Genomic DNA, 230,686 nt, shown 5'->3' on the forward strand with positions numbered 1-230,686 from the left:
ATGTTCGGCGCATCCGAAGGCGGTCACTGATTTGAAGCTCGGGACCGGCGGCCAGATACCCCCCATCCGGCCCTCACGGACAAGGCTTCCGGTCCCTACCTCCTTTTCCCGCGAAGACTTCACTCTCAACATCGAAGGATCAGCATCATGGGTTACGTAACCACCAAGGACGGCGTCGAAATCTTCTTCAAGGACTGGGGCCCGAAGGACGCCCAGCCCATCGTCTTCCACCACGGCTGGCCGCTCTCGTCTGACGACTGGGACACGCAGATGCTGTTCTTCCTCTCCAAGGGCTTCCGCGTCGTCGCCCATGACCGCCGCGGCCACGGCCGCTCCGAGCAGGTGAGCGAGGGCCACGACATGGCGCACTACGCCGCCGACGCTTCCGCCGTCGCCGAACACCTCGACCTCAGGAACGCCGTGCACATCGGCCACTCCACCGGCGGCGGCGAAGTTGCGGCCTATGTCGCCCGCTACGGCATTCCGCAGGGCCGCGTGGCCAAGGCCGTGCTGGTCAGCGCCGTGCCGCCGATCATGCTCAAGACGGAAGCCTACCCCGGCGGCCTGCCCATGGACGTGTTCGACGGCCTGCGCGCCGGCCTTGCCGCCAACCGCGCCGAGTTCTTCCGCGATGTCGCCGCAGGGCCGTTCTACGGCTTCAACCGCGAAGGCGCGGACGTGAAGCCCGCCGTGATCGACAACTGGTGGCGCCAGGGCATGATGGGCAGCGCCAAGGCCCATTACGAGGGGATCAAGGCCTTCTCGGAAACCGACCAGACCGACGACCTGAAGGCGATCACCGTCCCCACGCTGGTCCTCCACGGCGATGACGACCAGGTCGTCCCCTACAAGAACGCCGGCGTGCTCCAGGCGGAAATCCTGCCGAACGCCACGCTCAAGATCTACGAGGGCTATCCGCACGGCATGCTGACCACCCATGCCGACGTCCTCAACCCCGACCTGCTCGCCTTCGTCCAGGCCTGATAGGAACGTCGCTCTCCATCGTTCGTCATTGCGAGCGTAGCGAAGCAATCCAGGGCGGTTTCCGCCGCTCTGGATTGCCGCGGGCCATAGGCCCTCGCAATGACGACACGGGGAACGGATTGAACGTTCGAGGAACCCAAAGCCATGAAAGCCTACCTTCTCTCGATCGCTGCCGGGCTGCTGGTGGGTGTGGTCTACAGTCTCCTCGGCGTGCGTTCGCCCGCCCCGCCGATGATCGCCCTGCTGGGGCTGCTCGGCATTCTCCTCGGCGAACAGATCGTCCCGCTGGCGAAGAAGATCTGGGCGCACGAGGAAGTCGCCCACTACGTGCAGACAGATTGCCGCAAGCACGTCTTGGGACGCCTGCCGGGGGACAAGTTCCCCTGCCGCACGGCCGACCACAAGGCCGAAGCATGATCACCCGCCGACAGACCATAGCCGGAGCGGCTGCCAGCTCGCTCCTGCCCTCACTATTTTCCCAATCCGCACGTTCCAAGGAAGCCGTCATGTCCGACACGATCATCGTCAACGCCAAGGTCACCACCCTCGACCGCGAAAATCCGCAGGCCGAAGCCGTGGTCATCCGCGACGGCAAGTTCCTGACCGTGGGCAGCGAACAGGAAGCGCGCGAAGCCGCCGCACCCGGCGCCGCGGTGATCGACGCCAAGGGCCGCCGCCTGATCCCCGGCCTGATCGACAGCCACATGCACATCATTCGCGGCGGTCTGAACTTCAACATGGAACTGCGCTGGGACGGCGTGCCCACCCTGGCCGATGCCATGGCCATGCTGAAGAAGCAGGTAGACAACACCCCGGCCCCGCAGTGGGTGCGCGTGGTCGGCGGCTTCACCGAGCACCAGTTCGCCGAAAAGCGCCTGCCGACCATTGCCGAACTTAATGCTGTGGCGCCCGATACGCCGGTGTTCATCCTCCACCTCTACGACCGCGCCCTGCTCAATGCCGCAGCCCTTCGCGTCGTCGGCTATACCAAGGACACCCCGAACCCGCCGGGCGGCGAGATCGTGCGCGACGCCGCCGGCAACCCCACCGGCCTGCTGCTCGCCCAGCCCAACGCCACGATCCTCTATTCCACGCTGGCCAAGGGCCCCAAGCTGCCGCAGGAATACCAGGTCAACTCCACCCGCCACTTCATGCGCGAAGTCAACGCGCTCGGCGTCACCGGCGTGATCGACGCGGGCGGCGGCTTCCAGAACTATCCCGACGATTACGAGATCATCGAAAAGCTCCACGCCGAAGATCAGCTGACCGTCCGCATCAGCTACAACCTCTTCACGCAGAAGCCGAAAGAGGAACTCGCGGACTTCGCGGGCTGGGTGAAGCAGGTCACGCCGGGTCAGGGCGACGATACGTATCGCCACAACGGCGCGGGCGAGATGCTGGTCTATTCCGCTGCCGACTTCGAAGATTTCCGCCAGCCCCGCCCGGACATGGCGCCCAGCATGGAAGGCGATCTCGAACCCGTCATCCGCCTCTTGGCCGAGCACCGCTGGCCCTGGCGCCTCCATGCCACTTATGACGAGACGATCGGCCGCGCGCTCGACGTCTACGAGAAGGTCAACCGCGACATTCCGCTGGAAGGCATCAACTGGTTCTTCGACCATGCCGAGACGATCAGCGACCGCAATATCGACCGCATCGCCGCGCTCGGCGGTGGCATCGCCGTGCAGCACCGCATGGCCTATCAGGGCGAGGATTTCGTCGAGCGCTACGGCGCCAAGGCGGCCGAGCGCACGCCGCCGATCGCCAAGATGATCTCCGCCGGAATCCCCGTGGGCGCGGGCACCGACGCCACCCGCGTCGCCAGCTACAACCCCTGGGTCTCGCTGTCCTGGCTGGTTTCCGGCCGCACCGTGGGCGGTCTACGCCTCTACCCCAATGCCAACCGCGTCAGCCGCGAAAAGGCGCTGGCGATGTGGACGCACGAGAACACCTGGTTCTCGAACGAGATCGGCAAGAAGGGCCAGATCAAGGCCGGTCAGCTTGCCGACCTGGCGCTGCTCTCGGACGACTTCTTCTCCGTGCCCGAGCATGACATCGTCCACATCCGTTCGGTCCTCACCGTGCTCGGCGGCAAAGTGGTCCACGGCGAAGGCGACTATCGCCCGCTCGCCCCGGAACTGCCGCGCCCGATGCCCGACTGGTCGCCGGTCGCGACGTTCGGCGGCTATTACCAGACGCCCGAAGCCAGGCAGAAGCTTGCCTCGGCCTGCGGCTGCGCCAGCAGCTGCGGCGTCCACGGCCATGACCATGCCTCTGCACTGGGCGCCAATGTCCCGGCCGCCGATGTCCAGACGTTCTGGGGCGCGCTCGGCTGCGGTTGCTGGGCCGTCTAGCTTCGATGAGCCCTGCCGCATGCGGCGGGGCTCATCACATTCTATTCCATAATCTCGAACATATCGGACGATATTATTCGGATCGATAGCCGTTCGTTCGCACCTTACACCGATCTCGCAAGCCCCGCTCACACAGCGAGGGCCGACCGAGACGACGACGAAACGTGCCCCCCGGAAATTTCTCAAGGAGAACTTCGATGAAGCGCTTTGCCCTCCTTTTCGCCACTGCCGTAATGACGGCCAGCCCCATCGCCGCCCCCGCCTTCGCGGCGCCGACGGCGGACTATTCGGTCGGCGCCCAGTACGACACCACGCACGTCTACGTGCCGCAGGACCAGTTCGACACTTTCGTCGCCAGCTTCGTCGCCACCTTCGGCGGCACCACCAGCAAGCAGGGCGAATTCCAGGTGACGCCGACCACGAGCCTCACCAAGTCGCAACTGGTGCTGACGCCCGCGGGCACGATCTCGGTCTTCGGCTTCAAGACGCCGATCCCCTATCCCTTCGGCGACGAGCGCACCGGCTATCTGGTCACCGACATCGACGCCGCCGTGAAGTCGGCCCGGAGCCACGGCGCGGTGCGCCGCCTGGAGACTTTCCCCGATCCGATCGGCCGGGATTCGGTGGTGCAATGGCCGGGCGGCGTGAACATGCAGCTCTATTGGCACACCGCCAGGCCGAACTACGCCAAGCTCGCAACCGTGCCGGAAAACCGTATCTACCTGACCGTCGATGCCGCTGATGCCTTCATCAGGAGCTGGACCGGCTTCGCCCATGCCAAAGTCACCGCCGACGACAAGGCCGGCAGCGGCGCCGAGATCGGCGAACCCGGCAAGACCGTCCGCCGCGTCTCGATCGACAGCGGCTACGGCAAGATGGTGGTCTACGTTTCCGACGGCCAGTTGCCCTGGCCCTACGGCCGCGACATGACCGGCTATGCCGTGAGCGATCTCGCTGCCACTCTCGCCAAGGCCAAGGCGGCAGGCGCCGAGACCCTGGTCGCACCCGTCACCGCGAACCGCCGCCAGACCGCCATCGTGCGCTTCCCCGGCGGCTACGTCGCCGAAATCCACCAGGGAGAATAAGCCATGGCCGGCCTCCCTTCGATCGATCGCACGCCACCGGTAGAGCGGCTCGCATTCGTGGGCGCCGTGCTGGACTTCAAGCCGACTGCCTTCCTCGCCCGCCTCGCGCTGGTGAGCGCTTACCTGGTGGGCGGGGTCGACAAGCTGGGCGACTGGCCCGCAGCGCTGGCGGAGCAGAGCCACTTCGGCCTGACCCCGCCCGCGCTCTGGGCCGGGCTGACCATCGCCGTCGAACTGATCGGCGCGTTTCTCGTCCTCGGAGGGCGGCTGGTCCTGCAGGGCCGGCTGGTCTGGCTGGGCGCGGGGATGCTCGGCGTGTTCACTTTCCTCGCGGCGCTGGTGGCCAATGCCTTCTGGACCATGCCCGAAGGCCCAGAGCGCTTCGGTGCGATGAACGCCTTCTTCGAGCATATGGGCCTTGTCGGCGGGTTCGTGCTGGTGGCGATCCTGGCGCGCAAGGGGGCCGGCGGTGCCTGACCTCGTCGTCCCGGGCCTGATCCGGGACCGGTGCCTGTCCTCAGGCGCCCTTTCGCGAACATGGCGCAGCACGGCCAGCGGTCCCGGATCGGGTCCGGGACGGCGGCTGGCGGCGCTGTCGCTTTCTCTCGCGGCCCTGCTGCCCACCACCGCCCAGGCCGCGCCGAAGGAAGCGTGGGAGGCCCCCACCCTGTCCATCACCCGCTACGACGAGGACTGGTCGGACCTCGAAGACGGCGAGAAGCGCGATCACCACTGGACCGGCCCGTTCAAGTACATCCCCCTCGGCGACGACGCCTGGCTCTCCACCGGCATCGAACTGCGCGTGCGGAACGAGAACTACGACGACAACCTCTGGGGCAGCGCCGAGGCGCCTGACGACGGCTATGTCTGGTTTCGCGCCCTGCCTTATGCCGATCTCCACCTCGGCAAGCTCCGCGCCTTCGTGCGGCCCATCGCCTCGACCTCGGCGGGCGTCTCGCCTGCGCCCGGCCCGGTCGACGGGTCGGGCATCGATCTCCTGCAGGGATTTGCCGAGGCCGACCTCGGACCCGTAACCCTGCGCGGCGGGCGGCAGATGCTGTCGCTCGGCACGGAGCGGCTGGTGGGCACACGCTACGGCCCCAATGTGCCGCTCGCCTTCGATGGTCTTCGCGCGGACGTGGCCCTGGGCGCGGCGACGGTCAGCCTGCTGGCGGTAAGGCCGGTGCAGGCGCGCAAGGGGGATCTCAACGACCGCACCTCGCCTGACGAGGCGCTCTGGGGTGCCTATGCCGCGCTGCCCGCTCTCGACCTCTACTACCTCGGCTATCGCAACGATGCCGCGCACTGGGGCACGCGCGACGGCACCGAGACCCGCCACAGCCTGGGTGCCCGCTGGCACGGCAGCCGGGAGGACTGGCACTGGAACGTCGAGGGCGTCTACCAGTTCGGCCGCTTCGCGAATGGCCCGATCTCGGCCTGGACGCTGGGCACCGAACTGGGCCGCGCCTTCCCCGACGCACCACTGGCGCCCGACCTTACCCTGCGCGTCAATGTGGTGAGCGGCGACAAGTCCGGGGACACGCGCCAGGACAGCCGCCTCGGCACTTTCAATGCCATGTTTCCCAAGGGCAAGTATTTCGGCGAACTCTCGCCGGTCGGCCCCTACAACATCGTCAATGCCTATTCCTCGCTGGGCCTGCAACTGGCCCCCACCGTCTCGGCCAGCCTCGCGGCCATGGCCTACTGGCGCTATTCCCGCGAGGACGGGATCTACGACATCCCGGGCAACCTGATCCGCGACGCCGGAGACAGCCGCGCGAAGTTCGTCGGCAAGGAAGTGGAGATGACGCTGGCCTGGCAGGCGAGCGCCGAACTGGAAATCTCCGCCTCGCTCTCCGCTTTCGCACCCGGCGCTTTCATCCGCGAGACCGGATCGGCCAGGACCATCCACATGCTTGGCCTCGAAAGCAATTTCCGGTTCTGAAAGCGCTCCATTTCGCTTTGTGCGCAGGGCCATACCAAGGTTTGCTTGTCCACCGCCGGCCGCCATGCAATGCGCGCGCCATGCGTCCCGATCGAGCCCCTGCCCGACCCTTTATTCACCGGCTGGCGGCCCTGCTCGGCCCCGTCATTTTCGGGGCGGTCGTCCCGGCGCCCGCCGTCCAGGCATCCCCGGCCACGGAGATCCCGGGCTACAGCAGCCGTCACTGGTCATTGGCGGACGGCGCCCCGCCTGACATCCGCGCGATGGCCCGCACCCGCGACGGCTTCCTCTGGCTTGGCTCGGGTGACGGGCTCTATCGCTTCGACGGGCTGAAATTCCAGCGCGTCGATCCCGAGGACTTCGACAACTTCCGCGCCCGGCAGGTCACGGCCCTGGCCGCGGCGCCCGACGGCAGCCTGTGGGTGGGCTACGCCTTCGGCGGCATCGCCCGGCTGAAGGACGGCAAGCTGCGCGGCGCCAACCCGGAAAGGAAGCCGCGCGGACGCGTTACCGACATCGTCGCCGCGCCGGACGGCAGTGTCTGGGTCTCGGCGTGGAGCGGCTTCGGATCGCAGCTTCGCCACCTGGTGAAGGGTCGCTGGGACGTGATCGACGTGGACGGTCCGCTGGTGCGCATGTTCCGCCAGAACGACGGCACGATGTGGATCGCATCGAACCCCGAACTGCGCCGCCTGCCCCGCGGCAGCCGCACTTTCGAGGTCGTGCCGGGCCTGATGAACCTTGGCCCCGCCTTCGGCCAGGACCGCGCCGGCACCATGTGGTTCTTTTCGAGCGACGGGCTCCAGAAGCTCGGCCCGCGCGGCTTCCTGCCCACCGGCATCGCGTTCGGCGAGCCGCTGGGTGGCGGCGACGGCATCCGCAACCTGCTGTTCGATGCCGACAATCTGCTGTGGGTCGCGGGCAATGCCGCCGGGCTGGCGACAGTGCCGGGCAGCGATCTGTCCATGAGCGGGGCGGAGACCTATCCCGTCCAGGTCTCCACGCTGCTGCGCGATTCCGAAGGCACCATCTGGGGCGGCGCGCCGGACGGTCTGCACCGCTTCGTACGCTCCCCGGTCATACACTATTCCGCGATCAAGGGCGTTCGCACCGGCATCGCGACGGGGCCGGACGGCTCGCTCTATATCGGCGGCGACGAGGGCCTGTACCGGATCATCGACGGCAAGGCGGACCTGATCCTGCGTTCCAGCCTGCTGTCCGAAGTCTGCTCGGTGGCAGGGGTGGGCGCTTACGTCCTGACCTACAGGAACGAGTATCTCGTGCGCGGGTCCACCCTGACCCGGATCATCGGCCCGCTCGAACATGAGCGCCAGTTCGGCCAGGCCTGCGCCGCCGATCACCAGGGGCGTCTGTGGGAATCGGTATCGGCCTCCGGCATGTTCCGACTGGAGGGCCGGCACTGGATCAAGGACGAAAGCCTGCCGCCGGCCACCACCTTCGTCGTCACCGGCCCGAACACTTTCGTCATCAACCAGCCGCTGCGGCTGCTCGCCCGCGTGCAGGACGGCAAGACGACGCCCCTCTGGCCGGGAAGCGACGACGAAGGACACGACGGGGAGCGAGAAAAGACCGGCGTGGGCTTCGTGCGGATGCTCAAGCAGATGGACGGCAGGACCTGGATCGGCGGCGAGGCGGGGCTGGCGCGCTATGACGGGCGCCGCGTCCAGCAACTGAGCGCGCGGACCTACCCCTGGCTTGCCGGGGTCATGGGGATCGTCCGGGTGGCGGGCCATTATTGGCTGATCTCCTCGGGCGGGATCATCCGCATCGCCGAACCGGACCTGGAGGCCGCTTTCGCGCGCCCGGGCAGGCCGATCCCGCTCGCCCGCTTCGGCCAGAACGGCGCGATCCGCGCCCGTACCGAACCCTATTCCGCCAACGATGCCGCCGTGGACGCGCAAGGGCGGCTGTGGTTCGTGACGAGCACCGGCGTGGTGCAGGTCGACCCCTCGCGCATCGCCGCCGGAGCGGCCGAGATGCCGGTCCACGTCACCGCGCTGGAAGTGGACGGCCGCGGCTATCCGCTCACCGGCACGCGCCTGCCGGCGGGAACGTCCCGCGTCAGCCTGTCCTACGTGGGACTGAGCTTGGCCGACGCGGAAGGCAACCGGTACCGCTACCGGCTGGACGGCGTCGACCAGGGCTGGGTCGATGCCGGAGGGCGCCGCCGCGTGGACTATGCGGGCCTTGGCCCGGGCACGTATCGCTTCCACGTCACCGCCGCCACCGGCGACGGTCCCTGGGCCCGGCGCGAGGCGGTGACGAGCTTCGTCATCGCGCCCTATTTCTGGCAGACCGGCTGGTTCCGGCTGGCCGTGTTCCTCAGTCTGGCACTGGGCATCTATGCGCTGTTCCGCTGGCGCATGCGGCTGGCCATGCAGGCCATGCGCGATCGCATCGAGGAACGCGTGACCGAACGCGAGCGCATCGCGCAGGATCTGCACGACACGCTGCTCCAGGGCTTCCAGGGCCTGATGCTGCGCTTCCAGACCGTGCTTCACCTGACCACGCCCGGCACCCCCGCGCATACCGCCATCGAGGACGCGCTGGAGCGGGCCGACGACGTGCTCCTGCACGGCCGCGAACGGGTGCGCGGCCTGCGCGAGGATGCCGAACCCAAGTGCATCGCCGAAACCTTGCGCGCCTGCGCCCAGCGGGTGGTGCGCGATGCCCTGCCCTGGGAAGTGCGGGTGGACGGCCCCGAGCAGTTCGTCGGCGCGCCGGTGGCGGAGGAAATCGAACTCGCCGTGGGCGAGGCGCTGGCCAATGCCGTCAAGCACGCGCAGGCGAGCCTGGTGCGCATCGAGATCCACCACGGCCGCGACCGCCTCTCCCTGCGCGTGGTGGACGACGGCATCGGCCTGCCGGAAGAGGTGCGCGCCGCAGGTGGGCGCGACGGGCACTTCGGCCTTACCGGCATGCGCGAGCGGCTGGAGCGGCTGGGCGGATCCTTCGCCATCGCCAGGGCCGCCGGCCAAGGCACTTCGATCCGGCTGACCCTGCCCGCGAAGATCGCCTATCGCTAGCCCCCGGCTGCCGATCCGACCTAGAGTTCGATCAACCCGTTGCGCACGGCGATCGCCACGGCATGGGTGCGGTCCATCGCGCCCAGCCGCGCGAAGATCGCCTTCATGTAGCCCTTGACCGTCTCTTCGGAGAGCGACAGCCGCGCCGCGATCTGCTTGTTGGAATTGCCCGAGGCGGCCAGTTGCAGCACGTCGCTTTCGCGCGCGGTGAGGCGCTTGGCTTCGCGGTCCGCCGCGCCGAACACCTGCCGGTCGAAATGCGTGCCGCCGCGGTGGATCGACCGGATCGCGTCGAGCAGCTCGGTGCGCAGGCTGTTCTTCAGCAGATAGCCCGAGGCCCCGGCCTTGATCGCCTGCGTGGCGCGGCCGTCGCCCGAATATGTGGTCAGCACGAGGATCCGCGCCTCTGGAAACTCGGCAAGTATCCGCGTCATCGCCTCCACCCCGTCGACATTCGGCATCTGCAGGTCGAGCAGCATGACGTCTGGCCGGTGCTCGCGGAAGAGGCGCACGGCAGCCTCTCCATCCTCGCCTGCAGCCACGAGTTCCAGGTCGGGCTGGGTCGAGAACACGGCGATGATCCCGTCGCGCAGCAGGGGGTGGTCGTCCACCACGGCGATGCGGATGGGGGGCTGAAAATCGCTGTTTTCCATGGCTTCCCTCTACGCTCTCCCGCCGCGTGATGGCAATTCCCCCCAAAAGAGGGGATTGCCCGTTGTGTTCACTTTGAACCATTTCTGCGCCGCCAGCAGGAGTAGTGCGATGATTCATGTGACAAGCGAAGCGATGCACGGTTGTGTGGAGGAAGCCACCACCCGGGGACGCGTCCTGATCGTCGATGCCGATAGCGAAGCCCGCTCGCACCTCCGCTCGCTGCTGCGCGAGGAAGGCTATGCCGTGGAGACGTTCGCCTGGGCCGGGGCGCTGCTCGATCAGCCGCTGCCCGAGGCGCCCTGCTGCATCGTCGCGGACGTGCGCATGCCCTTGATCGACGGGCTCGAACTCATCGCCCGGCTGAAGAGCCGCAGCGAACCAATTCCGGTCGTCTTCGTCACCGACCATGCCGAAGTCCCGCTCTCCGTCCGCGCGATGAAGGCCGGCGCGGTGGACTTCCTGCCGCGCCCCTTCGACGAGGGCGACCTGCTGGGCGCCATCGACTATGCGCTGGAGATCGACACCGAGCGCCGCAGCGCGAACCGCACCCGGCACGCGCTGACGCAGCGCTTCGACCGGCTGACGCCGCGCGAACGCCAAGTCATGGAAGGCGTGGTCCGCGGCCTGATGAACAAGCAGATCGCCTGGGAACTCGAAATCAGCGAGATCACGGTAAAACTCCATCGCTCCAGCCTCATGCGCAAGATGGAACTGCGTTCGGTGGCTGACCTCGTGCGTGCCTCTTTCTCGCTGTCCGTGCATTGACCGGCCGCCCCGGCTGTCTCAGGCTTCCCCTGCCCGGCAGCGACAACGGAGAGATACGGTGAATCTACGGAAGATCGGCGCGGCCTTCGGCACGTCCATCGACGTCGCGGCCTGGGACGCGGTCGGTGCCGAAGTGGACCTTTCCTGCGCCGGAATGTTCGCCCGCGAGCCGGCAGGCAGCCTCACCGGAGGCCTGGCGCACCTCGACACGGCCCTTCAGGGAAAGCTCCTGCAGTTGAGACGCGAAGGGCATTTCCGCGGCAGGCTCGGCGAATGCCTGCTGATCGCGGCGCCCCCGCAGCCCCTTGCGGCGAAACGCCTCCTGCTCGTCGGCCTCGGCGAGCCGGAGGAATGGTCGACCGCCTGCCTTGAGGAGGCCGTGCGGGCAGCGGCGACATTCGCCCTGGCGCTCGGGGCAGACAGCGCCGCTTTCGCGCCCGGCATGCTCGACAGCGGCATTCCCGCGGCGGCCACCGCCGGCGCGCCGGGGCACATGGTGGACGGCCTCGTCTCGGCCTTGCGGTCGCACCGCCGGCTCCAGCAGCTCGGCCTGGCCGGACCGTCCGCCTTGCGCCGCTGGACTTTCGATGTCGGTGTGGCCCGGCTGGAGCAGGCCGCGCAGCAGTTCCAGGACAAACTCGCCGCGACTGCCGACACCGGGAGCTAGGCGCGCCTATCGAGCGACGAAGCCGCCGATCCCGGCGATCGCCAGATTGCCCGCGGGAAGCGCCGTTTCCGCGAACGTGAGCCGCAAGTAACGCGCATCCACCGGCTTTGCGAAAGCGATGCGCTGGGTGGCGAGGGCATAGGCGATATTGCCGAACTCTCCGGCTGCGGCCCGCGTCCAGGACTTGCCGTCGCGGCTGGTCTCGGCAACGAAGCCCTTGGGCGGAGCGGCATCGGCCATGACCTGCCGCGAAGGCGTCAGCGTGAAACCGGCCAGCGAACTGCGCGCGCCGAGATCGACAGTGACGCGCGCGGGCTTGCCGGCCTGGGGCGCGGGCTGCTTCCAGATCGTCGCCGCGTCATTGTCCAGCAGGCGCTCCGCGCCCGGCGCGCTGGCCGCGACGATCGACCACTTCGTGGAATCGAGCACGGTGGGGTCGGTGGAGACGATCGGCGGCACGTCTACCGGCGCCGCGCTGGCGAACAGCGCAAATTCCGAGATCGCCGGGGCGGCGCTGCCTTCGAGCACGACCAGCCGCACCCGGCGCGGCGCGATCGGCTGCGGCAGGCGGAGGATGCGCTGGGCACCGATGCATGCCTTCTCGGCAAGGCGCTGCCACTGGCCGTCGATCTCCGCCTCCACGGCGAAGCGGGTCACGCGGATGCCCAGCGGCAGATATTCGCGCAGGCGCACGACATCGAAGCGCGTTCCGGGCGCGAGGTCCAGCGTCAGTGTGGGCGTGAGCACGCCGTCAGGGGTGGACCAGAAAGTCTCGCGCTGCCCGTCCGTCACGTTGGCGGGGACGAACCGGCCGCCGCGCGTAGCGCTGGCATGTGCCACGCTGGCCCGCGCAAGATCCTTTGCGAAAGTCGCGCGGATCGCATCGCCGAACGACTTCAGGATCTTCACGTCCTGGTCGGCGATCCGGCCCCGGCGGTCGGGCGGTAGGTTCAGGTTGAGGTTGGTGCCGCGCCCCACGGATTCGTCGTAGAGGCGGATCAGGCGCGCCGGGTCCTTGACCTTGGAATCCTCGTCGGCGTGATAGAACCAGCCGGGACGGATCGACACGTCGGTCTCGGCAGGCCACCAGATCTCGCCGCCGCGCAGGCCGGAATTGCCAGTCGCCTGCTCATAAGGCACGTTAGGCATCGTCGGCCAGCAGGGATCGCCCGCCACGCCGTCCTCATTGCCGACCCAGCGGATATCCGCGCCGAGCGGGTCGAAAGTGCAGGCATCGGGCTGAAGCTCGTGGACCAGCTTCACGATCGAGGGCCAGTTGTAATACTTCGGCGCATCGATCTTGCGGGCCTCGCGTGCGCCGCCGTAGTAGCCGTCACCGCCGTTGGCGCCGTCGAACCAGACTTCGAACAGCTTGCCGTAGCGGGTGCAGAGTTCGGTCAATTGCTGGCGGTAATAGTCGATATAGGCCGGGCGGCCGTATTCGGCGTGATTGCGGTCCCAGGGCGAGAGATAGACGCCGAACAGCATGTCCGCCTTGCGGCAGGCCTCGGACATTTCCGCGACGATATCGCCCTTGCCCCGCTTGTAGGGGCTGTTGCGGATCGAGTGTTCGGTAAGCCGGGTCTGCCACAGGCAGAAGCCGTCGTGGTGCTTGGCGGTGAGGATCACGCCCCGCATCCCCGCCACTTTGGCCGCCGCGACGATCTGGTCGGGGGCGAAATCGGTGGGGTTGAACCACTTCGGGTCCTCGTCTCCGAAGCCCCATTCCTTGTCAGTGAAGGTGTTCATCGCGAAATGCACGAAGGCGTACATTTCGTGTTGGTGCCAGTTCCACTGCCGCGGCGAGGGGACGGCGCCGGAGGGCTGTGGCGCAGCGGGCTCGCGCGCGGCCTGCGCAGCATCGGCGCCGAACGCGGCCGCCCCGAAGGCGGAAGTGGCGAGGAAACGGCGGCGGGAGAAGTCCATCGTTCAGTCCCTTAATAACGACTGCCGCGCGTCACAGCGGCGCGGAGAGCAGTTGCGGCCGGGTGTCGGCCAGCTTGACGAGCAGTTCGCCGAAGAGGCCGTTGGCCCAGGCGAACCAGTCGCGCGTGAATTTCGAGGGGTCGTTGCTGTCCACCGCCTCGTGGATGAAGCCGGTGCCCGCGTCGCTGTCGCGCAGCATGCGCAGCATGGCGCGGATCTCCTGGTCGTCGCTGCTCGACAGCGCGCGCACGATCAGGCTCATCGGCCAGACCTGCCCCAGCCCAACATGCGGCCCGCCGATGCCCTCCACTTTCGATCCCCGGAAGAAGTAGGGGTTCGCTTCCGACCAGCAGGCATCCGCCGTGACTTTCCAGAGCGGATCGCTGGCAGGCACGCATTCCAGGAAAGCAAGGCCCAGGAGCGAGGGGACATTGGCGTCGTCCATGAACATCGCGTTGCCGAAGCCGTCCACTTCGTAGGCCCAGACCCGGCGCCCGTCCGGCAGCAGCATCGTGCCCCATTGCCGCAGCGCCGCTTCCACTTCGTTCGCCAGAGCGCGGGCATCGGCGGCCAGCGCCGTATCTCCCCGCGCCTGCTCGGCAACGCTGGCCATCTCGCGCAGCGATGTCACCGCGAAGAGGTTGGCCGGGATCAGGAACGGATACGTGCAGGAATCGTCCGAAGGGCGGAAGCCGCAGTGGATCAGCCCCACCGCGCGGCTCGGCGCGCCCCAGCCGTCGAGCTGCATGGTCTCGTTCGGCCGGTTGCTGGTGCGCAGGAAGCGATAGGGGCCGGGCGAGCCCTTGCGCTGCTGCTCGCGGAAAGTGCGCACGCAAGCGCGCGAGGCTTCGGCCCAGGTCTCGTCGAAGGGCAGCTTGTCCTGCGTCTGGCGCCAGTAACGGAAGCCGAGCCGCATCGCATAGCAGAGCGAGTCGATCTCCCATTTGCGCTCGGCGACGCCGGGCTTCATCTCGGTCTGGTCCTTCAGGGACCACGAGAGGTTCGTCTTCGCCGCGGGATCGCGCATGAAGGCGTTGGCGTAAGGATCGATCAGGATCGAGCGCGACTGGCGGGCGATCAGACCCCGGAACAGGGCGGTGAGTGCCGGGTCCTTGTGTACCAGATGGAGGTAGGGCAGCACTTGCGCCGTGCTGTCGCGCAGCCAGAGGCAAGGGATGTCGCCGGTGATGACGAAAGCATCCGGGCGGCCGTCCACCGTGTCCATGTAGACGGTGGTGTCGAGCGTGTTCGGATAGCAGCCCACGAACATCGCACGCAGCTTGGGATCGGCGATCTTGCGCGAGACGCGGTCGATCTCCGCTTCCACCGCGCGGCTGACGTAACGACGATCCGCCACAGGGGGGCGGCCTCCGCCTTGCGGCATGGGGATGGTCGCCGCGCGGGCCGTGGCCGGAAGGGCGAGCGCGGCGGCGCCTGCCATCCCGGCAAGCGTGCTGCGGCGATCGAGGTTCGTCATGCTTGTCACTTCGGCAGCTCCTGTGCCTGTCCGGTCAGAGTGAACTGCACCCATGCACCCGCGCTGTCACCCGGCTGTCCGCCGCCGATCCACACTTTGTAATCGCCCGGAACGACCCGGCGCGTGCCCCGGCGGTCCACGACCGAGAGGCTGCGCGGATCGATGGTCAGCGAGACTTCCCGCGACTTGCCCGCCGCCAACGACACCCGCGTGAAGGCCGCAAGCTGGCGCTGCAGCACGCCCTGCGTCATGATCGGATGCGGTTCGATGACCGGCGGCACGACATAGGCCTGCACCACTTCCTCGCCCGCCATGCCGCCGAGATTGCGCAAGGTGGCCGTGACCGTCACCGGCTGACCCAGTGCGGGCGCGGAGACCTTGGCACCTTCGTAGCCGTAAGTCGTATAGCTCAACCCGTGGCCGAAGCCCCAGAGCGGCGTGCCGGTGAAGTAGCGATAAGTGCGCTCCTTCATCGAGTAGTCGACGAAAGCGGGCAGGTCGCTGGTGGACTTGTAGAAAGTCACCGGCAGGCGGCCCGAGGGGTTGTTGCGCCCGGCCAGCGTCTCGGCAATGGCGGTGCCGCCCGCTTCGCCCGGATACCAGGCCTCCATCACCGCATCGGCCATGGTGGGATCGATCGAAACCGCGCTGCCGCTCGTCAGCACGACGATCACCGGCTTGCCGGTGGCGTGGAGTGCGGCCAGCAGGTCTGCCTGCGGCTCGGGCAAGGCGATGTCGCTGCGGTCGCCGCCGACGAAGCCGGGCACTTGCACTTGCAGCGCCTCTCCTTCGAGATCGGGCGAAAGGCCGAGCACGGCGACGATGGCGTCGGCCTGCGTGGCCGCCTTCACCGCCTCCGCGCGCTGGATATCGGCGGGCGGCAGCCACATCAGGCGCAGGCCCTCGTCTTCGCCGTAGTGGTCGAGTTCGAGACTGATCGGTTGCGGCGTGCCGTCCGAAACGACGTCGAATTCGACCCGCTGCTTGCCGAGAACCCCGGCGTGGAGTGCCTTGCCGCCCAAGGTCAGGCGCACGTCGTCGTGACGCGTGCAGTCCTTCCAGCAAGCCGGAATGTCGAGCGCGACGCGATAAGTGCCCGGCCCCGGCGGAACCAGCGCGCCGGTCCAGCGGACCTTGAAGCCCTTGGCATCCAGCCCCCTGGGTGCGGTTCGCGTGAGGTTGAAGTCCACGCGGCGATCCTGCCGCGCCAGCACGCGCTTGCCGGACATGTCGAAATATTCGGCCTTGAGCCCCGGCTTTCCATCCGCGACAAGCGCGGTTTCCGGCACGACCACCGGCGCGCCCTCGGCCAGTACCGAGCCTTGCGCATAAGCGACATTGGCCGCGCCGAACTGGCGGCGGATGCCTTCCAGCGGGGTCACGGCATCGGCGGCGGTGCCGTGGTAATTGGCCTCGATCACCGCGAGATCGTCGGCATTGGTGCCGATCACCGCAAGGCGGGTGCCGGGCTTCAGTGGCAGTCGGCCGTTCTCGTTCTGGAGCAGGACTACCGACTTGCGCGCAGCCTCCAGCGCGAGGGCGCGGTGGGCGGGCGTGCCGACCTCGGAAGGCTTGATCCTGCCCCACGGGTTACTGGCGCCGAATGCGATGCCGAGCTTGTAGCGGGCCTCCAGCGAGCGGGCGAGCGCACGGTCCACTTCGGCCTCGCTGAGCAGGCCGCGCGCCACGGACTGGGTGAGCGCGGCATACGTCGTGCCGCAGTCGAAGTCGGTGCCTGCCTTGATCGCCGCAGCCGAAGCCTCGGCGGCGTCATAGCGGTAATTGTGAAACATCCAGATGTTCGCCACCGCATCGCAGTCGGACACGACGAAACCCTTGAAGCCCCAGTCGCGGCGCAAGGTGCCGTTGAGCAGCGCATCGTCGGCGCAGACGGGCACGCCGTGCGTCGAGTTGTAGGCGCACATCAGCGAAAGCGGCTTGGCCTCGGTCACCGCCTTGCGGAAGGCGGGAAGATAAGTCGCCTCGCGGTCCTGCGGGCTGACGTCCACATCAAAGCTGTCGCGCCCGGCCTCGGGGCCGGAGTGGACGGCGAGGTGTTTGGGCGTGGCGATCACGCGGGGATGGAGCGGGTCCGGCCCTTGCAGGCCCCTGATGAAACCTACCGCCAGCGCGCCGGTGAGGAACGGGTCCTCGCCGTAAGTCTCCTGCCCCCGGCCCCAGCGCGGGTCGCGGAAGATGTTGATGTTGGGCGACCAGATGGTCAGGCCCTCGTAGATGCGCCGGTCGGCATTCACGGACTTGGCATTGAACTTCGCCCGCGCCTCGGTGGAGACGACCGTGCCGACTTTCTCCATCAGCGCCGGGTCGAAAGTGGCAGCGAGGCCCACGGCCTGCGGGAACACCGTGGCGACGCCGTTGCGGGCGAGGCCGTGGAGGCCCTCGTTCCACCAGTCGTAGGCGGGCAGGCCCATCGCTTTGGCGGCGGGGGCGGTGCTCTGGAGCTGGTCCGCCTTTTCGGCGAGATCGGCCTTGGCGATGGCGGCGAGCACGGCCTGATCGGCCTCGGCCTCCTGCGCCGCGACCGGCGGCGCGGCCAGAGCCATGGCGAGTGTGATCGGGAACAGGGCCTTCATCACTTTTCTCCCGCCAGAGTACGCAGCACCAGCGCCTTGCGCAGCACCGCCGCATCGGCCTTTGAGGTAATCTCGATCCGCAGGCTTTCGCCCGGCAGCAGGTCGAAACCATTGTCCGAGGCCTTCGCATCCACCGCGCCGAAATCGAGCATGACCGCACGGGCCAGCGCCTTGGTGGTGATGGTCACCGCCTTACCGTCCCAGGTGGCGGAAAGGCCGGGCGCGGGATAGGCCATGGCCTTGGGCAAGGCGCGCTCGACGATCTGGCGCGAGACGGTCTTGCCGCCCACCGCCAGTTCCGCCACTGCATAGCTCGCCTCTGCCGGGGCATTCGCGAAGACTTGCGCGTCCGACACATCGGGAACGGCAGTGGCGGTCGTGGGCGCCAGCGTCACCGCCCCGCCCGCTTCGCCCAGCTTTGCGCCGTCCATGCCATAGCCGGCCAAGCGCCACTCCGCCGCGACGGGGCTGGTCGCGTCCGAAGCGAAGCTGACTTTGGTGGCGCCCTGCTTGTGCTCGGCCACCACCACCTGAGGCGCGAAGAACCGCCGCGCGGCATAGTGCAGCAGCTTCCAGCGCCCGTCATAGTCCACGCTCGCCCAGGAGATCGAGGGCCAGACGTCGTTGAGCTGCCAGTAGAGCGAACCGAGCGTCACCGGCGCGCAGGCACGGTGATGGCGCGCGGCAAGGTCGATGGCCTGCGCCTGGTTCACTTGCGTCAGGTAGACGAAGTCCGCTAGGTCCTTCGCGGGACGCAGCCGGGCGTCGAGGTAGAACTTGAGGCGCTCGTTGCCCTCGCCCGCGAGGAACTTCTGGTGCGCCTTCATCACCGGACTGTCCGGCGCCTCAGCCGCATCGCCCGCGAAACCGCGGATCGTCGCCATTACCGGCATCGCCTGGAAGCCATATTCCGACATGAAGCGCGGGCAGGAGAGCGTATAGTTCTCGACCGGCTTGGAGCCCGACCAGACATCCCAGAAATGGCGGTCGCCTGCACCATCGGTATCGACCGGACCTTCGTAATCGGTCGAAGGCGAACCCGGCCAATAAGGCGTCGTCGGCGCGTGATCGTTCACGGCGCCGCGCAGCACGCGGTCGAACAGCACGGTCATGGAAGTCGCCATGCGCTCGTGTTCGTCGGCGCCGACGGCCTTTTTCCAGGCCTTGCGGTCGCTCCAGGTCTCCCAGCCGGACAGCACTTCGTTGCCGCCCGCCCAGATGACGATGGAGGGGTGCGATCCCAGCCGCTCGACCTGCTGATCGGCCTCGATCCGCACGTTCTCGCGGTAGGCCGCATCGGCGGGCGGCAGCGCGCCGCCGAACATGAAGTCCTGCCAGACCATCAGGCCCATGCGGTCCGCCATGTCGTAGAAGCTGTCCGGCAGATAATAGCCGCCGCCCCAGACGCGGATCATGTTCATGTTCGCCGCGAGGGAATCCTCCAGCAAGCCGCGCATCTTCGCGTCGGTCACGCGCGAGGGGAACATGTCGAAGGGAATGAGGTTCGCGCCCTTGGCGAAAACGGTCACGCCGTTGACGCGGAACCCGAAAGCACCCTCTCCGCGCATGAGTTCGACATCGCGCAGGCCCAGGTTGCGGGCCGCCTTCGCTCCGGCGCCCGCGCCCGAGGCGATCTCGCCCGAGACCTTGTAGAGCGGCTGATCGCCGTAGCCGACCGGCCACCAGCGCTTCGGCGCAGCAATGGTCAGCGGCACGGTGACGGTGCTTGCGCCCGCATCGAACGAAGCCTCGCGTGAGACCGGAGCGAGCGCCTGCCCGTCCGGCCCGGTCACGCGGGCGGTGAACAGCGCCCTGCCCGGCTTGTCCGCCACGACGCGGAACTTCGCGACCAGCCGCGCCTCGTCCTTGCCGAGCGCTTCCTGCACCACTTCGAAAGCGCCGAGCCGCGCCTCGTCCCAGGCTTCCAGGCGCACCGGCCCGGAAATGCCCTGGTTCACGATGCGCGGGCCCCAGTCCCAGCCATAATGGTACTTGGCCTTGCGGATATAGGCGGAGGTCTGCTTGCCCTTGGGCTCATCCCCGAAGGCGGAATCGTATTCGCCCGGCAGCGGATGGGCCTCGGCCAGCACCATCGGCTGCAAGGTGCGGATCGGCGAGGCGAAGCGCACGAGAATCTCGTTGCGTCCCTGCTTCAGAAAGGGCTTGGCCGCGACGCGCCACTGCCGGTGGCCATTATCGGCCTTGAGCACCTGCCGGCCGTTGATGAACACGGTCGCGAACGTGTCCAGCCCGTCGAACACGAGGTCCAGATGCCCGCGGCTCATCGAAGCCGCGCTGACGTCGAGCGTGCGGCGCAGTTCCCAGTCGGTCAGGCCCGCCCACTGGATCGCCGCCTCGTTGGTGCCAAGGAAGGGATCGGGCACCTGCCGCGCGGCGATCAGGTCCTGCTGGACCGTGCCGGGCACTTGCGCCCGAAACCAGCGCGCCGCCTTGGGATGCGCCTTGGCGGCAGCGCTGTCGCTCGGCGCGACGCGGACCTGCCAGCCCTCGTCCAGCGCCGTCTGGCTGGGAGGAGCGGCCAATATGGCCGCAGAAGCGCCGGCCAGCCACACGGCCAGCGCACCCTTTGCGAATGCTCTTGCCATGCTCACTTCACCTTCTCGCCATAGACGACCTTTTCCACCGCGTAGAACGGATCGGAAAGCGGCGAGGTGAACTGGAAGCATACATCGGCCTCGTCCTTGAGTTCCGGCCGGTCCGGCAGGTTCGCGGTGAAAGTGAACTGCTGCGGCGACGTCTCGGGATCGGGCAGCGGGAACGCGGCGAGGACGGTCGCTCCGGGCATCGGGGCATGCTCCTTCTGCTTGCGATCGGCAGCCTTCTCCGCCGCACGGCAGCCCGCGCTGATGACGAGTTCGCCGTGCGTCGTCACCGCGATGTGTCCGATCAGCGCCGAAGCATCATGCGCCAGGCCGTAGTTGCGCGGCAGGCGCGCGACCGAGACGGTGATCGACTTCGCATGGGCGAGCGGCGCGTGATCGTCCGCCTGGCAGGTGTCGAAGATGTTGACGTTATAGGCCGGGCCATTGCTCGTGGCATCGGCCGAGAGCGGCACGCGCAGGCCCTGCGCGCCGCGCGGGCAGGCCGCGAGCATGGAGGCGGTGGAAGTCAGCAGCGTCTCGCGCGCGGTATCGTAGCGGCGCGGCGCGGAAAGCCGGGTGCCGTCCGGCGCGAAGCTGGCGGCGGTGACGACCGTGCCCGGCTTCACGGCAAGCGGCCTGGCATAGGCGGGAGACTTCGCCCCCGGTTCCTTGCCGTCCAGCGTGTAGCGGATCGTGCCGTAAGCGGCCTGGTTGGCCAGCGACACGCCGATACGCGTCGCCTCAAGCTGGGCGCCGCGCGTCTGGGTGGGGGTGAAGGCAACGCCGAAGGCGCTGTCGGACACTTCGAAGCCGCCCTGCTTCCAGCGCTGGATCTGCGGCGTCAGGCGCGCGAGGAAGCCCGGATAGTCCTTCTCTCCCGCGACCTGCGGCGACCATGCGGTCTCGGCAATCGCGCCCACGCGCGGGAACAGCTTGTGCTGCAACTGCCAGGGCGTGACGATATATTCGCTCCAGGCATTGCCCTGCATGCCCAGGACATGCTTCGCCTTGGCGGCATCGATGCCCTTGGGCATCGGATCGTAGCGATAGACCGCTTCCATCGTCTGGATCGAGATGCGCCCCGGCGCCTCGTCCGGCAGGGTCGATTCCAGATTGTCGAGATAGAGGTTGGGCGCGGGCGAGAGCACCACGTCGTGCCCGGCATTGGCCGCATCCACCGCGCCCTGCTCGCCGCGCCAGCTCATCACCGAGGCGGAGGCAGGCAGGCCGCCTTCCAGGATCTCGTCCCAGCCGATCAGGCGGCGGCCATGCTGCGCGAGATATTCGCCGAACCGGTCGATCATCCAGCTCTGCATCTCGTTCTCGGTCTTGATGCCCAATTTGCGCATCTGCGACTGGACTTCGGGCGAACGCTCCCACTGGTCCTTCACCGCTTCATCGCCGCCGACGTGGATGAACTGCGAGGGGAAGACCGCCATCAGCTCGTCCAGCACGTTGCGCACGAACGTCATGCCCGCATCGTTCGGGTTGAACAGCCAGGGATTGACGCCCCAGTCGTGCGACACCGCCGGACGGTCACCCAGCACGCCGAATTCGGGATAGGAGGCAACCAGCGCCTGCGCATGGCCCGGCAGGTCGATCTCCGGGACCACGGTGATGCCGCGCTCTGCCGCATAGGTGACCAGCGCCTTGAGCTGCTCCTGCGTATAGAAGCCGCCGTGCTTCGGGCCGGGACCGCCGCCGGTGTCTGGCGGCAGGCGCCATGCGCCGATGCGGGTGAGTTCGGGATAGCGCTTCACTTCGAAGCGCCAGCCCTGATCGTCGGCGAGGTGGAAGTGCAGCGTGTTGAGCTTCACCTCTACCATGCGGTCGACGATGGCATAGACGGATTCGATAGGCTGGAAGTGGCGCGAGGGGTCGACCATCACCCCGCGCCAGGAAAAGCGGGGCGAATCCTGGATGGTCAGCACGGGAACCGATACGGCCTTGCCGTCCGCGCCCACGTGGGGCGTCAAGAGTTGCAGCAGCGTCATCGCGCCGTAGACGAAACCGGACTTGGCCGATGCCGAAATGACCGCGCCCTTCGGCGTGATCCGCAGCCGATAGGCCTCGGCGCCGGCGATCCCGGCATCGCGCTCGAAACGGACGGGTGCGGCCGGCGAAGCGGACTCCGCCGCGGCGAGCACGAGGCCGCTGGCGCGCTTCACATGATCTGCAAGGAGCTTTGCGGCCGCAGCCGCGTCGGCATCACCGGCAGGGATGGCGATCGCCGATCCCGATGCGACCAGCAAGGTCCCCTGCCCCTGCTCGACCGATGCGGGCCAGGGCGTGAGCGCCGGTGCGGAAGGAGATGCAGCGGAGCCAGGTGCCGCGAGGGCCGGAGTCGTCAGGGAGAAAGCCGCCAGGGAGAATGCCGCCGCCAGGATCGAGGCACCTGCCGCGCTGCTGCCGCGCACGCGCCGATAACCCCTTGCCGTCATGCCCATACCTGCCCCTCATTTTCTTGTGACCAGAGCAGGCAAGGTAACCAAAATATATCCTTTATCGCAATAGGTCTTATCCCATTCCTGCGAATTGACCTTGAACTGCGACAATTTACTGCGATTGTCACCCCAACATGACCAATGTAAAGCCATTCCCAGAGAATGGGCCGAAGGGGGATCGAATGTCATTTTCCGACCGGATTGGTCGTCTGCGCGAAGACAACGCCGCACCGCTGTATATCCAGCTCCAGCAGCTGATCCGCGATGCCATATCCGAAGGCGTGCTCAGTCAGACCGAGGCGATCCCGCCGGAACGCAACCTTGCCATCGAATACGATGTCTCGCGCATCACCGTGCGCAAGGCGATCGCCGGTCTGGTCGAGGAAGGCCTGCTGACGCGGCGGCGCGGTGCGGGAACGTTCGTGGCCTCTCGCGTGGAAAAGAGCTTTTCCAAGCTGACCTCGTTCAGCGAGGACATGGCCGCGCGCGGCAAGCGCGCGTCCAGCGCCTGGGTTTCGCGCATGACCGGCCCGGTCAATCCCGAGGAATCGATGGCACTGGGGCTTGCCCCCGGAAGCACCGTCCTGCGCTTCACCCGCATCCGCTATGCCGACGACGAGCCGCTCGCGCTCGAGATCTCGACGATTGCGGGATATTGCCTGGCCAGCCTCGATGTCGTGGGGGACTCGCTCTATGCCGCGCTGGAAAAGAGCGGCAACCGCCCGGTCCGGGCGCTCCAGCGGTTGCGCGCGGTGCCCTTCGGCGCCGAACACGCCAAGATGCTGGGCGTGGAATCCGGCCATGCCGGCCTGCTGATCGAACGGCACGGCTTCCTGCGCGACGGGCGCACGGTGGAATTCACCCGCTCCTATTACCGCGGCGATTCCTATGACTTCGTTGCCGAGTTGATCGAGGGTTCATGAAAAGACGCGAATTGCTGCTGCGCGGCGCCTCCACCGGCGCCGTCGCGACCCTGCTGCCTGCCCTTTCGACCTCAAGCCTTGCCGCGCCCACACCGCAATTCGGACCGGGCATGCCGGACGGGCTGCCGATGCCCCCGCCTCTTGCCGGACCATCGCCGCGCCTGCCGGAAACCGACCCCTCGCGCACCCTGCTCGAACGCGGCTGGCGCTTCCACGAGGGCGAGGTGGCGGTTGCCGAACCGGCCGATCACAATGCCACTTACCTCTCGGTGAAAGCCGGCAACGCGCGCGGCGCCGCGGCCCTCGCCTTCGACGATTCCGACTGGCAGGCGGTCGATCTCCCGCATGACTGGGCCATCGCGCAGGACGTGCGCGAAAGCGCCAATGTCTCGCAAGGCTACCGTCCGCGCGGCATCGGCTGGTATCGCCGCCTGTTGCGGCTGGACGAGAGCCAGAAGGGCCGCCGCCTCGAACTCCATTTCGACGGCATCGCCACGCATGCCACGATCTGGGTGAACGGCAGCGAAGTGGCGCATTCCTGGTCCGGCTACAGCAGCGTGATCGTCGATCTCACGCCCTTTGCCCGCTTCGGGGACGAGTTGAACTGGATCGCCGTGCGCGTCGACGCCACCGCGCGCGAGGGCTGGTGGTACGAAGGCGCGGGGCTCTACCGCCATGTCTGGCTGGTCAGCCGCCCGGCCGTGTCGATCGAGACGGACGGCGTCTATTGCGACCCGGTCCATCAGGATGACGGCACCTGGCTCGTGCCCGTCCAGGTCAGCCTGAGCAACGTCGGCGAGACCATGGCCGAGGCGGAAATATCGACGCGCCTGCTCGATCCCGATGGCCGGGAAATCCATCGCACGGGAGGCCGGGTCTCGGTTCCCCCGCTCGAACAGGCCCAGGTCGTCAACGGGTTCGATCCCGGCACGGTCAAGCTCTGGTCGCCCGACAGCCCGGTGCTCTACTGTATCGAAGTAGACCTGCTGCACGATGGCGAGGTGGTCGACACGCGCCGCCAGTTCATCGGTTTCCGCACCGTGCGCTTCGATCCCGCGCGCGGGATGGTGCTCAACGGCGTGGAGACCAAGCTCAAGGGCGTCTGCATCCACCAGGACCATACCGGCGTGGGCACGGCGATCCCGGATGCGCTGGCGCTCTGGCGCTTGCAGCGGCTGAAGGCGATGGGCTGCAACGCCATCCGCATGTCGCACAATGCCCCCGCCAAGGAAGTGCTGGACTGGTGCGACCGGCTGGGCTTCCTGGTCATGGGCGAGAACCGCCTGTTCAACCCCGCGCCGGACTATCTGGCGCAGCTCGAATGGATGGTGCGGCGCGACCGTAACCATCCCTCGATCGTGCTCTGGTCGGTGTTCAACGAGGAACCGATGCAGGGCACCCATGCCGGTGTCGAGATGGTGCGCCGCATGCGCGCCGCCGTGCGCAAGCTGGACAGGCAGCGGCCGGTGACGGCAGCGATGAACGGCTCGTTCTACAACCCCGAGAACGTCTCCTCGGTCGTCGATGTCATGGGCTTCAATTACTACCAGGGCGACTACGACAAGTTCCACGCCCTGCACCCCGACAAGCCGATCACCAGTTCCGAAGACACCAGCGCCTATGCAACGCGCGGCGCGTTCGAGAGCATCCCGGCGCAGCAGGTCATCACCTCGTTCGACAAGGAAGCCGCCTCCTGGGGCGCCACTCACCGCGACACCTGGAAGATGATCGCCGAGCGGCCTTACGTGGCCGGCGGCTTCGTCTGGACCGGCTTCGACTACCACGGCGAGCCTACGCCTTACGCCTGGCCCACGGTCAGCAGCTTCTTCGGCATCATGGACCTTTGCGGCTTCCCCAAGACCGCCTTCGGCATCCATTCGGCCCACTGGCGCGACGATGCCCCGGTGATCTGGCTGGCCCCGCACTGGACCTGGCCCGAATACGAAGCGCCGGGCCGCGAAGGGCAGACGCTGGAGGTCTTCGCGATCACCAATGCCGAAGCCATCGAACTGCGCCTGAACGGGGAAGTGATCGAGCGCGTCCCCGCGGCCGACCGCATCATGGGCCATACCTTCCAGGTGCCCTACCGCCCGGGCCGGATCGAGGCGCTGGCCCTGCGCAGCGGCAAGGTCGTGGCCCGTGCGGTCCACGAGACCACCGGCGCCCCCGTGGCGCTGCGCCTGACGCCCGCCCGACAGGCCCTGGCCAGCGACGGCGAGGATGTGCAGGCGATCACCGTGGACTGCGTCGACTCCAAGGGGCGCCACGTCCCCACCGCCAACCTGCCGGTGGACTTCACGATCTCCGGTGGGCGGATCATCGGCCTCGGCAACGGCAATCCCAACGACCATGCCAGCGAAAAGGGCAGCAAACGCGCGCTCTTCAACGGCCTGGCGCAAGTCATCGTCGAGGGTGATGCCAGCGGCCGCCGCCTGACGCTGGAGGCCAGCACCGCCGGCCTGCGTCCGGCCCGCCTCGCCCTGGCCCGCGCGCCGCGGGCGCCGCGCCCGCAAGTGCCGCCGGTGCCGGCCGAAATGCCGATCACCGACTGGCGCCGCTCTGCCAGTTTCGCGCAGAAGCCCGATCCCGCTTTCGCGCCGGTGGATGGCGACAACAATTCGTGGGACTTCGTGCGCTCCGGCATCGCCGCACCTGCCAGCAGCAGCGGCTGGCGCAGTTACCGCACCCGCTTCACGCCCTGGAGCAAAGTCGCGGGCGAAGGCGGCACGCTGCACTTCGCGCAGATCACGGGAGCGGCCGAAGTCTGGCTCGACGGCAAGCTCGTCGCCCGCAAGACGGACGCCGCACCGGCGCCCCTGAGCGCGCCCCTTTCCGCCGGCACCGGCGCGCGCACGCTGGTGGTCCTGATCGAGGCCGCGCAAGGCGCCGCCAGCGGTCTGACCGGCAGGGTCTACGTCTCCGCCTGATCCAGGCGCCGCCCTTTGATCGTCCGCCCATGACCCCGGAACCCCGGGAGCATGGGCGGCCGAAGCAAAGAGTCAGGCGGCAAGCCGGTCCAGATCGGCCGCAGCGAACAGCAAGTGGATCGCCGCAGCTTCAGTCCTGCCCAGGGCGCGGACGCCCGCGGCAGTAAGCGCGGGCGCGTCGATGGCGGCGGTATCCGCGAGTTCCACTCTCAGGCGATTGCCGTACCGGGCCGCACCGCGCAAGTTGGCCGCGCCGCCGAGAGCCTCGACCAGAGCTGCCGGAAGCGGCATCTGCTGTGCGCCCTGCGCAGCCCCCGCGGCGCGCGCGACTTGCGGCATGGGCGCAGGGCCCGCCGCTATGGCTTCCCGGATCTCCACCGAAACGATGTCGGCCACGGGGCCGAGGATCACCTGCAGCGCCTTGTCCGAAGGGCGGATCACTCCGCGCGCACCCAGCGCCTTGAGCCGCGCTTCGTCCACCGCGCCGTGATCGACGATGATGAGGCGCAGGCGCGTGGTGCAGGCGGAAACCTCCACCAGATTGCCGCTGCCGCCCAGCGCGGCGAGGTAGGCGCCGCCGCGCGTGTCGCCGGCCGGGTTCTCTCCGGCCGCCAGGGCCGAGGTCGGGGCCGGAGCCGCCACATCCTCGTCCTCGCGCCCGGGGGTCTTGAGGTCCAGCTTGCGGATGGCGAAAGCGAAGACGCCGTAATAGACCGCGAAATAGACCAGCCCCACCGGCAGCAGCAGCAGCGGGCGCGTCGCCTTGCCAAAGTTCAGGACATAGTCGAACAGGCCCGCCGAAAACCCGAAGCCCAGATGCATGCCAAGGGCATCGGTCAGCCACATCGAAAGGCCGGTCAGCACCGCGTGGATCGCGTAAAGCACAGGGGCGAGGAACATGAAGCTGAATTCGATGGGCTCGGTAACGCCGGTCAGCAGCGAGGTCAGGGCCAGGCTGAAGAACATGCCGCCCACCGCCTTGCGCCGCTCGGGCCGCGCCGCGCGGTACATCGCCAGGCAGGCCGCGGGCAGGCCGAACATCATGACCGGGAAGAAGCCGGTCATGAAGCTGCCGGCGGTCGGATCGCCCGCGAAGAAGCGGCGGATGTCGCCGTGGGCGCCGTTGTAGTCGCCAAACACGAACCAGAACAGGTTGTTGAAGACGTGATGGAGGCCCGTCACCAGTAGCAGGCGGTTGATCAGGCCGAACAGGAACAGGCCCGCTCCGCCCAGGCCGGTGATGCCGTGGCTGACGCCGTCGATCCCGGTGGCGATCGGCTGGAAGCCCAGACCGACCAGGCAGGCCAGCAGCAGGCCGGCCACGCCCGAGACGATCGGCACGAACCGGCGCCCGCCGAAGAAAGCGAGGTATTCCGGCAGCTTCATGCCCGAGAAGCGGTTGTAGAAATTGCCGCCGATCAGGCCCGAGACGATGCCGATCGGCACGTCGAGCCGCCCGATGGCTTGACTCTTGGCCGCCGCTACCGCCGCCGCGAAAGCATCCTTCGACAGCGCGGGATCGATCCCGGGCGGTACCGGCATGAGCACTTTGGCGCCTTCGGTAGCGACCAGGAAACAGACGATGCCTGCAAGGCAGGCCGCGCCATTGCCGTCGCGCGCATAGCCCGTGGCGACGCCGATGGAGAACAACAGGCCGAGGTGCGAAAACAGCGCATCGCCCGCCGCGCTCAGCAGCGCGATGTCGAGCAGATCGGGCTGGCCCAGCCGCAACAGCAGGCCCGCTACCGGCAGGACCGCGATCGGCAGCATGAGCGCACGGCCCAGCGGCTGCAATGTTTCGAGAACCCGCCTCATGCCCCCTGCTCCTTCAGAAATTCGCGTGACAATGCGCGCACCTCCCCGGCCGAGGCGCATTCCAGCGCCCGTGCCGCAAGCCCGCGGCAGTCCTCCAGGCTCAACGCCGAAACCAGCGCCTTGATATCGGGAACTTGCGCCGGCGTGGCGGACAGTTCCCCCACGCCGAGACCCAGCAGCAGCGGCACGGCCAGCGGGTCCGATGCCAGCGAGCCGCAAACGCCGGTCCAGCGGCCATGGCGCGCACCGCCTTCGCATGTAAGGCCGATCAGGCGCAGCACCGCCGGGTGCAGACCGTCGATGGCAGAGGCCACGGCCGCATTGCCGCGGTCCATGGCCAGGGCGTATTGGGTGAGATCGTTCGTGCCGACCGAGAGGAAATCGGCCTCTCGCGCCAGGATGTCCGCCGTGGCGGCGGCGGCGGGCGTTTCCACCATGATGCCCAGCGAAACCGGCCCCGCCAGTCCCAGTCGGGCCGCCACGCTTTCCACCACCGCCCGCACGGCGCGCAGTTCGGAAAGGCTCGCCACCATCGGCACCATGATCCGGCATTGCCCGGCCGGGCGCACCCGCAGGATCGCCTCGACCTGCGCTTCCAGCAAATCGGGATGAGCAAGGCCGACGCGAATGCCGCGCAGGCCCAGGGCCGGGTTTTCCTCCTGCGGCATCGGCAGGAAGGGCGCAGGCTTGTCGCCGCCGATATCCAGCAGGCGCACGATCAGCGGGCGGCCTTCCAGGGCATCGGCGATCGCCTGGTACGTTTCGCCCTGTTCAGCGGCGCTGGGCGCGCGGGGCTGATCCACGAACAGGAATTCGCTGCGCAGCAGACCGCATCCTTCGGCGCCGTTCGCCATGGCTTGCCGTGCATCGGCCAGCGAGCCGAGATTGGCGAAGACTTCAATGCGGTTGCCGTCTGCGGTGTGGCAGGGGCCGGTCGCTTCCAGCGCTGCGACGCGGCGCGCGGCCTGCGCGGCGATCTGCGCGCGAACGCCGTCGATCCGCGCCTGCGACGCGGCCGTCTCCAACCGGGCGGCGGCGGCATCGACCACCAGCGGCGCACCGTCCGCGATGTCGTCGAGCGCGGTACCCATCGCCACCAGCATCGGCACGCCAAGACCGGCCGCGAGGATGGCGACATGCGAGGTCGGGCCGCCGTTGATCAGGCAGATCGCGGCGAGACGCCCGGCATCGAGCGCCATGAGCTGCGAAGGCAGCAGGTCTTCGGCCAGAAGCACCGCCTCCTCGGGAAGCGCGAAGCCCGTGGCATCGCCGCCGCTCAGCCCCGCCAACACCTGCCGTTCCAGATCGCGCATGTCGTCCACCCGCTCGGCCAGTCGGGGATCGCCGGAACGCAGCAGGAGATCGACTTGCTCGCCGATGGCAAGCCGCCAGGCCGCCCCGGCGCTCTTGCCTTGTGCCATGGCTTCATGCGCGGCGGCGAGCAGGTCCTCGTCCTCCAGCATGACGGCATGGGCCGCGAGGATCGAGGCCGCATGCTGCGCCGCGCCTTCGCTCTCCCGCGCGATCTTTGCGCGCAAGGCCGCCAAGGCCTGGTCCAGCGCCGCGCGTTCGGTGGCAGGATCGCCGGAGCCTGCGGATACCGCGATCTCGCCCAGGCGGTAGTGGACCGCGCGGCCCACGGCCAGGCCCGGCGCGGCGACCACTCCGGCCACCGTACCATCAGCCGCAACCTGCGTGACGCGGCGCTGCACCGGCGCTGCGGCCGCGCGCACCGGCGGCGGGGCGGCTTGCTCGCCCTCTTCCGCCAGTTCGCCCATGCCGCCGGCGATCAGGGCGGCCAAGGCGTCGAGCACTTGGGCGGCCTGCGCGCCGCGCGCGTGAAGCGAAATCCGGTCGCCCAGCGCGATGCCCAGCGCCAGGACGCCCACGGGGCTGCGCAAGCTGGCGGACCTGCCCGCGATCTCCACGCGCACGGCCGCCTCGAACGAGGTCGCCACTTGCCGCAGACGTGCGGCCGGGCGGGCGTGGATGCCGTGGCGCAGCGGCACGAGCAGCTCGCGCACCAGTTCCCCGTCAGGTGTTTCGGACTGTTCCGCCCCGCCGTTCGCGGAAGCGGCCAGGCGGCGCAAGGTCATCACCGCCTCGCCCACCGCGACCGGGCCGGGCGCGCGCTTCCAGTCCAACGCCCATTCCTCGCCCGCCAACAGGAGCACCGGCGTCATCGCGCTCGGCGCGCCGGTCACCACGGCGTCGAGATCGAAGCGCACCAGCGGGTCGCCTGCCGCCACGGCCGCATCCGCCACCACCAGCGGCGTGAAACCACGTCCGGCCATGGCCACGGTATCGACGCCGAGGTGGACCAGCACTTCCGCGCCTTCTTCGAGGCGAAGGGTCACGGCATGGCCGGTCGCGGCGAGCGAGGCCACGATGCCCGCGCAAGGCGCATGAAGCATGGACCCTGTCGGATCGATGGCCACGCCATCGCCCACCATGCCCCCGGCAAAGACCGGATCGGGAATTTCATCGAGCGGCGCCAGCCAGCCTTCGAGCGGGGCAAGGATCGTGATCACGGCTTCACCGGACGGGCTGGTGCGGTCGGCGGTCATGGTATGGGCAACGGCGGCGGTCATCGGATTGGCTATTTCCCCGTGATCGGATCAGAATACCCGCTCGCCCGCGATCCAGGTCGCCAGCGGCGCCATGGCGCGGTCGAGTTGGACGAAGTCGGCGGTGCGTCCGGCGGCAATCGTGCCTCTTTCCGCGGCGATGCCCAGGAATTCGGCCGGTTGCACGGTGGCCATATCGACCGCCTGCGCCACCGAGAGGCCCGCCATGTCCACGGCATTGCGCACCGCGCCGGCCATGTCCAGCGAGGCACCCGCGAGCGTGCCGTCGGCGCCCACGCAGCGCCCATCCGCCACGGTGATCTCGCGGCCGTCGAGCGTGAAACGCTCAAGGTCCGAACCCACGCAGGGCATAGCGTCCGTGACCAGCACGAAACGGTCGAGCGGGCGGCTCGCCAATGCGATGCGCATGACGGCGGGATGGACATGGTAGCCGTCGGCGATCAGCCCGCACCAGGCCGAGCGATTCTCCAGCGCCGCGCCGACCACGCCGGGATTGCGATGGTGCAGCGCCGACATGGCATTGAACACGTGCGTCACGCCCGTCACGCCCATGCCGAAGGCCGCGCGCGCGGTCTCGTAATCGGCATCGGAGTGGCCCATCGCCAGCACGACTCCCGCCGCGATCAGCGCCCTTGCCTGATCGGCGTGGAGATATTCCGGCGCGATAGTGAAGAGCACGCGGCCCGCGCGGGGCCTGATGAGCAGGTCGACCATGGCGTCGTCCAGCTTGCGCAAGTTGCCCTCGGAATGGATGCCGCGCCGCTTCGCGTTGAGCACCGGCCCTTCGACGTGGATGCCGATGCAGCCGGGAACTCCCGCCGCAATGGCCTCGTCCGCGGCGTCGAGACCTCTCGCAATCACGTCGGGCGTGGCGCTGATGAGGGTGGGCAGCATCGCCGTCGTGCCGAACCGCGCGTGGGCGGCGGCGATCGCGGCGATACCTTCCGGGGTCGGCGCGTCGTTGAGCAGCACCCCGCCGCCGCCGTTCACCTGAACGTCGATGAAGCCCGGCAGCAGCCAGCCGCCGGCGAGATCGATGACTTCGTCGGCCTCATCGGGCGCGTGGCCCGCCGCGACCGCGGCGATGCGCCCCTGCTCCACGGTCACGACGGCATCCCGCGACCAGGCGCGGCCCAGGTAGACGTTGCCGTTGGCGAAGGCGATCTTCATCAGAGTGTCTCGGTGACCTTGCGCAAGTGGGCTGGATTGTCCGGGTCGAGCCCGCGTGCAAGCGAAACCGCGTTCACTTGCGGATAGAAGGCCTGGATCATCAGCAACGGTTCCAGCGCCGCATGGCCCGCAAGCGCGGCCAGCGTGCTCTCGGCAAAGGGCTGCGCGGCGTCTAGCAGAGTGACTTGCGCGCCGCGCCCCGCGAATTCACGGGCAGCCTCGCGCACGCTTTCGCCGCTGGCGTCCGAAGTGGCGAAGGCAATGATGGGGAAGCCCGCGTCGATGATCGTCATCGGGCCGTGGCGCACTTCGGCGGCGCTATAGGCCTCGGCGTGAAGCGCGCAGGTTTCCTTGAGCTTGAGCGCCCCTTCCTGCGCCACGGCAAAACCGTATCCGCGCGCGATCACGAAGAGATTGCTCGCCCCGGAAAGCCCTTCCACCAGATCGAAGGGTGCCGTGCGCGAAGCGATTTCCAGCCCCGCGGGCAGCCGTTGGAGCGCCGTGCCGAGCGCGGCATCGCCCGTCCACTGCGCCGTCAGCGCCGCCACCCCGGCCAGCGAGGCGATGAACGACTTGGTCGCGGCCACCGATTTTTCCGGGCCGGCGTGAAGCGGCAGCACCCAGTGCGCAAGGTCGGCCAGCGGCGCGGACGCGTCATTGACGAGCGCGACCACCCGCGCCCCGGCGCGGCGATGCGCCTCCACCGCGGCCAGCAGATCGGGGCTGCGGCCGCTTTGCGAGATCGCCAGGACGAGAACCCGCCCCGGCTGCATCTCCGCGCCGAACACGGAAGACACGCTGAGCGCGGAAGAGGAAACCGGGATGCCGGCCAGCGTCTCGATCAGGTACTTCGCATAAGTCGCGGCATTGTCGGACGAACCCCGCGCGCAAGTGACCACCACCGAGGGCGGATTGGCGCGCAGGTCCTCTGCCAGGGCGGCAAGGGCGGCGCGGTTGTTTTCCAGGAAACGGCGGACGGTCTCTGCAGCCTCGGCCGCTTCCCGGGCCATGAGGGAGGTCGAAGGGCTTGCGGTGTCAGTCAGCATCTTTGGGGGACTCTCCTGCGCATCGTCGCCGGCCGACCATGAAGTCGAGCCGGAAGCGACGGCCTACCAATCTGGTATAAGTTCTATATTGGTATTCCCGAAGTCCGATCGATGCGCAAACTGTTTTGCACCGGCTCCGACCGTTTTCTTCACGTCTCCCAGTAGAGCACCGGTTTTCCGGCCCCGCTCACCCCCATCACGTCCGTTCGATAGCGCGTTTCAACCGGGCCACTTGCGCAGGACTGGTCAGCGCCCTTGGCCCCTTCTGAAACCCCAGTTCCTCCAGCCGCGCACCGCCGGAACCTGACTCCCCCGGCGTGCGGCAAGAGGCGTGAAACTCCGCGATTCCAGCGGAGCGAAGCGCGGGAACGGCCTCTGGAGACACCCCCGCGCCGGCCAGGATGACGATCCGACCCGCCGCCAGTTCCTGCAGGTGCGCCAGCATGGCCACACCGTCAGGCGCCCGGACGGCCCCGCCCGAAGTCAGGATCCGATCGAAGCCCAGGGCCACGGCCTGCTCCAGACCCGCCTCCATGTCGTCCAGCAGATCGAAGACCCGGTGCAGGGTGAGGGAAAGCCGAGCCCCGCGCGCGCTGCCGGCGCGCCGTGCATGGTCGATCCACGCGCCCAGAACCGCAAGGTCCAGACCCTGCGCCGACCCGGCGCCGATCACGACGCCGGCCAGCCCGGCCTGCGCCGCCAGATCAATATCGCCTATCACCTGGCCGACTTCCTGCCCATCATAGACGAAGTCGCCCTCACGCGGGCGGCAGAGCATGTGGACCGGGATCGGCGCGGCCGCTGCAAGGTGGACCAGCGATTGCGCAGGCGTCAGACCGCCCAGGGCGAGCCCGCTGCAAAGCTCGATGCGGTCTCCGCCGCCGGCAACCGCCGCGGCAATGCCCGCGGCATCTTCGACACAGACTTCAAGCACTTCGCCGCTTCCTCATGACGCTACGCCCCGCGATTTTCTCCGGGGCGATTCGGTTGCCGACGAATTGGACATAGTTTGGCCTTTCGCACTACCCCATCCCGCGCCGACTGCTTGAGCGCTTCACCGCTTGGGCAACAGCGCCCACCAGCGCTTGCCACGTATTTCCGCGGTTTAGCGCGCCACGGCCACCATTGCCCGATGACGAGAAAATTTCCGATAGACATCAGGATCTATTTTGGTGACATTCAACCATGACATTGGAATGATATTGGCATTGTCACAGGAAATAATCGGCGCGCATTCCTCACAAAATAGATGCTGAAGCGCGCGGACAGGTTCGGGCCATGAGGGAAACAATGATGAAATTCGCACGCGCGACTTTGCTGGCCACCGGCGCCACCGTGACATTCGCCGCCCCTGCGTTTGCCCAGGACGGCCAGCAGCCGGCAGCTCCGGAAGACGCGGGCGCCATCGTCGTGACCGGCATCCGTGACGCGCTGACCAATGCCATCAACGTGAAGCGCAATGCCGATGCGGTCGTGGACGTCATCACCGCCGAAGGCATCGGCAAGTTTCCCGACCGCAACGTCGCGGAATCGCTGTCGCACATTCCCGGCGTCAGCGTCGACCGGCAGTTCGGCATCGGCGAGCGCGTCTCCATCCAGGGCACCGATCCCGCGCTCAACCGCGTCCTGATCGACGGCCATTCCATCGCTTCGGCCGACTGGGGCGGCAATGCCGGCGATGTGACCGGGCGCACGTTCAACTATTCCCTGCTCGCGCCGGAAATCGTCTCGCAGATCGAGGTGTTCAAGTCGCCCGAACCGCGCATCGACGACGGCTCGCTGGGCGGCACCGTGATCGTGCGCACCCGCAAGCCTCTGGACCTCGACAAGAACACCATCAACGGCTCGATCGGCTACGGCTACAACGACCGCTCCGAAATCGGCAATCCGCGCGGCTCGCTGCTCTATAGCTGGAAGAACGACAGCGCGACCTTCGGCATTCTCGTCGCTGGAACTTACGACAAGGACTCGCTGGCCCGCGCGGGCGTCGAATACTTCGGCTACAACAGCGGTTCCGACTTCACCTCGACCGATGCGGCCGGGAACGTCACGCTCAACAACCCCGATGCCGTGCTGACCGGCGGCACCGCGGCGGACCTCGCCGCTGCGCGCTATCCCTATGGCATCAACCATGCCTACTTCAAGCAGACGCGCGAGCGCATCGGCGGCCAGTTCGCCGTGCAGTGGGCGCCGAGCGACCGCCTCGAATTCGACCTGACCGGCCTTCACATCGAAGGCACCTACAACAACTTCAGCCAGTCCCAGTACGTCGTACCCACCTGGGCCGCCGGGGCGCTGCAATCGGCGACGATCTCGAACGGCCTCGTCACTAACGCCTCCTTTGGCGCGACCGACCTGCCCTCCACCAGTTCGCAGCTGGACATGAACTACCGCAAGACCAAAGTGCGGACGGACAGCTACAACCTCGCCTCCACCTGGAAGGCGAACGACAGCCTGACTCTTTCCGGCAATGTGGGCTGGACCAAGGCCACGGGCGGCACCGATCCCGAATACCTGATGAACCTCCAGTCCAACATGCCCTTCAGCTACAGCTACGGGCAGAACCAGACTGCAGTGACGTATTCCACCGCGCCCACCGATCCGACGGCCTTCTTCCGCTCGGACCTGCGGCCTGTCACCCTGCCCGATGGCAGCACGGTGCAAGCCTACCAGATCGGCGGCATCGCCACGTCCCGCCAGCGCGACAAGGAAACCTACGGTCAGCTTGACGCCAAGTGGGACGTCGAGGACGGCTTCTTCAAGTCCGTGCGCATGGGCGTGAAGGCATCCGACCACGTCAACAGCCTGAGGGCCACCGGCTCCCAGGTCTATCTGACCGATCCGATCAGCCTGGCGGACTACGACTACACGCTCACGCCCTCGGGCCTGTTCAAGGGCCTGGGCTCCGGCGGCAACGCCAACCAGTTCGCCACCTTGCGCAGCGGAGACGTGATCGACACGCTGGAAAACGGCCTCTACGTCGACACCGGCCTTGACGAGGGCACTTCGTTCAAGGTGCACGAGAAGTCGGCCGCGGCTTACGTCCAGCTGGACTTCGAGACCGGGCCGATCCGCGGCAACCTGGGCTACCGCGCGGTCTATACCCAGGACGTCTCGGACTATTACCTCTACACCGCGGAGAGCGACAGCTATTCGCCGGCCCGTGCGAAGAACGACTATCTCAAGGGCCTGCCCAGCATCAACGTGAGCTGGGACGTCAACGACCAGATCAAGGTCCGCGGCTCGATCGCCAAGGTCATCGCCCGTCCCCGCTACGGCCAGCTCGCCGGCGCCTTCAGCCGCAACGACACGCAGCTGACAGCCAGCGGCGGCAACACCGACCTCAAGCCTTATGCCTCGACGAACTACGAGCTTTCGGCCGAATGGTACTTCGGCCACAGCGCGCTGCTTTCGGCCGAATATTTCCGCCGCGAGATCTCATCCTACATCGTCACCACCACCAGCCAGCAGGTGCTGTTCAACAACCTGACCCAGCAGAACGAGACCTATATCGTCTCCAGCCCGGTCAACGCCTCGAACGCCACCGTCAACGGCGTGTCGCTGGGCTTCCAGACCCCGATCTGGGGCGGCTTCGGCATCCTGACCAACTACACTTTCGCCGATGCCAAGGGCGGCACGGGCGAAAACGGCGCAGTGCTGAACCTGCCCTATCTCTCGAAGCATACGATCAACGTGATCCCCTACTTCGAGAAGGGCCCGTTCCAGGCCCGCGTCAGCTGGAACTGGCGCAGCCACTACTTCACCGGCATCGGCCGCCTGGACTCGGTGGATTCGACCGACGGCTATCACCAGCTGGATGCATCGATCTCCTACAAGATCAACGACCACTTCACGGTCCAGGCCAACGCGCAGAACCTGCTCGATTCGACATATTATTCCTACAGTGGCAGCAAGAGCGCGCCGACGGCCTTCTACAAGAACGGGCGCGTCTTCGCCGCGACCGCCCAGTTCAGCTTCTAAGTCCCGTGCAAAAGCGTGCAGGTCCCTCTCCTCCTCCTTGAGACCTGCAGGCACACGGGCCGGCGCCTGTCCACGGGCTTGACCCGGTGGACAGGCGCCGCCCTTTTCGGGTCGTAACGGCCTTTGAAAGTTGAATGGATGCCTGAATGACCGCGCTTTCCCGCCGCCGCCTGATGTCCGGATCCTGCCGCCTCGCGCTGCTGGCCGCCGCCGTTCCCGCCGCACCGGCGCGGCTTCTGGCCGCCGAGGCGGAGCCGGCCGCGAAAGCCGATCCCTTCATCGGCACCGGCGGTGATGGTCATACTTTCCCCGGCGCCACCCTGCCTTTCGGCATGGTGCAGTTGAGCCCGGATACCGATACCGCGCGCTGGGACACCTGCTCGGGCTATCATCACGGCGACGCCTCGCTGCTGGGCTTTTCGCATACCCATCTGTCCGGCACCGGCATCGGCGACATGCTGGACGTGCTCGTCATGCCCTGCCGCGGCGAAGTGCGCCTCCGGCCGGGACCGCTCGACCGCCCGGACGAAGGCTATCGCCTGCGCTACAGCGACGAGGCGGCGGAGCCCGGCTATTACCGCGTACAGCTGGAAAACGGCGTCGCCAGCGAACTGACCGCAACGCTGCGCACCGGCATCCAGCGCCATGTCTATCCCGCCGATGGCAGCGGCGGGCATCTGCTGATCGACCTCTCGCACCTCGTGCTGGATTCCTCGGACAAGCATCCGCTGATCGACGATGCGGAACTCGCCCTGGATGCGGACGGCACGCTCACCGGGCAGCGGCGGGTGTTTCGCTGGGCCAAGGGGCGGCGCATCCACTTCGCCATGCAGTTCTCGCGCCCGCCGAGCCGCATCGATTTCTTCGGTGACGACGATGCCCCGCAAGCCCCGGGCAGCGCGCAAGTGAAGGGCCGGCGCCTGAAGGCCGCGGTCCATTTCGACGATGCCGGCAGCGCGCCCATCGTCGTGCGCACGGCCGTCTCGGCCGTGGATGTCGCGGGCGCCCGCGCGAACCTGGCGGCGGAAGCGACACACTTCGACTTCGACCTCTATCGCCAGGCCGCTGCCCGCGCCTGGGCCGGCGAACTGTCCCATGTCTCGGTGACGGGCGGCAGCGCGGAACAGCGCACGATCATGGCCACCGCGCTCTATCACGCCGCCATCGGGCCTACGCTGTTCTCGGACGTGGACGGCCGGACCATGGGGCTTGATCGCAAGGTGCACCAGTTGGCGCCCGGCGAGACGGCCTATAGCGCCTATTCGCTATGGGACACCTATCGCGCCTTCCATCCCCTGCAGACCTTGCTGCGCCCGGCGCGGGTCGGGGAATTCGTGGCCGACCTCGTTCGCCAGACGCAGCAGAGCCCCTATGGCCCGCCCGTCTGGCCGCTCCAGGGCGTGGAGACCGGCTGCATGATGGGCTGGCATGCGGTGCCGGTACTGGCCGAAGCCATGGCCAAGGGCATTCCCGGAGACTACGCCGCCGCCTGGCCGAACATCCGCCGCCGTTCGTTCGACTTCACCATGCCCGTGCTCGACAATGCGCGCGGCATCCCGGACTACGACGCCAAGGGCTATGTCCCGGCGGACAAGGTGTTCGAAAGCGTGAGCCGCACGCTCGAATATGCCTATGACGACTATGCCGCCGCCCGGATCGCCCGGGCAGCGGGCGCCGCGGACGACGCCGCACGGCTGAAGGCGCGCTCCGGCAACTGGAAGAACGTGTTCGACACCGCCACCGGTTTCGCCCGGCCACGGCTGGACAACGGCGCCTGGACCGAACCTTACGATCCGGTGGAACTCGGCCATTCGGACAAGTGGCGCGACTTTACCGAAAGCAACGGCTGGCAGGCGACCTTCCTCAACCAGCACGACGTCCACGGCCTTGCCGAGGCGATGGGCGGTCCGGCCGCGCTGGAGGCCAAGCTCGATGCCTTCTTCAACGCGCCTTCCACGCTGCCCAGGAACGCACCGCCGGACATCAGCGGCATGGTCGGCCAATATGCCCATGGCAACGAACCCTCGCACCACGTCGCCTACCTCTATGCCTGGACGGGCGCGCACTGGAAGACGCAGGCCATGGTTCGCCGCCTGCTCGCGCTCATGTACCGCGCCCGACCGGCAGGCGTGATCGGCAACGACGATTGCGGGCAGATGAGCGCGTGGTACGTGCTTTCGGCGCTGGGGTTCTATCCGGTCGATCCCGTCAGCGGCGTCTATATCTTCGGCAGCCCGCTGTTCGAGGAAGCGCGCGTCAGGCTGGGCAACGGCCGCGAACTGATCGTGAGCGCACCGGGCAACCGCTCGGACCGGCCCTATTACGGCCGGGTGGAGTGGAACGGCAAGTCGCTCGACCGCTGCTGGATCCGCCACGAGGAGTTGATGAAGGGTGGCCGCCTGACATTCCACATGCAGAACGTGCCCGAGCTTTCGTTCGGACAGCGCCTGCAGAGCCGTCCTCCCCGCCAGGAATGATGGCCCTCCGGGACTGAGGGCCGCCTGCACTTTGCCCCCTCATTGCCGCCGCCGGACTGGATCCCGGCGGCGGCACGGGCGCGCGTTTCCATGCAGGTGGCAGCACGCAAGGTGTTTCGGAAAAAAGGAAAACTTAACCGCGCCGAGCAGGCGATGGCTCGGCGCGGCGCTTCGCGTTCTGGCGTTTGCGTGAGACCAATTAGCGACATATTTCGCCAAATTACGGAAAAATATAATGCCAATTTGATTTTTGGAATTGAATTTATTTAATACCTATGACAGCTCTGTTGCAGGACAGGCTTTGGGAAGGGCCTGCCGGTTTCAGCCGCCGAAAAGGGAAGCGGCGGTATTGGCTGAGGAACTGGGCATGGGAATCTCGCGTCGCGATACCTTGGGCATGGCCCTGGCCGGAGCCGCCGTGGCTGGACCGGCGCGCGCGGCCGCACCGTCGAACGAAAGCGACAGCCCGGCCCTCGTGGTTTCCACATGGGACTTCGGCGCCGCGGCAAATGCGGCCGCCTATGGCCGCTGGAAGGCCGGCGGAACGCTGATCGACGCGGTCGAGGCCGGCGCGCAAGTGCCGGAGGCGGACCTTTCCAACCACTCCGTGGGCATGGGCGGCTATCCGGACCGGGACGGCCATGTCACGCTGGACGCCATCATCATGGACGACCGCGGCCACGCCGGCGCCGTCGCCGCGCTGGAAGGTTACGTCCACGCCATTTCGGTCGCCCGGCGGGTGATGGAGCGTACGCCGCACACGATGCTGGTGGGCGAAGGCGCTGCGCAATTCGCGCGCGAACAGGGCTTCGCGGCGCAGGACCTGCTCACTCCCGAGGCGGAAGCCGCCTGGAAGGAATGGCTCAGGACGGCCGAATACAAACCCGTCGCCAATATCGAGAACCAGCGCGGTTCCAAGCTGGACCATGACACGATTGGTATTCTCGCGCGCAGCCCGGAGGGACGGCTGGCGGGCGCCTGCACGACCTCCGGCATGGCCTACAAGCTGCGCGGCCGGGTCGGCGATTCCCCGCAATCGGGCTGCGGACTGCTGGTGGAGCCGGGTATCGGCGCCGCCACGGCCACGGGCGTGGGCGAGGAAGTGACGCGCATCGCAGGGGCGGCCCGCGTGGTCGGCTCGATGCGGATGGGCATGTCGGCGATGGCCGCATGCCGCGAAGCCGTCGAACATATCGTCAAGCTGCGGGGGGACGCCGTGAAGGACGCCCAGGTCGCATTCCTGGCGATCGACAAGGACGGCCGCGTCGGTGCTTTCGCCATCCAGCCCGGATTCACTTACGCGGTGACGGACGCCGCCGGTCGCACGGCCGTCCACCCGTCGGACAGCCTGCGCCGCGCCTGACCGCGCCGACCTGGAATCGATCGATAACGCAAGAGGAAATGCCGGCAACGACCGGGCACCAACAAATCCGGTCGATAGCGACCGGGGACCGACAAGTCCGGTCGATAACGACCGGTAGGCGACAAGGCCGACCTGCACACGGCGGCCCATCACTTCAGGGAAAAAGGGTTCTCGAATGAGGAAGATCACCAGGATACTCTTGGCCACCACCTGCATGGCCGGTCTGGCCACGCCGGCCATGGCGCAGGATGCGGCACCGGCCGAGGCAGCCGATAGCGCGGGCGGTTCGGCAGGCTCGATCGTCGTCACGGGTTCGCGCATCAACCGCCCGAACTCCACGGCCGCCGCGCCGATCACTTCCGTCACCAACGACGCGATCCGCGCCCAGGCCGCCGTCAACATCGAGGAAGTGCTCAACCGCATTCCGCAGATCGCGCCGGACAGCCAGCAGAACTACTCGGATTCCGACGGCCGCCAGCGCATCAAGCTGCGCAACCTCGGCTTCGAACGCACCCTGACCCTGATCGACGGCAAGCGCGTGGGCACCATGAACGGCGTGGACGCCAACATGATCCCGACCTCGCTCATCAAGCGCGTCGACGTGCTGACCGGCGGTGCTTCCGCCGTCTACGGTTCGGATGCGGTCGCCGGCGTCGTCAACTTCATCATGGATGACGATTTCGAAGGCATCCAGCTCAACGGCAACTACAACTTCTACCTGCACAAGAACAAGCGCACGCTGATTTCGGACGTCGCCAGCCAGTACGGCTTCGACCAGCCGGCGCGCGGCAACGCGATCGACGGCGGCCGTTCCGATATCTCGCTCACGGTCGGCAAGAAGCTGTTCGACGGCCGCTTCCACATCAGCGGCTACGTGAACTATCGCGAAGCGGCGCTGGTGCCGTTCACCGCGCGCGAGACGGCAGGTTGCGAACTCATTCAGACCGGCAAGGACGGCCCGCTGGGGTGCACGACCTCGACGTATACGCCCTATGGCTACATTTCGCCCCGTTCGGGCGCTGCCAACGGCCAGCAGTTCGTCAACAATCCGGACGGCTCCGGCACGCTCCTGCCTTATGGCGACGCCTATGCCGCCAATCCCTATGACGGTTACTCCTTCCAGCGCGCCAACAAGCGCTGGAATGCGGGCGGCTTCACGTCCTTCGAACTGTCCGACGCCGCCGAACTCTACGGCAGCGTCATGTGGTTCCGCGACAGCTCGTCCAATCCCTATCCGGCGCGCGTGCTGAATTCCGAAACTTATGGCGAAGGCACGACATACTTCGTCAACTGCAACAATCCGCTGATGTCGGCCTCGCAGGCGCAGACCATCTGTGGTGCCGATGCAGGCACGGGTATGCTCGCCCCGCTCGACGTGCGCTATCGCTTCAACAATGCGCGGCCGGTCTCCGATTCCTACCTCAACCTGGGCCTGCGCGCGACCGCCGGCGTGCGCGGCCAGTTCGCACAGGGCTGGAGCTACGATGTGGGCGGCGTCTACGCCCGCAACCGCATGGACACCACCTGGGGCCGCCCCAACTACGACCGTGTCAACAACGCCCTCAATGTCGTCAGCGTCAACGGTCAGCTGCAGTGCGCTGCCGGCTCGGCCGATGGCTGCCTTCCCTTCGACGCCTTCAGCGCCAACTCGGCCACCAACGGCCAGGCCCTGTTGGATTACCTGACCGAGTTCGGCACCAGCACCACGATCAACACCCTCTATAACGCGGTTGCCACCGTACAGGGCGACCTGGGCACTTACGGCATCCAGTCGCCCTGGGCCGATCAGGGCGTGGCCATCGCGATCGGCGCCGAGTTCCGCGAGGACAAGCTGAAGAGCTACGCGGACGATGTCTGGCGCAAGAACTGGGGCGGATCGAACAGCAACCTTTCCCAGAATGCCTGGGAAGGCAACGTCGAAGTTCAGGTTCCGATCGTAGAGCACAAGCCCTTCGCCGAACTGCTGCAGTTCAACGGCGCGTTCCGTCTGTCGAAGTACAGCTCCAACCCGGACACCTTCTCCACCTGGAAGGCCGAAGCGATCTGGTCGCCGATTTCGGACATCACCTTCCGCGGCTCGATCAACAAGGCCCAGCGCGCGCCGACCGTGGTGGAAGCCTACCAGGGCTCCAACATCAGCTACGACCGGATCACGCCGACCTACAACGACATCTGCGCGCCGACGGTCACTTACACCACCGGCGCCAACGGCCAGCAGGTACCCGTCTACGGCGCCCCGGCCGCCTCTCGTGAAGTCTGCGCCGCCACCGGTCTGGCGGACAGCCTCTACGGCAGCCCGACCCTGGTCTGCCCGACCGACGTCGGCTGCACCGTTCGCTCGGGCGGCTACACGGTCAACCCGGAAACGGCCTACACCAAGACCTTCGGCGTCGTGCTCAAGCCCTCGTTCGTGCCCGGCCTGGTCGTCTCGGTCGATCGCTTCCTGATCGATCTCGACGATTCCATCGGCTACAACAACTACGACTACTTCTCGAACGGCTGCCTCCAGACCGGCAGCGAGTTCTTCTGCTCGATGTTCGTGCGCAATGCCGACGGCACGCTGTCCAGCAACCCCAGCACCAACCCGACCAGCGGCTACATTCGCGGCGGCACGACCAACTACTACAAGAGCAAGTCGCACGGCTGGGACTTCCAGGGCCAGTATTCCACGGGTCTCGGCAAGTACGGCACGCTGGCGCTGGACTTCGCAGGCTCGCTGACCACTTTGGCCGGCGGCCAGGACTCACCGATCCTGCCGAAGTACAACTGCGCCGGATACTACGGCGGCACTTGCGGCCAGCTGATCCCCAAGTGGACGCACTCGCTGCGCGCCACGTACACGACCGAGGATCGCTTCTTCAACGCCTCGTTCAACTGGCGCTATGTCGGCCCGCTGACCAACGTCAGCAACTCGAACGATCCGGCACTGGGTGGGAACGCCGATACCGAGCGTGAGACGTTCTACCGCATCGGCGCGCAGAACTACTTCGACCTGGCGCTGACGTTCCGCGTGAACGAGGCGTTCTCGCTCCGCATGTCGGCGAACAACATCTTCGACAAGCTGCCGCCGCTGCTGCCGAACTCCTACGGCTACGGCCTGTCGCGCAGCAACACGCTGTCGGCACGCTATGACTCGCTGGGCCGCCAGCTCGCGATCGGCGCCACGGTCAACTTCTGACCGGCAAGACGCAGGAACGAACCGGAGCCCGCCGCCGCGGGTTCCGGTTTTCCCCGCGCTGCATCGAAGCAGGAAGCATCATGAGGAAGCGTCATGACAGGCGATAAAGCCACCACGGCCCCGCCGCGCCCTTCGCCGCATGGGAAGGAACCGGTTTCGGCCGGGAATCCGGAGCCAGTATCGCCGGTGCAGGACGAACGGCAGGGCACTGCGGATGCTCCGCCCGCAAGGCGCAAGACACTCCAGGCGGTCGCCGGCTTCGATCCCGACTTCTGACCGCGCAAAGCCCGCCCGGCCTGCCCGCTCAGGGATAACGGTAAAGCACCGGTTCGTGCTCGCCCGCCTCGACGCGGTCACCCACGATCGCCACCCGTGCCCCGGAGGCCCGCGCAGCAGCGACGCCGGCGGGAGAATCCTCGAAGACCAGGCACGCTTCGATGGGAACGCCCAACAGGTCAGCACCCTTGAGGAAGCCTTCCGGATCGGGCTTGCCGCAAGTCACGTCTTCTGCCGCCACCATGACCTGCGGCAAGGGCACGCCCACGGCCTCAAGCCGTTTCACCTCCAGTGCGCGCGGCGCCGATGTGACGATGGCCCAGGATCCGGGCGCTAGCCGCTTCACGAAATCCGCGATCCCCGCGATCGCCACCACGCCGTCGAGATCGGCGATCTCCGCCGCTTCGATGCCCTTCAGTTCGGCTGCCAGATCGAGGCCGCTGCCGCCGAAGCGCCGGATCAGGTCCTTGCCCTGCACGCCGTGGCAAGCCGCCAGCAACGGCTGGGGATCGATGCCGTGCCGCTGGGCCCACGCGGTCCAGACCCGTTCGACGACCCGCGATGAATCGACCATGGTGCCGTCCATGTCGAACAGGAAGGCGGCGAAATCACGGTTCTGGAACTGAGGCATGACCCCAGCCTAGTGCCCTGCGGCGCGAATGGAAAGGCGGTGGTCAGTCCCCAGGCGCCGCGCCGAGGCCGCTCCCGCGCGGATAGAGGGGCTTGTCCCCCGCGGCCCTGCTTGCGGTGGTGACCGGAGAGCGGGGCAAGTCGAAGGGCAGGCGCCCGCGCGCCCGGGCTTTTCCGGCGACCACGTCCGCGACGGCGGCATCGCTGGCGCCGAAGGTCGCGAGAATGGCCCGCGTATGGGGGACCATCGCCGTCAGCACGGCGGGGCGGTCCATTTCGATTGCGACGATGACCGGAACCCGGGCCGCCGCGGTCCGGATCGCCTGCATGTCCGGGTCGGTATCGCGAAATTCGAGCCTGCCTTCATGCTGGCGCGATCCGAAGAAGTGATAAGGGTGAAGCGTCTCGAACGGCGCCGCGCTGCGGACGATGGCCGCATCGGCATCCTCCAGCCGCGTCACCACTTCCAGCCCGGCCGCCCGCGCCGCCTCGGGATCGAGGCCCTGCAGCCAGACCCGCGCGCCGCGGCGCAGCGGCAGGATACCGCCTTCGTTCCGAAGCAGGACCTGGCTGGCGCGCTGGGCAGCGTCGGCCTCGGCCTTCACGGCAGGATCGCCCAGCACTTGCTCTGCGCGGCGGGGATCGACGAAAGGCTGGTCGAACAGGCCGAGTTCGAACTTCAGGCGCAGCACCCGGCGCACGGATTCGTCGATCCGCGCCTCGCTCACCAGCCCCTGCTTCACTGCCTGGGTGATCGGATCGGGACTGTCGATGCCGCCGAACTGGTCGAGCCCGGCATCGATGCCCTTGGCGAAGCGCTGCACCACGGTCAGCCCCTCCACGCCCCAGGGCATGCCGATCGCGCCGGGCATCTGCGGTGCCTCGGCGCTCGGCGCCGAGCAGCGTTCCGGGCAATCGCGCGTGATCGACCAGTCGGAGACGATCAGCCCGTCGAACCCCTTGCCGCCGCGCAGCAGCCCGGTCAGCAACGGCTTGCTGAAACCGGCCCCCACCGGCTCGGCCGGCTTTCCGTCCAGCGTCACGCCGTGCAGCACGACGTAAGTGGGCATCACGCCCGCGCTGTGAGCGGCCAGGGCGCCATCGAAGGCGCGGATGTGCTCGGCCAGTTCGCGGTTGTCGAGCGTGACGTTGCGGCCATAGTAATTGTGCCCGTCATAGCCCTCTGTCGCGGCGCCATAGCCAACCCAGTGCTTGACGATGGTGGCGACGCCGCTGTGCGTAACCCCGTCCCGTCCGCCCTGGAAGCCTTCCACATAGGCCCCGGCCATGCGCGACACGAGCGACGGATCGGACCCGAAGGTGGCGGTGATGCGCGGCCAGCGCGGCTCCACGCCGATGTCGGCCTGCGGGGAAAGCGCCATGTGGATGCCCACGGCGCGATATTCGCGCGCCGCCGCCGCGCCGAAGCGCCGTACCAGCGCCTCGTCGCGCAGCGCTGCGAAGCCGAGCGTCTCCGGCCAGGCAGAAAAGCCCTTGCCGCGTGTGCTGGCGCCGACAACCGCCTGGAAATGGTTGCGCGGATCCGTGCTGATCGTAGCCGGAATGCCGAGGCGGCTCTCCTCTGCCGCGCGCTGGACGGCATTGTTCTGCTCGGCGAACTGGGCGGGGGGCAGGTCCAGCCGGGTGATGAAGCTGGACATGTGATCCCGGCCCACCAGGTCGCGGACTTTGGCCATGTCGTAGCCGCCGGCGGAAATGCCGATCGCCGCCCCCGGCGTCGGCCCGGCGCCCGGAAGCGTGCCATGCGCCAGCGTGCCGGTCTTCTCCTCCAGCGTCATCCGGCCGAGCAGGTCCTCGACGCGGCGCTCGATCGGGGCTTCGGGATCCTCGTAAGGGTCCTTCTGCCCGTTGTGGTTCAGGTCGCGCCATTCGGCCGCCTGCGCCGATCCGCAGCAGAGCGCCGCCAGTACCAGCCCGCCGAGCAGGCCCTTCGTCCGCCGCCCCTTCATGCCGCGCGCTCCCGGCGCGGCAGGCCGGACATGCCGAACAGCAGCGCCGCCAGCGCCAGCGGCGAGGCCACGGCGCAGACGATGGAGATCGACAGGCCCAGGCGCGAAGGATCGGCGAAGACCATGTCGGTAACCAGAGCCACCGAAGTCGGCCCCAGGGTCGAGCCGACCAGATTGATGGCCAGCATGTAGATCACCGAGACTTGCGCGCGCATGCGGTTGGGGGTCAGCGACTGGAGCGTGGCCAGTCCGCCGCCGAAGTTGAAGCCGGCAAAGAAGTTCATGCCGCCCACACCCGCCAGCGCGAGCCCGGCCGTCGGCATGAGCGGGAAACCGATCGTCAGGGGAATGAGCGCGGTGAACCCGATCACCGCGGCCAGGAGGTTGCCGTTCACCACTCCGCGCTTTTGCAGCCAGGAGCCGGCGAAGCCGCCGCAGAGCGCGCCGCTCGTACCGCAGAAGAACACCATCCAGCCGTAGGAGGCGCCGATCTGCGAAATCGACATGCCATAGGAGCGTTCGAGGAAAGCCGGGATCCACGCGCCGGTGCCGTTCCCCACGAAGATCATGAGCGCGAAGCCGACGATGATGCCGAAGTAGGCGCGTCCGTGGGCGGAGAGCTGGCCGAACAGCTGGGCCACGCTTGCGCTTCCCTTCCGTCCGGGATTCTCATGGCCGGCCGGCTCCGCGAGCTTCGGCGCGCCGCCACGGCGAACGGGTTCGCGCACGAACAGCATCGCCAGCGACAGCAGCGCGCCGGGAATGCCGAGCGCCAGGAAGATGATGTGCCAGCCCTTCATCGTCCCCAGCACCGGTATGGCGATTTCCGAGGACGGCGGCACCGCCCCGGCGATCAGCCCGCCCAGGATCAGGGCACCGGCCCCGCCGAGGTAAACGCCCATGTTGTAGACGCCCATGGCCAGCGCCAGCCGGTTCTTCGGGAAATAGTCCGCCAGGATCGAGTGGGCGGCAGGGCTCAGTCCCCCCTCCCCGGTTCCCACCGCGACGCGCGCGGCGAAGAGGCCGCCGTAGCTGCGGGTCATGCCGCAGGCCGCGGTGGCGAGGCTCCAGACGAAGATCGACACGACGATGATGTTGCGGCGGTTGGACCGGTCTGCCAGCCAGGCCACGGGGATACCGACGATCACGTAGAACAGGGTGAAGCTCAACCCGTAGAGCAGGCTCATCGCCGTGTCGGAGGCGCCGAGGTCTTCCTTGATCGGCTGCACGAGCAGCGCCAGCGCCTGGCGATCGACGAAGGCCAGGGTATAGGCCAGCATGAGCAGGATCGCCGCCGTCCAGGCTTCGCGCGCGGGGGGCCAGCTGCCGCCATCAGGATCGGGAACCGGATCAAAAACCGGATCGGGAACCGTCATCTCCGGCGCCGTCTTCAGCGCGGCATCCTTCGCGGTCTGCAGCATAGTCCCCATCCCTGTATTCTTGTCTTGCCCGGCGCCGTTCGTGCGGCGCCTTTCTGGTGCGACCCGAAAGGCAATGGACAAGCGAGTATTTAGCGCTACAACTAACCGCATTCCCGGGATTGTCAACGCAGTTGTTGGTCAATTCGAACCAAATCGCATCGGCCGGGCACATCCTTGCCAAATTGCGGCCGGAACCTATGACAGGGGCGATTATGACAAGCGGTACGACCCCTCGAAAACGACGGCGCGGCGGCGGCGGCCCCACGATTGCCGAAGTGGCCGAGCTGGCAGGCGTATCGACGATGACCGTCTCCAACGTGCTGAACAACCGGCCGGTCGTCCATGCCGACACCCGCGATGCCGTGCTCAAGGCCGTGAAGGCGCTCAACTACACGCCCAACAGCGCCGCGCGGGCCCTGGCCAGCGCCGCCACCCTGCGGATCGGGCTGGTCCACAGCGATACCGAAAGCGCCCTGCTCAGCGCGATCCTGGTCGGCTCGCTCAAGGCCGCCTCGCGCCTGGGCGCGCAGCTCATCATCAACTCCTACGACCTGGCCGATCCGGTCGGCGGCGTGGAGGCTTTCCTGAAGACCGGGCTGGACGGGCTGCTGCTGCCGCCGCCGCTCTGCGAAATGGTCAGCGCCGCCGGCATTCCGGAGCGTCACGATACCGCGATGATCGCCCTGGCGCCCGGCGGCGATCTCCGCAACATGGACTGCGTGCGGATCGACGACGAACAGGCCGCTTACGAAGTGACGCGGATCCTGCTGGAAAAGGGCCACCGCCGGATCGGCTTCGTCACCCTGCCCGGCGCGCTGGTGGCGGTTTCGCGACTGCGCGGCTATTTGCGCGCGCTGGGCGAACAGAGCGTCATTCCCGACATGAGCCTGGTCTGGGAGGCGCGCCCGACCTTCGATGCCGGGCTCGATCTGGCACAGCGCGTGCTGATCGACGACCGCCGCGTGACGGCGGTGATCGCCGGTAACGACGATATGGCCGCGGCCTTCGTCAACGTGGCCTTGCGCAACAACCTGTCCGTGCCCGGCGACGTCTCGATCATCGGCTTCGACGATACGCCGATCGCCGTGAAGATCTGGCCCGCCCTGACGACCGTGCGCCAGCCGCTGGCGCTCATCGCCGAAAGGGCCACCGAGCGCCTCGTCAGCATCTTGCGCGAAGAAGGCGGGAAAAGCGCCGCAGTGGAGGCCAGCTACGTGGACTTCACCGTGATCGAGCGCAATTCGGTCGGCGTGCCTCCCAAAGACGGATAAGCCGCAAGACAGATAAAAAGGCGGCGGCGGACTTGCGTCCACCGCCGCATGGGCAACCGGCTCGGGAGGAGGAGGTCGAGCGGTCGCCCCAAGGTATCGATACTACTCCGCGTCCGGCTGACGGGACGGGACGGCAACCTGAAATGCCGGCAGGGCGTTGCAGGCAGCTTCCACTTCCGCAATCCTCGGGAAGTCGAACCGCGCGCCGAAGCGCCGCGCATTGCCGAGCTGGGGCACGAGGCAGATGTCGGCCAGCGTGACTTGCGCGCCGAAGCAATAAGGGCCTTCGTTCGCCGCAATCGTCGCGGAGAAGGCTTCCAGCCCGGTCTCGATCACTTCGCGCGCCCAGTCGGTCACGGATTCCTCGTCCAGACCGCGCGCGCGCAGCATGTCGAGCACCTTGAGGTTCTGGAGGGGATGCACTTCGCAGGCGATCAGTTGGGCCGCGGCGCGGACTTTCGCGCGTTCCAGCGGATCTGCCGGAAGCAGCGCCGGATCGGGCCGGATCTCGTCGAGATACTCGCAGATGGCCAGGCTCTGCGTCAGCACCGCACCACCGACTTCCAGGCTGGGTACGAGGCCCTGCGGGTTGAGCCGGAGATATTCCGGCGCCCGCTGTTCGCCCGCGCGCAGCCGATAGGTGCGCCCGCTCCAGTCCAGCCCCTTGAGCGCGAGCGCGATGCGCACGCGCCACGAAGAGGACGACCGCCAGAAGGTATGGAGGACCAGCGGGTCAGGCACCGGCCGGCGGCCCCACCTTCACCACGGTATCGCTGAGGCCGGCCACCGAGATGACGATCTCGTCGCCCGGCACCACCGCGCCCACGCCGGCGGGCGTGCCGGTGTAGATCAGGTCGCCCGGCTCCAGGCGGTAGGCGTTCGAGAGGAAGGCGATAAGGTCCGCTACCGGGTGGATCAGCTCGGCAAGGTCTGCCTCCTGCCTGACTTCGCCGTTGACCGTCAGGCGGATCGCGCCTTCGTTCAGCGGGCCGGTTTCGGCGATCGGATGGATCAGGCCAAGCGGAGAGGATTCCTCCACGTTCTTGCCGGCATCCCAGGGGCGGCCCTTGGCCCGCGCTTCCAGCTGGAGGTCGCGGCGGGTCATGTCGAGCCCGGTGGCATAGCCGTAGACGTAGTCCAGGGCGTCGGCCGCGGCGATGCTGCGCCCGCCCTTGCCGATGGCGACGACCAGTTCGGCCTCGTAATGGAAGTTCGCCGTCGACGGCGGGTAAGCCATCACCGATCCACTGGGGATCACGGTTTCCGCCCACTTGGTGAAGTAGAACGGCGCCTCGCGGTCAACCTCGACGCCCATTTCCTTGGCGTGGTCGGCATAGTTGCGGCCGATGCAGAACACCCGGCGGACCGGATAGTCGTGACCGTCGCTGGTCTTCGCAAGGACGGGCGGCAGCGGGTCGAACAGATAGGTCAATGGTTGAACTCCCGGTAGAGATCGAGCTTCACTTGCGAAGCCTTGTCGGAATAGGCGAACAGGACCAGCTCGGTCGCGGCGAGGAAGCGGTGCGGCACCCAGGAGGGCACCACCACCACGTCCCTGGGCTTCAGGGCGATGGTTTCCTCGCCCAGCCGCAGTTCGCCGGTACCTTCGCAGACGACGAAGACGGTGCCGTCCGTCGCCTGGCGGGTGCGGCTCTCAAAGCCTGCGGGCAGCAGCCGGACATGGGCGGAGATGGTGGAGAGCACCGGGCCGCCGTCTGCGGGATTGGTGAATTCCAGCGCGTGGCCGAAGTGCGGGTCGATTTCGCCCGCGGTCGCCAGCGACTGGAGCGCGGGGCGCCAGTCGGCATAAGGATAGTGGAACAGCGGCCGTCCTGCCGGTCGCCGGTCCGCCGCGCTGCCGCGCATCGGGCGCATGTTGTGGCCGTAGCGCGCCAGAGTGTCGCCCGGTGCGGCCGTCTCGGGATGGGCCGCAGAGCCAAGGCGTTCCGCAAAGCTGGCATCGAACAGGCGCACGGTCGGGATGTCCAGGCCGTCGAGCCAGATCATCGGCGCATCGCCGTCGTTGCCGTGATCGTGCCACTGGTAGGCCGGCGTCAGCACCAGGTCGAACTGCTCCATCACCGCTTTCTCGCCGTCGAGCGCGGTGAAGGCGCCGCTGCCTTCCATGACGAAGCGCAGCGCGTTCTGCGCATGGCGGTGGCAGGGCGCCACTTCGCCCGGCAGGATCAGCTGAAGCCCGGCGTAGAGGCTGGGCGTGATCGCCGCCTGACCCGCCAGTCCGGGGTTCTCCATGATAAGCACCCGGCGCTCGGCCTGCTCGGCGCTGATGATGTCGCCGGCCCGCATCAGGAAGTTGCGGGTCTCCGCATAGTCCCAGCGCCAGGGCCTGGCGGGCGAGCGGGGCTCCGTGAGGACCAGTGCATGAAGGCTCTCCCACAAGGGCTGGAGCCCCTGCGGCGCCATCGCGGCATAGAGCGCTTCGAGCTGCGAACGCTGGTCGTTGGCGCCCTGAGTCATCTCGCCTTGAGTCATACCGTCCTCACCACTTGAGCTGTTCGAGGCCGCAGAACGGATCGACCGGGCTGACGCCGGTGAACGGTGCCTCTCCGGTGAGACGCCGGACCGTTTCGCGCTGCACCGGCTCGATCGCGCTATAGGCGTTCACGCAAGTCTGCATGTGCGGCGCATCGAACAGGTAATAGGGCTGGCCGAAGGAGACCATCAGCGTGGGGATTTCGCGCGAATACTGCGTCATCGCCTTGCGGTTGTTGCCATGCAGCTTCGCGAAATCGAGGAAGATGCGCGAGGCGCTGGGCGTCGCTTCCTGCCCGACCAGATAGAGGACAAGGTCGGTGTCCTCACGCGAGGGCATCGCCTCGGGATCGAACCTGCGCACCTCGAAACCGCGCTGTTCCAGCTCGGCAAACACAGGGCCGTAGCCGCGATCGAGCGAGCCGTCCCAGAAGCTGAAGCCTTCCTCCTCGATCACCACGACCCGGCGGTGCTTCACGGGATCGAGCGGCAGAAGGTCCTGCACGTCCTTGACCAGGGTGACGCTCTGCCCGGACGCGGCGCGGGCCGTTTCGAGGTCTGCGGGGGCCTGCAGCGCCTCCTGCATCTCGGCCAGCGGCATGAGCCGCTCCGAAGGTTCGCGCAAGTGCAGCCCCAGCTTCGCCTTGAGCGTGAGGATGCGCGTGACCGCCTCCTCCAGCCGGGCTTCGGACAGCAGGCCCTTGCGCAGACCGTCCAGCATGAAGCCGTAGTCCCGCTCGGGCGCGCGGCTGAACAGGAAGATGTCGCAGCCGTTCTCGATCACGGTGGGCACCGTCTCGGCGCGCTCCATCCAGCCCGTCAGCCCGCCCATGCCGGTGGCGTCGGAGATGATCAGGCCCTTGAAGCCCAGTTCCCCGCGCAGCAGGTCCTGGTTGAGCAGGCGCGAGACGGTGGCGGGCTGGAAGGCTTCCCGCCCGGCATCGGGCAGGCGCGAACGGATATAGGCGGGGAAGGCGATATGTGCGGACATCACCGTCATGACCCCGGCCCGGATCAGCGTTCCGTAGATGCGGCCGTAAAGCGCATGCCATTCCTCCACCGAGAGCGGGTTGACGCTGGTGACGAGGTGCTGGTCGCGCTCGTCGAAACCGTCGCCCGGCCAGTGCTTGAGGCAGGCAGCCACGCCCTCTTCCTGAAGGACGCGGGCATAGGCGCCGGCTTGCGCCAGCACCCGCTGAGGGTCGGAGCCGAAGGAACGGGTGCCCACGATGGCGCTGCGGAAGGCCTCGTTGATGTCCACCACCGGGCCGAACGACCAGTCGTAGCCCAGCACCCTGCTCTCGCGCGCGACGAGGCGGGCGACCGCCTCGGTCGTGGCCAGATCGTCGCAGGCCGCCAGCCCCATGATATTGGGCACGGCAGTGGCGAAGGGATAGCTGATGGTGCCGCCCTCGATGTCGCCGGTGAAGATCGGCGGCACGCTGGCGCTTTCGACCGTGAACATCGTCGCCTCACGGAAGGCGGCAAGGTCGCGCCGGGGGAAGCGGTTGATGCCGCCGGGCTTCAGCGCAAGCAGCGGCGCCAGTTCCTCGCGGCTGTCCTGCGAGGTGGAGAAGACGAAGAGCTGGCCGATCTTCTCCTCGGTGCTCATCGCGTCGCGGGTGCGCTCCACCCAGGCCTGGGCCTTGGCATCGATGGCGAGGGGATCGACGGTGTCGAGAGAAACGGGGGCAATATCAGTCATGGAAAGTTCCCGAAGTCACGGCCACCGGGCCGCGCTTGAACGGCGCGAAGCGGGTGCGGGCAGCAGCAAGACGGCCGCGCATGTCGGCAAGGACATCCGGGTGGCGATCGGCCACGCTGTAGTTCTCGGCCGGGTCGGCGTTCAGGTCGTAAAGCTGCGGGTACTTGGGATCGGTGGGCCGGAAGCCCGCCAGGAAGTAGTCGCCGGAGACGTATTTCCAGCGCTGCGTGCGGATCGCCACCGGGTCTTCATTGTTGAACAGGACAAGTTCCTCATGGGGAGACTGCTGCGCGCCGCCGAACAGGACGGAGGAAATGTCCTTTCCGTCCAGTTCCGCGTCGGGGAGGGCGACGCCGGCGAGCGCGCAGCAGGTGGGGAGAAAGTCGATGGCCATGGCGATCGCATCGCTGTGGCCGGAAGCGGAGATCGAACCGGGACACCAGGCGATCAGCGGCACCTTGCTGGCACCGTCGTAGCCGCCGCCGCCCTTGCGCTGGCGCAGGGGGCCGCTCGACCCTTCGTACCAGGGTCCATTGTCGGAGGTGAACAGCACCAGCGTCTCGCGGTCGATCCCCAGCTTGCGCAGCAGGGCGAGGATGCGGCCGACCTTGTCGTCCACTTCCTCCACGGAATCGCCGTAAGCTCCCGCGTTCGAGCGGCCCGCGAAGGGCGCGGGCGGGCGGCAGGGCAAGTGCGGCGCGCTGAGCGCCAGTTCCACGAAGAACGGCCTTGCGGCGTTCTCGGTGATGAATATCTCGGCCTCCTCGCAGAAGATCTGCTGGAGCGGCGTGATCTCGACAGGCGCCTGCACGGCCTCGCGCCCGCCCTCGGCGCGCACCAGCACCAGGGGGCTCATGTCGTGGCTATAGGGGATGCCCACGAAGCGGTCGAAGCCGTGGTGCGTGGGCAGCCAGTCCGGTCCGCGATGACCGAGGTGCCACTTGCCGAACAGGCCGGTCGCATAGCCGGCGGGCTTGAGCGCCTCGGCTATGGTCACTTCGGATTTCGGCAGGACGCGGTCGTCGTTGTAGAGGATGACCTTGTCTCCAAGGCCCGTCCGCACGGGATAGCGCCCGGTGAGCAGCCCCGCGCGCGAGGGCGTGCACAAGTTGGCGGCGGCATAGAATTCGGAGAAGGTCAGCCCTTCGCGGGCCATGGCGTCGATGTTCGGCGTGGCGATGCCGCGGGCGCCGGTCATGCCGAGATCGCCGTAGCCGAGATCGTCGCAGAGGATCACGACGACGTTGCGCGGGCGGCGCTTCCCCGCGGCCATGGCGGCCGGCGCCGAGCAGGCTGCCGCGGCGGCGGCGCTGGAGGCCAGGAATTTGCGTCGATCCAAGGCGCGATCCTTCAAGAAGCGGCCGGGCGCTGGCGCCCGGCCCAAGGTGGGTCTCAGAAACGGGCGCCGAAGGTCGCACCGAAGTAGCGGCTGGAGTCCTTGTTGTAGGTGCCGACCAGATCGTAGGGATTGGCCGTGGTGGACATCAGCGAGTTGTGGCCGATGCTGGTCAGGTAGTTGGTGTCGAACAGGTTCTTCACGAAGACCGAGAGGCTGTAGCGCTTGTCCGGCGTGGCAACGCCGACCGTGGCGTCGACCAGCGTGTAGGACGGCTGGCGCGTCAGCGGATCGAGTTCCGAGGTGAAGTACTGCGCGCTGGTGAAGTTCACGCCCAGTTGTGCGAAGGCGCTGAACTTGTCGCCTTCGTAGTCGTAGCGCGGCGACAGGGTGATGCGCCAGTCGGGGCTCGCCTGAAGCGGACGATCGCGCAGGTTCTGCTGCGGGGTCGCGCCGGGGGCGGTGCGGTAGCACACGTTGATCGGCGTGCCGGTCATCACCGGTGCGGCAGCCTGCAGCTGCAGCGGGCAGTTCAGGCCGTCGATATTGATGCGCGACTGCGCGTACGTGACGCCGGCATTGACCGAGAACGAGTCCGAGGGACGCATCGTCGCTTCGATTTCGAAGCCGCGGCTGCGCGACGAACCGGCATTGGTGGTCACGAACTGGATGACGCCGGTGGTCGGGTCGGAACGGTTGGCCTGGACCTGCAGGTTCGAATAGTCCGCCTGGAACAGCGCGGCCGAGAAGGTCAGCGTACGGTCGGACGTGCTGCCCTTGAAGCCGATTTCATAGGCGTTGACGTGCTCGGGCTGGATCGCGGACTGGTTGGCAAGGTTGGCCGAGATTTCCATCTCGTAGCCCAGGCCCTTGTAGCCGCGGGTATAGGTCGCATAGACCTGCGCATTGCGGCTGAACTCGTACTGCAAACCGGCCTTGCCGGTAACGGCGGTGTCGTGGGCCGAGAAGCTGCCGCTGGTGCTGGCATTGCCCGGGAACACGTTGTCTCCGGCGACGATCGGGGCGGTGCGGGTGCCGCTATTGGTGCCCTTTTCGTACTGGACGCGGATGCCGCCGATGGCGCGAAGCCCGCCGACGATGAGATAGTCGGCCTGGCCGAAGGCGGCGATGCTGTCCTGCTTCAGGCGGATGCGGCTCTCGGCGGACTGCCACACGATATTGGTGGTGGCGCAAGGCTGGCCGACGATGCCCGCGGTGCAGCGGGCACGGCGGCGGTCGAAGGGACGCAGGATGTCGCTGTGCATGTAGAAGGCACCGACGACGTAATTGAGGTCCGACTTGCCGTTATTGGCGATGCGCAGTTCCTGCGACCAGGCGCTCAGATCGACGATGCCGTGGTTCTGGTTCCAGAAGGTATAGGGCGCGAAGGCGGCCGTACCCAGGTAGAGCGGCGAAGTGGCGTTGATGCGGTCGATCGGCTGGTTCACTTCCAGATCGTACTTCTGGTAGGCCGTGATCGAGGTGATCGACGCGGCGCCGAGGTCCCAGTCGGCCTGCAGCGAGTAGGTCTGCGACTTGCTGTTGGCGTATGTGTCGGTGTCTTCGTTGATCGTGCGGTTCTTGCGGCTGGCGTCGATCGGGCCGACGACCTGCTGCAGCACCGGGTTGACGATGGAGATCAGCGTCGAAGCGCAGCAATCCGCGTCGGTCTTCTTGTATTCACCGGCGAGCAGGAAAGTGAGGTTGGGCGTGGCTTCCCATTCCAGCTTGCCGCGCACGCCCCAGCTCTTGGAGCCGTTGACCCACTTGTCAGTGCCGATGTTGCGCGTCACGCCCTGGACGTCGCTGTAGAAGCCGGAGACGCGGGCGCGCAGGGTGTCGGTGATGGGGCCGGACACGGTGCCGCGCGCGCGATATTCGTTATGCTCGGCGATGGTGATTTCGCCCTTGCCCTCGAACGTGTCGGAAGGGCGCGCAGTGGTCACGCTGATGACGCCGGCGGATGCGTTCTTGCCGAAGAGCGTGCCCTGCGGGCCGCGCAGGACTTCGATGCGCTCGATGTCGGCCAGCTCGGAGAAGCCCTGGGCCGAGCGCACGGCGACGACGCCGTCGACAACCACCGAGACCGAGGATTCGACGCCCTGGCCGAACAGGGCCGTGCCGATGCCGCGAATGCGGAAGCTGGTGTTGGTGGGGTTGGCGCCCTGCTGGAACGAGAGCGAGGGAATGGCGGTGACCAGCGAGGTGGTGTCGTTGATCTGGCGCGCGGCCAGCATGTCGGCGCTCACCGCAGTGACGGCCAGCGGCACGTCCTGGAGGCGCTCGGCGCGCTTCTGCGCGGTAACGACGATATCGCCGGGCATGGTGCCGTCAGGCGCGGCGGCATCCTGCGCCATGGCGGGTGCGGCCCACATGATGGCGGCGCCGAGCGCGGTGACGGAAACGGTAGACGCACCAAAAATGGTCTTCAGAGACATGCTTTTCCCCTCCACTTGGGTTCCCGGCATCTTTGCTGCCCAGGACTTCTGGACATTCGCGCCGGGTTCGAATCACCTGATTCATGTAACGCTAAACTCCAACCGCCCGGCCGGTGTCAACGATTTATTTTACCGCTAATATCGACATTTCTCTGTGGCTGGCGCGAAAGCGGCGCGTTTCCGCGCATTGCTGTTTGGCGACCGATACGACGAGCATCGGGGCGTGTCCTTCGTGCAACAGCAAGCTCGGCCTTCATCAGGGAGCTGCGCAATTACCCGGTTGACATCTTCGGACACACTTGCTGTTTTAGCGTTAAATATCGGCCGCTGAGAAAGACAGGCCATACCAAGTGGAGGGGATCGTGAGGGAACAGTGCGAAAGCGACGGCCGCCAGTGGCCTTCGCCGAAACGGGCGTGGTTCGCTGCCGGGATGCTGGCAGCGGCGAACACGCTGGCCTTCGTGGACCGCCAGGCGCTCGCCCTCCTCGTTCAGCCGATCAAGGAAGACCTCCAGGCCTCCGACACGGCGATGAGCCTGCTCTACGGCCTCAGCTTCACGATGTTCTACGTGCTGGTCGGGATCCCCGTCGCACGGCTGGCCGACCGGGCAAACCGCCGCAACATCGTGGCGGGCGCCGTGTTCATCTGGAGCATCGCCACCGCCCTCTGCGGCTTTGCGCGCAGTTTCGGAACGCTGTTCGTGGCCCGGATCGGCGTCGGTGCCGGTGAAGGCGGGCTCAGCCCCGCCGCCTATTCGATCCTGGCCGACTATTTCCCCAAGGAGCGCCTGGCCGCGGCCATGGGTGTCTATCAGATGGGCATCTACGTCGGCGGCGCCGCTGCCCTCATGCTGGGCGGTTTCCTGGCCAGCGTCGTGCCTCCGGGCAGCGTGGTCCTGCTGCCGGTGATCGGCGCGGTGAAGGGCTGGCACCTGGTGTTCCTGATGCTCGGCATTCCCGGCATCGTGCTTTCCGGCGCCATGCTGCTGGTGCGTGAGCCTGTCCGCATGGGCCTCAACGGCACCGCCGCTGCGGCTAGCCCGCCCTTCTCCGAACTGGCCGCCCATGTCGTGCGCCATTGGCAGGCCTACCTCGGCATAAGCTGCGGCTTTGCCCTGATGATCCTGGTGGGCAACGCCACCGGCGCCTGGATCCCCGCTTTCCTCGAACGCAAATACGGCCTGACGACTGCGGAGATCGGCGGCATCTACGGCCTCATTACCGCAGTCTGCGGCGTCAGCGGCACGCTGGCAGGCGGATTCGCCGCAGCCGCCCTGCGCCGCCGCGGGTTCGAGCGCGCCAACCTGCTGGTCGCCCTGTTCGGCTTCGTGGCGCTGATCCCTGTCACCACGCTTTTCCCGCAGGCGGCCAATGCGTCGCTCTCGCTGGCGCTGATCGGCGCGATGAACTTCCTGGCCGGGTTCAATTTCGGCGGCGGCCTGGCCGCGCTTCAGGAGATCACCCCGAACCGGATGCGCGCTTCGATATCGGCGGGATACATGCTGATGGTGAACCTGATCGGCGCCGCCGGCGGCCCCTTCGCGATCGCGCTGGTCACGGACTACTGGTACGGCGATCCCGCCGCCCTGCCCCATGCCATCACCATCGTCTGCGCCGTGGCTTCGCCCCTTTCGGTGGCGGCCCTGCTGCTGGGCCTAAGGGGCTACGGCCGCGCCATCGCCGCCCCCGTTGCTGACCCGATTGCCGCCAGGGCCTGAGACTGCTTTCACGCATAGGACGCCGGGCAACCGGACGCACCGGAACAACAGGATGAGGAACCCAATGCCGAAGCTGAATCGCATGACTCGCCTGGCCTGTACCGCCGCCCTGATCGTCGCCGGATCGCTCGCGTCGCAGCCGGGTCTTGCCAAGGCACCGGCATCCGCAGCCGCTCCGGCCCCGACTTCGGCCCAGACGCGCCCCAATATCGTGCTGATCGTGCTCGACGATACCGGCTTCTCGGACATCGGCGCCTTCGGCTCGGAAATCCGCACACCCAACATCGATGCGCTTGCAGCGGGCGGGCTGCGCTACAACCACTTCGACACCAAGGCGGTCTGCTCCCCCACCCGCGCCGCGCTGCTGACCGGGCGCAACCCGCAGACCGTGCGCATGGCCGACCTGCCCGCCAAAGTCCTCAACCCCGCCGACATGACGCGCGACCGGGGCGAACTGCCGCAGAACGCCAGCACCATCGCCCAGGTACTTCACCGCGCCGGCTATGCCACCCATGGCTACGGCAAGTGGCACCTCGCCCCCGAGGACGAGGACGGCTCGCCCGGACATAACGGCTCCTGGCCGCTCCAGCGCGGCTTCGACGATTTCTACGGCTTCTTCCTGGGCTGGTCCGACCAGTACCACCCGGACCTGATCGAGGGGAACCGCACGCTCCCCAAGCCCGACCGGCCCGGCTACCATTTCTCGGTCGACATCACCGACCACGCGATCAAGGCGCTCTCTGCGAACCCGGCGCAGCCGCAGTTCGTCTACCTCGCCTTCGGCGCCGCCCATGCGCCGATCCAGGTGCCCAAGGCTTATATCGACGCTTACGCCGGCATCTATGAAAAGGGCTGGGACGCCCTGCGGCATGACCGTCTGGCACGCCAGAAGCTGATGGGCATCATGCCGCCCCAGGCGGAACTGTCCCCCCGCGCCGACGGCGACCGCGCCTGGGCGGACCTGACGCCTGCCGAAAAGACCGTCTTCGCCCGCTTCATGGCCACTTACGCCGGTTTCATCACCCATACCGACGAGCAGATCGGGCGGCTGGTCCAGCACCTCAAGGACACCGGGCAGTTCGACAATACGCTCATCATCCTGGTCTCGGACAATGGCGCGGCTTCGGAGGCCGGTCAGAAGGGCTCGTTCGACCGGATGTACCGGCCCAATACCCTGACCCCCGAACAGATGCTGGCCCGCCTCGACGAACTCGGCACGGACAAGACGCAAAGCGAATACCAGCGCCCCTGGGCCTACCTCGGTTCCACCCCGTACAAGCGCTACAAGATCTGGCCGCAGCTCGGCGGCGTGCGCACGCCGATGGTGGTGAGCTGGCCCGGCCGCATTCACGACGGCGGGCAGGTCCGCAGCCAGTACGTAGACGCAGTGGACATCGCCCCCACCCTGGCCGCCGCAGCCGGCACCGCCTTCCCCAGGGCGGTGGCGGGGCGGGCGGAAATCGCGGTGGCGGGCAAGTCGATCCTGCCGACGATCGCCAATGCATCCGCGCCGGCCGCCCGCACCGTCCAGTACTTCGAACTGCGCGGCAACCGGGCCATCACCCAAGGCAAGTGGCGGGCCCTGGCGGTCCACCCGCGCGACGGCGATTTCGCCAAGGACGTCTGGCAGCTCTTCGATACCGAGGCGGACCCGGCCGAAAACCACGACCTGGCCGCCGCGATGCCCGCCAAGCTCAAGGAACTCCAGGCGCTGTGGTGGTCGGAGGCGCGCAAATATTCCGATCCGCCGCTGGCCGAGGCGCCCAAGCCTTTCCGCTACCGCGAGATGTTCGACGGCAGCGGCGACCGCACGGCTGCCCCCTCCGGGGAAGAACCGAAGTGAGGCCGCGGTCTGCCCCGGCACTCGCCGCGCTCGCCCTGAGCACCATGATCGGCGGCATTCCGCCCGCGCTCGCCCGGCCCGCCGTACCGGCTGCGGCTCCTGCCAGCGCCCCCGCTCCGGCTGCGCGCACGTCCGGCCCGCCCAACATCATCCTGATCCTGGCCGACGACTTCGGGGTGGAAGGCATCAATGCCTATGGCGGCGAATACCACACGCCTCATGTCGACCGGCTCGCCGCCGAAGGCACCCGTTTCGACAATGCCCACGCCATGCCGCTCTGCTCGCCTTCGCGCGTGCGGCTGATGACCGGGCAGGAGAACTGGCGCAATTACGAGGCCTTCGGCTATCTCGCCCCCGGCCAGCGCACGTTCGGCAATGTCATGAAGGAGGCGGGCTACGTCACCGGCATCGTCGGCAAATGGCAGCTCATGGGCAACGGCTTCGACGGCCGCACCGGCATCACGCCCGAGGCTGCCGGGTTCGACGAAAGCTACTTGTGGCAGCTCCAGGCGCTGACGCCCAAGGGCTCGCGCTACTGGGGGCCGACCCGCGCCGCCAACGGCAAGCCAAAGATCAGCGAGGAAGGCTTCGGCCCCGATTTTGACAGCAGGAAGGCGCTGGACTTCATCTCGCGCCACAAGGACAAGCCTTTCTTCCTCTATTACCCGATGGTCCTGGTCCACAATCCCTGGGTGCAAACCCCGGATTCGATGACCGCCGAAGGCGCTGCCAGCCGTTTCAACGGCATGGTGTCCTACATGGACCGGCTGGTGGGAGACCTGATGGCGCGCCTCAAGGCGGAGGGGCTGGACCGGAACACTATCGTCATCTTCACCGGCGACAACGGCACCAACCGCCAGATCACGTCCATGCGCGATGGCCATGCGGTTCGCGGCGGCAAGGGTTCGACCACCATCAACGGCACCCACGTCCCCTTCATCGCCTGGGGTCCGGGCGTCCCCAATGGCAAGGCGAGCGAGGCGCTGGTCGATTTCACCGACCTGCTGCCCACGTTCGCCGACATGGCCGGGCAGCCTGCTCTTGCGGGTAAGGTCGACGGCGTGAGCCAGTGGCCGGTCATCGCAGGCAAGGCGAGTGCCGCGCGCAGTGCGATCTTCATGCACTATGCGCCGATGTGGCAATTCCAGCCGGAGCGCTTCGCTTTCGACGCCCGGTGGAAGCTTTACGGAGACGGTCGCTTCGTGGCGATGGACCCGGTTTCCGGCGTCGAGACAGAAGTGCCCGCCGCCCGGCGCAAGGGCGAGGCCGCACGCCGTTACGCGGTCTTGCGCAAGGTTCTGGCCGATACCCACGACGGCCCGCTCGATCCCACGCGTTATCCGTGGTGCGAAGGGCAGCCATCCGTCGATCCCGGCCAGCCCGCCACCGTCGCCGGCTGCGGCAGGACGCCGGGAGGAGAAGAATGATGCACCGCACGCTCGTTTCCGCAATGCTGGCGGGTACATGCCTGCTCGGCCTGTCCGGCTGCACGACGAACACCGTACCGACGCACACTGCCTCGGCGCAGCGCCCCGCCGCCGCGCAGCGCCCTGCCGCCGCCGCCGGGAGGCCAAACGTCGTCGTCATCCTGGCCGACGATCTCGACTGGGCGGATGTCTCCACGTACGGCCGCGCCGACGTGCCGACGCCGAACATAGACCGGATCGCGAAGACCGGCGTGGCCTTCTCCAGCGGCTATGTCACCGCCTCTGTCTGCGCAGTCAGCCGCGCGGGGCTGCTGACCGGACGAATGCCGCAGCGCTTCGGTTTCACTTACAACATCAACGACGAAGGCGACGAAGGCGCGGGATTGCCCGTCGACCAGAAAACCCTGGCAGAGCGCCTGAAGCCGCTGGGCTACCGCACGGCCGCCTTCGGCAAGTGGCACCAGGGCGCGGAGCGACAGTTCTATCCCACCGAACGTGGCTTCGACGAATTCTTCGGCTTCATCGCGGGCGAAACCAACTACGTCGATCCGAAGACGCCGGGCATCGTCACCACGCCCACCAAGGCGGACAAGTACCCGATCACCCCGCGCACCGGCCATCACGCCATGGTCGAAGGCCCGGAGGCCAGGCCGGCCGACGATTTCACCCGCTACCTGACCGACCAGATCACGGACCGGGCCGTGGACTTCATCGACCGTTCCGCCGGGGACCGGGACCACCCCTTCTTCACCTATGTCGCCTATAACGCGCCGCATTGGCCGTTGCAGGTTCCACAGGCCTATTACGATCGCTTCCCGCAAGTGAAGGATCCGGTGCGCCGCACCTACATCGCCATGATCGCGGCGATGGACGATGGCATCGGCCGTATTCTCGACAGTCTTGAATCGCGCGGGCTACGCGACAATACCATAGTCGTGTTTCTCTCCGACAACGGCTGCCCGACCCGCTTCGGCTTCTGCAACCCGGACCATCCCTGGGGTTCGGGGAAGTTCACATATCTCGAAGGCGGGGTGCGCGTGCCTTTCGTGCTGTCCTGGCCCGCAGGCCTGAAGCCGCAGGGGATCAGCGACAGCCCGGTCTCCTCGGTCGACATCGCCGCCACCGTGCTCCGCGCGGCATCCCCCCGCAGCCCCCTGCCCACCGAACTGGACGGACGCGACCTGGTGGAAACCGCCCGCCATCCCGATTCCGACCGTCTGCTGGTCTGGGGGCAGGAGCCGGTCTATGCCGCCCGGCGCGGCGCCCGCAAGCTCTGGGTCTCGCACGACTGGAAGACCTCTCACCTCTACGACCTGAACCGCGACCCGGCCGAGATGAACGACCTCTCCTCCGCCGACCCTGCAGGCGCGGCCGATCTCTCCGCCGAAATCGAGCGTTTCCGCGCGGGCCTGCCCGATCCGCGCTGGAAACTTCACTTCACCCGCAAGACCACCGTCAACGGTCGCGAGACCGAATGGGTCTACTGACGAGGAATCCCGATGAAGACCAGAACCGCTCTCCTCGCCCGCGCGCTTGCCGGTGCCGCCTGCTTCGCCGCCCCAGCACTTGTACTATTGTCGCCGCTTGCCGCGCAGGCCAAGGTGCCCGCCGCCGCGCCCGCGACGCAGGAAGCCCGCCCGCGCAACATCATCTTCGTCCTCGTCGACGACTTGCGCTATGACGGGATGGGCTTCCTCCAGCCCGGCCTGCTGAAGACGCCGAACATCGACCGCATGGCGAAAGAGGGAACCTACTTCCCGAACGCCGTCGTCACTTCCTCGCTCTGCAGCCCCAGCCGCGCCACGATCCTGACCGGGCAGACCGCGCGCAATCACGGCATCGTCGACAACAACGACGGTTCCGAAGCCGGGCTCACCTATTTCCCCAGCTATCTCCAGCAAGCCGGCTACGACACCGCCTTCTTCGGCAAGTGGCACATGGGCAGCAGCACAGATGCGCCGCGTCCCGGCTTCGACAAGTGGGTGAGCTTCATGGGCCAGGGCAATTACTGGCCCGCCAAGGCGACCACCGCCCATTCCTCGCCCGACCTCAACGTCGACGGCAAGGAAGTGCCCCAGAAGGGCTATATCACTGACGAACTGACCAATTATGCGATGGACTGGCTGACGAAGGAGCGCGATCCGAAGAAGCCCTTCTTCCTCTATCTCAGCCACAAGGGCGTCCATTCCGATCCGCTGCCGCCGCCGCGCTACGCCCACCAGTACGACAAGGCGAAGTTCACCCTGCCGGCCAGCGCCGCCAATACGCCGGAGAACAACGCCGGCAAGCCGGTCTGGGTGCAGAACCAGCGCAATTCCTGGCACGGCATCGACTTCTTCTACAATGCCGACGTGCCGATGACCGAGTATCTCAAGTACTACTACGGCACGCTCTCCGCGATCGACGACAGTCTCGGCCGGATCATGGACTATCTGCGCAAGAACCACCTGGAGAAGGACACGCTGGTTGTGTTCACCTCCGACAATGGCTACATGGTCGGCGAGCATGGGCTGATCGACAAGCGCAACGCCTACGAAGCCTCGATCCGCGTGCCGCTGGTGGTATGGGAGCCTGGCACCGTGCCCGCGAACAAGGTCAACCCCGGCCGCATCCGCAACCTCGACTTCGCACCGACGTTCCTTGACGTGGCCGGCGCCAAGCGCCCGCAGCAGTTCGAAGGCACGAGCGCCTGGAACCTCTGGGCAGGCAAACAGGCCCCGAGCGACTGGAAGCCGGGCGACTTCACTTACGAATACTACTGGGAATACAACTTCCCCATGACGCCGGGCACTTTCGCCATCGAGCGGGACCGGGTGAAATACATCCAGTACTACGGCGTCTACGACACCGACGAACTCTACGACCTCAAGAGCGATCCCGAGGAAATGCACAACCTGGTGGACGATCCCAAGTGGGCGGCGAAGAAGCAGGAACTGCGCATCGCGCTCTACGACCAGCTCGCCAACCGGGACGGCAAGCACATGATCCCCTACGGCGCGCGTCTCTCGACCGGCGCAGTGCGGCGTGACGTGAACGGCAGCCCCGCGGCGGACTTCCCCGCATCGTGGTACATCAAGCCGAACCCGACCGACCGGCTCGATCCGATCCTCCCCGATGGACCGGCCAAGCTCAAGGCGCAGGCCGAAGGCAAGCCGCTGATCTACACCCCGCCGCTGAAGGACGAACTGGTGAAGCAGGTCGGGAGCGCAGGCCAGTGACCGTGGTATCGCGCCGCGCCGTCCTGGGCTCCATCGCCGGCGCCACCACGCTGGCGGCCACGGGCACCGCCGCCCGCGCCGCCGCGCCGGTCCAGCGGCCCAACATCCTGTGGATCGTCAGCGAGGACAACAACCCCTACGTCGGCGCCTATGGCGACAAGCTGGCCCATACGCCCACGATCGACGGGCTGGCGGCCAGGGGCCTGCTGTTCCGCAACGTCTATTCCAATGCCCCGGTCTGCGCGCCGTCACGCTTCGGCATCCTCACCGGGGTCTATCCCGAAAGCTGCGCCCCGGCGAACCAGATGCGCGCAGTGGGCAAGCTGCCGAAGGCGTTCCGGACATATCCCGAGCTGATGCGGGCCGCGGGCTATTTCTGCACCAACAGCGCCAAGACCGACTACAATTGCGACGTGGATCCGCAGGCGATCTGGGACGGACAAGGCAAAGCCGCGCACTGGCGCTCACGCGAAGACAAGAGCCAGCCGTTCATGGCCGTGTTCAATTACGAGACCACGCACGAATCGAAGATCTTCAAGCCCACGCAGGGCCGCGTGACGCCTGACATGATCGACGTTCCGGCCTTCCTGCCGGACACGCCCGGCATCCGCCAGGATTTCGCCAGCTACTACAACCTGATGGAAAAGATGGACGGCGAGCTTGCCGAACGTCTTGCCGAGCTGGAGGCCGACGGCCTGAGCGAGGACACCATCGTCTTCCACTATTCCGACAATGGCGGCGTCCTCGGCCGGTCCAAGCGCTACTGCTATGACGAAGGCCTGTGCTGCGAGATGGTGGTCTATGTCCCGGAGAAGTGGCAGCACCTGATGCCCGGCCGCCCGGGCAGCGAGATCGCCTCTCCGGTCAGCTTCATCGACCTTGCGCCCACGGTACTGGCCCTGGCCGGGGCCGCGCAGCCCGCGCAGATGACCGGGAAGGCCTTCCTCGGCCCCAAGGCCGCGCCGCAGAAGTACGCCTTCGGCATGCGCAACCGCATGGACGAGCGGATCGACTTCCAGCGCACCGTCACTGACGGTCGCTGGCGCTACATCCGCAACTACATGCCGCACCGGCCGCTGGGCCAGCACCAGGCCTTCGAATGGCTCGCCAAGGGCTACCAGGAATGGGAGCAGGCCTATCTCGACGGCAAGCTGACTGAAGCCCAGGCGCGTTTCTTCCAGCCCAAGGTCTTCGAGGAACTCTACGACCTCAAGGCGGATCCGCTGGAGCTGCACAATCTCGCCGCAGAGCCTGCCCACCGCGCCTTGCGCAAGACGCTGAGCCAGGCGCTCGACGCGCATATGCTGGCGATCCACGACAACGGCTTCCTGCCCGAGACGATGGCGGGCGAAGGCTGGGAAGCCAGCCGCGATCCCGCCGTCTATCCGCTCAAGACGGTCATGGCGCTCGCCCGCACCGCCGCCATGGGCCGGATCGAGGGCCTGCCCTCGCTGCGCGCCTCGCTGACGAGCCCGGTCGAAGTGCTGCGCTACTGGTCGGCCATGGGCCTGCTGATCCTCGGCGCGAAAGCCGCGCCGGCCGAGGCGGAGATGCTGGCCGCCCTGACGCGCGAGACATCGCCCCATGTCCGCATCGCCCTGGGCGAGGCGCTGGCGCGCATGAGCGAACCGCAGGCCCCCGCGAGCCAGACGGCGGTGGCCGCGCTCATCGCCCTTTGCGCGGAGGATCGCCCCTGGCAGGTGCGGCTCCATGCCATCAATGCCCTCACCTATGTCGGCGCGTCGGCAGCTCCGGCCCTCGATACGGCGAAACAGGCGATGGCCGGCTCCAACGAATACCTGAAGAGCGCGGGCAAGTATCTCATGCTGAAGCTGACCGGCACCTACACCCCCGCCACTCCGGTATTCGACTGGGAGGGCATGCAGGCCCGGATCAAGGCCGGAGGCGCGCCATGAGCACTGGCACTGGCCCTGCCGCCCCCGCACCCACCCTCGCCTATGCCTTTTCCGCAAGGGTGGAACTGCTCGACCCGATCGACCACGGCATCGTCGAAGGGCGCCGCCGCCGCTTCGTGCCGATCAGCGGCGGCACGGTCTCCGGCCCGGATCTCGAAGGCGCGGTCCTGCCCGGCGGCGGCGACTGGCAGGCGATCGGCACTGACGGCTCCACCCTGGTCGATGCCCATTATGCGCTGCAGGCCAGCGACGGGACGATCATCGACGTGCGCAATGCGGGCGTGCGGGTGGCCAGCGTCGACGTGAGCGAGCGGATCGCGCGCGGGGAGCCGGTCGATCCCGGTAGCTACTACTTCCGCACCGCCCCGCGCTTCGAAGTGCGCGACGGGCCTCACGCCTGGCTGCGGCAGACGATGTTCATCGCCCGCGGCGTACGCCATCCCGAAGAGGTCGTGATCGATTTCTACCGTGTGGAATGATCCGGCCCGGAACGCTCGGTTCCGCTTGAGCCTCAGGCGGAGACGCGGCGGGGCTTTTCCATCTCCAGCCGATTGCGGCCCTTGGCCTTGGCGCAGAACAGCGCCAGTTCGGCGCGCTCGATGGTGCTGTCCATGCTGTCGGCGATGCGCGCGACGCTGCCGCTGGTGGTGATCGCCAGCCGGCTGTCGCCCACTTTCTGGCGCAAGTCGGCCAGGGTCGTGACCACGCGGGTGCAGATCGCCTGCGCCTGTTCGGCATTGGTGCGCGGCAGCAGGACGGCGAAGCGCTCCGACCCGATCCGCGAGATGATGTCGTCCGAACGCAGCATTTCGCGCAGCAGGTCGGCGAAGACGCGCAGCACTTCGTCCCCGGTCGTCTGGCCGTGCTTCATGTTGATCGTGCGGAAGAAGTCGATGCTGAACATGGCCAAGCACCCCTCCATCCCCTGCGCGACCATGTGTTCGAGCATGGAGATGAAAGCGGCGCGATTGGTCAGCTGGGTCAGCGGGTCGGTGTAAGTCGCCGCGAACAGCTGCTCGCGCAGGCTGCGGCGCTCGTCGATGGAGCGCATCACTGCCAGCACGCCGTAGACCGCCCCGCCCTCTTCCGTGAGCGGACGGATGCGGATCTCGAACCAGCTTTCGCGGGCATCAGGTGTCACGGCGGGAAATTCGACCCATTGCGCGCCCTGCCGGCCCTCGATGGCGGCCGACAGCGCCCGCGACACGGCATCCCGCCCCTGCGCGGCGACAAGGTCCAGCAGATGGGGACCGGCCTCGGCCCGAACCTGCACGCCCAGCTTGCGAATGCCGGGCGAGGCATGGACGATCACACCAGCAAGGTCCGTCTTGATGATGACGTCAGAGGTCGTTTCCGCCAGCAGCCCGTAAAGTGCGGAGCTTTCCTGAACGGTGAAATTCATGCCCATCTTGGTATTGCCCCGGATCAGAGGGACCGCAAAGCGATCCAACGAAAATCGGGCCCGTGATTCGGATTGCGTTAGCAGACGTCAGAGCGCTCAAATGACCACTTCCAAGCATACAACTTCCGTTTTCCGGCGACCCTTGCAATAAATCTCAACAAGAATTGTTAGCCCTGTTATCTAACAGTTCGAATTTCAAGTTATTGTTATTGATGTATTTACCATCGCTGAATTGAGTCGGAAAGCGCATTTACCCTGTTCCTGCACAGGGCTGGGCAGAGCGCCGCTCAAATCCGGCAAGGACTGGAAATTTCAGAGTTCGATCATGATCCTGATCTTGTCGGGGCTCGTCTCCACGGCCGCGGCGATCTGTTCGCGGCAGCGGGCGATGAGTTCCGGCAATCCGGCTACGGTCCGGCCGGGGCGCAGTTCGGCGGCCGTGACGCCCAGTTCCTCGGCAATGGCGTCCAGCCGTTCCTCGATCGGGCGTGCGCGGCCCTGTTCCCAGGCCCAGACGGTCGGCTTGGAAACGCCGAGCCGCGAGGCCAGTTCGCCCTGGGTCAGCCCGCGCAGCTTGCGCAGGCGGTGCAGGCGCTCACCGAAGCTCTCGCCGCCGATGGCGGCCGGAGCGGATACGAGCGGCGGCGGCGCCAGTTCGACGTCCTGCGTGACGCTGCGAAGCTGTGCCGCGCTGAGGACGGCCGGATGGAGCGGCGTATCGAAAGCGCAGCCGAACAGCCGTCCGCTGGCCCAGACCACCCGCGCGCGCGTGATTCCGGCCTCCGGAAGGTCGATCTCCAGCGCTTCGCCGATCTCCATGTCCACCCGCGTTTCCAGCAGGAGACCCGTTTCGGAGAAGTTGTGGATGGTGACGGGAGTCTCGACGCCGGAAGGCAGGGAGCCCTGCGTTTCGATCGTCAGCCGCTTGCGCGTGGCGCGCGGCTTTCCGGCCTGCTGGCCGTTCTCGGTGGGCTTGTCTTCAAAATGTGCCGCAATCGGCATGGCGCAATCTCCAGGAGAATCGCACCCTGTCCCTACAGGGATTAAGAATCGGTTAGCATGTCGGCTAATTTTCCTTGCCGCACTATTCGCAAAAACCCGCAGATCGACTCTAACATCGTCTGGCCGGGCCAACACAATGAAATTCTTGTTAATCACTTCCTAACCCATTTATCCGTAGTTTTCCGGGGAATTAATCGGGGTTGCAGTGTTCAACATCTATCTTTGCATCCGTGACGGGCATGACCTGAAATTCGTCCTGCTCGCGGCGTTGATCTGTCTACTTTCTTCGCTGACGGCGCTTGCCCTGCTGCGACAGGCGGCGGGCTGCACGGCGGAGCAACTCCTGGGCATGCGGCGGCGCTGGTGGGCCCTGGCAGGCGTGAGCGCCGGCTTCGGCATCTGGGCCACGCATTTCGTGGCCATGCTGGGCTATGCGCCGGGCATGGTGGTCGGGTTCGAGCCGGGCCTGACACTGGCCTCGCTCGTCATTCCCGTCACCGCCCTTGCCATGGCCTTCGGACTGGCGGCGGAAGCGCGGGGCCGCCTGGCACTCGTCCTGGCCTCTGCCGTGGCGGCGGCAGGCATCGCCGCAATGCATTATACCGGCATGCTGGCGCTGGAAGTGCCGGCAACGATGCGCTGGCAGACCGGCTTCATCGTCGCCTCGGTGATCCTGGCCTTCCTGCCGCTCTACCCCGCCTTTTCGCTCGCTCTCGACGGCCGCCGCCTACGCGGCCTGCTGGCGGCGACCGGGCTGCTGTCCCTCTCCGTGGTCTCCCTGCACTTCACCGGCATGACCGGCCTCACCCTCATCCCCACGCGGATGCATGTGCCCGAGCAGCTGATTTCCCCGCGGGAAATGGCCGCCGCCGTCACCGCGGTGACGTTCCTGCTGGTCGCGGTCTCGGCGATCTCGCTGGCGATCAGCCGCCGCACCGCCGCGGTCGTGGCGATCAGCGAGCGCAATTTCTCGTTCCTGGTGCGCGGCATTTCGGACTGCGCGATCTACATGCTCGATCTCGACGGCCGGGTGATGAACTGGAACGCCGGCGCCCAGCGCCTGAAGGGATATCCGGAAGCCGAAGCGCTGGGCCTTCACGTTTCCAGCTTCTACACCCCCGAAGACCGCGAAGCCGCGCTCGACCGCGTCGCCCTGGAAGCGGCCGCCAACCACGGCCGCTATTACGGCGAAGGCTGGCGCGTGCGCCGCGACGGCACGCGGTTCTGGGCCCATGTGACCATGGAGCCCATGCTGGACGAGCAGGGCCAGCCCATCGGCTTCGCCAAGATCACCCGCGACATGTCACGCTTCAAGGAAGCGCAGGACCGCATCGCCGAAGCCAGCCGCCAGCGCGATGCCGCGCTCGGCCACATGCACCAGGGCCTCTGCCTGTTCGATGCCGATGAGAAGCTGGTGCTCTGCAACCCGCGCTTCCTGGAGATGTACGGCCTGGCGCCCGACAGCCTCGTGCCGGGCATGCACCTTTCCGAAGTGATCCGCCGCAGCAGCCTCGGCCGCTTCGCACCGGACGTGATCGCGGAGCGCGTCCTGCTTTCGCAGCGCGCCATTCTGGACAATCTCGCAGGGCCGTCCTCCCCGCCGATCCTGGCCGAATACCCGGACGGCACGGTGGTCTCCATCGCCAGCCGGCGCATGCCGGAGGGCGGCTGGGTCTCCACCTTCGACGACATTACCCGCCAGCACGAATCCGAAGCCCAGATCGCCCACATGGCGATGCACGACGGATTGACCGGGCTGCCCAACCGCACCCGCTTCAACTTGTGGATCGACGAGCGACTCGAACGGGCCAGCCGCGTCGGCAAGCGCCTGGGCGTGACCGCCATCGACCTCGACCGCTTCAAGGAAATCAACGACACTTACGGCCACTCCTGGGGTGACGTGGTGCTGGCGGAACTGGCCCAGCGCCTGCAGTCCGTGATCGGCGAGGATGAGATCGCCGCGCGGCTCGGCGGCGACGAATTCGGCATTGCCAAGCTGTTCGACACGGACGAGCAGCTTGCCGAATTCCTGCGCCGGGTGGAGCATTGCTTCAACATGCCCGTCGAGCACGAGAAGCAGGAACTCAGCTTCGGCGCGAGCCTGGGCGTCGCGGCCTATCCGCACGACGGGGCCGACCGCGAAGCGCTTCTCAACAATGCCGACCTCGCCATGTACCGCGCCAAGGCGCAGATCGGCGAGCGCATCTGCTATTACGAACCGGGCATGGACGAGACCGCCCGCGCGCGCCGTCAGCTTGCCAACGACTTGCGCCTGGCCATCGAGCGCGAGGAACTGGTGCTGCTCTACCAGCCCCAATGCCAGCTGCGCAGCGGCGAGCTGTCCGGCTACGAAGCGCTGGTGCGCTGGCATCACCCGCAGCGCGGACTGGTATCGCCCAGCGAATTCATCCCGATCGCCGAAGAATCGGGCGCCATCCTGTCGATCGGCGAATGGGTCCTGACGCAGGCCTGCCGGGAAGCGGTGAGCTGGCATTCCGAGCACCGCATCGCCGTCAACGTCTCGCCCATCCAGCTTGTCCAGCAGGATCTGGCGCCGATGGTGGCGCGGATCCTGATCGAGACCGGCCTCCCCGCCCGCAGGCTGGAACTGGAGATCACCGAAAGCGCGATCATCACCGACAAGGCGCGCGCGCTCAACAACTTGCGCCAGCTCAAGGAACTGGGCGTCGCCATCGCCATGGACGATTTCGGCACCGGCTATTCCTCGCTGGACACCCTGCACTCCTTCCCGTTCGACAAGATCAAGATCGACAAGTCGTTCCTGCTGGAATCGGACGAGAACGAACAGGCCCGCGCCATCATCCGCGCGGTCCTGGCGCTGGGCCAGTCGCTGCGCATCCCGGTTCTGGCGGAAGGCGTGGAGACCGCCAGCCAGTTCGAGCTGCTGATCCGCGAAGGCTGCGAGGAAGCCCAGGGCTATTTCCTCGGCCGCCCCGACCGCGCGCCCAGCCTGAAGCCCGAACCGCTGCGGATCCCGTCGGCTTTCCTGGAAGACGAGGTTGCCTGAGCGGGCCTCGGCACATTCATCGGGGCCGAATTCCGGGGCACCGCCTCGCGCCGCAATACCCATCGCGAGCCTTGTCATAACGCCGCTCATAAACCGCCGCTAAAGACTCCCTTGCCCCGGACAAAGCCATTCTGGTTGGCAATCCGGGGCCGGGAGTATCATCTGCCGCACCATGCAAGCGATTCCCGCCTCTATCGGCCGAGTCTATCTGGTCGGCGCCGGTCCCGGAGACCCCGATCTCCTGACCCTGCGCGCCGCGCGGCTGCTGATGAATGCCGCGCTCATAGTGCATGACGGGCTGGTCGATCCGGCCATCCTGGCGATGGCCAAGCCTTCCGCTCGGCTGGTCTCGGTCGCCAAGAGCCGCGCCCGCCACACCATGAAGCAGGAAGAGATCAACGCCCTGCTCGTGCGCGAAGCCCTCGCGGGCCATGACGTGGTGCGCCTGAAGGGCGGCGATCCCTTCGTGTTCGGCCGCGGCGGCGAAGAGGCGGAAGCCTGCCATGCCGCCGGCGTTCCCGTGGAAGTGGTGCCGGGCATTTCCTCCGCGCTGGGCGCCTCGGCCGCTGCGCAGATTCCGCTTACCCACCGCGACCACGCCTCGATCGTCACTTTCGTGGCAGGCCAGTGCAAGGGTCTGGCCGATCAGGACTGGTCCGGCCTGGCCGGCAAGGGTCGCACCCTGGTGATCTTCATGGGCATTGCCACCTCCGCCCAGATCGCCGAGAAGCTCATGGCCGACGGCCTGGCGCCGGACGTGCCGGTGGCGGTGATAGAGAACGCCACCCGCTCGGCCATGCGCGTGCTGCGCGGGCCGCTCGCCGGACTTGCCGACCTGATCGCGGATGCGAAGGTGCAAAGTCCCGCGCTTATCGTTATCGGGCACGTCACCGCAGAACCCGACAACACCATTCGCGCCCTGGCGCTGGAGGCAACAAAGTGAAGATCCTGACGGGCAACGACCTGAAGACCGGAGCGGTCATCTGGTGGACCGGCGTGGGCTGGTCGCTCGACGTCAACGAATCCGCCGACGTGGGCGAACATGGCGCCGCCCTGGTGGCGCGCGAGGAAGGCGCCCAGCACGCCGTCGCCGCCTATGTCGTCGATGGCGAGAAGACCGCTGAAGGCATCCGCCCCGCCCATATCAAGGAGCGCATCCGCGCCCTCGGGCCGACCGTGCGCCTCGACCTGACGCCGAAAGCCTCCGACCCCGCAGCCGCAGACTGGGTGATCTGATGTACAAGTACGACGAATACGACCAGCAGATGGTCGATACGCGCGTCGCGGAATTCCGTGACCAGGTGCGCCGCCGCCTTGCCGGCGACCTGACCGAGGACCAGTTCAAGCCGCTGCGCCTGCAGAACGGCCTCTACCTCCAGCTGCATGCCTACATGCTGCGCGTCGCGGTGCCCTATGGCACGCTGAACTCAGCGCAGATGACGCTGCTGGGCGACATCGCGGACAAGTACGACCGCGGCTACGGCCACTTCACCACGCGCCAGAACATCCAGTACAACTGGATCAAGCTGGAAGACACGCCCGACATCCTGGCCGAACTCGCCAAGGTGGAGATGCATGCCATCCAGACCAGCGGCAACTGCATCCGCAACATCAGCTCCGACCAGTTCGCCGGTGCCGCCGCGGATGAGATCGTCGATCCGCGTCCTTATGCGGAACTGCTGCGCCAGTGGTCCAGCTTCCACCCGGAATTCCTGGTGCTGCCGCGCAAGTTCAAGATCGCCGTCATCGCCTCCGAAACGGACCGCGCGGCGATGCGCCTGCACGACATCGGCATCAAGATGGTGAAGAATGACGCCGGAGAGATCGGCGCGCAGTTCTACGCCGGTGGCGGCATGGGCCGCACCCCGATGATCGCGCCCCTGATCCGCGACTTCGTGCCGCTGGACCAGCTCATCACGTTCTCGGAAGCCTGCCTGCGCGTCTACAACCGCTACGGCCGCCGCGACAACAAGTACAAGGCGCGCATCAAGATCCTCGTCCACGAACTGGGCCGCGACGAATATGTCCGCCAGGTCGAGGAAGAGTTCGCGCACCTGCTGACCCAGCCGATCGAGCCGCCGCTCGCCGAGCTGGAGCGCATCAAGGCGCACTTCACCGCCCCGGCTTACGACACCGGCGCGTCGGACGATCTGGACCTGACCGATCCCGACTTCCGCCTCTGGGTGGAGCGTAACACCCATGCCCATAAGCAGGCCGGCTACGTGATCGCCACGGTTTCGCTGAAGCCCGTGGGCGGCATCCCCGGTGATGCCACGGCCGACCAGATCCGCCTGATGGCGCAGCTGGCCAAGGACTACAGCTTCGACGAACTGCGCGTCACTCACGCCCAGAACATCGTCTTCCCGCACATTCGCAAGGCCGACCTCTACACCGTGTGGCAGGCGCTGGATGAAGCCGGGCTCGCCACTGCCAACCTCGACACCGTGGGCGACATCATCGCCTGCCCCGGCCTCGACTATTGCTCGCTGGCCAATGCCCGCTCGATCCCGGTCGCGCAGAAGATCTCCGAGCGTTTCGGCAGCGCCCAGCGCCAGGCCGAGATCGGTGAGCTGAAGCTGAAGATCTCGGGCTGCATCAATGCCTGCGGTCACCACCATGCCGGCCACATCGGCATCCTCGGCGTCGACAAGAAGGGCCTGGAAAACTACCAGCTCCTGTTCGGCGGCAGCGAAGGCGCGGATACCTCGCTCGCGAAGATCATCGGCCCCGGCTTCACCGAGGACGGCGTCGTCGACGCCATCGAAAAGGCCACCGAAGTCTATCTCGCCAACAAGGAAGGCGAGGAGCGCTTCCTCGACACCTATCGCCGTATCGGCATGGATCCGTTCAAGGAGGCCATTTATGGTTGAGGTCCAGTTCCGTTTCCGTGACGACGAAACCGTCAACGACCCCGCCGTCACCGTGGATTCGTTCTCCGAACAGTCCAACGCCTCCGCCGTCCGCATCGAGCCGGGCGACGATGCGCGCGACCTGCTGCCTTACCTCGACCGGCTTTCGCTCGTCGAAGTGAGCTTCCCGGCCTGGACCGACGGCCGCGGCTATTCCTCGGCGCGCCTGCTTCGCGAAGCGGGCTACCAGGGCGAAATGCGGGCCGTGGGTGATCTGGTGATCGACATGCTCTCGCACCTCAAGCGCTGCGGCTTCGACGCCTTCGCGCCCGACAAGGCCCTCAACGAACAGGACGCCCGCAATGCGTTCGATCGCTGGGACAACGTCTACCAGGCCACCGTCGTCGACGGTCGCCCGGCGATCTGGGCGAAGCGCCACCCGGCGTAACCGTCCCTACAGGGAACCACCGATGCCCCACACCGAAGCTGCCCGTATTCGCGACCTGATCGACACCGGCCCTCGTTTCGACGAGGCCGATGCCGTTCGCCTCAACCGCCTCTTCCGCGGCACCGAAACGAGCGAGATGCTCGAAACGGTGCTCAAGGAACGCATGGTGGGCGATATCGCGATCGTGTCCAGCTTCGGTGCGGAATCGGCGGTACTGCTGCATCTCATCAGCCGCGTCGATCCCACGGTGCCGGTGCTGTTCCTCGAAACCGGCAAGCATTTCCCCGAGACCCTGGCCTATCGTGACCTGCTGATCGAGCGGCTGGGACTGAAGGACTTGCGCAACCTCGTCCCCGATGCCGAGGAACTGGCGAAGAAGGACGAAAACGGACTGCGCTGGTCCTACGATCCCGACGGCTGCTGCGAAATCCGCAAGGTGAAGCCGCTGGAAAAGGCCCTGCTGGGCTTCGATGCCTCGTTCAGCGGCCGCAAGGCGTTCCAGGCCTCCACCCGCGCCACCCTGCCTCGCTTCGAGGTGGACACCACTGACGCGCAGGGCCGCCTCAAGGTGAACCCGCTGATCGACTGGTCGCCCGAGCGGATCGCCGCCTATATCGCCGAACACGACTTGCCGGCGCATCCGCTGGTCGCCGAGGGCTATCCTTCGATCGGCTGCATGCCCTGCACCAGCAAGGTCGCCGCAGGCGAAGACCCGCGCTCCGGCCGCTGGCGCGGCTGGAACAAGACCGAATGCGGCATTCACGTCGCCACCCATTCGGATTACACGACCAAGAACGCACCCGAGTTCGATCCGGGGCTCTGAGCCAGGGTTCGCTTCGGGCAAGGGTTCGCTTCGGGCAAGGGCTTGCTTGGAGCACTCCCCTGGCCGAACCAGAGCATTGCCCTGAACCTTTCACCGGGACACCGGCAGAGCCACAGCCGCGCAACCCATTGCAACAAACAAGACCAGGAGTGCAATTATTGCACTCCTGGTCGGGGTTGGCATGGCGCCGGGGTCCACTAGATCGCACTTGCCCCCAAAATATTGCAGTGCAACATGACCGATCAGCAAAAAACCCATACTCACCCCGCGCTCGTCATCCTCGCCTTGGCGATGGGTGCCTTCGCCATCGGCACGACCGAATTCGCCGCGATGAGCCTCGTGCCCTATTTCGCGCGCGATCTCGGCCTGACCGAGCCTGAGGCGGGCCATGCGATCAGCACCTATGCGCTGGGCGTCGTGGTCGGCGCGCCGATCATCGCCGTTCTGGCCGCGAAATTGCCCCGGCGGGCCTTGCTGATCGGCCTCATGGCGCTCTTCGCGGTGGGCAACGCGCTTTCGGCCATGGCGCCCACATATCCGCTGCTGCTGCTGTTCCGCTTCATCAGCGGGCTGCCGCACGGTGCCTACTTCGGCATCGCCGCGCTGGTGGCCGCCTCGATGGTGCCGGCAAACCGCCGCGCCCAGTCGGTGGCGCTGGTCATGTCCGGCCTGACGGTGGCGACGATCATCGGCGTGCCGCTGGCCAATTGGCTGGGCCAGGCCTTCGGCTGGCGCACCGGCTTCGCCATCGTCTCGGTGCTGGCCGTCATCACCATGGCGCTCGTCGCGCTCTTCGCCCCGCACCAGAAGGCAGCCGAAGGCGCCAGCCCGATGCGCGAACTGGGCGCGCTGCGCCGCCCGCAAGTGCTGCTGACCCTGCTGACCGGCGCCATCGGTTTCGGCGGCCTCTTCGCGGTCTACACCTACATCGCCTCGACCATGATCGAAGTGACCAAGGTTTCCGAGCACCTCGTGCCGGTGGTCCTGGCCGTGTTCGGCGTGGGCATGACGGTGGGCAACCTGTTCTGGGCCTGGGCGGCCGACCGCTCGCTGAACAAGGCCGCGATCGGCGCGCTGCTGTTCAGCGCCTTCGCCCTTGCGCTGTTCCCGATGGCCGCAAGCAACGTCTGGACGCTGAGCGTGGTGGTGGTGATGATCGGTTTTGCCGGCGGCCTCGGCACGATCCTCCAGACCCGCCTGATGGACGTGGCGGGCGACGCGCAGGCCCTGGCCGCGGCGGCGCACCACAGCGCCTTCAACATGGCCAATGCGCTTGGCCCCTGGCTCGGCGGCCTGGCCATTTCGGCAGGCTACGGCCTGACCTCGACAGGCTGGATCGGCATGGGCCTGTCTCTGGGCGGGCTGGCGATCTTCCTGGTGACGCTGACCCTGCACAAGCGCGAGCACGAAGGCGCCATGGCCGGGCAGCCGGTCCCGGCCTGCTGAGGCCTTCCGCGCACCGGATGAAGAAAGGCCCGCGAGTTCGTCACTCGCGGGCCTTTTCGTGTCCGGCTGGCAGGGGCGTCAGCCGATCATCATGAGGCTGGCATTGCCGCCCGCCGCCGTGGTGTTGATCGAAGTGGAGACTTCCTCCAGCAGCCAGACCAGGTTCGGCCCCGGCGTGCGGTGGACGGGCACGATCGGCCCGGGCAGCTCGGCCACGGCCTTGCAGGCCGCGCGAACCGCCTCGGCATCGCCTTCCACCAGGCAGGCAGCGAAATGTGCGCCGGCATCGGGAGCGAAACGGGCGGCCACGGCTTCGGGCAGTCCGGCCGGAAGCGCCATGCCCTCGACCGTCGCGGTGTTGCCGGTGGCCAGCACGGCCGCCATTTGCCCGTAGAGCCCTTCCTGCGTCGCCGGGCGCAGCAGGATGCGGCCGCGCGGGTGAAGGGCATAGAGATTGATCTCACCCACCGGGCCCGGCAGGCTCAGTTCCATGCCCAGCCCCGATCCGCCCGCCAGGCTGCGCGCCGCGGCCGCGGAAGCGGCATCGCCCTGCCCGGACAGCCAGGTCGCGAAAGCCTCTACAAGCGGCGCCGTCCTGGCGGGCGCATCCAGCACTTGCGGCGCCTGCCGCGCCAGTCGCCCGAGATAGAGCGGACCGCCCGCCTTCGGACCCGTGCCCGAGAGCCCGCGGCCGCCGAAAGGCTGCACGCCGACGATCGCGCCGATGGTGTTGCGATTGACGTAGAGATTGCCCGCACGGATGGCCGAGGTCACTTGCTCCACCGTCGCGTCAAGACGGGTGTGGAGGCCGAACGTCAATCCGTAGCCGGTGGCGTTGATCGCCTCTATCAGCGCGGGCAGTTCATCGCGCTTGAAACGCAGGACATGCAGCACCGGCCCGAACACCTCGCGTTCGATCTGGTCGATCGTCGAGATCTCGATGATCGTGGGCGCCACGAAAGTGCCCGATCCGCACGTCGCGGGGATCGCCACTTGCTCGACCTTGCAGCCGCGCGCCTTCATGCGAGCGACGTGGCCGTCGATCATGCCCTTGGCCTCGGCCGTGATCACCGGCCCGATGTCGACCGCGAGTTCCTGCGTATTGCCGACCCGCAGCTCCGCCAGCGCGCCCTTGAGCATGACCAGCGTGCGGTCCGCCACTTCCTCCTGGAGGCAGAGCACCCGCAGCGCCGAGCAGCGCTGTCCGGCCGAATCGAAGGCCGAGGCGATCACGTCGGCAACCACCTGCTCGGCCAGAGCCGAGGAATCGACGATCATCGCGTTCTGGCCGCCGGTCTCGGCGATGAAGGGAACGGCATGACCATGGGCCGAAATCCGTCCGGCCAGCTGCTTCTGGATGAGGCGCGCCACTTCGGTAGAGCCGGTGAACATCACTGCCGCCACTTGCGGCGCCGCCACCAGCGCGGCGCCCAGCTTGCCGTCGCCCGGCAGCAGTTGGAGCGCGTCCTTGGGCACGCCGGCCTCGTGCAGCAGGCGCACGGCTTCGGCAGCGATCAGCGGCGTTTCCTCCGCCGGCTTGGCCAGCACCGGGTTGCCTGCCACCAGCGCCGCCGCGACTTGCCCTGCGAAGATCGCCAGCGGGAAGTTCCAGGGGCTGATGCAGACCACCGGCCCCAGCGGCACCTGATCGGCGCCGAACGTCTCGCGGGCCTGCTTCGCATAGTAGCGCAGGAAGTCGATCGCTTCGCGCACTTCGGCGATGGCATTGGCGGCCGACTTGCCGGCCTCGCGGATGACGAGGCCCATGAGCAGCCCGATCCGGCCCTGCATGGCATCGGCGGCGGCCTCCAGCATGGCCGCGCGCTCGTCCACGGATACCTGGCTCCAACGGCTGATCGCGGCGCGAGCGACGGCGACGGAGGCGGCTTCCGGGGCCACTTCGATCACCCGGCCCACCACGTCCGCGTGATCGGCGGGGTTGAGCACGGCGCGCTCGCCGCCCTGGGCATTGGCGGGCATGGCGAACCATTCGCGCGCGGCGGAACGGCGCAGGTCTTGCGACAGCGAGGCCAGCGCCGCCTCGTCGGCCATGTCGATGCCGTCCGAATTGCGGCGGCCGGGGTAGAGGTCGGCCGCCAGCGGGATCAGGTCGTGCCGCGCGCCCGGATCGGGCATGGCGCGCACGACGTCTACGGGATCGCCCACCATCTCTTCCACGGGCACGGCCGGATCGGCGATGCGGTTCACGAACGAGGAGTTCGCGCCGTTTTCCAGGAGACGGCGCACGAGATAGGCCAGCAGCGTCTCATGCGTGCCGACCGGCGCGTAGATGCGGCAGGGCCGGTCGAGATTGTTCCCGGATTCGCCGGCGCCGACGACTTGCGAATAGAGCGGCTCGCCCATGCCGTGGAGGCACTGGAACTCGTACTGGCCGATCGCGAAGTCCGGCCCGGCCAGATGGTAGATCGTGGCCAGCGTCTGCGCATTGTGAGTGGCGAACTGCGGGAACACCGCGTCCGGCGCAGCCAGCAGCTTCTTCGCGCAGGCGACATAGGACACGTCCGTGTGGACCTTGCGGGTGAACACCGGGAAATCGGCCAGCCCGTCCACTTGCGCGCGCTTGATCTCGGCGTCCCAATAGGCGCCCTTCACCAGGCGCACCATCATGCGGCGCCCGGCGCGGCGGCCCAGATCGATGATCCAGTCGAGCACGAAGGGGCAGCGCTTGCCATAGGCCTGGACCACGAAGCCCAGCCCGTCCCAGCCCTGGAGTTCGGGATCGAGGGCCAGCGCCTCCAGCAGGTCCAGCGAGAGTTCGAGGCGGTCCGCTTCCTCGGCATCGATGTTGAAGCCGATATCGTAGCCGCGCGCGAGCACGGCCAGCGCCTTCACGCGCGGCAGCAGTTCGCCCATCACGCGCTCCGCCTGGCCCCGGGTGTAGCGCGGATGGAGCGCCGAGAGCTTGATCGAGATGCCCGGCCCCCGGTAGATGCCGCGCCCGGCGCTCGCCTTGCCGATGGCGTGGATGGCGTTCACATAGTCGGCGTTGTAGCGGTTGGCATCGGCCGCGGTGGTGGCGGCTTCGCCCAGCATGTCGTAGCTGTAGCCGAAGCCCTTTTCCTCCAGCGCGCGCGCGCGCTTCACGGCTTCACCGATCGTTTCGCCGGTCACGAACTGCTCGCCCATCAGGCGCATCGCCAGATCGACGCCGCGGCGGATCACCGGCTCGCCTGCGCGGGCGACCAGCCGCGTCAGGGCCGAGCCGAGGCCCTTGTCGTCGACCGAGCCGACCAGCTTGCCCGTCACCACCAGCCCCCAGGTCGCGGCATTGACGAAGAGCGACTTGCCGCCGCCGAGGTGCGCGCTCCAGTCTCCGTCGGAGATCTTGTCGCGGATGAGCGCGTCGCGGGTGGCATTGTCGGGAATGCGCAGCAGCGCCTCGGCCAGGCACATGAGCGCCACGCCTTCCTGGCTGGACAGCGAATATTCCTGCACCAGACCCTCGACGCCGGTGCCCTTGTGATTGGCACGCAAGGTGGAGACCAGGTGGATGGCCGTCTCGCGAACCGCCTGGCGCTGCGCCTCGGGCAGCGTCGCCGCGTCAAGCAGCGGCGCCATGCAGGCGGCCTCGTCGCGGCGGAAAGCATCGGTGATCGCGCGGCGAAGCGGGGTCGGTTCGCTGACGGCGGGGGCGAAGGCGCCGAAGAGGGGCGTGCGTGCGGGCGTGTGGGTCATGAATCGCCAATATCCCAAGGTCGCTTGGCAATCCGACTTTTCACAGGCACAGATTGGCTCATCTGAACTTATCTTTCGGGATCTTGCAGGCCAAACGGATGGCAAATCGCGTAAAACACGTCGATCTGGACGAACTCGATCGCAAGATCATCGCCGCCTTGCGCGCCGACGGGCGCATGAGCGTCACCGACCTTGCGCAGAACGTAGGGCTTTCCAAGACGCCTTGCCAGGTCCGCATGCGGCGGCTGATCGATTCGGGGGTGATCCGGGGCTTCCGCGCCGTGGTCGATCCGGCCAGCCTGGGCCTTGACCATGTCGCCTTCACCGAGGTCAAGCTGTCGGACACGCGCGAGCAGGCGCTGAAGGAGTTCAACGCCGCCGTCCGCCGCATTCCCGAAGTGGAGGAGTGCCACATGCTCGCCAGCCATTTCGACTACCTGCTGAAAGTCCGCACCACCGACATCCGCCGTTACCGCGAGGTTCTGGGCGAAAAACTGTCGAACCTGCCGCATGTTTCCAGCACGTCCACATATGTGGCCATGGAAACGGTGAAGGACGCCAGCAGCTAGCCCTGCCGATCGGGCCGGGCGGCATCCCTCACGGTACCCGCTCGCCCGTGACTTTCGCCGATCCGAACATGCCCATCTTGCACTTCCCGCCGAGGGTGTCTCCGCGCAGTTCCAGATCGTATTTGAGCGTGATCTTCATCGGTTTCTCCACCTTGAGATCGAACCGCAGGCGCCCGGTCTCGAACGTGCCGCCGCCGAAGTCCTGCCTGCCTTCCGGCGATGACAGGTAGCCGCTGACGGCGCTGCCCTCCACGTCGAAGTGCGCCAGCATCGCCTGCGACCCCATCGGCGTCTTGAGCACCATGTTCCAGTCTCCCCCAGGCCCGCTCACCGCGGCGGGCTGCTCATCGTTCGGCCCGGGGTCCGGTTCCGGGTCCGGCGCGATGGCGGCGGCAGGCGCCGGCTCGGCGCGCACCGGCTCCGGCTTGTGCAGGCCCGATACGTCGCGCTGTTCGATCACGTCAAGAATGCGGCCCGGCGTCAGCGGCAGGACAAGGTCCTCGATCTCCCCGAACGGCGAAAGGGCATCGGCGATGGCGTTCACCAGCGTGGGCGGACCGATGATCGCGCCGCCCTCCCCCACGCCGCGCATGCCGCCGATGGTCTGCGACGGGGTATTGGCGTGGACGAATTCGAACACCGGCACGTCGGAAATCGACGGCAGGAGGTAGTCCTTGAACGTCGCCGCCTGCGGATTGCCCCGCGCGTCGTAAGGCATCTCCTCCAGCAAGACCATGCCGATGGCCTGTGCCAGCCCACCGGAAATCTGCCCCTCGACCACGGCCGGGTTGATGACCGTCCCGCAATCCTCGGACGAGATCCAGCGCAGGATCGAGACGAAGCCGGTGTCCACATCCACTTCCACCACGGCAAGATGGGTGGCGCTGGTGAACGTCATCGGCTGCGGCTGATAACGGAACTGCATCTCCAGCCCGGTTTCCAGCCCCGGCGGCAGACGGTCGGGCTCGCCATAGGCGATGGCGGCAATCTCCGCGAGCGGCCGCGCCATTTCCGGCGCGCCCTCCACCCGGACCATGCCCGCGTCGAGCACCACGCTTTCGGCACTGGCATTGAGCAAGTGCGCGGCCACGGCACGCACTTTTTCCGCCAGCAGTTCCGAGCAACGGATCGCCGCCCCGCCCGCAATCACGCCCTGACGGCTTCCTGCCGCTCCGGGGCTGAAGCCACCGCGCGAGCTGTCACCCTCGAACACGGTCACATCCTCGTAGCGCACGCCCAGCCGGTCTGCGATGCACTGGGCCATCGTCGTGGCCGTGCCGTGGCCCTGCGAATGGGTGGACATCGTCGCGGTGACCTTGCCCGTCGGTTCGATCCGCACTTGCGCCAGCTCGCCGGTCATCGGCGCCATCGATCCCGCCGAGCCGGTCGGTTCGACATAGGACGCCAGGCCCACGCCCAGATAGCGGCCCTCCTGCCGCGCGCGCGACTGTTCGCGGCGGAACTGCGCCATGTCGAAGTGCTGGAGCAGCTTTTCCAGGCATTCGCCGGGCGTGATGTCCTGCAGCGGAATGCCCATGCTGGTCACGGCGGGCTGGTCGGCAAGGTAGACGAGGTTGCGGCGGCGGATCTCCACCGGATCGATCGCCAGCTTGCGCGCCGCCTTGTCCAGCAGGGTCTCGCGGACCAGCGATTCCATCGCCCAGGGCCCGCGATAGGCGGCAAGGCCGTTGGTGTTGGTGTACCATCCGCGCGAGACGAAGGCGTAGGCAGGCTGCTTGTAGGCCGCCCAGACGAACATGTGCACGGCGATATTGCTGTCCGCGCCTTGCGGGAAGGCACCGTTGTTGCAGTCGTAGATGCCGTGGGAACCGGTGAGCCGACCTTCCGCGTCGAACCCCGCCTGCAGGGTCATCTCCGCCTCGCGTGCCTGGTTGGATGCGGTGAGCGCCTCGTAGCGGTCCTCGATCCACTTGAGCGGCCGCCCCAGCAGCAGCGCCGCGACGATGACCGCGCTTTCCTCCTTCCACGGATGGTTCTTCAGCCCGAAGGCGCCGCCCACGTCCTTGGCGATGACCCGGATCGCGGTATCCGGCAGATCCAGCGCCAGGCTGACCCAGCGCGCCACGAGATGCGGGCTCTGGCAGGTAATCCAGAGCGTAAGTTCTTCCGGTCCGTCGCGCGCGGCGATCACCCCGCGCGTCTCCATGGGCGCCTGCGAGATGCGCTGGTGGACCACCTTGTGGCTGAGCCGCAGCGCCGATCCGGCGAGCTTGCGCTCCAGCTCCTCCTCGATGTCTTCGTCGCCGATTTCGGCTGCGACATTGCTGTCCATCCCGGCATGGATCGCCGCGGACGACCTGGCCTGCGCGATCGTGACGACGGGATCGTGCTCCTCGTACTCGACCTCGATCAGGGAGGCGGCGTCTTCCGCCATGGCGCGCGTCTCCGCGGCGACCATGACCACCGGCTCGCCGACATAGGCCACCTGACCGTCCGCAAGCGGCGCAATCGCGATCTCCGCCTCGGTAAAGAAGAACGAGAGCATGCGGATCGGCCGCGCGGCGAGGTCCGCCGCGGTCAGCACGGCATGGACACCGGGCATCTCGCGGGCGAATTCGCTTTGGATGGACAGGATGCGCCCACGCGCCACGGGGCTGCGGGCGAAAGCGACATGGAGCATGCCGGGCAGGCTCACGTCGTCCACGAACTGCCCGCGCCCGGTCAGCAGGCGCGGATCTTCCTTGCGAAGCGCGCGTTTGCCGATCCAGCGCGTGGCACCAAGCCCGCCGCCGGGCGCCTGCGCATTCATGCCGCCTGCCCCTTGCCGGCGGCAGGGCCGGTCGCCCCGTCTCCGCTCATGCGCTCGGCCCCGCCTCCGTACCTGCCCTCCGCCAGGGCCCGAGCAGCGCGCCGGATGCCCTGATAGCCCGTGCAACGGCAGACATGGCCGGACATGGCGGCGATCATCGTCGCTTCGTCCGCGGGTTCCTCGCCCGCCGTCAGCGCCGCGAAAGTCATCAGCACGCCCGGCGTGCAAAAGCCGCATTGCAGCCCGTGGGCCTCGCGCATGGCCTCCTGCGCCGGATGGAACGTGCCGTCCGGCGCGGCGAGGCCCTCGACGGTGGTCACGTCCGCTCCGTCCGCCTGGACCGCCAGCATCAGGCAGGCGCGCACGGCCCGCCCGTCGACCAGGACCGTGCAGGCGCCGCAAACGCCATGCTCGCATCCCAGGTGCACCCCGGTGCAGCCCGCCTCCAGTCGCAGATGGTCTGCAAGGCTGGTGCGCGCCTCCACCCGGTCATGACGGCGGTGTCCATTGACGGTCCATGCGATGGCGTGTTCGCTCATGCGGCCTCCCTCAGGTCCAGAACTTCGCGCAGGCCCCGTGCGAAGATGCGGCGGCCGACAGTACGGCGGTATTCCGCACTGGCGTGGTGATCGTCGAAAGGCGCGCTCTCCGCCACGGCCAGTCCCGCCACGGCCTCGACGTCGAGATCGGCCAGGGCCGCGCCGAGCAGCGCCTCTTCGGCCCGGCGCATGCGGATCGGCGTCGGCCCCATGCCGAACCAGGCGAGTCCGGCCCGCGCCACTTTGCCGTCTTCCAGCACCAGCGCGCCGACCATGCCGACCAGCGCGAAGTCTCCGGGCCGCTGCGCCACTTCGCGAAACAGCACCAGATGCCCCGCCGCCCAGTCGGGATAGACCACGGCCGTCAGCAGTTCGTCCGGTTCCAGCACCGTCATGTAAGGGCCGAGATAGAAGTCCGCCGCCGCGACGTGCCGTGTGCCCCTTGTCGAGATGATCTCCAGCGTGGCGCCCAGCGCGATCGCCGTCGCCGGCATTTCCGCCGCCGGCTCGCCGAGCGCGATCGATCCGCCCACCGTCCCGCGGTTGCGCGTCTGGTGGTGCCCGACATGGCCCAGAGCCGTGACCAACGCCGGGAGCCGCCGGGCGAGCGTTGCATCGGCCAGGGCCTCGGCCTGCAGCGTCATGGCGCCCACGCGAATCCCGCCCGCGACTTCGGAAACGCCGCGCAGCTCCGCGATGCCGCCAAGGTCGACGAGGATGAAAGGCTGGCTCATCCGCAAGTTCAGCAGGGGCATGAGCGTCTGCCCGCCTGCCAGCACCGTCGCTCCCCCGCCGGCCTCCGCCAGCACCCGGCAGGCCTCGGCAACGCTGGCCGGGCGGACATAGTCGAACGGCGCGGGCTTCATCGCGGCGCTCCCCTGCGCCCGGCCTCGAAGGCGGCGGCGGCCGTGACCACCAGCAGCACCGCCACGCCCAGGAACTCTGCGTGGAGTCCTTTCACACCCAGCATGAAACCTGCCACCAGCGCCAGCAGGAGCGCGGCCACCCAGCCCCAGACAGTCCCTCCCGGCGCGGCGCGCGCACCGGGAACGAGCGGCGCGGAAAGCACCGGCGCCGTTGCAGTCGCCCCCTGCCCGGCGCCGGCTGCAAGCTCCCCCGCTGCAACCGGCGCCGGAGCGCCCCCCGTGACGACCTCCCCGAACCTGGTAAAAAACTTGCCGGCGAGATTCTTCGCCGTCGCATCGATGATCGGCCCGCCCAGCTGGGCCATGCGGCCGCCCACTTCCGCCTCGACTTCGTAAGCGACCAGCGTTCCGCCATCTTCGCCGTCACTGAGCCGCACTTTCGCGCCGCCCCGGGCGCTTCCGGCAATGCCCCCGTTGCCCGAGCCGGTTATCGTATAGCCATTGGGCGCATCGAGATCGGAGAGGTGCACCTGCCCCCGAAACCGCGCGCCGATGGGCCCGATCTTCACTTCCGCCACGGCAACGAAGCGATCGTCCCCCTCTCGCTCCAGGCTCTGGCAGCCCGGAATGCACTGGGCGAGAACGACGGGATCGTTGAGCGCTTCCCACACCTTCCGGCGCGGCGCCGCGACCCGCTGCTCGCCCGTCATCTGCATTTGCGCTCTCCCGCTTCCCTGCCCGGCCCGTTTTCCGGCTTGGGCGATGAAACGACGGGACGGCCCGCAATGCAAGAACTATGAGCGACACTGTATCTTATTCCCCGGAGCGATGAGTCGCGCAGGTGCTGGCCGGAGGGCGGGGCGGCGGTTACGACATCTGCGCAAGGCCGGCGAACGGCGAATGGGAGAGATCATGAACGCTACCGTCATCGTCACCGGAGCCGCCGGAGGCATGGGCCGCCCGGTCGCCGCCCGCTTCGCCGCGCAAGGCCGCCCCTTGCTGCTGAGCGACGTGAATGCCGAAAGGCTGGAGGCCGTGGCCGCCGAACTGCGCCGGGACGGCGTGCAAGTCTCGACGCTGGCCGGGGACATCGCCGCGCCAGAATTCCCGCAGCGCCTGCTCGATACCCTGGGCGAAGCGCCGCTCTTCGCGCTGGTCCATACGGCCGGTCTCTCGCCGACGATGGCCGAGGCGCCGCGCATTCTGGAAGTGAACTATTTCGCCACCGAACGCCTCGTCGCCGCGCTCCTGCCGCGATTCGAGGAGGGCGGCTGCGCGGTGCTGATCTCCTCGATGTCGGCCTATCTCATCCCCGATCCGGCGATGGTCGCGGCCGTGCAGGACCTCGTCGCGGGCAAGGGGCGGGAGGATGTCGACCGTTTCTCCACCAATCCTGGCATGGGCTATACGCTGTCCAAGCGCGGGGTGATCGGGCTGGTCGGGCGGGAAGCGGCGGCCTTCGGGGAGCGCGGCCTGCGCATCGCCTCCATCGCGCCGGGCTTCATCGACACCGAAATGAGCCGCGCCGAAGCCAAGGCGAGCGAGCAGATGGTGCGGATGATGGGTATGACGCCGCTCGGGCGGCAGGGACTGGGCGACGAAATCGCCTCCGTGGCGGAGTTCCTCTGCTCGCCGGCCGCATCCTATATCAGCGGCTGCGACATCAAGGTGGATGGGGGGATACTGGGCCGCCTGGGCCTGTGATCCCCTGAGACGGTGCCCCTCTGAGACGGTGACCTCCTGAGACGATGACGCTACGGGCGGGAAGCGCTGAAATGCGCTGGCCCGCCCGGTCGTGATGCCAAGTTCCGCCGGCGCCTGCGCAAACCCGATCGCCGCCTTTGCGAAATCCCCTGCCCTTGCGTTCTAGCTCTCGCGCTCCATGACCGTCGCGATGCGGAACGAGGCCCGGTCGAACAGATTGCGCTCATCCGCGACGATCTCGTCGGGCATGAGGTTCTGCGTAATATAGGCCAGGGTCTGGCGGAACACCGCTTCGTCCTCGAACCAGAGTTCGGTGATGACGTCCGGCCCATCGGTGAAATCGCCGGTTTCGGGATGCGGCTGGGGATCGACATAGCGCCGGATGTAGCGGCTGACGCCCTGCGAATAGCGCTCCGCGAGGGGCGCATGCCGCGTCTCGTAGTAGTCGCGGAACTGCTGCGGCGTCAGGTCGGCGCGCCGTTTCATGAACAGCAGGATCTTGTGGAATTGCCGGTCCATCGCGGGCCTCCTTCTCGTCCAGGCCGAGAGCTAGCACGCGGCCTCCCCGGCGACACCGAGAGCCGGGTCGCCGGGGCGATGAGCGGGCGGGCGCCGCCCGCCCGGATTCACTCCGCTTCGCGCACAACACCCGCGCTGGCGTCGTTCGCCGGGGCATGGATGGCGGGCGCCACCGGAACCTGCGCCGCGCCCTGCACGAGATTGGCCAACGACGCACCGTCAAGGCCAAGCTCCTTCATCAGCCCGTCGATCACCGGGGCCTGCGCACGGTACGCAAGCGCGGCACTGACCGCGTCGTTGGCCAGGTTGCCCGATCCGCCGACCGAAGCCGACGAAGCCGATGAACCGCCCTTCTGTGTCAGACCGTCGACCTGCACGATCTTGATCGAATCGATCGCCTCCAGCGGTCGCACGGATTCGCGCACGACTTCCGGCAGAACCTTGAGCAGGGCGAGCTTCATCTGCAGCGAGATCTGGTCGGACGAGAGCAGGTTTGCCGCTTCGTTGACCGCGCGCTGACCCGCCGCTTCCACTTCGAAACGCACGCGCGCGGCTTCGGCGCGGAGCTTCTCGGCCTCGGCCTCGCCTTCGGCGGCAAGGCGGAAGGCCTCGGCGCGGTTGGCGGCGGCTTCGCGTTCGGCTTCGGCTTCCACCTTGACCGAGATCGCCTGCCGCTCGGCTTCCTTGCTGGCCTCGATCAGTTCGATGCGCTTGGCGCGCTCGGCGATCTCGGTCTCACGGCTGGTGATGACCTGTTCCTCGGCGGCGACCGCCTTGGCGCGGGCCTCGTCGGCGTCAGCCTTGGCCTGGCTTTCCTCCCGGCTCTTGTTCTGGATGGCGATCTGCTGCCCCTGGCGCGCCAGTTCGACGGCCTGGGCCTGCGCGATCTTGGCCTGCTGGATGGTGCGATCCGATTCGATCTGCTGCGAATCGACCTGCTGCTTGGCGATGATGCGCGCTTCCTCGGCCTCGCGCCCCCGCAAGGCCTGCTCGCGCGCGACTTCGGCCGCCTGCTCGGCCCGGCGCATCTCGATCTCGCGTTCCTGCTCCAGCTTGGCGAATTCGTTGTCGCGCTGGATCGAGAGCGACTGGCGCTCCGCTTCCAGGTTCTTGGTTTCGATCTGGACGCGGGTGTCCTGCTCGATGTCGTTCCGCGCTTTCTTGCGTAGTTCGATCTGCTCGGTCAGCTTGGTGAGACCCTCGGCATCGAAGGCGTTGTTGGCATTGAAGTGCTCGATCGAGGTCTGGTCCAGCCCGGTCAGCGACACCGATTCCAGCTCAAGCCCGTTCATCGCGAGATCGGACGAGGAAACCTGCTGCACCTTCTGCACGAAGTCCGCGCGCTGTTCGTGAAGCTGGTTCATCGTCATGCCCGCCGCGACCGAGCGCAGCGCATCGACGAACTTGCCTTCGACCAGTTCCTTCAGCGCTTCGGGATGCATGGTGCGGGCGCCCAGCGTCTGCGCCGCCATGGCGATGGCACCGGCATCGGGGCGGACGCGCACGTAGAATTCGGCCTTCACGTCGATGCGCAGGCGGTCCAGCGTGATGAGCGCATCCTGATTCTTGCGCTCCACCGCCAGGCGCACGGTGTTCATGTTGACGGGCATGGTCTCGTGGAAGACCGGCAGGACCAGCGCGCCGCCGTTCATGACCACGCGCTCGCCGCCGAAGCCCGTGCGCACGAAGCCGATTTCCTTGGAAGCGCGCTTGTAGAGCCGCGCGAGCATCAGGCCCAGCGCCAGGAACAGGACGAGGGCGATGCCGGCTAGAATTCCGATGCCGACGAGGTCTTGCATGTCTTCGATACTCCCCCTGGCGTCGTCCGGCCAAAGCCCGGGACCACGCAATCAAATAGACAGGAAAGCTAGCAGAACAGGCGCGGATTTCCCAGGAAAACCGGCCTGACGCGCCGTGCTTTCAAAGCGTTAACCGCAGTTGTCACGCCCTGACGCGCGGCCCTTTTCAGTCCAGGCGCGGCAGGTAGTGGTCGCCCCGCGCAATGGCCTTGAACAAGTCGCCCTCGCGCCGCACCAGCAGCACCTTTTCGCCTTGCACGAAGCGCTGGTCGTGCAGATCGGGCTCCACCATGACATTATGCGCCTGGCCGTAGTGATCGAACACGCGCCCGCGCGCCGGGCTTCCGGCCAGCGCGGTCCCGACCAGGATTTCCGCTTCCCGCCCGACCAGCGCGGAAACGTCGATCGCGCTCGTCTCGTCCTGCGGGATGATCCGGCCGAGCCCCCGTGACAGCGCGCCAGTGATCGGCAGCGAAACGAGGGCAACGACGGGCGCGACGAGCCACGCGCTCCAGGTGCTCCCGGTCAGCGAGAGCAGCAGCTCCTGCGCGGAAATGCCGATCAGGCCGAACACGGTGAGCAGCAGCATGAGCCACATCAGGAACGGCACCCGGCCGAGACCGAGCACCGACAGCAGCCCTGCATCGACGCCGCCATGCCCGTGGAGGGTCCCATGGACGCCCGCATGAACATCGGCATGGACATCGAGGTGGGTATCGCCGCCGAGGAAATCGCCGAGACCGACGATCTGGAGCAGGGCGAACATCAGCATCAGGGCCAGGGCGACCGAAAACGGCAGGCTCCCCGCCCTCGTCAGCAGCTCAACCATCGTCGCTCGCGTCGATGTACTTGGTCTCGAGGAAACGGCCGCGCGTCGCCAGTGCATCCAGGTCTCCGCGCGAGAGGTCCAGGCTCATCGCCTCGATCTGGCCGGCGATGACGTTGAGCCCTTCCACCAGCTGCTGCGAAGGCGTGCTGCCGGCATGGGTCTTGTTGCGCAGCTCGGCGGGAATGCGGGTATAGCTGTCCACCAGCGAAGGCAGGTGTTCCGACAGCAGCTTGCGCACTTCATGCGCGGCGGGGCCGTTGTCCTGCAAGGTGGCAAGCTGCGGCGCCAGCTGTTCGAGGCGCACGCCGATCATGTCCACCGCATCGACCGCGGCATTGGGCAAGGCGCGGCGGCGGGTTTCCAGCCAGAGTTCCGCCGATCCGGCCAGCTCGGGCAATGTCGCGCTGCCCAGTTCCTCGGCACGGAGCTTGGGCGTGGCAGGATAGATCGAGAGCACCATAAACACCGCGAAGGCCAGCAGCGTCGTCAGCACCGTGGTGGTGAAAGACAGCCCGCCGAGGATCAGCCCGGCAGTCAGGGCCACGATGAAGATGCCGAACAGCGCCAGGAAAGCACGGCGAATGCGGCGCCAGCGAAAGCTCCAGCGCTCCTTGCGGGCATTGTAGAGCCGCGCCGCGCGCTGGCGGCGTGCGGCACGGATCACTTCCTGGTTCGCGGCATTGCGACTGCGGGGCGTGACGGAATTGGCCATGGCTGTCAGTCGAGCGCCTCGAGCATGGCCTTCGCCGTCTTGTCGCTGCCCAGCGCCGTGCCTTCGGCCTGGCCTTGCGCGCGGGCGATATAGGCCTTGGACTTGGTGACCTCACCCTCCAGCGACTGCACGGTCTGCTTCATGGAATCGAGCGCCTGCATCTTGAAGGTGTCGATCGAATCCATCGTGTCGTAGATGTTCTGGAAGGCGCGGCTGAGCGTCTCCAGGGGGATCGTGGCGTTCGCCGCCTGCTCGTGGATGCGCGCGGTGTTGTCCTTCAGCATCTGGCCGGTGCCGTCGATGATCCGCGCGGTCGTGGTGTTGAGCGCGGTGATCTGGTCCAGGACCAGCTTCTGGTTGGCCATCGCCTGCGCCACCGTGACGGCCGTGCGCAGCGCGCCGACGGTGGTGGTGGAAGCGCGGTCGACGCCCTTGATCAGCTCGACATTGTTCTTCTTCACCAGATCGAGCGCGAGGTAGCCCTGCACCGAGACCGCCATCTGCGTCAGCAGGTCCTGCGTGCGCTGGCGCACGTAGAACAGCGCGCTCTCGCGCACGGCCTTGGCCTTGGCGGGGTCGACATGATCGAGATCGGCGGCCTTCTGTTCCAGCGTCTCGTCCAGCGCCTTCGACATGAAGATCATCTGTTCGAGCTTGCCCATCGCCGCCCAGAGGTTCTGACGCTCCACGTCGATGGAGGCGTTGTCCATCAGCAGCTCGTCCTTGCCGCCCTGCAGGCGGGCGAGGATCGCGCCGATGTGGCCCTGCGCGCTCTGGTAGCCGTCGAAATAGTTGCGCAGCTTGTTGCCCATCGGGATGATCCCGAAGATCTTCCGGCGCGAGAGCAGGTCGCCCTTGGTGGAGGGGTCGAGGTCTTCCACCGTGCGGCGCAGTTCGGCAAGGTCGGCGCCGACACCGGCGTCCTTGTCCATCGCGCGCACCGGGCGGTCGAGGAAGCGGTTGGACTGGCCCGAAGCCTCGGAAATCTCCTTGCGGCCCATGCTGGTGATCTGGTCGACACGGCGGCCGAATTCGGGCGAGTTCACGTCCTGCGACACGAGATCGGCCACGAACTCGTCCACCCGGACCTGCAGCTTGGACTTCTGCTCATCGCCCACGGGCACGAGACCGGCCGCCTTCTCGGGCTGGACCACGGGCACCGGATCGGGAGGCGTCAGCTTCAGCTCACCCCCAACTGCCTGATCGGTCGTCGTCGCCATGAAAGAAAATCCCCGTCCTTCAAGAAATGTGTCCTGGCCAACGAATCTAGGATTGCCGGCGAATACTGCAAGCAAAACAGGAAGGCGTCGCTTTACGGTTCGACGAGCGGGGTGGCCCCTTCGTCGGTCTCCGCGCCGTCCGGCATCACCAGCATCGTATCGTCCCGCGCCACGAAGCAGAGCCTGAGCCCCGCCGCCCGCGCCCGGCGGACGGCCAGATCCGTGGGGGCGGAGATCGCCACCAGCAGCGGACAGCCGGCGCGCGCCGTCTTCTCCACCAGTTCGTAGGAGCAGCGCGAGGTGACGATAATGAAGCCCTGTGCCGGATCGACCCCTGCACGCGCGAGCGCGCCCACCAGCTTGTCGAGCGCATTGTGGCGGCCCACGTCCTCGCGCAGCGCGATGACATTGCCCGCCTCGTCGCAGAAGGCGGCCGCATGGGTGGCGTGGGTTTCGCGCCCCAGCACCTGGCCGGCGCGCATGGCGTCGAGCCCGCGCCGGATCGCCGGGGGGGCGGCCTGGCTGCGGCGGGTCAGCGGCGGCAGGGGCCGCAGCGCCGCTTCCACACCCTCGATGCCGCAGATGCCGCAGGAGCTGTCTCCCACGCGGCGCCGCGCCCGCTCGACGATCAGGCCCAGCCGTTCCGGCGGCAGGTTCACGCGGGCGACGTAGCCGGCGCCCCAGTCCCCGTTCTCCACCGCGTGAACGGCCACCTCGCCCACTTCATCGGCGGCGGCCAACCCTTCGGCCATGAGGAAACCGGTCACGAAATCCTCGATCTGCAGTGGGGTCGCCATCATCACTGCGTAAGCAATGCCGTTGGTCTCTATCGCTACCGGCGCTTCCACGGGGATCGCGAAGGCCTCTCCCGCGGGGTCTTCCGCGGCCATCCGCGCGCCATAGGCACTGCGCCGAACCCTGATCGTCTCTGCACCGTTCATGCGCGTTTTCTAGCCGGGCGGCCGGCCGCGGTCATCCCCCCTGCCGGATTGGAACGGGTCAAATCTCCGCCTTGATCTGTCCGAAGGCCAGCAGCGCGAAAAGGCCGGTGCCGCCGATCACATTGCCGAGCAGCGTGGGCGCCAGATGCAAGGTGAAAGCGTCCAGGATCGGCAGCTCGCCGTGAAGCACCAGCAGGAACATCTCGGTCGACCCCGCCACGACATGCGCGAAGCCGCCAGCCGAGATCAGCCAGGCGAACAGCGCGACCACGAAGATCTCGAAGCCCTTGGAACTCGGCAGCATCCACACGAATGCCGCGATGAAGAAGCCCGCCGGTACGCCGTCCAGCAGCGCCGTCCAACCCTGCGCCTCGGCCGCCTTGCGGGAGACGTCGAGCATGCCCGCCACGGTGGGATGGGCGGGATCGGCGAAGATGTCGACCAGCAGCGCGGTCAGGAACGTGCCCAGGAGATTGGCCGCCAGCACGATCGCCCAGAGCCGCCCGGTGCGCCAGAGGCGCTCCAGGTTCGGGCTGGCGAGCAGCGGCAGCACCGCCGTCAGGGTGTTCTCGGTGAAGAGCTGGAGGCGCGAGAGCACCACCAGCACGAAGCCCATGGCATAGCCGAAAGCGGCGATCAGCTCGCGCTGGGGGTGGTCCGCATAAGCGTTGTGCAGCAGGCCCTGCGCGAAGACAGAGGTGGAAATGCCGATCCCGGCGGCGATCCCCGAGAACCACAGCGACATCGCCGGGCGGTGCAGTTCCTCTTCGCCCTCGCGGCGGATCACCGAGAAGACGGTGATTGCGGAAAGCCGCAAGTTGTCCTTGATCTGGCCGCGCTCGTGGCCGGTCAGGCCGGATTCGTCCTGCTCTATGTCGCGGTCGGTTTCCTGCCGCTCGGGATCGTCGTGCGAGAGGTCGCGCTCGTCGTCGGAGCCGGATTGGGCCGGGTCGGACTGGGGGGCGGTTTCGGCGGCATTGTCCATCCCGTCAGAACCGCCCCCGGAACGCATGGTTCCTTATTCCCCGATGCGGCGGAGGCGTGCTCCGCCGCGCAGAAGCGGGTCAGACGTAGTCCTCGGTATCGATGCTGGGCTTGATCGTGTCCGGGTAGCGATGGCCGGCGATGGTCTGCTGGTTCATCAGCGCGCCCGCCTTTTCCAGAACGGCGGCGTCGATCTGCAAGCCGGCGGCGGCATGGTTCTGGTCGAAATGCGGGATCGATCGGGTGCCCGGAATTGCGTGGACGTGCTCGCCCTGCGCCAGCACCCAGGCGAGCGCGAGCTGCGCCGGGGTTGCCTGGACCGAAGCGGCCAGAGCGTTGAACTCCGCGATCAGCGCCAGATTGTGCGCCCAGTTCTCGCCCATGAAGCGCGGGAAATTGCGACGCAGGTCCTTCTCGGTGAGCGTGTTCACATCGGTCAGCTCACCGCCCAGCGCCCCGCGCGCGACCGGCGAGAAGGCGACGAGCGCGATCCCGAGTTCGCGCGTGGCATCCATCACGCCCAGTTCCACGTTGCGGGTCCAGAGCGAATATTCGGTCTGCACCGCCGCCACTGGATGCACGGCATGCGCCTCGCGGATATGGGCGGTGGACCATTCGGACACGCCATAGGCGCCGATCTTGCCCGCCTCGATCGCGCGCACCATGGCGCCCACCGAGTCGGCAATCGGCACCTTCGGGTCGAAGCGGTGCATGTAGAACAAGTCGATATGATCGGTGCCCAGCCGCTTCAGGCTGGCGTCGAGCGAGGCGGTGATGCTGTCTGGCGCGCAATCGATCCCGCGGCGGGCGCCGTCGATCAGGATCCCGGTCTTGGAGGCCAGCAGGAACTCGCCCCTCCGGTCCATGATCGCTTCGCCGAGAATTTCCTCGCTCAGCCCCATGCCATAGATATTGGCGGTGTCGAAGTGATCGCAGCCTGCATCCAGCGCATGGCGGAACAGGGCGACCGCCTCCTCGCGAGACGGCGGATTGCCGTAGGCCCAGGCCACATTCATGCAGCCGAGACCGACGGAGTGGACCGGACGGCCCGCGAGGAGGCGTTTCGTCATCAGGACCAGCCGTCCTGCGCTTCGAGGCTCTCGGCCAGCTCGCCGATCACGCGGTAGCAATCGAGCACCTTGCCGACCGACGAGTTGGGCTCACGCCCTTCGCGGATGGCGGCCACGAATTCGCGGTCCTGAAGCTCGATGCCGTTGTTCGACACAGTGACGCCGGTGAGGTCGATCGGCTCTTCGCGGCCGTTCACCAGATCGTCGTAACGCGCGATGTAGGTCTCGCTGTCGCCGATGTAGCGGAAGAACGTGCCGAGCGGGCCGTTGTTGTTGAACGAGAGCGAGAGCGTGCAGATCGCGCCGGTTTCCGCCTTCAGCTGGATCGACATGTCCATGGCGATGCCCAGTTCCGGGTGCTTCGGGCCCTGCAGCGCGTTGGCGGCGACGATCTTGCCCGACTGGTAGGCGAACAGGTCGATCGTGTGCGCGGCGTGGTGCCATAGCAGGTGGTCCGTCCACGAGCGCGGCTGGCCCTTGGCGTTCATGTTCTTGCGGCGGAAGAAGTAGGTCTGCACGTCCATCTGCTGGACGTTGAACTCACCCGCGGTGATCTTGCCATGCACGTACTGGTGCGAAGGATTGAAGCGGCGGGTGTGGCCGACCATGCAGACCAGCCCGGTTTCCTGCTGCTTGGCGACAACCGCCTCGGCATCGGCCCAGGTGTCCGACAGCGGAATTTCGACCTGCACGTGCTTGCCGGCGTTCATGCAGGCGATGGCCTGTTCGGCATGCATCTGCGTGGGAGTGCAGAGGATCACGGCATCGACGTCCGGCATGGCGAGCACTTCGGCCAGATCGGTGCCGGAGTGCGGCGCGCCGTACTTGGCGGCCACTTCGGCAGCCTGTTCGGCCGAGCGGCTGATGACCGAGGCGATCTCTACGCCGTCGATGTTCTTGAGGCCGTCGAGGTGCTTTTCACCGAAAGCGCCGGCGCCTACGAGGGCAATACGCATGGGAATCTCCTTGGGGTGTCTGTCAAAGACAAAGGGCGTGCCGGCGTCAACCACCGGCACGCGGAATCGGTAAGTCGATCAGGGGCAGTCGATCAGGTTTTGAGCTTCGGCATTGTTGCCTTCGACGGTGGTCGAGGGCGGAACATCGCCGTTCACCGGCTCCAGCACGATGTGGCCCACGGCCGTGTTGCTGGCGGGCACGTGGTAGAAGCGACGCAGTTCGCGCGTTTCCTTGCCCAGCGCGCCGCGCATGATCAGCCACATGACCATCTCGATGCCTTCGCTGCCGGTTTCGCGCAGGTATTCGATATGCGGAATGCACCGCAGTTCCTGCGTGTCGCCCGACAGCTTGTCGAGGAACATGGTGTCCCACTCGCGGTTGATGAGGCCCGCGCGCGGGCCCTGGAGCTGGTGGCTCATGCCGCCGGTGCCCCAGACCTGCACGTTCAGGTCTTCATCGAAACTTTCCACGGCACGCGCGATCGCCTCGCCCAGCGCCCAGCAGCGGTTGCCCGACGGCGGCGGATAGGTGACGACGTTGACCGCCAGCGGGATCACCTTCACCGGCCACTTGGCGGGCTTGCCGAACATCATCGACAGCGGAACGGTAAGGCCGTGGTCGACGTCCATCTCGTTGATGATGGTCATGTCGAACTCGTCGAGGATCAGGCTCTGGGCGATGTGCCAGGCAAGGTCCGGATGGCCTTCCACGTCGGGCACCGCGCGCGGGCCCCAACCCTCGTCCGCAGGCTTGTAGCTTTCGCCGCAGCCGATCGCGAAAGTCGGGATGATCTTCATGTCGAAGGCCGATGCGTGGTCGTTGTAGACCAGGATCACGACGTCCGGCAGGTTCTCCGCTTCCCACGCCTGCGTGGGCGCGAAGCCTTCTTGGATCGGCTTCCAGTAAGGATCTTCCCACTTATCGAAGTCGCTGGCGACGCCGAGCGCGGGGATATGGCTACAGGCGATGCCGTGCGTAATGCGGGCCATCTTAGCGGTGCTCCTTAATGGAGCGCACGCCTTCGGGCGAGCGGCCCCCGGCGATCATCATCGCCTGATAATCCTCAACCGACATGCCGGTCATCGTCGACACGGCCTGAAGGAAGCTCAGGCCGTCGGTCGAGAAGACCTTGGCGAGGAAATAGATGTTGCCGCCCAGATCCAGCAGGCGGTTGTAGTCGCGCGCGAGCACGGCCAGCTTCTGGTCCTCGGTCATCGGCCATTCGTCGAGATAGGCGCGCTCGTCGGCCTTCCAGCGCTCGCGGTTTTCCGCCTTCATCAGGCTCATCGCGAACTGGTTCAGGTGATAGCCCTGACGCGCGCGCTTAGCGGTGTAGACGCGCGTGCCCGGAATATCGTCGAACTCGCCGAGATAGGCGTGGATGTCGGTGATCTTGTCGGTCACAGGCCGCGTTCCTTGAGCTTGGCGTCAAGGCGCGGGAAGACCTTGCGCACATTGCCTTCGAAGATCGCGTGGCGCTCCTCGTCCGAGATGTCGAGCGCGTCGACATAGCGCTTGGTGTCGTCGAAGTAGAAGCCGGTCTGCGGGTCGATCCCGCGCACCGCGCCGACCATTTCGGAGCCGAACAAGATGTTCTTGTTGTCGATCACGTCGGCCAGCAGGTTCACGCCCGGCTGGTGGTAGACACAGGTATCGAAGAACACGTTGTTCATGATGTATTCGTCGAGCGAAGGCTTCTTCAGCATGTCCGCCAACCCGCGATAACGGCCCCAGTGATACGGCACCGCGCCGCCGCCGTGCGGGATGATGAAGCGTAGCTTGGGGAACTTCGCGAAGAGGTCGCCCTGCATCAGCTGCATGAAGGCCACGGTGTCCGCCGCAATGTAGAAGCCGCCGGTGGCGTGCATCGCCGGGTTGCACGAACCCGAGACGTGGATCATCGCCGGAACGTCCAGCTCGCTCATCGCCTCGTAGATCGGGAACCAGTATTCGTCGGTCAGCGGCGGATGCTCGAAGTGGCCGCCGCCCGGGTCGGGGTTGAGGTTGCAGCCGATGAAGCCCAGTTCCTCGACGCAGCGGCGCAGTTCCTTCACCGAGGCGGAAAGGTCCGCCTTGGGGCTCTGCGGCAGCATGCACACGCCCACGAACGTCTCGGGGAACATGTTCACCACGCGGGCGATAAGATTGTTGCAGTGGACCGCCCAGGCCTCGGAAACCGCAGAATCGCCGACATGGTGCGCCATCGCGCTGGCGCGCGGGCTGAACACGGTAAGATCGGCGCCGCGCTCCTTGATGAGGCGAAGCTGGTTGTCCTCGATCGTCTGGCGGATTTCCGCATCGGAAATCTCGGGATACGGCGGCGCTTCTTTACCGGCCTTGAAAGCGGCGATCTGCGCCTCGCGCCAGGCGTCATGCGCCTTGGGCAGAACGGTATAGTGACCGTGACAGTCGATGATGAGCGACATGCTCAGTTCTCTCCCTTGAGTACGCCTGCCGCGACCGCGGCCGCAAGCTTGGCTTCGAATCCTTCGGGCGGCGGCACCAGGCCCAGCGCACCCAGCGCCTGCTGCCAGGCGACGGTATTTTCGGTCATCAGCGGCGGAATGCCCAGCGAACGCAGCATTTCCGCGGCTTCGTCCATCTCGGCGGCGCGGCGGCGGCCGTGGACCAGCATGCGGTCGAGATTGTAGTCTGCCCGCTCCGTCCAGGAAATGGCCTTCTCGCTGGCATCGAGCGAGGCAAGCACTTCGTCCGCCACGCCTTCGGCATGGGCGGCCATCATCATCTCGGCGGTCAGGGCCTCAAGCCCCTTCACCGTGACGGAGCGCACCAGCTTGATCGCCGAAGCGCGGCCGACATCGGCGCCCACGGTGCGGACATTGGTGAAGCCCACCGCCTCCAGAGCCGCTTGCGCCTCGGCGGCGTCAGGCCCGGCCACCAGCAGCGGCACCTTCATGCGCGCGGGGTTGACCGGGGCGAGTACGGCCACGTCCACGTAACGCCCCTTGCCCTTGGCAATAGCCTTGGCGGCGGCGCGCTTGGTGCCGGGCGCAACCGAGTTCATGTCGCAGAACAGCGCCCCCTCGCCCAGCAGCGGCGCGACGGCCTCGGCCACTTTCGGCGCGCCATCGGCGGTGACGAGCGACAACACCAGTTCGGCGCCCTCAAGCGCTTCGGCGGCACTGGGGCAAACGGTGATGCCGAGTTCGGTCATGACGTCGCGGCGTTCGGGAAGGATATCGAAGGCACGGGCCTGTCCGGCCCAGTCCCCAGCTCCCGCAAACGTCGATCCGGCCTCTCCGAACCCGATAAGGGCAATGGACCTGTTCATGCTGCCAGTCTGGCCCGATTGCCCGGAAGCCGCCAATCGGAACCACCCGGAAGCTATAAGCTCAGTGCAATAAGCGCGTCATGCCATGATCGCGCGCGCTACCGCGAAACCTCCTTCGCCGCCCACTCCAGGTCGGCGAAGAATTCGCTCTGCACCTCGGTCGGCCGCAGCGACGCGCGGGTGGTCATGCCGATATGGCGGGTAAATTCAGCCGGAAGCCGCGATAATGCGCAAAGCCAGCCTGCCTCCACTTCGACCGTGACCTGATCGGGCGAGAGCACGGTGAGGAAATCGCCGCCCATCATCACCTGACGGATCATCATGACGGAGCCCGATTCGACCGGCACGTCCGGAAGCGCCACATCGTGCTCGCGAAAATAGCGCTCGAAACTGTCGCGGAGCGGGGTTCCGCGCGGCGGCAGGGTGAAGGGGTAGCGGGCCACCTCCGCCGCGCCGGGATCGGTGCCTTCCAGCGGGTGCCCCTTGCGGCCATAGACCGCCGGCCGGTCCTCGAAGAGCGGGTGCTGCACCAGATCGCCTTCCACCAGCGGGTCGCGCAGCGCGCCCACCATGAGGTCCAGCGTGCCGTTGCGCAGCGGCTCCACCAGTTCGGCGCGCGACCCTTCGACGATGGTGAGCTTCACCCGGGGCCGCCGCGCCAGGAACCGCGCCACGGCGGCCGGGAGGATACGGGCGCGTGACAGCGGCATGGCGCCGATGGCGATGCGCCGCGTCTCCAGCCCGCGCAGGGCTTCGACTTCGGACAGCCCCGCCTCCAGCTCGACTTTGGCGAGGCGGAATTCGCGGGCAAGCTGGGTGCCCGCCTCGGTGGTGATGACGAACTTGCCCTGCCGCGCCACCAGCGGGCGGCGCAGCGCCAGGGCGAGATCGTTGACCGCGCGGTGGATCGAGGGCAGCGACAGTCCGGTCTCCTGCCCGGCCCCGGCATAGCTCCCCGTCTCCGCCAGCGCGAGCAGCGCCCGAAGGCGCGACATGGTGACGTGCGGGCTCTGGATATGGGACAGCGCCGCGCCGATGCGCGGCGCCAGGATCTCTCCGGCGCGCGTGGGAATCATGCCGTCGTGACGGCGCTCGAACAGCGGCAGTCCGATCATCGCCTCGAGTCGCCCCAACGCCTGTGTTATCGCGGGCTGACTGAGGTTCACGGCCAGTGCGGCCGCGTTCACCGTCCCCAATTCGGCAATCTTGGCGACTGCACGCAAGTGGCGAAGGTTGAAGTTCCAGATGTCCATGGAGGCACTCTTAGCCAAATCCTATGGCAGGTCCAAAGTTTCTCTTTCCCCCTGCCCCGCCGCTCCGGCAGGAGGCCGACTGCGGGAAAAGGAGAAATGCCATGAGTGCCATCCAAGCCGATCAAGCAGGCGTACGCTGCATGTGGATGCGCGGCGGCACTTCCAAGGGCGGCTATTTCCTCAAGAGCGACCTCCCCGCCGATGCCGCCGCGCGCGACGCCTTCCTTCTCTCCATCATGGGATCGCCCGACCCGCGCCAGATCGACGGCATGGGCGGCGCCGATCCGCTGACCAGCAAAGTCGCCGTCGTCAGCAAATCCGACCGCGAGGGCATCGACGTGGACTACCTGTTCTTGCAGGTTTTCGTCGACCAGGCGCTTGTCAGCGATCAGCAGAACTGCGGCAATATCCTCGCCGGGATCGGCCCCTTCGCCATCGAGCGCGGGCTGATCGAGGCGAAAGGCGATGAAACCAATGTCGCCATCTTCATGGAGAACACCGGCCAGGTCGCCGTCGCCACCGTGCAGACGCCGGGCGGCGTGGTTTCATACAAGGGCGATGCCGCGATCGACGGCGTGCCGGGCACTCATGCGCCGATCCCGCTGGAATTCCGCGACACCGCCGGCTCCTCCTGCGGCGCGCTGCTGCCCACCGGCAACGCGGCCGACGAAGTGAACGGCGTGCGCGTGACCTTGATCGACAACGGCATGCCCTGCGTCGTCATGAAGGCCGAGGATGTCGGAATCACCGGCTACGAGGACCGCGAGAGCCTGGACGCCAATACCGATCTCAAGGCGAAGATCGAGGCCATCCGCCTGGCCGTGGGCGCGCGGATGAACCTCGGCGACGTCAAGGACAAGTCGGTCCCCAAGATGATGCTGGTCGCGCCGCCCAAGCATGGCGGCGCGGTGACCGTGCGCAGCTTCATTCCCCACCGCGCCCACGCCACGATCGGCGTGCTCGGTGCGGTTTCGGTGGCGACGGCCTGCCTGATAGAAGGCTCGCCCGCCGCTGAAGTGGCTGAGATCCCCGAGGGTCGCCGCAAGACACTGTCGGTCGAGCATCCGACCGGCGAGATGTCCTGTGTCCTCGACACGGACGAGGGCGGCGCCGTTACGAGCGCCGCCCTCCTTCGCACCGCGCGCAAGCTGATGGACGGGGTAGTTTTCGGGTAAGCGCGAAAAACCATTCGCTGCAAAGCAACAACAGCGGTTATCAAGCGCTTGGGACCAGGGCCGACGGGCAAGCAAAGTACGGCCTCCCGCTCAAAGATAACTGCCAGGAGCAGCGACATGGCATCGAAGACATTCGTGACGACCACCCTAGCCGCCTTTGCGCTCGCAGCCGCCGTGACCGGCTGCAAGGGCTCGGAACCGGCCGCGACCACGACCGACGCTTCCGGCGCCCCGGTCAAGGTTTCCGACACCATCGAAGCGCGAGAAGCCAATTTCAAGGCCATCGCCAAGGCCAACAAGGCCGCCAAGGAAGCCTTGGAAGATTCCGCGCCGGACTTCGCGGCCGTCTCTGCTTCCGCCACCTCGATCCAGACGGACGCGGGCAAGATCGTCGGCCTGTTCCCCAAGGGCAGCGGGAAGGAATCGGGCGAGAAGACCCAGGCCCTCCCCGCCATCTGGGACAAGCCCGCCGAATTCACGGCCGCGGCAGACAAGCTGGCCGTCGCTGCCGGAAAGCTCAAGATTGCAGCCGACGCCAAGGATGCCGCAGGCGCTCAGATGGCGATGGGTGAGATCGGCGGTGCCTGCAAGGGATGCCACGAGACCTTCCGCGAGAAGAAGCAGTGAACAGCCACGAGGGTGCGGCAGATGTCCGCACCCGCCTGTGGGACTGGCCGGTCCGCGTGATCCACTGGAGCTTCGCGGCACTGATCCCGGCGCTCTGGTGGACGGCCGAAAACGGCGAGATGGGCTGGCACACCAGCATCGGCACGGTGCTGATGCAACTGCTGGTGATCCGCGTGCTCTGGGGCTTCGTCGGCAGTTCGACCGCGCGGTTTTCGGGCTTCGTGCGAGGGCCGGGCGCGGTGCTGGCGCATTTGCGGTCGGGCGCTCACGAACCCACCCCCGGCCACAATCCGGCGGGCGGCTGGAGCGTGCTGGCGATGCTCGGCCTCATGGCCCTGCAGGTCACGCTGGGTTTCTTCGCGGGTGATCCGGACGACGGCACCACCGGGCCGCTCAATCACCTGGTGTCCTCCTCCACCGCCAGCCGGATGACGGAACTGCATGGGATCGTGTTTTACCTGATCCTGGCGATGATCGTGCTGCACCTTGCCGCGATCCTCTATTACCGCGTGGTGAAGCGGGACCGGCTGATCGGGGCCATGGTGACCGGCTCACGCCCCATGCCCGCCGGTACGACCGGCATGGTCAATGCCCCCGTCTGGCGGCTGATCGCCTGCGTGGTTGTCGCCTGGCTGGTTGGCTGGGTGGTCTGGGTTGGTGCGGCGTGAGTATCGAATGGTGGCGCGGTCCGCTCTGGATTGCTTCGCTACGCTCGCAATGACGAAGGTTGGGGGTAAGGTTGGGTTTGGGTTGCGGTTGGGCGTGGCGTGGCGTGGCGTGAGCGTGGCACGCCCCAAATAGCGCTATGACAGAATTATAACCCCCTTCGTCATTGCGAGGAGCGAAGCGACGAAGCAATCCAGAGCGATGAAGCGCGACTTCCAACCCGCAGTCTACATCGTCGCCAGCGCCCGCAACGGCACTCTTTACGTGGGCGTAACATCCAACTTACGCCAACGCGCATTCCAGCACCGCGAAGGCGTCATCGACGGGTTTTCCAAGCGCTACGGCCGCAAGCACCTTGTGTGGTTCGAAGTGCATTCCACCATGGAACACGCCATCCTGCGCGAAAAGCAGCTCAAGGGCGGCTCGCGGAAACGGAAGACCACACTTATCGAGGCGGGGAATCCGCTGTGGGACGATCTGTTCGAGATTATCTGCGGCTGACGAAGCGATCCGGGGGCGGCGCTGTGCCGCTCTGGATTGCTTCGTCAGCTTCGCTTCCTCGCAATGACGAGGGTGGGGTGGGGCGAGTAAGCCCCAGCCCCTGCCCCAGCCTCAGAACATGTCCACGTCCAGCGCCATCATCGAGGCCTTGCCCGACTTGATCGCCAGGAACGCGGCGGTCGCCTGCGGCAGCAGGCGGTCGAAGAAGAACCGCGCGGTGCCGATCTTGGCGGTGTAGAACGCCGCGTCCTCGGTGCCTTCGTCCAGCCTGGCCTTGGCGATCAGCGCTGCCTTGGCGAACGTGTAACCCATGGCGACAAGGCCGATCAGGCGCAGGTAGTCGGTCGCGGCGGCGCCGGCTTCCTCAGGGTCCTTCATGCCCTTCTGGGCGATCGTTCCGGTCGAAAGCTGAAGCGCGCCGAAGGCCTTTTCCAGCCCTTCGATCATCTTGCCGAAGGTCTCGTCCGCCTTGTTCGCCTCGATGAAGTCGGAGACGGGGTGGAAGAACGAGCGCAGATAGCGACCGGCATGGGCGGGCATCTTGCGGCCGACAAGGTCGAGCGCCTGGATGCCGTTGGTGCCTTCGTAGATCATGGCGATGCGGGCATCGCGCACGAACTGCTCCACGCCGCTTTCGGCAATGTAGCCGTGGCCGCCGTAGACCTGCACGGCAAGGTTCGCGCTTTCATAGCCGCAGTCGGTGAAGAGCGCCTTCACCACCGGGGTCATCAGCGCGATGAAGTCTTCCGCACGCGCCTTCACGGCCGGATCGGTCGCGTGCTTTTCAGCATCGAGCGCGCGGCTGACCCAGGCGCCCAGAGCGCGGCTGCCTTCGTTATAGGCGCGCGCGGTCATCAGCATGCGGCGCACGTCGGGGTGGACGATGATCGGATCGGCCGGGCCCTTGGGGTTCTTCACGCCCGACAGCGAGCGGCCCTGCACGCGGTCCTTGGCGTACCACACGGCCGACTGATAGGCGGCTTCACCCACGCCGAGCCCCTGGATGCCCACCGAAACGCGCTCGGTGTTCATCATCTTGAACATGGCTTCCATGCCCTTGTTCGCAGTGCCGACCAGCCAGCCGATCGAATCGTCGAAGTTGAGCTGGCAGGTGGCCGAGGCCTTGAGGCCCATCTTGTGCTCGATCGCCGCCACCGAAACGCCGTTGGACGGGCCGGGCGTGCCGTCTTCCTTGGGCAGGTACTTCGGCACCAGGAACAGGCTGATGCCCTTCACGCCTTCCGGCGCATCGGGAAGCCGGCCGAGGACGAGGTGGATGATGTTCTCGGTCAGGTCGTGCTCGCCCGCCGAAATGAAGATCTTCGCGCCGGAGATCTTGTAGCTGTCGTCACCCTGAGGAACGGCCTTGGTGCGCAGCATGCCAAGATCGGTGCCGCAGTGCGGTTCGGTAAGGCACATCGTGCCCGACCAGGTGCCCTCGACCATCTTGGGCAGGTAGGCCTGCTTCAGCGCGTCGCTGGCATAGCCCTCGATCGCCGTGGTCGCGCCGTGGGTGAGGCCGGGATAGAGGCTGAACGACAGGTTGGCGGAGCAGATCATCTCCTCGGTCAGCTTGTTCAGCGCCTCGGGAAGCCCCTGCCCGCCCCATTCGGGATCGGACGCCAGCGCACACCAGCCGCCTTCGCGGAACATGTCGTAGGCTTCCTTGAAGCCCTTGGGGGTGCGGACTACGCCGTTTTCGAGGGTGCAACCCTCGATGTCACCGCTGCGGTTCAGCGGCAGCAGGACTTCCTGCGCCACTTTCGCGGCTTCTTCCAGCACCGCGTCGACAAGATCGGGGGTGAATTCGGCCAGGGCTTCGAGATTGCCGAAGCCGTCGTCGTTGTGGAGTTCGTGGAGCACGAACTTCATGTCGCGCAGGGGCGCTTCGTAGACTTGCATGTCACTCTCCTCGCAGGTCGAGAGGTGAACTCGCCTCATCCCATCCCGCTTCCTGTCGCACCCCGCACTTCGTCATTGCGAGCGAAGCGAAGCAATCCAGGGCGGTTTGCGACGCCCCTGGATTGCCGCGCGGCTTCGCCGCTCGCAATGACGAGAGAGGGAATGAGGAAAGGAGGATGGGGTGGCAGGTCACGCTCTCGGCCCGGTTTTCCTTTGGTTCAGTTACGCAGCGGCTTGCCGGTTTCGAGCATGTGCTCGACGCGGGCGACCGAGCGGTCGTCGCGCAGGCGGCCCATGAAGGCATCGCGCTCCAGCTTGAGCAGTTCGCCCTCGCTCACCGTGTCGACGAGGTCGAACTCGTCGCCGCCGGTCAGCACGTCGGCCAGAATGCCCGAGACCACCACGTCGTAGTCGGTCGCCATGCCGCGCTTGTGGAAGCCTTCGACCGCAAGGCCGAGTGCGGTGCGGCCACCGGCGCCGGGCAGCTTGAACTCGGGCGCCTCGGGCGGGGTATAGCCCTCGACCAGCGACAGAGCCTTCTGCTTGGCGTCATGCAGCAGGCGATCGCGGTTCATCGAAATGCCGTCGCCCCCCCGCAAAATCATCATCTCGCGCGCCTGCTGGGCAGACTTGGAGACTTGCGCGGTCGAGACCATCTCGAACACCTTGGCCACCGCCGGCATCGGGCCCTTGGGCATGCCGGGGGCAGTGCGCCAGCGGTCCAGCATTTCGCCGTTGCCGCCCCAGCCGGGAACGAGGCCGACGCCGCATTCCACAAGGCCGCAGTAGAGTTCGGCATGGGCCTGGATCGCGTCGCAGTGGAGCAGGATCTCGCACCCGCCGCCGAGCGCCAGGCCGGCGGGAGCACCGACCACCGGGAACGGTGCGTACTTCAGGCCCTTGTAAGCCAGCTGTCCGCCCGCCACGAGCTTCTCGATCTCACCCCAGGCGGCGATATTCACCGCGAAGAGCGCGAGGCCCAAGTTGGCGCCGGCCGAGAAAGTGTCGGCATCGTTGTAGACGACCAGCGCCTTGTACTGTGCCGCCACCAGCGGGATGGCCTGCCCGATCAGCTTCATGACTTCGCCGTCGAGCGCGTTCATCTTGCCGGTGAATTCCAGGCAGACGACGCCGTCGCCGATGTCCCACAGCGCGGCAGAGGCATTGCGGATGATCGGCTTGGACGAAAGCTTCACGTCAGCCAGGCGCATCACGCCTTCGGGGCGGACGATGTCGCGGTATTCGCCGTCGAGGCCCAGGAACTGGCGCTTGCCGTTCTCGATCCGGTAGAACGTGCGGTCGCCCGCCACGGTCAGGATCGCGGGCACGGCCTTGCCTTCGGCGGCAAGGCGATCGGCCAGGTACTTGGCGCCCAGCTTGTCGATCATCTCGAACGGGCCGGACTTCCAGTTGTAACCCAGCTTCATCGCGTCATCGACGGCAACCACGTCCGAAGCGGCATCGGGCACGAGGCTGGCGGCATAGGCCAGCGTATCGCCCAGCACGGCCCAGGCGTAGGCGCCGATGTCGCCCTTGCTTTCGACCAGTGCCTTGAGGTCACCCTTCGAGGCGGCGCCGCGCGGGCCCTGTGCGGTGATGGTCGGGCGGTATTCGCCGGTCTGGAGGTCGATGGTCTCCTTGCGGCGACCGGCCTCCTTGTTGAGGCGGTAGAAACCGCCCTTGCCCTTGCGGCCGGTATAGCCCTCGCCGATCATCTTGTTGATCAGCGGAATGTCGCGGGCGATGCCGTGGTAGAGGTCCCCTGCGGGCAGCGTCGAGGTGAGGCTGGCCTGCAAGTGCGGCATCAGGTCGATGCCGACCAGATCGACAAGGCCGAAGATGCCGGTCTTGGGCACGCCCATCGGCTTTCCGGCGATGGCGTCGGCCAGTTCGATGGTGATGCCCATGTCGAACGCGGCGTTGAGGCCAAGCTGGATCCAGTACGTGCCGATGCGGTTGGCGATGAAGCCCGGGGTGTCCTTGGCCTTCACCACCGTCTTGCCCATGGAAACGTCAGCGAACTGCTCGACCTTGGCGGCAACGCCAGCGTCGGTTGCCGGGCCCGTGACGATCTCCAGCAGGCGCATATAGCGCGGCGGATTAAAGAAGTGGGTGATCAGGAAGTCGCGCTTGAAAGCGTCCGAACGCCCTTCCACCAGATTGGCGAGCGGGATCGTCGAGGTGTTCGACGAGACGGCGGTGCCGTCGCGCTTCACCGCTTCCAGCTTGGCGTAAAGGCCCTGCTTGATGTCGAGACGCTCGATCACCGCTTCGATCACCCAGTCGCACTCGGCAACTTTGTCGAGGTGGTCTTCGATATTGCCGGTCTCGACCAGCTTGGCGGCCGACTTGCTCATGAACGGCGCGGGCTCGGTCTTGAGCATCTTCGCCACGGCGCCTTCGGCGACGACATTGCGATTGGTCGCATCCTTCGGAACGATGTCGAGCAGCAGCACCGGCACGCCGGCATTGGCGACCTGAGCGGCAATCCCGGCACCCATGGTGCCAGCGCCGATCACGCAGACTTTTTTGATGATATTGTCGCTCATTCCACGGACTCCAGGATCGTGGCGATGCCCTGACCGCCGCCGATGCACTGGCTGGCGAGCGCGTACTTGCCGCCTTCGCGCTTCAGCAGCGACGCCGCCTTGCCGACGATGCGCGCGCCGGTGGCGCCCAGCGGGTGGCCGATGGCGATCGCGCCACCGTCGATGTTCACCTTGGCCATGTCGAGGCCGAGGTCCTTGATGCAGGCCAGCGCCTGCGAAGCGAAGGCCTCGTTCAGTTCGACCACGTCGAGATCGCCCGCCGAGATACCGGCGCGCTCAAGCGCCTTCTGGCTGGAAAGGATAGGGCCAAGACCCATGGTTTCCGGCGCGCAGCCCGACACCGCGACCGACTTGATGCGGGCCAGGATCGGCAAGCCGTGGGCACGGGCATATTCCTCGGTGGTGACGAGAACGGCGCTGGCGCCATCGGTCAGCGGCGAGGACGTACCGGCGGTAACCGACCCAGCCGCGTCGAACGCGGGCTTCAGGCCGGCAAGGCCTTCTGCGGTGGTTTCGCCGCGAATGGTGCCGTCTTCGCTCACCACGCCGCCCTTGGTCTGGATCGGCACGATCTCGTCGGTCAGCTTGCCCGCCTCACGCGCGGCGGCGGCCTTCTGCTGGCTGGAAACGGCCAGCGCTTCCTGGTCGGCGCGGGGAATCTGGTACTTGGTGGCGACGTTTTCGGCAGTTTCGCCCATCGACATGTAGGCGGCGCTCTTCTTCGCCAGCTCCGGATTGGGCAGCGGGTTGAAGCCCATCATCGGCACGCGGCTCATCGATTCGACGCCCGCGCAGACGAAGACTTCGCCCGCGCCGATGGCGATCTGGCCCATGGCATAGTGGATCGAGCTCATCGAGGAGCCGCAGAAACGATTCACGGTCATGCCGCCGACCGAGATCGGCAGGTCCGCCAGCAGGCCGATCAGGCGCGCGACGTTGAAGCCTTGCTCGCCCTCGGGGAACGCGCAGCCGACGATGACGTCTTCGATATCAGCCGCTTCCACGCCGGTCTTGGCGATCAGGCCGCGAATTACCTGGGCGGCAAGGTCGTCCGGACGGACCCGCGCCAGCGCGCCCTTGTTGGCCAAGTGGAAGGGCGAGCGGGCGTAACCCGCGATCACGACACTTTGCATGCACTCTCTCCGTGGGCCGACGCGCCGAGGGCTCTTCCCCAGGCTGCGCCGTCTTCTTCCCTAAGGGTGCAATTCTTTCCCTATACGTCAAGCAAATTATCGGTTACGACAAATCAGCATCCCACCGTAAGGGCCCCGTCCCGCCGGTGAGAAGATGTCCGGTTGGAGACGATGGAGAGGTCGCTCATGAAACAGTGGAAACCTGCGGGGCTGGCATTTGTTGCCGCGGCCCTGATCGCAATTCCCGGCGCGAATCCGGCATTGGCGGCCGGCGGCGACTCCGTCGTCGGCAAGTGGCGCACACCTTCCAAGCACGGGGTCGTCGAACTCAGCCGCTGCGGCGAATCGGTCTGCGGCCGGCTCGTCGATTCGGACGGCCTGAAGACCAACCCCGACCTGCGCGACGTGAACAACAAGGACACCGCGCAGCGTGGCCGCAAGATCAAAGGCCTGCAAATTGTCGGTGGTTTCAAGGCCAAAGGGAACGAATGGGTCGAAGGACAGATCTACAATCCTGAGGACGGCGGCACCTACAAGGCGACGATAACGCCTTCGGGGGCCAATAGCCTCAAGCTCAAGGGCTGCATCGTCTGGCCCTTGTGCAAGACCCAGACCTGGACGCGCATCCCCTGAGGCGCACCGGGTACACGAAGGTTCAGGGCATAAGAGAATTAAGGGAGTTCAAGGATATGAAACGCACTTCGGGCCGCATTCTTCTCGCGGGCACCGCATCGGCCATCGTGTTCGGCTTTGCCGGCGCCGCCCATGCACAGGCCTTCTACCTTCAGGAACAGTCGGTACGCGCACAGGGCCGCGCCTTCTCGGGTGAGGCCGCCGATACCGGCGTCGACTCGCTGTGGTGGAACCCGGCTGCGATCGGCGGGCTCGAAGGCGGCCAGGCCTCGGTCCACGCCAGCGTCATCCTGCCGCGCGGCAAAGTGGTGGACGACGGCACCGTGATCGTCCGCCCCGGACAGGCACCTGCCCCGGTCGGCGGCAATGGCCTGGCCAAGAACCCCATCGACAACGGCGTGCTGCCCTCCGGCTCGATCGCCTACGGCACCGGCAAGTTCGCCTTCGGCCTGACGGTGACCTCGCCTTATTCCTTCACCACCAATTACGATGCCGACAGCTGGGCCCGCTATTCCGCGGACAAGACCAAGCTGCGCACGATCGACATCCAGCCCAGCGTCGCCTTCCAGCCGGTCGAAGGCCTCTATATCGGCGCGGCTGCCAACGTCGAACATGTCGACGCCACCCTCGGCAACTACCTGCCCAACCTCTCGCCGCTGCTGGCGGACGGCCATCAGCAGCTCAAGGGCAGCGGCTGGGACGTGGGCTGGTCGGTCGGCGCCCAGTACCATAACGGCCCCGCCTCGATCGGCGTCGCCTACAAGTCGGCCATCAAGCACAAGCTCGACGGCTCGCTGACCATCGACGGCCTGCTCGGCCCGCTTGCCGCGCAGAACCGGACGCTCGACGCCACGGCCGAATTCACCGCCCCGTGGCAGGCGATCATGTCCGGCCGCATCCACGCCACCAAGCAGCTGACGCTGAACGCGCAAGTCGTGGCCTTCGGCTGGAGCAAGTTCGACACCATCGATCTCGGCGCCCCGATCAACCAGCAGATCCCCGAGAACTACAAGGACGGCTTCTCCTACGCCTTCGGCATGGACTACGACGTCAATCCGAAGTGGACCGTGCGCGGCGGCATCCAGTACGGCGAGACGCCGACCAGCAGCGGCGACCGCGATGCCCGCGTGCCTGACAGCAACCGCTGGAACTTCTCGGCCGGCACCACCTGGAACATGAGCGAGAAGATCGCGATCGACGCGGCCGCCTCGTACATCACGTTCAAGGACGCGCCGATCGACCGCATCACCGCGGCCTATCCGGGCACGGCGGCACAGACCCCGGTGATCACCAACGGCAGCCTCCAGGACGCTTACGCCATGGTCTTCTCGCTCGGCGCGCGGGTGGCCTTCTGATGGGAGCCGCGGCGACGATCGGCGGACACTCCGCCCCGGAGACCTCCTCCCAACTTCCGGAAGAGATGCCGCCGATCGCGCCGCGGTTGCTCACCGACCTGCTCGACCATGCCGTGGAAGCGCACGGCGCCTGGCCGGCGATCGACTTCATGGGCCGCAAGTGGACCTACAAGGAGATCGGCGACCTGTCCCGCCGCGCGGCGCGGGGGTTGCAGGACCTCGGCGTCAAGCGGGGGACGCGGGTGGGTCTGTGCCTGCCCAATACGCCCTATTACGTGATCTGCTACTTCGCGATCCTGCGCATCGGCGGCATCGTGGTGAACTTCAACCCGCTCTACACCGAGCGCGAGATGGCGCATCTGGTGGACGATTCCGGCGCGGAATTCATCGTCGCCTCCGACCTTGCGCTCTCGCTTCCCAAGATCGAGCCGCTGGTCGGAAAGGGCGCGCTGCGCCGCGTGATCGTCTGCCCGATCGCCGATGCCCTGCCCAAGCTGAAGGGCCGCGCCTATCGCCTGCTCAAGCGCAAGGACATCGCGCATGAGCCGCACGATTTGCGCTTCCTGCGCTTTGCGGACCTGATCGCGCGCGACGCCGATCCCGATCCCGTCGAACGCTCGCCCTCGGACCTTGCCGTGCTGCAATATACCGGCGGCACCACCGGCGTGCCCAAGGGCGCGATGCTCAGCCACGCGAACCTCGCCGCCAATTCGGCGCAGATGATCGCCCATGTCGGCCACATGCCGGAGACGCAGGAGCGCACGCTGGGCGTCCTGCCGTTGTTCCACGTCTTCGCGCTGACCACGGTGCTCAACTACTCGGTGGACACCGCCGCCGAGATGATCCTGCTGCCGCGTTTCGAGATGAAGTCGTTCCTGGCCACCGCCAAGCGCACCAAACCGACGCAGTTCTTCGGGGTTCCCACGCTCTATACCGCGCTCAACAACCAGCAGCTCCACGGCGAGTTCGACCAGGTGCGCGTCTGCATCTCGGGCGGAGCGCCGCTGCCGCTGGAAGTGCGCCAGAAGTTCGAGCAGCGCACCGGCGTGCGCGTGGTGGAAGGCTACGGCCTGTCCGAAGCCTCGCCGATCATCGCCTGCAATCCGCTGGAAGGCGACGTGAAGAACAATTCCTGCGGCCCGGCCTTCCCCGGAACCGTGCTGGAAATCCGCGATCCGGACAACCTGCACAAGGTCATGCCCCAGGGCGAGCGCGGCGAAGTCTGCGCGCGCGGCCCGCAAGTCATGTCCGGCTACTGGAACCGGCCCGAGGAATCGGAAAAGACCTTCATCTACGGTGCCTTGCGCACGGGAGACGTTGGCTATCTCGACGAAGACGGTTATCTGTTCCTGGTGGACAGGATCAAGGACATGATCCTCTGCGGGGGGTACAATGTCTATCCGAGAACGATCGAGGATGCGCTCTACGAGCATCCGATGGTGCACGAGGCGATCGTGATCGGCATTCCCGATACCTATCGCGGGCAGGCGCCCAAGGCCTTCGTGGCGCTCCATCCCGGCGATACGCTGGACCAGGAAACCCTGATGGCCTTCCTCAAGGAACGGCTCAACAAGATCGAGATGCCAAGCCAGATCGAATTCCGCGACAGCCTGCCCAAGACGCTGGTCGGCAAGCTCTCCAAGAAGGAGCTGGTCGAGGAAGAGGCCGCGCGCCGCGCCTCGGGACAGGATTCGTGAGCGGCACCGGAGCCGCACTCACTCCGAACGGCGCGCCCCTTCCCGCAGCAGGCGCGCAGGCGGCAGCCCCGCGCGAAAACCCGGAAGAGGGAGAGCCGGGCGGCGACATGCTCGGCATCCAGGAAGCCGCCACCGAACTGGGCGTGACGATGCGCACCTTGCGCTTCTATGAAGACAAGGACCTGATCGCCCCGCAGCGCGTCGGCACCACCCGCATTTATTCGCGCCGCGAAATGGGCAGGATGCAGCTGATCCTGCGCGGCAAGCGGCTCGGCTTCTCGATCCGCGAGATCAAGGAATTCCTCGACCTCTACGACGTCGATCCCGAACACCACGAACAGGTCCGCGCGCTACTCACCCGGGTTACCGACCGTATCGACGAACTGCGCCAGCAGAAGACCGCGATCGAACAGACGCTGGAAGAACTGCTGTCCATCGAGCGGCAGTCGCTGGCCTGGCTCAAGGGCATGCCCGTGGAAGTCCGCAGCGGCCCGGCATCGGCCCCGCCTGAAGAACGGCCCGGAGACCAGCCATGAGTGAAGACGCCCGCCGCGCCGTGGAAGAACTGCGCGACCTGCTCGACGTGGAAGAGATCGATACCGGCATCTTCCGAGGCGCCGCCTCGGCCGAGGAAATGGGCCGCGTCTATGGCGGCCAGGTCGTGGCCCAGGCGCTGGCCGCCGCCGCGCGCGGCGTCGATCCCGAGCGGAAGGCCCACTCGCTCCACGCCTATTTCCTGCGCGCCGGCGATTCCGCCCGCCCGATCATCTACCGCGTCCTGCCTGACTTCGACGGTGGCAGCTTCTCCAACCGCCGCGTGGTCGCCATGCAGGGCGGCAAGCCGATCCTCAACCTGGCGGCTTCCTTCCACCGGCCCGAGGAAGGACTGTCCCACGCGGTGCCCATGCCGGACGTCCCGGCGCCGGACGAGTGCCCGGCTTTCCGGGATGCCCTGGCCGCTGCCGGACAGAAGCTGCCGTCCTTCCTGCTGGACCGGCTCGCGGCCTTCGACATCCGCCCCTGCCCCCCGGTGCGCGGCGGCGATCTGCCCCAGCGCCAGGAATGGTTCCGGCTGGCCCGGCCGCTCGGCAGCGATGACACGATGCAGCGGGTGCTCCTGGCCTATGCCAGCGACTTCGCGCTCGTTTCCACGGCGCTGATGCCGCATGGGCTGGGGTTCTTCTCGCCCGGCGTGACCGGCGCCAGCCTCGACCACGCGATCTGGTTCCACCAGACCCCGCCGATCGACGACTGGCTGCTCTATGCCATGGACAGCCCCTGGTCCGGCCATGCCCGCGGCTTTGCCCGCGGCGCGATCTACACGCGCTCGGGCGAACTGGTCGCCAGCGTCGCGCAGGAGGGCCTGCTCCGCGTCAAGCCCCAAGCCTGACAGTCCGCTCGGGAATTCGCTGACTTCAGGGCGCCGGCCCTTTCTCCAAGCCCATGATCGGGTGGAGAAAAAAGCCGGTGCCCCGCTTGGAATGCCTCGGGGGCGCCTTACTTTCCGGCAGCCACGGGCGGGTTGGGATAAGCGATGACGAGCGAAAGCGGTGCTTCGCCGCGCTGCCAGATGCCCACGACCGCGCCGTTGTAGAGATAGGCCGTCATGCCCGGCCGCAGCACCGCGCGCTGGCCGTCCGACACCACTTCGCCCTCGCCCGACAGGACGTAATAGACCTCATCATGCGCGATGGGATGCGCGCCGATGGCCGCGCCCTTGTGCAAGACCCGGCGGCGGAACTCCATCGCGCGCGGTGCGGGCACGGCATCCGAAATGCGATAGGCCGTGCTCATGCCGATGGCGCCGTGCGGAGGGGCTTCCTCGCGCACGGTGTCCTTTTCGTCGATGACGGCCATGGGCGGGGCCGAGAGTGGAGGCGGGGCCGGAGCCGGGGCGCCGGTAGTGGCAGCCGCCATCAGCAGCAGCCCCGCGATCATTTCGCCGCCCCTTCGCTCATTTCCCTGTCCCGCGCGGAGAGCTTCTCCTGCGGTCCGGCCTTCTGCCCGGGATAGAGGCCCGACTTCGGCGTCATCGTGCCGAGATTCCAGTCCTTCTCCACGAAGGCGGCCTGGGTCGGCGCCGGGTGCGGATAACCGCCGACGACTTTCTCGTCGTCGATCACTTCGCCGCGGCCCTCGGCCACGAAGAACAGCACGCGGATGTCGTCGGGCGCGCGGTCCCACGGGCGGGCGCCGACCGAGCCGAGCAGGTCGGTTTCGAGGTCGGCGGCGGGCATGACCTTGTAGCCGTCGAGGCTGGCGAGCGGTGCCGGCGCTTCGATGACCTTGGCCTTGGTCACGCCGTAGCGGCCGAGCATCGGCGCGGGATTGCCCCAGCGATCCACGTTGATGTTGTCCTTGCTGAACCAGGCGAGGTCGCCGTCGCCGCCCAGAGTCAGGAACGGCAGGCCCGGCGCGGTGGAATTGCCCGCCCGCATGACATTGCCAACGGCCGTGATCTCTCCGGTCACATAGGGATGGCCCGCCCATTCCAGGTTCATCAGGTTGTAGTGCACCGCGCGGTGGCCGGGATCGTAGATCATGTTGTTGACCATCAGCACTTGCGCCCCGCCCTTCACCAGCGGCGAGCGCTCCATGTTGTGCGCCCAGACATTGCGGTAGAAGACGATGCCGGTGGCGTTGTCGTGCACCAGCGAGCCCTTGGAATGCTCGCCCTTGGGATGGCTGGCGTCGGCCAGCCCTTCCGCGGCCAGGTTCTCGCGGAACAGCACGTCGTGGCTGGTGGCCTCGCGCCATTCCTTCACGGTCTTGCCGTTGAAGCGCGGACCCGACGTCGACATGTTCTCGTCGATCGCCCAGAAGAAGCTGCAATGCTCGATCACCACATTGTGCGCGGCGACGGTGGAGAAGGCATCGGCCTCCCAGCCGGAGAGCTTGGGCTGGCCATCCACCCCGGTCATCACGCGAAGATGGCTGATCTTCACGTCGTGGCCCTTGAGGTCGATCCCGCCGCGCACGATCGTCACGCCCGGCGAAGGCGCCGTCTGCCCGGCGATGGTGAGATAGGGCTCATCGATTTCCAGCACCGTGCGCCCCAGGTCGATCACGCCGCCCACCTCGAACACCACGGTGCGCTTGCCCTTCGCCTCGACCGCCGCCCTGAGCGATCCGGGGCCATCCTTGGCGAGCGTGGTGACGCGGATGATTCGCCCGCCGTCGCCGCCCTTCGTAGGGTCTGCCGCTTGCGCCATCGCCTTGGGGGAGACCGCCGAAATCGCCAGAATGGCGGCCGATGCGGCCAGGGTAAGACGGCCGAACTGCCTCGTTGCTTTCACTGCTCTCTCCCGTTTGATCCGGTTCTTGCCAGGCTTGTTACAGCGTTCTTGACAGGGTGGCGTCCCTGCGGCAATAACTAATGACACCGGTTACCAAGACCGGCAAGAACGAACTGACGATTGCGCGACAAGGACGATACGCAGTTCAATCGAGTGCGCCGCAAAGGCGTGAGGAAAGTACCGCAAGGTACTGGGAGCAGGTGCCGGAGAAAGGAAGCGCCCAAGGCGCGATCCTCTTTGACACCGGTATCAATAGGCTGAGAAGGCCAGTGAGCCGGAAGGCTACAGGGGGAGTGATCATGCAAAGGCATGTTTCGAGGATTTCGCTACTGAAGGCAGCGCTGGTCGCGGGCAGCGCGCTGGCATTGCCGCACGCCGCCTTCGCGCAGGACACGGCCGCAGACAATACCGGCGCCGCCGCCCAGACGGCCCCGCAGGACAGCACGACCGCCCAGGAAATCATCGTCACCGGCTTCCGCCAGTCGCTGGAAGCCGCGCTCAACGTGAAGCGGGAATCGGTCAGCGCGGTCGATGCCGTCGTGGCCGAGGACATGGCCAAGTTCCCCGACCAGAACCTTGCCGAATCGCTCCAGCGCATTCCCGGCATCTCCATTCAGAAGGACGGCGGCGAAGGCCGCGCGATCACCGTGCGCGGCCTCAGCGCCCAGTTCACCCGCGTGCGCGTGAACGGCCTGGAGACCATCGCCACCAGCTCCGACGGCGCCTCCGCCAACCGCGACCGTTCGTTCGACTTCAACGTCTTCGCCTCGGAACTGTTCAGCAGCCTGGTTGTCCACAAGACCGCCGAAGCCAGCCTCGACGAAGGTTCGCTGGGCGCCGTGGTGGACCTCAACACCGGCAACCCGCTGGCGGGCAAGGCCGGCCTTTCCGCCGTGCTCAACGTCCAGGGTTCCTACAACGACCTGTCGGATAACGTCGGCCCGCGCATCGCCGGCCTGCTGTCCTGGAGGAACGACGCGGGCACGTTCGGCGTCAATCTCTCGGCCGCCTATTCGCACACCGACACGCTGGAAACCGGCAACAACTCGGTGCGCTGGGCCCAGGCCTACTTCAACTCGGTGAACGGCACGCCGTGCTACTATTCCAACGTCGGCCCGACCGGCGGCAACCCGGTCGGCACGGGCGGCGGCTATCGCCCCTCCGCCGCCTGCGACGCGGCCTCGCTCTCGTTCCACCCGCGCATCCCGCGCTACGGCGTGGTCGAGCATGACCGCAAGCGCCTGGGCCTGACCGGATCCATCCAGTTCGAGCCGACCGACCGCACCAAGCTCTCGATCGACGGCCTCTATTCCTCGTTCAAGGAAGACCGCGCGGAACAGTGGCTGGAAGTGCTCGCCCGCTCCAACGAACGCCGCTTCGACGTGGTGGACCCGGTCTACGACGACAACGGCAACATGGTCAGCGCCACGTTCAACAACGCCTATGTCCGCACGGAAAGCTACTTGCGCAAGTCGAAGACCGAATTCTACCAGATCGGCGCGACGCTGGACCAGGATGTCAGCGACAGCTTCCGCTTCACCCTGCTGGGCGGCATGTCGCAATCGAACGCGGACATCCCGGTCGAAACGACTTTCGCTTATGACAACCGCAACGCCAACGGTTTCAGCTACGACTATTCGGACATGAAGACGCCGGTGCTGAACTACGGCCTCGACGTGACCAATCCGGCGAACTTCCAGCTCGCCGAAATCCGCGACCGGCCTTCCTATGTGAAGAACCGCTTCAAGACCGCGCAATTGCGCACCGAGTGGGACCTTGCCGAAGGCTTCACGGTCAAGACCGGCGCGGTCTGGCGGCGCTACAACTTCCGCACCCAGTTGTTCCAGCGCGACACCGCCGCCTGCGGCGCCAACGGCACGAAGGACCTGATCCTCGGCCAGGTGACCTGCTCCGCTTCGGTCTACGGCCTGCCCGTCACTTCGGACATCTCGCAAGTCGCCAACCTGGGAGACGCGGGCCAGCCGAACGGAACCACCGATTCCTGGCTCGTCGCCAACATCGCCAATGCGGCAGACTATACCAACCTCTATGGCCGGACCGCCATCGAGGACCTGGGCAACAACCGCCGCGTGCAGGAAACGACGTCGGGCGGGTACCTCCAGTTCGACGTGAAGGGCGACATCTTCGGGCTCGAATATGCCGGCAACTTCGGCATGCGCTATGCCCATACCGGCCAGAAATCGACCGGCTACACCGCCGGCGTCGCCGCCACCGTGGAGCGCAATTACGACGACTGGCTCCCGGCCATGAACATCGCGCTCTACCCGCGCCATGACGTGATCCTGCGCGGCGCCATCGCCAAGGTCATCACCCGGCCTTCGCTGGGCAACCTCAACCCGGGCGGCTCGGTGGACGGCTTCAACTACCGCGTCACGTTCGGCAACCCGTTCCTCGATCCCTATCGCGCGACCAATTTCGACCTTTCGGCCGAATGGTACTTCGCCCCGCAGGCCCTGCTGTCGGTGGCCGCCTTCATCAAGAAGATCGAGAGCTTCCCGGTCGCCGGCACTTACGTGGCCACCCTGCCGCAGCTCGGCCTCGGCCGCGACGTGCTCGGCCAGAGCACGCCTGCCTACATCAACTACGATCCCAACCAGGAATATGTCGTCTCCTCGCAGGTCAACGGCCAGGGCGCGACGCTGAAGGGCGTGGAAGTGGCACTGCAACTGCCCTTCACCTTCCTGCCCGGCATCCTCAGCCACACGGGCTTCCAGGGCAACGCCACGTTCATCAAGAGCAAGGCGGACTACACGATCACCGGCCCGGCCACTTCGGCCTGTACCCGCAACGCCACGACAGGCGCCTGCGCCCTCACCGGCGTCTCGGCGGTCTATACCCAGACCCTGCTGGGCGTATCCAAGAAGGCGGCCAACGCCACGCTCTACTATGACGACGGCAAGTTCAGCATTCGCGGTTCGGTCAGCTATCGCGGGCCCTTCGTGGATGCGACCAGCGCCACGGGCAATATCTTCGAAGGCTATGGCTCCTACACCAGCATCGATGCGGCGATCCGCTACAAGGCCACGGAGTGGCTGGAACTCTCGATCGACGGCAACAACCTGACCGATGCCTATCGCTATCGCTTCAATGACGTCTTCGCGGAGCGCAACTACGAAAACAACCACTTCGGCCGCACGATCCTGTTCGGCGCGCGCGCAAAGTATTGACGTTCGGCCGATACATCTGCCGAATGCCATGAACTGAAATAACGAAGAGGAAGCCGCCATGACCATCGACCGCCGATCGTTCATGGCGGCTTCGCTCGCCTCCGGGCTGCTGCCTGGATTGAGTGCCGGCCAGGCCCTGGCCCAAACCGGAAGGCAGGGCGATACCGGCATGACACCGCCCCCGGCCGATGCCGCCAAGGCGCCGCCGCCAGGCTTGCCGGAACCCACCGAAACGATCGACCTCTGGCCGAAAGGCGCGCCGGGAATGCCCGGAGCGCCGCCGGTCGAAACCGTCACCGAACGCTCTGCCAATGGGCAGGTCAACGATCGCTCCGTCACCGGCACCACCCATCCGCGCATGGTGGTGTTCCGGCCCGACCGGCCCAACGGCGCGGCGGTGCTGCTCGCCCCGGGCGGCGGCTACCGGCTCGTCGTGATCGACAAGGAAGGCTACGAAGTGGCGCGCTGGCTTGCCGCGCGCGGCTTCACGGCCTTCGTGCTGTTCTACCGCCTCCCCGGCGAAGGCTGGGCGGATCGGCAGGACGTGCCGCTGGCCGATGCCCAGCGCGCCATGCGCCTGATCCGCCACCGTGCGAAAGACTTCGGGATCCAGCCGGAGCGCGTCGCCGCCATGGGCTTTTCGGCCGGCGGCCATGTCTGCGCCAGCCTCTCCACCCGCTTCGACGCGAAAGTCTACGCCCCGGTCGATGCGGCGGACAGACTTTCCGCGCGCCCGTTCTGCGCGGCCCCGGTCTATCCGGTGGTCTCGATGGACCCAGCCATTGCCCATGCCGGATCCCGCGACCTGCTGCTCGGCCCCTCGCCCACAGCGGAACTGGAAGCCGCGCACTCGCCGGAGCGCACGGTGCCCAAGGGCGCGCCGCCGCACTTCCTGCTTCACGCCGAGGACGATCCCGTCGTCCCGGTAGACAACAGCCTGCGCCTGCGCGCCGCGCTCCGCGCGCAGGGCGTGCCGGTGGAAACCCACCTCTTCGCGCAAGGCGGCCACGGCTTCGGACTGCGCGGCACGATCGGCAAGCCGGTCGAGGCGTGGCCCGATCTCTGGCGGGCCTGGGCACGCTCGGTCGGCCTGGCCTGAAGTACCTGGGGCTGAGGTAAATGGCCGGAAGGAACCGGCCGAAACATTCGGGGCAGAATGGGATGACGATGGACAGACGCGACGCACTCAAGACCGCCCTGCTCGGCGGCATCGGCCTTGCGGCCCCCACTCTCGCAAGCGGAGAGGCTGCCGCGAAGGCGCCTGTAACGAGTACCGCCCCAACGGCGCCCGCCCGCAACTGGCGCCGCGGCTTCGACAACCAGCGCGTTTCCAGCCTCGGCGGCGGCAGGATGCTCAACCCCGTCCTTTCGGGCGACCGGCCCGACCCCGCCATCCTCAAGGACGGCGAAGACTATTATCTCACGTTCTCCAGCTTCGATTCCTACCCCGGCCTCACCATCTGGCACAGCCGCGACCTGGTAAACTGGCAGCCCCGCAAACCGGCGCTGACCCGCAATATCGGCTCGGTATGGGCCGTGAGCCTGGAGAAGCACGAGGGACGCTACTTCCTCTACATCCCGGTCAAGGCCGAGCCCAACGAGATCTACGTGATCTGGGCGGATCATATCGACGGCCCGTGGAGCGACCCGAAGCCGCTGGGCCTGCACGACCATATCGACCCCTGCCATGCCGTGGGCGAGGACGGCTCGCGCTGGCTGTTCCTCTCGGGCGGGGACCGGGTGCGGCTTTCCGAAGACGGGCTGTCGCTGGCCGGCAAAGTCGAGCACGTCTACGATCCCTGGCACTATCCCGAGGATTGGGACGTGGAAGGTTTCTCGCCCGAAGGCCCCAAGATCCACCGCCATGGCGACTGGTTCTACATGCTCACGGCCGTCGGCGGCACGGCCGGGCCGCCCACCGGCCATATGGTGATCGCCGCCCGCGCCCGCTCGATCCATGGCCCCTGGGAACAGCACCCCGGCAATCCGCTGGTCCGCACCGAAAGCCAGTCCGAAGCCTGGTGGTCGCGCGGCCACGCCTCGCTGGTCGAAGGGCCGGACAAGCAGTGGTACACGCTTTACCACGGCTTCGAGAACGGTTTCTGGACGCTCGGCCGCCAATGCCTGCTCGACACGATCGAATGGACGCCGGACGGCTGGTTCAGGATGACCGGCGGAGACCTGTCGCAGCCGCTGCCCGCGCCGAAAGTGGCCGATCCCCTGCCCCACGGCATGGCGCTGTCGGACGATTTCTCCAAGCCGCTGGCGATGGGTTCGAAATGGTCGTTCTTCCGTCCCGCGCCTGACGAGGCGGCCCGCGTGCGCGTCGCAGACGGCGCCCTGCATCTCAAAGGCAAGGGCCTGGCCCCGTCGAGCGGCTCGCCGCTGCTGCTGATTGCGGGCGACACCAGCTATCAGTTCGAATGCGACATCGAACTGGCCCCCGGCGGCACGGCGGGCCTCCTGCTGTTCTACGACGACAAGCTCTACGCCGGCCTCGGCTTCGACGAGACGCGCTTCGTCACGCACCAATATGGCATCGAGCGCGGCCGGCCCGCCAATCCCCATGGCGGCCGCATGAAAATGCGCCTCACCAACCGGCGGCACATCGTCGCCTTCCACACCTCGGCAGACGGCGGCCGCAGCTGGAAGCGCTTCGATCGCGGCATGGAAGTTTCGGGCTACCACCACAATGTGCGCGGCGGCTTCCTGATGCTCCGGCCCGGCCTCTATGCGGCCGGTCCCGGCGAAGCGACGTTCCGCGACTTCCGTTTCACGGCGCTGGAGGACTGAGTTCGGCACGGCGGAGGGAGCCGCGCCGCTGAACGCTCAGGACTTTCCGGTGCCGCCATTGCCCGAAGTATCGAGCCTGGTTTCCATCCGGTAGTCCGGCAGGGCATCCAGCGCCTGGCGCAGCGCCTCTCCCCAGCCGTCCGAAATCGACTGGAAATACGGATCGTTCGGCTCGATCCGCCGGTCGTGGAGGGGGGTGAAGCGGTCCTGTTCCAGCACCAGCAGGTCCAGCGGCAGGCCGACCGAAAGGTTCGCCTTCACGGTCGAATCGAAGGAGACGCACATCAGCTTCACCGCCTGCTCGAAGGTCATGCTCCGGTCGTAGCCGCGGATCAGGATCGGGCGGCCGTACTTGGTTTCGCCGATCTGGAAGAAGGGCGTATCGAAGCTGGCTTCGATGAAATTGCCCTCGGGGTAGATCAGGAAAAGCCGCGGCTCCATGCCCTTGATCTGCCCGGCCACGATCATCGAGGCGCTGAAGGTGCCGGTCGCGGCCTTCTGGCCATTGTCGCTGGCGCGCTCGGTGATGATGTCCTGGAGGAGATTGCCGACCACCGTGGCCACCTGGAACATGGTGGGCGCTTCCAGCAGGGAATTGTGCCGCTCCGCCGGGGCTTTGTTGCGCTCTTCCAGCTGGCTGATGACCGCCTGGGTGGTGGCCAGGTTGCCCGCCGTCATCAGGGTGATGATGCGCTCTCCCGGGATTTCCCAGTGATACATCTTCTGGAACGTGGAGATATTGTCGACGCCCGAATTGGTGCGGGTGTCACTCATCAAGACGAGTCCGCGATCCAGCATCATGCCTACACAATAGGTCATGGAATCAAAAACCCCTGAATTCCTGCGTCCCGCGCGACCATTCACGGGACCGCGGCCGTTTCAGCCGCCTTGTATCTGCCGCTGCCCGCCGTCTGCGGACTGCTGCTGCTGCTGTCCTAGCAGGTTCTCCTCCACGGACAAATGCACGTCCAGCCGGGTTTCCCCCGCGCCCGTGGCCACACCCGTAACCGGAGCGGCCTCTGCATAGTCTGAGCCGCTGGCTACGCGGATATACCTTTCATCCGGGCAGATCGCGTTGGAAACGTCAAATCCGACCCAGCCCAGCCCCGGAACGTGCGCCTCTGCCCAGCCGTGCCCGGCATCCTGCTCCACCCGGTCGTTCATCCGCAGATAGCCGCCGACATAGCGCATCGGGATGTCCAACAGGCGCCCGGCGCTGATGAAGATATGGGCGTGGTCCTGGCAGACGCCTTTTCCTGCCATCAGCGCCTGTTCCGCCGTCGTGCGCACGTCCGTGGCGCCCGGCACATAGGCAACGCGCGCGGCGATGGCGCTGGAAAGGACATGGAGGAACCCCACGAGGTCCGACTTGTCGGCATCGACGGAGGCCAGCAGCGAACGCACCCCCTTGCCGGCGCGTGTCAGCGGCGTCGCGCGCAGGAAGCACCAGAGCGGAGCATGCCCGCCATGCGCGCCGGTGATGCCGTTGTTGTCGCTCGTGCGCACCGTGCCCGCGCAGGTGACGGTGACTTCCCGGGCGCCCGGTTCGATGGAAACGAGCGAGGTGTGGTTCTGGTGCTGATCGTCGTAGCCCACCTCGTGGCGCGCGCCGGTCAGTTCCATCGTCCAGTCGAGCACTTCCTGCCCGTGAGTGGTCTTGGGCCGCAGCCGAAGCCGCTGCAATCCGTGCGTGACGGGAGCGGCGAAAGCGTAGCGCGTAGTGTGCGTGACGGTCAGAAGCATGGAACAAGCCGTCCTATTCGTTGAAGCGGTAATCGGCGGCGATGGCACTGCCGAGCCGGCTGGTCTTGCCGATGAAGTCCTGCAGGAATTCGTGCAGGCCCATCTCGAAGATCGCCTCGATCGAGGTTTCCTGAAGCGCGCCGCCGGTGGCGCGCAGAAGCGCGTGCGCGGATGTCTCTCCGCCATATTCCTTGGCGAGGCCTGCCATGTTGCTGCGAAGCTTGTCGTAGCAGAAGACCAGACTGCGCGGAAATTGCCCGTCCAGGATCAGGAACCGCGCGATCCCGCGCGAGTCCATGGCGCCGGCGTTGAGCCAGGAATAGGCACGGTTGCCCGCCACCGAGCGCAGCAGCGTGTCCCACTGGACGTTGTCCAGGCTGGAGCCGACCCAGGCCGCCGAGGGCAGCAGGACGTAGTATTTCACGTCGAGGATGCGCGCGGTGCTGTCCGCCCGCTCGATGAACGTGCCAATGCGCGAGAAGTTGAACACCTCGTTGCGCAGCATCGTTCCTTCCAGCGCCCCGCGCACGAGCGTGCCGGTGCGGCGGATCTGGCCCAGCACTTCGCCCAGGTTGGTCTCCCGAACCGGCCGCGCGAGCAGGTCGCGCAAATGCATCCAGCCTTCGTTGGTGGTTTCCCATACGGCGTTGGTCAGGCTGTTGCGCACCATGCGGGCATTGGTGCGCGCGTTCTCGACCATGGCCAGGACCGAGCCGGGATTGTCCTTGTCGCGCAGCAGGAAGTTGAACACCTGGGGCCCGTTGAACCCGCCGTGGACGCGGCAATAGTTCCCCACCAGCCCGGTGGTGGTCAGGACCGACTTCCACTCCTCGTCCTGCGAATGCTTGTTGCCCCGCGTCAGCGCGAGATGGAAACCCACGTCGATTAGGCGCGCGGTGTTTTCCGCCCGTTCGAGATAGCGGCTCATCCAGTATACGCCGTTGGCGGCCCGTCCCAGCATCAGCGCGCCCTCACCCGTCCCATAGCCCTCATTCGTCCAGCACCCACGAATCCTTGGTGCCACCACCTTGCGAGGAATTGACCACCAGCGATCCCTTCTTCAGCGCCACGCGGGTGAGCCCGCCCGGCGTGATGTCGATGCCTTCGGGCGAAACCAGCACGAAAGGCCTGAGGTCCACATGGCGCGGCGCAAGGCCCTCCTTGGTGAAGATCGGCACGGTGGAGAGCGAAAGCGTCGGCTGGGCGATGTAATTGTCCGGCCGCGCGCGCAGCTTGGCCTCGAAATCGGCCAGTTCCTTCTTCGAGGCGGCCGGGCCGATCAGCATGCCGTAGCCGCCCGAGCCATGAACCTCCTTGATTACCAGTTCGGCCAGATTGTCGAGCACATAGGCCAGGGAATCGCTTTCCGAGCAGCGCCAGGTCGGCACATTGGCCAGGATCGGTTTCTCGCCGGTATAGAATTCGACGATCTCGGGCATGTAGCTGTAGATCGCCTTGTCGTCGGCGATGCCGGTGCCCGGCGCATTGGCGATGGTAATGCCGCCCGCGCGGTAGACGTCCATGATCCCCGAAACGCCCAGCGCCGAATCGGGCTGGAAACTCAGGGGATCGAGATAATCGTCGTCGACGCGGCGATAGATCACGTCGATCGCCTTGTAGCCCGTGGTCGTGCGCATGGCGACGCGGCCGTCCACCACGCGAAGATCGCGGCCTTCCACCAGCTCCGCGCCCATCTGGTCGGCCAGGAAAGCGTGCTCGAAATATGCGGAATTGTAGATGCCCGGCGTCAGTACGGCCACGGTCGGACGGGTGCCGCCGCCCTTTCCGCCATCGTACGCCGGCGGCGCGCAGGCCCGCAGCGAGCGGGCCAGACGGCGCGGATAGTCGGAAACCGGGCGCACCGGGATGCGCGTGAACAGCTCCGGGAACATCGCCATCATCGTCTCGCGGTTCTCGAGCATGTACGAGACGCCGGACGGCGTGCGGGCATTGTCTTCCAGCACCATGAACTCTTCCGGCCCGGTGCGGACGAGATCGATGCCGACGATATGGGTATAGACGCCCCCCGGCGGCGTCATCCCGATCATCTGCGACAGGAACGCCTCGTTGTTGCGGAGCGCGGAGATCGGCAGGCGGCCGGAGCGGATGATCTCCTGGCGGTGGTAGAGGTCCTGCAGGAAGGCGTTGAGCGCCCGCACCCGCTGCTCGATGCCCTGCGTCAGCTTGCGCCACTCGCGGGCGGTGATGATGCGGGGGATCATGTCGAAGGGAATGAGCCGCTCCTCGGCAGCATCGTCCCCGTAGACGTTGAAGGTGATGCCGATGCGGCGGAAGAAGCGCTCCGCCTCGGCGTCCTGCCGTTTCAGCCAGGCCTTGTCCTGCGAGTCGTACCATTTTCGAAAGTCGGCGTAGGCAGGTCTCACCGACCCATCCTCGTTGAGCATCTCGTCGTAGTTGGTTCCGCCCGTAGCCGTCATTGTGACTCCCGTTTGTCCATGTGATGCAACACGGAAACGAGCTTGCCAAGCGGCTACGCTGCAAGTGCGAAAGAAAAATTCCTGCGAGTATCGGCGGAATTCGGACCGATTGGTATGGAGCACGCTTTCCCGCGCAATCTCCGACAGTAAATGCCTGCGCTGCAGAGGCTAAGTGCAGTTGGCTTATCCAATGATCCTGGCGCGGGAATCTGCGGGGCTTTCGTATTTCGCCTTGCCTGGGCTTCCAGCAGGCCCCGCGCCGTCAGGTCGGCGCGCAGCGCCGGGGCGCCTTGGAAATGATGCACCTGCCAGCCCAGCGCCCGCGCCGAAGCGATGTTGGCGGCATTGTCGTCGATGAACAACATCGCCTGCGGGTCGTGGCCGAAGCGTTTCGCCGCCATATCGAAGATGCGCGCGTCGGGCTTGGCCAGCTTCTCGTCCCCGGAGACGACGATGTCGCCGAACAGGTCGAACAGCGGCTCCACCGCGCGGTACTCGCGCCAGAACGGGCTGGCGAAGTTGGTGATGGCAAAGAGCGGCACGGCCTGTGCCGCAAGCTCGCGAACGATGTCGTGGCTGCCCGGGACGTTGCCGGGGATCGTTTCCAGGAACCGCGTGGCATAAGCGTCTATCAGGGCGTCGTTGCCCGGGAACGCGGCCTTTCGCTCGGCCACCAGTTCCGCCAGATCGCGCCCGGCATCATGCTCGAAGTGCCATTCCTCGGTGACGACGGTGGTGCAGAACCAGTCCAGCCGCTCCGGCTCGGGGATCAGCTTGGCGAAAAGCAGGCGCATGTCCCACTCGACGAGGACGCGCCCGACATCGAACACGACAGCCGCTACAGGCCCGCGCGCTTCGGCCGGATGGTTTTCTTGGACAGCAGACATGACAAGACCCCCGCACCTGGCGGGGGCCTCATGTCGTCAGACGCAATCGCCCGTCCGCCTTGGTCATCCCCGCCCGATGGCAGGGACAGACAGACGAATCAACCCTGGCGGGCCTTGAAGCGACGGTTGGTCTTGTTGATGACGTAAGTGCGGCCGCGACGGCGGATCACGCGGTTGTCCCGGTGACGACCCTTGAGCGACTTCAGGCTGTTCGTAATCTTCATGTCTAGTCTCGTCTTGCGTGGTCCGGCGGTTGCACCAAGCAAACTGGGGCCGCCGCAAAATAGGAAGTGGCGCCGTTAGTGGGAGCGGCTTGCAAAGTCAAGCCCGAGGGGCCATTTCACCTCGTGCAAGAGCTTCGTTTTGCCGTTCATCCCAAGGCAATCGCAAGCGCCCATAACCCAGGTTCGGGTGCGACCCAACCGATTCTTCGCCAATCGCCTTTTCGGACCCCAACGAACAATGAAGACGCTAAAAACCGCGATTTTCGCTACTGGAATGGTCGCAACGTTGCTTGCCACTCCCGCGCTTCAGGCCCGTCCCGGCTGGGGTGGCGGTTATGGTTCGGGCTGGGGTTCCGGCTGGGGCGATCGATGGGGCGACCCGCTGATGGGCGGCCCGGTCGGCGCGCCGATGTCCTCCAGCCGCACGAAGGATTCGCGCGAAGGCCGCGTGGAAGTGAGCCGATTCGTTGCCCAGGATCCGCAAGCGGCCGATCTCGGCCACGGCGTGGTTTCGGTTCAGTCCGATTCGGGCGAAGGCCAGTGGGTGCCCGGCGCGGAGCGCGCCGCTTATGAGGCCGCCATCGTCGATGCCCTCGTCGGCGCGGGCTACGACACCCAGCACAAGGAAGACAATGGCGGGCAAGTGGCCGAGCTGAAGATCAGCCGCCAGGTCCTGACCCCTGCCGAGGAAAAGCGCAATCCGGTCAGCGGCACCGCGGCCATGGGCGTCAGCAATCGCGGCTCGGCCTACGGGCTGGCCGTGAACGTGGACCTCACCAAGCCCCGCACGGCGCTGATCGGCACCCGGCTCGACACCCGGATCGTCGACAAGGCGAGCGGCAAAGTGCTGTGGGAAGGCTATGCCACGATCGCCACGCGCGAAGGTGACGACAACTGGCCGGACTACCGCATTGCCGGCAAGCTGGCCGCCGCCCTGTTCGACGGCTTCCCCAAAGCCGACCCGGTCGGCGTGTCCGCCCCCCAGGGCTGAAAGTGCAGCGCCGGGGCGCGCGCCTGCCCGCCGGCAGACTGGCCCCGCCGACCAAGCGCAACCCCGCAAGCCGCCCGTGCGACTTTCTCCCTTCACGGGGGTTTATTGCATGAGGAACCGCCTCAGGAGAGCCTGACATGATCCGCATCCGTCCATTCGCCCCCCTGTTCATGGCCCCCCTTCTCGCCGGAGCGCTGGCTCTGGGCGGCTGCGCCGCGCAAGTCGGGCCGGTGGAAGTCACGCGGTTCAGCGCTCCGGACGCATCGATGCTCGGACGCGGGGTGATTCGCGTCGATCCTGCCAATGCGCAGGATGCCTCCAGCCTGGAATTCCGGACTTACGCCGCCGCCGTGGCGCAGGAGCTGGCGAAAGTCGGCTACCGCCAGGCCCTTCCCGGAGAAGCCGTGCGCGACACGCAAGTTGCGGTGCTCTCGGTGGAGCGGCAGGTCTATCAGCCCGGGGCGCGCCGCAGTCCCGTCTCGGTGGGCGTGGGCGGCAGTACCGGCAGCTACGGATCGGGCCTCGGCCTGGGGCTAGGCATCAACCTGGCCGGCAAGCCACAGGACCAGGTGGATACCCGCATGCACGTGATGATCAAGGACCGCCCGGACGGCCGCACCATCTGGGAAGGCCGCGCTGCCTTCACTGTCGGCTCCAAGTCTCCCGTGGCGCAAACTTCGCTGGGCGCTGCAAAAATGGCCGAAGCGTTGTTCAAGGGGTTTCCGGGCAAGTCGGGTGAAACTATCCTGGTGAAATGACCAGCATCCAGATCTCCTCCGCATTCGATTCCGGCAACATCGAAGTCCTTTCCATCGACGGCACCACCGCGCGACTCAAGATCCGGCCGGATCACGAATCGGACTTCCTCCAGTGGTTCCACTTCCGCGTCAGCGCCGCCCCCGGCCAGAGCATCGCGGGCGAGGAACTGACGCTGAAGATCACCGGCCTCAACGCCTCGGCCTATCCGCTGGGCTGGCCTGGGTACCGCGCCTGCGCCTCGGAAGACCGCCAGTTCTGGGGCCGCGCCGAAACCACCTGGGACGGCGGCAAGGACGGCGGAACCCTCACCATCCGCCACACGCCCGATAGCGAACTGGCCTGGTTCGCCTATTTCGCGCCCTATTCGATGGAGCGCCATCACGACCTCGTCGCCTCGCTCGCAGGGCTTGAGGAAGTGGATTATCGCCTGCTCGGCACCACGCTAGACGGCCGCCCGCTCGATTGCCTCTCCATGGGCGACGGGCTCAAGCAGGTCTGGCTCTATGCCCGCCAGCATCCCGGCGAATCGATGGCCGAATGGTGGATGGAAGGCGCTCTGGAAGTGCTGGCCGATCCAGCCGATTCGGTCGGGCGCGAACTGCGCAAGCGGTGCCGCTTCCACGTCGTGCCCAACATGAACCCGGATGGTTCGGCGCGCGGTCACTTGCGCACCAATGCGGCGGGCGTGAACCTCAACCGCGAATGGGCCGAGCCAAGCGCCGAGAGGTCTCCCGAAGTGCTCGCGATCCTGGCCGCCATGGACGAAACCGGCGTGGACTTCGCCATGGACATCCACGGCGACGAAGCCATCCCCGCCGTCTTCCTGGCCGGTTTCGAGGGCATCCCCTCGCTCAAGGCCGAGCAGAAGCAGGGTTACGACCGCTACGCGACGATCCTGGAACGCCGCACGCCGGACTTCCAGACCCGCCTGGGCTACTCCACCGCCCAGCCGGGCAAGGGCAACCTGACGATGTCCACCAATCAGGTCGCCGAGCGCTTCGGCGCCGTGTCCATGACGCTGGAAATGCCGTTCAAGGACCATGACGAAGCCGCCGACCCGCGCCAGGGCTGGAGCCCGGAACGCTCGGCCCAGCTTGGCAAGGACTGCATGGGCGCGCTGCTGGAATGGCTGGTCGAGCAGGACGGCAAGTAAGAACGGCCGCGTGGGCTTGGGGCGCCTGAAGGTCCGGCATCCCAAGCCCGCCGCGGTGAAGGGAACTACCCGTTCACCGGATCAGATCCCGGCCCACTGCCGCAAGGCCTGCCTGACGGCAAGGTTCTCGTCGTAGCTCCAGGACGGCGAGACGGCGGCCGCCGGCACTTCGCCGAGCACGCTCTGCAGCATCATCCAGCCCGAGGCCCAGTCGCCGCGTGTGTCGTCGCAGACGGGGAACGAATCCCAGTCCTTGGCCAGCCGGATCATCGAGCGTTGCTGCGCCATCGATGCATCCAGATCGCCGACCATGAACGAAGTGAAGGGCAGCGCCTGGCGCGGACAGGCGCCGAAGCGCGAAAGGCGGCGGTCAGCGCCCGGCAGGTCCATGTTCGGCGGATTGACGACGATCGCGCCGAGCACCGGGTTTTCCGCGCCCAGTCCCTCGAACTCCACCCACCAGGCAAGCGCGAGGGCGGCGATGTCGTCAGTGACGATCACCACCGGCCGGTCGGCACGGCGAACCGCGAGGTTGAGCTTGTTGACCCAGGTATTGCGGTGCGGCTCGTCCCAGAGGCCCAGCTCCAGCACCCGGCAATGCTCGCTCCAGCGCGCCCAGCGGTTCATCCAGTGCCCTTCGGCAAGGGGCGCGCCCGGCACCAGGAGAATCAGCGGTACATGGTCCTGCGCGCGGGGATAACGGTAGTGTGTCATGGGGTGCTCCAACGCTGTTGGGGATACCGCCGGTCGACTCTGTCTACGTCCCGACCAGACGCACCATAACTCAACTGATTTGGTTGACAATAGGATTCCGACAAAGCGATGCGCTGCCGCGCCGCTTCGAAAAGGCCGCGCGGCGGCGTGTGCATCGTCAAAGGGGAAAAACCTCGGTCCTACAGGAGGTTGGCAGGTCCGAAAGCGTGAGGGAGCAGCGCGGACAGCGTCGTTTCCAGCACACCTTCCGCGCCGTCGCACCAGACCACCGGGTCGGTGCCGCCGACTTGCGCGATCTCGTTGAGGATCTGGCGGCAGCGCCCGCAGGGGGTGACGGTATCGCCCTGCCCGGCCGCGCCCGGAGCGCCGCCGGTCACGGCCACGGCTTCCAGCTTTCCGGGCTGCCCGGATGACAGGATCGCGGAAACCGCAACCGTTTCCGCGCAGAGCGACAGGCCGTAGCTGGCGTTTTCGACATTGGCACCGGTGACCACCGAGCCGTCCGCCATGAGCAGCGCGGCGCCGACATGGAACTTCGAATAGGGCGCATAGGCGCGCGACGCGGCCTCGCGCGCGGCCACGAGCAGGGCGTCGCGCTGTTGAGTGGTGAAAGTCATGGCTGCACCACTACCCAGCGCAGACCCCCTTGCGCAATCTCGCTCGCGAGCGAGCCGTTCGCCGTCCACAGGGACCACGGCCGGCCGCCATAGTCGGGCAACATGCGATCGCGCACCAGCCAGAGGTTGCGATCCAGCTTGGCCGCGATGCGGTAGCGGTCCTCGAAAGCCTTGCTGACCTTGAGAATCACCGGCTTGCCTGCGTGCGTCTCGATCTGGTTGATGAAAGTCATCAACTCGCTTTCGACTTTGGCGTCGGATACGTTGGTAGGGCAGCCGTCCGCCAGGATGTCGAGGTCGATGGCCGGCGGCAGCAATACCGAATCGCGCGGCACGGTAGTGACGAAATTGGCGGACTGCATTTCCGCCGGCTGGCAGGGATCGTAGCGGTGGACGGCCCCCACTTGCAGCCCCGCCGCCTTGGCCGCCACGAAATTGGCGACGAAGCGCGGATCGCGCGCAAAGGCGCTGACGCTGGCGCTGGCATCGATATAGGCGAAGTCCACGCCGACCGCCTTGAGCGACTTCCAGTTCACCTCGCCGTCGGCGGCGCCGATTTCTACGCCCTGCATGGGATAGATCGAACGGTCGGGCGTCCAGTGGCGCAGATGCCACCAGCCCCAGCCCCCGGCGACAAGCGCCAGCAGCAACAGCACCGCGGCGATACGCCACAGGATGCGCGCGCGCGCCTTGGCGGCCAAACCCTTCCTCGTCATCGTGAAGCCCCCTTCAGCCGCGAATATGCAGGACGCAGATCAGCGTGAAAAGCCTGCGTGCTGTGGGGTGATCGGTGGCGACTTTGCCGTCCAGCCTTTCGAGCAGGAGTTCGGCGGCCGAATCGTGGATGCCGCGCCGGGCCATGTCGATCGTCTCGATTTCCTGGGCGGAAGCCTTGCGAATCGCCTGGTAGTAACTTTCGCAAACGGCGAAATATTCGCGCACGGGCCGGCGGAAACGGGCCAGCCCCAGCATCATGGTCTCCAGCGGATTGCCGGATTCGTCGGCCAGTTCCAGCGAGAGGCGGCCGTCGCGAACGGAGAGGCGCAGCCGGTAAGGCCCCTCGTGCCCCGCCTCGAAGGCGCGGACCGGCTTGAAGACGTTGTCTTCGATGAGGTCGAAAATGGCAATGCGCCGCTCCTGCTCGATATCGGCGTTGCGCCACAGGATGGTCGCGTCGTCCAGCTCGATATGGGAGATGCGCGGATCGGACATGTTCCCTTGCCCTTTACGCGTTCGCAGCATGGGGTCGCAAGGGGCGTTGTCGCGTGGGCGTTTTTGTCCGATCGCACGGTCAGGCAAAAACAGGCGCCCGCCCGATTCGAGCGGCATCGGATGTCGAAGGCGCCCCCGGTGAAGACGTCATCCCGGCCCAAAACCGCTCCTCAACACCCTGTGGATTAATATCACTCTTCTGCTCGCTTGCTGCCGGGGGGCGAGATGGGGCATTGTCCGCCCCCTCATGTCACAACAAGCCGCCATTGCCCTCGCACCCGAGGCCGAAGCCCGCAGTCTGCCCGCCAACGTCGAGGCCGAGGCCGCATTTCTGGGCGCCGTCCTGATCGACAACCGGGTGATCGAGGAACTGCAGACGCAGCTCACCCCGATGCACTTCTACGAACCGGTCCATGCCCGGATCTACGAGCGCATCCTGCAACTGCTCGATCGCAAGGCGGTGGTGACGCCGGTTACCCTGCGCCCCTATTTCGAATCGGACGAAGCGCTGAAGGCGCTGGGCGGCGTGTCCTACCTCGCCCGCCTCACGGCCGACGGACAGGGCCTGCTGGCCCCGCGCGAGCTGGCGGACCAGATCTACGACCTTGCCCTGCTGCGCGAACTGATCTCGGTGGGCCGCAATCTCGTGGCCGAGGCGATGGATACCTCCGAATCGGTCGAACCGATGGAGCAGGTGGAACGCGCGGAAGCCGCACTGTACAAAGTGGCCGAAGGCGCTTCGACCGCGAACGAGGCCAAGAGCTTCGCCGCCGCCACCCGCACCGCCATCGGCGCCATCGAGAAGGCGTTCAATTCGGGCGGCCATATCTCGGGCAAGACCACGGGCCTCAATTCGGTCAACGGCAAGATCGGCGGCCTGCACGATTCCGACCTTATCATCCTTGCCGGCCGTCCCGGCATGGGCAAGACCTCGCTCGTCACCAACATCGCCTTCAACGCCTCGGACCGGCTGCAGCGCGACCTGGCCGACGGCATTCCGGCCGAGAAATCGGTCGGCGCGGCAACGGCCTTCTTCAGCCTCGAAATGAGCGCCGACCAGCTGGCCACACGTATCCTGGCCGAACAGTCGGGCATCAGCTCCGAAGCGCTGCGCATGGGCAAGATCAGCCGCGAGGATTTCCAGCAGCTGTCCTTCGCCAGCCAGCGCCTGGCCGAACTGCCGCTCTATATCGACGATACGCCCGGCCTCACCATCGCCGGCCTGCGCACCCGTGCGCGCCGCCTGAAGCGCCGCCACAATATCGGCCTGGTGATCATCGACTACCTGCAGCTGCTCCAGGGCTCCGGCCGCGCCAACGACAACCGCGTCAACGAAATCTCGGAAATCTCGCGTGGATTGAAGACTCTGGCCAAGGAACTGCACGTTCCCGTGATCGCGCTGTCGCAGCTTTCTCGTGCGGTGGAATCGCGCGAGGACAAGCGGCCGATGCTTTCCGACCTTCGCGAATCGGGCTCGATCGAGCAGGACGCGGACATGGTCTGGTTCGTGTTCCGCGAGGATTACTACGCCAAGGGCGTCGAACCGCGCGAACCCGGCGATAACGATCCGCCAGACGTCCACGCCAAGTGGAACGAATGGCGCGAGCACATGGAGCGCATCACCGGCCTGTCCGAACTGATCATCGCCAAGCAGCGCCACGGCGCCACCGGCAAGGTGCGCCTGCGCTTCGAAGCGCGGATCACCAAGTTCTCCGATCTGGCCGACGACGACATGCGCGCGGCGTTCGAAAGCGACTGACCATTCCCACGGGCAAGCCGAAAAGGATACGATGAGCGACCAGAAAGTCCTGCTTCTCGCCGGCGGCAGCGGTTCGATCGGCAGTGCCATCGCCCGCCAGGCCCTGGCCCATGGCTGGAAGGTCGCTCTTCATGGACGCACCCAGGAAAAAGTGACGGCGCTCGTCACCGGGCTTTCCTACCTTGGCACCGTGGACGGCTTTATTGCCGATGTCTGGGAAGAGGACGCGGCGGAAACCCTGATCGCCGAAGTGGGCGAGCAATATGGCCGGATCGACGCGGTGATCGATTGCGTCTCCACCGGGCCGCTCGGCATAACCGGACTGCTACCCGAGACCGCACCCGAGACCTTCGGCGATTTCCTCAATGTCTCCGTCGGCTGGGTCGAGCGGCTCGCGCTCGCCAGCTACGGTTTTCTGGGGACGCAGGGCGGCACGTTCATCGCCCTCGTCTCCGACGCGGGGATCTACGCGGCGGCGCGCCAGAGCCTGATCGGCGCGGCCCGGGCCGGGACCATCGGCTTCGTGCGCAATTTCGCGGTCGAAGCCGCGCGTGACGGCATCCGCGCCCACGCCCTGTCCACCAGCTTCGTCGAGGGCAGCGAAAGCGCCATCCGCATGGGATCGGAGCGGATGGCCCGCGCCGCCCGCCGCGCCGGCCTGGGGCTGCCGACCGCGGACGACATCGCGCCGCTGGCCCTGTTCCTCTGTTCCGACGGGGCCGCGAAGATCACCGGGCAAGTCATCAGCGTGAACGGCGGCCTGAACGCCTGAGAATTCGCGACCCGCGAATTCGGGGTGCGGGCCGGTGCCGTCTCAAGAAATGCCCGCATGGGAATTTTTCAACGATCGCGCGCGCGTCTCATCCGGCCAACGCATGCCGAAACCGTGCAAGGCGCTGCATGGCCTCGTCCAGCACTTCCGCCGGCTTGGTGAAGCAGAAGCGGACCAAATGGCCCGGTGCCTGCGCGCCCTGGTAGAGCGCGGAAACCGGCACGGTCGCCACCCCGGCCTCCACCACCGCCCGCTCGCTGAAAATCCGGTCCGCAAGGCCGATGCCCGAAGCGGACAAGTCGACATTGAGGAACCAGGTCGCCGCGTTCGGCAGAACGACGAAGCCCGCCTGCGCCAGCCCCGCTTTCAGCTGCTCGCGGGATTCCGCCCATTGCGCCCGTTGACCCGCCAGCACCGCATCCGGCAGCGAGAGCCCTTCCCCCACGGCCCATTGCAGCGGCACCGCCGTGGCATAAGTCAGGAACTGGTGCGCGCGCGAAATCGCCGTGCCCAGCGCATCGGCGGCGATCATCCAGCCGATCTTCCAGCCCGTCAGCCCGAAGATCTTGCCTGCCGAGCCGATCTTAACCGTCCGGTCGGCCATGCCGGGGAACGCCATGAGCGAGCGGTGCGCAACCCCGTCGAAACGCACATCTTCCCAGACCTCGTCGCTAATCGCGATGAGATCGTGCGCGGTGCAGGCCCGCGCGATCGCGGCGAGTTCCTCGTGGCTGGCGACCGTGCCCGCCGGGTTGAGCGGGTCGTTGAACATCAGCACCCGCGTCCGCGGCGTAATCGCTGCCTCCAGCGCCTCGGCAGGGTAGCGGAATTCCTGCGGCAGCAGCGGGATCGAGACTGGAACGCCGCCCGCCCGGCGCACCAGCGGCGCATAGGCGTCATAAGCGGGCTGGAACAGGATCACCTCGTCCCCCGGCTGCACGAAGGCGAAGATGGCCGCAGCCAGCGCCTCCGTCGCGCCCGAAGTTACGGTGACTTGCTCCGCGGTAACCGGCAGGCCCTGCCGCCGCCCGTAATAGCCGCAGATCGCCTCTCGCAGTTCGATCAGGCCCGCGCCGGGCGGATACTGGTTCGACCGTTCGAACAGGGCGCGGCTTGCCGCCTCCAGCAGGGCGGGCGGCGGCGCCCCGTCCGGAAATCCCTGCCCCAGGTTGATCGCCCCATGTTCGCGCGCGAGCGCCGACATGCGGTCGAACACCGTGCGCTCCATTTCCGCATAGACCGGATGAATGCGGTCGGCTGTCTTCATGCCCGCAGGGGCTCCCCATCTTGTCCGGGCCGTTGCCACGCCAGTGCCCGGCCCTCCGGCGCCTTACCTCCGACAAACCGCCCGCAAGAGCAAGAGCGCTGCACGCCGGAGCGAGATCGGCACGAACCGCGCCGAATGCCCGAGCCACAGGGAACCAGCGCGCCCACCACGCGTCATTGGCTTGATGGAAATCGCCTTCCGCTTGCGCCGGGGAGGATATAGCACGCACACATCCCCGCGCAGCCCGGACGGACACTCGCTGCTCCCGGCGAAGCGAGAGACTTGCCCGACATGAACCGACCAGTGCTGTTCTCTACCCCGTTCATCGAACGGCTGCCCCTGATCCCAGAGCGGCCACTGATGCGCTACGGCACCACGGCGGCGCTCTGCATCCTGGCGGCCTGGCTGCGGTGGGAACTGGATGCCGCCTTTCCGCCGGGCTATCCTTATCTCACGTTCTTTCCCGCCGTGATCCTTTCCTCGTTCCTGTTCGGCCCCCGGCCGGGGATCATGGCTGCGGTGATCTGCGGGTTCTTTGCCTGGTACTTGTTCATCCCGCCCCGTTTCGGGCTGGCGCTAGATTACAAGTCGCTGGTTTCGCTGGCCTTCTACACCGGCGTGGTAGCGGTGGACATTGCCCTCGTGCATCTGATGCAACGGTTCAACGCGCGCCTTCACCTCGCGCGGGAGGAAGTCCGCCTGCTGGCCGAAGAGCGCGGCGTGCTGGCGGAACGCACCGAGCTACTGTTCCAGGAGCTTCAGCACCGGGTGGGCAACAACCTGCAGATGATCGGCGCCGTCCTGTCGCTGCAATTGCGCGGGCTGGAGGAACCGACCGCCCGCCGCGCCATCGCCAATGCCGCCGGCCGGCTGCAGGTGATCGGCCGCATCCAGCGCCAGCTCTATCGTCCGGACGGCGAACTTGTGCCCCTCGACCGCTTCGTCCACGATCTCTCGGGACAAGTCATGGATTCGAGCGGCCGGGAAGACATTTCCTGCAAGGTCGCCGTGGAGCCCGGCATCGTACTGCGGCCCGATGCCGCCGTGCCCGTGGCCCTGATTATCTCCGAAGCCATGGCCAATGCGCTGGAACACGGCCTGGCTGCGCGCGACAGCGGCCTCATTCGCATCGACGTGCGCCGCCAGAACGAAGGCATCGCCCTCAGCGTGGAAGACGACGGCGCGGGCCTGGCGCCGGATTTCCAGCCCGACCAAGCCGAATCGATCGGGCTGCGGATTTCCCGTGTCCTGAGTCGCCAGCTGGAAGCCCGGCTCACGTTGGAAAATCTGCCCTGCGATTCGGGTCGCAGCGGGGCAAAAATGACCCTTCACCTGCCGCCAAGCCGTTTTGCCGAAGCGGAATGATCAGCAATGTCGCATCTCTGAGCCGAAACGATTACACTGACCCGCTCTGCTAACTTGCGATTCAGCCGCCCGACCCTACATTGGCGGGCGAAAGGACGGTTTCTCCCAAGATGAACGACGATCAGCCTAGCGGCAATCCCTGGGTTAAGAGCCTGCTCGTATGGGGCGGCATCTTTCTCGCGCTTCTCATGGTGGTATCCATGTTCAACACCCGCAGCGAGAGCGGGCCCATGATCGCCTATTCCGATTTCCGCGCGAAAGTTGCCGAAGGCAGCGTCCAGAGCGTGGAAGTGGGAGAGGACAGCATCGATGGGAAGATGAAGAACGGCGATACGTTCCGCACCGTCCCCGTCCCCGGAGACACCACGCTCACTCCGCTGCTTCAGCAGGGCGGCGTGCAATATGCCGGCAAGACGCCCGAGGAAGGCAGCCTGCTCGTCTACATCCTCGCGCAGACCCTTCCCTTCCTGTTGATCGTCGGCATTGCGTTCTTCGCGCTGCGCCAGGTCCAGAAGGGCGGCGGTTCGGGCGCGATGGGCTTCGGCAAGTCCAAGGCCAAAATGCTGACCGAGCGTTCGGGCCGCGTGACTTTCGACGATGTCGCCGGCATCGACGAAGCGCGGGAGGAACTGGAGGAAATCGTCGAGTTCCTGCGCGATCCCACCCGCTTCTCGAAGCTGGGCGGTCAGATCCCGAAGGGCGCGCTGCTGGTCGGTTCGCCGGGTACCGGCAAGACCCTGCTCGCCCGTGCCATCGCCGGTGAGGCGGGCGTGCCGTTCTTCACGATCTCCGGCTCGGACTTCGTCGAGATGTTTGTGGGCGTCGGCGCCAGCCGCGTGCGCGACATGTTCGAACAGGCCAAGAAGAACGCGCCCTGCATTGTCTTCATCGACGAAATCGACGCGGTCGGCCGCCATCGCGGTCATGGCCTCGGCAACTCGAACGACGAACGCGAGCAGACGCTGAACCAGCTTCTGGTCGAAATGGACGGCTTCGAGGCCAACGAGGGTATCATCATCATCGCGGCGACCAACCGCCCTGACGTGCTGGATCCCGCGCTGCTGCGCCCGGGCCGCTTCGACCGTCAGGTCGTGGTGCCGGTGCCGGATATCGAAGGCCGCGAGAAGATCCTGGCCGTGCACATGAAGAAGGTGCCGCTGGCGCCCGACGTCAACCCGCGCGTGATCGCGCGCGGTACGCCGGGCTTCTCGGGCGCCGATCTGGCCAACCTCGTCAACGAAGCCGCCCTGCTCGCGGCGCGCCGCAACAAGCGCCTGGTCGCCATGCAGGAGTTCGAGGACGCCAAGGACAAGGTCATGATGGGCGCGGAACGCCGCTCGATGGTCATGACCGACGACGAGAAGAAGATGACCGCTTATCACGAGGCCGGCCACGCGCTCGTTTCGCTGCATGAACCGGCATCCGACCCGATCCACAAGGCTACAATCATCCCGCGCGGCCGCGCGCTGGGCATGGTCATGCGCCTGCCGGAGCGTGACAGCTACTCGTATCATCGCGACAAGATGCTGGCGAACCTCTCGGTTGCCATGGGCGGCCGCGTGGCGGAAGAGATCATCTTCGGCTACGACAAGGTTTCGTCAGGTGCCTCGTCTGACATCCAGTATGCCACCAGCCTGGCCCGCAACATGGTCACCAAGTGGGGCATGTCGGATAAGCTGGGGCCGATCCAGTACGAGGAAAGCCAGGAAGGCTACCTTGGTATGGGCGGCACTCAGCGTACCATGAGTTCGGTGGATACCAACAAGCTGATCGACAGCGAAATCCGCGGCCTGGTCGACAATGCGCATGCCCGCGCCACGCAGCTGCTCAACGAGTATAGCGAGCAGCTGGAATCCCTGGCCCAGGCCCTGCTGGAATATGAGACGCTCTCGGGCGACGAGATCAACCAGCTGCTGGAAACCGGCAAGCTCGATCGTCCGAGCGAACCGCGCGGCCCCGGTGCACCGCGACCGCTGACCGGCTCTTCGATCCCCAAGGCTGGCCGCCGTTTCTCCGGCAGCGCCACCCCGCAGGGCGCCTGACGGAACAGACATCCCGGAACACGAGTTCTCCTTCGGGAGAATGCAGGAGGTGGCGCAAGGCTTAACGGTCTTGCGCCCCTTTGCCGTTAGCGCCGTGAGGATTTGGTCCGGCGCCCGTTCGGTCCGCTTTAACATCTTGAGCCGATTCGAACTCGGCCGGCCATTCCGCCGGTGCTACTTTGGCAGGCTGTTAACGGAGCTTCTCGTACTATGACCGTGATCGTAGGGATGGAAGAACCCGGTGTATTCGCCCGCCAAATGGGTCGAGGAGCCTGTTACGGGTGCAGCAACCGCAATACTCTGGCTCTACCATCGTGGGGAGGGATCTGCGAAGCTGCCGACTGAAGATTTCTCCTCGGATTTCTAAAACTCGGCAAGTTGGCAGTCCGCGCAGCGGCCTGTCGGCCGTCTTTGAAAAACGTACGAAGGCCGTCGGTCGAACTGGGTAGGCAGATGCGGAAGAGGGTCGTGCGGAGTAAGGATGGCGATATGAACTCGATCTCCTTCTCATTAATTTCCCTTCGCTTGCTCGAACAGCCGTTTCGATTCCGGAACGGATCAAAGCTCGGGGGACCTGCCGCCGATTAAGGACTAGAGGGTGAGCGACTTTCGAAGAACCGGGACTATGCCGGGCTTTCAGGCGTTGCAGAATTTGCGCTGATCAAGATGCTTTCGCCACACCGTGGGTCCGGGCCATCCTCAAAGGGATGCTTTGAGAACGGGCGCTGCGCAGGAGGCAAAAAGAAAGCCGGCCACAAGGGCCGGCTTGGAAAGTCTTTGGGAGAGGATGCCTGAAAGGCAGGCTCTCTTTGGCCTCGGGACGGCGCGGCCACAATTGCAAATCATGCACCCGCTGTTGCGTTCCGGAGCGAGCTTCAGGACAAGGCCGAGGTTCCCAGTCCGGTCGGCGCGGATGGACGTCCACTTGAACGGTTCAGGACCAGCAACCCGCACAGGCCCGAAAGAACCGAGGGCAGGACGTAGGCCATGCGAATCGCGAGGCTGGCCGCCGCTCCGGCAGGACCTCCCGCATGGAAACCCGAAGCCCCGATCAACCAGAGGACGAGCCCCGCACCAAGGCCGAGCGCCAACTTCAGCGTGACACTGGACAGGGCATAGTAACTTCCCGACATGCGCGCGCCGCTACCCGCGCCCTTCTCGGCGACATCGGCCACCATGGCGCGCAGCAACATATAGTCGATGCCCCAGGCCAGCCCGCGCAGTACCAGGAACAGACCGAAGAGGGTTGCGCTTCCGGCCGGCACCAGCAGCGCCAACGGCATCGTCAGGGCCTGCCAGGCGAAGCCGATCGTCAGCACGCGGCACCGTCCGAGCCGGTCGGCCATCGTCGCCCACAACGGCAGGGTGAACAGCGCCATGACCGGCTGGATCAGCAGGAGCATGGCGCCCTGCCCCTTCAGCCCCAGCACGGGTTCGGCCAGGAACAGGAACGTACTGGCGGTGGAGGCATCGGCAATGCCGCATAGCAGGTAGAGGAGTAGAATCCGCCGCAAGGCCGGGTCGCGCGTCATTCCGGCAAGCAGGCGCTGCAGCGACGCGCGGGACATGACGGCGCCGGGCGCCCCAGGCACGGCCGCCGGCTCCCGGAAAACCGCCAGGACGGTCAGCACCGTGATCGGCGCGGCGACGGCGATGACAAGCCCCAGGGTGGCCGCCAGCGAACGAATGCCGAAGCCGAATTGCCGCTCCAGCAGGCCTATGACTGCCAGCATGCCGATCGATCCCAGCACGCCGAACCAGACTTTCGCCCCCATGATGCGGGTGCGCTCGGCCTCGTCGTCCGACAGTTCGAGGCCCCAGCCGCCATGCGGGGTGACGATGAATGAATAGCCCATGTGGAGCAGCAGGCTCGCGCCTACCACGCGGACAATCCCGGCGCCCGACGGTGCGAAAAACAGCAGAATCGCGCCGACGGGAACGAGCAGTGCGCCGGCCGCCATCCATGGTGCTCGGCGCCCGAATCGGGTCTTCACATGGTCGCTGAGCCATCCCAGTACGATGTCGGCAAAGGCGTCCATGATGCGGACCCCCAACATCAGGGCGCCCGCGGCGGCCAGAGTCACGCCCACCGATTGCGTCAGGAAAGCCGGCAGATAGGCACGCCAGGCCAGTTCGACGGCCTGGAACAGCAGCACGGGCAGCGAAAACACGGCCAGCCCGGCCAGACCCAGGCCTCGGCGCGGACCGGCGATTCCGGACTTGCGCCATACGCCCGAGGAAATGCCAGGGTTCACACGCGAACGACTAAAGCGGCTCGATGACATTCGCGTGACCGCAACTGCGCAGAGCGTGTCCGGCGAAGTACCGGTTCAGAAAAAGTCCCATTTAGAGGAATTGCATTTCATTTTCAGCACCGGAAAGCTAGTCTTCATTCGGCGTGAAAGCACGCTCGACCGGGACAGGAGAAGGTTTTGCCGCAGGCTCATCGCAGGACACGCTTCCCCCTGTTCCTTGCGGGTCTGGCGCTGGCGCTGATTTCGGACGTCGGGGTGGTCTCGAACACGTCCGCCAAATCTCGCACGGCCGCGCCGCAATCCCCGGCCCAGGCACCGTTGAGCTTGCCGGACATGCCGCTGCACGATCCCTGGATCGTCGCGGACGCAAAAAGCAGGACGTACTACCTCTTCACCAGCAACGACGCCGCGATGACAGGCGACGGGCGGCTCGGCATCATGGTCTACACCAGCCGCGACCTGAAGCACTGGACCCGGCCGCGCATCGTCTTCTCCGTTCCGAAAGATATCTGGGCGGATGGCGGCGCCTGGGCACCCGAAGTTCACCGCTGGAAAGGGCGGTGGTACCTGTTCACCACGCTTCACAACGAAGCGCTCCCCCTGCCCGGGGCCGCCAAGCCGAAAGCGCCGCGTCCGACCTATCGCCGCGGAACGGTGCTGGCCGTGGCCGACCGTCCAGAGGATCCCTATCGTCTTGTCCGCAAAGGAGAACCCATCGTTCCGGCTTCCGAGATGACCCTCGACGGAACGCTGCATGTCGATGCGAAGGGCCGGCCCTGGCTGGTCTATGCGCACGAATGGCTGCAGATGGGCGACGGCACGATGGAAGCCATGCCGCTCTCCGACGATCTGGCCCCGGCTGGCCCGGCCAAGAGGCTCTTCCATGCCAGCGAGGGCCCCTGGGTGCGGGGACAGAAGCAGCCTGCGGGCGATACCGTGTTCGTCACCGATGGTCCGCAGCTTTACCGCACGCGGACAGGGCGGCTGCTCATGCTCTGGTCCAGCTACGGTGAAAAGGGCTATGTGGAAGGGCTTGCCCGTTCGCGGACCGGCCTGATCGAAGGGCCATGGGAACAGCTCGGCACGTTGGTCGAGCGCGACAGCGGCCACGGCATGCTGTTCCGGGCCTTCGACGGGCGATCGATGATGATCATCCATCGCCCGTTCCACAATGCGCGGGGCAAGCTCTACGAAATGCGCGATGACGGCGAACGGCTGACAGTGGTTCGCGAAGCCACCGAACTTGATGGCGAGACTTGCCCTACCCATACGTCGGCAAGCGACAGCCCCGCCGGCACGGCACCGTGCTGAACAGATCGGTGCCGAGGGAGCCTTAGCCCTCCAGCTTCTCCAGCAAGTCCACCAGCAGTGGCCGCAGGCGGCGGATTTCCTCGCGATGGGTCGCGCTGAGGGTCTCCAGCTTGCCATGCGCCAGCGGTGTCAGTTCCAGCAGGGCCTGCCGCTTGTCGCTGGGCGAAGGTCGCCGCACGACGAGATCGAGCGTGACCAGGCGGTCGACCAGCCCCGTCGCGCTGTGGGGCTTCAGGATCAGGCGCTCCGCCACATGTCCCACCGTCGCCGTACCCGGCGCAGCGGCGCGGATGACCAGCAAGGCCTGGTGCTGCTGCGGCGTCAGGCCGCACTCCGCCGCGCGCGTTTCGCTGAAGGCCTGGAACTCGCGAAGAGAGAAGCGGAAGGCCGCCAGCGCCGCATAGTCGGCGACGGTCAGCTTGGCAGGTTCGGAAGCGGCAGGATCGCGAGGTGAAGGCATCCTTCAAGTCCGCGCCATGGGGCCCTCCTGTCAATCTTGATAAATATCGTACTACGATATAAGTGCGCCACACCATGTCTTCATCGATTCTCCAGACGCCCCATCGTCCACTCGCCGATCACAGCGCAGACCGCCGCATGCTCATGCTGGCCATGGCCGCCCTGGTCGTGGGAAGCGGCGGCGCGCTGGGGGCCTGCGTGCTGCTCAAGTCGATCGCCATAGCCATCAATCTGTTCTGGTTCGGCCGCTTCTCTGCGGCGCCGGCCGCGATCACGGACAATGCGCTGGGCCCCTGGCTGGTGGCGATCCCGGTGGTCGGCAGCCTGATCGTGGGGCTCATGGCGCGATTCGGCTCGGACAAGATCCGCGGCCACGGCATTCCCGAAGCGATCGAAGCGATCCTGTTCGGTGAAAGCCGCCTCTCGCTGAAAGTCGCCCTGCTCAAGCCGCTGTCCTCCGCCATCTCGATCGGCAGCGGCGGACCGTTCGGGGCGGAAGGCCCGATCATCATGACCGGCGGCGCGATCGGGTCGCTTTTTGCGCAATCGTTCAATCTCAGCGCGGCCGAGCGCAAGACGCTGCTGGTGGCCGGCGCGGCCGCCGGCATGACCGCGATCTTCGGCACGCCCATGGCCGCGATCCTGCTCGCGATCGAGGTCCTGCTGTTCGAATGGAAGCCGCGCAGTTTCGTGCCGGTGGTCCTGGCCGTGCTGGTGTCCTTCCTCTGGCGGCCGCTGCTGATCGACGCCGGACCGCTGTTCCCGGTGCACCACGCCGTAAATCTGAACTCGCTGCTGCTGGCCATCGCTCTCGTCATGGGCGCCATGACGGGAGCGATGGCCGCGCTGCTCTCGTCGCTACTCTACAAGGTGGAGGATGTGTTCGAACATCTGCCGCTGCACTGGATGTGGTGGCCGGCGCTGGGCGGCCTCGTCGTAGGACTGGGCGGCCTGATCGATGCCCATGTCCTGGGCGCGGGATACGAGAGCATTCGCGGCCTGCTGGACGGATCGCTGGCCATCCGCGTGGCCGTGGCGCTGCTGCTGGTGAAGGCGACCGTCTGGCTGGTGGCGCTCGGCTCGGGAACCTCGGGCGGCGTGCTGGCCCCCCTGCTCCTGCTGGGCGGCGCCTCCGGCTTCCTGATCGGCCACTATCTGCCCGGCGGCAGCGCGCTCTGGGCCCTGGCAGGCATGGCGGGCATCCTCAGCGGCGCAATGCGCGCGCCGTTGATGGCGTCGCTCTTCGCTGCCGAACTGACCGGCGATTTCGCGATGTTGCCGCTGACCCTGGCCGCCTCGGCCGGCGCCTATGCCGTCAGCGTGCTGGTGATGCGCCGCTCGATCCTGACCGAGAAGATCGCCCGGCGCGGCCGCCACATCCTTCAGGAATATACCGTGGACCCGCTCGACTTCCTCCAGGCCGAACAGGTCATGACCCCCGCGCCCGAGACCCTGCCCGAGGCGATGACCGTGGCCGAGGCCATGGCCTTCTTCGACGGCGACGCGCGGCATCGCAGCTATCCCGTGGTCGACGGGCAGGAGCGGCTTTCCGGCCTACTCTCGCGCTCGGACATCCTGCGCTGGCGGGTGGACGGAGCCCCTTCCTCCGCCTCGCTGGGAGAAGCCCTGTCCGACGCCTCGCAGCCCAGCGGAGCGCCGACGGACCCGCTGGCACGGATAGCCGATCTCATGGTAGAATCGGGTTCGGGCCGAGTGCCGATCGTCGATCCGGCCACCCGCAAGGTCGTGGGCATTCTCACCCGGCACGACATGCTCAAGGTCCGCCATCACCACCGCACGCTCGAACGCGACCGCAGCCAGCCCCGGGCAGGCTAGGCAAGGGGCGAGGCGGGGCGAGGCCCTCCCTCGCGTCCCCCGCGCGCTTGCCAATATCGCGTGCTGCGCCATAAGGCCCGCATGAACCAGGCCACCGTCACGCGCGAGACTTTGCTGGAGCCCTGCAGCGAAGGCCCTCGGACCCTGACCGAATGCACGCTCGACGACGGCGATTTCTCCGGCATCGACCTGACCGATATCACATTCGAGCGCTGCTCGATGAAGCGCGTGCGTTTCGACAGCGCCACCCTGACCGGCGCGCGTTTCCGGAACTGCCGGGGCGCGGAGGCATCCTTCGTGCAGGCCGATCTCGCCGATGCGGTGATCACCGGATGCGATTTCAGCAATGGCCTGTTTCGCCGCGCCCGCATGACTTCCACGCGGCTGGAAGGCACCAAGCTGACCGGGGCCGACCTGACCGATGCCGGCCTGCTGGGCGCGACATTCGCCGAAGTCCTGCTGTCTTTCGCCAAGCTGCCCGGCATGTCGTTCCGCAAGGCCCGCCTCCAGCGCATCGACTTTTCCGAAGCGGACTTGCGCAAATGCGACTTCCGCCTGGCCGTGCTGGAGGACTGTTCGCTGCGCAACGCCAGTCTCGACGGCTGCCGGTTCGAGCAGGCGGACTTGCGCGGCGCGGACCTGGGCGGCATCGAACTGCGGGATGCCCGCCTGTTTCGCGGCGCGGTGATCTCCCGCGTGCAGGCGGCGGAACTGCTGTCGCAGCTAGGGCTGGAAGTGCGCTGATCCGGGCGACGTTGCGCAAACGGATATGCGTCTTTCGTCGTAGCGCCCGCCTTCTTCGTTTACCTGCGGGACACTTGCGCTAAAGGCATAGTCCAATGTCCAGACATGACGCCAGCAGGCCCAAGCCTCCCACCCTTCACGACGTAGCGGAACGCGCGGGGGTTTCGGCCATGACCGCCTCGCGCGCGCTGAACGGGAAGCCGCGCGTCAGCGCCGAAACGCGTGAGGCCGTTGCGCGGGCCGTGGCCGAACTTGGCTATGTGCCGAACACTTCGGCCCGAATGCTCGCGGGCCGCACCGTGCGGCGGATTGCGCTGCTGCACGGCGGCGCCACGACTTCGGCCTATCTGGGCGAACTGCTGCTCGGCGCGCTTAACGAGGCACCGGCCCGCAACGTCCACCTCACCGTCGAACAGTGCCCCGAGCGCGCCTCGATGGAGGAACTGGTGGCCCAGATCGTCGAGGCGCATGTTGCCGGGGTGATCCTACCCCCGCCGCTCTGCGACCGGCACGAGCTGCTCGCCGGGCTTGCCGCCGCGCGCATCGCGGTGGTCGCCGTGGCGCCGGACCAGGAGGCCGAAGCCATCGCCTCGGTCTCCACGGACGACCGGGGCGCCGCCTACGAGATGACCCGCCACCTCATCGAACTGGGCCACCGCCGGATCGCCTTCGTGGAAGGCACCAATCGTCACCGCAGCAGCACCCGGCGCCGCCACGGCTACATGGATGCTCTGCGCGACCATGAGATCCCGGTGGACGAGGAGCTGATCGTCGCCGGAGACTTCTCCTACCGCTCCGGCCTGATCGCGGCGGAACAGCTGCTGGCGCGCGCAGAGCCGCCCACCGCGATCTTCGCCTGCAACGACGACATGGCCGCCGCCGCCGTCACCATCGCGCACCAGCACAAGATCAGCGTGCCGGGCGAACTCTCGATCTGCGGCTTCGACGATACGCCCTTGGCCGACGCGATCTGGCCGCGGCTGACCACGATCCGCCAGCCAATCAAGGAAATGAGCCAGAAGGCGATGGAGATGCTCTGCGCCCGGCTCTGGCCCGAGGGGCAGGACGAACTGGACGCGCTGCCACAGCATCTTCACCTTCCCTTCGAACTGCGCCGCCGCCAGTCGGACGCCGTGCCCCGGATTGACCGTTGAACACGCCGGACGGCATCCTGATCCGCCCCTTCGTTCCCGCCGACCGGCAAGGGGTGATCGACGTGATCCTGCCGATCCAGCGCGAAGAATTCGGCATTGCCATCACGGCCGAAGACCAGCCTGACCTCGACGCGATCCCCGCCTTCTATCAGAGCGGCAAGGGCGCGTTTCTGGTCGCCGAGGACCGGGGCCGCATCGTCGGCACGATCGGGATGAAGGACATCGGCAGCGATGAGGGCGCGCTTCGCAAGATGTTCGTGGCCGCCGCCCATCGCGGCGCCGCTTCCGGCACCGGCCTGGCCGCGCGGCTGCTGGAAGCGCTGCTGGAGCTTGCTGGCGCGCGCGGCATCCGGCGCGTCTATCTGGGCACGACGGACAAGTTCGTGGCCGCTCACCGCTTCTACGAAAAGCACGGGTTTTCGCCCTGCCCGCCCGAAACCTTGCCAGGGGGCTTCCCGCGCATGGCCGTGGACACCCGGTTCTACCGGCGCGACCTGGAGGGCTGACACCCGCTCGCCGACGGTTCCGCCGCGCCGGTTTCAGGCCCTATGCCCCTCAGGTAATGCCCTCATGATCGAGGTGCAGGTAGTTCGGGTTGAACAGCGCCACCGACATCAGCCGATCGAGATCGAAGACTTTCAGCCGCTTGTTCCGCAGCTCTATCAGCTGGTCCCGGCGCATCTCCTGGATCGTGCGATTGACGTGGACCTGGGTAAGGCCCGTGGCTTCGGCGATCTCTGACTGGGTCAGCGGGAATTCGCATTCGTCGTCATCGGTGCGGCCCGTGGTGCGCAGGCGCACGAACATCTCGCAGAACAGATGCGCGATGCGTTCGTAGGCCGTGCGCTGCCCGATATTGGTGGTCCACTCGCGCTGGATCGCCACGGTGACCAGCTCGTTCCACCACAGTGCCTGGGCGATGCGAGGCGATCGCTCCATGATTTCCTGAAACTCGTTCTGCGAGATTTCCGCCAGCTTCACCCGCGTCACCGTCGAAAGCGAATGGTCCATCTGCTTGAGGATGAAGACATTGGCATCGCACAAGTCGCCGGCAATGAAGAACGAAAGTATCTGCCGGCGCCCGTCCGCAAGCTGCTTGTAGCGCTGCGCCCAGCCTTCGAGAATGACATTGACGAAACGCGGCCGCTCGCCTTCGCGGATGATATCCTGGCGGGGTTCGAGGATGCGGACACGCCGTTGCAGCGCTTGGGTCAGGATTTCGCGGTCAGCACTGGCGAGCCTGACAAAAGCGGAAAGGTGCAACGTCAATGAATTTCCGGTCCCCGAGAGAAGGTTATGCCCTTCCTTGCGCGGTCCCCAACGGCGCCACATTCACATGCGTTAATCCCGAGCGACGCGCCCACCACTCTGCAGAATCTTATCGGCTCCCCGCCGAGCGCGATCCCCTGATCGCGCCAGGAGGACTTTGCAGGTCAATAACCTAGATCAAAGCATTGGGGGATTTTCAGGAGTAGCGTCCATCGGTTGCCAATGCATGCCGTGCATTCGAAGCTATCGGCGAAATCACCGGCGCGCTTCGAAGTGACCGATTGGAGAGCCCATGTCCGCCGAACTTGCCGACATCCATGTCCTTGTCGTGGAAGATGAATATCTCATTGCCATCGAACTGGCCTCCGCCCTGGAGGACGAAGGCGCCGCGGTGATCGGACCGGCCTCATCCCTGGCCGAGGGCGAGCAGCTGCGGCGGGCCGCCGGCCGCATCGACGGTGCGATCCTGGACATCAACTTGCGCGGCGATTCCGTGTTTCCCCTTGCCGACACGCTGCAGCACGATGCCGTGCCTTTCCTGTTTTCGACCGGATGCGACGCGCGCGAGATCCCGGACCGCTTCATCGACATTCCCCGCTGCGAGAAACCGACCGGGAGCGCCGAAATCCTGCGCGAATTCACCCGGAATCTCCGGCGCCGCCGCGAGGCCGTCACTCTGTGATCGGGGCCAGGTTGACGGCAGACTGCTTGCCGTTGCGCGCCACCTGAACCTCGAACCGCAGCCGCTGACCCTTGGTCAGTTCAGGCAATTGCGAGGCCTGGACGGCGGTAAGGTGGACGAAGCAATCTTGCCCGCCCGCATCGGGCGAAATGAAGCCATACCCCTTGGCCGCGCTGAAAAAGACCACAGTCCCACTCGGCATGATCGCCCCCCCAACTCCCCCCACCGGGGGTAGCGACTGCGCGCCGGCCGTCTATAATCCATGATATAAACGATGCCCGCACTGCCGCCGCGGGGAAGCATCAGATCGCCTTCACCTCTAGGCGAACGGTGATGACGAATTCCACCGAACGGTCCTCGTTATGGACGGACACCAGCAACTGGCCATGGTCCAGCAGGGCCGGATCGTCCTTCAGCAGTTCCCCGGCGAAACGCACGGCCTCCCGGCGCGCCATGGCCTCGTCGAGAAGCTCCGTCCCGGCCAGGTCCAGTTCGCGGACACCGTTCGTCACTCTGAAAAAGTAGCGCATTGCCGTCGACTTTCCGCCTCATGGAAAGAACGACGCGAAGACGCGTTTCGTGCCCGGCCGATCAGTTCCGCCGGTAGATGTGGAGATAGTTGGGATCGAACTCGGCGATTTCCCTGAGTCTTTGCGCATCATGGATGGTCAGCGTGCGGTCGGTCAGGGAGATCAGCCCTTCGCCGCGCATGCGCTGGATCACCCGGTTGACGTGAACCTTGGTCAGCCCGATCGTATCGCCCAGCTGCTCCTGGGTCAGCGGCAGGAAGAACTCGTTGCCGGAAGCCAGGTCCACCTGCTGCATCCTCAGCCACATCTCGCAGAACAAATGGGCGATGCGGCTATACGCATCGCGCTGCCCCATGTTCACCAGCCATTCGCGCAGCACCGCCTCGTCCACCAGGGTCGACCAGAACAGTGCCTGCGCGATGGCCGGGTGCTCGTCCAGGATCTGCTGCATCTCGGCCCGCGAAATGGAGGCCACCCGCGCATCGCTGAGCAGGCCGATGGCATGATCCATTTCCTTGAGGATGAAGATGTGGATGTCGCAGAGGTCCCCGGGGATGAGGTAGGCGATGATCTGGCGGCTGCCGTCAGGCAGGATCTTGTAGCGATAGGCCCAGCCTTCCACGAGCAGGAACACGTCGTCCGGCCGGTCGCCCTCGCGGATGAGATCGGTGCCCGTGCGATACTCCCGCGTCCGGGCCACGAGGCGATTGAGCAGGTCCACGTCGCCGTCGTGAAGTTTCACGAAGCTTTCCAGCTTCCGCAGGAGGGGATTGCTCAAGATCGTTCCTCGCCCAGCCGGATGGAATCGCCCGGCGCCGGCGGCCAGCCTATTCCCATTTCCACCCCCTGTCTGCCTAATGCGTGGCCTCATGCCGGGGGTACCGCGGCTTCCGGCATCACGGGCGCTGGACAGACGCCAGGCCGAGCCAACCCGCCATGCGCTCCAGTTCCTCCGCCAGCGCCTCCCCTGAATGGCCGGGAGCGTCGGGCTCGAAATGGGTGGACTGCACGATCAGCCGGCTGGCCTGCCGGTCGGCCTTGAGATCGACACGCGCGACCAAGCTGTCGCCCAGCAGGAACGGCAGGACATAGTAGCCATGCCGACGCTTCTCGGCCGGAACGTAGATCTCGATCCGGTAGTGGAACCCGAAAAGCCGCTCCGTGCGGTCGCGCGCCCATATCAGCGGATCGAAGGGCGCCAGCAGAGCGCGGGCCTCGATCCGGCGCGGACGGCGGGCGTCGCGGTGCAGCCAGGCATGGCGCCACCCCGGAATGTCGACGGGGACCAGAATGCCGTCCTCCGCCAAGGCGCGGATGGCGGGCGCCGCCTGGTCCGGCGACAGGCGGAAGTAGTCTCGCAATTCGGCGCCGGTCGCAATGCCGTGGGCCGCCGCCGCCTTCTCGATGAGCGCGCGGTGCGCATCGGCATCGGCGGGCGTGGGAAGCGAAAGCACCTCGCCGGGTATGACACGCTCGGTCAGGTCATAGACCCGCTCGAAATTGCCGCGCCGCGTGGCGGTGGTGATATGGCCCGCCCAGAACAGCCATTCGAGCGCGCGCTTGGTGTCGCTCCACTCCCACCAGCCCGACTGTCCCCGGTGCGCTTCGAAGTCCGAAGTGGCGAGCGGTCCGTCCAGGCGGATGCGGTCGAGCAGGGCCATGGCCTCGGGCCGGCGCTCCCGCGCATAGTCGCGCATCCGGGTCCAGCCCGCCTCGGCGCGATCGGCCTGTGCCATGCGCCAGCGCAGGAGCGGATGGGTTTCGAAGGGCAGCAGCGAGGCCTCATGCGCCCAGTATTCGAACAGCTTTCGGCCGCGCACACGTCCCGTGCCGACCTTCGCCCCCGCGCCGATACCCCAGGCCAGGCGATCGAGGTCCGCCCGGCCATAAGCGCCGATCCGCGAGAAAGCCGGAAGATAGTGCGCGCGTGAGAGCACGTTCGCGCTGTCGATCTGGAACAAGTGGAGGCCGTCCAGCACGCGCCGCAACCGGGCCGGGCCGGGCTGCGCGGGATGCCTTGCTGCAAAACCCTGTGCGGCGAGCGCGATGCGCCGCGCCTGGGGCAAACCGATGCGCTCCAAATCCGTCACTCACCCACGCTAGGCGGTAAGGCGCCGCCCCGTAAAGGGCATGTCGTGAAAATCGGAGCTGGAGCGGAATCCGATCCTGCTGCGTCAGTCCGACCCCTCTAGGGTTTTGGATTGCCGCGTCATCGGGCGATTCCACCCAATAGGGAAACGCTCCGGAACCGGGAAAAGACGGGGGCCGAAAAAAGGACCGCCCGGGGGGCCGTGACGGTCCTTTCCTCGAGGGCGGCGGGCTGCATTGGGGCGCAACCGAGCCGCAGCGGGCCCCTAGACGAAGAGTGCAAATGTGCACAATCCTCTCATTCGACGACTCGTGAGTGAGGCGCGCCGAACTGCCGGAGGTCCGGCAAATACGCGGCTTGTTGCACGCCGTTCTCAACTGAAGAACCGGCGGTTTTCCCTGCAATCCTTTGCTTTCGCCATTCGCAGCGAAGCGTGGTCCAGCTTCGAATCTATCTTTGGCCGGAGACGCGCGCGCGGGAGGCTTCGGACGGATGGAAGCAATAGGCCGTGCGCGCCTGCGGCCAGCCCTGCACGAACGGACCGACCCGGCTGCTGTCGAGCGCCCGGCCGAAGAGGAATCCTTGTGCGATGTCGCAGCCCAGTTCGCAGAGACGGTCCAACTGGGCCTCGTTCTCCACGCCTTCCGCCACCGTGCGAATGTCCATGCGCTGCGCGATATCGATGATGCCATGGACGATGGCGAAATCCGCGCTGTTAGTGCTGTCGAGACGCGAAACGAAGGAACGGTCGATCTTGAGCACGTCCACCGGAAACTGCTGGAGATGCGTGAGCGAGGCATAGCCGGTGCCGAAATCGTCGAGCGCGATCGTTACGCCCTCCTGCGCCAGCGTCCGCAGCGCCCGCTCCACGGTATCGGCGATCCGGCCCAGAAAGACGCTTTCGGTCACTTCCAGTTCCAGCAGCGTGGGCGGAAGGCCGTGGGCGTGGAAGCGGGACAGGATGCGTTCGGCAAAGTCGTCGCGCCGGAAATCCACCGGCGATCCGTTGATGGCGATGCGGCCGGTTTCGTAGCCTCGCTCCTGCCAGTCCGCCATGTCGCGCAGCACCCGGTCCAGCATGCGGTCGGTGAGCTGCGTGGAAAGGGCGCTGTCCTCGAAAGCGGCCAGGATGGTTCCCGGAGGCTGCAAGCCACGCTCACGGTGATGCCAGCGCAGCAGCGCCTCGAAGCCGACGATGGCGCCGTTGCCCAGGCAGACCTTGGGCTGGTAGAAGGGTATGATGCGCTCATCGCCCAGCGCGTCGCGCGCCTCTCGCAGCATGGAATTGCGCGTCTCCACGGCATGGCGCAGCTCGGGATGGAAGCTCTCCACATCGCCTCCGCTCCGGGCCTTGGCGGTGTAGAGCGCAAGGTCCGCGCTCTTGAGGATCGCCTCGGCATTGGCGCCGTCGTTCGGCCATATGGCCGCGCCTGCGCTGACGCCCACTTCCACGACGCTCTCGTCCACCGTCATGGGCCGCGCGACCGCTTCCAGCAGGTCCTTGATCAGGACCGGCGTGCCCTCGTCGAGGTCGGGCAGGATGATTGCAAACTCGTCCCCGCCGAGGCGAGCCGCGAAGGCGCCTTCGGTCAATCCGTCCGACAGCCGTTGGGCCACGGCCCGCAGGACGGCATCGCCTGCACCGTGGCCGAGGCTGTCGTTGATCGCCTTGAAATTGTCGACGTCGAAAACTACCACGCCGACCCGCGTTTCATGTTCGCGCGCCCGGTCCAGCGTCTTTTCCAGCTGCACCGCGAAATAGGCACGATTGGGCAGATCGGTCAGGACGTCGTGATAGGCAGCACGCCGCAGTTCCCCTTCGGCGCGGCGGGACTGGGTCACGTCCTGCAAGGCCCCGATGGAACGGCGCGGCCGCCCGTCCTCGCCGCGCAGCACGTAACCGCGCGAGAGCAAGTGCACATAGGAGCCGTCACCCGAGCGGAAGCGGAATTCGTGGCTCCAGCTATCGCATTCGCCCCCATAGACTTGCGCCGTCATGGCATCCACGCTCGCCACGTCTTCGGGGTGAATATGGCGGCGCCACCAGCCTACCGTGGTCCCTTCCGCCGCTTCGACATGGCCGTATATGCTGTCGGCACTGTCGGCCCAGTCGATATGATCGGTGCCATGGCACCAGTCCCAGATAAGGTCGTTGGTTGCGCGCGAGGCCAGCCGGTAGCGTTCCTCGCTGTCCCTCAGCGCAGTTTCCGCGGCGACTTGGTCGTCGATATCCTCCAGGTTGCCGTACCACTTCACGACCCGGCCGGCGGCATCGTGGCGAGGATAGGAACGCGCGCGAACCCAGCAATAGTGACCGTCGGCCCGTCGCAGGCGATAGCGCAAATCCGCCATGGGATGGTCCTCGGATTCGAGCACCGCGCGCCACTGGTCGAGGACGCGCTCCAGGTCATCCGGGTGAACGGCGCGGATCCAGCCAGAGCCCATGCCATCCTCGATCGACATCCCGGTCAACACCGTCCAGCGCATGCCGATGTCGCAGATCGAGCCGTCGGGATCGCTGGTCCATGGTATTTGCGGATTGAGATCCACCGAATAGCGATAGTGTTCCTGGCTCTGTTCAAGCGCGTGCAACAAGTCGCTCATCTCGGATCGCGAGCGCAGCACTTCGGAAAAGGAGGAGCGGTTCGTGGCCAGGGTGCGCAAGATCACCGCGGCGGCCAACAGGAAAGTCAGGCCGGTGCCGACCAGGTACCAGTCCCCGGAAAGCAGCAGGCGCAGCGTAACCGGCGCCGCCCCGAACAGCAAGACCAGCCTGGCCGCCGAGGGCAGCGCCTGCAGGCAGTAACAACACCCGATCGCGCCGACGAAGACGTAGAGCGCGATGGAACTGCCGCGCAATGGATCGGCCTGGGCAAAGAGCAACAGGCCCCAGGCGCCGAACAGCATGCTTAGCACCACGGCGGCCAGCTTCGTTCCGCGAAGCCGGCGGCGGATGGTTTCAATCGAGGGATCGCTGCGCCGCCGCGTGACCCAGACCAAGGCGCGCAAGGATGTTACGAGGATAAGCGCGGCCGGCACGCCGATGCTGAGCATGGGTGCAACGTCGCGACTGGCGACCGCCGCCAGAAAAGCGGCATTGATCGTCATGAGCAAGTACATGAGCGGGATCTGCTGACGCAGGCTCAGGTATTGCTCCCGAAGCAGGGCTTCCGACTGCCCTTCCGGCTCCCTAAGACTCTCTAAGATTTTCACCCTCGAATTTATAGCATGGCGTTCCGGGAATACGTTCTCACAGATTAATTAATATTGTTCGCCTGTAGATGCGTCCATTTCCGCACAGATTTTGCGTACGCAAAGTGCCATCCCGGACTTTAGGTCGATATATTAAGGCATTACCACTGCGGCGCGCTCGTGAATGGCACAATATTTGCCCCGGAACGCAGCGATTGGCGGGTTCGGACGTCCATGCCACCGGCGAAGAGGAAGCGGCGCGGCCGGCGCGGCTTATGGGCGTGATGCTGCAGCGCTCGGCGCCAGGGGCAGGCCGTGCATGTTGGCTCCCCCGGTCTTGCCGCCCAGGCGAGCCGAACCGGTCCGGAACTTCGGTCGATGCGTTCGGCAGGCAAGAAACCGCCGCCGCGCCTTCTATCAGGCGCGCGGAGCTTCCGTCTCGCGCGTCTACGCGTCTTCGCAGACGCTCCCGGTCAGCGACAGCGAGCGGCGCCGCCGGGAACGTCTCGCTTTGCCTCAGGCCAATTCGGCCGTCCGCTCGCCGCTGCTTTCGAAGTAGCCGGACACATCGTCTGCCTCGATCCAGCGGCTGTAGAAGTAGCCCTGCAGATGCGTGCAGCCCGCGCTCTTGGTCGCGCCGATCAGATGGGCATCGCTGATCCCTTCCGCGACGACTTCGGCCCCGACATGGCGCGCCATGGTGACGGCAGCCTCCAGAACCGCGACCGAGGCCGGGTCCTGCCCCAGGTCCATCACCAGGCTGCGGTCCAGCTTCATGCGGTCGAACTTGAAGCTCTTGACCATCGACAGCGACGAATAGCCCGTGCCGAAATCGTCGAGCGCGATGCGGAAGCCCAGGTTGCGTAGCATGTTGAGCGTCAGCAGGGCACGGGTATTGCGCTCTATCGACAGCGATTCCGTCACTTCCAGGAACAGGCGGCGCGGATCGACGCCATAACGCGCGCAGCAGTCGACCAGGAAGGCGCTGAACCCGTCGTGCTGCAATTGCAGGGGCGATAGGTTGATGCTCATGTCCATGTCGGGCCACCGCGCAAAGTCGTTCAGCGCGCGCTGGATGATCCATTCGCCCAGCCGCACCATCAAGCCGCTGCGCTCCGCGGCGGGGATGAACGTGGACGGGGGCACGTCGCCCAGTTCCGGATGGCGCCAGCGGACCAGCGCCTCGACTTCGCGGGTATTGCCATGAACCGAGTGGATCGGCTGATAGACCATGCGAAGCTGCTGTTTCTCGAACGCGGACTCCAGGTCCTTCTCCAGGGCCCGATCGACCGCCCGCTCTTCGGCCATCGAGGGCGAAAACGCCGTCGCGCAGTTGCGGCCGTTTTTCTTGGAGGCGTAAAGCGCCATATCGGCATTGCGCAGCGTTTCGTCGATCTCGACTTCCTGCGCGCCCGCAATATCGACCACGCCCAGCGAAGCGGTGATGGCCACCGCATATTCGCCCAGACTGAACGGCTCCCGCGCGGCCTCGACCAGTCGGTTGGCGAGGTCCAGGCCGTCACGCTCGGGTTGCAGCGGCAGGCAGAGGGCGAATTCGTCCCCGCCCACCCGCGCGATGATGCCGTCCGGGCCGAGGATCGCCTTCATGCGCAGCCCGATCAGGCGCACCAGCTCGTCTCCGGCAGCGTGACCGTAATCGTCGTTGATATGCTTGAAGCGATCGATATCGATCAGCATGCAGGCGAAGCGGCGGTCTTCTCCGGCTGCGAGCAGCCGGCCGACGTCTTCCTGAAACGCGCGGCGGTTGGGCAGGCCGGTCGCCGCGTCGCTGAACGCCAGGTTCTTCACGGCCTTGGCATTCTTGCGGAAAGTTTCCAGCGGGCCGGACAGAGCCTTGAGTTCCTTCAGCTTGAACGCGCCGATCTCCGGATCGAGGTCGCCATCCGCGAGGCCTTGAAGATAGCCGTGCATGCGGCGGATCGCGGGCAAAATGTTGCGCAGGATGTCGAAGAGCACGAGCAAAACCACAAGAATGGTTACCAGCCCAGTGCCGAATACGAGCATCTGCCAGCGTTCGATCGAGGCGATCAACCGCTTCTGCGCCGCCTCCCGATTGGCATGAATGCGCAGCACGAGCGCATCGGCCAAGCGGCCCATGGAATTGTTGCGGCTTTCGATCCGGGCGATCAGATGCTTTCCGCCGGCTCCGCCAGCCTGGACCTCAAGGATCGCGGAGACGTGCCGATCGAGGTCGGCGAAGGGGTTCGATGCCTCCGGGAGGTCGGACAGCGCTGCACCGCTGCTGCGCAGCTTGGCGAGTTGGTCGCCGATGGCGATGGCAGAATCGGTAAGCTCGTCGCTGGTGCTGGTGGCATTGCTGGCTACCAGCCCGCGATTGGTCGCCATGCGCAGCTTGCCGACCGCCTCGGCGAACTGGTCCGCGTTTTCGGCGAGTGCGGATACCGCGATAAGACCGTCGCTTTCCTTGCGAAGCGCAATGGCTTCCCGCTGCGTGACGACCTGCAAGAGCGCGCTCAGCGCCGCGATCAGGCAAAGTGCGCCAACCAGCCTCGTTTCCAGCGATGCGAAGAAACGCGCGAATCCCGAATTCGTATTAGACATCATGCACCCGAATTTTGCGCGGATCTGCCCCGATCCGCTGCCGTTCGTCTGGTGCGGCTACGCCCTAATGCCTAACAAAAACTAATCTTGTCAGAGATTTAATTTCCGTAAGCGTCATTATTCTGTAATAATTGCTCTGTCGCCCACCCGGATATTTGCCTCTGGCGGGACATTCGGCGATCAGTTCGGCATCTTGCCGTAAAGTTCCGGCTATTTATGCGTGAAGGCAGCCGCGATCTTCAGTTGCACTTCGTCCGATACCATCGGCACGCCGAATCCCAGGCCGAAATCGCTGCGCTTGATTTTGGTCGTGGCCTCGAACCCGACGTTATCGCCGCCGCCCATCTGCGGCGGCATCGAACCTGCGCCGTAGAAGCGCGCCGCCAGTGTGACCGGGCGAGTTATGCCGTTCAGTGTGAGGTTGCCCATCACGTCCGCTTCATCCGCGCCCTTGCGCTTCACGGCAGTGGAGACGAACGTTGCGTCAGTAGGCGTGGGCCCGAAAAAGTCTGCCTTTCCGCCGGCTTCCTTGGGCTTGGCCAGGAGATGCGCCGTAAGGCCGGCACTGGCCGTCGTCACTTTCGCGACAGGTATCGTCACCGAGACGCTGGCCTTTTCTGGCGCCTTGGGATCGATCTGCAAAGTGCCGGTAATGTCGCCGAACAGTCCGAAATAAGGCGAGAAGCCGAGGTGACCAACTTGCCATTCGACCAGAGTGTGATCGGGATCGGCCTGGTAGGTACCGGCGCGAACGAGGCTGGAGTCGCGCTTGCCGGGAGCTTCCATCGCGGGCGCTTGCGCCGACTGGGTCCTGGAGCCGCCGCCCTGCGCCAGAATCGGCGCCGTGGCTAGGGCGGCAGCAACTGCAGTAAGGCCGAAGGCGGCGGAAAGAGCCAGAGTGCGTCGCATGCAGGTTCCCCGGTGAGTCTGTTGTTCGGTGCGATGCTGCCGCGCACGCCACGGCCTGTCAAAACCATTTATGGCTGTTTTGGTGGCAATTCATGGCGTGTGACAAGAACGCCGGACGCGAATAGCTGTCTCAAAACGTATCATTCGGAAAAATTCGATGCGTATCAAATATCGAAAGACTTGCGCGAAGGCATTTGTAGTGCTCAAGACAGGTCGGGGGAAGCGTCAAACGAAACGGGTATGCACGATACTATGGTCAATGAAGCTCTTCTTGAACTCGCCGCCGATATCATCACGGCGCATGTCAGCAACAATTCGGTGGAGGCAGACCGCCTGCCGTCGCTGATTCAGGCCGTATATGGCTCGCTCGCGAAGCTCGGCCAGGCGCCCGAGCCGGTCGAGGAACAGCGCAAGCCGGCCGTTTCGGTTCGCTCTTCGGTCAAGCCGGATACGGTGACGTGCCTGGAGTGCGGCGAGAAGCTGAAGATGCTCAAGCGCCATCTCATGACCGACCACGGGCTCTCGCCGGACGACTATCGTGCCCGCTGGAATCTGCCGGCCGATTATCCGCTGGTGGCGCCCGAATATGCCCAGCGCCGCAAGGAACTGGCACATAAGATCGGCCTGGGCCGCAAGCCGCAGGTGGAAGAGGCGGAAAAGGTTGCCGAAAAGGCACCTGCCAAGCCGAAGAAGGCTCCGCGCAAGAAAGCCGTCGTCGCCGCCGAAGGCGAATGACCGGCCAGTAACGAAAGGTTGGCGGTCGGCCAGAAGCGGGGGTGTCCCCTTTCCCGTTTCGCGCCGAACCCTTCCATCCCGGACGACAAAAAAGCCGCTTCGAAAGGCTCGAAGCGGCTTTTTCGTTTTAGCCGGGCAATCCCCGGACCTGCAGCCTCAGGACGAGGCCGCAGCAGCCTCCAGGAAGGGCTGGACCCGCAGGCGAGGGAAGACCTCTTCCAGCGGCTTGATGTCCGGTAGTACGTATACGTACCCACCCTTCTTCTGGAACAGGGGCTGGACCCCCTTGTTGTAGAAGACCTTGGGAACATTGATGCAACCGAACGTGATGCGATTGTCCTCGATAGTCTTGGACAACATCCGTTCGCGTCGCTTTTCCTTCGGGTTTCCTACGGGGATCGTGTGGAGCGCCACGGAAGTCGCATAGTCGACCCAGAGAACCTTGTGGTTTCCTGCCGCCAATCCGAACTTCGCCAGGAAGCGGCCGGCAGGCGTGGTGCGCTCTGCCGGGCCGATTTCGGAAAGGGATTTGGTGCCGATGCCGGGTGTGGCCTCGTCACCAAGGGCTACGCCGATCAGGACCGGCGCATCGCTGAGTGCCTTGCCCTTTGCGCTGAACAAATAGGCCCTGGCGGCCTTCTTGTCGACGATGACATAGGGCAACGACCGGTTGTCCCCCGACGAGGCGATCCAGTCGGCGACGCGCGTGGCCTCATCCGATCTTCCAGCCTTCGCCTCTGCGGGCGCCTCCGGTTTGTCGGAGTCGTCCGCGTGCGACGGCGCCTCTGCCGGTGCGCTTTGCGCCGCACCCGCGGGCACGGCAGCAAGAAGCGCCAATCCAGCAAGCGCCGGGAGAACATTGATCATTTTCGTATAGCACTCAGGGAAACGGTCGGCGCCAGAAGAGCGCCGACGCGGGAACGTCAGGATTCTATATCATTCGGGGCCGAAAGGCGACCTTAGTTGCGGGCGCGCTTGCGCTGGGCCTGCTGGAGCTGCTGCTCGACACCGTCGACACGGGCGTTCAGCTGGTCCAGACGCTGGCCATTCTGCTGAGCCTGACCGGAAGCGGCCTGCGCTTCGGAGAGGGCCTGCTGTGCCGTCGTGTCGGTGGCCTGTAGCTTGGTTTCGAGACCGTCGACCCGTTGGTTAACAACCGCGACCTGTTCGCGCACGAAACCCTTGGTGGCGCAGCCACCCAGACCCAGAGCGCCTACCAGCATTACGACAGCGGGGGCAAGTTTCGTCATAGACGGCGACATGTATTTTCTCCAATTGGTTAGTTTCAACCCATTTTCCCAAGCGCAGGCGCAGCGGTTCGACAATATGATTCTGTTCGAATGTGCATGGCGTCAGTTGAATTGATGCCAATAGGTACTTGAACACCCAAGAACCCACATCACCAATTGTTCCCGACACATTGGAAATACTTGTATTTAGCAGATTTTTTGTAAACGCATGCTTGGGCTCCGAAGCGCTGCGGCGCTCGGCTCCAAACATGACTTCCTCCCTCGGGCCGCAATTCCGGGCCTCGTTGTTAGGCGCGGTATGAACGGGCGAGGATGGACACGATATGAACGAAAGTGGACACGTTAAGGTTGCGCTCCGGCCCCGCCTTGGGGTTTTTTCTAGGGTCGTTTGCAGGACAGGCGGCTCGAAGTTGCAGTAAGCAGCGAGGCTATCGCGCGCGAACGCGACGGCGAATTGCGATGCTTCTCGATGTGCGGCAGAATGACAGGCGGCATCCCAAGTATCGCCTGCGAACCAGAAGCCATGACTTCGGCAGTAGGCCGGGTCCCGATCTCTGCTGCAACGGGAAATGCAAGGCGGGTACAGGCCTGTAATATTCGCGAAGCCATGCACCGATAGGATGACAGCGAAAGGCCCGTCATGAAACTGAGTGCCATCGATCTTGCCAAGTTCGCGCCGGAAGCGCCGGCCGCCGATCCGGTGCCTGCCGGGGCGCCCTCGGCCAGTCTGGTCGCCAAGCGGTTCAGGTTTCTCACCGCCGACGGCCAGACCGCGACGCCGCTCGAACAGGAGGCGCTGCTTGGGCAGAACGACCTGCTCGACGTCAACTTCCTCGACCGCTGCATGATGGCGCGCCGCTGCGTCGGCCGCATCCGGGTCCAGGGCGGCGGACGGCAGGGATGGGCGACCGGCTTCCTGATCGCGCCCGGCGTGATTCTCACCAACCACCACGTCTTTCCGGATACCGCATCGGTTGCGAATTCGCGCATCGGCTTCGACTACTGGTTCGACGTTTCCGGCAATCGCCCCAGCGAGCCGGACGAATACGACCTGAACCCGGGCCTGCTCTATGTAAGCGACCCCGATCTCGACTATGCCGCAGTGGCCGTGGTGCCCCGGTCGCTGGCGGGCGCGGAAATCAGCCGGCGCGGCTATCTTCGCATGATCCCCGAAAGCGGCAAGGCCAAGGAGGGCGATTTCGTCACTCTCCTTCAGCATCCGGACGGCGTACCGATGCAGATCGCCCTGCGCGAAAACGAGGTGATCCGCGCCGCCGAGGATGAGCCCTACCTCTGGTACAAGGCCGATACGGCCCACGGATCGTCCGGCTCACCCGTGTTCAATGACAGCCTGCAACTGGTCGCGCTTCATGCCAATGGCCGGATTCGGCGCGAAGGCGGCGGCTATGTCCTGGCGACCGGCGGCACCGCCGAGACGCTGGAGGGATTGAGCGAGAGCGACGTGATCTGGGAAGCCAATGTCGGCTTCCGCATCAGCCGGATCAGCCGCAGCCTCCTGGAAGGCGTGCGCGCGAACTGGCCGGCACGCCTGGCCGACGTGGAAGCGGCCATGCGCGGCGGCGACGTGATGTCGAGCACGATCCGGGCTCTCGACGAGCAGACCGCCATTGCGCCCGGCGCGGCGCCGCGCCTGGAGAGCGAATGGCGCCCACGAGATGTTGTCGAGGCGGCCATCCTAACGCCAGCCAACCCGCCGCTGGACTGGACTCCGATGGGCGGGACAAGCATCGTCATTCCGCTCAAGTTGCGAATCTCGATCGAGACCGGCAGCGCCTCCATCTCGTCGGCCGCGCCCACAACATCCGGGGGCATCGAGGCGGAAGCCTACGAGATGCGCACGCCGCTGATCCATGACGGGCTCAGCGAAAGGCCCGGTTTCGATCCGCTCTTCCTGGGCGGCGCGGTTCCGGTGCCCGCGCCCTTCGTCTCCGAGGCGGGCAAGGCGGTGCTCGCGCCCCTGCTGGAGGGCGACGACCCCGAACTGCGCTACCGACATTTCTCCATCTGGATGCACAAGGAGCGGCGCCTGGGGCTCTACACCGCCGCCAATGTCGACTGGCGCAAGCGCGCGAAAATCGTCGACGGCCGGGCGACGACCCGCGCTTCCCTAGCCGGCTGGCCGCCGAACCGCAATTTCGCGGAACTCTGGGCCGAGGACCCCCGGCTCGATTCCCGCTACCAGTTGCCGGATGTGTTTTACACCGAAGACCGCGGCGCCTTCGACAAGGGCCATATCGTCCGCCGCGATGACGTATGCTGGGGCGAGCACTTCGACGAAATCCAAATGGCCAATGGCGACACGTTCCATGTCACCAATTGCTCGCCGCAGACCAAGGCCTTCAACCAGGGCGCTGCCGGGCAGGACAATTGGGGCGATCTAGAAACCGCGATCGCCGCCGTCACCCGGCAGGACACCGAAGCGGCCTGCATCTTCGCCGGCCCGATCTTCGGCGCTGCCGACCGGTGGTTTCACGGCAAGGACGCGGCCGGCCACGCGCGTATCCAGATCCCGGACCGGTTCTGGAAAATCGTCGTGGTCCGGGACGATGCCGGCTTCAAGGCCTATGGCTTCATCCTGGAGCAGGACGTCCGCGCCGTGACCGAGCAGGAATTCCACGTCACCGACAACTGGCTGGCGGCCTGGAAGCCGGTCAGCGCCATCGCCCGCGAACTGCGCGGCTGGCTGGACCTGGCGGCCCTGGCGGAGATTGACCAGCACGCGGACGCCTGATCGGCCATTGCCTTGCCGCCGAACTTTCAACGCGAGGGCGATTGAAGCGTGAGGGCGCCAGAGGGGCATTCACCGCGCACATAGTCCACCAGCGCCTTGGCCACCGAAGGGTGCAGCGTCAGAAACTCCCGCCGCCGATCCAGCGCATCGGGATAACGAACGAGCACACCCTGCTCCACCAGCCGCCGCACCAGGCGAAGCGCGGTCGTCATCGGCGCACCCGATGCAATGCAGGCGCTGGTAACGGAGACCTTGCGATCCTCGAACCGGGCCAGCAACAGGTCCAGCAGCATTTCCCAGGCGGGATCGCCGAACAGCTCTCCGCCGCCGATCGCGCGCCGGACCGCCGCGTCGCGCAGCAGGCCGCGGAGATATTCGGGCAGCGCCATGGGCGGGGATTCCGACCGAGCCGGTTCCTCAAGAGCAAGGCCGGACATCGGCGCCGGGTAGGTTGCCGCGGTGCCCGGTGCAGCACGCGGCTCCGCCTTGCGCGGTTCGATCAGCCCGGCCACGCGGTTGAGATCGCGCGACAGGTCGAGCAGGCGATCGGACAGTGACGCCCCGCCCCCCGGCGCGCCTTTCATGGCTCGGCGCAGGGCACGGGCGAGGCTGTCGGGCACGAGGGGCTTTTCCAGCAGGTCCACCACGGAGGCGCGCAAGGCCGTTAGCACGAGTTCCTTGCTCGGCCGCGCCGCGGTGAGAATCACTTTCGGCGCGCCCCTGCCCTGCCCCCGCCCATAGGGATTCTGGCGGGCAAGCGCGTCGACGAAAGACAGCTCTCCCGTGCCGGGAAAGCCGCTGTCGACAACGGCGACGCCTGCCTCGCCTCGCTCCAGCAAGGCATGAGCCTCGCGCGCGTCGCTGGCGGAAATGCTGTTGAAACCAAGGCGCCGGACTTCGGCGAGGCACTGGGATTTGGAGTCTTCATCAAGATCGAGGACCAGGACGGCATCGTCCCTCCCCAACATCGCATCCAACGTCATGTAACCGTTTTTCTCTGGCGACTTTCGGGCCCGTTGCCCCGCGGCGGCACATAGGAGAAACGAAAGGCGCGGCGACAATCTAGGTTATCTGCAACGAAAGAATCGCAAGAATTCATCTTGCGATCATCTTCGTCGCTACAGTCTTGTCGCAAGGTCGCGCGTAAAACGGCGGCTATTCGCAAAAGTGTACGCTTCGCCAAGGCCGGGTGCGCGCGGCTCCGTCTTGCAATCGGGATCGCTGCATTCGCGGGCGATGAAACAAGGAGTCTGACCCGGTGAAGATTTTCAAGGCATGGCATCATCTCGGGCTCGCAAGCGCCGTGTTGCTGGGCGCCTGCGCGACTTTGCCGCAGGACGGCGCAGCCCCCGCAGCGACAGGCGAGGCGGAAACCATCGCCATCTCGGTCGGCCCCTGCTTCGGCTTCTGCCCGGTCTACGAAGCGGCCATCGCCCCCACCGGCGCGGTCACGTTCAACGGCATGCGCCACACCGTGGTGCTGGGCGAGCGCCAGCGCGCCGCAGGCGAGGCGAGCTACCGCGCCCTGGCCGCCGATCTCGCGCCCTACCGTCCGCAGACCGGAACGACGGCCACCGTCGAATGCGAGGCGGCGATCAGCGACACGTCCACGTATACCATCACCTGGACCGATCCGCGTGGCGGCAAGACCGTGGCCCGCCACCAGCGCGGTTGCCGGGGCGGGCCGGGTCAGGCGCTGGACGGCCTGCTGCAAGAGGTACCCGCGCGGTTGGGGATCGAGGACTGGGCAAAGCAGATTACCCGGCCGGGCGAATCGCGGGGCTGATCGCCGGGTGCCCAGCTGAGCCTGAGCCAGCTGCCACGACGCGGCCGGCTGAGGTCAGGCTGGGGCTCAGGCGGGCTTGCGCGCGATCTCCACGGCCTTGACCAGCATTTCGGCCGTCGCCGCGCCGGGTAGCAGGTAGGAGCCGATGACCATGGCCGGCGTTCCGGTCAGGTCCATGCCCTCGGCCAGCCGGGCGGTGCGGGCCAGCGCGGCGTCGATATCGGCCTTGTGCGCGGCCAGGTCGGCATTGAGGCGCGTGCGGTCGACCCCGGCTCGCTGGGCGGCAAGCTGGATGGCCTGGGAATCGAGCCGCCCGCTGGTTTCCATCAGCGCATCGTTGAAGGCGGCGTGCTTGCCCTGATAGCGCGACGCCAGTGCCGCGCGGGCCGCCTCGATGGAGGGCGCCCCGAAGATCGGCCAGTCGCGATAGACCACGCGGACCTTCTTGTCCTGCTGCAGGAACTGCTTCAGCGAAACGTGGAGCTTGCGGCAATAAGGGCACTGGTAGTCGGAGAAGACGACGATGGTGACGTCGTAACCGGCCGGGGCCACGCTCGGCATCGCCGGATCGTCCTGCAGCGATTTGAGCAGGGCCGCGCGCCCGTCCGGCGCGGCGAAGGCGGGTTGAACCGAAACCGCGCCAAGGCCGAACGCCAGCGCCGCGCAGGCCATCCATGCTGCTGCGATCCGGGTCAGACCCCGAGCCCGCCATTTCATCATTCCCAGTTCCTTCGATGGTAGCACGCGGCGCGCCAGACCCTTAGATCGTAAACCGCCCTAGAAGCAGGTGCGCGGCGGGAATGCCACCCCGAATGTGCCGCGCACGCCCCGCGCCGAAGGACCGGCGGTGTTTGGCCCGGCGGTGTCTGGCAAACCCAGCCAAATAGTTTGTTGCAAACCATTCGCAATATTATACAGGGCCGAAGCATGACCGCGCCGCGTCCTGACCCCGCGTTCCACGCTACTTCCGCGCCTCGGGGAAATACCCGCTCGGTGCGGGTCGTGGCATTGGGCGTGACCGGGGCGCTGCATCTGGTCGCCGTGGCCGTGGCGGCGGTGGCGCTCTCCTGGCAGAACGCAGGCCGTCAGGACCGCACGGTCCCGGCCACGCTGCCCACTTTCACGCTGCGCGCGCAGGACCTGCCGCATGACAGGCTCCGCTCCGGCGCGGCGGAAAGGCCGGAGAAGGCGGCCCTGCTGCCGGTGAAGGCCGATCACCCGCGCACGGCGCCCGCCGCTGCCCTGTCGCAGGATCCGGGCGAGGCCGCTCCGGCGGGCGAACAGGGCGGACGCGACACGGATCTGGCGCAAGTCACGCAGGCCTATCGCCGGGCGATCATGGCCCGGCTGGAGGAGAGCCGCCGCTATCCCGATGCCGCGCTTCGCGCCGGATGGCAGGGCGATGGCGCCGTTCTCTTCCGCATCGAACGCAGCGGGCGCCTGCTCGATGCCACTCTCGTCTCCGGCACCGGCCGCGCCGAACTCGACCGCGCGGCGGCCGAGATCGTCAGGCGTGCCGCCCCCTTCCCCGCGATCCCCGATGCCCTGCCGGACGAACTGGCCATCACCATGCCGGTGTCCTTCCTGATCGAGAACCGGACGCCGCCCCGCACGGCCACGGCATCGGCGCCATGAGCGGCACGGACGCGCGAATCTTCGACCACTATCACAAGTCGCTGGCGGCCTATGTCGGCTCGCTGGTCGACTCGCCGCCCGCCGCCGCCGACATCGTGCAGGAAACCTGGGCGCGGGCCATTCCCTCGCTGCGCGCCGGCACGGTCGAGAATCCGCGCGCCTTCCTCTACCGCGTGGCCCGCAATCTGGTGAACGACCGCGCGCGCGACCGGCGGAAATGGATGCCCTGGCTGGCCGGCGAGGAGGCCGGCGCGGTCGTGGCGGACGATACCCCCTCGCCCGAACGCCACGCCCTGGCGCAGGACCGGCTGCGGCTGGTGTTGGAACTCGTGGAGGACCTGCCGCCCCGTTGCCGCGAGATATTTGCCTTGCGCAAGTTCGATGGTCTCGATCAGGCGGAGATCGCTGCCCGCTTCGGCATTACCCGCGGCGCGGTGGAGAAACAGCTTCGCCACGCCCTGCTCGTGCTGGCCGCGCGTCTTGGCGAAATCGACGAGGCAGGATGATGCGAAACCCGAAAAGAACGGGGTGCGATGTCGTGTTTTGCCCGCCGGCTGCGTCATGGGAATCGAAGCCGCTCGCGAAAGGGACCCTGCCGTGAACGAGACCCCGGCAACTCCTGCCGAGAACCCCGCGATTCCGCGCTCCCTTGCCGAGACGGCGGCCGACTGGATCGTGCGCCGCGACGGGGGCGACCTCTCGCCCGAAGAGATTCGCGCTTTCGACGCCTGGCGCGCCGAGCCCGCGCATCGGCGGGCTTTCGAGCGGATGGAAGTGCTTTGGGGCATCCTGGACGGCGAACCGGCGATGCCGACCGAACGGGAGGCGCCGCGGCCGGCAGCGGAGAATCTGGAACGGGCGCCACCGCAATCCGCCCTGCCCTCTCCGCGCCAGCGCCCCCATAAGCGCTGGGCAGCACGCGGCCGGAGTACAGCGCCTCGCCCGCGCAAACATGCCATCCGCAGAGGCGCTGCCCTGGCCGCTTCGCTCGCGCTGGTCGTGCTGGGCACGGTGCAGGACTGGGCGACGTGGCTGCAGGCGGACTATGCCACCGCTATCGGCGAGCGGAAAACCGTCGCGCTCGAAGATGGTTCGACCGTCGAACTCGACAGCGGCTCGGCCATTGCTCTGGACTTTTCCTCCGCCCGGCGCGGCGTTCGGCTCCTGGCTGGCGCGGCCGAGTTCCGGGTCGCACCGGACCGCGCCCGGCCCTTCACCGTGGCGGCAGCGGGCGGCCGCGCCACCGCGCTCGGCACGGTCTTCGCCATACGCGAAAGCGGCAAGTACGCCGAAATCGTCGTGACCGAGCACCGGGTCCGGGTGGCCGGGCAAGGCCGCTCGCACGTCGTCGGCGAAGGGCAGCGCGCCGATTTCGCGGCGGACCGGCTCGGCCCGGTCGAACCGGCCGGCAGCGGCGCCACCGCCTGGACACGCGGGCGGCTGGTGGTGGTCGACCGGCCGCTGGGAGAAGTCTTGTCGGAAATCGCGCGCTATCGGCACGGCTACATCGGCGTAACCGGCCCCGCCGCCACGATGCGGGTAAGCGGCGTCTACGACCTCGACCACCCGCTCGCCGCGATCGACAGCATCGAGCGAAGCTTGGGCCTTGCCTCGTTCCGCCTGTCCAGCCGCCTGATCGTGCTTCATCGCTGAGGCGCGGATCGGGTCCGGCTGGGCTGGACCAGGGCGCTCCTGACTCAGCGCGACCGGGCAGAAAAAATTTCGCCGCCCTGGTCGTCATTTTCCTCCCAACTCCGTCTTGATTCTGAGAATGCGTCGCAACAGCATAATGCACGCCTCGAAACGAGCAGTGAGGGAACACGTTCAATGATCGCTAAGATGGGGAATCGCCGCGATGGCGCGCGCCTGATGGCCGCGGCTTTGCTTGCGGGTACGGCAATGACGAGCGGCGCCACGCTGTTCGCAGCACCCGCAGCGGCGCAGGCTTCCGGAGAGACGCATGCCTATGCAATTCCCGCCGGAACGCTGAGCGATGCCCTGAACCGTTTTGCCGAACAGAGCGGCTTGCAGCTCAACTACGATGCCGCGCTGACGCAGGGCCGCACCAGTTCCGGGCTCGCCGGCCAGATGCCCTGGCGCGACGCCCTGGCCCGGCTGCTCTCGAACACCGGCCTGGTCCCGCGCACGACGGGCGCCGATGCCGTCACCATCGGCCGCGCCACGACCGGCGCGATGACGCTCGACACCCTGGAAGTCGAAGGCCGCGCCGCCACTGCCCTGGCGGCCGGCACGGACGAAGGGAATGCCGCGGACTATGACGAGGACGAACGCGCCGGACGCAACTCGCCGATCCTCGTCACTGGCCACAACCAGCAGATCGACGTCGCCGCCAGCACCGGTCCCTGGGGCGGCAAGGCCATCGTCGACACGCCCTATTCGATCAACGTCACGTCGAGCGACCTGATCGAGAACGTCGTCGCTTCCAGCATGGACCAGATGTTCAAGATGAACCCGGTGGTCCAGAACTCGGCGCCCTCCACGGTCTACGGCACGCCTTACGTCACGATCCGCGGCTTCGATTCCCAGAAGGGCGTGGTCGACGGGCTGCGCCTCTCCTCCACCCTTACCGGCATCTCGATGGAGGAATTGCAGCAGGTCGAGATCATGAACGGCCTGTCCGGCTTCATGTACGGCGCGGGCAATCCGGGCGGCGTCACCAACTATGTCCTCAAGCGCCCCACCTACAGCCGCACCATGGACGTGACCCTGGGCAATTACGGCAACGAGCAGTTCTTCGCGCACCTCGACATGGGCAACCGGATCGACGCGGACGGCGTGCTCGCCTATCGGCTGAACGTCGCCTATCAGGACGGCGAAACCGCCAAGAAGAACCAGAACATCGCGCGGACGCTGATCAGCGGGGCAGTGGACTGGAACGTCACTCCAAACCTCCTCGTCCAGGTCGAGGGCGCGCATACCTACTACCGCATCGACGGCATCGATTCCCGCTTCTACGCCTATGCGAACAGCAGCTACGGCGCGCTGAACTACTGGATCGACCCGCTCGAAAACGACCAGACCTACACGCCGCCCTGGACCTTTCTCCAGGTCAAGACCGACCGGATCGGCGTCAACGCCAAGTGGAAGATCGACGATACCTTCAGCCTGAGAACCGCTTACATCTACAAGCGCGACGCCCAGGAATCGCTCAACATCTATCCTGCCTTCTTCGCGGATTCCGGCTTCGTGAACGGCTGGCCCTCGCGCAGCGCGCCCTCCTACAACATCGCGCAGGGCGCCTATGCCTATCTCGACAGCGAATTCCATACCGGCGGCATCCGGCACCGTCTGACCCTGGGCGTCTCGGGAGACGTGCTGCGCGTGAAGCGGCATGTCGTCAGCTCCGTCAGCGCGGTGCAGTCCCCGGCCTACACCGATCCCAACGATCTCATGACCTGGGCCATGCCCGATGCGCTCAATACATACGATTGGGGCGCTCTCTATCGGTCAGCTTTCTCGAAGAACACCAATGTGGTCCTTGGCGACGACATCCAGTTCACCGAACAGTTCGGCGCGCTGGTCGGCGTGAACCGCACCACGCTGGTCTCGAAGAACTACACGGCCACGGGCGCTGTTTCGTCGGGCTACGACAAGACCGCCTATACGCCGACCGTCTCGCTGGTGTTCAAGCCGGTCCCGCGCGTGACGACTTACGCCAGTTACATGCAGGGCCTGGAACAGGGATCGACCGTTCCCGACGATGCCACGCTCTACAACAATCCCGGGCAGATTCTGAAGCCGTTCATCTCCAAACAGGTCGAGCTTGGCGCCAAATATGCGCCGATCGATGCGCTGCTGATCACCGCCGCGATCTACCGGATCGAAAAGGCCAATTCCTACGAGGACCGGTCTTCGGACGGCAAGATCACCATCAACCAAGACGGCTTGCAGGTGCACAAGGGCATCGAGCTGACCGCGACCGGCCATGTCACCGGCAACCTGTCCGTCCTGGTGGGCGGATCGATCATGGACCTTGCGGTGAAGAAAGCTACCAATGCCGCTCTCGCCGGCAAGCGCCCCACCGGGGTAAGCGACATGCTGGCCAAGATCTACCTCGACTACGCCATCCCCGTGGTTCCCGGCCTTTCCGTCAGCGCCGGTGCCTATCACTCGGGTAAGATGTACAAGGACCCCGCCAATCTTCAGGAGATTCAGGGCAACACGGTCTTCGACCTTGGCCTGCACTACGCCACGCGCATCGACGGCCACGCCGTGCGCTTCGATCTCAGCGCCACCAACCTAACCGACAAGAACTACTGGATCACCACCAGCCAGCTCGGCATCCCGCGCAACGTGGCGTTCTCGATGAAGTTCGGGTTCTGACCCTCCTTCCGGAAATCCGCTGAAAAGCAATGCACGCAGGCGCGCTCCGGCGCCTGCGTGCATTGCGCCAATTCCCATTCCCCGCGACCGGCTGCAGGCCGCGACGCGCTGCAATCGGGGACGAAACAAGAGTGATACCGTCATGAAGCAGGGCTTGCGCCAATCGATGGCATGGCTGCACACCTGGGTGGGGCTCGTTCCCGGATGGGTGCTCTACGTCATCTTCGTGTTCGGGACGGCAGCGTTCTTCCAGAACGAGATCGACGCCTGGATGCGCCCCGAACTCTCGTCCGGCACGCAAGTGACGCCGCGCGCCCTGGCCTCGGCAGATGCGGCGCTGCGGGCGCGGGGGGCGGGCGCGAAGAGCTGGTCCGTTTCCATGCCCTCGCCCCGCGGTGGCAGCGGCCTCATTCTTTCGTGGCGGATGCCGGGTGCCGACCGGCACGATCGGACGTCCCTGGTTCTGGACCCCGAAACCGGCCAGGAGATCCAGCTTCGCGAGACAAAGGGCGGTTTCTTCCTCTACCGCTTCCATTTCGATCTCCACTACATGCCGGTCAGTTGGGCGCGCTATCTCGTCTGCGTGGCAGCGCTCGCCATGCTGGTCGCGATTCTTTCCGGCGTGGTGACGCACAAGAAGATCTTCACTGACTTCTTCATGATGCGCTTCGGCAAGGGGCAGCGCAGCTGGCTGGACGCGCACAACGCCACGGCCGTGCTGGTCCTGCCGTTCCATCTGATGATCACGTATACCGGCCTTGCGACCCTGCTGTTCACGCTGATGCCCCGGGCAATCTCCGCCAACTTCCCGGACCGGCAGGAATTCTACCGCAGCGTCTTTGCCTCCAGTCCCGAACGCGAAGCCAGCGGCATGCCTGCAGCTACGGTCCCGCTCGCACAGATGGTCGCCGCGGCAGGCCGGGAGTGGCGCGGCGCCGTGCCCAGCTACGTCGGCATCGACAACCCCGGAGACGCCGCCGCCACGGCCTCCCTCTACGCCCGCCGCGAAGACTGGAAAAACGACCGCCTCGACACACTCTACCTCGACGGCGCGAGCGGCAGGGTCCTGCCCTCCACCCGCGCCGCGCCCGGCGGCGCCACGGCGACCCACCGCGTGATGGTGGACCTACACACCGCCTGGTTCGCCGGCTACGGCCTGCGCTGGCTCTACTTCCTTTCCGGGCTCGGCGGCACCGCCATGGCCGCGACCGGCCTCTGCCTGTGGTGCGTCAAGCGGCGCGCCAAGTTGCCCGACCCCGCCCGCCCCCACTTCGGTTTCCGACTGGTCGAGCGACTGAACATCGGTTTCATCGCCGGTGCCCCGCTCGGTATCGCCGCCTATTTCATCGCCAACCGGCTGCTGCCGCAAGCCATGGCCCACCGCGCTGACTGGGAAGTCAACGCGTTGTTCATCGCCTGGGGCGGCTCCCTGGTCTGGGCGTTTTCCCGTCTGGCCAAGCGGGCGTGGGTCGAAACGCTGGCCGCCTGCGCCGCGCTTTTCGCCGCCGTGCCACTGCTCAACCAAATGACGACCGCGCGCGGGCTGCTCCAGAGCCTGCCCAGCGCAGACTGGACTTTCGCGGCCTTCGACTTGGCCATGCTGGCCCTGGCCGCAGGCTTCGCCTTCACGGCCCGGAAGGTCGCTAGCCACAAGCCCCGTTCGGCACCGGGGCGCAAGCAGCGCCCCCCTGTGGAGGCCGCCGCATGATCCATCTCGCCACGGCGCTCCTTTCACTGGCAGGCTTCGCGCTCCTGCTCATGGCGATGCCGCGCCATCAACAGGACTGGCTGCGACGCAAGTTGCCGCCAGGTACGAGCCGTCTGCTGAAACTGGGCGGACTGGCCCTGCTCGCGGCCGGCTTCGCCCTGGCAGGGCAAGGCCTGGGCTGGGGCTACGGCACTGTCGCCTGGTGCGGATGGCTCTCGGCCGGCGCCGCCATCACCCTCACCGCCCAGACCAATCGCGAGCGCATCCTTGCCCGGTGGCGCCAATAATGGAACCGAAGGACCCCGTCATGCCCAAGGCTCCTTCCCGTCTTTCCCTATCCGGCGCCCGCTTGCTCATGCCCGGCGAAGCCGCCCGCTACCGCTGGTCGGTAGCGGCGCGAACGCTGGCAGGAACGCTGGGCGCCTATGGCGTCACCGCCCTCGCCACGGTTGCCCTCTCCCTCATTCTGGCAGCGTTCGGCATGAACCGGGCGGAAGCGGTCACGGCCGCCACCCTGGGGAGCTACGCCCTCTTCGCCGTCGTGGCCATGACCGTGTTCCACGCGAAAAGCGCCCTGCGCGCCTGGCTCGGCCTGACCGCGGCAGCCCTGCCGCTGATGCTTCTTGCCCGGCTGCTGATGCCGGCTGCCCAGCCCCTCCTCTAGAGCGCCTCGATCCTCTCCGGCATCAGTCTGCCGAGCATCAGGTCGCGGAAGGCGATCCAGTTACCCTTCATGCGTCCGGCACGGTCAATCCACGGTTCGTGCTTGAAGGTCTTGAGATGATTGGCCAGCACGTTGCGCACCAGATAGAGCGGATTGACGACTTGCGAATAGCCCAGCCGGACGCCCGAAGTACGGCCATATTTCACGGCCTGATGCACCCCGGAAAAGGCAAAAGTCTTGACGATCCGCCCCCGCGACGACAGCGGGGCAGCGAAGTCGACGTCTTCCTGCCAGCCGTAAAGCCGCAGCCGCTCGTCGAACCGGCATGACCCAATGGCCGAGGCGCGATAGACCATGTTGCAACCGTAAAGCCCCTCAAGGCTGGTGACGATGCAATTGGGGCTGAAGTCTTTCTTCTCGTGCCCGGCGATCAGGTCCCTTGCCAGTTCGAAGGATATGCCGGGCCCTTTATGCCATCGCGAATGACATTGCCCGTCGCCCCCACGACTTCCGGATGAGCGGCAAAGAACCGCTTGATCCGATCGACACTGTTCCTCGAGGGCACGAAATCGTCATCGTAAAAAACGATGAGATCATAGTCTGCGGCCAGCCAATCCAGCGCGCGGTTCCGCTGGGCGCAGAGCCCCTTGCTCCCACAAAGAACGTGCAGATCCTGCCGGCCATCATAGCCTTCGGGAATGTCTCCTTCGCCAACGACCGAAAACACCAGCACATCGCGCGGGCAGGATTGCTCCAGCATGAGCTGGTGCATCTGCGCCACGAGTTGCGGCCGGCCAAGGCTGGCCACCACGACAGCCACGCTGAGATGCTCGCCATCGTTGATCGCATTCACGCGCTCGCTCTCCGTTTTCCGGCCCTTGCTCGGATTGTCGGCACCCAGCCACCGGCGCGGCTTTCAACGCATCCGGTCGATTTTCGGGCGAGGCGGGGTGACCGACTCCATCGTCGATGGAGAAACCGGACTGTTCTACCGCGAACAGAGCGTCGATTCCCTGTGCGATGCCATTCGCAGACTGGAAGGCTGGCTGCCTTCCTTCCGGCCCGAAACCGCCATGAGTAACGCCCGCCGCTTTGCGCCGGACGTATTCGATCGCGGCATGTTGCAAGCGCGGGACGCACTGCGTCGCTCTGTTGAACGCGTGGCCTGACGATGGCCGTGCCATTCTTTCCAGGAGATTTCATGGTAAAACGATCGCTCGTGCTGGTCTTGAGCGCCCTGTTGGCAGGCTGCGGCGTGACGCCCACGACCGAGCTGCCACCCGTCGGCGCCGCCCCGCAAGGGCTGGGCGGACCTGGCAGCGAGCGCTGCCGCCCGGGCGGGTATTCCGATCACGTTCGCGGGCGAGGGCAGCGAGCGGGATATCGTCCAGCGGCTGAATCCCAAGGCGGTTCTCCTGGGGCGGCAGGACCGTCACGGCATGGCGCAGGCGGTTTCCACGGCGCGCCTGGCGGTCATGCCGAGCCGCTGGGCACAGCCATTCGGGCTTCGTCGCACTCGAAGCCATCGGTTCGGGCGTGCGCGCCGTGATCAACCACCGCGCTGATCGCCGAGAATGCGGCGGGCCATGGACACGCGGGATATCTTGCGCTTTGCAACACGCCGGAGGACTGGATAACGCAGACCATCGGCCATTACCGCAGCGTCTTGGCCTTATCCGAAGAGAAAGGCGAAGGCGGAGGCGATGCCCCGCCGCCAAGGCCAGCGACAATGGCGCACGGGCCAGAATGCCATCCCGGCTCCCCGGAGACCAACGGTATGAAGCAACCCTATGCCGATGCGTGAGCCGTCCTGCAGCCGCGCCGCTTGCCGGGTGGAGCTTCAGATCGAGCGCCTTGCCGGGGCGGGATCTGGTAAGGCCGCGCATGCTCGCGCGCCGGACCGTGCCAACCAGGCGCGTTCGATGATCGGGAACCTCGTCCGCGCTTCAAGGCCTGGAATAGCGGCATTCTGGCCGCAATACGCGGGGTCAGTACAGGCTGCGCGCCTGCTGCCAGCGCCGATAGCCCAGAACTGCCAGTCCCACCATCGCCGCATAGAGGCCGGCCGTCAGCCACAATTCCTTGAAAACGAACATGCCGACGTAGAGCATGTCCACCAGGATCCAGAGCAGCCAGCTGGCCGCGTGGCGCCGGGCGGTCCAATACTGTGCCACCAGGCTGAAGCTGCTCAGCCCCGCATCCATCCAGGGCAGCGCGGCATTGGTGAAACGGCTGGTGAACCAACCTATGGCGATGGCCCCCATGGCGCCGGCCGCCAGCCCGATCAGCGCCCGGCCCGGCGGCAGCGGGCTGACGATCACCTCTCCGGCATCGTCCTTGCCGCGCGCCCACACGGTCCAGCCATAAACGATGGCGATTCCGAACAGCGCCTGCAGCACCATGTCGGAATAGAGCCGCACGTCGAGGAACAGCTTGAAATAGAGCGCGCAGGCCATGAGGCTGACCGGCCAGCACAACAGTTGCCGCCGCGCCGTAAGCCAGATGCCCAGGAAGCTGACCGCGACCGCCGTGATTTCCAGCGCCGACATCACGCTGCCACCCCCCGCTCGATCGCCCGAAGGAAGGCCTGCCCGGCGGCGGAAAGAAACCATTCGGCATGACCGAGCAGATAGTCCTGCCATGCCATGTCCGCCTGCGCGCGGTCGTTCAGGATGCCGGCGAAATAGTCGGCCTCGGACAAGGCGAACTCGATGTGTACCAGCGGCAGGAGCCGGGTGAGCGTCTCCACATCGGTTCGGCTCAGGGGAAGTACCGCATGGTATCCCGCAAGGAGCGCCTGGGCGGCCTGCGCATCCGCCGTGAAATCACCGCCCCGGGGCTCCAGCCAAGCCACCGCCGTCCGCTCGATCGCGGTGGCGAGATCGTGCAGCGCGCAAGTCCGCGTCGCCAACCCGAAGTCGATGACGCTGCTTACACGGCCATCGGCAGACCAGAGCAGGTTGGAGGGATGCCAGTCGTTGTGCGTCCACAGCGACGGTTGCTCCGCCAGCCGCGCGGAGAGCCCGCCTGCCTGCGCCGCGAAAAGCCGCGCCAGCGCGCCGCGCCAGGGCTTGTCGGCCAGGTAGCCGGCCAGCGCCGGGCGGGCGGAGACATAGGCTTCGGCCGCCGCAAGCGGGTCCGAGGCCGGCAGGATGGTGAGGCTGGCGACGAGCGGATGCTTGCCCCGCGGAGCCGCGCCGAAGTCGCGCGCTGCCAGATGCAGGCGCGCCAGCGCAGCGCCCGCCTCGCGGGCATGGCCCGCGGCGAGGAAGGGCGTCCAGGACTGGCGATCGCGGTAGAGATCGATCCCCTCCGCCCTTCGGAGAAGCTCGTAGGTCCACTCGCCTTGCGAAACGATGCCGGCCCCGTCGTGCCCCAGTCCATCCTGCCCGCTCCCATCCTGCCTGCTTCCCACTTGCGCGGCGACGACTTGCGGCACGGCCAGTCCTGCGCCGCGCAAGTGGGCGATAAAGGTATGTTCCTCAGCCAGGGCGGCGGGCGAACGGACCCGGCGATGGTGGCGCTTGAGAAAGAACGCCCCGCGTTCCGTCTCGACCAGGGCGGCGGCCGAAAAGGGTCGCGGCGAATGCCAGCGCAGCGCGGCAGCGCGCCCAGCGAGCGGGAAATGCGCAAGCACCATTTCCGCCTCATCCGGCGTGATGGCGGGCCAGGCCGGGGCTTCCAGCGCCGTGCCCATGCCGTGGACGAGATGAGGCGCCGCGCCGCTCACGATCAGAAGGCGCGGCTCAGCGTTGCCACGAAGGCGCGGCCGCTTCCCACGTAATAGGCCGGCGCCGCGCCCGAAATGACCGTGCCGCCACGGCCCACCGTGTCCTGCGCATTGGTGCTGACGGCATAGACGCCGGACAGCACATGCGGGTTGGTCACGTTGATCGCGTTGAGCCGCAAGTCCATGCGCTGCGCATCGACCAGCCCGGCCAGGTGCACGCCCACCGAGAGGTCGAGCGTGGCGTAGCCCTTGATACTCTCGTCGTTCATGAACGTGGCGTACTGGCGGCCCACGTATTTCAGCGCGGTGCTGCCGAACAGGCGGCCATCGTCGTACGTGCTGCCCATGGCGAACTGGAAGCTGGGGCTGGAAACCGCGTGCTTGCCCTTGGTAGGCAGGAAATCGCCGCCGACCGGCAGGTCGTCATCGAGGCGCGCGTGCAGATATTCGCCCGAGAGATAGACGCTGACACCCTTGGCCGGGCGATAGTCGATCTCGCCGTCCAGCCCGTAGGAGGTCTGGCTGCCGCCGTTGACGGTGGAATTCACCAGGGCGCCGCCGCTGTTCACCACCGTGGCCACCTGCCGGTTGCGGAAGTGGTAGTGGAAGGCCGTCAGCGAGAAGGACAGGCTGGGGCCGATGTAGCGATAGCCCAGTTCCTGCGAGACCGAGTACTCGTTCTTGAGGCTCGTCGTGCCCGCGCCCACGATCTCGCCGCCATAGTAGCTGTTGTAGAGCGCGAACTCGTTGGGCGTGCGGAAGCTGGTGGTGATATTGGCGAACAGCTGCTGCCGGTCGGTCAGGGTATAGTGCAGGGCCGCGCGGGGCAGCGCGGCGAAGCTGTCCGTGCGCACGGTCTGCTGCGGCCCCGGCAGATAATTGCGGCCATTGCGCAGCACGTCTACGCCCTTGAAGCCCAGATCGACGACGAGGCGCGGGGTCACGGTGATGCTGTCGGCCAGGAAGAAAGCCTTGGTGACCGTCTCGGTCCGGGCGTTCTCGTAAGCGAGCAGGCGGCCGTCGGCAGTGCGGATCGCCTCGTCCTGGTAGCCCCACTGGTCGAACGGGTGGCCTTGGGCATCGATCGAGGTGTAGGACTGGGTGACGCGGTCCGTGCCGTAATCGAACCACAGCCCGGCGGTGATCCGGTGCGCGCCGGCCTCGAAAGTCAGCTTGCTCACATCGCCCACGCGGAACTGCTTGCCCGTCCAGTTGCCGAGCACGGTGGCCACGCCGTCCACGGCGCCCGGCAGGGTGATCGGCTGGGCCAGTTCCTCGGTGCCCAGGAAATTGCCGGTTTCGCTGAGCTGCGTGCCGTAGGGCGCATTGCCGTGGCCGAGCTGGAGATAGGCGCTGCTGTCGAACGTCAGCCGGTCGTTCAGCTTCAGGTGCACCGGGGCGGCGGCATAGAAGTTGCGGAACGGCGCGCGGTAGAGGCGCCAGTAGTTCGTCCCTCCCAGGCTGCCCGAGGCGCCCGTCGGATCGTAGCGCTCATCGTGGTTGAAACCGCGTCCGGCGGACTGCCAGTCGGCCATGGTGGGGCTGGGATAAGCGGAAGTCTTGGCCTCGTTGAACGAGAGCGACAGGCTGGCGCGGTTGCCATCGCCCCATTCGCCCAGCAGCTTGGCATCGACATGCTGGCGCTGGTCGTAGCCCGCGCCGCGCCAGTTGTCCGCGCGGTTGTTCGAATAGGAAACGAAGGCCTTGAGGCCGGTCTTGCCGATCGTGCCGGTATCGAAGCGCAGGAAGGCGCGGCGCTGGTCGTAGGACCCGACCGAGAGATTGACCAGGCCGCCCATCTCCGGCCGGGGATCGTCGAGCGAGAGCGAAAGCAGCCCTCCGGCGGCGGCCACGACCGGCGCGTCGATGTCCACCGCGCCCTGCGCCAGTGTGATCTGCCGCACGTTCTCGGCATCGGCGAACTGGGAGGGATAGGCGTAGAAATAGCCGATGTCGTTCTGCGGCGCGCCTTCCATCAGCACGCCGATCTGGTCCTGCCCCAGGCCGCGCAGGGTCAGGCTGGAACTGGTGGAGAGGCCGTAAGGGTCGCTGGAGGAGACATTGGCGCCGGGCAGGAGATTGACCAGCTGGAAGGCATTGAGCGTGGGTGCCTGCTTGACGATGAAGTCGGTGGAGATCGCGCTGACGGCCTTGGGCGCGGTCTGGTCGGGCAGCAGGCCCTCGGGATCGGGGTGGCCGATCACTTCGATGCTGTCGGGCGCGGCGTCGTCGCGCGCATCCGCTTCGGTTTCCGCCATGGCGGAAGGCGCGAGGAACAGGGCCGGGAGAGTCAGCATGGCATGGCCCATGCAGCGGGAAAGGGTATTCATTGCGTCGCGTCCACTCCAATCGGAGGGACAACGGTTCTGCCGCCAGCCCTCCCTACGCCGGTACCAACCGGATCAGGTTCAGCGGGTCGTGGTCTGCTGACCACCTCTCAGCCGCGCGTCAGCGGCCCCCCGGGGATGAGCCGCCTCTAGGCGCTGAAAGGCGCCGTGGGAAGGGCCAATCGCATGGCAGCGCCCCCGCGGTGCGCGGCGCAACTTCGCGTTTCGCACCGGCCAGATTTTCTATCGCCGGACGGCCCGCGCTTGCTTGACGGCGGCGCGCTCTGCCCGAATAACCGGAACACGGGCGTCCGGTCGGCGATACCCGTCATCGCACTTTGTCGACCCGCGGCATTTGATCGGGATGCAGCTTGCTCCGCGTTACCAACCGCTAAAGCGCGCGATGCTGGGGCGACAACGCCAAGCGTCGTGATCCCTCAGCAACGAGGTGAAAACGATGGCTTCCCCGAATTCCGGCGACACGAGCGCCGCCGATTCCCGTCCCGGCGGCGCGCTCTCCCTGGCCACGAGCGGCGGACCTCAAGCGGCGGTCGATGGGCAGGCGGCGGACGGCGCCGCCACCCCCGATGACGACTTCTGGAATGTCGAGGACATTGCCGGCGAACTCTCCGAAATCCGCCGCAACCGGCGCGCGGAAGGCCGCCAGCATGCCGAGCACGGGGCGGAGGGCTTCCCTTCGCGCATGCGGCTGGCGAAAGTGGCGGAGGAACTCTGCGGGGCGCTGTTCCCGCTGCGGCTCGGCCCGGACTTCGTGCGGCGTCACAATGAAGCGACTTTCGTCACCCAGTCCCTGCAGATCGCGCTCAGCCGGTTGCAGGCGCAAGTCCGGCTGGAACTGCTCTATGCCGCAAAGGAGGCGCGGCAGGCCGTGGAGCAGCGCGCCGACGCGCTGGTGCTGGAATTCTCGCGCCGCCTGCCGGATATCCGCCGCCTGCTGGACCTCGACATCGATGCCGCCTTTCGCGGCGATCCGGCCGCGCGCAGCCTGGACGAAGTGCTGATCTGCTATCCCGGCCTGCTGGCGATCATCCACCACCGGCTGGCCCATGCCCTTCACGGGCTGGGTGCGCCGCTGGTGGCGCGTATCCTCTCGGAAATCGCCCATGGCGCCACCGGCATCGACATCCACCCCGCCGCCCGGATCGGGCGCGGCTTCTTCATCGATCACGGCACCGGCGTGGTCGTGGGAGAGACGGCGATCGTGGGGGACAATGTCCGGCTCTACCAGGGCGTCACCCTGGGCGCGAAGGACTTCACGACGGAGAGTTCGGGCGCGCTGGTCCGCGCGCTGCCGCGCCACCCCATCGTCGAGGACGACGTGGTGATCTACGCTGCCGCCACGATCCTGGGGCGCGTGACGATCGGCAGGGGCTCGGAGATCGGCGGCAATGTCTGGCTGACGCACAGCGTACCGCCGTATAGTCGGGTATCACAGGCGCGGGCCCTGGTAACGAACGGGCAGACCGGCAACGCGGTGCCGCCGCCCACGCCGCTCAACTGAGCGGCCCTCGACGGCGGGCGCGCATGGGAAGCCCGGGACCGCGGCGCAGGATGCACCGCGGTCCCGAAGCTCATTGTCAGAACAGCACCAGCAACCCGCGCGAGGGGTCTACCAGGCCTTCCCAGATCATCTTGCCGGCGACCCAGAGGATCACGAGCAGGCCGACGTAGGCGATCCAGCGATAGCGCTCGATCACGCGCGCCAGCAGGTTGGCGGCAAGACCCATCAGGGCCACCGAGAGGATCAGGCCGATGGCCAGTATGCCGGGATGGTCGCGCGCGGCACCGGCCACGGCCAGCACGTTGTCGAGGCTCATGCTGATGTCGGCCACGGCCACGGCCCAGGCCGCCGCCGCGAAGGAACGCGGCGCGGCGCTGGCGACGGGATCGCCCTCTCCGCCCGCGTCCTCGCGCAGTTCGCGCCACATCTTCCACGCCACCCAGACCAGCAGCAGGCCGCCGGCGAAGACCAGGCCGACAAGCTGCATCAGCTGAGTGACGACAAGCGCGAAGGCGATGCGCAGGACCAGCGCGGCAAGCACGCCGATCAGGATCACCTTGCGGCGCATGGCCGCGGGAAGTCCGGCGGCAAGGGCGCCGACGACGATGGCATTGTCAGCCGCCAGCATCACGTCGATCAGCACGACTTGCCCGAAGGCGGCCAGCGCCGTGGGCGAGCCGAGGTTGGAGAAATCGGCAACGATGTGCTGCCACAGGTCGGTCATGTGGTATTATCCCTGTTGGTCTTGGGGGCTCCTCCAGGCGCCGCGAGCGGCAGCTAGGAGAAAGTCCGGATAGGTCCAGCCGCAGGCGGCGGCGGCAATGGTGGAAAGGCTGTCTTCGTCCTCGCGCCCGCGCCTGCCGGCCCCGGTCAGGTTGGGCTTGGCGTTGACGTCGAAAAGGAAATAGGCGCCCTGGGCATCCGCCCGGCAGTCGATCCGCATGGTCGCACGGATTTCGAGGAGCGCAGCGGCCTTTTCGCAGGCCGCCGTGACCGCGGCGATGGCGGGATCGGCGCATTCCTCGGGCGTCATCGCGGCGCTGTTACGGCTGACGGGCACGTCACCGTTATAGGGCGCCACATCGCCGATCTGGTTGAAGCGGCGCACCGGGGGAAGCGCAAAAGGTGCCGTCTCGCCGGCGCGACAGGCGGCGGGCATGACGGTGATGGTGATTTCCTGGCCGGGCAGGAACTGCTCCAGCATGATCGCCGCGCCGAAGCGGCGGCTTTCCGCCAGTTCGCGAACCTGCTGCGCCAGTTCCTCACGCGTCCGCGCCACGCCCACGCCCTGGCTGCCGCGTCCGCGCAAGGGCTTCACCACGATCGGCACGGCCTGCGCGAAAGGCGCGAGCTGGGCATCGAGATCGCCGGCGCCATCGACCAGCCAGGACCGCGCGACAGGCAGGCCCGCGTCGAGCAGCCGGGCATTGGTGGCGGCCTTGTCGTCGATCTCCTGCATGGCGCGGGGGTCCGGCCCGACGACCCACGCCTTGTGGCTGGCCGCCTCGATGGGGTGGCCGGCGAAGACCACGGTATTGGCCCATAGCAGCGTCGCCCCTGCGTTCAGCGCGGCGGCGATGCCTTCCTCGGTATCGGGCCAGACCCAGTCGAACACGCGGGTAGGGTCGGGGTCTGCCACTGGTGTCGCCAGGGTACACCCGGCGGCGAGGAGCGCCACGCCGATGTCCGCCCCGCTGTCCGAATAGCCGCCGGGCTTGGCTTCCTTGCGCGCGCCGTCGATCACCGGCGGTTCGAGCGCCTGGTAGAGGATGGCGATGGTCTGTTCGCGGGGGTCGGGCACTGGGGTCATCGGGGGGCTCCCATGATGCGGAAGGAAAGCGGCGCGCCGACGATGACCAGCATCACGCGCACGAGGTGGTGGACGATGACGAAGCCCGCCTCCAGCGAGAGGCTGAGGGCGACCATGCTCATTTCCGCGACCCCGCCGGGTGAATAGGCCAACGCGACGAGCGCCGGGTTGAGCCCCGTAGCCCAGCCGATCGCAAAGGCCCAGCCGAAGGTTATGACAAGCAGGATCGCCGTCGATCCGGCCGCGAGCAGCAGGGTGCGCGCCAATGTCGCCAGGTCGAGGCCGACGAACCGGCAGCCGATGGTCGCGCCAAGGCCGACTTGCGCGGCGGCGACGGCCCAGGCGGGGATGTGGAAATCGGAAAGGCCGGTCAGGTGCACCAGCGCGCTGACGAAAAGCGGCCCCATCAGGTGCCATGCCGGCAGGCGCAAGGTCCGGCCGAGGAGGCTGCCGACGACCGCGCAGCCAAGGCCCCAGAACAGCAGCGGCCAGCCGGTCGCTTCCGTCGTCACCGGTGCGGCAAGCGCGGTCACGAACGGGGGCGCATGGACGTCCGCCTCGAAAGCCCGGATCAGGAAGGGCAGGATGAAGACCACCAGGAAGATCCGCGCCCCGTGGATCAGGCCGACCATGCGCTCGTCCGCGCCGCGTTCGGAGCCCATCAGCACCATTTCGGCAATGCCGCCGGGCATTCCGGCGAAATAGGCGGTCGGCGGGTCGAAGCGGGCGACGCGGCGGAAATAGATGACGCAGAGGAACGCGGCGCTGGCAAGAAACAGCGGCAGCAGCGCGATGGGCACGATCCACTCCGCCGCCTGTGCGAGCAGGCCGGGATGGAAGGCGCTGCCCAGCACCACGCCGATCACCGCCGACATCGGGCGGCGGGTGGCGGAAGAGGCGGCTATCGGCAGGCGGGCGATACTGCCCGCCGCGCAGGCGATCATCGCGCCAAGCACCCAGGGCAGCGGCGCGCCCACCGCCCAGAACAGCGCGCCCCCCGCCGCGCCCAGCGCGAGCGCGGCAAGAAAGCGCAGGATCATGACCGTAATGGTGATCGGCCCCGGGCTGGTCTTCGGCTTCGTTTCCGTTTCCGTTTCCGTTTCCGCCCCCAGCCTCGGCCTCGGCCTTGCTCTCGTCCCATCCTTCGTCATTGCGAGCCCCGCAGGGGCGCGGCAATCCAGAGCGGTGCGGCGCCGCCCTGGATTGCTTCGCTACGCTCGCAATGACGAGAGAGGGGGCTACCCTCGCAATGACGAGAGAGGAGGCTACCCTCGCAATGACGCGGGGGCGGGCTACCCTCGCAGTGACGAGCAGCACCGCAATGACGAAACCGAGGCTGGTGCAACACTGTTACCCCACGAACGGGAACGCCAGCACCAGCATGCCCACCACCGTCATGACCAGGCAGCACAGCGCTGCCGGGACCAGGGTGAAGCGCTGGTGGTCGGCCAGGTCCACGCCCGCAAGGCTGACCAGCAGGTAAGTGGAAGGCACCAGCGGGCTGAGCAGGTGGACCGGCTGGCCCATCAGCGAGGCGCGGGCGATGGCCATGGGCTCCACGCCGTAGTGCGCGCCGGCTTCGGCCAGGATGGGCAGCATGCCGAAGTAGAAGGCGTCGTTCGAGATGAAGAACGTGCCCGGCAGGCTGATGAGCGCGGTGATCGGCGCCATGTAGGGGCCGAGGAAGGGCGGGATGAAGTTCACGACCTCGCGGCTCATCGCCTCGACCATGCCGGTGCCCGAAAGGATGCCGGTGAAGATGCCCGCCGCGAAGATCAGCGAGACCACCGCCAGCACGTTGCCGGCATGGGCGGCGATGCGCTCCTTCTGCTCCTTCACATGGGGATAGTTGGCGATCATCGAGATGGCGAAGGCCAGCATCATCAGGATCGGCAGCGGCAGCACGCCCCAGACCAGCAGGACCAGCAGCGCCACGACGAGCGCGGCGTTGAACCAGATCATCTTCGGACGGCGCGCCTCGGGCCACTGCGAAACCGCGAAGTCGGCCAGTTCCTGCGGTGTCGCGGCGTGAACGCGGCCGATGCGGCGGCGTTCCTTGCGGCCGAAGTGGATCGCCAGCAGCACCAGGAAGGCCAGGCCCGCGACCATGCCGGGGATCAGCGGCACGAACAGCGTCGAGGGATCGAGCTTCAGCGCGCTGGCGGCGCGCGCGGTCGGCCCGCCCCAGGGGGTGAGGTTCATCACCCCGCTCGTCACCATCAGCAGGCAGACGAGGTAGAGCCGGTTCATGTCGTAGCGCTTGTAGAGCGGCAGCATGGCGGCCATCGTGATGATGTAGGTCGTCGATCCGTCGCCATCGAGGCTGACGAGCGCGCAAAGCACCACCGAGCCGATCAGGATCAGCATCGGATCGCCGTGCACCAGCCGGATCAGGCGGCCCACCAACGGGTCGAACAGGCCGGTGTCGGTCATCGTGCTGAAGAACAGGATCGCGAAGAGCAGCATGACGCCGGTGGGCGCCAGCTTGGTCAGGCCCTCGATCATCATGTCGCCCAGCCCCGAGTGGAACCCGGCGAGCAGTGCGAACAGCGTAGGCACGACGATCAGCGCGACCAGCGGAGTCATCCGCTTGGTCATGATGAGCGTCATGAAAGTGGCCACCATCAGGAAGCCGATAAGGGCGAGACTCATGATTGTCCCCGAATGTCTGTCATGGATGTGAAGGGAGCTGTCTGGAAAATGCCCCGAGGGGCATTTTCGGTGCGGCACCGGCCCACGCCCCCACCCGACCTTCCAAAGCAGTGTACCCTGGATGGGAGGTCGGGTGGGGGCGCCTGAATCCAACTTGGGGCCGGTGCCGCATGATCAGAACGTGACGCCGACGCGTGCCGTCAGGGTCTGTCCATCGTCCTTGCCGGTATAGGCACCGGCAGTGTTCTGGGTGTTCCAGTGGATCGCGTTGAGCTGGAAGCGCGTGAAGCTGTTGAGATACCAGTTCACGCCCAGCGTCGCCGCCCAGCCCTGGGCGGGCGTGACGATGTCGTCGAATTCGAGATTCTCGTAGCGCGCGGTCAGTTCGATCGCGCCGGGGCCGCCTTCGAAGACCGGGCGCAGCACCTTGGGCTGGCCGAAGCTGCCGAGGCGCGGGTTGTAGGGAGGAAGATCCCCGGTGAGGAACCAGCCGCCCGAAACGCTCCAGGCGCGGGTGACGAAATCGGGGCGGCCGTTGTCGAGGCGTGCATGGCGCTCGCCCGCTTCGCCCATGATCCACAGCGGGCCGGAATAGCCGCCCAGTTCCACGCCGTAGCCGGTGGTGCCGGTGCCGCCGATCAGCGTGCCGGTGGAAAGCCTGAGCGCGCCGTTGAAGCGGCCGCCGATCACGGTGTTGCGGGTCAGCGTGTTCTTGCCGGGGTGGAGCATCTCGTCGAAGCCCCACACGCCGAGGTGCAGCACCTGGCGGTCGGACTTCAGCGGATTCCAGTGCGCGCGGGCGAGCACGGTGCGGTTGTCGGACGTGCTCTGGTCGCCGTCGATACGGTCGCCGGTCACGGTCAGCGAGGCGTGGCCAGTCTTCCAGAACAGGCGCGGCATGATGCCGAGGCCGTAGAAGGCGCGCTGCGGGATGATCGCGGTGGCGACCACCGAGCGCTCGGTGAAAGGGGTCGAGTCCGAACCCGTGGAGCCTTCGAAGCTGCGGTCGTTGAACAAGTGGCCGACGCGCACGTCATAGTCCATGCCCGGCGCGATGCGGTTGCGCCAGCCCATGAAGGCGGTGACGACGTCCACCTCGTTCTCCGAGAAATCGCTCTCGAACTGGTAGAAGAAGTGCGTGCCCACCGTGCCTTCCAGGCCCATGCGCAGCGCGCGCATGCCGGTGGTGGTGAGGTTGCGGCCGCTGTATTTCGATCCGGTGGTGGTGCTGACATCGGTGATGATGCGCCCGCGCGGCTTGAAGCTGAACATGCCGTCCGCCGAGTGGAACACCGGCAGGCCCGCGCCCCATTCGGTGCTGACGCCCGAGGCCGAGACGGCGGCGGCGCGCACGCGCTCGACATCGCGCTCGGCCGGTCCCGGCGGAACGAGCTGCGGGGCATAAGGCTGCGTCACCACGACTTGCGGGGCGGGCTCGGGCGGGGCAGGTTCGGGAGCAGGCGCCGCGGCCGCTTGCGGAGCGGCGGCCATCGCGGGAGCGGGCGTGGCCCCCGCTTCCAGCTTCTCCACCCGCTGGCGCAGCGAGGCGATTTCGGCGGCCTGCGCGCGCACCAGTTCGGCAAGGTCTTCCTTGCTCGGTTCCTGGGCCAGCGCCGGGGTCGCCGCGATCAGGGCGACGAGCGCGGTGCCCGATGCAAACATCTTCATGGAGTCTTGTGTCCGGAGGCGAGGATCGCGTTCCAGTCGCGCAGGAAGCGCGCGCGGGTCAGGCGATCGAGATTGACGAGAAGCTGCGGGCCGACGCGCACGGGGCGGGCCTGGCCGGCAGGAAGGCGGTGGGAAGCAGGCACGTCGGTGCGCACCGGCCAGAGGCTGTGCCGGGCGAGCTGGGACTGCCCGGCGCGGGAGAGAAGAAAGTCCAGGAACAGCCGCGCGGCCGCCGGATGGCGCGCCTCGCGCGCGATGAAGGCGATGCGCGAGGTGACGATGGTGTAGTCGTGCGGGAAGATCACGCCGATGTTCGGATCGCGCCGCGCCCGTTCCAGCGCGTAGGACCCGATCACGTTGTAGGCGATGGCCAGCTTGCCCGAAGCGACGCCCTGCAGCATTTCCTCGGTATGCGTGGCCAGCACCGGGCGCGTCGCCGCGATCGCCTCCGCCAGGCTGCGGGTGTCGCGGGTGATCTGGAAGTCCTGCGAGAGGTAGAGATAGCCCACGTTCGAGCGCGCCGGATCGAACGTCGCCACTTTGCCCGTGAAAGCGGAGCGGCGATGGCGCAGGAGCTGTTCGAGCTGCTGGTGGCTCTGCGGCACCAGCGCCGCGGGGACCAGCTTCTTGTTATAGGCCATGCCGATCGGCTCGGCGGTGACGCCGAAGCCCATGTTCTTCCACACGGCCGTGGCCGGCAGGGCAGGCTTCTCGGGGCTGGCGTACTGCTGCGCATAGCCGTCGTTGATGAGCTTGATCTGCTGGTCCATCGCCGAGGACCAGACGATGTCGGCGGAATACTGCTTCGCCCGCGTTTCCGCGGTGTAGCGGCGATAGAGTTCGGCCGATCCGAGATCGGCGTAAAGCACCTGGATGCCCGGATAGGCGCGGCGGAAGGCCGCGACGACAGGCACCATCTCGGCCTTGTCCGCATTGGCATAGATGCGCACGGTGCCCTCGGCGCGGGCATCGGCGATGAGACCGTCATAAGAGCGCGGATAGCCCGCCGGCCGCTGGACCCGCCCGCCCTGGACCTGCCCACTCTGGCGCTGCGCATCGGCAGGCGCCGTCATCGCGGGAAATGCGACCATCGCTGCAAGTGTCAAAACCGTGATGAAGCTGCGCATTCCCGTATCCTCTCGCTTTCCGGGTCTCATGTCGGATAAGCTGCTGGTCATGCCCTACGATCCGAAGCTGTCACCCACCTTTCATGAAAACTTTCACAGCCCGGCTGACGAAAAACCGCAGATCGGGATGTCCTCGTGCGCATCCTGATCGTCGAGGATGACGCGCAGCTCGCGCGCGGGGTGGTCTCGCTGCTGCGCGCGGCAGGTCACGCGATCGACCATGTCGCCAATGGCGAGGACGCGCTGTCGGTGGCCGCGACGGAGCCCTATTCGCTGGTGATCCTGGACGTCGGCCTGCCCGACATCGACGGTTTCGAAGTCCTGGCCCGGCTGCGCGCGCGGGGCGACCGGGTGCAGGTGCTGATGCTCACCGCCCGCGACGGTCTGGACGACCGCGTGCGCGGGCTGGACCTCGGCGCCGACGACTATCTGCGCAAGCCCTTCGACGTGGAGGAACTGGAAGCCCGCGTCCGTGCGCTCGGCCGTCGGCGCGGCGGAGACGCGGCGCCGGAAATGCGGATCGGGGCCATGACCATCAACCGCTCCACCGGGCGCGTCGAAGTGGGGACCCGCCCGATCGAGCTGCGCCGCCGCGAATGGGCCGTGCTGGAAGCGCTGGCAGCCCGCGCCGGGCAGATCGTCTCGCGCGAGACCTTGCAGGCCGAAGTCTTCGGATTCGACGATCCGGTCGGCTCCAACGCGCTGGAGGTCAACGTCACGCGCCTGCGCAGCAAGCTCGCGCCGGACGGCCCGGCGATCCGCACCGTGCGCGGCGTCGGCTACATGCTCGACCGTTCGTGAAGCCCGGGGACTACAGGGCAGGGAAGACCGGCCCGATGGGCGGGCAGCCGGGCGGCAGGGCAGGCGGCCGGGCGGGATCGGTCTCGCTGCGGCTCCGGCTGGGCATCGCCATGCTCGGCCCGCTGGCGATCGCTGCGCTGGCGCTGGGCCTGTTCGGCTGGGCGCTGATCTCCGACGTCGTGCGCCGCACCAACGACCGCGTGCTCGGCGGCGCATTGGGCGCCATTGCCGAGACGGTCGAAGTGGAGCGCGGCGAAGTGACGCTGGACCTGCCGCCCGCCGCCTTCGGCATGCTGGAGAACGCCGAGCGCGACAATGTCTACTACCGCATCGCCGTGGGCCGCGAACTGCTGACCGGCTATGCCGACCTGCCCGCGCCGGATATCGCCACGCTCTCCACCGAGGAACCGCGCTTCCGCTACGCCGAATATCGCGGCCAGCGCATCCGCATCGGCGAAGTGCGGCGCGACCTGCCGCGCGTCGCCGGCCCGGTGGTGGTGCAGGTGGCCGAGACGCTCGACAACCGGAACGCCCTGCGCCGCCGGTTGATGACGGCGCTCCTGGTCGGCGAAATGGTGCTGGTCGGCGTGGCGCTGGCGCTGATCCGCCCGGCGCTGGGCTGGAGCCTGCGCCCGCTGGCCGAACTGCGCGCCGCCATCGAGGCCCGCGACACCCGCGCCGCGCCCGACCTCTCGCCCTTGCAGACCGGCCCCCTGCCCGCCGAACTGCAACCCCTCTCGCGCTCGTTCGACCGCCTGCTGACCCGGCTCGACGATGCGACCACGGCCACGCGCCGCTTCACCGCCGATGCCTCGCACCAGATGCGCACGCCGCTTTCGGTGCTGAAACTCCAGGTCGCGCTGGCCCGGCGCGGCTCCGACGATGCCCTGCGCGAGATCGACGAGGCGACCGACCGGCTGGAGCGCCTGCTCACCCAGTTGCTCACCCTCGCCCGCGCGGACGAGGCCGGCACCCTGCCGCCGCTGGAACAGGTCGACCTGGTGGAAGTGAGCCGCCGGACGATTTCGCGCCGCATCCGCCAGGCCATCGAGGCCGATGTCGAACTCCTGCTCGACGATGAGCAAGACGCCGCCTTCCACGTCCAGGGCCATCGTTCGCTGGTCTACGAGATGCTGTCCAACCTCGTGGACAACGCCATCCGCTACAATCGGCCGGGCGGCAAAGTGACCATCGCCTTGCGGAAGGACGAAGCGAACGTGCACCTGATCGTCAGCGACGACGGCCCCGGCATCCCGGCCGAACTGCGCGCGCAGGCCATGTCGCGTTTCGCCCGCCTCCAGGGCGAGAACGGCCCTTCCGGCAGCGGCCTAGGGCTGGCCATCGTGCAGTCTTCCGCCGAGCGACTGGGCGCTGATCTCGCGCTGGAAGATGCCGCACCGGGCGTGCGCGTCATCGTCACCTTCCCCGCCTGAAACCCGCATCCCGCTGGACCGGCGGGACATTTTTTCGAAAATTCGCACGTCTCGTGTCGTGATTTCTGTTGCTAATACGTCTTAATAGCAGGAACGAGTCTTGCAACGAGGCCGCGGCGGATCCGCCCGGCTTCCCGAATTTCCCGGAAACGACCGATGACGACGATACGATGGATGCTGGCGGGCCTGGCCATGACCGCCGGGCCGCTCGATGCCGAAGCGCAGGACGCGGTGCACCGGCCGGATGGGGAGAGCCAGGCGCCCTTCGTGCCGACCGGGCCGGACCCCGTCTATCCCGCCGCCTTCTACGCCGCCTTCCAGCCCCAGACCGCGCTCGACATGCTGGAGCGCACGCCCGGCTTCCTGCTCTCCGAAGGCAGTGCGGTGCGCGGTTTCGGCGGGGCTGCGGGCAATGTCCTGATCGACGGGCAGCGCCCCACCGTCAAGGCAGGTGGCATTACCGAAGTGCTGCGGCGGATCGGCGCGCGGCAGGTAGACCGGATCGTCCTGCTGCGCGGCAGCGAGGCGGCCGAAGCGCAAGGCCAGCCGCTGGTGGCCAATGTGATCCGCAAGACCGATGCGGCGGGCTCGGGCAATGCCGTGCTGGAACTGGCACGCACCGAGGACGGACGGATCTCGCCCACGGCGCGGATCAGCCATGCCCGCCGCATCGGTGCGTGGCAGGCCAGCCTCGAACTCTCCGCCATCAACGAGCGCTACGTCACCGAGGCCGACTATCGCACCCGCGGCGCGGACGGCACGCTGCAGGAATCGCGCGCCGAGAGCATCCGGGCCAAGGCGCCCGAATATGGCCTGACCGCCTCGGCCTCGCGCCCGCTGGCCGGCGGCACGCTGACGCTCAACTTGCGGCTCAACCACGATGAATATGCCTCTCACCGCAAGATCGCCATTCGCGAAGGCGAGGACGGAAGCGGATCCTCCGGCGCCCCCTCGGCGGAACGCCTGATCGATTACGGAGAGACGTCCACCAGCGGCGAATTCGGCGCCGACTGGACACGGCCGCTCGGCGCGGACTGGAACACCAAGCTCGTCGGCCTGGCCCGGATCGAGCGCGCCTCGGTGGACGAGGATTACCGGCAGGGCACGTTCCGCAGCTTGTCCGAGCAGGACCAGAAGCCGCTGGAACTCGTCGCCCGCACCACCGTCTCGCGCGAAGGGAGCCACGCCCTGCGGCCGGAATTCGGCGCGGAACTGGCGTACAACCGCCTCGCCAGCCAGCTCGCTTACGGCGAGGACGCGGGCAGCGGCACGATGGTCCCGGTGGACCTGACCAATGCCGATACCCGCGTGACCGAACTGCGCGGCGAGGCTTTCGCCAATGCCAACTTGCGCCTTTCCGGGAACCTGGAAGCCGAAGCCGGTCTGGCCGTGGAATTCTCTCGCATCCGCGTCACCGGAGACAGCAACCAGAGCCAGAGCCTGTCCTACCTCAAGCCCTCCGGCGCGCTCGTCTGGTCGCCGGGCAAGTCCACGCAAGTGCGGCTAGGCTGGCGGCGGACGGTGGACCAGCTGGACTTCAGCGACTTCGCCGCCTCCGTGAACCAGGCGGACGGACGGCCGCTGGGCGGCAATGCCCGCCTGCGTCCGGCCCGGATCAGCCGCGCGCTGCTGCGCATCGATCACCGCTGGGGCAAGGGCGGCGCCATCGCGGTGGAGGCCTTCCACCAACGCCACCAGGGAATGCTCGGCTATATCCTGCTTCCCTCGGGCGACCAGGCGCTGGGCACTCTGGGCAATGCCCGCCAATGGGGCGCCACCGCGCAGGCCAGCCTGCCGCTGTCCGCGGTGCTTCCGGGCGCACGGCTGACACTGGACGGCACCTGGCGCAAGACGCGGCTGCGCGATCCGATCACCGGGCGGGACCGCCGCATCGACGACCTGGCCCCCCGTGCTCTCACTGCCGAATTCCGGCACGACCTGCCCCATCTGCGCAGTTCCTGGGGCGTGAGCTACACCGTGTCCGAACGCTACGACATCTACTATGTGGACGAACACCTCACCTCCAACAACGGCGAGGAATGGGGCGCCTATGTCGAGACCACGGCCCTGGCCGGCGTCAAGCTCTCGCTCAAGGCCAGCGCCATCGGCGGGGTGCACAGCAACCGCCTGCGCCGCTTCCACAGCCCGACCCGCGCCTACCCCCTTTCCGGCACCGATGCCCGCACGATGCGGGACGGCAGTGCGCTCACACTGGTGCTGTCGCGGGCGCTCTAGGATGGGCGCTCGAGGATTGACAGGCTGACGCCGCCCGCCTAGCTCGAACGCCATGACGAAGATGCCCGCCCTTGCAGGAAGCTATTACTACCGCTGATTGGCGGTGGGCACCTTGTCGTTCTCAACCGCTGCGTGACCAGCGGTTGAACTCTTCCCAGCAAGACCCACGGTTACGGAGCCCCATTCGAAGGCCCCCTGGTCGTGACAATCGTGGAATGCAGTCAGCCGCAGCATGGCCCCTCGCTGGGCATCATCGGATTCGGAGCCTTCGGGCAGCTTTCCGCGCGCTATCTCCTGCCCTATTTCCGCGTGCTCGCGGCCGATCCGCTGGTGACGGAATCGCCGCTTCCCGGGGTGGAGATGGCCGCGCTGGACCGCGTCTGCCGCTGCGACCTGGTGGTGATCGCCGTGCCGCTCTCCGCCCTGGCCGAAGTGTGCCGCGCCATCGCGCCGCTGCTGCGGCCCGGCACGGTGGTCATGGATGTCTGCTCCACCAAAGTGCAGCCCGCCGGGATCCTGCTGGCCGAACTGCCGCCCCACGTCGATCTCGTCGCGACTCATCCCATGTTCGGCCCGCAAAGCATTGCTGCGGGTACGCGCGGGCTGAAAGTGGTGATCTGCCCTCTGCGCGGGCGCTCGGCGCCGCGTATCGCGGCCTTCCTGCGGCTGCGCTTCGGACTGGCCGTGCTCATCGCCTCGCCCGAGGAACATGACCGCGAGGCCGCGCTGACACAGGGGCTGACGCACCTGATCGCCAAGGCGCTGCTGCGCATGGATCACCTGCCCGACCGCATCACCACGCGCAGCTTCGACCTGATCCGGCAGGCGGTGGACATGGTGCGCCACGATGCGCCCGGCGTCAGCCATGCCATCGAAAGCAACCCTTTCGCCCAAGGCGCGCGCAACCGGTTCTTCGCCGAAATGGAGGCCGTCCGCCGCGAACTGGCGCCGGAGGCCAACGATACCGGCGCCGCTGCCGGCGGCTAGGCCCCGGCGAGCCTTGCGCGGAGTTCCGCCTCGGTCAGGATTTCGATCCGCGCCCCGGCGCTGCGCAGTTCCTCGGCCTTGCGGTGCTGGGCATCGGCCGTCACCCAGCGCCCGTAAGGCTGGCGCGCGCTGATGACGAGCATGGTGGTGGTCGCGCCCACGGCAGTGAGCACGCGCCCGCCCGCCCCGGCCAGGAACTGCGCCAGCGCGCCGTCGCGCGGCTCGCCGAGGATGGCGATGCGCTGCCCCTTCAGCGGGCCCGCTTCCGCGGCGGCGGGCGCCTTGCCCTGCTTGCCCGGCCGCGCCATCCAGCCCTGCAGGTCGATGCCGGTCTCTTCCATGGCGCGCACGATCACCATGCCCGCCGCCCGCGCATCGCTGAGCGCGTCGTGATGCCGGTGCCGTATCCCGAGGTGGCGCGACAGCACGTTGAGGCGGTGGCTGGAAAGCTGCGGCCAGGCGCGCTTCGCCACGCGCACGCTGTCCAGCCAGGTGGTCTCGATCGCGGCCAGTTCGGCGATCCGGCAGGCGGCCGAGAGCGCGCCCTTGTCGAAGCCGGAGTGGGCCACGGTGATGCGGCCGGTCAGGTGGCCCGCGACGAGGCCATGGATGTCCCCGAAGGTGGGCTTGCCCGCGACATGCTCGGGCGAGATGCCGTGGATGCGGATGTTGAACGTGGAGAACTCGTCGCAGGGGTCGACGAGCGTTTCGTAGGCGAAGACTTCGCGGCCCTGGCGGAATCCGACGATGCCGATCTGGCAGATGCTGCTGACCCGCGCGCAAGCGGTCTCGACGTCGACCACCACGAAGTCGGGTTCGTCGGAAGCGGGGCCTGAGGCAGATGCGGGGAGCGGATTCGAGTCCGGGAACTTCATGCCGCGCCCTGTAGCAGCCGGAGCCTGCGAGCGCGAGGCCCCGGCAGGTGCGCTACCGCTCGCGCTGCTTGATCCAGCCGATCCCGCGGCGCAGCAGATCGTAGAACACCGGCAGGTCCCAGGCGCAGCGGTCCACCGTGGGCCACCAGTCCAGCATGGGCTGCAGGTCGTAATGGCCCCGGCAATGGCCGAGCGTGTTGTAGAGCACCGCGCCCTTGCCGTGCTGCTTGATGTACATGACCGGGTGCGTGCCGATGGCATCCGCCGCCTCGACGAAGCCGGTGCCTTCCTCTGTGCATTCGGTTTCGAGCAGGACGTGCAGGTCGCCGTGACGCTCCATGTGGTAGAGTTCGTCGGTCGTGTCGAAGGGCGCGATGCCCTGCACCAGCGGATGGCCGGGATCAGCCACCCTGACCGTGTAAGGCGCGATCGGCGGGTGGCTGACGAACTGGCTGCCCAGCAGGTCCATGAACAGCGGCGCCCAGCGCGGCGCGTCCCACAAGCCCGCATCAGGTCCGTCCGCCAGCAGGCGCAGCACCGAATTGGTGCCGTGAAGCGCATACCAGCGCCCGCCGGCGGAAAGCCAGTCGCGCAGCACCTCCTGCGCCGCCAGCGAGGGCGTGACGTCGCAGGTGTACGTGATCAGCACGTCGGCGGCGCGGATGGCGTCAAGGTTCTCGTAGTCCTCGAACACACGGGTGCGCACGGCGGGATCCTCGGCCAGCAGCTTGAGCAACTCCAGCCGGGCGAAGTCCATGTCGTGCCACACCCCGCCGCAGATCAGCACGCAGTCGATGCGCGGCGGGTGGCTTTCAGCAGTGTCGCTCATGGATTCAAGCTGCCCCGCCCGACTTCGAACCGCCCAGTTCGCCGCCGATATATTTCATCAGCGTGTCCTGGAACTGGCGGATGCGGATTTCCTGGTAATTGCCGAGGTTCACCTTGCCCGTCTTCGAGGCATGGAGCCCTTCCTGCACGTAAGGCAGGTTGTCCATGTCCTGCTCGAACACGTCACCCAGAATGCCGAGTTCGGGCGCCTCTGTCCATTTCTGGTCCAGCCGCAGCATCTTGAGCGGCGCACCGCGCGGGATCGGCTGGCCCTTGGGAATGCGCGCCAGCACGCGCACTTCCATCACGCAAGTGTCCGGCGTCTTTCCGGGCAGCCAGTTGTAGACGATGTTCGGCATATAGCCGCCCCAGGGCGCGAAATTGGGGAAGACGTTGTAGACCAGCGCGTCCAGCAGTTCGGCGTCGGTGGCATCGCCGTGGTCGTAGCCGGTGCTCTCGGTATAGGCCGCGCGCATCGCCGCACCCAGTGCCGCGCGGGCGGTGACGCCCTCGGGCACGCGGATCGCCATGGGATTGGCCGAAGCCTCGCCCTCGTAATTGTCGCCCGAGCGGCCGTTGTACTTGACGAATTCGTCGACGATCCACTGCTCGCCCTGACCCTGCTCGATATGCGGGCTCATCACGCCGAAGGGCACGAGGTTGACGTTCACATTGTCCCCCCAGGTCCAGTAGGCGGCATTGGAATCGCCGGTGAACGGCAGGAGTTGCGGGTGGGTGACGATGGTGTGCCAGGCCTCCATGAAGGCTTCCATCACCACTTTCCAGTTGGCCGGCACTTCCTTGGCCACGCGCATGACGCTGGCGCATTCCTCATGCCGCCAGCGCTTGAAATGCTCGGGGAGCGGCGCGAGGAATTCCTCCAGGCTCGGCCCGCCCTTTTCCTCTCGGATGAAGACATAGCCTGCCCAGCGCCCCACTTCGGCCTCGGGTAGGTCGAGGTTCTGTTCAGCCAGATGCGGGAAATCCCACTGGCAGGGCATCGAATGGAAGCTGGCGTCCTTGTTCCAGGCAAAGCCGTGGAACGGGCAAACGAACTTGTCGGCATGGCCGTCCTCAGTCCGCAGCTTGCGGCCGCGATGGAGGCAGACATTGTGCATCGCCCGGATCGATCCATCGTCCTGCCGGCTGACGAGGTAGGACCGGCCCGCGTTCTCGTAGACGATGAAGTCGCCCGTTTCGGGCAGGTCTTCCTCGCGCGCCACGAACTGCCAGACGTAGGGCCACATCCGCTCGCGTTCCAGGCGCGCGAAGTCTTCGCTGATGTAGCGCTCCGCCGGGATCGGGTCCGACCCGCGATAGCTATAGCTCTCCTGCGTCAGGATCGCGGGCGCTTGCCGCGAATCCTGCGCCATGAGTTCGGCCCAGCTGATGCCCTCGCTGCGGTCCTCTCCCAGATCTCGGCCCAATTCAAGGTCGCGTTCGGCCATGGCTCCAAGGTCTCCCAACCTGTTTCGTTTTTCCCTGTTTGGGGCATGTCTGGACCGGCGGGAAGGGGAAGTCACCTTGCTCTAATCATAGGTTGCCCCATCACGCAGATCCGCCATGTTCGAAAGCAACGAACAGCTGGGAGAATGCCGTGAAGCGGCTTGAAGGCAAGGTGGCCCTCGTCACCGGAGGCACATCCGGCATCGGCGCCGGGGCCGTGCAGCGGCTCTGCGCGGAAGGCGCGCGGGTCGTGTTCACCGGCTCCAACCGCAATGCCGCAGACGCGGTGTGCAGCCAGACCGGCGCCGAATTCGTTAGCCACAACGTACGCGACGGCGCCGCATGGGATGCGCTCTCCGCGCGGATCGAGAACGATTACGGCCGCCTGGATTTCGCCTTCGCCAATGCCGGCACCGAACACGGCGACGGCAGCGTGGAGGACATCTCGCTGGAAGGGTGGGAGAACGTCATCGGCGTCAACCAGACCGGCGCCATGCTCACCGTGCAGCATGCGATGCGGCTGATGGCCAAAAACCCGGATGGGCCGACCGGGTCGATCCTCGTCAATTCCTCGATGAACGCGCACCGGGCGATGGGCAATTTCGTGGCCTATTCGGTGTCGAAGGCGGCGGTGGTCGCGCTGGTGAAGTCGGCGGCGGTCCACGCGGGCAATCGCAAGTACGGCATCCGCGTCAATGCGATCCTGCCCGGCGTGGTGGAGACGGCGCTGATCCGCAACCTGATCGAGACTTCGGGCGATCCGGCGACCACCCGCGCCGCTTACGAGGGCCTGTCCCCTTTCGGCCGCATGGCGCGCGTCGAAGAGATCGCCGGGCTGGTCGCGTGGTTCGCCTCGGACGAATCGCAGTTCGTCTCGGGCAGCGAATACGTGATCGACGGGGCAACCACGGCAGGGATGATGGGCGTATGAGCGATCTGGGTTCGCAGCGGCTCAAAGGCCGCGTGGCGCTAGTTTCGGGCGGGCTTCGCGGCATCGGCCTCGCCTGCGTGGAGCGTTTTCTGGCCGAGGGCGCGGAAGTCGTGCTTACCGACCTTGAGGCGCAGGACAGCGCGCTGGTGGGCGAAACGCTGGGCCGGCTGGGACAGGCCGCCAGCTATGTGCAGGCCGATGTCACCAGCGAGGAGGATTGGACCGCCGTGCTCGATGCCGTCACCCGGCGCCACGGCAAGCTGCATATCCTGGTCAACAACGCCGGGATCGACCTCACCGGCCCGGTCGCCGAAACCTCGCTGGAGGGCTGGCGCCGGATCATGAGCATCAATGTCGACGGCGTGTTCCTGGGCGTGCGCACCTTCGTGCCGCTGATGGCCGCAAGCGGCGCGGACGTGGCGGGCGGCGCCTCGATCATAAATGTCAGCTCGATCATGGGCCTCGTCGGCATGAGCGAGGTTTCCGGCTACAACGCCAGCAAGGGCGCGGTGCGGCTGTTCACCAAGTCCATCGCGCTGGAATTCGCCGAGAAGAAGATGCCGATCCGCGCCAATTCGCTGCATCCCGGCTTCGTGATGACGCCCTTGCTCAAGGAAGGCTTCCAGCGCTGGGTCGACAAGGGCGTCGCCGAAAAGCCGCAGGATCTGGTGGACCTGATGTCGAGCAAGACGCCGATGGGCCGTCTGGCCGATCCTTCCGAACTGGCGAGCGCGGTGTTCTTCCTCGCCTCTGCGGACAGTTCCTACATGACCGGCGCGGAGCTGGTCATCGACGGCGGCTGGACCGCGCAGTGACCCTTCCGGAAACTCTCCTCCCTTCGTCATTGCGAGGAGGCGAAGCCGACGAAGCAATCCAGGGCGGCGCCATTGCGCTCCGGGTTGCCGCGGCCCTTCGGGCCTCGCAATGACGAAAGGCGAGGGAAGGACCAACGAAATGACAGCCTTCTGGAGAAACCTACGATGACCGCACCCTCACCCGGCGCCCTTCCCGACACCATTGCCGTCGTCACAGGCGCGGCAGGCGGCATCGGCCGCGAGATCGTCAAGGCCCTGAAGGCCGCCGGCGCCACCGTGATCGCCACCGATCTGAAGGACGGGGCCGAAGTCGAAGGCGCCGACCACTACCTGAAGCACGACGTCACCAGCGAGGGCGACTGGCGCGCGGTGGAGGCGCTGGTTCGCGAAAGCTACGGCCGGCTCGACGTGTTGGTGAACAACGCCGGCCTTTCGATCGTCACCAGGTTCGAGGAGACCCCGCTCTCCGAATTCCACCGGATCAACGCGATCAACGTCGATTCCGCGATCATCGGCACGCAAGTCCTGCTCGATCTGCTCAAGGAAGGCGGCAAGGCGCGCAAGGGCGGGGCCTCGGTGGTGAACTTCTCCAGCGTCGGCGGCCTGCGCGGTGCGGCGTTCAACGCGGCCTATTGCGTCAGCAAGGCGGCGATCAAGATGCTGTCCAAGTGCCTCGGCGCCGAATTCGCGGCGCTCAAGTACAATATCCGCGTCAATTCCGTGCACCCCGGCGGCATCGAGACACCGATGCTGGCCTCGATCATGGACCGCTATGTCGAACTCGGCGCCTCGCCCTCGCGCGAGGCTTCACTGGCGGCGATGAACACCACCCATCCCATCGGCCGCCTCGGCAGGCCGGAGGAAATGGCCGGCGGCGTGGTCTTCCTCGCCAGCGAGGCATCCAGTTTCATGACCTGCGACGAACTCGTGATGGACGGAGGGTTCAGCCAGGTCTGACCGAAGGCCCTTCCGGAGAGATCCCATGACACCCAGCTCCCCCGCCCCGCTTCCCGGCATCCTCGGCATCCATCACATCGGGGTCTCGGTGCCCGATCTCGGCAAGGCGCGCGAATTCTACCTGGGCATCCTCGGCGCGGTCGAAGAAGTGGAGCCCCTGCACTGGGCCGACAATCCCTTCATCGACGAGATCGTTGGCTTGCGGGGCAGCGCGGCGGAGCAGTTCTTCTGCCGCCTCGGCAATGTGCAGATCGAGGTCTTCCAATATAGCGCGCCGAAGCAGCAGCCGCAGGACCCGCGCCGCGGCGTCAACGAATATGGCTATACCCATATCGCCTTGCAGGTGCAGGACCTTGCCGCCGTCCACGCGCGTATTGTCGCGGCCGGCCTTCCCGTGCACGCCCCGCCGGAACTGGCCACCATCACCACCGATGCCGACGGCAGCCGGCACGGCTACGCAGGAACGTATTGCCGCGACTTCTTCGGCAACGTCTTCGAAATCCTGGAAATCCACGAGACACCGGCCATCCGCCCGATCTGAAAGGACTCATCATGCGCATCATCGTGGCCGGAACCCTTCGCTTTGCGGGCGACGGCGCGCTCTGCGGCGAGATCATCCGCGGCGGCGCCGCCCATATCGCCTCCAGCCGCGAGGAACAGGGCTGCACGGCCTACAACTGGGCGGTCGATCCGCTCGATCCCGGCCTGATCCACGTCTACGAGGAATGGGAGAGCGAACGCGCCCTGCTCGGCCACTTCGCGCACAGCTCCTATGCCGCCATGCGCGACCATCTCGGCCGCTACGAGCTTACGGGCTTTGCGGTGCAGATCTACGCAGCCACAGGCGTAGAGCCGGTCTACGACGAGGATGGCTGGCCGCGCAGGGAGATTTTCGGCGTCACGCTCCAGGACTCGGTCGACTGACCGCCCGCTGGCGGCAAGCCGGCCGGGGCTATCCCTCGACCGGCACCGCGCCTTCCGGCGGTATCAGGAAATCCATCGTATAGCGCGTGGCCTTCCAGCCCGCCGCCGTGCGCACGACATCGAAGTAATAGCGCCCGTGGACAGTGATCCCGCCACCGGCCGCGTACCGGCCCATGCCGGTGACATAGGCGCGGATCGAGGCCCGGTCGCCTTCGTAGGCGGTGATCGCGAAGTTGCTGAGGTAATGCGCGTGCGCGGCCATCGCCGCGAACGTATCGCGGAAGAACCCGCCGATCGCCCCGTGCCCCTCCAGAGCCGGAAAACCGATGCCCGACAGGTCGAACACCGCATCCTCCTCGAAGACGGCGAGAATGCCGTCGATGTCGTGGAGGCTGTCCACCGCATGGGCATAGGCGATGAGCAGATCCTGGATCGCCAGCCTGTCCTCGATCGGGCATGCTTCGATGAGACGGGGCGCCGCCGGGCTCACCCCTGCACCATGTCATTGAGCAGTTCGTGGAAGCGCTGCACGCGCTTTTCCTGGCCCGGCAGGATGCAGCCCTTGAAGCCGCGCGAATTGAGGCCCTGCTGCTGGCTGGTGCCGATCGAGAGGTCCTGATCCGCCACGAAGCCCACCGAAACGCCGTCGCCATAGACCGAATGGCGCGCCACCGCGTCATGCCGCAGCGGCACGGTGCCGAGCGGAGTCTCCACCTCGCGCATGCCTTCCACCGGCGGATAGAGGCACCAGTGCTGGAACACGCACTTCTCGGGATCGGTGGGATGCGGCTCCGTACGCAGGACCTGGAGCTGTTCGGGGCTCATGGTCAGCGTCAGGTTGGGGAACAGCGTGCAGTGGAAATAGTCCACCAGCTGCTGGTCGCTCATCCTATCGTAGTTGGTGAAGCCCCGGCCCGGCCCCAGCCGCCGCTTCGCCTCGATTACGGCGGCGCGCAAGTCGCCGGTGTGGCCGGCGTAGGCCTCCGGGTCGATACCCCAGGCCCGCGCGATCTGGTCGAGCGGGGCGGGGACTTCGGTGGTGTGGTAATCGACGCGGGTGGTGGCCTGATGGCCCTTCATCCACATCGAGTTGTGGCCCGATGGGTACATCTCGAACAGTGTGTCCGGCAGCCCGTCGTTGATGAAAGTCGCCAGTTCCGGGTGAATGGTCGGCAGGTGGTAGCTCTCGTTGAAATTGTCCCGGATGATCTTCCAGTTGAACTCGCAATCGGCCGAGAGGTTGAGCACGCGCACCCAGTTCTCGATGCCGTAGCCGGCCAGACGCTCGGGGAACGGCGCCAGCCATTCGTGCAGCGGGGCGACGTCGTCGTCCATGCACCAGAACACGAACGGGCCCCAGGTCTCGCAGCGCAGTTCGGACAAATGGACTTTTCCGCAGGGGCTGCCGCCCTCGAAATCGTCCGGATCCTGCACCTTGATGAGCGTGCCGTCCAAGTCATAGGTCCAGTTGTGGTAGCCGCAGGTGATGCGCGGCACGCTGGTCACATCGGCCAGGATCAGCCGGTTTCCGCGATGGGGGCAGGAATTGTAGAAGGCGCGGACGGAATCGTCCTCCTGCCGCACCATGATGACGGATTCCTTGGCGAAATTGTGCCGGATCACGTCGCCCGGCTCCTCCAGATCGGCCAGCACGCCGCCCAGGTGCCAGACCTTGGGCCAGAGGTTCTTCATCTCGCCTGCCATCCACTCCTTGGAGATATAGCGGTCGGCAGTGATGGTATCGCCGCGCACCGGCGGATCGAATTCCTGCGAATAGCGGGAAACCTTGCTCTGGAGGTTCATGAACCTGCTCCTGCCTGTCGGGCCTGGGTGTAACTGGGATCCGCGCCGTGGCGCCCGCCGCGAACGGCGCCGGGATTGGCGGCGAAGAAATCGAGCGAGCCGGGGTCGTCCTTGACCCAGTCGGTCACGAGCAGGCGCGAGGTGATGCGCCATTCGCCGTCCCGGCAGGCATATTCGTCCAGATAGCGCCCGGCGATGAAGAGGTCGCGCACCCCGCCTGCCTCGTCGCGCACGCCGTGCCAGGCCTGGAAATAGGCCTCTCCCGTTGCGCTCTCGCCCGATATCTCGATGCGGTGCTGGCCCAGCAGGTGATGCGTCGCTTCCATCGTGCCGAGCAGATCCTGGCAGAAGGCCACGAATTCGTCCGCCGGCCCTTTCATCAGCCCGCAGTCGATCATGGCGTCATCGTGGAAGGCCTGGCGCTGGAGCGCCGCGTCGAGCCGGTCCAGCCCGCGCATGTAGCGGTGTGCCGCCTCGGCAATGTCGCGCCTTGCGGCAAGGTCGCGCACTTCCGCCGCAATATCGTAGGCTGTCGCCAGTTGCGCCTCGGTCATGGTCTGCCTTCCTCTCCGCCCCCGCATGCCTTCGCGGCATGTCTGGATGGCCCGATGAGCCGTCCAAAACCGACTCAACTGCCGGTTTTATGGTATGAGGCGGCCCAGTCCCTCACCTGCGACTAAGGCTAGGTGGCGTTCGCATGTCCAGAGGGGCAGCAACGTGAGGCAGCAATGAGGGCCAAGGAGAGGCCATGAACAGCGAAACCCTTCAGGACCGCATCCTCAGCGCCCTGGCCCCGGAAATCCATGCCGAACCGCCCGTCAAATGGCAGCAACGCAAGAGCGCGCGGATGCGCGAGCGGCTGGTTTCGGCGGCGATCGACTGCCTGGTCGAACACGGCTATCCCGGCCTCGCCACGGCCGCCGTCGCGGCGCGCTGCGACGTTTCGCGCGGGGCCATGCACCACCACTTTCCTTCGCGGCTGGCGCTGGTCGGCGCCGTGCTCGACCACGCCGTCTACCACCGCATGCGCAGCTTCCTGGACGATTATCTCGACTTGCTGTCCCGCCGCGCCGGCGAACCGAAGATCGAGCTGGCCTGCGAGGCGCACTGGCGCTCCGTGCAGACGCGCGAATATGCCGCCTGGCTGGAACTGACCGTGGCGGCGCGGACGAACGCAGAACTGGCAGCCATCTTCGATCCCGTCGCCCGCCGCTACGACGAGATCTGGATGGGCGAGATGATCGAGGCTTTCCCGCAGTGGCGCGACGACTGGGACAATCTCAAGCTGGCGCACGATTTCACCAGCGCCATGCACATGGGCATGCTGCTGCACCGGCCGATCTTCGGCAGCGGCGAACGACTGGCCCGCCTGCACCGCTTCGCCGCCCGCACCATGCAGGACCTCAACGAGCATCGCGAGCCGGTCAAGGCGGAGAAAGGTCCGTTTTCGTAAAATCTTACAGCAAGTGTGCATTGAATGACGCGCTGCGGACCGGCATGAAGAAGCGGTCATGGCAGAGGGGAATTCGATGCGCACGTTTCTGGCCGGTCGTTTCGCGCGTGTGGTTCCGATAGGGGCCGTGCCGATCCTGGCCCTCTGCCTCATGCCACTGCCGCTGGCGGCGCAGGAAACGGCTCAGGCGCCTGCCCCCACGGACCCCGCCACGCCCAATGCACCCACGGCGCAGGGCGATCTCTCGGTCACGATCTACAACAACGATGTCGCCCTGGTGCAGGACGTGCGCCAGCTCAGCCTCGCCAGCGGCCACGTGCGGCAGAACTTCCCCGATGTCAGCGCCCGCATCCGGCCCGAGACGGTCTCGCTTACCGTGGCCGATGCCGCCATCGTGGAGCAGAATTTCGACTTCGACCTGCTCACCCCGTCCAGCCTCATGGAAAAGGCACAGGGAGAAACGATCGCTCTCATCCGCACCAATCCCGCCACCGGCGCCGAAACCCGCGAAAAGGCGAAAGTCCTGGCGGTAAACGGCGGCGTGGTGCTGGACGTCGGCGGTCATGTCGAAGTGCTGCGGGACGATGGTCTGCCGGTGCGCGCCGTGTTCGACCGCGTGCCCGAATCGCTCCGTGCCCGCCCCACGCTGTCCGTCACGCTCGCCAGCACGCGGTCGGGCACGCGGCCGGCAACGCTCTCCTATCTCAGCGGCGGCCTGGGCTGGAGCGCGGACTATGTCGCCCTGTTCGACGACAAGAGCGGGAAAGTGGACGTGCAGGGCTGGGTCACCCTGACCAACACCAGCGGCACCACGTTCAACAACGCGCGCACTCTGCTGGTGGCCGGCGAAGTGGGCAATACGAACGATCGCAACAGCTACATGCCCCAGCCCCGCCGCATGACCCGCGTGCAGCCCGGCACCGAAAGTGCCGAGCGCGAGCAGCTGGGCGATTTCTATCTCTATCCCCTGGCAGAGCGCACCACCATTGCCGACAAGCAGACCAAGCAGGTCAGCTTCCTTGACGCGAAGGGCGTGGCGGCCAGCGCCGGATACCGGTTCGAGAACGGCTGGCTGGGTAGCGCGAACGAGAGCCGCAGCGCCCAGAGCGTGCTGCGCTTCGCCAATTCCGGCGCCGCCGGCCTGGGAGACGCGCTGCCCGCCGGCACGGTGCGCGTCTATGTGCGCGACGCGCGCGGCCAGCCGCAGTTCACCGGCGAGAACAGCATCGATCACACCCCGCAGGGATCGACGATCTCCCTGCCCACCGGCGACGCTTTCGACGTGAAAGTGCAGCCCACCGTGGTCGCCCGCACCAAGCTGGGCGACCAGCGCTGGCGCACCCAGATGCGCTACCGCCTGACCAATGCGCGGGGCCGGCCGGCCACCGTCGAACTGGTCCAGAGCGGCCTGGACTGGACGGATACGCGCGTGACCGAGGAAAACCGCAAGAGCGAGCGCCGCGATGCAGGCTCCACGGTCTGGCAGGTGCCGGTCCCCGCCAATGGAGAGGCGGTCGTCACCGCCACGTTCGACACGCGCTACTGATGTTCCGGCGGCTCTGCCTGGCGGTCCTGCTGCCTGCGTCGCTTGCGACGCCTGCGCTGGAAGCACAGGATCGGGTGCAGGACAGCGCCCCGGCGCCGCGCGCCGCGCCGCAGCGCGCCCGGCCGGACATCACCGTCACCTCGCCCAGGCCGGACCGGGTTTCGCTGACCGTCTACCGCGCGCCGAACGGAGGGGGATCTCTGAACCTGCGTAACCTCGACGGGTTCGCCATGGTGACGGAAACGCGCAAGGTCCGCCTGCCGCGCGGCCGAGCGGTGCTGCGCTTCGAAGGCGTGGCGGAGGGCGTGATCCCGGTCAGCGCCGTGATCGAGGGCCTGCCCGGTGGCACGATCGAGAAGAACCGCGACGCCCGCCTGCTCTCGCCCGCCTCGCTGGTGGACGGCACGCTGGGGCGACAGGTCACGCTGACGCGCACGGACAAGGCCACTGGCCGCCCGGTGAGCGAGGATGCCACCATCGTTGCAGGGCCTCAGCCCGGTGTCGTGCTCCAGACGAAGGCGGGGATCGAGACGCTGCGCTGTTCGGGACTGCCCGAACAGCTGCATTACGACGGTGTGCCGGCCGGCCTTTCGAGCAAGCCGGTGCTGAGCGTGACCACCGAAAGCCCGGCCGCGCGCACGGTCACCGTGCGCCTCAGCTACATCGCCTCAGGCTTCGACTGGCGCGCCAGCTATGTCGCGACCCAGGCCGCGGACGGTCGCTCGCTGGATCTCTTCGCCTGGCTGACGCTGGCCAACGGCAACGGACAGGCTTTCGCCGATGCCGAAGTGAACGCCGTCGCCGGGCGCCTCAACCGGGTCTACACGCCCTCCTTGCGCGCCGCGGTCTCGGCACTGCGCCTCGTCTGCTATCCCCTGGGCACCACCACTTCCGACTTGCGCCGGATCGTCCCGCAGGCCGAGGAAATCTTCGTCACGGCCATGCGCGCCGGAGCGCCGCCCCCGCCCCTCATGGCAGCACCTGCGCCGCCGCCCCCACCGCCGCCGCCTCCCCCGCCGCCACCGGAAGACTTGGGCGATCTCAAGCTCTACCGTGTGCCCGAACGCGTCACCGTCTCCCCGCGCGGACAGAAGCAGGTGGCCCTGCTCACCCGCAGCGCCGTTCCTTTCGAGCGACGCTACCGGCGCGCGGTCTATCCGGGGCAGAGGCTGGACAATGCGCCGAGCGCCATGGTCCTGGTGCTGCGCAACAAGAGTGATGCGGGGCTGGGCCTTGCCCTTCCCGCCGGCAGCACCGCGCTCTATGCGCAGGCGCCCGGAACCGGCACGCAACTGCTCGGCCTGGGTTCGCTCACTGACCGCGCCGAAGGCGAAACCTTCCGCCTTTCCGCCGGAACCAGCACGCAAGTGCTGGTCTCGCAGCGCCAAACCTCGCCAAAGGGCGCCGTGCTCAGCTTGACCAACGCCAATCCCTTCCCCGTCGCGGTCGATGTGCCGATCGGTTCCGCCGGGCAGGACATTACCGCAGAAGGGCAGGCTCTCCAACGGATCGACGGCGTGGCGACCTGGTCGCTTACCCTGCCCCCGCGCGGCACCGCCGAATTGCGCTACGGTTTCTGAACCCGCCTAAGGTTGTCGTCGTCCGGCACCGCTGGCGAACTTGAGGCGAACAAGGCGCCCCGCCGAGAGAGAATCCGTTTCCGGTCGTGGTCCCGAACCAGGCCCTTGCAGACCGCTCTCTCCTACCCGGCAGCGGGCGGCTCGGTCTCACCCAGGTGGATGGCCAGCCAGATCGTCGGATCGGCGGTATAGGTGACGCGGTGCGCCGTGCCTGCCGGGATCAACAGTGCCTCGCCCATGCCCAGCCTGCACGGCCCCGTGCCGTCCAGATCCAGTTCCGCCGCGCCGGAGAGAACCAGGACCCATTCGTCCCAGTCCTGCACATAGGGCTGGTCGGCCGGGGTGACGTGGCCATGGGATTCTATCCGCTCGATGCGGACACCCGGCCGGCGCAGCAGATCGTCGAAACGCTCCCCCTCATCCGCGCCGGACAGGATCGGCAGGAGTTTCAGCACGTCCGTCATCGTCTTTCCCCGACCTGATCGCCCAACTGTTCACCTTGCTAGCCCGTCCTGCCTGTCTGCGGGGCCTAGATCACCTTCGCCGCGCCGACAATCCTGCCCCGGCCGGAGCATGCCGGATCGGGCGGGCCGACCATTCCGCATGACCCTGTCTTCACGGGCGCAATTCCATGTACGCGGCTGATTGTGCGTGATACCGTCTCCTCCGGCCCGACATTTCGGCCATGGTGGAGGATCGTCATGAAGGCATTGCTCGCCCTGGTTTCGATCGCGTCCCTTGCGGCCCCGGCTGGCCCGCCAGCGACGAACTGGCCCGCCGCCGCCCGTCTCATTGATGCGCAGGGCACTGCATGAGCGGCCCGCAGGCAAAGACGGCCCGGCATCGGCAAGACAGGCCGGATAACGGTTCACCGAAACCCAAAACATGAAAGGGGAAAGCAGCGGCATGACGGTTTCCAAGGAAGCGATCCTGGGTGTCATTGCGGAAGAGTCCGGGCTCGATCCCGCTGCCTTGCGGCCTGACGCCACGTTCGAACAGCTCGACATAGGCTCGCTCGACGTCGCCAGCACGCTCTTCATCATCGAGGACAAGTTCGGCGTGGAAGTCGATCCCGACAAGCTCGATCCCCATTCCACCATCGCCGATTTCGTGGACCTCGTGATGCGACTGGCCCCTTCGTGAGCCGCAAGGTCGTCCTGACCGGCTTCGGCTGCGTCAGCGGCCTGGGCATCGGCCTGGCGCAGACCTGGCGTAACCTGGCCGCAGGCGAAGGGGCGATCCGGCCCTGGCGGCGCGAGGCGCCCGAAGGCCATCCTGCCTGGCGGATCGACGGCCCCGCCGCCCGTGTCGACGCCGAGGCCTGCCGCATGGCCCTGGAACAGGCGGTGGGCGACAAGGACGACCTCCGGCCGCTGGGGCAGCTCGATCCCCTGTCGCTCCACGCGCTGACGGCCGGGCTGGAGGCGGTAGAGGCCGCCGGGCTGCGCGGCCATCCCTCGCTGGCGCGGCGCACGGCCATCCTGATCGGCTGCGGCAGCGGCGGCAATGCGACGATGGACCAGGCCTACGAGCGCCTCTACGCCCGCAACCTGGCGAAAGTTCATCCGCAGACGATCCCTGCTTCGATGATCTCGGCCCCCGCCAGCCACCTGGCCATGGTGCTGGGCGTTCACGGGCCGACGTTCGTGATCGCCAGCGCCTGTGCCTCTTCCGCCCATGCCCTGGGAGAGGCGATGCACATGATCCGTTCCGGCCGCGCGGACGTGGCCATCGCCGGGGGCAGCGAGGCCTGCCTCACGCTCGGCTCGTGGACGGCGTGGAGCGCAGTGGGAGTGATGGCGGACGATACCTGCCGGCCCTTCTCGAAAGACCGCAAGGGCATGGTGCTGGGCGAAGGCGCAGCCGTGGTGGTGCTGGAAAGCGAAGATCATGCCCGGGCGCGGGGCGCGAACATCCTGGGCGAACTGGCAGGCTACGGCACCAGCAGCGACGCCGCCGACATGACCGCGCCGGACCGCGAAGGCATAGAAACCGCGATCCGCGCCGCGCACGAGGACGCCGGGATCGCTCCGGAAGTGCCCGCGCTGATCTCCACGCACGGAACCGGCACGCGGCTGAACGACCCCGTGGAAGCCGCGGCGATCCGGGCGATCTACGGCCGCTCCCTGGAAGCAAGCACGGTGATCGCCACCAAGTCCGCCCACGGCCACCTGATCGGCGCGACGGCGGCGATGGAATTCGTCATCGGCATGGAGGCCCTCTCGCGCGGGGCTGCGCCGCCGGTGCTCAACCATCTCGGCACCGCCCCGGATTGCGATTTGCCGCTGGCCCTTGCCGAAGCCTCGCCCGGTGCCGTACCGATAGACCACCGGGTGCTGGTCTCGAACAGCTTCGCCTTCGGCGGCCTCAACGCCGTGCTGATCGGCCGGCTCCCGTCATGACCGCAACCGCCCATATCAACGCCATCGGCACCGCCGTCCCGCCCCACCAGGTCCACGACGCCTTCGTCGCCTTCGTGCGCTCGGCCCTTCGGGAGCCGGCGCATTTGCGCCTGTTCGACCGCATGGTGTCGCGGTCGGGGATCGACAGGCGATTCTCGTTCATCGAACCGGAAGTGCTGCCCGACGGGCAGCTCACCGACCGGGAACGTTTCTACGGCCTTGGCGACTGGCCTTCCACGGCCGAGCGCATGGCCCGCTACGAACGAGACGCCCCGGCGCTGGCGCTCCAAGCGGTGCGGGCGCTCAGCCCCGACATCGCCGCCGAGGGGATCACGCATCTCGTCATGGCATCCTGCACCGGCTTCGTCGCGCCGGGGCTGGACCAGCTGCTGGTGGCGCAGACCGGCATCGATCCCGCCGTCGAACGCACCGTGGTCGGGTTCATGGGGTGCTATGCCGCGGTGAACGCCCTGCGGCTGGCGCATCATATCGTGCGCTCCGAACCGGAAGCCCGGGTGCTGGTGGTGAACCTGGAGCTGTGCACGATCCATTTCCAGCGCACGCAGGACCTCGAAAAGCTGCTGTCCATGCTGCTGTTCGGAGACGGCGCGGCAGCGGCGCTGGTCACCGCCGAACCCAGGGGCGTGGCGCTCACCGATTTCCGTTCCGCCGCGATGGCCGGCTCGGCCGAGGCGATCACCTGGCGCATCGGCGACCAGGGCTTCGACATGCACCTCGATGGGCGCGTGCCCAGTTTCATCGCCAATGCCCTGCGCGCCGAGCGCAGCCGCAACGACGATCAGGGAATCTTCCGGGATTTGGCGCCGGAAGACTACGACCTCTGGGCGGTCCATGCCGGTGGCCGCACGATCCTGGACGCGGTGGAACGCGCGCTGGAGCTGCCCCCCGCAGCGCTCGGCCCTTCGCGCGACGTGCTGCGGCGCTATGGCAACATGTCCTCGGCCACGCTGATGTTCGTGCTGGCAGCGATGATCGAGAGCCATGCGGGCGCGGCGCCGCAGGATGAGGGCGACTTCGGCAAAGCAAAGGCCAACGGCAACGGCAAGGGCATCGCCATGGCCTTCGGCCCCGGACTCGCGGCCGAGAGCTTCCGGTTCAGAATGGTCCCCCGCTAGCCATGCGCGGCCTTCGCCATCGCTCCCACGAGGCGGAATGGATGGATGGCGAAGCCGTGACCGCGCAGGAATTCGCCGCCTGCATCGAGGACCTGGCCCAGGTCAACACCGTCACCCTGGCGCGCCCGCCGACCCTGGCCTTCCTGGACCGTGCTTTCGCCGCCACGCCGCCCGCCCGCACGCTGACCGTGGTGGATGTGGGCTACGGCGCGGGCGACATGCTGCGCGCGCTGGCGCGGCACGGGCGGAAACGGGGGCGTTCGCTGCGGCTGATCGGCTTCGACATCAACCCCCGCAGCGAACCCGTGGCCCGCCGCCTGACGCCGCCCGATCTCGCCATCGACTTCCGCACCGGGGACGCTTTCGCCATGGCGGCGGACGAGCCGGTGGATCTGGTGGTGAGTTCGCTCGTCACGCACCACATGGACGACGCCGGGATCGCGGCATTCCTGCAATGGATGGAGCGCAAGGCCGCGCTCGGCTGGTTCGTCAACGACCTGCACCGGCACTGGTTCGCCTATCACGGCTTCTCGCTGCTGGCGGGGGCGGTGCGCTGGCATCCTTTCGTCCGCCACGACGGGCCGCTCTCCATCGCCCGCGCCTTTCGCCGCGAGGACTGGGCCCTGCTGCTGGCCGCCGCGGGGCTGGAGGATCGCGCCCAGGTCCATTGGCGCTTCCCGTTCCGCTACTGCGTGGAGCGGCGCAAATGGTAGGCCCGGACGATCCGGCCGGATCGGACGTCGCCGTGCTGGGCGGCGGCCCCGCGGGTGCCTCGGCCGCCTTGCGGCTGGCGCGGGCAGGGGCGCGCGTCCAGCTGTTCGAGCGCCAGGCCGGGCCGCACCACAAGGTCTGCGGCGAATTCCTTTCGGTGGAAGCCCAGCGTGACTTGCGCGACATGGCCTTCGAGCCGCTTCGGTTGGGCGCCGTGGCGATCGACCGGGTGCGGCTGGTCAACGGGCGCAGCAGCGCGGAATCGCGCCTGCCCTTCACCGGGCTCGGGGTGAGCCGGCTGCTCCTCGACGAGGCCCTGCTGGAAGCCGCGGAAGCGGCCGGGGCCGAAGTGCGGCGCGGGGTGAAAGTGATCGGCCTGGACGCGGCGGGCATGGACACCAGCGCGGGCCGGTTCGATGCGCCGGCGCGGTTCCTCGCCACCGGCAAGCACGATATTCGCGGTGCCGGAAGGGAGCCCGCCGGTGGCGGCAGCTCCGGCTATGTGGGCTTCAAGATGCACTGGCGCATCACGCCCGAGCAGGACGCCGCGCTGGGCAATGCCGTGGAACTGGTGTTCGTCGAGGGCGGCTATCTGGGGCTGCAGCGCGTGGCCGCGCGGGTGATGAACTTCTGCGTGCTGGTCCGCAAGGACCGCTTCGGCGGTTCCTGGAGCGTGCTGCTGGCCGAACTCGGGCGCGACGAGCATGTCGCGCGGCGGCTCGACGGCGCCAGCGAACTGTTCGAGCGGCCCTGCTCGATCGCCGGCCTGCCTTACGGCTATGTCCACCGCCCCTCGGAAGATCGCGACGGCCTGTTCCGGTTGGGCGACCAGGCCGTGCTCACCGCGCCGCTCACCGGGGACGGCATGGCCATCGCCTTGCGCAGCGCGGCCCTGGCGGTGGAGGCATGGCTCGGCGGGCTTTCTTCCGCCGATTATACCCGCCGCCTGCGCCGCGAAGTGGCGCCGCAAGTCCGCAAGGCCATGGCGCTCCACCGGGTGACAGGCCTGCCCATCGCGGCGCGGCTGGCCTCGGGCCTGCTCGGGCTATGGCCGCCGCTGCTCGGCCGTCTCGCCGCGGCGACCCGGCTGCGGGAGAGCGCCTCGCGTTGAGGCGCTCCCGTTACGTCGCCACAGCGCCCTGATCGAATGGAGAGGTCAGCCCGCCGCCGCCCTTTGATAGGCTTGCGCGCAAGAGGATGATAACGGCTGGTGGGCGCTGGGAAAATCGCCCCGTGAAAGGATCTGTCGATGGCGAACGTGGCAATCACCGGGGCGGGGCGCGGCATCGCGCTGGAACTCGTCAAACTGCACCTGGCGAAGGGCGACCGTGTCTTCGCCCTGCTGCGCGATCCCGATGGTGCGGACGCACTTCGCGGCGTTGCCGCAGGCTCGGGCGGGAAAGTGACGCTTCACGCCATGGACGTGGCCGACGATGCCTCGGTAAAGGCAGGCGCGGCCGATACTGGCGATGCCGCGATCGATGTGCTCTACAATGTCGCGGGCGTTTCCGGCAGCACCGATTCCGAGCTGGAGAGCGCCGATTTCGCTGACTGGCTGGATGTGTTCAACGTCAACGTCAATGGCCCGATGCGGGTGTTCCAGGCCTTCCTGCCGCGCCTCGGATCCGGCGCGAAAGTAGTGAGCTTCGGCAGCCAGGTCGGCGCCTCGACCTGGCCCTATCCGGGCTACGAGGCCTATTCCGCCTCCAAGGCCGCCCTGCACCGGCTGATGGTTTCGGTGGCCCTGGGCACCAAAGACCGCGGCATCATCGCGATCAGCGTGCACCCCGGCTGGGTCCAGACCGACATGGGCGGCCCCGCCGCCGAACTCACCCCGCTGGAAAGCGCGCAGGGCATCGCCGCCCTGGCGCAGCGGCTGACACCGGAAATGTCCGGCGGGTTCTACAAGTGGAACGGCGAAACCCACGCCTGGTAACCGGGAGAACCGTGCAATGGCCTTTACCGGACCGCTGGAAGACCGCATCCTGATCCGCGAACTGCTGGACACATATGCCCACGGCGTGATGACGCGCGATGCCGAAACCTGGGGCGGAACTTGGGCGGAGGACGCCTATTGGGCGCTTCCCGAGTTCCCGGACCTGGGCGGCTATTCGGGCAAGGCGGCCATTGTCGCGGCCTGGGTGGAATCGATGAAACGCTATGGGCTGGGCGGCGGCGAGCGAGCGATGATCTATGTCGCCCACCCGGGCGAGATTCGCGTCGCGGGCGATGCCGCGACCGCGATCTCCTATACCTCGGAAATCTTCGAAGACCCCGCTTCCGGCAAGACCCTGCGCCTGCGCGGCCGCTATGCCGACGAGTTGGCGCGGATCGAGGGATCCTGGCGCTTCACGCGCCGCGAATATACTACGATGGACGCGCGGGAGGATTGAAACGGCGGCTGAACGGCAGATACCTTCCGACATGCGAATCCTTCAGGGCTCCTGCCTCTGCGGCGCTTGCACGTACGAGGTGGAGGACGACTTCGAATATGCGCTGATCTGCCACTGCTCGCAGTGCCGCCGGGCGACGGGAGCAGGGTCCAAGCCTTTCGCCGGCATTCGGGCAGAGCGGCTGCGCGTCCACGCGCCCGAGCGGCTTCTGCGCTATGGCGAGAGTGGCGAGGAAGAGCGGGGCAGCCATGACGGCCACTGCGCGCGCTGCGGATCGCTGCTGTTCTCCCTCGTTCGCGAACAGCGATATGTCCATGTGACGCTGGGCACTTTGCTGGACAGCCCGACCATCCGGCCCAGCGCACATATCTTCGCCGGTTCCAAGGCCGACTGGGACCCGATCTGCGACGGCCTGCCGATGTTCGACGCTTTTCCTCCCGACTAGGGATCGAGGGCCGACACCGACTCGCTTACGCTGAAAGCCCGGATCCGCTCGCGGTCGAACAGGCGCGCCTCGTCCTCGGCGATCATCGCCAGGGTCTCGGGCTCGGCCAGGGCGGCGAAGCAGGCATCGCGCGCAGCTTCGTCGGGAAAGTCGATCTCCATCACCACGTCGGCATCGCAAGGCTGGTCCACGCCGTCGAGCGGGGCGAGGTAGCGGCGCACGTAGCGCGTGGCATGGCCGGCCAGCACGCGTTCGCCGATGCGGCGGTGGTGGCTTTCGTAATAGGTGCGGAATTGCTCCCGGCTCATGCCCTCGCGGCGCTTGAGCAGGGTGATGACGGTGACGGTCATGCCAGCCTGTCCAACCAGCCGCGCGTGGCATCGAGCACGGCCCTGGCGCGCAAGGCCGGATGGCTGAACGCCTCGCGCAGCGCGGCCGAGCGCAGTTCGATGGAGAGCGGCACGTCCGCCGGCAGCGCTTCCAGCAGCGCCGCCAGGGGCAGAGCGCCTTCCCCGCATTGCTCGCGAAAGTCCACGGCATCGGCGATCACGGCGGCAAAATCGCCGGGATCTGGCCGCGTCGCCCGGGCGTCGCAGAACTGGGCATAAGGCAACAGCGCCGGATCGATCGCGGCCACTTCGGCCGCCGTCGTGCCCGAGCGGTCGACATGGATCGGATCGACCAGCACCGCCGCCAGCGGATGATCCACGCGCCCGATCACCGCGAGCGCCTGCTTCAAGTTCCGGACCTCGGTAAAGATGCCGAACTCCAGCGCCACGCGCATCCCGGAACCTTCGGCATGGCGGCACAGTGCGGAGAGCTTCGCCGCCGCGGCGCCGTGGTCGGGATCGGAGGAAACGCAGAGCACGTTCCCAGCGCCCAGCTCCGCGCCCACATCGATCACGCGGCGATGATCGTCCAGCGCGGAGTCCGGCTTGATCCACACCACTTCCACGTCGAGCACCGGCATCCCGGTGCGCGCCAGCGCCGCACGGGCCTCGCGGGTGTGCCGTGCGGTCCATGTCTCGGGGTCTATCCAGAGACCGACGGCGTCGAACCCCGTCGCCGCACCGGCCTCCACCACGTCGACCGCGCCGAATTCGGGCAGCACGCCCGAGGCGAGCGAGAGCTTGCGCGCCATCTGTCCCGCCCGCCCTACATCTGCGGTTCGGGAAGGGAGGCGTCGTCCTGGAGGTACCAGTTCAGCCACTCGTGGAAGTACTGGTTGCCTCTTTCATTGCGGCCGAAAGTCAGGTCGTCGTGTGCGCCGGATTCCAGGCCTTTCTGGATCTCCAGCCCGATCACGTAGTCTTCCTGATAGGTCACATCGCGGAAGAAATTCATGGCCGCTTCCACGCCCTCGCGGTCGGTCTCGTCGCGGATGGGATCGCGGCGCAGGTAGTTCAGCACCGTGCGGTTGCGGTCCGGCGTCGGCCCCGGGAAAAGCTGGGCGACCTGGGTGATCTCCGGCGCGATGAAGATCGAGACATTGGGGAAGAAGATGCGCACGAAATCGTAGCCATAGTTCTCCTTGTTGCCCCATTCCGCGCGCGGCACGTCCTTCAGCTGCTCGGCGATCGAATGCTGGGGAAAACCGATGCGGATGTTCGGGCCGAAGCCTTCGTAATGCGTGCAGTTGGACGGCGTGCGCGGGAAGATCGTCTCGGGATGGAGCGACTGGAAGTGATAGCCCTCCAGATAGCCGTCGAAGGCGATCTTCCAGTTCGCGCCCTCGATGGTGCGGTTGCCCAGATAGGTCCAGTCCGCGAAGTCCAGCGCGTCGAAATCCTCCAGGAAGCCCCGGAAATGGTTGTCGAGGTCCATCGGCGCATTGGGCGTGAGGCAGACGAAGATCATGCCGCTGCGCTCCTCGCAAGGAAGCTGGCGCAGGCCCATTTCGGCCTTGTCGACCTGGCCGAACGTGCTCGCCTCGGAAATGCCGAGCAGGCGGCCGTCGGCCCCGTAAGTCCAGGCGTGGTACTTGCAGGTGAAGCGCGCGCAGTTGCCGTGTCCGTCCGCGGCCACGGGCGCACCGCGATGCGAACAGACGTTGAGGAAGGCGCGCACCTGCCCCTGCTTGTCGCGGGTGATCAGCACCGGCAGGCCGACGGCCTCCATCGCCTTGTAATCGCCGGGATTCGGCATTTCCGCCGTGAAGGCCAGCATCAGCGGCACGCGCTTGAACACCAGCTCCATCTCGGCGTTGAACTGGTCCCGGTCGGTATAGCTGGCGGTGGGGACCTTGAACGTCCGGTCCGTCTGGAAGGTCTTCCTGTTCTCGACATAGTCGAGCATGATTTCGGCGACATCGCCAATCTGCTTCACGCGGTCCACTCGGTCCTCTCCCGCATCGTTATCGACTGCGATCCTGTGCGCCGCCGCGAGTGGCGGCAAGCTGCGCAAGGTGATAGGTCGAACAGAAAGCTTGGTACTTTGGCCAGTTGGCCGCGACCACCGGCAAGGGCAGTCATCGGCGATGATGGAGAGGAACGACAGCCCTTGGGCGTGGCTCGAAACGCCGCCGCAGCACCTTGCCGCCTATGCCGGTACCGGCGTCTGGGACGAACGCACGATCGCGCAGCAGGCCGCCGCGCTGGCCGAGGCGGACCCCGATTTCGTGGCCCTGGTCGACGGCGATGTCGCCGTCACCCGCGCGCAGGCGCTGGCCGATGCCGAGGCTCTTTCGGCCGCGCTCCATGCGCGCGGATTGCGGCCGGGCGACGTGCTGGCCTTCCAGGTGCCGAACTGGCGCGAAGCGATGGTCATCAACCTGGCCGCCGCGATGTCGGGCCTGGTCGTCAACCCGATCGTGCCGATCTACCGCGACCATGAAGTCACGCAGATGCTGGCCGACTGCCGCGCCGCCGCGCTGTTCGTGCCGGCCGCCTTCCGCAAGTTCGACTATGCCGCCATGGCCGCGCGCATCGCCGCCGATCTGCCGGACTTGCGCCATGTCTTCACGGTGCGCGGCAGCGGCGGAAACGACTATGCCGCGCTGGTCGCGGAAGGACGCGGCGCTCGCTTCGACCGGCCCGCCGTCGATCCGCTGGGCGTGAAGATGGTTCTCTATACCTCGGGCACCACCGGCAGGCCCAAGGGCGTGCTGCATAGCCATGTGTCCATCGCCCGCATCCTGCGGACAAGCGCCGCGCACTGGGGCTTCGCGTCCGGCGAAGCGGCGCTGATGCCCTCGCCCGTCACGCATGTCTCCGGCTATGCCAACGGACTGGAAGCGCCTTTCGTCTGCGGCACGCGCACGGTGCTGATGGAAAGCTGGAACGCCGGCGAGGCGCTGGCACTGATCGACCGGCACCGGCTGGTCGGCACCGTGGCGGCGACCCCGTTCCTGGTCGAACTGGCGGCGGCGGCGCGCGAATCGGGCAATCCGCTTCCCTCGTTCCGCTTCTTCGCTTGCGGCGGCGCGGCGGTTCCGGCCGACCTCATCCCCGCTGCCAACGCCGCCTTCGCCCAGTGCCGCGCCTTCCGCGTCTTCGGTGCATCGGAAGTGCCGCTGGTGACGTTCGGCTGGCCGCACGACGAGCACCTGGCCGCCACCACCGACGGCAAAGTGGTCGATTACGAGGTCCGCATCGTCGATGACGAGGACCACGCCTTGCCCGATGGCCAGGAGGGCGAAATCCTTGCGCGCGGGCCCGGCATGTTGCTGGGCTATGCCGACGCCGGCCAGACGCGCGAGGCGATCACCGCGGACGGCTTCTTCCGCACCGGCGACCTCGGCGTGCGCACGGCCGAGGGGGCAATCACGGTGACCGGCCGCAAGAAGGACCTGATCATCCGCGGCGGCGAGAATATCTCCGCCAAGGAGATCGAGGACGTGCTCCACGCCCATCCGCTGGTGCGCGAGGCCGCCGTCGTCGCCATGCCGCATGCGCGGCTGGGTGAAGGTGTCTGCGCTTACGTGATCGCGGCGGAGGGCCTGATTTCGGCCGAGGATCTGGCCGCCCATGTCGCGGGGAGCGGCCTGGCGCGGCAGAAGATCCCGGAGCGCTTCGAATTCCGCGGAGATTTCCCGCGCACTGCCTCCGGCAAAGTGCGCAAGGACCTGCTGCGTGAGGATGTGCGGGCGAAGATGTGCGTACGGTAACGCCGCCCGGGACCTGACCCGGGCGGAACCGCCCCCGGTCTATCCTTCCATGGCTGCCGCTACGGCCGCCTCGATCTCGCTCTTCATCGGATTGCGCCGCAAGGTCAGGCCGCCGTTCACCTGCAGATTCTCACCAGTCATGAAGCACTCGTCGCTGGCGAGCCAGACGGCGGCGGCGGCGATGTCGTCGGACGTGCCGATGCGGCCGAGCGGATAGCCGGCAAGGAACGCGTCGAACAGGCCGGGCACCTGCTTGGCATCGGCGGTCATCGGCGTATCGGTCAGCCCCGGCGAGATCGAGTTCGCCCGCACGCCCTCGCGCCCGAACTCGTTGGCGACGCAGCGGATCACATGGTCGGTCCCCGCCTTGGTGCCCATGTAGGCGGCGTGGTCGTCCAGCATGATCGTTGCCGTGGCGGAACTGATCTGGATGATCGAGCCGCCCTCGCCGCCCCGGCTGCGCGCCATGCGCCGCAGCATCGCCTGGAAGAAATGGAACGGCCCCACGTACTGGAGCATGGTCATCGCCATCACGTCCTCGTGCGTGGTGTCCAGGAACGGCTTCAGCAGCCCCCAGCCCGTGGCGTTGAGGGCAATGTCGATGCCGCCCAGCTTCGCGGCGGCGGCCTCGGCCAGACCCTCCACGCTCTGCGCGTCGGTGAGGTCGCACGCGGCCCATTCGCAGTGGTTGCGCGCAGCGAAGTCGGCCAGAACCGCTTCCTTGCGGCCCGAAACCAGCACGCGCGCGCCTTCCGCGATGAAGCGCCGGGCGATGTGCTGGCCCATGTTGTCCGGGCTGCTGGCGCCCAGAATCACGGCGCGCTTGCCTTGCAGTCGTCCCATCGTTCTCTCCCGGTTGTTCCATGGGGCTAGCACGGCGGGCGGCGCCTCGTTCCTGACCAAAATAGGAGTGGCCCCCGCCCTCGCGAGCGGCGACAACCGGCGCACAGAACAACGCGCGAAGGCAGAGGACAGGCAGCCATGGATCTTGGACTGAAGGGCAAGAAAGTCATTCTCACCGGCGGCAGCCGCGGCATCGGCCGTGCGGCGCTGGAAGTCTTCGCGGAGGAAGGCTGCGACATCGCATTCTTCTCGCGCAATGCCGAACAAGTGGCGGAAACCGTCGAGTCGCTCGCCCGCCACGGCGGCATCGTGGTCGGTGAGGCGCTCGACATGCTGGACCACGACGCTTACGTCGAATGGCTGAAATCCGCCGCTGAAAAGCTGGGCGGCTGCGACGTGTTCGTGCCCGGCGCCAGCGCCTCCGGCTCCGGCGCGACCGGAGACTGGGAAGCCTGCTTCGCCGCCGACATCAAGGGCACCGTGCTCGGCTGCGAGACCCTGCAGCCCTGGCTGGAGAAATCGGGCGCCGGCGCCATCGTCATCATGGCCTCCACCGCCGGGACCGAGACGTTCATCGTGCCTCAGGCCTTCAACGCGATGAAGGCGGCGCTGATCGCCTATTCCGGTCAGCTCAGCCAGATGGTCGGCCCGATGGGCATTCGCGTGAACTGCGTCTCGCCCGGCCCGATCAAGTTCCCCGGCGGCAACTGGGAAGCCATCGGCCAGGCCATGCCCGAGCTTTACCAGGCCACCGAAGCCGCTTTCGCGCTGGGCCGCTGGGGCGGACCGGAGGAAGTGGCGCGCACCATCGTCTTCCTCGCCAGCGCAGCCTCGTCCTACACCACCGGCACCAATGTCGTGGTCGATGGCGGCTATACCAAGCGCGTGCAGTTCTAGGCGTTACCCTCCAAGCACGGAGCTTACGGCGGACCGCAAGGTCCGCCGTCTTTTTTCGCGGTGGCGCGCGGAACGACGAGGTCTTCGGTTGATCGGCCGCTCGCAGGCCCGCGCTCAGGCGATCCGCAACACCAGCTTGCCGGTATTCGCCCCGGAAAACAGCCGCATGAAGGCCGCATAGGCGTTCTCCAGCCCTTCCTGCACGTCCTCATCCGCGCGGAGCCGCCCTTCCGCCAGCCACTGCGCCATCTGCGCGCCGCCCTCGGCAAAGCGGTGAGCGTAGTCGGCGATCAGGAAGCCGTGCACCGTCGCCCGCCGCGTCAGCACCTGCCAGAGATTGCGCAGGCCCAGCTTCTCCGGCGCGTTGTATTCGCTGATGAGTCCGCAGAGCACGATCCGCGCATGGAGCGCGAGGTTGAACACTTCCGCCTCCAGCACCGGCCCGCCCACGTTCTCGAACACGATATCGGCGCCGTCCGGCGCCGCTTCGGCAATCGCGGCGACGAGGGCTGCGTGGTCCTTCCCCTTGTAGTCCACGGCGGCGTCGAAGCCGTAGTCCTCGATCAGGCGGCGGCACTTCTCCGCCCCGCCCGCGATGCCGACTACCCGGCAACCGGCGATCTTGCCAAGCTGGCCCACGGCGGACCCCACTGCTCCGGCCGCGCCGGACACCAGCAGCGTCTCGCCTTCGCGCGGCTGGGCCACTTCCAGCAGGCCGAAATAGGCCGTCAGCCCCACCGCGCCCAGCGCCGAGAGATAGTTCGAGGGGGAGGCCACCGCAGCGACGTCGATCGCCATGGTGAACCCGCCCGGCATCGCCACCGAATAGTCCTCCAGCGCGTTCAGCCCCATCACCCATTGACCCACGCGGAACTCTGGATTGTCCGAGGCATGCACCACCCCTACCGTGGTCGCGCGAACCGCATCGCCCAGCGGGATCGGCGGCATGTAGCTCGGCGCATCGTCCATCCACCCCCGCTGCGCGGGATCGAGCGAGGCGTAGTGGTTGCGCACCAGGATACCGCCGGGCGGAGCCGCCGGCACCGCTGTTTCCACAAGGGCGAAGTCTTCCGCCGCGGGTTCTCCCCGGGGGCGGCGCGCAAGCAGGAAACGGCGGTTGGCAGTCATGACAAGGTTCTCCTCTCCAGCCTGCCTTGACTTGTCGTTCACTGGCCCCGCCGCACCTGTGCAAATGGTCAGTTCGGGTATCTCTCGAATTCGTAGCATAGTGATCAAGTAAAGTCGGCTACACGAATAGTCGGGGAGAGGGAGGAAACCAATGGCATCCGCACGTCGTCGCGGAGCGTGGCTTGTCGCATTGTCGACAAGCGCGCTCACTTGCATCGTATCTCCGGCACAGGCGCAAAGCGAAATTCCGAGAGAGGCACCTGCCCCCGCTTCGGAAGCCGCCGCGCAGCCATCTCCCATCGGCGCGACCGAGATCATCGTCACCGCCCGCCGCCGCGCGGAAACGCTGCAGTCCACGCCCGTGGCCATCACCGCTGTCAACGCCGCGATGCTGGAGAACAAGGCGGCCGTCAACATCGGCGACCTGCAGGGCGCGGCACCGGGCCTGCTCATCACCCAGCAGAATTCGGGCGCGCAGGCGGCCAATATCTCGATCCGCGGCCTGACTTACGCCGATATCGAAAAGTCCCAGACGCCCACCGTGGGCGTGGTGGTGGACGGGGTGACGATCGGCACCAGCACCGGCCAGCTCCAGGACGCGTTCGACATCGCCCAGATCGAAGTTCTGCGCGGCCCGCAAGGCACGCTGTTCGGCGCCAACACCATCGGCGGCGTCATCAACATCACCCGCACCAAGCCGACCATGGAACCCGGCGTAAAGGCCGAATTCACCTATGGCCGCTGGAACACCTGGGCGGCCAAGGCCATCGTCAATTACGGCGACGGAGAGACCTGGGGCATCAAGGGCTGGTACTTCCACAACGAATCCGACGGCTTCTACCACAACGCCATCCGCGACACCCGCGCGGGCGGCAGCAAGGGAGACAGCTACGGCGCCAGCCTGCTGTTCCAGCCTACCGGCAGCGGTTTCGACGCCCAGCTCAGCGTCGAGAACGTGGTGCAGGACTTCGAGCCGGTGGTAAGCAACCTCACCAACAGCACCGAACTGTTCTGCGGACTGATCCCGGCCAACGAGTGCAACCGCAACAACACCAGCGATCTCTACACCGTCTTCACGCTTCCCGCGAAGAGCAAGTACCGTGCGCCCAATGCCACGTTGCAGATGAATTACGACCTGGGCGCGGTGAAGCTCAGCTCGATCACCGGCTGGCGCCACAGCAAGGAAGCCCAGACCCAGGACTTCGATGGTTCCTCCACCGATCTCTACTACGTGGACCGCCGCCAGCACTATACCCAGTGGAGCCAGGAACTGCGCGCGGCGGGCAATCTCTTCACCGGCTTCGACTATGTGGTGGGCGGCTACTACTTCCATTCGAAGTACGACCTGACCCAGTGGACGCGCTTCTTCGGCTTCGATCCCTCGATCCCGCCGATGGAATTCGACCAGAATCCCCAGACCAATGTCGGCAAGACCACCAGCTACGCCTTCTTCGGAGACTTCAACTGGGCCTTTGCCGACAAGTGGCGCCTCTCGTTCGGCGGTCGCTGGTCGCATGACAACAAGAAGCTGACCAACAGCTTCGCGCAGGCCGGGCTGATCGGCTCGGGCGATGCCAACTTCACCAAGTTCACGCCCAAGATCGGCGTCGACTATCGCCCGAACGACGACGTGATGCTCTATGCCTCCTGGTCGCGCGGGTACCGTTCGGGCGGCTTCAGCCCGCGCGCGGCGACGGCGCAGACCGCCGGCACGCCGTTCCAGCCCGAAACGGTGGATGCCTATGAAATCGGCGCCAAGCTTGCCGCCTTCGACAAGCGGGTGGAAGTCAACATCGCCGGCTACATCTCCGACTACAAGGACATGCAGCAGAACCTGACCGTGCCGGGCGGCCCGCTGGGCAACCAGACGATCACCGGCAACGTGCCGGGCGGCGCGATCATCAAGGGCATCGAGATGGATGCCACCTTGCGCATCACGCCCGAACTGACGATCACCGCCTCCTCCGCCTACATGAAGTCCCACTTCCGCAACTTCGTGACCGACGGCATCAACGGCGCGCTGATCGTGCCCTTCGACTATTCCGCCAACAGGCTGATCTACGCCCCCAAGTTCACCGGCTCGGTCAATGCCGACTATTCGGTGCCCACCAGCTTCGGCAAGATCGTCGCCACGGCGGGCTGGCGCCATATCAGCCCCTATGACGAGCAGATCTCGCTCGGGCCGCTCACCCTGGCGACGGACAGCGCCGGCACGGTCACCAGCGTCGTGGTCAATGGCAACGACCCGCGCGTGCGCACCACCACGCAGGATCTGGTCGACAGCAGCCTGACCTTCAACTTCGATATCGGCGACAAGGAAGCCTACTTCCGCGTGTTCGGCCGCAACCTCCTCAACGAGAAGACCACCACTCACGCCTTCACCGTCGCCGGGCTGTTCTCGTTCGGCATGGCACTGGAACCGCGGACATACGGCGCCACGGTCGGCGTGAAATTCTAGCTCCTGGTTCAGGAGCGGCAGGCAATTTGGAAGGATCGAAAGCATGGGTCGTCTGGAAGGCAAGATCACGCTGGTTACCGGCGCCGGGAACGAACGCGGCCTGGGCGCCGCCACCGCGCGGCGCTTCGCGGAAGAAGGGGCCTTCGTCTATGTCACCGACCTTGACGCGGGCGGCGCCGAGAGCGTCGCGGCGGCCCTGCGCGAGGCCGGCGGCCAGGCCGAGGCGCTGGCGCAGGACGTGACCAGCGAAGCGGGATGGGAAGACCTGTTCCAGGCCATCGAGAAAGGCCACGGCCGGCTCGACGTGCTGGTGAACAATGCCGGCATCGCCGTGCTCAAGCCGCTGACCGCGCTGTCGCTGGCCGACTGGGAGAAGCAGAACAAGGTCAATCTCGACAGCGTATTCCTGGGCACCCGCCGGGCCGTGGAGCTGATGCGCAAGACCGGCGGCGGGGGATCGATCGTCAACCTCTCTTCCATCGGAGGCCTCGTCGGTGTGTCGATGTGCGGGGCCTATGGCGCGGCCAAGGGCGGGGTGCGGATCTTCTCCAAGGTGGTGGCGATGGAATGCGCGGCCGAGGGCATCCGCTGCAACTCGGTCCACCCCGGCATGATCGAGACGGCCATGCAGGACGTCGCCCGCAGCGACAACCCGGAAGGCTTCAAGGAGATCGTCGCCTCGATCCCGATGAAGCGCATGGGCGCGCCGCTGGACATCGCCAACATGATCCTGTTCCTCGCCAGCGACGAAGCCAATTACATCACCGGCGGCGAATTCGTGGTGGACGGGGGCGTCACCGCGATGTGACCGGCGCGGTCGGGAAAGGACGAGTGTGGATCGCGTCGCCCCGGATCGGATCCGGGGCGACGTTTCCATGAACCGCGCGTTCCGCCTTCAGGCCACTTTCACCACCACTTTGCCGATGTTCTTCCCGGTCAGCATCCGCTCGTAGGCGGTGAGCACGTTCTCGATCCCCGCCGTCTCGTCGAAACGCATCGCCAGCTTCCCGGCATCGAGCCACCCGCGCAGCACCGGCAGGAACTCGGCGCCGCGCTCCAGGAAGTCGGGAATGAAGAACCCCTCGACCCGCAGGCGCCGCATCAGGATCTGGTCGAAGCGCGCCGGCCCGGGCATCGGCGCATCGCCGTCATAGCCCGCCACCATGCCGCAGATCGCCACCCGCCCGTAATGCGCCATATTGGGCAGCACCGCATCGAGGATCGGCCCACCGACATTGTCGAAGAAAGCGCCGATCCCGCCGTCGATCGTGGCAAGCCGCGCCGCCACGTCTTCGCCGCGATAGTCGATGGCCATATCGACGCCCAGGTCCTCGACCAGCCAGCGGCATTTCTCGGCGCCGCCGGCGATGCCCACCACTTTCGCACCGAGATTGCGGCCGACCTGACAGGCCAGGCTGCCGGTGGCCCCGGCCGCTGCGGAAACGGCAAGCCATTCGCCGGGGCGCACCGCCGCCACTTCCTTCACGCCGACATAGGCCGTCCAGGCGTTCATCCCCAGCGCGCCGAAGTGCTGGCGCGGATCGGCCAGCCCCTCGTCCACCGCTTCCAGCCCGGCGAGCGCAGGCACGACCACCGCCTGTTCCGCCCATTGCCCGAAGCCGCGCACCAGGGTGCCGACCGGAAAGGCAGGATCGCGCGTCTCGCTGACCCGGCCGAGCACCAGGCCCACCATCCTGGCGCCCAGCGGCAAGGGCGGCTGATAGCCGTCTGTACGCGGGCTCATCCACATGCGGGTGCCCGCGTCCATGGACAGCCACGCGGTGGCAATGCGCACTTCGCCGGGTGCCAGCGGCGCCGGGGCCTCCTCGCACAGGGTCAGGAAACGGGCGAAATCCCTATTGCCTTCGGGATGACGGTCGAGCCGCCAGAAACGATTGCCGGTCAAGGTGCCTCTCCATGGGCCGCGCGGGCCGAACCGCCACCGTCGCCCGCGCCGCCCCGGCCCGCCACCTGTGCAAACTGATAGGACTATCCGTTTGCACAGGCCGCCGCGCGCGCCGCCGGGCCTACCAAGGCAGGACAAGAAGAACATGTGGGAGGTCCTGAAATGCGATTCTCGAAATCGATCCTGCTCACGTCGACGACGCTGACCATGACGCTCATGGCGCTGCCCGCCGCCGCGCAGGATACAGCCCCATCGACGCCGAGCGCCGCGCCCCCGGCAACGCAGGGCGAATCGACCACCGGCAGCCCCGTGGCGACAGGCGGCATCCACGACATCATCGTCACCGCGCGCAAGCGACAGGAAACCGCGCAGGACGTGCCGGTGGCCGTCACCGCGATCTCCGCCGAACAGATCGCCTCGCGCGATATCACCAGCGTGGAGAAGATCGCCGCCATCGCGCCGCAGTTCAACGTCGGGCGTGCGTCCAACGGCTCGGGCGCGCAGCTCACCTTGCGCGGCATCGGGTCTTCCTCGACCTCGATCGGCATCGAGCAATCGGTCGCAGTCGTCGTCGACGGCGCCTATTACGGGCAGGGCCGCGTGATCCAGGAGGGCTTCTTCGATCTCGCCCGCGTGGAAGTGCTGAAAGGCCCGCAGGCGCTGTTCTTCGGCAAGAACGCCACGGCCGGCGTGATCTCGATCACCACCGCCGATCCCACCCCCACGCCCGAGTTCCAGATCAAGGGCGGCTACGAATTCCGCAGCCAGCAATACCGCGTCGAAGGCTATGCCTCGATGCCGCTGACCGAAACTCTCGGCATTCGCCTGGCTGCGCGCTATTCCAAGATGGACGGCGGCTACTATCGCAACGTCGCCGAGGACGTGACCTTCACCGACGTCGATGCCGTCAGCATCCTGGCAGGCGGCAATGGCAATCCCACCTCGCATATCGCCACGCCGGCCGCGCACAAGGCGCCGGGCGAGGAGGAATTCCTGGCCCGCGGCACTCTGAAATGGGAACCGACGAGCCGCCTTACCGTCAGCCTCAAGGGCACGGTGGACTTCAACGAGGTCAACAATTCCTCGTGGAACTACGTGGCCTATGCCTGCGGCAACGGGCAGACCTCGCAGCTCAACGGCTATCCCTGCGGCAAGGATTTCGTCACGCACCAGAACAACATGCCGGCGGACGTCGCCGCCACCTATCCTTTCGCCAAGAAGGACGGCCAGCTCTACAACCGCTACCGTTCGGCGGGCGGCACGCTCAACGTGACGTATGACGCCGACCTGCTTCAGCTCTCCTCCGTCACCAACTACCAGTGGAACAACAACCGCTGGACCTGCGCCTGCGACTTCCAGTCCAGCAACAGCGGCACCGGCCCGGGCAGCACCTGGGCGACCGAGAACTCTTCGTGGAAGGCCTTCAGCCAGGAATTCCGCGCCCTTACGCAGTTCGACGGGCCGTTCAACATGATGCTGGGCATGCTCTACCAGAAGACCAAGCGCGATTTCGAGCAATACGTGATGACCGGCGGCGTCTCCAACTCGGCCGCGCCGGCCGGTCTCGAATATGTCGCCAGCGCCAAGAGCAGCTTCACCAAGGGCGAGACCATGGCCGTATTCGGCCAGCTCACCTACAAGATCGTGCCCACCCTCGAACTGGCCGGCGGCGTGCGCTATTCGGACGAGACCAAGAACAGCTTCTTCACCCAGCCTTACAACAACCCCCTGCTGACCGGCATCTTCCGCGACCGGAACGACCCCGACGGGCTGGGCGAAGTGACCGCGCGCCAGCATTTCACCAACTGGTCCCCGGAAGCGACGCTGACCTGGAAGCCGACCGACGACCTGATGGTCTATGCGGCCTACAAGACCGCCTACAAGTCGGGCGGGTTCTCCAACGGCGGCATCAATTCGAAGCTGTCGACCGATCCCAACGCCGACCTGACGTTCGACCCCGAGAAGGCGCAGGGCTACGAGCTGGGCTTCAAGTCCACCCTGCTGGACCGCCAGCTGCGCTTCAACGTCACGGCCTTCAACTACAAGTACAAGAACCTGCAGGTGGACTTCTTCAACTCGCCGATCTTCGCCTTCCAGACGCTGACCGCCGATGCGCGGACCAAGGGCGTGGAAGCCGAATTCCAGTTCGCGCCCAATGGCGTGCCCGGGCTCGACCTGCACGGCTCCATCAACTACGACAAGGCCCGCTACACCGACTTCCCGCTGGCCCCCTGCTACGCCGGCCAGACCCCGGCGGAAGGCTGCAACCTGGCGGGCAACAGCCGCCAGGACCTCGGCGGCAAGTCGCTCTCCGTCGCACCGCGCTGGACCGGCAACCTGGGCATCAACTACGAGATGGCGGTCGGCTCGGCGATGAAGCTGGGCATGAACGTCGATGCCAAGTACTCGGACAGCTACTATGCCTCGGCCTTCGGCAATCCGCTTTCGAAGCAGGGCAAATACGTCACGCTCGACGCGGGCATCCGTTTCGGGGCCGAAGACGACAACTGGCAGCTGGCGGTGATCGGCAAGAACCTCACCAACCGCTTCTACGTCACCGGCGTGGTCGACGGCCCTTCCACCGGCAGCGGCACCGGCACGCCGGCAGGGGTGAAGGCCGACCAGCTCGGCTTCGGCACCCTGCCGCGCACGGTCATGGTCGAAGTCACCAAGAAGTTCTGATCCCCGCGCAAGGAAAAGGCCCGGTCCTCCGCAAGGAGGCCGGGCCTTTTCCTGTCCGCTTCCGCCGTGCGCCGTGGCGCAGCGCACAAGGCGGAGTCAGGCACTCAGCCGACGAAGCGCCAGCGCATGGTCTCGCCCGCGTGGAAGGGCACGACGCGGATCTCGCCGTGAGTCACCACGTCCTCCACGGTCACGTCCTCGCGCTTCAGCGTCACCGTGCCTTCGTTCAGGGGCAGGCCGTAGAAGTTCGGGCCATGCTCGGACGCGAAGCCTTCCAGCCGGTCCAGCACGCCTTCCTCGTCGAAGACTTGCGCGTAGCTTTCCATCGCATAGGGGGCGTTGAAGATGCCCGCGCAGCCGCAGGCGGCTTCCTTGCGGCCGATGCCGTGCGG

General features: G+C 66.8%; 193 protein-coding genes, 1 pseudogene and 1 riboswitch (2 of these 195 only partly in view). Of the genes and pseudogenes, 98 read left to right on the forward strand and 96 right to left on the reverse strand.

Features of this window, described 5'->3' with window-relative positions; all coding sequences use genetic code 11:
- The 8 genes from AC1VV3_RS20855 to AC1VV3_RS20890 all read left to right on the forward strand — a co-directional run.
- Positions 1–30, forward strand: partial view of a hydrolase gene (locus AC1VV3_RS20855; protein WP_132267289.1) — the 3' end only. The gene continues 642 nt to the left of window position 1, outside the view; the window shows 30 of its 672 coding nt (coding positions 643–672); the start codon falls outside the window, past its left edge; it ends in the stop codon at positions 28–30.
- A gap of 117 nt (positions 31–147) precedes the next feature.
- A complete protein-coding gene (locus AC1VV3_RS20860; protein WP_134093527.1) occupies positions 148–984 on the forward strand; it encodes an alpha/beta fold hydrolase in 837 nt (278 codons plus the stop codon).
- Between the two features lie 144 nt (positions 985–1,128).
- Positions 1,129–1,401, forward strand: a complete 273-nt coding sequence (locus AC1VV3_RS20865; RefSeq protein WP_132267293.1) for a DUF1427 family protein — start codon at positions 1,129–1,131, stop codon at positions 1,399–1,401.
- A gap of 89 nt (positions 1,402–1,490) precedes the next feature.
- On the forward strand, positions 1,491–3,338 hold the full coding sequence (locus tag AC1VV3_RS20870; RefSeq protein ID WP_482962361.1) for an amidohydrolase: 1,848 nt from the start codon (positions 1,491–1,493) through the stop codon (positions 3,336–3,338).
- A 197-nt stretch (positions 3,339–3,535) separates the two neighbouring features.
- Positions 3,536–4,423, forward strand: a complete 888-nt coding sequence (locus AC1VV3_RS20875) for a glyoxalase (protein WP_482962362.1) — start codon at positions 3,536–3,538, stop codon at positions 4,421–4,423.
- Between the two features lie 3 nt (positions 4,424–4,426).
- Positions 4,427–4,900 carry a DoxX family protein gene (locus tag AC1VV3_RS20880; protein WP_482962363.1) on the forward strand — a complete coding sequence of 158 codons (474 nt, stop codon included), beginning with the start codon at positions 4,427–4,429 and terminating at the stop codon, positions 4,898–4,900.
- 106 nt (positions 4,901–5,006) lie between these two features.
- On the forward strand, positions 5,007–6,368 hold the full coding sequence (locus tag AC1VV3_RS20885; RefSeq protein ID WP_482963169.1) for an alginate export family protein: 1,362 nt from the start codon (positions 5,007–5,009) through the stop codon (positions 6,366–6,368).
- Between the two features lie 80 nt (positions 6,369–6,448).
- Positions 6,449–9,415: a sensor histidine kinase gene (locus AC1VV3_RS20890; RefSeq protein WP_482962364.1), complete on the forward strand. Its 2,967-nt coding sequence runs from the start codon at positions 6,449–6,451 to the stop codon at positions 9,413–9,415.
- Between the two features lie 20 nt (positions 9,416–9,435).
- On the opposite strand, the gene AC1VV3_RS20895 is transcribed toward AC1VV3_RS20890, so the two are convergent.
- On the reverse strand, positions 9,436–10,068 hold the full coding sequence (locus tag AC1VV3_RS20895; RefSeq protein ID WP_132267303.1) for a response regulator transcription factor: 633 nt from the start codon (positions 10,066–10,068) through the stop codon (positions 9,436–9,438).
- A 109-nt stretch (positions 10,069–10,177) separates the two neighbouring features.
- Here AC1VV3_RS20895 and AC1VV3_RS20900 point away from each other — a divergent pair, with 109 nt between their 5' ends.
- Together AC1VV3_RS20900 and AC1VV3_RS20905 are read left to right on the forward strand one after the other, a co-directional pair.
- On the forward strand, positions 10,178–10,834 hold the full coding sequence (locus tag AC1VV3_RS20900) for a response regulator transcription factor (protein WP_482962365.1): 657 nt from the start codon (positions 10,178–10,180) through the stop codon (positions 10,832–10,834).
- Positions 10,835–10,892: 58 nt separating this feature from the next.
- A complete protein-coding gene (locus tag AC1VV3_RS20905) occupies positions 10,893–11,501 on the forward strand; it encodes a M17 family peptidase N-terminal domain-containing protein (protein ID WP_482962366.1) in 609 nt (202 codons plus the stop codon).
- Positions 11,502–11,507: 6 nt separating this feature from the next.
- Here AC1VV3_RS20905 and AC1VV3_RS20910 read toward each other — a convergent pair whose 3' ends face one another.
- Genes AC1VV3_RS20910 through AC1VV3_RS20930 form a run of 5 tightly spaced genes read right to left on the reverse strand, consistent with a single transcriptional unit; the run spans position 11,508 to position 22,542 of the window.
- Entirely contained in the window at positions 11,508–13,427 is a 1,920-nt protein-coding gene (locus AC1VV3_RS20910) for an alpha-L-fucosidase (protein WP_482962367.1), read from the reverse strand.
- Positions 13,428–13,458: 31 nt separating this feature from the next.
- On the reverse strand, positions 13,459–14,904 hold the full coding sequence (locus AC1VV3_RS20915) for a glycoside hydrolase family 125 protein (RefSeq protein ID WP_482963170.1): 1,446 nt from the start codon (positions 14,902–14,904) through the stop codon (positions 13,459–13,461).
- 5 nt (positions 14,905–14,909) lie between these two features.
- Positions 14,910–17,498 carry a glycoside hydrolase family 3 C-terminal domain-containing protein gene (locus tag AC1VV3_RS20920; RefSeq protein WP_482962368.1) on the reverse strand — a complete coding sequence of 863 codons (2,589 nt, stop codon included), beginning with the start codon at positions 17,496–17,498 and terminating at the stop codon, positions 14,910–14,912.
- Positions 17,498–20,104 carry a beta-mannosidase gene (locus AC1VV3_RS20925; RefSeq protein WP_482962369.1) on the reverse strand — a complete coding sequence of 869 codons (2,607 nt, stop codon included), beginning with the start codon at positions 20,102–20,104 and terminating at the stop codon, positions 17,498–17,500. The genes AC1VV3_RS20920 and AC1VV3_RS20925 overlap by 1 nt, the downstream gene beginning before the upstream one ends.
- A 2-nt stretch (positions 20,105–20,106) precedes the next feature.
- Complete coding sequence (locus tag AC1VV3_RS20930; protein WP_482962370.1) at positions 20,107–22,542, reverse strand: beta-N-acetylhexosaminidase; 2,436 nt, start codon at positions 22,540–22,542, stop codon at positions 20,107–20,109.
- A 185-nt stretch (positions 22,543–22,727) separates the two neighbouring features.
- On the opposite strand from AC1VV3_RS20930, the gene AC1VV3_RS20935 reads away from it, so the two are divergent.
- Together AC1VV3_RS20935 and galA are read left to right on the forward strand one after the other, a co-directional pair.
- On the forward strand, positions 22,728–23,468 hold the full coding sequence (locus AC1VV3_RS20935; protein WP_132267313.1) for a GntR family transcriptional regulator: 741 nt from the start codon (positions 22,728–22,730) through the stop codon (positions 23,466–23,468).
- Positions 23,465–26,395, forward strand: coding sequence for a beta-galactosidase GalA (gene galA, locus AC1VV3_RS20940; protein WP_482962371.1), 2,931 nt, complete (start codon positions 23,465–23,467; stop codon positions 26,393–26,395). Before AC1VV3_RS20935 ends, galA begins: the two co-directional genes overlap by 4 nt.
- 72 nt (positions 26,396–26,467) lie before the next feature.
- Here the strand turns inward: galA and nagE are convergent, their stop codons facing one another.
- The 5 genes from nagE to AC1VV3_RS20965 form a co-directional block, all read right to left on the reverse strand.
- On the reverse strand, positions 26,468–28,210 hold the full coding sequence (gene nagE, locus AC1VV3_RS20945) for an N-acetylglucosamine-specific PTS transporter subunit IIBC (protein WP_482962372.1): 1,743 nt from the start codon (positions 28,208–28,210) through the stop codon (positions 26,468–26,470).
- Positions 28,207–30,801, reverse strand: coding sequence for a phosphoenolpyruvate--protein phosphotransferase (gene ptsP, locus AC1VV3_RS20950; RefSeq protein WP_482962373.1), 2,595 nt, complete (start codon positions 30,799–30,801; stop codon positions 28,207–28,209). The genes nagE and ptsP overlap by 4 nt, the downstream gene beginning before the upstream one ends.
- A gap of 27 nt (positions 30,802–30,828) precedes the next feature.
- Positions 30,829–31,971 carry an N-acetylglucosamine-6-phosphate deacetylase gene (gene nagA / locus AC1VV3_RS20955; RefSeq protein WP_482963171.1) on the reverse strand — a complete coding sequence of 381 codons (1,143 nt, stop codon included), beginning with the start codon at positions 31,969–31,971 and terminating at the stop codon, positions 30,829–30,831.
- Complete coding sequence (locus tag AC1VV3_RS20960) at positions 31,968–33,014, reverse strand: SIS domain-containing protein (RefSeq protein WP_482962374.1); 1,047 nt, start codon at positions 33,012–33,014, stop codon at positions 31,968–31,970. Before AC1VV3_RS20960 ends, nagA begins: the two co-directional genes overlap by 4 nt.
- Positions 33,015–33,210: 196 nt before the next feature.
- Entirely contained in the window at positions 33,211–33,948 is a 738-nt protein-coding gene (locus tag AC1VV3_RS20965) for a copper homeostasis protein CutC (protein ID WP_482962375.1), read from the reverse strand.
- A gap of 359 nt (positions 33,949–34,307) precedes the next feature.
- On the opposite strand from AC1VV3_RS20965, the gene AC1VV3_RS20970 reads away from it, so the two are divergent.
- The 6 genes from AC1VV3_RS20970 to AC1VV3_RS20995 all read left to right on the forward strand — a co-directional run bounded on the left by AC1VV3_RS20970 (position 34,308) and on the right by AC1VV3_RS20995 (position 44,289).
- Complete coding sequence (locus AC1VV3_RS20970) at positions 34,308–36,995, forward strand: TonB-dependent receptor (protein WP_134093513.1); 2,688 nt, start codon at positions 34,308–34,310, stop codon at positions 36,993–36,995.
- Between the two features lie 146 nt (positions 36,996–37,141).
- Complete coding sequence (locus tag AC1VV3_RS20975; RefSeq protein WP_482962376.1) at positions 37,142–39,472, forward strand: GH92 family glycosyl hydrolase; 2,331 nt, start codon at positions 37,142–37,144, stop codon at positions 39,470–39,472.
- 42 nt (positions 39,473–39,514) lie between these two features.
- Complete coding sequence (locus AC1VV3_RS20980) at positions 39,515–39,742, forward strand: hypothetical protein (RefSeq protein WP_482962377.1); 228 nt, start codon at positions 39,515–39,517, stop codon at positions 39,740–39,742.
- Between the two features lie 97 nt (positions 39,743–39,839).
- Positions 39,840–40,835 (forward strand): glycosylasparaginase, encoded by a 996-nt coding sequence (locus AC1VV3_RS20985; protein WP_482962378.1) that lies wholly within the window; start codon positions 39,840–39,842, stop codon positions 40,833–40,835.
- Positions 40,836–41,010: 175 nt separating this feature from the next.
- Positions 41,011–44,013: a TonB-dependent receptor domain-containing protein gene (locus tag AC1VV3_RS20990; protein WP_482962379.1), complete on the forward strand. Its 3,003-nt coding sequence runs from the start codon at positions 41,011–41,013 to the stop codon at positions 44,011–44,013.
- Between the two features lie 93 nt (positions 44,014–44,106).
- Positions 44,107–44,289: a hypothetical protein gene (locus tag AC1VV3_RS20995; protein ID WP_482962380.1), complete on the forward strand. Its 183-nt coding sequence runs from the start codon at positions 44,107–44,109 to the stop codon at positions 44,287–44,289.
- Positions 44,290–44,317: 28 nt separating this feature from the next.
- Here AC1VV3_RS20995 and AC1VV3_RS21000 read toward each other — a convergent pair whose 3' ends face one another.
- From AC1VV3_RS21000 to AC1VV3_RS21010, 3 genes are read right to left on the reverse strand one after another with little or no spacing between them, the layout of a single operon-like run.
- Positions 44,318–44,920: an HAD-IA family hydrolase gene (locus AC1VV3_RS21000; protein WP_482962381.1), complete on the reverse strand. Its 603-nt coding sequence runs from the start codon at positions 44,918–44,920 to the stop codon at positions 44,318–44,320.
- A gap of 43 nt (positions 44,921–44,963) precedes the next feature.
- Entirely contained in the window at positions 44,964–46,889 is a 1,926-nt protein-coding gene (locus tag AC1VV3_RS21005; RefSeq protein ID WP_482962382.1) for a glycoside hydrolase family 3 protein, read from the reverse strand.
- Positions 46,886–48,310, reverse strand: a complete 1,425-nt coding sequence (locus tag AC1VV3_RS21010; RefSeq protein ID WP_482962383.1) for an MFS transporter — start codon at positions 48,308–48,310, stop codon at positions 46,886–46,888. Before AC1VV3_RS21010 ends, AC1VV3_RS21005 begins: the two co-directional genes overlap by 4 nt.
- A gap of 212 nt (positions 48,311–48,522) precedes the next feature.
- Between AC1VV3_RS21010 and AC1VV3_RS21015 the strand changes: the two genes are divergently transcribed.
- Positions 48,523–49,581, forward strand: coding sequence for a LacI family DNA-binding transcriptional regulator (locus AC1VV3_RS21015; protein ID WP_132267340.1), 1,059 nt, complete (start codon positions 48,523–48,525; stop codon positions 49,579–49,581).
- Between the two features lie 102 nt (positions 49,582–49,683).
- Here AC1VV3_RS21015 and maiA read toward each other — a convergent pair whose 3' ends face one another.
- From maiA to AC1VV3_RS21045, 6 genes are read right to left on the reverse strand one after another with little or no spacing between them, the layout of a single operon-like run.
- Positions 49,684–50,322, reverse strand: a complete 639-nt coding sequence (maiA, locus tag AC1VV3_RS21020; RefSeq protein WP_482962384.1) for a maleylacetoacetate isomerase — start codon at positions 50,320–50,322, stop codon at positions 49,684–49,686.
- Complete coding sequence (locus AC1VV3_RS21025) at positions 50,315–51,013, reverse strand: fumarylacetoacetate hydrolase family protein (protein ID WP_482962385.1); 699 nt, start codon at positions 51,011–51,013, stop codon at positions 50,315–50,317. Before AC1VV3_RS21025 ends, maiA begins: the two co-directional genes overlap by 8 nt.
- Positions 51,010–52,074: a gentisate 1,2-dioxygenase gene (gtdA, locus tag AC1VV3_RS21030; protein WP_482962386.1), complete on the reverse strand. Its 1,065-nt coding sequence runs from the start codon at positions 52,072–52,074 to the stop codon at positions 51,010–51,012. The genes AC1VV3_RS21025 and gtdA overlap by 4 nt, the downstream gene beginning before the upstream one ends.
- Positions 52,075–52,081: 7 nt before the next feature.
- Positions 52,082–53,779 carry a glycoside hydrolase family 3 protein gene (locus AC1VV3_RS21035; protein ID WP_482962387.1) on the reverse strand — a complete coding sequence of 566 codons (1,698 nt, stop codon included), beginning with the start codon at positions 53,777–53,779 and terminating at the stop codon, positions 52,082–52,084.
- Entirely contained in the window at positions 53,772–55,118 is a 1,347-nt protein-coding gene (locus AC1VV3_RS21040; protein ID WP_482962388.1) for a sulfatase family protein, read from the reverse strand. Before AC1VV3_RS21040 ends, AC1VV3_RS21035 begins: the two co-directional genes overlap by 8 nt.
- A 53-nt stretch (positions 55,119–55,171) precedes the next feature.
- A complete protein-coding gene (locus AC1VV3_RS21045; RefSeq protein ID WP_482962389.1) occupies positions 55,172–57,553 on the reverse strand; it encodes a TonB-dependent receptor in 2,382 nt (793 codons plus the stop codon).
- Between the two features lie 362 nt (positions 57,554–57,915).
- On the opposite strand from AC1VV3_RS21045, the gene AC1VV3_RS21050 reads away from it, so the two are divergent.
- The 7 genes from AC1VV3_RS21050 to AC1VV3_RS21080 all read left to right on the forward strand — a co-directional run bounded on the left by AC1VV3_RS21050 (position 57,916) and on the right by AC1VV3_RS21080 (position 68,154).
- Positions 57,916–59,271, forward strand: a complete 1,356-nt coding sequence (locus tag AC1VV3_RS21050) for a spinster family MFS transporter (RefSeq protein ID WP_482962390.1) — start codon at positions 57,916–57,918, stop codon at positions 59,269–59,271.
- 64 nt (positions 59,272–59,335) lie between these two features.
- Positions 59,336–61,114 (forward strand): arylsulfatase, encoded by a 1,779-nt coding sequence (locus AC1VV3_RS21055; protein WP_482962391.1) that lies wholly within the window; start codon positions 59,336–59,338, stop codon positions 61,112–61,114.
- Positions 61,111–62,541 (forward strand): sulfatase family protein, encoded by a 1,431-nt coding sequence (locus AC1VV3_RS21060; RefSeq protein ID WP_482962392.1) that lies wholly within the window; start codon positions 61,111–61,113, stop codon positions 62,539–62,541. Before AC1VV3_RS21055 ends, AC1VV3_RS21060 begins: the two co-directional genes overlap by 4 nt.
- Positions 62,541–64,028, forward strand: a complete 1,488-nt coding sequence (locus AC1VV3_RS21065; protein WP_482962393.1) for a sulfatase family protein — start codon at positions 62,541–62,543, stop codon at positions 64,026–64,028. The genes AC1VV3_RS21060 and AC1VV3_RS21065 overlap by 1 nt, the downstream gene beginning before the upstream one ends.
- A gap of 12 nt (positions 64,029–64,040) precedes the next feature.
- The gene (locus tag AC1VV3_RS21070; RefSeq protein ID WP_482962394.1) at positions 64,041–65,759 is read left to right on the forward strand and encodes a sulfatase family protein; all 1,719 of its coding nucleotides are present in this window, start codon (positions 64,041–64,043) and stop codon (positions 65,757–65,759) included.
- Positions 65,756–67,675, forward strand: coding sequence for a sulfatase-like hydrolase/transferase (locus AC1VV3_RS21075; protein ID WP_482962395.1), 1,920 nt, complete (start codon positions 65,756–65,758; stop codon positions 67,673–67,675). The genes AC1VV3_RS21070 and AC1VV3_RS21075 overlap by 4 nt, the downstream gene beginning before the upstream one ends.
- Positions 67,672–68,154 (forward strand): DUF3237 domain-containing protein, encoded by a 483-nt coding sequence (locus AC1VV3_RS21080; RefSeq protein ID WP_482962396.1) that lies wholly within the window; start codon positions 67,672–67,674, stop codon positions 68,152–68,154. Before AC1VV3_RS21075 ends, AC1VV3_RS21080 begins: the two co-directional genes overlap by 4 nt.
- Positions 68,155–68,186: 32 nt before the next feature.
- Here AC1VV3_RS21080 and AC1VV3_RS21085 read toward each other — a convergent pair whose 3' ends face one another.
- Both AC1VV3_RS21085 and AC1VV3_RS21090 read right to left on the reverse strand, forming a co-directional pair.
- The gene (locus AC1VV3_RS21085) at positions 68,187–69,077 is read right to left on the reverse strand and encodes a GGDEF domain-containing protein (protein WP_243840908.1); all 891 of its coding nucleotides are present in this window, start codon (positions 69,075–69,077) and stop codon (positions 68,187–68,189) included.
- Positions 69,078–69,389: 312 nt separating this feature from the next.
- Complete coding sequence (locus AC1VV3_RS21090) at positions 69,390–70,079, reverse strand: helix-turn-helix domain-containing protein (protein ID WP_134093497.1); 690 nt, start codon at positions 70,077–70,079, stop codon at positions 69,390–69,392.
- Between the two features lie 205 nt (positions 70,080–70,284).
- Between AC1VV3_RS21090 and AC1VV3_RS21095 the strand changes: the two genes are divergently transcribed.
- From AC1VV3_RS21095 to AC1VV3_RS21125, 7 genes are all read left to right on the forward strand, one after another.
- On the forward strand, positions 70,285–73,107 hold the full coding sequence (locus AC1VV3_RS21095) for a bifunctional diguanylate cyclase/phosphodiesterase (RefSeq protein ID WP_482962397.1): 2,823 nt from the start codon (positions 70,285–70,287) through the stop codon (positions 73,105–73,107).
- 172 nt (positions 73,108–73,279) lie between these two features.
- Positions 73,280–74,050, forward strand: coding sequence for a uroporphyrinogen-III C-methyltransferase (gene cobA, locus AC1VV3_RS21100; RefSeq protein ID WP_134093495.1), 771 nt, complete (start codon positions 73,280–73,282; stop codon positions 74,048–74,050).
- Positions 74,047–74,343, forward strand: coding sequence for a DUF2849 domain-containing protein (locus AC1VV3_RS21105; protein WP_132267362.1), 297 nt, complete (start codon positions 74,047–74,049; stop codon positions 74,341–74,343). The genes cobA and AC1VV3_RS21105 overlap by 4 nt, the downstream gene beginning before the upstream one ends.
- Positions 74,343–75,977 carry a nitrite/sulfite reductase gene (locus AC1VV3_RS21110; protein ID WP_482962398.1) on the forward strand — a complete coding sequence of 545 codons (1,635 nt, stop codon included), beginning with the start codon at positions 74,343–74,345 and terminating at the stop codon, positions 75,975–75,977. The genes AC1VV3_RS21105 and AC1VV3_RS21110 overlap by 1 nt, the downstream gene beginning before the upstream one ends.
- A complete protein-coding gene (locus AC1VV3_RS21115; protein WP_132267366.1) occupies positions 75,970–76,404 on the forward strand; it encodes a DUF934 domain-containing protein in 435 nt (144 codons plus the stop codon). The genes AC1VV3_RS21110 and AC1VV3_RS21115 overlap by 8 nt, the downstream gene beginning before the upstream one ends.
- Before the next feature lie 22 nt (positions 76,405–76,426).
- A complete protein-coding gene (locus tag AC1VV3_RS21120) occupies positions 76,427–77,227 on the forward strand; it encodes a phosphoadenylyl-sulfate reductase (protein ID WP_482962399.1) in 801 nt (266 codons plus the stop codon).
- Between the two features lie 234 nt (positions 77,228–77,461).
- The gene (locus tag AC1VV3_RS21125; protein WP_482962400.1) at positions 77,462–78,673 is read left to right on the forward strand and encodes an MFS transporter; all 1,212 of its coding nucleotides are present in this window, start codon (positions 77,462–77,464) and stop codon (positions 78,671–78,673) included.
- 78 nt (positions 78,674–78,751) lie between these two features.
- Here AC1VV3_RS21125 and putA read toward each other — a convergent pair whose 3' ends face one another.
- Positions 78,752–82,369 (reverse strand): trifunctional transcriptional regulator/proline dehydrogenase/L-glutamate gamma-semialdehyde dehydrogenase, encoded by a 3,618-nt coding sequence (gene putA, locus AC1VV3_RS21130; RefSeq protein WP_482962401.1) that lies wholly within the window; start codon positions 82,367–82,369, stop codon positions 78,752–78,754.
- Between the two features lie 98 nt (positions 82,370–82,467).
- Between putA and AC1VV3_RS21135 the strand changes: the two genes are divergently transcribed.
- Complete coding sequence (locus AC1VV3_RS21135; protein WP_132267373.1) at positions 82,468–82,938, forward strand: Lrp/AsnC family transcriptional regulator; 471 nt, start codon at positions 82,468–82,470, stop codon at positions 82,936–82,938.
- 28 nt (positions 82,939–82,966) lie between these two features.
- Here the strand turns inward: AC1VV3_RS21135 and AC1VV3_RS21140 are convergent, their stop codons facing one another.
- The 4 genes from AC1VV3_RS21140 to AC1VV3_RS21155 are packed head-to-tail and all read right to left on the reverse strand — an operon-like array spanning position 82,967 to position 87,829.
- On the reverse strand, positions 82,967–85,708 hold the full coding sequence (locus tag AC1VV3_RS21140; RefSeq protein ID WP_482962402.1) for a xanthine dehydrogenase family protein molybdopterin-binding subunit: 2,742 nt from the start codon (positions 85,706–85,708) through the stop codon (positions 82,967–82,969).
- Positions 85,705–86,247, reverse strand: a complete 543-nt coding sequence (locus tag AC1VV3_RS21145) for a (2Fe-2S)-binding protein (protein ID WP_482962403.1) — start codon at positions 86,245–86,247, stop codon at positions 85,705–85,707. Before AC1VV3_RS21145 ends, AC1VV3_RS21140 begins: the two co-directional genes overlap by 4 nt.
- On the reverse strand, positions 86,244–87,113 hold the full coding sequence (locus AC1VV3_RS21150) for an FAD binding domain-containing protein (protein ID WP_482962404.1): 870 nt from the start codon (positions 87,111–87,113) through the stop codon (positions 86,244–86,246). Before AC1VV3_RS21150 ends, AC1VV3_RS21145 begins: the two co-directional genes overlap by 4 nt.
- Positions 87,110–87,829 (reverse strand): SRPBCC family protein, encoded by a 720-nt coding sequence (locus AC1VV3_RS21155; protein WP_482962405.1) that lies wholly within the window; start codon positions 87,827–87,829, stop codon positions 87,110–87,112. The genes AC1VV3_RS21150 and AC1VV3_RS21155 overlap by 4 nt, the downstream gene beginning before the upstream one ends.
- A gap of 196 nt (positions 87,830–88,025) precedes the next feature.
- Here AC1VV3_RS21155 and AC1VV3_RS21160 point away from each other — a divergent pair, with 196 nt between their 5' ends.
- Positions 88,026–88,817 carry an SDR family NAD(P)-dependent oxidoreductase gene (locus tag AC1VV3_RS21160; RefSeq protein WP_482962406.1) on the forward strand — a complete coding sequence of 264 codons (792 nt, stop codon included), beginning with the start codon at positions 88,026–88,028 and terminating at the stop codon, positions 88,815–88,817.
- 162 nt (positions 88,818–88,979) lie between these two features.
- Here the strand turns inward: AC1VV3_RS21160 and AC1VV3_RS21165 are convergent, their stop codons facing one another.
- The 14 genes from AC1VV3_RS21165 to AC1VV3_RS21230 all read right to left on the reverse strand — a co-directional run bounded on the left by AC1VV3_RS21165 (position 88,980) and on the right by AC1VV3_RS21230 (position 102,393).
- A complete protein-coding gene (locus AC1VV3_RS21165; protein WP_482962407.1) occupies positions 88,980–89,336 on the reverse strand; it encodes an EthD domain-containing protein in 357 nt (118 codons plus the stop codon).
- A gap of 107 nt (positions 89,337–89,443) precedes the next feature.
- Positions 89,444–91,135, reverse strand: coding sequence for a flotillin family protein (locus AC1VV3_RS21170; protein ID WP_132267385.1), 1,692 nt, complete (start codon positions 91,133–91,135; stop codon positions 89,444–89,446).
- Between the two features lie 166 nt (positions 91,136–91,301).
- Positions 91,302–91,964 (reverse strand): YqiJ family protein, encoded by a 663-nt coding sequence (locus AC1VV3_RS21175; protein WP_482962408.1) that lies wholly within the window; start codon positions 91,962–91,964, stop codon positions 91,302–91,304.
- Positions 91,957–92,676, reverse strand: a complete 720-nt coding sequence (locus AC1VV3_RS21180) for a hypothetical protein (protein WP_314467132.1) — start codon at positions 92,674–92,676, stop codon at positions 91,957–91,959. The genes AC1VV3_RS21175 and AC1VV3_RS21180 overlap by 8 nt, the downstream gene beginning before the upstream one ends.
- A gap of 5 nt (positions 92,677–92,681) precedes the next feature.
- Positions 92,682–93,896 carry a toxic anion resistance protein gene (locus AC1VV3_RS21185; RefSeq protein WP_465127237.1) on the reverse strand — a complete coding sequence of 405 codons (1,215 nt, stop codon included), beginning with the start codon at positions 93,894–93,896 and terminating at the stop codon, positions 92,682–92,684.
- A gap of 92 nt (positions 93,897–93,988) precedes the next feature.
- The gene (gene fdhD, locus AC1VV3_RS21190) at positions 93,989–94,837 is read right to left on the reverse strand and encodes a formate dehydrogenase accessory sulfurtransferase FdhD (RefSeq protein WP_482962409.1); all 849 of its coding nucleotides are present in this window, start codon (positions 94,835–94,837) and stop codon (positions 93,989–93,991) included.
- 58 nt (positions 94,838–94,895) lie between these two features.
- On the reverse strand, positions 94,896–95,849 hold the full coding sequence (locus tag AC1VV3_RS21195) for a formate/nitrite transporter family protein (RefSeq protein ID WP_482962410.1): 954 nt from the start codon (positions 95,847–95,849) through the stop codon (positions 94,896–94,898).
- Positions 95,850–95,901: 52 nt separating this feature from the next.
- Complete coding sequence (locus AC1VV3_RS21200; protein ID WP_482962411.1) at positions 95,902–96,891, reverse strand: aldo/keto reductase; 990 nt, start codon at positions 96,889–96,891, stop codon at positions 95,902–95,904.
- The gene (locus AC1VV3_RS21205) at positions 96,891–97,847 is read right to left on the reverse strand and encodes a Gfo/Idh/MocA family oxidoreductase (RefSeq protein WP_482962412.1); all 957 of its coding nucleotides are present in this window, start codon (positions 97,845–97,847) and stop codon (positions 96,891–96,893) included. Before AC1VV3_RS21205 ends, AC1VV3_RS21200 begins: the two co-directional genes overlap by 1 nt.
- A 78-nt stretch (positions 97,848–97,925) precedes the next feature.
- Entirely contained in the window at positions 97,926–98,837 is a 912-nt protein-coding gene (locus AC1VV3_RS21210; protein ID WP_482962413.1) for a class III extradiol dioxygenase subunit beta, read from the reverse strand.
- Between the two features lies 1 nt (position 98,838).
- Positions 98,839–99,252 carry a protocatechuate 4,5-dioxygenase subunit alpha gene (gene ligA / locus AC1VV3_RS21215; protein WP_243654304.1) on the reverse strand — a complete coding sequence of 138 codons (414 nt, stop codon included), beginning with the start codon at positions 99,250–99,252 and terminating at the stop codon, positions 98,839–98,841.
- On the reverse strand, positions 99,249–100,274 hold the full coding sequence (locus tag AC1VV3_RS21220) for an amidohydrolase family protein (RefSeq protein WP_482962414.1): 1,026 nt from the start codon (positions 100,272–100,274) through the stop codon (positions 99,249–99,251). Before AC1VV3_RS21220 ends, ligA begins: the two co-directional genes overlap by 4 nt.
- A gap of 2 nt (positions 100,275–100,276) precedes the next feature.
- Positions 100,277–101,140, reverse strand: coding sequence for a DUF1932 domain-containing protein (locus AC1VV3_RS21225; RefSeq protein WP_482962415.1), 864 nt, complete (start codon positions 101,138–101,140; stop codon positions 100,277–100,279).
- A 98-nt stretch (positions 101,141–101,238) separates the two neighbouring features.
- On the reverse strand, positions 101,239–102,393 hold the full coding sequence (locus AC1VV3_RS21230; protein ID WP_482962416.1) for a LysR substrate-binding domain-containing protein: 1,155 nt from the start codon (positions 102,391–102,393) through the stop codon (positions 101,239–101,241).
- 101 nt (positions 102,394–102,494) lie between these two features.
- Here AC1VV3_RS21230 and AC1VV3_RS21235 point away from each other — a divergent pair, with 101 nt between their 5' ends.
- From AC1VV3_RS21235 to AC1VV3_RS21250, 4 genes are all read left to right on the forward strand, one after another.
- A complete protein-coding gene (locus AC1VV3_RS21235) occupies positions 102,495–103,568 on the forward strand; it encodes a 4-oxalomesaconate tautomerase (RefSeq protein WP_482962417.1) in 1,074 nt (357 codons plus the stop codon).
- Positions 103,569–103,685: 117 nt separating this feature from the next.
- Positions 103,686–104,195: a c-type cytochrome gene (locus AC1VV3_RS21240; RefSeq protein ID WP_482962418.1), complete on the forward strand. Its 510-nt coding sequence runs from the start codon at positions 103,686–103,688 to the stop codon at positions 104,193–104,195.
- Positions 104,192–104,863, forward strand: coding sequence for a cytochrome b/b6 domain-containing protein (locus AC1VV3_RS21245; RefSeq protein WP_482962419.1), 672 nt, complete (start codon positions 104,192–104,194; stop codon positions 104,861–104,863). The genes AC1VV3_RS21240 and AC1VV3_RS21245 overlap by 4 nt, the downstream gene beginning before the upstream one ends.
- Positions 104,864–105,062: 199 nt before the next feature.
- On the forward strand, positions 105,063–105,362 hold the full coding sequence (locus AC1VV3_RS21250; RefSeq protein ID WP_482962420.1) for a GIY-YIG nuclease family protein: 300 nt from the start codon (positions 105,063–105,065) through the stop codon (positions 105,360–105,362).
- A 111-nt stretch (positions 105,363–105,473) separates the two neighbouring features.
- On the opposite strand, the gene AC1VV3_RS21255 is transcribed toward AC1VV3_RS21250, so the two are convergent.
- The 3 genes from AC1VV3_RS21255 to AC1VV3_RS21265 form a co-directional block, all read right to left on the reverse strand.
- On the reverse strand, positions 105,474–107,264 hold the full coding sequence (locus tag AC1VV3_RS21255; RefSeq protein ID WP_482962421.1) for an acyl-CoA dehydrogenase C-terminal domain-containing protein: 1,791 nt from the start codon (positions 107,262–107,264) through the stop codon (positions 105,474–105,476).
- 218 nt (positions 107,265–107,482) lie between these two features.
- On the reverse strand, positions 107,483–109,813 hold the full coding sequence (locus AC1VV3_RS21260) for a 3-hydroxyacyl-CoA dehydrogenase/enoyl-CoA hydratase family protein (RefSeq protein ID WP_482962422.1): 2,331 nt from the start codon (positions 109,811–109,813) through the stop codon (positions 107,483–107,485).
- The gene (locus AC1VV3_RS21265; RefSeq protein WP_482962423.1) at positions 109,810–110,946 is read right to left on the reverse strand and encodes a thiolase family protein; all 1,137 of its coding nucleotides are present in this window, start codon (positions 110,944–110,946) and stop codon (positions 109,810–109,812) included. Before AC1VV3_RS21265 ends, AC1VV3_RS21260 begins: the two co-directional genes overlap by 4 nt.
- A gap of 171 nt (positions 110,947–111,117) precedes the next feature.
- On the opposite strand from AC1VV3_RS21265, the gene AC1VV3_RS21270 reads away from it, so the two are divergent.
- From AC1VV3_RS21270 to AC1VV3_RS21290, 5 genes are all read left to right on the forward strand, one after another.
- Complete coding sequence (locus AC1VV3_RS21270; protein WP_243654337.1) at positions 111,118–111,579, forward strand: DUF2147 domain-containing protein; 462 nt, start codon at positions 111,118–111,120, stop codon at positions 111,577–111,579.
- Between the two features lie 56 nt (positions 111,580–111,635).
- Positions 111,636–112,934 carry an OmpP1/FadL family transporter gene (locus AC1VV3_RS21275; protein ID WP_482962424.1) on the forward strand — a complete coding sequence of 433 codons (1,299 nt, stop codon included), beginning with the start codon at positions 111,636–111,638 and terminating at the stop codon, positions 112,932–112,934.
- Positions 112,934–114,631, forward strand: coding sequence for a long-chain-fatty-acid--CoA ligase (locus AC1VV3_RS21280; RefSeq protein WP_482962425.1), 1,698 nt, complete (start codon positions 112,934–112,936; stop codon positions 114,629–114,631). The genes AC1VV3_RS21275 and AC1VV3_RS21280 overlap by 1 nt, the downstream gene beginning before the upstream one ends.
- A 107-nt stretch (positions 114,632–114,738) precedes the next feature.
- On the forward strand, positions 114,739–115,167 hold the full coding sequence (locus AC1VV3_RS21285; RefSeq protein ID WP_134093726.1) for a MerR family transcriptional regulator: 429 nt from the start codon (positions 114,739–114,741) through the stop codon (positions 115,165–115,167).
- A complete protein-coding gene (locus AC1VV3_RS21290; protein ID WP_482962426.1) occupies positions 115,164–116,021 on the forward strand; it encodes an acyl-CoA thioesterase in 858 nt (285 codons plus the stop codon). Before AC1VV3_RS21285 ends, AC1VV3_RS21290 begins: the two co-directional genes overlap by 4 nt.
- A gap of 107 nt (positions 116,022–116,128) precedes the next feature.
- Here the strand turns inward: AC1VV3_RS21290 and AC1VV3_RS21295 are convergent, their stop codons facing one another.
- Entirely contained in the window at positions 116,129–116,569 is a 441-nt protein-coding gene (locus AC1VV3_RS21295) for a cupin domain-containing protein (RefSeq protein ID WP_482962427.1), read from the reverse strand.
- Complete coding sequence (locus tag AC1VV3_RS21300; RefSeq protein WP_482963172.1) at positions 116,566–117,876, reverse strand: pectate lyase family protein; 1,311 nt, start codon at positions 117,874–117,876, stop codon at positions 116,566–116,568. The genes AC1VV3_RS21295 and AC1VV3_RS21300 overlap by 4 nt, the downstream gene beginning before the upstream one ends.
- 350 nt (positions 117,877–118,226) lie before the next feature.
- Here AC1VV3_RS21300 and AC1VV3_RS21305 point away from each other — a divergent pair, with 350 nt between their 5' ends.
- The 3 genes from AC1VV3_RS21305 to AC1VV3_RS21315 all read left to right on the forward strand — a co-directional run bounded on the left by AC1VV3_RS21305 (position 118,227) and on the right by AC1VV3_RS21315 (position 123,908).
- Entirely contained in the window at positions 118,227–121,115 is a 2,889-nt protein-coding gene (locus AC1VV3_RS21305; RefSeq protein WP_431568942.1) for a TonB-dependent receptor, read from the forward strand.
- A gap of 58 nt (positions 121,116–121,173) precedes the next feature.
- Entirely contained in the window at positions 121,174–122,214 is a 1,041-nt protein-coding gene (locus tag AC1VV3_RS21310; protein WP_482962428.1) for an alpha/beta hydrolase, read from the forward strand.
- 62 nt (positions 122,215–122,276) lie between these two features.
- Entirely contained in the window at positions 122,277–123,908 is a 1,632-nt protein-coding gene (locus tag AC1VV3_RS21315; protein ID WP_482962429.1) for a family 43 glycosylhydrolase, read from the forward strand.
- A 36-nt stretch (positions 123,909–123,944) separates the two neighbouring features.
- On the opposite strand, the gene AC1VV3_RS21320 is transcribed toward AC1VV3_RS21315, so the two are convergent.
- From AC1VV3_RS21320 to ykgO, 6 genes and pseudogenes are all read right to left on the reverse strand, one after another.
- Positions 123,945–124,727 (reverse strand): proteasome-type protease, encoded by a 783-nt coding sequence (locus tag AC1VV3_RS21320; RefSeq protein ID WP_132267423.1) that lies wholly within the window; start codon positions 124,725–124,727, stop codon positions 123,945–123,947.
- 60 nt (positions 124,728–124,787) lie between these two features.
- On the reverse strand, positions 124,788–125,651 hold the full coding sequence (locus AC1VV3_RS21325) for a transglutaminase family protein (RefSeq protein ID WP_465127242.1): 864 nt from the start codon (positions 125,649–125,651) through the stop codon (positions 124,788–124,790).
- A 13-nt stretch (positions 125,652–125,664) separates the two neighbouring features.
- Positions 125,665–126,612, reverse strand: coding sequence for an alpha-E domain-containing protein (locus tag AC1VV3_RS21330; RefSeq protein WP_132267426.1), 948 nt, complete (start codon positions 126,610–126,612; stop codon positions 125,665–125,667).
- 28 nt (positions 126,613–126,640) lie between these two features.
- A complete protein-coding gene (locus AC1VV3_RS21335) occupies positions 126,641–128,089 on the reverse strand; it encodes a circularly permuted type 2 ATP-grasp protein (protein WP_482962430.1) in 1,449 nt (482 codons plus the stop codon).
- 245 nt (positions 128,090–128,334) lie between these two features.
- Positions 128,335–128,976 (reverse strand): annotated as a pseudogene (locus tag AC1VV3_RS21340) (HAD family hydrolase); the annotation flags it as partial.
- Positions 128,977–129,074: 98 nt separating this feature from the next.
- Complete coding sequence (gene ykgO, locus AC1VV3_RS21345; protein WP_021235112.1) at positions 129,075–129,200, reverse strand: type B 50S ribosomal protein L36; 126 nt, start codon at positions 129,198–129,200, stop codon at positions 129,075–129,077.
- Positions 129,201–129,474: 274 nt separating this feature from the next.
- Between ykgO and AC1VV3_RS21350 the strand changes: the two genes are divergently transcribed.
- From AC1VV3_RS21350 to AC1VV3_RS21360, 3 genes are all read left to right on the forward strand, one after another.
- Positions 129,475–130,191, forward strand: coding sequence for a DUF4136 domain-containing protein (locus AC1VV3_RS21350; protein WP_482962431.1), 717 nt, complete (start codon positions 129,475–129,477; stop codon positions 130,189–130,191).
- Between the two features lie 137 nt (positions 130,192–130,328).
- Positions 130,329–130,949, forward strand: a complete 621-nt coding sequence (locus tag AC1VV3_RS21355; RefSeq protein WP_314467155.1) for a DUF4136 domain-containing protein — start codon at positions 130,329–130,331, stop codon at positions 130,947–130,949.
- Positions 130,946–132,103 (forward strand): M14 family metallopeptidase, encoded by a 1,158-nt coding sequence (locus AC1VV3_RS21360; protein ID WP_132267432.1) that lies wholly within the window; start codon positions 130,946–130,948, stop codon positions 132,101–132,103. The genes AC1VV3_RS21355 and AC1VV3_RS21360 overlap by 4 nt, the downstream gene beginning before the upstream one ends.
- 81 nt (positions 132,104–132,184) lie before the next feature.
- Here the strand turns inward: AC1VV3_RS21360 and AC1VV3_RS21365 are convergent, their stop codons facing one another.
- The 4 genes from AC1VV3_RS21365 to AC1VV3_RS21380 form a co-directional block, all read right to left on the reverse strand.
- Positions 132,185–132,817 carry an RBBP9/YdeN family alpha/beta hydrolase gene (locus tag AC1VV3_RS21365; protein ID WP_132267434.1) on the reverse strand — a complete coding sequence of 211 codons (633 nt, stop codon included), beginning with the start codon at positions 132,815–132,817 and terminating at the stop codon, positions 132,185–132,187.
- Positions 132,818–132,996: 179 nt separating this feature from the next.
- Positions 132,997–133,434, reverse strand: coding sequence for a cytidine deaminase (locus tag AC1VV3_RS21370; protein ID WP_134093461.1), 438 nt, complete (start codon positions 133,432–133,434; stop codon positions 132,997–132,999).
- Positions 133,431–134,150 carry a glycoside hydrolase family 25 protein gene (locus AC1VV3_RS21375; RefSeq protein WP_482962432.1) on the reverse strand — a complete coding sequence of 240 codons (720 nt, stop codon included), beginning with the start codon at positions 134,148–134,150 and terminating at the stop codon, positions 133,431–133,433. Before AC1VV3_RS21375 ends, AC1VV3_RS21370 begins: the two co-directional genes overlap by 4 nt.
- A 13-nt stretch (positions 134,151–134,163) precedes the next feature.
- The gene (locus AC1VV3_RS21380; protein ID WP_314467159.1) at positions 134,164–134,646 is read right to left on the reverse strand and encodes a UPF0262 family protein; all 483 of its coding nucleotides are present in this window, start codon (positions 134,644–134,646) and stop codon (positions 134,164–134,166) included.
- Positions 134,647–134,893: 247 nt separating this feature from the next.
- Here AC1VV3_RS21380 and AC1VV3_RS21385 point away from each other — a divergent pair, with 247 nt between their 5' ends.
- Together AC1VV3_RS21385 and AC1VV3_RS21390 are read left to right on the forward strand one after the other, a co-directional pair.
- On the forward strand, positions 134,894–136,405 hold the full coding sequence (locus AC1VV3_RS21385; RefSeq protein WP_132267440.1) for a replicative DNA helicase: 1,512 nt from the start codon (positions 134,894–134,896) through the stop codon (positions 136,403–136,405).
- 31 nt (positions 136,406–136,436) lie between these two features.
- Entirely contained in the window at positions 136,437–137,177 is a 741-nt protein-coding gene (locus AC1VV3_RS21390) for an SDR family NAD(P)-dependent oxidoreductase (protein ID WP_132267442.1), read from the forward strand.
- 88 nt (positions 137,178–137,265) lie between these two features.
- On the opposite strand, the gene AC1VV3_RS21395 is transcribed toward AC1VV3_RS21390, so the two are convergent.
- Entirely contained in the window at positions 137,266–138,444 is a 1,179-nt protein-coding gene (locus AC1VV3_RS21395; RefSeq protein WP_482962433.1) for an aminotransferase, read from the reverse strand.
- A gap of 291 nt (positions 138,445–138,735) precedes the next feature.
- Between AC1VV3_RS21395 and AC1VV3_RS21400 the strand changes: the two genes are divergently transcribed.
- Together AC1VV3_RS21400 and ftsH are read left to right on the forward strand one after the other, a co-directional pair.
- A complete protein-coding gene (locus tag AC1VV3_RS21400) occupies positions 138,736–139,809 on the forward strand; it encodes a sensor histidine kinase (protein ID WP_482962434.1) in 1,074 nt (357 codons plus the stop codon).
- 110 nt (positions 139,810–139,919) lie between these two features.
- Positions 139,920–141,851, forward strand: a complete 1,932-nt coding sequence (gene ftsH, locus AC1VV3_RS21405) for an ATP-dependent zinc metalloprotease FtsH (protein WP_431568928.1) — start codon at positions 139,920–139,922, stop codon at positions 141,849–141,851.
- Between the two features lie 875 nt (positions 141,852–142,726).
- Here ftsH and AC1VV3_RS21410 read toward each other — a convergent pair.
- Complete coding sequence (locus AC1VV3_RS21410; protein ID WP_482962435.1) at positions 142,727–144,106, reverse strand: MFS transporter; 1,380 nt, start codon at positions 144,104–144,106, stop codon at positions 142,727–142,729.
- A 177-nt stretch (positions 144,107–144,283) separates the two neighbouring features.
- Here AC1VV3_RS21410 and AC1VV3_RS21415 point away from each other — a divergent pair, with 177 nt between their 5' ends.
- Entirely contained in the window at positions 144,284–145,417 is a 1,134-nt protein-coding gene (locus tag AC1VV3_RS21415; protein WP_482962436.1) for a glycoside hydrolase family 43 protein, read from the forward strand.
- 22 nt (positions 145,418–145,439) lie between these two features.
- Here the strand turns inward: AC1VV3_RS21415 and AC1VV3_RS21420 are convergent, their stop codons facing one another.
- Positions 145,440–145,877 carry a MarR family winged helix-turn-helix transcriptional regulator gene (locus AC1VV3_RS21420; RefSeq protein ID WP_431568925.1) on the reverse strand — a complete coding sequence of 146 codons (438 nt, stop codon included), beginning with the start codon at positions 145,875–145,877 and terminating at the stop codon, positions 145,440–145,442.
- A gap of 74 nt (positions 145,878–145,951) precedes the next feature.
- On the opposite strand from AC1VV3_RS21420, the gene AC1VV3_RS21425 reads away from it, so the two are divergent.
- The 4 genes from AC1VV3_RS21425 (at position 145,952) to AC1VV3_RS21440 (ending at position 150,116) form a co-directional block, all read left to right on the forward strand.
- Positions 145,952–147,712 (forward strand): chloride channel protein, encoded by a 1,761-nt coding sequence (locus AC1VV3_RS21425; RefSeq protein WP_482962437.1) that lies wholly within the window; start codon positions 145,952–145,954, stop codon positions 147,710–147,712.
- 81 nt (positions 147,713–147,793) lie between these two features.
- Entirely contained in the window at positions 147,794–148,456 is a 663-nt protein-coding gene (locus AC1VV3_RS21430; protein ID WP_132267454.1) for a pentapeptide repeat-containing protein, read from the forward strand.
- A 95-nt stretch (positions 148,457–148,551) separates the two neighbouring features.
- Positions 148,552–149,610, forward strand: coding sequence for a LacI family DNA-binding transcriptional regulator (locus tag AC1VV3_RS21435; protein WP_134093454.1), 1,059 nt, complete (start codon positions 148,552–148,554; stop codon positions 149,608–149,610).
- Positions 149,607–150,116, forward strand: a complete 510-nt coding sequence (locus tag AC1VV3_RS21440; protein WP_482962438.1) for a GNAT family N-acetyltransferase — start codon at positions 149,607–149,609, stop codon at positions 150,114–150,116. Before AC1VV3_RS21435 ends, AC1VV3_RS21440 begins: the two co-directional genes overlap by 4 nt.
- 49 nt (positions 150,117–150,165) lie before the next feature.
- Here AC1VV3_RS21440 and AC1VV3_RS21445 read toward each other — a convergent pair whose 3' ends face one another.
- Positions 150,166–150,879, reverse strand: a complete 714-nt coding sequence (locus AC1VV3_RS21445) for a Crp/Fnr family transcriptional regulator (protein WP_207913027.1) — start codon at positions 150,877–150,879, stop codon at positions 150,166–150,168.
- 292 nt (positions 150,880–151,171) lie between these two features.
- Here AC1VV3_RS21445 and AC1VV3_RS21450 point away from each other — a divergent pair, with 292 nt between their 5' ends.
- Positions 151,172–151,561, forward strand: coding sequence for a response regulator (locus tag AC1VV3_RS21450; protein ID WP_431568922.1), 390 nt, complete (start codon positions 151,172–151,174; stop codon positions 151,559–151,561).
- Here AC1VV3_RS21450 and AC1VV3_RS21455 read toward each other — a convergent pair.
- The 7 genes from AC1VV3_RS21455 to AC1VV3_RS21485 form a co-directional block, all read right to left on the reverse strand.
- Positions 151,551–151,763, reverse strand: a complete 213-nt coding sequence (locus AC1VV3_RS21455) for a cold-shock protein (protein ID WP_431568921.1) — start codon at positions 151,761–151,763, stop codon at positions 151,551–151,553. The two genes, AC1VV3_RS21450 and AC1VV3_RS21455, sit on opposite strands and share 11 nt — an antisense overlap.
- Before the next feature lie 100 nt (positions 151,764–151,863).
- Positions 151,864–152,091: a DUF6894 family protein gene (locus tag AC1VV3_RS21460; RefSeq protein WP_431568920.1), complete on the reverse strand. Its 228-nt coding sequence runs from the start codon at positions 152,089–152,091 to the stop codon at positions 151,864–151,866.
- A gap of 61 nt (positions 152,092–152,152) precedes the next feature.
- Entirely contained in the window at positions 152,153–152,869 is a 717-nt protein-coding gene (locus tag AC1VV3_RS21465; protein ID WP_482962439.1) for a Crp/Fnr family transcriptional regulator, read from the reverse strand.
- Between the two features lie 118 nt (positions 152,870–152,987).
- Positions 152,988–154,181, reverse strand: a complete 1,194-nt coding sequence (locus AC1VV3_RS21470) for a winged helix-turn-helix domain-containing protein (RefSeq protein ID WP_482962440.1) — start codon at positions 154,179–154,181, stop codon at positions 152,988–152,990.
- A gap of 449 nt (positions 154,182–154,630) precedes the next feature.
- Positions 154,631–157,393 (reverse strand): putative bifunctional diguanylate cyclase/phosphodiesterase, encoded by a 2,763-nt coding sequence (locus AC1VV3_RS21475; protein ID WP_482962441.1) that lies wholly within the window; start codon positions 157,391–157,393, stop codon positions 154,631–154,633.
- 495 nt (positions 157,394–157,888) lie between these two features.
- Positions 157,889–159,958, reverse strand: a complete 2,070-nt coding sequence (locus AC1VV3_RS21480) for a putative bifunctional diguanylate cyclase/phosphodiesterase (protein ID WP_482962442.1) — start codon at positions 159,956–159,958, stop codon at positions 157,889–157,891.
- A gap of 207 nt (positions 159,959–160,165) precedes the next feature.
- Positions 160,166–160,864, reverse strand: coding sequence for a YceI family protein (locus AC1VV3_RS21485; protein WP_482962443.1), 699 nt, complete (start codon positions 160,862–160,864; stop codon positions 160,166–160,168).
- Positions 160,865–161,116: 252 nt separating this feature from the next.
- Here AC1VV3_RS21485 and AC1VV3_RS21490 point away from each other — a divergent pair, with 252 nt between their 5' ends.
- On the forward strand, positions 161,117–161,599 hold the full coding sequence (locus tag AC1VV3_RS21490) for a Ros/MucR family transcriptional regulator (protein WP_132267893.1): 483 nt from the start codon (positions 161,117–161,119) through the stop codon (positions 161,597–161,599).
- Positions 161,600–161,755: 156 nt separating this feature from the next.
- Here the strand turns inward: AC1VV3_RS21490 and AC1VV3_RS21495 are convergent, their stop codons facing one another.
- Positions 161,756–162,466, reverse strand: a complete 711-nt coding sequence (locus AC1VV3_RS21495) for a hypothetical protein (RefSeq protein WP_431568914.1) — start codon at positions 162,464–162,466, stop codon at positions 161,756–161,758.
- A 92-nt stretch (positions 162,467–162,558) separates the two neighbouring features.
- Positions 162,559–162,861 (reverse strand): hypothetical protein, encoded by a 303-nt coding sequence (locus tag AC1VV3_RS21500; RefSeq protein ID WP_132267896.1) that lies wholly within the window; start codon positions 162,859–162,861, stop codon positions 162,559–162,561.
- A 628-nt stretch (positions 162,862–163,489) separates the two neighbouring features.
- Here AC1VV3_RS21500 and AC1VV3_RS21505 point away from each other — a divergent pair.
- On the forward strand, positions 163,490–165,601 hold the full coding sequence (locus tag AC1VV3_RS21505; protein WP_431568913.1) for a DNA/RNA non-specific endonuclease: 2,112 nt from the start codon (positions 163,490–163,492) through the stop codon (positions 165,599–165,601).
- 26 nt (positions 165,602–165,627) lie between these two features.
- On the opposite strand, the gene AC1VV3_RS21510 is transcribed toward AC1VV3_RS21505, so the two are convergent.
- Complete coding sequence (locus AC1VV3_RS21510) at positions 165,628–166,584, reverse strand: response regulator (RefSeq protein ID WP_482962444.1); 957 nt, start codon at positions 166,582–166,584, stop codon at positions 165,628–165,630.
- Between the two features lie 275 nt (positions 166,585–166,859).
- Here AC1VV3_RS21510 and AC1VV3_RS21515 point away from each other — a divergent pair, with 275 nt between their 5' ends.
- Positions 166,860–167,387, forward strand: a complete 528-nt coding sequence (locus AC1VV3_RS21515) for a DUF6438 domain-containing protein (protein ID WP_431568911.1) — start codon at positions 166,860–166,862, stop codon at positions 167,385–167,387.
- A 66-nt stretch (positions 167,388–167,453) separates the two neighbouring features.
- Here AC1VV3_RS21515 and AC1VV3_RS21520 read toward each other — a convergent pair whose 3' ends face one another.
- Positions 167,454–168,104 (reverse strand): DsbA family protein, encoded by a 651-nt coding sequence (locus AC1VV3_RS21520; RefSeq protein WP_431568910.1) that lies wholly within the window; start codon positions 168,102–168,104, stop codon positions 167,454–167,456.
- Between the two features lie 210 nt (positions 168,105–168,314).
- Between AC1VV3_RS21520 and AC1VV3_RS21525 the strand changes: the two genes are divergently transcribed.
- From AC1VV3_RS21525 to AC1VV3_RS21555, 7 genes are all read left to right on the forward strand, one after another.
- Entirely contained in the window at positions 168,315–169,022 is a 708-nt protein-coding gene (locus tag AC1VV3_RS21525) for an energy transducer TonB (RefSeq protein ID WP_431568909.1), read from the forward strand.
- The gene (locus tag AC1VV3_RS21530; protein ID WP_431568908.1) at positions 169,019–169,528 is read left to right on the forward strand and encodes an RNA polymerase sigma factor; all 510 of its coding nucleotides are present in this window, start codon (positions 169,019–169,021) and stop codon (positions 169,526–169,528) included. The genes AC1VV3_RS21525 and AC1VV3_RS21530 overlap by 4 nt, the downstream gene beginning before the upstream one ends.
- Before the next feature lie 91 nt (positions 169,529–169,619).
- A complete protein-coding gene (locus AC1VV3_RS21535; RefSeq protein ID WP_431568907.1) occupies positions 169,620–170,675 on the forward strand; it encodes a FecR family protein in 1,056 nt (351 codons plus the stop codon).
- Between the two features lie 174 nt (positions 170,676–170,849).
- The gene (locus AC1VV3_RS21540; RefSeq protein ID WP_431568906.1) at positions 170,850–173,366 is read left to right on the forward strand and encodes a TonB-dependent siderophore receptor; all 2,517 of its coding nucleotides are present in this window, start codon (positions 170,850–170,852) and stop codon (positions 173,364–173,366) included.
- Between the two features lie 142 nt (positions 173,367–173,508).
- On the forward strand, positions 173,509–175,074 hold the full coding sequence (locus AC1VV3_RS21545) for a PepSY-associated TM helix domain-containing protein (RefSeq protein ID WP_482962445.1): 1,566 nt from the start codon (positions 173,509–173,511) through the stop codon (positions 175,072–175,074).
- On the forward strand, positions 175,071–175,361 hold the full coding sequence (locus AC1VV3_RS21550; RefSeq protein ID WP_482962446.1) for a DUF3325 domain-containing protein: 291 nt from the start codon (positions 175,071–175,073) through the stop codon (positions 175,359–175,361). Before AC1VV3_RS21545 ends, AC1VV3_RS21550 begins: the two co-directional genes overlap by 4 nt.
- Positions 175,362–175,381: 20 nt before the next feature.
- The gene (locus AC1VV3_RS21555) at positions 175,382–175,738 is read left to right on the forward strand and encodes a hypothetical protein (protein ID WP_431568903.1); all 357 of its coding nucleotides are present in this window, start codon (positions 175,382–175,384) and stop codon (positions 175,736–175,738) included.
- Here the strand turns inward: AC1VV3_RS21555 and AC1VV3_RS21560 are convergent.
- Both AC1VV3_RS21560 and AC1VV3_RS21565 read right to left on the reverse strand, forming a co-directional pair.
- Positions 175,735–176,094, reverse strand: coding sequence for a hypothetical protein (locus AC1VV3_RS21560; protein ID WP_482962447.1), 360 nt, complete (start codon positions 176,092–176,094; stop codon positions 175,735–175,737). The two genes, AC1VV3_RS21555 and AC1VV3_RS21560, sit on opposite strands and share 4 nt — an antisense overlap.
- A 74-nt stretch (positions 176,095–176,168) precedes the next feature.
- Entirely contained in the window at positions 176,169–176,549 is a 381-nt protein-coding gene (locus AC1VV3_RS21565; RefSeq protein WP_482962448.1) for a hypothetical protein, read from the reverse strand.
- Between the two features lie 28 nt (positions 176,550–176,577).
- Here AC1VV3_RS21565 and AC1VV3_RS21570 point away from each other — a divergent pair, with 28 nt between their 5' ends.
- Complete coding sequence (locus AC1VV3_RS21570; RefSeq protein ID WP_482962449.1) at positions 176,578–176,907, forward strand: hypothetical protein; 330 nt, start codon at positions 176,578–176,580, stop codon at positions 176,905–176,907.
- An 819-nt stretch (positions 176,908–177,726) separates the two neighbouring features.
- Here AC1VV3_RS21570 and pnuC read toward each other — a convergent pair.
- From pnuC to AC1VV3_RS21585, 3 genes are read right to left on the reverse strand one after another with little or no spacing between them, the layout of a single operon-like run.
- Positions 177,727–178,287 (reverse strand): nicotinamide riboside transporter PnuC, encoded by a 561-nt coding sequence (gene pnuC / locus AC1VV3_RS21575; RefSeq protein ID WP_482962450.1) that lies wholly within the window; start codon positions 178,285–178,287, stop codon positions 177,727–177,729.
- Positions 178,287–179,468, reverse strand: coding sequence for a phosphotransferase enzyme family protein (locus AC1VV3_RS21580; RefSeq protein ID WP_482962451.1), 1,182 nt, complete (start codon positions 179,466–179,468; stop codon positions 178,287–178,289). Before AC1VV3_RS21580 ends, pnuC begins: the two co-directional genes overlap by 1 nt.
- Positions 179,469–179,470: 2 nt before the next feature.
- Positions 179,471–181,726, reverse strand: coding sequence for a TonB-dependent receptor (locus AC1VV3_RS21585; RefSeq protein WP_482963173.1), 2,256 nt, complete (start codon positions 181,724–181,726; stop codon positions 179,471–179,473).
- A gap of 104 nt (positions 181,727–181,830) precedes the next feature.
- A riboswitch (TPP riboswitch) is annotated at positions 181,831–181,940 on the reverse strand.
- 312 nt (positions 181,941–182,252) lie between these two features.
- Here AC1VV3_RS21585 and epsC point away from each other — a divergent pair.
- Positions 182,253–183,317 carry a serine O-acetyltransferase EpsC gene (gene epsC / locus AC1VV3_RS21590; RefSeq protein ID WP_482962452.1) on the forward strand — a complete coding sequence of 355 codons (1,065 nt, stop codon included), beginning with the start codon at positions 182,253–182,255 and terminating at the stop codon, positions 183,315–183,317.
- Between the two features lie 76 nt (positions 183,318–183,393).
- On the opposite strand, the gene AC1VV3_RS21595 is transcribed toward epsC, so the two are convergent.
- The 6 genes from AC1VV3_RS21595 to AC1VV3_RS21620 all read right to left on the reverse strand — a co-directional run bounded on the left by AC1VV3_RS21595 (position 183,394) and on the right by AC1VV3_RS21620 (position 190,574).
- Positions 183,394–184,041: a YjbE family putative metal transport protein gene (locus tag AC1VV3_RS21595; protein WP_132267520.1), complete on the reverse strand. Its 648-nt coding sequence runs from the start codon at positions 184,039–184,041 to the stop codon at positions 183,394–183,396.
- 6 nt (positions 184,042–184,047) lie between these two features.
- Positions 184,048–185,127, reverse strand: a complete 1,080-nt coding sequence (locus tag AC1VV3_RS21600; protein ID WP_482962453.1) for an ATP-binding protein — start codon at positions 185,125–185,127, stop codon at positions 184,048–184,050.
- On the reverse strand, positions 185,124–186,167 hold the full coding sequence (locus AC1VV3_RS21605) for an AbrB family transcriptional regulator (protein WP_134093424.1): 1,044 nt from the start codon (positions 186,165–186,167) through the stop codon (positions 185,124–185,126). Before AC1VV3_RS21605 ends, AC1VV3_RS21600 begins: the two co-directional genes overlap by 4 nt.
- A gap of 310 nt (positions 186,168–186,477) precedes the next feature.
- Positions 186,478–187,857: a CitMHS family transporter gene (locus AC1VV3_RS21610; RefSeq protein WP_431568895.1), complete on the reverse strand. Its 1,380-nt coding sequence runs from the start codon at positions 187,855–187,857 to the stop codon at positions 186,478–186,480.
- A gap of 96 nt (positions 187,858–187,953) precedes the next feature.
- Complete coding sequence (locus AC1VV3_RS21615) at positions 187,954–189,447, reverse strand: OprO/OprP family phosphate-selective porin (RefSeq protein ID WP_482962454.1); 1,494 nt, start codon at positions 189,445–189,447, stop codon at positions 187,954–187,956.
- Entirely contained in the window at positions 189,444–190,574 is a 1,131-nt protein-coding gene (locus tag AC1VV3_RS21620) for an ABC transporter substrate-binding protein (protein ID WP_442045321.1), read from the reverse strand. Before AC1VV3_RS21620 ends, AC1VV3_RS21615 begins: the two co-directional genes overlap by 4 nt.
- Here AC1VV3_RS21620 and AC1VV3_RS21625 point away from each other — a divergent pair.
- The 5 genes from AC1VV3_RS21625 to AC1VV3_RS21645 all read left to right on the forward strand — a co-directional run bounded on the left by AC1VV3_RS21625 (position 190,561) and on the right by AC1VV3_RS21645 (position 196,030).
- Positions 190,561–190,722 (forward strand): hypothetical protein, encoded by a 162-nt coding sequence (locus AC1VV3_RS21625; RefSeq protein WP_482963177.1) that lies wholly within the window; start codon positions 190,561–190,563, stop codon positions 190,720–190,722. The two genes, AC1VV3_RS21620 and AC1VV3_RS21625, sit on opposite strands and share 14 nt — an antisense overlap.
- A complete protein-coding gene (locus AC1VV3_RS21630) occupies positions 190,710–191,375 on the forward strand; it encodes a response regulator (protein ID WP_207913035.1) in 666 nt (221 codons plus the stop codon). Before AC1VV3_RS21625 ends, AC1VV3_RS21630 begins: the two co-directional genes overlap by 13 nt.
- A 35-nt stretch (positions 191,376–191,410) precedes the next feature.
- Positions 191,411–192,808: a sensor histidine kinase gene (locus tag AC1VV3_RS21635; protein WP_482962455.1), complete on the forward strand. Its 1,398-nt coding sequence runs from the start codon at positions 191,411–191,413 to the stop codon at positions 192,806–192,808.
- A 156-nt stretch (positions 192,809–192,964) separates the two neighbouring features.
- On the forward strand, positions 192,965–195,043 hold the full coding sequence (locus AC1VV3_RS21640; protein ID WP_134093422.1) for a TonB-dependent receptor plug domain-containing protein: 2,079 nt from the start codon (positions 192,965–192,967) through the stop codon (positions 195,041–195,043).
- 201 nt (positions 195,044–195,244) lie between these two features.
- Positions 195,245–196,030, forward strand: coding sequence for a prephenate dehydrogenase/arogenate dehydrogenase family protein (locus AC1VV3_RS21645; protein WP_442045323.1), 786 nt, complete (start codon positions 195,245–195,247; stop codon positions 196,028–196,030).
- Here AC1VV3_RS21645 and AC1VV3_RS21650 read toward each other — a convergent pair.
- From AC1VV3_RS21650 to AC1VV3_RS21660, 3 genes are read right to left on the reverse strand one after another with little or no spacing between them, the layout of a single operon-like run.
- Entirely contained in the window at positions 196,027–196,905 is an 879-nt protein-coding gene (locus AC1VV3_RS21650; protein ID WP_482962456.1) for an exonuclease domain-containing protein, read from the reverse strand. The two genes, AC1VV3_RS21645 and AC1VV3_RS21650, sit on opposite strands and share 4 nt — an antisense overlap.
- Before the next feature lie 52 nt (positions 196,906–196,957).
- Positions 196,958–197,734: a ThuA domain-containing protein gene (locus tag AC1VV3_RS21655; protein ID WP_482962457.1), complete on the reverse strand. Its 777-nt coding sequence runs from the start codon at positions 197,732–197,734 to the stop codon at positions 196,958–196,960.
- Positions 197,735–197,738: 4 nt separating this feature from the next.
- On the reverse strand, positions 197,739–199,181 hold the full coding sequence (locus AC1VV3_RS21660) for an aromatic ring-hydroxylating oxygenase subunit alpha (protein WP_134093420.1): 1,443 nt from the start codon (positions 199,179–199,181) through the stop codon (positions 197,739–197,741).
- A gap of 149 nt (positions 199,182–199,330) precedes the next feature.
- Here AC1VV3_RS21660 and AC1VV3_RS21665 point away from each other — a divergent pair, with 149 nt between their 5' ends.
- The 5 genes from AC1VV3_RS21665 to AC1VV3_RS21685 all read left to right on the forward strand — a co-directional run bounded on the left by AC1VV3_RS21665 (position 199,331) and on the right by AC1VV3_RS21685 (position 202,806).
- Positions 199,331–200,110, forward strand: a complete 780-nt coding sequence (locus AC1VV3_RS21665; protein ID WP_431568887.1) for an SDR family NAD(P)-dependent oxidoreductase — start codon at positions 199,331–199,333, stop codon at positions 200,108–200,110.
- Entirely contained in the window at positions 200,107–200,925 is an 819-nt protein-coding gene (locus tag AC1VV3_RS21670; protein ID WP_482962458.1) for a glucose 1-dehydrogenase, read from the forward strand. The genes AC1VV3_RS21665 and AC1VV3_RS21670 overlap by 4 nt, the downstream gene beginning before the upstream one ends.
- A gap of 165 nt (positions 200,926–201,090) precedes the next feature.
- Complete coding sequence (locus AC1VV3_RS21675) at positions 201,091–201,882, forward strand: SDR family NAD(P)-dependent oxidoreductase (RefSeq protein ID WP_482962459.1); 792 nt, start codon at positions 201,091–201,093, stop codon at positions 201,880–201,882.
- Positions 201,883–201,907: 25 nt separating this feature from the next.
- Positions 201,908–202,423, forward strand: coding sequence for a VOC family protein (locus AC1VV3_RS21680; protein WP_482962460.1), 516 nt, complete (start codon positions 201,908–201,910; stop codon positions 202,421–202,423).
- A gap of 11 nt (positions 202,424–202,434) precedes the next feature.
- Positions 202,435–202,806 carry a putative quinol monooxygenase gene (locus tag AC1VV3_RS21685; protein WP_132267540.1) on the forward strand — a complete coding sequence of 124 codons (372 nt, stop codon included), beginning with the start codon at positions 202,435–202,437 and terminating at the stop codon, positions 202,804–202,806.
- A gap of 28 nt (positions 202,807–202,834) precedes the next feature.
- Here the strand turns inward: AC1VV3_RS21685 and AC1VV3_RS21690 are convergent, their stop codons facing one another.
- Genes AC1VV3_RS21690 through AC1VV3_RS21700 form a run of 3 tightly spaced genes read right to left on the reverse strand, consistent with a single transcriptional unit; the run spans position 202,835 to position 205,163 of the window.
- Complete coding sequence (locus tag AC1VV3_RS21690; RefSeq protein WP_482962461.1) at positions 202,835–203,296, reverse strand: nuclear transport factor 2 family protein; 462 nt, start codon at positions 203,294–203,296, stop codon at positions 202,835–202,837.
- Entirely contained in the window at positions 203,293–204,609 is a 1,317-nt protein-coding gene (locus AC1VV3_RS21695) for an aromatic ring-hydroxylating oxygenase subunit alpha (protein WP_132267541.1), read from the reverse strand. Before AC1VV3_RS21695 ends, AC1VV3_RS21690 begins: the two co-directional genes overlap by 4 nt.
- Positions 204,606–205,163 carry a nuclear transport factor 2 family protein gene (locus AC1VV3_RS21700; protein WP_132267543.1) on the reverse strand — a complete coding sequence of 186 codons (558 nt, stop codon included), beginning with the start codon at positions 205,161–205,163 and terminating at the stop codon, positions 204,606–204,608. The genes AC1VV3_RS21695 and AC1VV3_RS21700 overlap by 4 nt, the downstream gene beginning before the upstream one ends.
- Before the next feature lie 194 nt (positions 205,164–205,357).
- Between AC1VV3_RS21700 and AC1VV3_RS21705 the strand changes: the two genes are divergently transcribed.
- The 3 genes from AC1VV3_RS21705 to AC1VV3_RS21715 all read left to right on the forward strand — a co-directional run bounded on the left by AC1VV3_RS21705 (position 205,358) and on the right by AC1VV3_RS21715 (position 209,188).
- Positions 205,358–206,062, forward strand: coding sequence for a TetR/AcrR family transcriptional regulator (locus AC1VV3_RS21705; protein ID WP_132267545.1), 705 nt, complete (start codon positions 205,358–205,360; stop codon positions 206,060–206,062).
- Between the two features lie 151 nt (positions 206,063–206,213).
- Positions 206,214–207,608: a DUF4139 domain-containing protein gene (locus AC1VV3_RS21710; RefSeq protein ID WP_482963174.1), complete on the forward strand. Its 1,395-nt coding sequence runs from the start codon at positions 206,214–206,216 to the stop codon at positions 207,606–207,608.
- Positions 207,608–209,188 carry a DUF4139 domain-containing protein gene (locus tag AC1VV3_RS21715; RefSeq protein ID WP_482962462.1) on the forward strand — a complete coding sequence of 527 codons (1,581 nt, stop codon included), beginning with the start codon at positions 207,608–207,610 and terminating at the stop codon, positions 209,186–209,188. The genes AC1VV3_RS21710 and AC1VV3_RS21715 overlap by 1 nt, the downstream gene beginning before the upstream one ends.
- Before the next feature lie 122 nt (positions 209,189–209,310).
- On the opposite strand, the gene AC1VV3_RS21720 is transcribed toward AC1VV3_RS21715, so the two are convergent.
- Positions 209,311–209,652, reverse strand: a complete 342-nt coding sequence (locus AC1VV3_RS21720) for a cupin domain-containing protein (protein WP_314467263.1) — start codon at positions 209,650–209,652, stop codon at positions 209,311–209,313.
- Between the two features lie 442 nt (positions 209,653–210,094).
- On the opposite strand from AC1VV3_RS21720, the gene AC1VV3_RS21725 reads away from it, so the two are divergent.
- The 8 genes from AC1VV3_RS21725 (at position 210,095) to AC1VV3_RS21760 (ending at position 216,275) form a co-directional block, all read left to right on the forward strand.
- The gene (locus AC1VV3_RS21725; RefSeq protein WP_132267549.1) at positions 210,095–210,331 is read left to right on the forward strand and encodes an acyl carrier protein; all 237 of its coding nucleotides are present in this window, start codon (positions 210,095–210,097) and stop codon (positions 210,329–210,331) included.
- Complete coding sequence (locus tag AC1VV3_RS21730; protein WP_482962463.1) at positions 210,328–211,590, forward strand: beta-ketoacyl-[acyl-carrier-protein] synthase family protein; 1,263 nt, start codon at positions 210,328–210,330, stop codon at positions 211,588–211,590. Before AC1VV3_RS21725 ends, AC1VV3_RS21730 begins: the two co-directional genes overlap by 4 nt.
- Positions 211,587–212,726, forward strand: a complete 1,140-nt coding sequence (locus AC1VV3_RS21735; protein WP_482962464.1) for a type III polyketide synthase — start codon at positions 211,587–211,589, stop codon at positions 212,724–212,726. Before AC1VV3_RS21730 ends, AC1VV3_RS21735 begins: the two co-directional genes overlap by 4 nt.
- Before the next feature lie 2 nt (positions 212,727–212,728).
- Positions 212,729–213,439: a methyltransferase domain-containing protein gene (locus AC1VV3_RS21740; protein ID WP_482962465.1), complete on the forward strand. Its 711-nt coding sequence runs from the start codon at positions 212,729–212,731 to the stop codon at positions 213,437–213,439.
- On the forward strand, positions 213,433–214,548 hold the full coding sequence (locus AC1VV3_RS21745) for an NAD(P)/FAD-dependent oxidoreductase (RefSeq protein ID WP_482962466.1): 1,116 nt from the start codon (positions 213,433–213,435) through the stop codon (positions 214,546–214,548). The genes AC1VV3_RS21740 and AC1VV3_RS21745 overlap by 7 nt, the downstream gene beginning before the upstream one ends.
- A gap of 138 nt (positions 214,549–214,686) precedes the next feature.
- Entirely contained in the window at positions 214,687–215,373 is a 687-nt protein-coding gene (locus AC1VV3_RS21750) for an SDR family oxidoreductase (protein ID WP_132267557.1), read from the forward strand.
- Between the two features lie 16 nt (positions 215,374–215,389).
- Positions 215,390–215,830, forward strand: a complete 441-nt coding sequence (locus tag AC1VV3_RS21755; RefSeq protein WP_442045340.1) for a nuclear transport factor 2 family protein — start codon at positions 215,390–215,392, stop codon at positions 215,828–215,830.
- A gap of 31 nt (positions 215,831–215,861) precedes the next feature.
- Positions 215,862–216,275, forward strand: coding sequence for a GFA family protein (locus tag AC1VV3_RS21760; protein ID WP_482962467.1), 414 nt, complete (start codon positions 215,862–215,864; stop codon positions 216,273–216,275).
- Here AC1VV3_RS21760 and AC1VV3_RS21765 read toward each other — a convergent pair.
- From AC1VV3_RS21765 to AC1VV3_RS21775, 3 genes are read right to left on the reverse strand one after another with little or no spacing between them, the layout of a single operon-like run.
- Positions 216,272–216,625 carry an EthD domain-containing protein gene (locus tag AC1VV3_RS21765; protein WP_482962468.1) on the reverse strand — a complete coding sequence of 118 codons (354 nt, stop codon included), beginning with the start codon at positions 216,623–216,625 and terminating at the stop codon, positions 216,272–216,274. The two genes, AC1VV3_RS21760 and AC1VV3_RS21765, sit on opposite strands and share 4 nt — an antisense overlap.
- Positions 216,622–217,416 carry a sugar phosphate isomerase/epimerase family protein gene (locus tag AC1VV3_RS21770; protein ID WP_482962469.1) on the reverse strand — a complete coding sequence of 265 codons (795 nt, stop codon included), beginning with the start codon at positions 217,414–217,416 and terminating at the stop codon, positions 216,622–216,624. The genes AC1VV3_RS21765 and AC1VV3_RS21770 overlap by 4 nt, the downstream gene beginning before the upstream one ends.
- 14 nt (positions 217,417–217,430) lie before the next feature.
- Positions 217,431–218,609 carry an aromatic ring-hydroxylating oxygenase subunit alpha gene (locus tag AC1VV3_RS21775; protein ID WP_482962470.1) on the reverse strand — a complete coding sequence of 393 codons (1,179 nt, stop codon included), beginning with the start codon at positions 218,607–218,609 and terminating at the stop codon, positions 217,431–217,433.
- A gap of 142 nt (positions 218,610–218,751) precedes the next feature.
- Between AC1VV3_RS21775 and AC1VV3_RS21780 the strand changes: the two genes are divergently transcribed.
- On the forward strand, positions 218,752–220,380 hold the full coding sequence (locus AC1VV3_RS21780; protein ID WP_482962471.1) for an AMP-binding protein: 1,629 nt from the start codon (positions 218,752–218,754) through the stop codon (positions 220,378–220,380).
- 39 nt (positions 220,381–220,419) lie between these two features.
- On the opposite strand, the gene AC1VV3_RS21785 is transcribed toward AC1VV3_RS21780, so the two are convergent.
- Positions 220,420–221,223 carry an SDR family NAD(P)-dependent oxidoreductase gene (locus tag AC1VV3_RS21785; protein ID WP_482962472.1) on the reverse strand — a complete coding sequence of 268 codons (804 nt, stop codon included), beginning with the start codon at positions 221,221–221,223 and terminating at the stop codon, positions 220,420–220,422.
- Between the two features lie 138 nt (positions 221,224–221,361).
- Between AC1VV3_RS21785 and AC1VV3_RS21790 the strand changes: the two genes are divergently transcribed.
- On the forward strand, positions 221,362–222,120 hold the full coding sequence (locus tag AC1VV3_RS21790; protein ID WP_132267571.1) for an SDR family NAD(P)-dependent oxidoreductase: 759 nt from the start codon (positions 221,362–221,364) through the stop codon (positions 222,118–222,120).
- 114 nt (positions 222,121–222,234) lie between these two features.
- Here the strand turns inward: AC1VV3_RS21790 and AC1VV3_RS21795 are convergent, their stop codons facing one another.
- Entirely contained in the window at positions 222,235–223,248 is a 1,014-nt protein-coding gene (locus AC1VV3_RS21795; protein ID WP_132267573.1) for an NADP-dependent oxidoreductase, read from the reverse strand.
- 151 nt (positions 223,249–223,399) lie between these two features.
- Between AC1VV3_RS21795 and AC1VV3_RS21800 the strand changes: the two genes are divergently transcribed.
- Both AC1VV3_RS21800 and AC1VV3_RS21805 read left to right on the forward strand, forming a co-directional pair.
- A complete protein-coding gene (locus tag AC1VV3_RS21800) occupies positions 223,400–225,706 on the forward strand; it encodes a TonB-dependent receptor (protein ID WP_482962473.1) in 2,307 nt (768 codons plus the stop codon).
- A 43-nt stretch (positions 225,707–225,749) separates the two neighbouring features.
- Entirely contained in the window at positions 225,750–226,514 is a 765-nt protein-coding gene (locus AC1VV3_RS21805; protein ID WP_482962474.1) for an SDR family NAD(P)-dependent oxidoreductase, read from the forward strand.
- Between the two features lie 87 nt (positions 226,515–226,601).
- Here the strand turns inward: AC1VV3_RS21805 and AC1VV3_RS21810 are convergent, their stop codons facing one another.
- Positions 226,602–227,612, reverse strand: coding sequence for an NADP-dependent oxidoreductase (locus tag AC1VV3_RS21810; protein WP_482962475.1), 1,011 nt, complete (start codon positions 227,610–227,612; stop codon positions 226,602–226,604).
- A 162-nt stretch (positions 227,613–227,774) separates the two neighbouring features.
- On the opposite strand from AC1VV3_RS21810, the gene AC1VV3_RS21815 reads away from it, so the two are divergent.
- A complete protein-coding gene (locus AC1VV3_RS21815; protein WP_314467293.1) occupies positions 227,775–230,294 on the forward strand; it encodes a TonB-dependent receptor in 2,520 nt (839 codons plus the stop codon).
- Between the two features lie 104 nt (positions 230,295–230,398).
- Here AC1VV3_RS21815 and pyrC read toward each other — a convergent pair whose 3' ends face one another.
- Positions 230,399–230,686: the 3' end of a dihydroorotase gene (gene pyrC, locus AC1VV3_RS21820; RefSeq protein WP_482962476.1), read on the reverse strand. Its footprint extends 750 nt past the window's final position; the window shows 288 of its 1,038 coding nt (coding positions 751–1,038); the start codon falls outside the window, past its right edge — the gene reads right to left on this strand; its stop codon occupies positions 230,399–230,401.

The sequence above is a fragment of the Novosphingobium sp. BL-S-34 genome (assembly GCF_056857015.1).

Bases quoted from the DNA above. Each gene is read 5' to 3' on its own strand.
- AC1VV3_RS20990 (WP_482962379.1), top strand. From the start codon at position 41,011: ATGAGGAAGATCACCAGGATACTCTTGGCCACCACCTGCATGGCCGGT.
- AC1VV3_RS20925 (WP_482962369.1), bottom strand. From the start codon at position 20,104: ATGGCAAGAGCATTCGCAAAGGGTGCGCTGGCCGTGTGGCTGGCCGGC.
- AC1VV3_RS20890 (WP_482962364.1), top strand. From the start codon at position 6,449: ATGCGTCCCGATCGAGCCCCTGCCCGACCCTTTATTCACCGGCTGGCG.
- AC1VV3_RS21635 (WP_482962455.1), top strand. From the start codon at position 191,411: ATGGGCGGGCAGCCGGGCGGCAGGGCAGGCGGCCGGGCGGGATCGGTC.
- AC1VV3_RS21815 (WP_314467293.1), top strand. From the start codon at position 227,775: ATGCGATTCTCGAAATCGATCCTGCTCACGTCGACGACGCTGACCATG.
- AC1VV3_RS21265 (WP_482962423.1), bottom strand. From the start codon at position 110,946: ATGCAAAGTGTCGTGATCGCGGGTTACGCCCGCTCGCCCTTCCACTTG.
- AC1VV3_RS21750 (WP_132267557.1), top strand. From the start codon at position 214,687: ATGGCGAACGTGGCAATCACCGGGGCGGGGCGCGGCATCGCGCTGGAA.
- AC1VV3_RS21705 (WP_132267545.1), top strand. From the start codon at position 205,358: ATGAACAGCGAAACCCTTCAGGACCGCATCCTCAGCGCCCTGGCCCCG.
- AC1VV3_RS21755 (WP_442045340.1), top strand. From the start codon at position 215,390: ATGGCCTTTACCGGACCGCTGGAAGACCGCATCCTGATCCGCGAACTG.
- AC1VV3_RS21720 (WP_314467263.1), bottom strand. From the start codon at position 209,652: ATGACGGACGTGCTGAAACTCCTGCCGATCCTGTCCGGCGCGGATGAG.
- AC1VV3_RS21550 (WP_482962446.1), top strand. From the start codon at position 175,071: ATGATCCATCTCGCCACGGCGCTCCTTTCACTGGCAGGCTTCGCGCTC.
- AC1VV3_RS21480 (WP_482962442.1), bottom strand. From the start codon at position 159,958: ATGATGTCTAATACGAATTCGGGATTCGCGCGTTTCTTCGCATCGCTG.
- AC1VV3_RS21185 (WP_465127237.1), bottom strand. From the start codon at position 93,896: ATGGCGACGACGACCGATCAGGCAGTTGGGGGTGAGCTGAAGCTGACG.
- AC1VV3_RS21380 (WP_314467159.1), bottom strand. From the start codon at position 134,646: ATGTCCGATCCGCGCATCTCCCATATCGAGCTGGACGACGCGACCATC.
- AC1VV3_RS21010 (WP_482962383.1), bottom strand. From the start codon at position 48,310: ATGCTGCAGACCGCGAAGGATGCCGCGCTGAAGACGGCGCCGGAGATG.
- AC1VV3_RS20915 (WP_482963170.1), bottom strand. From the start codon at position 14,904: ATGACGAACCTCGATCGCCGCAGCACGCTTGCCGGGATGGCAGGCGCC.
- AC1VV3_RS21120 (WP_482962399.1), top strand. From the start codon at position 76,427: ATGCCCCACACCGAAGCTGCCCGTATTCGCGACCTGATCGACACCGGC.
- galA (WP_482962371.1), top strand. From the start codon at position 23,465: ATGAAAAGACGCGAATTGCTGCTGCGCGGCGCCTCCACCGGCGCCGTC.
- AC1VV3_RS21365 (WP_132267434.1), bottom strand. From the start codon at position 132,817: ATGACACACTACCGTTATCCCCGCGCGCAGGACCATGTACCGCTGATT.
- ptsP (WP_482962373.1), bottom strand. From the start codon at position 30,801: ATGACCGCCGCCGTTGCCCATACCATGACCGCCGACCGCACCAGCCCG.
- nagE (WP_482962372.1), bottom strand. From the start codon at position 28,210: ATGAGGCGGGTTCTCGAAACATTGCAGCCGCTGGGCCGTGCGCTCATG.
- AC1VV3_RS21140 (WP_482962402.1), bottom strand. From the start codon at position 85,708: ATGAATGCGCAGGCGCCCGGCGGCGGGCTTGGTGCCACGCGCTGGATC.
- AC1VV3_RS21195 (WP_482962410.1), bottom strand. From the start codon at position 95,849: ATGCGTTCCGGGGGCGGTTCTGACGGGATGGACAATGCCGCCGAAACC.
- AC1VV3_RS20960 (WP_482962374.1), bottom strand. From the start codon at position 33,014: ATGCTGACTGACACCGCAAGCCCTTCGACCTCCCTCATGGCCCGGGAA.
- AC1VV3_RS21615 (WP_482962454.1), bottom strand. From the start codon at position 189,447: ATGAAGATGTTTGCATCGGGCACCGCGCTCGTCGCCCTGATCGCGGCG.
- putA (WP_482962401.1), bottom strand. From the start codon at position 82,369: ATGACCCACACGCCCGCACGCACGCCCCTCTTCGGCGCCTTCGCCCCC.
- AC1VV3_RS21795 (WP_132267573.1), bottom strand. From the start codon at position 223,248: ATGACTGCCAACCGCCGTTTCCTGCTTGCGCGCCGCCCCCGGGGAGAA.
- AC1VV3_RS20875 (WP_482962362.1), top strand. From the start codon at position 3,536: ATGAAGCGCTTTGCCCTCCTTTTCGCCACTGCCGTAATGACGGCCAGC.
- AC1VV3_RS21640 (WP_134093422.1), top strand. From the start codon at position 192,965: ATGACGACGATACGATGGATGCTGGCGGGCCTGGCCATGACCGCCGGG.
- AC1VV3_RS21385 (WP_132267440.1), top strand. From the start codon at position 134,894: ATGTCACAACAAGCCGCCATTGCCCTCGCACCCGAGGCCGAAGCCCGC.
- AC1VV3_RS20880 (WP_482962363.1), top strand. From the start codon at position 4,427: ATGGCCGGCCTCCCTTCGATCGATCGCACGCCACCGGTAGAGCGGCTC.
- AC1VV3_RS21650 (WP_482962456.1), bottom strand. From the start codon at position 196,905: ATGAAGTTCCCGGACTCGAATCCGCTCCCCGCATCTGCCTCAGGCCCC.
- AC1VV3_RS21200 (WP_482962411.1), bottom strand. From the start codon at position 96,891: ATGACGAAACGCCTCCTCGCGGGCCGTCCGGTCCACTCCGTCGGTCTC.
- AC1VV3_RS21625 (WP_482963177.1), top strand. From the start codon at position 190,561: ATGAAGCTGCGCATTCCCGTATCCTCTCGCTTTCCGGGTCTCATGTCG.
- AC1VV3_RS21125 (WP_482962400.1), top strand. From the start codon at position 77,462: ATGACCGATCAGCAAAAAACCCATACTCACCCCGCGCTCGTCATCCTC.
- AC1VV3_RS21360 (WP_132267432.1), top strand. From the start codon at position 130,946: ATGACCAGCATCCAGATCTCCTCCGCATTCGATTCCGGCAACATCGAA.
- AC1VV3_RS21460 (WP_431568920.1), bottom strand. From the start codon at position 152,091: ATGCGCTACTTTTTCAGAGTGACGAACGGTGTCCGCGAACTGGACCTG.
- AC1VV3_RS20995 (WP_482962380.1), top strand. From the start codon at position 44,107: ATGACAGGCGATAAAGCCACCACGGCCCCGCCGCGCCCTTCGCCGCAT.
- AC1VV3_RS21220 (WP_482962414.1), bottom strand. From the start codon at position 100,274: ATGTCGCTCATCATCGACTGTCACGGTCACTATACCGTTCTGCCCAAG.
- AC1VV3_RS21490 (WP_132267893.1), top strand. From the start codon at position 161,117: ATGGTCAATGAAGCTCTTCTTGAACTCGCCGCCGATATCATCACGGCG.
- AC1VV3_RS21150 (WP_482962404.1), bottom strand. From the start codon at position 87,113: ATGAAGCCCGCGCCGTTCGACTATGTCCGCCCGGCCAGCGTTGCCGAG.
- AC1VV3_RS21320 (WP_132267423.1), bottom strand. From the start codon at position 124,727: ATGACCTATTGTGTAGGCATGATGCTGGATCGCGGACTCGTCTTGATG.
- AC1VV3_RS21160 (WP_482962406.1), top strand. From the start codon at position 88,026: ATGAACGCTACCGTCATCGTCACCGGAGCCGCCGGAGGCATGGGCCGC.
- AC1VV3_RS21605 (WP_134093424.1), bottom strand. From the start codon at position 186,167: ATGATCCTGCGCTTTCTTGCCGCGCTCGCGCTGGGCGCGGCGGGGGGC.
- AC1VV3_RS21085 (WP_243840908.1), bottom strand. From the start codon at position 69,077: ATGAATTTCACCGTTCAGGAAAGCTCCGCACTTTACGGGCTGCTGGCG.
- AC1VV3_RS21350 (WP_482962431.1), top strand. From the start codon at position 129,475: ATGGTCGCAACGTTGCTTGCCACTCCCGCGCTTCAGGCCCGTCCCGGC.
- AC1VV3_RS21745 (WP_482962466.1), top strand. From the start codon at position 213,433: ATGGTAGGCCCGGACGATCCGGCCGGATCGGACGTCGCCGTGCTGGGC.
- AC1VV3_RS21155 (WP_482962405.1), bottom strand. From the start codon at position 87,829: ATGCAGATGACGGGCGAGCAGCGGGTCGCGGCGCCGCGCCGGAAGGTG.
- AC1VV3_RS21250 (WP_482962420.1), top strand. From the start codon at position 105,063: ATGAAGCGCGACTTCCAACCCGCAGTCTACATCGTCGCCAGCGCCCGC.
- AC1VV3_RS21015 (WP_132267340.1), top strand. From the start codon at position 48,523: ATGACAAGCGGTACGACCCCTCGAAAACGACGGCGCGGCGGCGGCGGC.
- AC1VV3_RS21390 (WP_132267442.1), top strand. From the start codon at position 136,437: ATGAGCGACCAGAAAGTCCTGCTTCTCGCCGGCGGCAGCGGTTCGATC.
- AC1VV3_RS21790 (WP_132267571.1), top strand. From the start codon at position 221,362: ATGGATCTTGGACTGAAGGGCAAGAAAGTCATTCTCACCGGCGGCAGC.
- AC1VV3_RS21090 (WP_134093497.1), bottom strand. From the start codon at position 70,079: ATGCCGATTGCGGCACATTTTGAAGACAAGCCCACCGAGAACGGCCAG.
- AC1VV3_RS20900 (WP_482962365.1), top strand. From the start codon at position 10,178: ATGATTCATGTGACAAGCGAAGCGATGCACGGTTGTGTGGAGGAAGCC.
- AC1VV3_RS21170 (WP_132267385.1), bottom strand. From the start codon at position 91,135: ATGCAAGACCTCGTCGGCATCGGAATTCTAGCCGGCATCGCCCTCGTC.
- AC1VV3_RS20970 (WP_134093513.1), top strand. From the start codon at position 34,308: ATGAAATTCGCACGCGCGACTTTGCTGGCCACCGGCGCCACCGTGACA.
- AC1VV3_RS21675 (WP_482962459.1), top strand. From the start codon at position 201,091: ATGACCGCACCCTCACCCGGCGCCCTTCCCGACACCATTGCCGTCGTC.
- AC1VV3_RS21450 (WP_431568922.1), top strand. From the start codon at position 151,172: ATGTCCGCCGAACTTGCCGACATCCATGTCCTTGTCGTGGAAGATGAA.
- AC1VV3_RS21110 (WP_482962398.1), top strand. From the start codon at position 74,343: ATGTACAAGTACGACGAATACGACCAGCAGATGGTCGATACGCGCGTC.
- AC1VV3_RS21235 (WP_482962417.1), top strand. From the start codon at position 102,495: ATGAGTGCCATCCAAGCCGATCAAGCAGGCGTACGCTGCATGTGGATG.
- AC1VV3_RS21495 (WP_431568914.1), bottom strand. From the start codon at position 162,466: ATGATCAATGTTCTCCCGGCGCTTGCTGGATTGGCGCTTCTTGCTGCC.
- AC1VV3_RS21510 (WP_482962444.1), bottom strand. From the start codon at position 166,584: ATGACGTTGGATGCGATGTTGGGGAGGGACGATGCCGTCCTGGTCCTC.
- epsC (WP_482962452.1), top strand. From the start codon at position 182,253: ATGGCTTCCCCGAATTCCGGCGACACGAGCGCCGCCGATTCCCGTCCC.
- AC1VV3_RS21525 (WP_431568909.1), top strand. From the start codon at position 168,315: ATGACCGCGCCGCGTCCTGACCCCGCGTTCCACGCTACTTCCGCGCCT.
- AC1VV3_RS21045 (WP_482962389.1), bottom strand. From the start codon at position 57,553: ATGTCTCTGAAGACCATTTTTGGTGCGTCTACCGTTTCCGTCACCGCG.
- AC1VV3_RS21680 (WP_482962460.1), top strand. From the start codon at position 201,908: ATGACACCCAGCTCCCCCGCCCCGCTTCCCGGCATCCTCGGCATCCAT.
- AC1VV3_RS21000 (WP_482962381.1), bottom strand. From the start codon at position 44,920: ATGCCTCAGTTCCAGAACCGTGATTTCGCCGCCTTCCTGTTCGACATG.
- AC1VV3_RS21765 (WP_482962468.1), bottom strand. From the start codon at position 216,625: ATGACCGTCACCGTCATCACCCTGCTCAAGCGCCGCGAGGGCATGAGC.
- AC1VV3_RS21585 (WP_482963173.1), bottom strand. From the start codon at position 181,726: ATGGCGGAAACCGAAGCGGATGCGCGCGACGACGCCGCGCCCGACAGC.
- AC1VV3_RS21370 (WP_134093461.1), bottom strand. From the start codon at position 133,434: ATGACTTTCACCACTCAACAGCGCGACGCCCTGCTCGTGGCCGCGCGC.
- AC1VV3_RS21685 (WP_132267540.1), top strand. From the start codon at position 202,435: ATGCGCATCATCGTGGCCGGAACCCTTCGCTTTGCGGGCGACGGCGCG.
- AC1VV3_RS21035 (WP_482962387.1), bottom strand. From the start codon at position 53,779: ATGACTGATATTGCCCCCGTTTCTCTCGACACCGTCGATCCCCTCGCC.
- AC1VV3_RS21325 (WP_465127242.1), bottom strand. From the start codon at position 125,651: ATGCTTCTGACCGTCACGCACACTACGCGCTACGCTTTCGCCGCTCCC.
- AC1VV3_RS21280 (WP_482962425.1), top strand. From the start codon at position 112,934: ATGGGAGCCGCGGCGACGATCGGCGGACACTCCGCCCCGGAGACCTCC.
- AC1VV3_RS21500 (WP_132267896.1), bottom strand. From the start codon at position 162,861: ATGTCGCCGTCTATGACGAAACTTGCCCCCGCTGTCGTAATGCTGGTA.
- AC1VV3_RS21700 (WP_132267543.1), bottom strand. From the start codon at position 205,163: ATGACCGAGGCGCAACTGGCGACAGCCTACGATATTGCGGCGGAAGTG.
- AC1VV3_RS21660 (WP_134093420.1), bottom strand. From the start codon at position 199,181: ATGGCCGAACGCGACCTTGAATTGGGCCGAGATCTGGGAGAGGACCGC.
- AC1VV3_RS20860 (WP_134093527.1), top strand. From the start codon at position 148: ATGGGTTACGTAACCACCAAGGACGGCGTCGAAATCTTCTTCAAGGAC.
- AC1VV3_RS21715 (WP_482962462.1), top strand. From the start codon at position 207,608: ATGTTCCGGCGGCTCTGCCTGGCGGTCCTGCTGCCTGCGTCGCTTGCG.
- AC1VV3_RS21225 (WP_482962415.1), bottom strand. From the start codon at position 101,140: ATGAACAGGTCCATTGCCCTTATCGGGTTCGGAGAGGCCGGATCGACG.
- AC1VV3_RS21770 (WP_482962469.1), bottom strand. From the start codon at position 217,416: ATGGCGCGCAAGCTCTCGCTCGCCTCGGGCGTGCTGCCCGAATTCGGC.
- AC1VV3_RS21165 (WP_482962407.1), bottom strand. From the start codon at position 89,336: ATGGACCGGCAATTCCACAAGATCCTGCTGTTCATGAAACGGCGCGCC.
- AC1VV3_RS20930 (WP_482962370.1), bottom strand. From the start codon at position 22,542: ATGACGGCAAGGGGTTATCGGCGCGTGCGCGGCAGCAGCGCGGCAGGT.
- AC1VV3_RS21005 (WP_482962382.1), bottom strand. From the start codon at position 46,889: ATGAAGGGGCGGCGGACGAAGGGCCTGCTCGGCGGGCTGGTACTGGCG.
- AC1VV3_RS20935 (WP_132267313.1), top strand. From the start codon at position 22,728: ATGTCATTTTCCGACCGGATTGGTCGTCTGCGCGAAGACAACGCCGCA.
- AC1VV3_RS21355 (WP_314467155.1), top strand. From the start codon at position 130,329: ATGATCCGCATCCGTCCATTCGCCCCCCTGTTCATGGCCCCCCTTCTC.
- AC1VV3_RS21175 (WP_482962408.1), bottom strand. From the start codon at position 91,964: ATGGTTGAGCTGCTGACGAGGGCGGGGAGCCTGCCGTTTTCGGTCGCC.
- AC1VV3_RS21335 (WP_482962430.1), bottom strand. From the start codon at position 128,089: ATGACGGCTACGGGCGGAACCAACTACGACGAGATGCTCAACGAGGAT.
- AC1VV3_RS21780 (WP_482962471.1), top strand. From the start codon at position 218,752: ATGATGGAGAGGAACGACAGCCCTTGGGCGTGGCTCGAAACGCCGCCG.
- AC1VV3_RS21310 (WP_482962428.1), top strand. From the start codon at position 121,174: ATGACCATCGACCGCCGATCGTTCATGGCGGCTTCGCTCGCCTCCGGG.
- AC1VV3_RS21240 (WP_482962418.1), top strand. From the start codon at position 103,686: ATGGCATCGAAGACATTCGTGACGACCACCCTAGCCGCCTTTGCGCTC.
- AC1VV3_RS21785 (WP_482962472.1), bottom strand. From the start codon at position 221,223: ATGGGACGACTGCAAGGCAAGCGCGCCGTGATTCTGGGCGCCAGCAGC.
- AC1VV3_RS21145 (WP_482962403.1), bottom strand. From the start codon at position 86,247: ATGAGCGAACACGCCATCGCATGGACCGTCAATGGACACCGCCGTCAT.
- AC1VV3_RS21555 (WP_431568903.1), top strand. From the start codon at position 175,382: ATGCCCAAGGCTCCTTCCCGTCTTTCCCTATCCGGCGCCCGCTTGCTC.
- AC1VV3_RS21180 (WP_314467132.1), bottom strand. From the start codon at position 92,676: ATGGCCAATTCCGTCACGCCCCGCAGTCGCAATGCCGCGAACCAGGAA.
- AC1VV3_RS20985 (WP_482962378.1), top strand. From the start codon at position 39,840: ATGGGAATCTCGCGTCGCGATACCTTGGGCATGGCCCTGGCCGGAGCC.
- AC1VV3_RS20895 (WP_132267303.1), bottom strand. From the start codon at position 10,068: ATGGAAAACAGCGATTTTCAGCCCCCCATCCGCATCGCCGTGGTGGAC.
- AC1VV3_RS21260 (WP_482962422.1), bottom strand. From the start codon at position 109,813: ATGAGCGACAATATCATCAAAAAAGTCTGCGTGATCGGCGCTGGCACC.
- AC1VV3_RS21285 (WP_134093726.1), top strand. From the start codon at position 114,739: ATGCTCGGCATCCAGGAAGCCGCCACCGAACTGGGCGTGACGATGCGC.
- AC1VV3_RS21420 (WP_431568925.1), bottom strand. From the start codon at position 145,877: ATGCCTTCACCTCGCGATCCTGCCGCTTCCGAACCTGCCAAGCTGACC.
- AC1VV3_RS21395 (WP_482962433.1), bottom strand. From the start codon at position 138,444: ATGAAGACAGCCGACCGCATTCATCCGGTCTATGCGGAAATGGAGCGC.
- ftsH (WP_431568928.1), top strand. From the start codon at position 139,920: ATGAACGACGATCAGCCTAGCGGCAATCCCTGGGTTAAGAGCCTGCTC.
- AC1VV3_RS21620 (WP_442045321.1), bottom strand. From the start codon at position 190,574: ATGCGCAGCTTCATCACGGTTTTGACACTTGCAGCGATGGTCGCATTT.
- AC1VV3_RS21485 (WP_482962443.1), bottom strand. From the start codon at position 160,864: ATGCGACGCACTCTGGCTCTTTCCGCCGCCTTCGGCCTTACTGCAGTT.
- AC1VV3_RS21600 (WP_482962453.1), bottom strand. From the start codon at position 185,127: ATGACCCCAGTGCCCGACCCCCGCGAACAGACCATCGCCATCCTCTAC.
- AC1VV3_RS21670 (WP_482962458.1), top strand. From the start codon at position 200,107: ATGAGCGATCTGGGTTCGCAGCGGCTCAAAGGCCGCGTGGCGCTAGTT.
- gtdA (WP_482962386.1), bottom strand. From the start codon at position 52,074: ATGACTCAAGGCGAGATGACTCAGGGCGCCAACGACCAGCGTTCGCAG.
- AC1VV3_RS21330 (WP_132267426.1), bottom strand. From the start codon at position 126,612: ATGCTGGGACGGGCCGCCAACGGCGTATACTGGATGAGCCGCTATCTC.
- AC1VV3_RS21800 (WP_482962473.1), top strand. From the start codon at position 223,400: ATGGCATCCGCACGTCGTCGCGGAGCGTGGCTTGTCGCATTGTCGACA.
- pnuC (WP_482962450.1), bottom strand. From the start codon at position 178,287: ATGTCGGCGCTGGAAATCACGGCGGTCGCGGTCAGCTTCCTGGGCATC.
- cobA (WP_134093495.1), top strand. From the start codon at position 73,280: ATGCAAGCGATTCCCGCCTCTATCGGCCGAGTCTATCTGGTCGGCGCC.
- AC1VV3_RS21275 (WP_482962424.1), top strand. From the start codon at position 111,636: ATGAAACGCACTTCGGGCCGCATTCTTCTCGCGGGCACCGCATCGGCC.
- AC1VV3_RS21315 (WP_482962429.1), top strand. From the start codon at position 122,277: ATGACGATGGACAGACGCGACGCACTCAAGACCGCCCTGCTCGGCGGC.
- AC1VV3_RS21725 (WP_132267549.1), top strand. From the start codon at position 210,095: ATGACGGTTTCCAAGGAAGCGATCCTGGGTGTCATTGCGGAAGAGTCC.
- AC1VV3_RS21520 (WP_431568910.1), bottom strand. From the start codon at position 168,104: ATGAAATGGCGGGCTCGGGGTCTGACCCGGATCGCAGCAGCATGGATG.
- AC1VV3_RS21760 (WP_482962467.1), top strand. From the start codon at position 215,862: ATGCGAATCCTTCAGGGCTCCTGCCTCTGCGGCGCTTGCACGTACGAG.
- AC1VV3_RS21055 (WP_482962391.1), top strand. From the start codon at position 59,336: ATGCCGAAGCTGAATCGCATGACTCGCCTGGCCTGTACCGCCGCCCTG.
- AC1VV3_RS21135 (WP_132267373.1), top strand. From the start codon at position 82,468: ATGGCAAATCGCGTAAAACACGTCGATCTGGACGAACTCGATCGCAAG.
- AC1VV3_RS21455 (WP_431568921.1), bottom strand. From the start codon at position 151,763: ATGCCGAGTGGGACTGTGGTCTTTTTCAGCGCGGCCAAGGGGTATGGC.
- AC1VV3_RS21540 (WP_431568906.1), top strand. From the start codon at position 170,850: ATGATCGCTAAGATGGGGAATCGCCGCGATGGCGCGCGCCTGATGGCC.
- AC1VV3_RS21205 (WP_482962412.1), bottom strand. From the start codon at position 97,847: ATGCGTATTGCCCTCGTAGGCGCCGGCGCTTTCGGTGAAAAGCACCTC.
- AC1VV3_RS21545 (WP_482962445.1), top strand. From the start codon at position 173,509: ATGAAGCAGGGCTTGCGCCAATCGATGGCATGGCTGCACACCTGGGTG.
- AC1VV3_RS21255 (WP_482962421.1), bottom strand. From the start codon at position 107,264: ATGCAAGTCTACGAAGCGCCCCTGCGCGACATGAAGTTCGTGCTCCAC.
- AC1VV3_RS21560 (WP_482962447.1), bottom strand. From the start codon at position 176,094: ATGGTCTATCGCGCCTCGGCCATTGGGTCATGCCGGTTCGACGAGCGG.
- AC1VV3_RS21530 (WP_431568908.1), top strand. From the start codon at position 169,019: ATGAGCGGCACGGACGCGCGAATCTTCGACCACTATCACAAGTCGCTG.
- AC1VV3_RS21290 (WP_482962426.1), top strand. From the start codon at position 115,164: ATGAGTGAAGACGCCCGCCGCGCCGTGGAAGAACTGCGCGACCTGCTC.
- AC1VV3_RS20910 (WP_482962367.1), bottom strand. From the start codon at position 13,427: ATGGACTTCTCCCGCCGCCGTTTCCTCGCCACTTCCGCCTTCGGGGCG.
- AC1VV3_RS21740 (WP_482962465.1), top strand. From the start codon at position 212,729: ATGCGCGGCCTTCGCCATCGCTCCCACGAGGCGGAATGGATGGATGGC.
- AC1VV3_RS20870 (WP_482962361.1), top strand. From the start codon at position 1,491: ATGTCCGACACGATCATCGTCAACGCCAAGGTCACCACCCTCGACCGC.
- AC1VV3_RS21425 (WP_482962437.1), top strand. From the start codon at position 145,952: ATGTCTTCATCGATTCTCCAGACGCCCCATCGTCCACTCGCCGATCAC.
- AC1VV3_RS21595 (WP_132267520.1), bottom strand. From the start codon at position 184,041: ATGACCGACCTGTGGCAGCACATCGTTGCCGATTTCTCCAACCTCGGC.
- AC1VV3_RS20975 (WP_482962376.1), top strand. From the start codon at position 37,142: ATGACCGCGCTTTCCCGCCGCCGCCTGATGTCCGGATCCTGCCGCCTC.
- AC1VV3_RS21080 (WP_482962396.1), top strand. From the start codon at position 67,672: ATGAGCACTGGCACTGGCCCTGCCGCCCCCGCACCCACCCTCGCCTAT.
- AC1VV3_RS21505 (WP_431568913.1), top strand. From the start codon at position 163,490: ATGAAACTGAGTGCCATCGATCTTGCCAAGTTCGCGCCGGAAGCGCCG.
- AC1VV3_RS21805 (WP_482962474.1), top strand. From the start codon at position 225,750: ATGGGTCGTCTGGAAGGCAAGATCACGCTGGTTACCGGCGCCGGGAAC.
- AC1VV3_RS21230 (WP_482962416.1), bottom strand. From the start codon at position 102,393: ATGGACATCTGGAACTTCAACCTTCGCCACTTGCGTGCAGTCGCCAAG.
- AC1VV3_RS21210 (WP_482962413.1), bottom strand. From the start codon at position 98,837: ATGGCCCGCATTACGCACGGCATCGCCTGTAGCCATATCCCCGCGCTC.
- AC1VV3_RS21070 (WP_482962394.1), top strand. From the start codon at position 64,041: ATGAAGACCAGAACCGCTCTCCTCGCCCGCGCGCTTGCCGGTGCCGCC.
- ykgO (WP_021235112.1), bottom strand. From the start codon at position 129,200: ATGAAGATTACGAACAGCCTGAAGTCGCTCAAGGGTCGTCACCGGGAC.
- AC1VV3_RS21065 (WP_482962393.1), top strand. From the start codon at position 62,541: ATGCACCGCACGCTCGTTTCCGCAATGCTGGCGGGTACATGCCTGCTC.
- fdhD (WP_482962409.1), bottom strand. From the start codon at position 94,837: ATGAACGGTGCAGAGACGATCAGGGTTCGGCGCAGTGCCTATGGCGCG.
- AC1VV3_RS21270 (WP_243654337.1), top strand. From the start codon at position 111,118: ATGGAGAGGTCGCTCATGAAACAGTGGAAACCTGCGGGGCTGGCATTT.
- AC1VV3_RS21305 (WP_431568942.1), top strand. From the start codon at position 118,227: ATGCAAAGGCATGTTTCGAGGATTTCGCTACTGAAGGCAGCGCTGGTC.
- AC1VV3_RS21655 (WP_482962457.1), bottom strand. From the start codon at position 197,734: ATGAGCGACACTGCTGAAAGCCACCCGCCGCGCATCGACTGCGTGCTG.
- AC1VV3_RS20865 (WP_132267293.1), top strand. From the start codon at position 1,129: ATGAAAGCCTACCTTCTCTCGATCGCTGCCGGGCTGCTGGTGGGTGTG.
- AC1VV3_RS21435 (WP_134093454.1), top strand. From the start codon at position 148,552: ATGTCCAGACATGACGCCAGCAGGCCCAAGCCTCCCACCCTTCACGAC.
- AC1VV3_RS20920 (WP_482962368.1), bottom strand. From the start codon at position 17,498: ATGAAGGCCCTGTTCCCGATCACACTCGCCATGGCTCTGGCCGCGCCG.
- AC1VV3_RS21295 (WP_482962427.1), bottom strand. From the start codon at position 116,569: ATGATCGCGGGGCTGCTGCTGATGGCGGCTGCCACTACCGGCGCCCCG.
- AC1VV3_RS21430 (WP_132267454.1), top strand. From the start codon at position 147,794: ATGAACCAGGCCACCGTCACGCGCGAGACTTTGCTGGAGCCCTGCAGC.
- AC1VV3_RS21695 (WP_132267541.1), bottom strand. From the start codon at position 204,609: ATGAACCTCCAGAGCAAGGTTTCCCGCTATTCGCAGGAATTCGATCCG.
- AC1VV3_RS21400 (WP_482962434.1), top strand. From the start codon at position 138,736: ATGAACCGACCAGTGCTGTTCTCTACCCCGTTCATCGAACGGCTGCCC.
- AC1VV3_RS21735 (WP_482962464.1), top strand. From the start codon at position 211,587: ATGACCGCAACCGCCCATATCAACGCCATCGGCACCGCCGTCCCGCCC.
- AC1VV3_RS21710 (WP_482963174.1), top strand. From the start codon at position 206,214: ATGCCACTGCCGCTGGCGGCGCAGGAAACGGCTCAGGCGCCTGCCCCC.
- AC1VV3_RS21115 (WP_132267366.1), top strand. From the start codon at position 75,970: ATGGTTGAGGTCCAGTTCCGTTTCCGTGACGACGAAACCGTCAACGAC.
- AC1VV3_RS21375 (WP_482962432.1), bottom strand. From the start codon at position 134,150: ATGACGAGGAAGGGTTTGGCCGCCAAGGCGCGCGCGCGCATCCTGTGG.